This is a genomic window from Nocardia sp. NPDC004278 (genome assembly GCF_053602975.1).
The window spans coordinates 1-230,686 of sequence record NZ_JBSGEQ010000001.1 but is presented as its reverse complement, the minus strand read 5'-3'; the positions used below and the strand labels follow the sequence as shown (position 1 = coordinate 230,686).

At 66.3% G+C, this 230,686-nt stretch carries 202 protein-coding genes, 3 pseudogenes and 1 riboswitch (1 of these 206 cut by a window edge); of the genes and pseudogenes, 113 read left to right on the top strand and 92 right to left on the bottom strand.

Going from position 1 to position 230,686, the window contains the following annotated elements:
- The 3 genes from ACWEO2_RS01025 to ACWEO2_RS01015 all read right to left on the bottom strand — a co-directional run.
- Window positions 1–300: the start of a TIGR03842 family LLM class F420-dependent oxidoreductase gene (locus ACWEO2_RS01025; protein WP_452403453.1), read on the bottom strand. It extends 738 nt beyond the left edge of the window; 300 of the gene's 1,038 nt are visible here — the first part of the coding sequence; it begins with the start codon at window positions 298–300; its stop codon lies off the left edge, out of view.
- A gap of 72 nt (window positions 301–372) precedes the next feature.
- On the bottom strand, window positions 373–1,794 hold the full coding sequence (gene hydA / locus ACWEO2_RS01020; protein ID WP_452403452.1) for a dihydropyrimidinase: 1,422 nt from the start codon (window positions 1,792–1,794) through the stop codon (window positions 373–375).
- A gap of 16 nt (window positions 1,795–1,810) precedes the next feature.
- Entirely contained in the window at window positions 1,811–2,647 is an 837-nt protein-coding gene (locus tag ACWEO2_RS01015) for a nitrilase-related carbon-nitrogen hydrolase (protein ID WP_452403451.1), read from the bottom strand.
- Window positions 2,648–2,769: 122 nt separating this feature from the next.
- Here ACWEO2_RS01015 and ACWEO2_RS01010 point away from each other — a divergent pair, with 122 nt between their 5' ends.
- Window positions 2,770–4,230 carry an aminotransferase class I/II-fold pyridoxal phosphate-dependent enzyme gene (locus ACWEO2_RS01010; protein WP_452403450.1) on the top strand — a complete coding sequence of 487 codons (1,461 nt, stop codon included), beginning with the start codon at window positions 2,770–2,772 and terminating at the stop codon, window positions 4,228–4,230.
- On the opposite strand, the gene ACWEO2_RS01005 is transcribed toward ACWEO2_RS01010, so the two are convergent.
- On the bottom strand, window positions 4,227–5,972 hold the full coding sequence (locus tag ACWEO2_RS01005) for a CocE/NonD family hydrolase (protein WP_452403695.1): 1,746 nt from the start codon (window positions 5,970–5,972) through the stop codon (window positions 4,227–4,229). The two genes, ACWEO2_RS01010 and ACWEO2_RS01005, sit on opposite strands and share 4 nt — an antisense overlap.
- Before the next feature lie 510 nt (window positions 5,973–6,482).
- Here ACWEO2_RS01005 and ACWEO2_RS01000 point away from each other — a divergent pair.
- The 4 genes from ACWEO2_RS01000 (at window position 6,483) to ACWEO2_RS00985 (ending at window position 10,646) form a co-directional block, all read left to right on the top strand.
- Window positions 6,483–7,211 (top strand): peptidylprolyl isomerase, encoded by a 729-nt coding sequence (locus ACWEO2_RS01000; protein WP_452403449.1) that lies wholly within the window; start codon window positions 6,483–6,485, stop codon window positions 7,209–7,211.
- A gap of 201 nt (window positions 7,212–7,412) precedes the next feature.
- On the top strand, window positions 7,413–8,285 hold the full coding sequence (locus ACWEO2_RS00995) for an LLM class F420-dependent oxidoreductase (protein ID WP_452403448.1): 873 nt from the start codon (window positions 7,413–7,415) through the stop codon (window positions 8,283–8,285).
- A 176-nt stretch (window positions 8,286–8,461) separates the two neighbouring features.
- Window positions 8,462–9,622 (top strand): lipase family protein, encoded by a 1,161-nt coding sequence (locus tag ACWEO2_RS00990; RefSeq protein ID WP_452403447.1) that lies wholly within the window; start codon window positions 8,462–8,464, stop codon window positions 9,620–9,622.
- A gap of 52 nt (window positions 9,623–9,674) precedes the next feature.
- Window positions 9,675–10,646, top strand: a complete 972-nt coding sequence (locus ACWEO2_RS00985) for a DUF2332 domain-containing protein (protein ID WP_452403446.1) — start codon at window positions 9,675–9,677, stop codon at window positions 10,644–10,646.
- A gap of 124 nt (window positions 10,647–10,770) precedes the next feature.
- On the opposite strand, the gene ACWEO2_RS00980 is transcribed toward ACWEO2_RS00985, so the two are convergent.
- The 3 genes from ACWEO2_RS00980 to arc form a co-directional block, all read right to left on the bottom strand.
- A complete protein-coding gene (locus ACWEO2_RS00980) occupies window positions 10,771–12,291 on the bottom strand; it encodes a glycosyltransferase family 39 protein (RefSeq protein ID WP_452403445.1) in 1,521 nt (506 codons plus the stop codon).
- Window positions 12,284–12,919 carry a TetR/AcrR family transcriptional regulator gene (locus ACWEO2_RS00975; protein ID WP_452403444.1) on the bottom strand — a complete coding sequence of 212 codons (636 nt, stop codon included), beginning with the start codon at window positions 12,917–12,919 and terminating at the stop codon, window positions 12,284–12,286. The genes ACWEO2_RS00980 and ACWEO2_RS00975 overlap by 8 nt, the downstream gene beginning before the upstream one ends.
- A gap of 178 nt (window positions 12,920–13,097) precedes the next feature.
- On the bottom strand, window positions 13,098–14,858 hold the full coding sequence (gene arc / locus ACWEO2_RS00970; protein ID WP_355178913.1) for a proteasome ATPase: 1,761 nt from the start codon (window positions 14,856–14,858) through the stop codon (window positions 13,098–13,100).
- Between the two features lie 206 nt (window positions 14,859–15,064).
- Here arc and ACWEO2_RS00965 point away from each other — a divergent pair, with 206 nt between their 5' ends.
- Entirely contained in the window at window positions 15,065–15,550 is a 486-nt protein-coding gene (locus tag ACWEO2_RS00965; RefSeq protein ID WP_452403443.1) for a hypothetical protein, read from the top strand.
- On the opposite strand, the gene ACWEO2_RS00960 is transcribed toward ACWEO2_RS00965, so the two are convergent.
- Complete coding sequence (locus ACWEO2_RS00960; RefSeq protein ID WP_355178909.1) at window positions 15,547–16,380, bottom strand: tRNA (adenine-N1)-methyltransferase; 834 nt, start codon at window positions 16,378–16,380, stop codon at window positions 15,547–15,549. The two genes, ACWEO2_RS00965 and ACWEO2_RS00960, sit on opposite strands and share 4 nt — an antisense overlap.
- Window positions 16,381–16,456: 76 nt before the next feature.
- Between ACWEO2_RS00960 and ACWEO2_RS00955 the strand changes: the two genes are divergently transcribed.
- Window positions 16,457–17,356, top strand: coding sequence for a RecB family exonuclease (locus tag ACWEO2_RS00955; RefSeq protein WP_452403442.1), 900 nt, complete (start codon window positions 16,457–16,459; stop codon window positions 17,354–17,356).
- Between the two features lie 29 nt (window positions 17,357–17,385).
- Here ACWEO2_RS00955 and ACWEO2_RS00950 read toward each other — a convergent pair whose 3' ends face one another.
- The 11 genes from ACWEO2_RS00950 to metH form a co-directional block, all read right to left on the bottom strand.
- Window positions 17,386–17,520 (bottom strand): hypothetical protein, encoded by a 135-nt coding sequence (locus ACWEO2_RS00950; protein ID WP_452403441.1) that lies wholly within the window; start codon window positions 17,518–17,520, stop codon window positions 17,386–17,388.
- Window positions 17,521–17,734: 214 nt separating this feature from the next.
- Window positions 17,735–18,967 (bottom strand): YeiH family protein, encoded by a 1,233-nt coding sequence (locus ACWEO2_RS00945; RefSeq protein ID WP_452403440.1) that lies wholly within the window; start codon window positions 18,965–18,967, stop codon window positions 17,735–17,737.
- On the bottom strand, window positions 18,967–19,101 hold the full coding sequence (locus ACWEO2_RS00940) for a hypothetical protein (RefSeq protein ID WP_452403439.1): 135 nt from the start codon (window positions 19,099–19,101) through the stop codon (window positions 18,967–18,969). Before ACWEO2_RS00940 ends, ACWEO2_RS00945 begins: the two co-directional genes overlap by 1 nt.
- Before the next feature lie 147 nt (window positions 19,102–19,248).
- On the bottom strand, window positions 19,249–20,100 hold the full coding sequence (gene hisG / locus ACWEO2_RS00935) for an ATP phosphoribosyltransferase (RefSeq protein WP_452403438.1): 852 nt from the start codon (window positions 20,098–20,100) through the stop codon (window positions 19,249–19,251).
- A gap of 43 nt (window positions 20,101–20,143) precedes the next feature.
- Window positions 20,144–20,425, bottom strand: coding sequence for a phosphoribosyl-ATP diphosphatase (locus ACWEO2_RS00930; RefSeq protein ID WP_354960458.1), 282 nt, complete (start codon window positions 20,423–20,425; stop codon window positions 20,144–20,146).
- Window positions 20,426–20,513: 88 nt separating this feature from the next.
- Window positions 20,514–22,325: a choline/carnitine O-acyltransferase gene (locus ACWEO2_RS00925; protein WP_452403437.1), complete on the bottom strand. Its 1,812-nt coding sequence runs from the start codon at window positions 22,323–22,325 to the stop codon at window positions 20,514–20,516.
- A complete protein-coding gene (locus tag ACWEO2_RS00920; RefSeq protein ID WP_452403436.1) occupies window positions 22,322–23,158 on the bottom strand; it encodes a class I SAM-dependent methyltransferase in 837 nt (278 codons plus the stop codon). The genes ACWEO2_RS00925 and ACWEO2_RS00920 overlap by 4 nt, the downstream gene beginning before the upstream one ends.
- Window positions 23,159–23,168: 10 nt before the next feature.
- The gene (locus ACWEO2_RS00915) at window positions 23,169–24,032 is read right to left on the bottom strand and encodes a HalD/BesD family halogenase (protein WP_452403435.1); all 864 of its coding nucleotides are present in this window, start codon (window positions 24,030–24,032) and stop codon (window positions 23,169–23,171) included.
- Window positions 24,033–24,237: 205 nt separating this feature from the next.
- The gene (locus ACWEO2_RS00910; RefSeq protein ID WP_452403434.1) at window positions 24,238–24,909 is read right to left on the bottom strand and encodes an HAD family hydrolase; all 672 of its coding nucleotides are present in this window, start codon (window positions 24,907–24,909) and stop codon (window positions 24,238–24,240) included.
- A gap of 20 nt (window positions 24,910–24,929) precedes the next feature.
- On the bottom strand, window positions 24,930–26,669 hold the full coding sequence (locus tag ACWEO2_RS00905; RefSeq protein WP_452403433.1) for a protein kinase domain-containing protein: 1,740 nt from the start codon (window positions 26,667–26,669) through the stop codon (window positions 24,930–24,932).
- A 472-nt stretch (window positions 26,670–27,141) separates the two neighbouring features.
- Window positions 27,142–30,738, bottom strand: a complete 3,597-nt coding sequence (gene metH / locus ACWEO2_RS00900; protein ID WP_452403432.1) for a methionine synthase — start codon at window positions 30,736–30,738, stop codon at window positions 27,142–27,144.
- Window positions 30,739–30,883: 145 nt separating this feature from the next.
- Here metH and ACWEO2_RS00895 point away from each other — a divergent pair, with 145 nt between their 5' ends.
- The 10 genes from ACWEO2_RS00895 (at window position 30,884) to ACWEO2_RS00850 (ending at window position 49,358) form a co-directional block, all read left to right on the top strand.
- A complete protein-coding gene (locus tag ACWEO2_RS00895; RefSeq protein ID WP_354960801.1) occupies window positions 30,884–31,777 on the top strand; it encodes a PAC2 family protein in 894 nt (297 codons plus the stop codon).
- Window positions 31,778–31,876: 99 nt separating this feature from the next.
- On the top strand, window positions 31,877–34,480 hold the full coding sequence (locus ACWEO2_RS00890; protein WP_452403431.1) for an AMP-binding protein: 2,604 nt from the start codon (window positions 31,877–31,879) through the stop codon (window positions 34,478–34,480).
- A gap of 532 nt (window positions 34,481–35,012) precedes the next feature.
- Window positions 35,013–36,152 carry an XRE family transcriptional regulator gene (locus ACWEO2_RS00885; protein ID WP_354960803.1) on the top strand — a complete coding sequence of 380 codons (1,140 nt, stop codon included), beginning with the start codon at window positions 35,013–35,015 and terminating at the stop codon, window positions 36,150–36,152.
- A gap of 69 nt (window positions 36,153–36,221) precedes the next feature.
- Window positions 36,222–40,163 (top strand): CHAT domain-containing protein, encoded by a 3,942-nt coding sequence (locus tag ACWEO2_RS00880; protein ID WP_452403430.1) that lies wholly within the window; start codon window positions 36,222–36,224, stop codon window positions 40,161–40,163.
- Window positions 40,164–40,224: 61 nt separating this feature from the next.
- Entirely contained in the window at window positions 40,225–40,437 is a 213-nt protein-coding gene (locus ACWEO2_RS00875) for a hypothetical protein (RefSeq protein WP_354960805.1), read from the top strand.
- Window positions 40,427–40,750, top strand: a complete 324-nt coding sequence (locus ACWEO2_RS00870; protein WP_354960806.1) for a type II toxin-antitoxin system PemK/MazF family toxin — start codon at window positions 40,427–40,429, stop codon at window positions 40,748–40,750. The genes ACWEO2_RS00875 and ACWEO2_RS00870 overlap by 11 nt, the downstream gene beginning before the upstream one ends.
- Window positions 40,751–40,903: 153 nt before the next feature.
- The gene (locus ACWEO2_RS00865; RefSeq protein ID WP_452403694.1) at window positions 40,904–42,391 is read left to right on the top strand and encodes a TIGR02677 family protein; all 1,488 of its coding nucleotides are present in this window, start codon (window positions 40,904–40,906) and stop codon (window positions 42,389–42,391) included.
- Complete coding sequence (locus ACWEO2_RS00860; RefSeq protein ID WP_452403693.1) at window positions 42,391–43,806, top strand: TIGR02678 family protein; 1,416 nt, start codon at window positions 42,391–42,393, stop codon at window positions 43,804–43,806. Before ACWEO2_RS00865 ends, ACWEO2_RS00860 begins: the two co-directional genes overlap by 1 nt.
- 3 nt (window positions 43,807–43,809) lie before the next feature.
- A complete protein-coding gene (locus ACWEO2_RS00855) occupies window positions 43,810–48,021 on the top strand; it encodes a TIGR02680 family protein (protein ID WP_452403429.1) in 4,212 nt (1,403 codons plus the stop codon).
- A 17-nt stretch (window positions 48,022–48,038) separates the two neighbouring features.
- The gene (locus ACWEO2_RS00850) at window positions 48,039–49,358 is read left to right on the top strand and encodes an MFS transporter (protein WP_452403428.1); all 1,320 of its coding nucleotides are present in this window, start codon (window positions 48,039–48,041) and stop codon (window positions 49,356–49,358) included.
- 34 nt (window positions 49,359–49,392) lie between these two features.
- Here ACWEO2_RS00850 and ACWEO2_RS00845 read toward each other — a convergent pair whose 3' ends face one another.
- The 3 genes from ACWEO2_RS00845 to ACWEO2_RS00835 form a co-directional block, all read right to left on the bottom strand.
- Complete coding sequence (locus ACWEO2_RS00845; RefSeq protein WP_452403427.1) at window positions 49,393–50,010, bottom strand: M15 family metallopeptidase; 618 nt, start codon at window positions 50,008–50,010, stop codon at window positions 49,393–49,395.
- Window positions 50,011–50,528: 518 nt separating this feature from the next.
- A complete protein-coding gene (locus ACWEO2_RS00840) occupies window positions 50,529–50,933 on the bottom strand; it encodes a hypothetical protein (protein ID WP_452403426.1) in 405 nt (134 codons plus the stop codon).
- 151 nt (window positions 50,934–51,084) lie between these two features.
- Window positions 51,085–52,761, bottom strand: coding sequence for a fumarate hydratase (locus ACWEO2_RS00835; RefSeq protein ID WP_452403425.1), 1,677 nt, complete (start codon window positions 52,759–52,761; stop codon window positions 51,085–51,087).
- A gap of 232 nt (window positions 52,762–52,993) precedes the next feature.
- Here ACWEO2_RS00835 and ACWEO2_RS00830 point away from each other — a divergent pair, with 232 nt between their 5' ends.
- A complete protein-coding gene (locus ACWEO2_RS00830; protein WP_355178867.1) occupies window positions 52,994–53,464 on the top strand; it encodes a MarR family winged helix-turn-helix transcriptional regulator in 471 nt (156 codons plus the stop codon).
- A gap of 12 nt (window positions 53,465–53,476) precedes the next feature.
- Here ACWEO2_RS00830 and mftD read toward each other — a convergent pair whose 3' ends face one another.
- Window positions 53,477–54,670 carry a pre-mycofactocin synthase MftD gene (gene mftD, locus ACWEO2_RS00825; protein WP_452403424.1) on the bottom strand — a complete coding sequence of 398 codons (1,194 nt, stop codon included), beginning with the start codon at window positions 54,668–54,670 and terminating at the stop codon, window positions 53,477–53,479.
- Complete coding sequence (mftE, locus tag ACWEO2_RS00820; RefSeq protein WP_452403423.1) at window positions 54,667–55,395, bottom strand: mycofactocin biosynthesis peptidyl-dipeptidase MftE; 729 nt, start codon at window positions 55,393–55,395, stop codon at window positions 54,667–54,669. The genes mftD and mftE overlap by 4 nt, the downstream gene beginning before the upstream one ends.
- Window positions 55,396–55,434: 39 nt before the next feature.
- Between mftE and mftR the strand changes: the two genes are divergently transcribed.
- From mftR to ACWEO2_RS00785, 7 genes are all read left to right on the top strand, one after another.
- Window positions 55,435–56,052 carry a mycofactocin system transcriptional regulator gene (gene mftR, locus ACWEO2_RS00815; protein WP_452403422.1) on the top strand — a complete coding sequence of 206 codons (618 nt, stop codon included), beginning with the start codon at window positions 55,435–55,437 and terminating at the stop codon, window positions 56,050–56,052.
- Between the two features lie 108 nt (window positions 56,053–56,160).
- Window positions 56,161–57,069, top strand: coding sequence for an STAS domain-containing protein (locus ACWEO2_RS00810; RefSeq protein ID WP_355178859.1), 909 nt, complete (start codon window positions 56,161–56,163; stop codon window positions 57,067–57,069).
- Between the two features lie 11 nt (window positions 57,070–57,080).
- Window positions 57,081–57,470 (top strand): STAS domain-containing protein, encoded by a 390-nt coding sequence (locus tag ACWEO2_RS00805; protein ID WP_159930623.1) that lies wholly within the window; start codon window positions 57,081–57,083, stop codon window positions 57,468–57,470.
- A complete protein-coding gene (locus ACWEO2_RS00800) occupies window positions 57,448–57,873 on the top strand; it encodes an ATP-binding protein (protein ID WP_354961242.1) in 426 nt (141 codons plus the stop codon). The genes ACWEO2_RS00805 and ACWEO2_RS00800 overlap by 23 nt, the downstream gene beginning before the upstream one ends.
- Window positions 57,866–58,522 carry a SpoIIE family protein phosphatase gene (locus tag ACWEO2_RS00795; protein ID WP_354961241.1) on the top strand — a complete coding sequence of 219 codons (657 nt, stop codon included), beginning with the start codon at window positions 57,866–57,868 and terminating at the stop codon, window positions 58,520–58,522. The genes ACWEO2_RS00800 and ACWEO2_RS00795 overlap by 8 nt, the downstream gene beginning before the upstream one ends.
- Window positions 58,523–58,589: 67 nt before the next feature.
- The gene (locus tag ACWEO2_RS00790) at window positions 58,590–60,932 is read left to right on the top strand and encodes a SpoIIE family protein phosphatase (protein ID WP_452403421.1); all 2,343 of its coding nucleotides are present in this window, start codon (window positions 58,590–58,592) and stop codon (window positions 60,930–60,932) included.
- Between the two features lie 25 nt (window positions 60,933–60,957).
- Window positions 60,958–61,350, top strand: coding sequence for an STAS domain-containing protein (locus ACWEO2_RS00785; protein WP_452403420.1), 393 nt, complete (start codon window positions 60,958–60,960; stop codon window positions 61,348–61,350).
- Window positions 61,351–61,451: 101 nt separating this feature from the next.
- On the opposite strand, the gene ACWEO2_RS00780 is transcribed toward ACWEO2_RS00785, so the two are convergent.
- Complete coding sequence (locus tag ACWEO2_RS00780) at window positions 61,452–62,489, bottom strand: LLM class F420-dependent oxidoreductase (protein WP_452403419.1); 1,038 nt, start codon at window positions 62,487–62,489, stop codon at window positions 61,452–61,454.
- Window positions 62,490–62,605: 116 nt separating this feature from the next.
- Here ACWEO2_RS00780 and ACWEO2_RS00775 point away from each other — a divergent pair, with 116 nt between their 5' ends.
- The 3 genes from ACWEO2_RS00775 (at window position 62,606) to ACWEO2_RS00765 (ending at window position 66,207) form a co-directional block, all read left to right on the top strand.
- Window positions 62,606–63,238, top strand: coding sequence for a cyclodeaminase/cyclohydrolase family protein (locus ACWEO2_RS00775; protein ID WP_452403418.1), 633 nt, complete (start codon window positions 62,606–62,608; stop codon window positions 63,236–63,238).
- Between the two features lie 179 nt (window positions 63,239–63,417).
- Window positions 63,418–64,170, top strand: coding sequence for a L,D-transpeptidase (locus ACWEO2_RS00770; protein ID WP_452403417.1), 753 nt, complete (start codon window positions 63,418–63,420; stop codon window positions 64,168–64,170).
- A gap of 1,083 nt (window positions 64,171–65,253) precedes the next feature.
- Window positions 65,254–66,207 carry a hypothetical protein gene (locus ACWEO2_RS00765; RefSeq protein ID WP_452403416.1) on the top strand — a complete coding sequence of 318 codons (954 nt, stop codon included), beginning with the start codon at window positions 65,254–65,256 and terminating at the stop codon, window positions 66,205–66,207.
- Here ACWEO2_RS00765 and ACWEO2_RS00760 read toward each other — a convergent pair whose 3' ends face one another.
- Window positions 66,208–67,116, bottom strand: coding sequence for an NADP-dependent oxidoreductase (locus tag ACWEO2_RS00760; RefSeq protein WP_452403415.1), 909 nt, complete (start codon window positions 67,114–67,116; stop codon window positions 66,208–66,210).
- A gap of 67 nt (window positions 67,117–67,183) precedes the next feature.
- Here ACWEO2_RS00760 and ACWEO2_RS00755 point away from each other — a divergent pair, with 67 nt between their 5' ends.
- The gene (locus ACWEO2_RS00755; protein ID WP_452403414.1) at window positions 67,184–67,600 is read left to right on the top strand and encodes a winged helix-turn-helix transcriptional regulator; all 417 of its coding nucleotides are present in this window, start codon (window positions 67,184–67,186) and stop codon (window positions 67,598–67,600) included.
- Between the two features lie 43 nt (window positions 67,601–67,643).
- Here the strand turns inward: ACWEO2_RS00755 and ACWEO2_RS00750 are convergent, their stop codons facing one another.
- Window positions 67,644–69,404, bottom strand: a complete 1,761-nt coding sequence (locus ACWEO2_RS00750) for an ABC transporter ATP-binding protein (RefSeq protein WP_452403413.1) — start codon at window positions 69,402–69,404, stop codon at window positions 67,644–67,646.
- Window positions 69,405–69,485: 81 nt separating this feature from the next.
- On the opposite strand from ACWEO2_RS00750, the gene ACWEO2_RS00745 reads away from it, so the two are divergent.
- The 3 genes from ACWEO2_RS00745 (at window position 69,486) to ACWEO2_RS00735 (ending at window position 72,047) form a co-directional block, all read left to right on the top strand.
- Window positions 69,486–69,920 (top strand): MarR family winged helix-turn-helix transcriptional regulator, encoded by a 435-nt coding sequence (locus ACWEO2_RS00745; protein WP_452403412.1) that lies wholly within the window; start codon window positions 69,486–69,488, stop codon window positions 69,918–69,920.
- Window positions 69,921–70,106: 186 nt separating this feature from the next.
- Window positions 70,107–71,504: an FAD-binding oxidoreductase gene (locus tag ACWEO2_RS00740; protein WP_452403411.1), complete on the top strand. Its 1,398-nt coding sequence runs from the start codon at window positions 70,107–70,109 to the stop codon at window positions 71,502–71,504.
- A gap of 126 nt (window positions 71,505–71,630) precedes the next feature.
- Window positions 71,631–72,047 carry a hypothetical protein gene (locus ACWEO2_RS00735; RefSeq protein WP_452403410.1) on the top strand — a complete coding sequence of 139 codons (417 nt, stop codon included), beginning with the start codon at window positions 71,631–71,633 and terminating at the stop codon, window positions 72,045–72,047.
- A 97-nt stretch (window positions 72,048–72,144) separates the two neighbouring features.
- On the opposite strand, the gene ACWEO2_RS00730 is transcribed toward ACWEO2_RS00735, so the two are convergent.
- On the bottom strand, window positions 72,145–72,999 hold the full coding sequence (locus ACWEO2_RS00730; protein WP_452403409.1) for a bifunctional 5,10-methylenetetrahydrofolate dehydrogenase/5,10-methenyltetrahydrofolate cyclohydrolase: 855 nt from the start codon (window positions 72,997–72,999) through the stop codon (window positions 72,145–72,147).
- 249 nt (window positions 73,000–73,248) lie between these two features.
- Here ACWEO2_RS00730 and ACWEO2_RS00725 point away from each other — a divergent pair, with 249 nt between their 5' ends.
- Window positions 73,249–74,088: an ElyC/SanA/YdcF family protein gene (locus ACWEO2_RS00725; protein WP_452403408.1), complete on the top strand. Its 840-nt coding sequence runs from the start codon at window positions 73,249–73,251 to the stop codon at window positions 74,086–74,088.
- 133 nt (window positions 74,089–74,221) lie between these two features.
- On the top strand, window positions 74,222–75,025 hold the full coding sequence (locus ACWEO2_RS00720) for a putative protein N(5)-glutamine methyltransferase (protein WP_452403692.1): 804 nt from the start codon (window positions 74,222–74,224) through the stop codon (window positions 75,023–75,025).
- 68 nt (window positions 75,026–75,093) lie between these two features.
- On the opposite strand, the gene ACWEO2_RS00715 is transcribed toward ACWEO2_RS00720, so the two are convergent.
- Together ACWEO2_RS00715 and ACWEO2_RS00710 are read right to left on the bottom strand one after the other, a co-directional pair.
- On the bottom strand, window positions 75,094–75,924 hold the full coding sequence (locus tag ACWEO2_RS00715) for an SDR family NAD(P)-dependent oxidoreductase (protein WP_452403407.1): 831 nt from the start codon (window positions 75,922–75,924) through the stop codon (window positions 75,094–75,096).
- A gap of 42 nt (window positions 75,925–75,966) precedes the next feature.
- Window positions 75,967–77,538, bottom strand: coding sequence for a succinic semialdehyde dehydrogenase (locus ACWEO2_RS00710; RefSeq protein ID WP_452403406.1), 1,572 nt, complete (start codon window positions 77,536–77,538; stop codon window positions 75,967–75,969).
- Window positions 77,539–77,701: 163 nt separating this feature from the next.
- On the opposite strand from ACWEO2_RS00710, the gene ACWEO2_RS00705 reads away from it, so the two are divergent.
- Entirely contained in the window at window positions 77,702–78,394 is a 693-nt protein-coding gene (locus ACWEO2_RS00705) for a TetR/AcrR family transcriptional regulator (RefSeq protein ID WP_452403405.1), read from the top strand.
- Between the two features lie 4 nt (window positions 78,395–78,398).
- On the opposite strand, the gene ACWEO2_RS00700 is transcribed toward ACWEO2_RS00705, so the two are convergent.
- Both ACWEO2_RS00700 and ACWEO2_RS00695 read right to left on the bottom strand, forming a co-directional pair.
- Entirely contained in the window at window positions 78,399–79,466 is a 1,068-nt protein-coding gene (locus ACWEO2_RS00700) for a PDR/VanB family oxidoreductase (RefSeq protein WP_452403404.1), read from the bottom strand.
- Window positions 79,463–80,332: a metal-dependent hydrolase gene (locus ACWEO2_RS00695; protein WP_354959302.1), complete on the bottom strand. Its 870-nt coding sequence runs from the start codon at window positions 80,330–80,332 to the stop codon at window positions 79,463–79,465. The genes ACWEO2_RS00700 and ACWEO2_RS00695 overlap by 4 nt, the downstream gene beginning before the upstream one ends.
- 105 nt (window positions 80,333–80,437) lie before the next feature.
- Between ACWEO2_RS00695 and ACWEO2_RS00690 the strand changes: the two genes are divergently transcribed.
- Window positions 80,438–81,106: a TetR/AcrR family transcriptional regulator gene (locus ACWEO2_RS00690; protein ID WP_452403403.1), complete on the top strand. Its 669-nt coding sequence runs from the start codon at window positions 80,438–80,440 to the stop codon at window positions 81,104–81,106.
- A 5-nt stretch (window positions 81,107–81,111) separates the two neighbouring features.
- On the opposite strand, the gene ACWEO2_RS00685 is transcribed toward ACWEO2_RS00690, so the two are convergent.
- On the bottom strand, window positions 81,112–82,605 hold the full coding sequence (locus tag ACWEO2_RS00685) for a flavin-containing monooxygenase (protein ID WP_452403402.1): 1,494 nt from the start codon (window positions 82,603–82,605) through the stop codon (window positions 81,112–81,114).
- A 339-nt stretch (window positions 82,606–82,944) separates the two neighbouring features.
- Between ACWEO2_RS00685 and ACWEO2_RS00680 the strand changes: the two genes are divergently transcribed.
- The 9 genes from ACWEO2_RS00680 to ACWEO2_RS00640 all read left to right on the top strand — a co-directional run bounded on the left by ACWEO2_RS00680 (window position 82,945) and on the right by ACWEO2_RS00640 (window position 92,330).
- Window positions 82,945–83,994 carry a 3-oxoacyl-ACP synthase III family protein gene (locus ACWEO2_RS00680; RefSeq protein WP_452403401.1) on the top strand — a complete coding sequence of 350 codons (1,050 nt, stop codon included), beginning with the start codon at window positions 82,945–82,947 and terminating at the stop codon, window positions 83,992–83,994.
- An 8-nt stretch (window positions 83,995–84,002) separates the two neighbouring features.
- Window positions 84,003–84,917, top strand: coding sequence for a hypothetical protein (locus ACWEO2_RS00675; protein ID WP_452403400.1), 915 nt, complete (start codon window positions 84,003–84,005; stop codon window positions 84,915–84,917).
- Window positions 84,914–86,587 carry a fatty acid CoA ligase family protein gene (locus tag ACWEO2_RS00670; protein ID WP_452403399.1) on the top strand — a complete coding sequence of 558 codons (1,674 nt, stop codon included), beginning with the start codon at window positions 84,914–84,916 and terminating at the stop codon, window positions 86,585–86,587. Before ACWEO2_RS00675 ends, ACWEO2_RS00670 begins: the two co-directional genes overlap by 4 nt.
- Window positions 86,584–86,880: a hypothetical protein gene (locus tag ACWEO2_RS00665; protein WP_452403398.1), complete on the top strand. Its 297-nt coding sequence runs from the start codon at window positions 86,584–86,586 to the stop codon at window positions 86,878–86,880. Before ACWEO2_RS00670 ends, ACWEO2_RS00665 begins: the two co-directional genes overlap by 4 nt.
- Complete coding sequence (locus ACWEO2_RS00660) at window positions 86,877–87,923, top strand: NAD-dependent epimerase/dehydratase family protein (protein ID WP_452403397.1); 1,047 nt, start codon at window positions 86,877–86,879, stop codon at window positions 87,921–87,923. The genes ACWEO2_RS00665 and ACWEO2_RS00660 overlap by 4 nt, the downstream gene beginning before the upstream one ends.
- A 14-nt stretch (window positions 87,924–87,937) precedes the next feature.
- Entirely contained in the window at window positions 87,938–89,128 is a 1,191-nt protein-coding gene (locus ACWEO2_RS00655; RefSeq protein ID WP_452403396.1) for a peptide synthetase, read from the top strand.
- The gene (locus ACWEO2_RS00650; RefSeq protein WP_452403395.1) at window positions 89,125–91,245 is read left to right on the top strand and encodes an MMPL family transporter; all 2,121 of its coding nucleotides are present in this window, start codon (window positions 89,125–89,127) and stop codon (window positions 91,243–91,245) included. Before ACWEO2_RS00655 ends, ACWEO2_RS00650 begins: the two co-directional genes overlap by 4 nt.
- Before the next feature lie 114 nt (window positions 91,246–91,359).
- Window positions 91,360–91,749: a hypothetical protein gene (locus ACWEO2_RS00645; RefSeq protein ID WP_452403394.1), complete on the top strand. Its 390-nt coding sequence runs from the start codon at window positions 91,360–91,362 to the stop codon at window positions 91,747–91,749.
- Window positions 91,746–92,330, top strand: coding sequence for a DUF3558 domain-containing protein (locus ACWEO2_RS00640; RefSeq protein WP_452403393.1), 585 nt, complete (start codon window positions 91,746–91,748; stop codon window positions 92,328–92,330). The genes ACWEO2_RS00645 and ACWEO2_RS00640 overlap by 4 nt, the downstream gene beginning before the upstream one ends.
- Window positions 92,331–92,645: 315 nt before the next feature.
- On the opposite strand, the gene ACWEO2_RS00635 is transcribed toward ACWEO2_RS00640, so the two are convergent.
- The gene (locus ACWEO2_RS00635) at window positions 92,646–93,242 is read right to left on the bottom strand and encodes a DUF2867 domain-containing protein (RefSeq protein WP_452403392.1); all 597 of its coding nucleotides are present in this window, start codon (window positions 93,240–93,242) and stop codon (window positions 92,646–92,648) included.
- Between the two features lie 33 nt (window positions 93,243–93,275).
- The gene (locus ACWEO2_RS00630; RefSeq protein ID WP_452403391.1) at window positions 93,276–93,563 is read right to left on the bottom strand and encodes an antibiotic biosynthesis monooxygenase; all 288 of its coding nucleotides are present in this window, start codon (window positions 93,561–93,563) and stop codon (window positions 93,276–93,278) included.
- A 140-nt stretch (window positions 93,564–93,703) separates the two neighbouring features.
- Here ACWEO2_RS00630 and ACWEO2_RS00625 point away from each other — a divergent pair, with 140 nt between their 5' ends.
- Window positions 93,704–94,270, top strand: a complete 567-nt coding sequence (locus tag ACWEO2_RS00625) for a TetR/AcrR family transcriptional regulator (protein ID WP_452403390.1) — start codon at window positions 93,704–93,706, stop codon at window positions 94,268–94,270.
- 2 nt (window positions 94,271–94,272) lie between these two features.
- On the opposite strand, the gene ACWEO2_RS00620 is transcribed toward ACWEO2_RS00625, so the two are convergent.
- The 9 genes from ACWEO2_RS00620 to recC all read right to left on the bottom strand — a co-directional run bounded on the left by ACWEO2_RS00620 (window position 94,273) and on the right by recC (window position 106,401).
- Complete coding sequence (locus ACWEO2_RS00620) at window positions 94,273–94,785, bottom strand: mycothiol transferase (RefSeq protein WP_452403389.1); 513 nt, start codon at window positions 94,783–94,785, stop codon at window positions 94,273–94,275.
- A 53-nt stretch (window positions 94,786–94,838) separates the two neighbouring features.
- Complete coding sequence (locus ACWEO2_RS00615) at window positions 94,839–95,348, bottom strand: methylated-DNA--[protein]-cysteine S-methyltransferase (protein WP_452403388.1); 510 nt, start codon at window positions 95,346–95,348, stop codon at window positions 94,839–94,841.
- A gap of 62 nt (window positions 95,349–95,410) precedes the next feature.
- Window positions 95,411–95,665, bottom strand: a complete 255-nt coding sequence (locus ACWEO2_RS00610) for an Ada metal-binding domain-containing protein (protein ID WP_452403387.1) — start codon at window positions 95,663–95,665, stop codon at window positions 95,411–95,413.
- 1 nt (window position 95,666) lies between these two features.
- Window positions 95,667–96,386, bottom strand: coding sequence for a 2OG-Fe(II) oxygenase (locus ACWEO2_RS00605; protein ID WP_452403386.1), 720 nt, complete (start codon window positions 96,384–96,386; stop codon window positions 95,667–95,669).
- Window positions 96,387–96,396: 10 nt separating this feature from the next.
- On the bottom strand, window positions 96,397–97,011 hold the full coding sequence (locus tag ACWEO2_RS00600) for a methylated-DNA--[protein]-cysteine S-methyltransferase (protein ID WP_452403691.1): 615 nt from the start codon (window positions 97,009–97,011) through the stop codon (window positions 96,397–96,399).
- Complete coding sequence (locus ACWEO2_RS00595) at window positions 97,011–97,490, bottom strand: RNA polymerase sigma factor (protein ID WP_355178790.1); 480 nt, start codon at window positions 97,488–97,490, stop codon at window positions 97,011–97,013. Before ACWEO2_RS00595 ends, ACWEO2_RS00600 begins: the two co-directional genes overlap by 1 nt.
- A gap of 127 nt (window positions 97,491–97,617) precedes the next feature.
- Window positions 97,618–99,519: an exodeoxyribonuclease V subunit alpha gene (recD, locus tag ACWEO2_RS00590; RefSeq protein ID WP_452403385.1), complete on the bottom strand. Its 1,902-nt coding sequence runs from the start codon at window positions 99,517–99,519 to the stop codon at window positions 97,618–97,620.
- A complete protein-coding gene (locus ACWEO2_RS00585) occupies window positions 99,516–102,863 on the bottom strand; it encodes a UvrD-helicase domain-containing protein (protein WP_452403384.1) in 3,348 nt (1,115 codons plus the stop codon). Before ACWEO2_RS00585 ends, recD begins: the two co-directional genes overlap by 4 nt.
- A gap of 187 nt (window positions 102,864–103,050) precedes the next feature.
- On the bottom strand, window positions 103,051–106,401 hold the full coding sequence (recC, locus tag ACWEO2_RS00580) for an exodeoxyribonuclease V subunit gamma (protein ID WP_452403383.1): 3,351 nt from the start codon (window positions 106,399–106,401) through the stop codon (window positions 103,051–103,053).
- A 572-nt stretch (window positions 106,402–106,973) separates the two neighbouring features.
- Here recC and ACWEO2_RS00575 point away from each other — a divergent pair.
- Entirely contained in the window at window positions 106,974–107,822 is an 849-nt protein-coding gene (locus ACWEO2_RS00575) for a tat pathway signal sequence (RefSeq protein WP_452403382.1), read from the top strand.
- Here ACWEO2_RS00575 and ACWEO2_RS00570 read toward each other — a convergent pair.
- Window positions 107,809–109,269 carry a cytochrome P450 gene (locus tag ACWEO2_RS00570; RefSeq protein WP_452403381.1) on the bottom strand — a complete coding sequence of 487 codons (1,461 nt, stop codon included), beginning with the start codon at window positions 109,267–109,269 and terminating at the stop codon, window positions 107,809–107,811. The genes ACWEO2_RS00575 and ACWEO2_RS00570 overlap by 14 nt on opposite strands.
- A gap of 144 nt (window positions 109,270–109,413) precedes the next feature.
- Here ACWEO2_RS00570 and ACWEO2_RS00565 point away from each other — a divergent pair, with 144 nt between their 5' ends.
- Window positions 109,414–110,853, top strand: coding sequence for an NAD(P)/FAD-dependent oxidoreductase (locus ACWEO2_RS00565; RefSeq protein WP_452403380.1), 1,440 nt, complete (start codon window positions 109,414–109,416; stop codon window positions 110,851–110,853).
- A 294-nt stretch (window positions 110,854–111,147) separates the two neighbouring features.
- On the opposite strand, the gene ACWEO2_RS00560 is transcribed toward ACWEO2_RS00565, so the two are convergent.
- The 3 genes from ACWEO2_RS00560 to ACWEO2_RS00550 are packed head-to-tail and all read right to left on the bottom strand — an operon-like array spanning window position 111,148 to window position 113,195.
- The gene (locus tag ACWEO2_RS00560; protein ID WP_452403379.1) at window positions 111,148–111,798 is read right to left on the bottom strand and encodes an urease accessory protein UreD; all 651 of its coding nucleotides are present in this window, start codon (window positions 111,796–111,798) and stop codon (window positions 111,148–111,150) included.
- A complete protein-coding gene (gene ureG / locus ACWEO2_RS00555) occupies window positions 111,788–112,504 on the bottom strand; it encodes an urease accessory protein UreG (protein ID WP_452403378.1) in 717 nt (238 codons plus the stop codon). The genes ACWEO2_RS00560 and ureG overlap by 11 nt, the downstream gene beginning before the upstream one ends.
- Window positions 112,505–112,544: 40 nt before the next feature.
- Window positions 112,545–113,195 carry an urease accessory protein UreF gene (locus ACWEO2_RS00550; RefSeq protein ID WP_452403377.1) on the bottom strand — a complete coding sequence of 217 codons (651 nt, stop codon included), beginning with the start codon at window positions 113,193–113,195 and terminating at the stop codon, window positions 112,545–112,547.
- A gap of 258 nt (window positions 113,196–113,453) precedes the next feature.
- On the opposite strand from ACWEO2_RS00550, the gene ACWEO2_RS00545 reads away from it, so the two are divergent.
- Window positions 113,454–114,551 (top strand): 4Fe-4S binding protein, encoded by a 1,098-nt coding sequence (locus ACWEO2_RS00545; protein WP_452403690.1) that lies wholly within the window; start codon window positions 113,454–113,456, stop codon window positions 114,549–114,551.
- A gap of 10 nt (window positions 114,552–114,561) precedes the next feature.
- Here the strand turns inward: ACWEO2_RS00545 and ACWEO2_RS00540 are convergent, their stop codons facing one another.
- The 3 genes from ACWEO2_RS00540 to ACWEO2_RS00530 are packed head-to-tail and all read right to left on the bottom strand — an operon-like array spanning window position 114,562 to window position 117,402.
- Window positions 114,562–115,431 carry an SDR family NAD(P)-dependent oxidoreductase gene (locus ACWEO2_RS00540; RefSeq protein ID WP_452403376.1) on the bottom strand — a complete coding sequence of 290 codons (870 nt, stop codon included), beginning with the start codon at window positions 115,429–115,431 and terminating at the stop codon, window positions 114,562–114,564.
- A gap of 49 nt (window positions 115,432–115,480) precedes the next feature.
- Window positions 115,481–115,885, bottom strand: a complete 405-nt coding sequence (locus ACWEO2_RS00535) for a hypothetical protein (protein ID WP_452403375.1) — start codon at window positions 115,883–115,885, stop codon at window positions 115,481–115,483.
- 50 nt (window positions 115,886–115,935) lie between these two features.
- Window positions 115,936–117,402, bottom strand: coding sequence for an MFS transporter (locus tag ACWEO2_RS00530; protein WP_452403374.1), 1,467 nt, complete (start codon window positions 117,400–117,402; stop codon window positions 115,936–115,938).
- Window positions 117,403–117,492: 90 nt separating this feature from the next.
- Between ACWEO2_RS00530 and ACWEO2_RS00525 the strand changes: the two genes are divergently transcribed.
- Window positions 117,493–118,170, top strand: coding sequence for a TetR/AcrR family transcriptional regulator (locus ACWEO2_RS00525; RefSeq protein WP_452403373.1), 678 nt, complete (start codon window positions 117,493–117,495; stop codon window positions 118,168–118,170).
- A 57-nt stretch (window positions 118,171–118,227) separates the two neighbouring features.
- Window positions 118,228–119,208 carry a zinc-binding dehydrogenase gene (locus ACWEO2_RS00520; RefSeq protein WP_452403372.1) on the top strand — a complete coding sequence of 327 codons (981 nt, stop codon included), beginning with the start codon at window positions 118,228–118,230 and terminating at the stop codon, window positions 119,206–119,208.
- A 26-nt stretch (window positions 119,209–119,234) separates the two neighbouring features.
- Here the strand turns inward: ACWEO2_RS00520 and ACWEO2_RS00515 are convergent, their stop codons facing one another.
- Window positions 119,235–119,915, bottom strand: a complete 681-nt coding sequence (locus ACWEO2_RS00515) for an O-methyltransferase (RefSeq protein WP_354959151.1) — start codon at window positions 119,913–119,915, stop codon at window positions 119,235–119,237.
- 165 nt (window positions 119,916–120,080) lie between these two features.
- Here ACWEO2_RS00515 and ACWEO2_RS00510 point away from each other — a divergent pair, with 165 nt between their 5' ends.
- Window positions 120,081–120,305: a hypothetical protein gene (locus ACWEO2_RS00510; RefSeq protein WP_452403371.1), complete on the top strand. Its 225-nt coding sequence runs from the start codon at window positions 120,081–120,083 to the stop codon at window positions 120,303–120,305.
- Between the two features lie 10 nt (window positions 120,306–120,315).
- Here ACWEO2_RS00510 and ACWEO2_RS00505 read toward each other — a convergent pair whose 3' ends face one another.
- The 4 genes from ACWEO2_RS00505 to ACWEO2_RS00490 form a co-directional block, all read right to left on the bottom strand.
- On the bottom strand, window positions 120,316–122,037 hold the full coding sequence (locus ACWEO2_RS00505; RefSeq protein ID WP_354959149.1) for an urease subunit alpha: 1,722 nt from the start codon (window positions 122,035–122,037) through the stop codon (window positions 120,316–120,318).
- Window positions 122,038–122,132: 95 nt separating this feature from the next.
- A complete protein-coding gene (locus tag ACWEO2_RS00500) occupies window positions 122,133–122,459 on the bottom strand; it encodes an urease subunit beta (RefSeq protein WP_452403370.1) in 327 nt (108 codons plus the stop codon).
- Window positions 122,460–122,467: 8 nt separating this feature from the next.
- The gene (locus ACWEO2_RS00495; protein ID WP_412800137.1) at window positions 122,468–122,770 is read right to left on the bottom strand and encodes an urease subunit gamma; all 303 of its coding nucleotides are present in this window, start codon (window positions 122,768–122,770) and stop codon (window positions 122,468–122,470) included.
- A gap of 67 nt (window positions 122,771–122,837) precedes the next feature.
- Window positions 122,838–123,293, bottom strand: a complete 456-nt coding sequence (locus tag ACWEO2_RS00490; protein WP_452403369.1) for a PaaI family thioesterase — start codon at window positions 123,291–123,293, stop codon at window positions 122,838–122,840.
- Window positions 123,294–123,524: 231 nt separating this feature from the next.
- On the opposite strand from ACWEO2_RS00490, the gene ACWEO2_RS00485 reads away from it, so the two are divergent.
- Window positions 123,525–124,028 (top strand): nitroreductase family protein, encoded by a 504-nt coding sequence (locus ACWEO2_RS00485; protein WP_452403368.1) that lies wholly within the window; start codon window positions 123,525–123,527, stop codon window positions 124,026–124,028.
- A 6-nt stretch (window positions 124,029–124,034) separates the two neighbouring features.
- Here the strand turns inward: ACWEO2_RS00485 and ACWEO2_RS00480 are convergent, their stop codons facing one another.
- On the bottom strand, window positions 124,035–124,748 hold the full coding sequence (locus ACWEO2_RS00480; RefSeq protein ID WP_452403367.1) for a hypothetical protein: 714 nt from the start codon (window positions 124,746–124,748) through the stop codon (window positions 124,035–124,037).
- 108 nt (window positions 124,749–124,856) lie between these two features.
- Here ACWEO2_RS00480 and ACWEO2_RS00475 point away from each other — a divergent pair, with 108 nt between their 5' ends.
- The 14 genes and pseudogenes from ACWEO2_RS00475 (at window position 124,857) to ACWEO2_RS00410 (ending at window position 141,171) form a co-directional block, all read left to right on the top strand.
- Window positions 124,857–125,930: a FecCD family ABC transporter permease gene (locus ACWEO2_RS00475; protein WP_452403366.1), complete on the top strand. Its 1,074-nt coding sequence runs from the start codon at window positions 124,857–124,859 to the stop codon at window positions 125,928–125,930.
- Window positions 125,931–126,052: 122 nt separating this feature from the next.
- Window positions 126,053–127,084 carry a FecCD family ABC transporter permease gene (locus ACWEO2_RS00470; protein ID WP_452403689.1) on the top strand — a complete coding sequence of 344 codons (1,032 nt, stop codon included), beginning with the start codon at window positions 126,053–126,055 and terminating at the stop codon, window positions 127,082–127,084.
- Complete coding sequence (locus tag ACWEO2_RS00465) at window positions 127,081–127,911, top strand: ABC transporter ATP-binding protein (RefSeq protein ID WP_452403365.1); 831 nt, start codon at window positions 127,081–127,083, stop codon at window positions 127,909–127,911. Before ACWEO2_RS00470 ends, ACWEO2_RS00465 begins: the two co-directional genes overlap by 4 nt.
- Before the next feature lie 110 nt (window positions 127,912–128,021).
- Complete coding sequence (locus ACWEO2_RS00460) at window positions 128,022–128,414, top strand: BlaI/MecI/CopY family transcriptional regulator (RefSeq protein ID WP_354959141.1); 393 nt, start codon at window positions 128,022–128,024, stop codon at window positions 128,412–128,414.
- A 64-nt stretch (window positions 128,415–128,478) separates the two neighbouring features.
- Window positions 128,479–129,417, top strand: a complete 939-nt coding sequence (locus tag ACWEO2_RS00455; protein WP_355178747.1) for a M56 family metallopeptidase — start codon at window positions 128,479–128,481, stop codon at window positions 129,415–129,417.
- A 125-nt stretch (window positions 129,418–129,542) separates the two neighbouring features.
- Window positions 129,543–130,916 (top strand): annotated as a pseudogene (locus ACWEO2_RS00450) (DEAD/DEAH box helicase); the annotation flags it as partial.
- A gap of 532 nt (window positions 130,917–131,448) precedes the next feature.
- Entirely contained in the window at window positions 131,449–132,294 is an 846-nt protein-coding gene (locus ACWEO2_RS00445) for a DMT family transporter (protein ID WP_452403364.1), read from the top strand.
- A 168-nt stretch (window positions 132,295–132,462) separates the two neighbouring features.
- A complete protein-coding gene (locus ACWEO2_RS00440) occupies window positions 132,463–133,899 on the top strand; it encodes a GuaB1 family IMP dehydrogenase-related protein (RefSeq protein ID WP_452403363.1) in 1,437 nt (478 codons plus the stop codon).
- A 575-nt stretch (window positions 133,900–134,474) separates the two neighbouring features.
- A complete protein-coding gene (locus ACWEO2_RS00435) occupies window positions 134,475–135,938 on the top strand; it encodes a hemolysin family protein (protein WP_452403362.1) in 1,464 nt (487 codons plus the stop codon).
- A complete protein-coding gene (locus ACWEO2_RS00430) occupies window positions 135,931–136,995 on the top strand; it encodes a hemolysin family protein (RefSeq protein ID WP_452403361.1) in 1,065 nt (354 codons plus the stop codon). Before ACWEO2_RS00435 ends, ACWEO2_RS00430 begins: the two co-directional genes overlap by 8 nt.
- Window positions 136,992–137,924: a 3-methyladenine DNA glycosylase gene (locus ACWEO2_RS00425; RefSeq protein WP_452403360.1), complete on the top strand. Its 933-nt coding sequence runs from the start codon at window positions 136,992–136,994 to the stop codon at window positions 137,922–137,924. Before ACWEO2_RS00430 ends, ACWEO2_RS00425 begins: the two co-directional genes overlap by 4 nt.
- 144 nt (window positions 137,925–138,068) lie before the next feature.
- Window positions 138,069–139,643 carry an LVIVD repeat-containing protein gene (locus tag ACWEO2_RS00420; RefSeq protein WP_452403359.1) on the top strand — a complete coding sequence of 525 codons (1,575 nt, stop codon included), beginning with the start codon at window positions 138,069–138,071 and terminating at the stop codon, window positions 139,641–139,643.
- On the top strand, window positions 139,640–140,293 hold the full coding sequence (locus ACWEO2_RS00415) for a DUF305 domain-containing protein (protein ID WP_452403358.1): 654 nt from the start codon (window positions 139,640–139,642) through the stop codon (window positions 140,291–140,293). The genes ACWEO2_RS00420 and ACWEO2_RS00415 overlap by 4 nt, the downstream gene beginning before the upstream one ends.
- A gap of 161 nt (window positions 140,294–140,454) precedes the next feature.
- Window positions 140,455–141,171 (top strand): hypothetical protein, encoded by a 717-nt coding sequence (locus tag ACWEO2_RS00410; protein ID WP_452403357.1) that lies wholly within the window; start codon window positions 140,455–140,457, stop codon window positions 141,169–141,171.
- A 17-nt stretch (window positions 141,172–141,188) separates the two neighbouring features.
- On the opposite strand, the gene ACWEO2_RS00405 is transcribed toward ACWEO2_RS00410, so the two are convergent.
- Window positions 141,189–141,746, bottom strand: coding sequence for a hypothetical protein (locus tag ACWEO2_RS00405; RefSeq protein WP_452403356.1), 558 nt, complete (start codon window positions 141,744–141,746; stop codon window positions 141,189–141,191).
- Window positions 141,747–142,166: 420 nt separating this feature from the next.
- Window positions 142,167–144,350, bottom strand: a complete 2,184-nt coding sequence (locus ACWEO2_RS00400; protein WP_452403355.1) for a malate synthase G — start codon at window positions 144,348–144,350, stop codon at window positions 142,167–142,169.
- Window positions 144,351–144,607: 257 nt separating this feature from the next.
- Here ACWEO2_RS00400 and ACWEO2_RS00395 point away from each other — a divergent pair, with 257 nt between their 5' ends.
- From ACWEO2_RS00395 to ACWEO2_RS00380, 4 genes are all read left to right on the top strand, one after another.
- Window positions 144,608–145,363: an SDR family NAD(P)-dependent oxidoreductase gene (locus ACWEO2_RS00395; RefSeq protein ID WP_452403354.1), complete on the top strand. Its 756-nt coding sequence runs from the start codon at window positions 144,608–144,610 to the stop codon at window positions 145,361–145,363.
- Window positions 145,360–146,409: an alcohol dehydrogenase catalytic domain-containing protein gene (locus ACWEO2_RS00390; protein WP_354956514.1), complete on the top strand. Its 1,050-nt coding sequence runs from the start codon at window positions 145,360–145,362 to the stop codon at window positions 146,407–146,409. Before ACWEO2_RS00395 ends, ACWEO2_RS00390 begins: the two co-directional genes overlap by 4 nt.
- A gap of 107 nt (window positions 146,410–146,516) precedes the next feature.
- Window positions 146,517–147,143 (top strand): TetR/AcrR family transcriptional regulator, encoded by a 627-nt coding sequence (locus ACWEO2_RS00385; protein ID WP_452403353.1) that lies wholly within the window; start codon window positions 146,517–146,519, stop codon window positions 147,141–147,143.
- Between the two features lie 2 nt (window positions 147,144–147,145).
- Window positions 147,146–148,435, top strand: coding sequence for an acyl-CoA dehydrogenase family protein (locus ACWEO2_RS00380; RefSeq protein ID WP_452403352.1), 1,290 nt, complete (start codon window positions 147,146–147,148; stop codon window positions 148,433–148,435).
- Between the two features lie 5 nt (window positions 148,436–148,440).
- Here ACWEO2_RS00380 and ACWEO2_RS00375 read toward each other — a convergent pair whose 3' ends face one another.
- Window positions 148,441–148,818: a DUF4232 domain-containing protein gene (locus tag ACWEO2_RS00375; protein WP_452403351.1), complete on the bottom strand. Its 378-nt coding sequence runs from the start codon at window positions 148,816–148,818 to the stop codon at window positions 148,441–148,443.
- A 531-nt stretch (window positions 148,819–149,349) separates the two neighbouring features.
- On the opposite strand from ACWEO2_RS00375, the gene ACWEO2_RS00370 reads away from it, so the two are divergent.
- Window positions 149,350–149,568 (top strand): hypothetical protein, encoded by a 219-nt coding sequence (locus ACWEO2_RS00370; protein ID WP_452403350.1) that lies wholly within the window; start codon window positions 149,350–149,352, stop codon window positions 149,566–149,568.
- Between the two features lie 203 nt (window positions 149,569–149,771).
- Here ACWEO2_RS00370 and ACWEO2_RS00365 read toward each other — a convergent pair whose 3' ends face one another.
- On the bottom strand, window positions 149,772–150,470 hold the full coding sequence (locus tag ACWEO2_RS00365; protein WP_452403349.1) for a winged helix-turn-helix transcriptional regulator: 699 nt from the start codon (window positions 150,468–150,470) through the stop codon (window positions 149,772–149,774).
- Between the two features lie 91 nt (window positions 150,471–150,561).
- Between ACWEO2_RS00365 and ACWEO2_RS00360 the strand changes: the two genes are divergently transcribed.
- The 5 genes from ACWEO2_RS00360 to ACWEO2_RS00340 all read left to right on the top strand — a co-directional run bounded on the left by ACWEO2_RS00360 (window position 150,562) and on the right by ACWEO2_RS00340 (window position 155,870).
- The gene (locus ACWEO2_RS00360) at window positions 150,562–151,701 is read left to right on the top strand and encodes an acyl-CoA dehydrogenase family protein (protein ID WP_452403348.1); all 1,140 of its coding nucleotides are present in this window, start codon (window positions 150,562–150,564) and stop codon (window positions 151,699–151,701) included.
- Between the two features lie 399 nt (window positions 151,702–152,100).
- On the top strand, window positions 152,101–153,003 hold the full coding sequence (locus tag ACWEO2_RS00355; RefSeq protein WP_452403347.1) for a cutinase family protein: 903 nt from the start codon (window positions 152,101–152,103) through the stop codon (window positions 153,001–153,003).
- 239 nt (window positions 153,004–153,242) lie between these two features.
- Window positions 153,243–153,788 (top strand): HNH endonuclease, encoded by a 546-nt coding sequence (locus tag ACWEO2_RS00350; protein WP_452403346.1) that lies wholly within the window; start codon window positions 153,243–153,245, stop codon window positions 153,786–153,788.
- Window positions 153,789–153,815: 27 nt separating this feature from the next.
- Window positions 153,816–154,085, top strand: a complete 270-nt coding sequence (locus tag ACWEO2_RS00345; RefSeq protein ID WP_452403345.1) for a WhiB family transcriptional regulator — start codon at window positions 153,816–153,818, stop codon at window positions 154,083–154,085.
- Window positions 154,086–154,205: 120 nt separating this feature from the next.
- The gene (locus tag ACWEO2_RS00340; RefSeq protein ID WP_452403344.1) at window positions 154,206–155,870 is read left to right on the top strand and encodes a VWA domain-containing protein; all 1,665 of its coding nucleotides are present in this window, start codon (window positions 154,206–154,208) and stop codon (window positions 155,868–155,870) included.
- Window positions 155,871–155,972: 102 nt separating this feature from the next.
- Here ACWEO2_RS00340 and ACWEO2_RS00335 read toward each other — a convergent pair whose 3' ends face one another.
- Window positions 155,973–156,803, bottom strand: a complete 831-nt coding sequence (locus tag ACWEO2_RS00335) for a Vgb family protein (protein ID WP_452403343.1) — start codon at window positions 156,801–156,803, stop codon at window positions 155,973–155,975.
- Window positions 156,796–158,283 (bottom strand): ABC-F family ATP-binding cassette domain-containing protein, encoded by a 1,488-nt coding sequence (locus ACWEO2_RS00330; protein WP_452403342.1) that lies wholly within the window; start codon window positions 158,281–158,283, stop codon window positions 156,796–156,798. The genes ACWEO2_RS00335 and ACWEO2_RS00330 overlap by 8 nt, the downstream gene beginning before the upstream one ends.
- Before the next feature lie 60 nt (window positions 158,284–158,343).
- On the opposite strand from ACWEO2_RS00330, the gene ACWEO2_RS00325 reads away from it, so the two are divergent.
- From ACWEO2_RS00325 to ACWEO2_RS00310, 4 genes are all read left to right on the top strand, one after another.
- Window positions 158,344–158,931, top strand: a complete 588-nt coding sequence (locus ACWEO2_RS00325; RefSeq protein WP_452403341.1) for a TetR/AcrR family transcriptional regulator — start codon at window positions 158,344–158,346, stop codon at window positions 158,929–158,931.
- A gap of 48 nt (window positions 158,932–158,979) precedes the next feature.
- Entirely contained in the window at window positions 158,980–159,660 is a 681-nt protein-coding gene (locus tag ACWEO2_RS00320; protein ID WP_452403340.1) for a hypothetical protein, read from the top strand.
- 478 nt (window positions 159,661–160,138) lie between these two features.
- A complete protein-coding gene (locus tag ACWEO2_RS00315) occupies window positions 160,139–160,474 on the top strand; it encodes an ArsR/SmtB family transcription factor (protein WP_452403339.1) in 336 nt (111 codons plus the stop codon).
- Window positions 160,471–160,953 carry an SRPBCC family protein gene (locus ACWEO2_RS00310; protein WP_452403338.1) on the top strand — a complete coding sequence of 161 codons (483 nt, stop codon included), beginning with the start codon at window positions 160,471–160,473 and terminating at the stop codon, window positions 160,951–160,953. Before ACWEO2_RS00315 ends, ACWEO2_RS00310 begins: the two co-directional genes overlap by 4 nt.
- 53 nt (window positions 160,954–161,006) lie before the next feature.
- On the opposite strand, the gene gcvP is transcribed toward ACWEO2_RS00310, so the two are convergent.
- The 7 genes from gcvP to ACWEO2_RS00275 all read right to left on the bottom strand — a co-directional run bounded on the left by gcvP (window position 161,007) and on the right by ACWEO2_RS00275 (window position 168,305).
- Entirely contained in the window at window positions 161,007–163,811 is a 2,805-nt protein-coding gene (gene gcvP / locus ACWEO2_RS00305; protein ID WP_452403337.1) for an aminomethyl-transferring glycine dehydrogenase, read from the bottom strand.
- A gap of 172 nt (window positions 163,812–163,983) precedes the next feature.
- Window positions 163,984–164,084, bottom strand: a riboswitch (glycine riboswitch).
- Window positions 164,085–164,217: 133 nt separating this feature from the next.
- Window positions 164,218–164,817, bottom strand: coding sequence for a MerR family transcriptional regulator (locus ACWEO2_RS00300; RefSeq protein WP_330254661.1), 600 nt, complete (start codon window positions 164,815–164,817; stop codon window positions 164,218–164,220).
- 187 nt (window positions 164,818–165,004) lie between these two features.
- Window positions 165,005–165,478, bottom strand: a complete 474-nt coding sequence (locus ACWEO2_RS00295; protein ID WP_062985690.1) for a bifunctional nuclease family protein — start codon at window positions 165,476–165,478, stop codon at window positions 165,005–165,007.
- A 161-nt stretch (window positions 165,479–165,639) separates the two neighbouring features.
- Complete coding sequence (gene ftsR / locus ACWEO2_RS00290) at window positions 165,640–166,476, bottom strand: transcriptional regulator FtsR (RefSeq protein WP_354956480.1); 837 nt, start codon at window positions 166,474–166,476, stop codon at window positions 165,640–165,642.
- A 73-nt stretch (window positions 166,477–166,549) separates the two neighbouring features.
- The gene (odhI, locus tag ACWEO2_RS00285; protein ID WP_452403336.1) at window positions 166,550–167,035 is read right to left on the bottom strand and encodes an oxoglutarate dehydrogenase inhibitor Odhl; all 486 of its coding nucleotides are present in this window, start codon (window positions 167,033–167,035) and stop codon (window positions 166,550–166,552) included.
- Window positions 167,036–167,205: 170 nt separating this feature from the next.
- On the bottom strand, window positions 167,206–167,604 hold the full coding sequence (gene gcvH, locus ACWEO2_RS00280) for a glycine cleavage system protein GcvH (RefSeq protein WP_452403335.1): 399 nt from the start codon (window positions 167,602–167,604) through the stop codon (window positions 167,206–167,208).
- 116 nt (window positions 167,605–167,720) lie between these two features.
- A complete protein-coding gene (locus ACWEO2_RS00275; RefSeq protein WP_354956535.1) occupies window positions 167,721–168,305 on the bottom strand; it encodes a CDP-alcohol phosphatidyltransferase family protein in 585 nt (194 codons plus the stop codon).
- Between the two features lie 293 nt (window positions 168,306–168,598).
- Here ACWEO2_RS00275 and ACWEO2_RS00270 point away from each other — a divergent pair, with 293 nt between their 5' ends.
- The 4 genes from ACWEO2_RS00270 to ACWEO2_RS00255 all read left to right on the top strand — a co-directional run bounded on the left by ACWEO2_RS00270 (window position 168,599) and on the right by ACWEO2_RS00255 (window position 173,499).
- Window positions 168,599–170,293, top strand: a complete 1,695-nt coding sequence (locus ACWEO2_RS00270; protein WP_452403334.1) for a GMC oxidoreductase — start codon at window positions 168,599–168,601, stop codon at window positions 170,291–170,293.
- A 62-nt stretch (window positions 170,294–170,355) separates the two neighbouring features.
- Entirely contained in the window at window positions 170,356–171,747 is a 1,392-nt protein-coding gene (locus ACWEO2_RS00265) for a DUF2252 domain-containing protein (protein ID WP_452403333.1), read from the top strand.
- A gap of 90 nt (window positions 171,748–171,837) precedes the next feature.
- Window positions 171,838–172,740, top strand: a complete 903-nt coding sequence (locus ACWEO2_RS00260) for a nuclease-related domain-containing protein (protein WP_452403332.1) — start codon at window positions 171,838–171,840, stop codon at window positions 172,738–172,740.
- A 90-nt stretch (window positions 172,741–172,830) separates the two neighbouring features.
- On the top strand, window positions 172,831–173,499 hold the full coding sequence (locus ACWEO2_RS00255) for a phosphatase PAP2 family protein (RefSeq protein WP_452403331.1): 669 nt from the start codon (window positions 172,831–172,833) through the stop codon (window positions 173,497–173,499).
- An 18-nt stretch (window positions 173,500–173,517) separates the two neighbouring features.
- On the opposite strand, the gene ACWEO2_RS00250 is transcribed toward ACWEO2_RS00255, so the two are convergent.
- Window positions 173,518–175,455: an acyl-CoA dehydrogenase family protein gene (locus ACWEO2_RS00250; protein ID WP_452403688.1), complete on the bottom strand. Its 1,938-nt coding sequence runs from the start codon at window positions 175,453–175,455 to the stop codon at window positions 173,518–173,520.
- A 237-nt stretch (window positions 175,456–175,692) separates the two neighbouring features.
- On the opposite strand from ACWEO2_RS00250, the gene ACWEO2_RS00245 reads away from it, so the two are divergent.
- From ACWEO2_RS00245 to ACWEO2_RS00230, 4 genes are all read left to right on the top strand, one after another.
- Window positions 175,693–176,328, top strand: a complete 636-nt coding sequence (locus ACWEO2_RS00245; protein WP_452403330.1) for a TetR family transcriptional regulator — start codon at window positions 175,693–175,695, stop codon at window positions 176,326–176,328.
- The gene (locus tag ACWEO2_RS00240) at window positions 176,328–177,260 is read left to right on the top strand and encodes an ABC transporter ATP-binding protein (RefSeq protein ID WP_354956465.1); all 933 of its coding nucleotides are present in this window, start codon (window positions 176,328–176,330) and stop codon (window positions 177,258–177,260) included. The genes ACWEO2_RS00245 and ACWEO2_RS00240 overlap by 1 nt, the downstream gene beginning before the upstream one ends.
- Window positions 177,257–178,894, top strand: a complete 1,638-nt coding sequence (locus tag ACWEO2_RS00235; protein WP_452403329.1) for an ABC transporter permease — start codon at window positions 177,257–177,259, stop codon at window positions 178,892–178,894. The genes ACWEO2_RS00240 and ACWEO2_RS00235 overlap by 4 nt, the downstream gene beginning before the upstream one ends.
- A gap of 176 nt (window positions 178,895–179,070) precedes the next feature.
- On the top strand, window positions 179,071–180,993 hold the full coding sequence (locus ACWEO2_RS00230) for a vWA domain-containing protein (RefSeq protein WP_452403328.1): 1,923 nt from the start codon (window positions 179,071–179,073) through the stop codon (window positions 180,991–180,993).
- 54 nt (window positions 180,994–181,047) lie between these two features.
- Here ACWEO2_RS00230 and ACWEO2_RS00225 read toward each other — a convergent pair whose 3' ends face one another.
- A complete protein-coding gene (locus ACWEO2_RS00225) occupies window positions 181,048–181,902 on the bottom strand; it encodes a TIGR03619 family F420-dependent LLM class oxidoreductase (protein WP_452403327.1) in 855 nt (284 codons plus the stop codon).
- A gap of 275 nt (window positions 181,903–182,177) precedes the next feature.
- On the opposite strand from ACWEO2_RS00225, the gene ACWEO2_RS00220 reads away from it, so the two are divergent.
- Window positions 182,178–183,644, top strand: a complete 1,467-nt coding sequence (locus ACWEO2_RS00220; protein WP_452403687.1) for a threonine/serine ThrE exporter family protein — start codon at window positions 182,178–182,180, stop codon at window positions 183,642–183,644.
- A gap of 66 nt (window positions 183,645–183,710) precedes the next feature.
- On the top strand, window positions 183,711–184,373 hold the full coding sequence (locus ACWEO2_RS00215; RefSeq protein WP_452403326.1) for a biliverdin-producing heme oxygenase: 663 nt from the start codon (window positions 183,711–183,713) through the stop codon (window positions 184,371–184,373).
- A 42-nt stretch (window positions 184,374–184,415) separates the two neighbouring features.
- On the opposite strand, the gene ACWEO2_RS00210 is transcribed toward ACWEO2_RS00215, so the two are convergent.
- Complete coding sequence (locus tag ACWEO2_RS00210; protein WP_452403325.1) at window positions 184,416–185,927, bottom strand: sugar transferase; 1,512 nt, start codon at window positions 185,925–185,927, stop codon at window positions 184,416–184,418.
- Between the two features lie 485 nt (window positions 185,928–186,412).
- Between ACWEO2_RS00210 and ACWEO2_RS00205 the strand changes: the two genes are divergently transcribed.
- The 4 genes from ACWEO2_RS00205 to ACWEO2_RS00190 are packed head-to-tail and all read left to right on the top strand — an operon-like array spanning window position 186,413 to window position 190,171.
- Complete coding sequence (locus tag ACWEO2_RS00205) at window positions 186,413–187,681, top strand: class I SAM-dependent methyltransferase (RefSeq protein ID WP_452403324.1); 1,269 nt, start codon at window positions 186,413–186,415, stop codon at window positions 187,679–187,681.
- Window positions 187,678–188,457 carry a glucose-1-phosphate cytidylyltransferase gene (locus ACWEO2_RS00200; RefSeq protein WP_452403323.1) on the top strand — a complete coding sequence of 260 codons (780 nt, stop codon included), beginning with the start codon at window positions 187,678–187,680 and terminating at the stop codon, window positions 188,455–188,457. Before ACWEO2_RS00205 ends, ACWEO2_RS00200 begins: the two co-directional genes overlap by 4 nt.
- Window positions 188,454–189,104: a PIG-L deacetylase family protein gene (locus ACWEO2_RS00195; protein ID WP_452403322.1), complete on the top strand. Its 651-nt coding sequence runs from the start codon at window positions 188,454–188,456 to the stop codon at window positions 189,102–189,104. The genes ACWEO2_RS00200 and ACWEO2_RS00195 overlap by 4 nt, the downstream gene beginning before the upstream one ends.
- Window positions 189,105–189,121: 17 nt before the next feature.
- Window positions 189,122–190,171, top strand: a complete 1,050-nt coding sequence (locus tag ACWEO2_RS00190) for an NAD-dependent epimerase/dehydratase family protein (RefSeq protein WP_452403686.1) — start codon at window positions 189,122–189,124, stop codon at window positions 190,169–190,171.
- Here ACWEO2_RS00190 and rfbC read toward each other — a convergent pair.
- The gene (gene rfbC, locus ACWEO2_RS00185; protein ID WP_452403321.1) at window positions 190,134–190,709 is read right to left on the bottom strand and encodes a dTDP-4-dehydrorhamnose 3,5-epimerase; all 576 of its coding nucleotides are present in this window, start codon (window positions 190,707–190,709) and stop codon (window positions 190,134–190,136) included. The two genes, ACWEO2_RS00190 and rfbC, sit on opposite strands and share 38 nt — an antisense overlap.
- A 14-nt stretch (window positions 190,710–190,723) precedes the next feature.
- Here rfbC and ACWEO2_RS00180 point away from each other — a divergent pair, with 14 nt between their 5' ends.
- Together ACWEO2_RS00180 and ACWEO2_RS00175 are read left to right on the top strand one after the other, a co-directional pair.
- Window positions 190,724–191,833, top strand: coding sequence for a class I SAM-dependent methyltransferase (locus ACWEO2_RS00180; RefSeq protein ID WP_452403320.1), 1,110 nt, complete (start codon window positions 190,724–190,726; stop codon window positions 191,831–191,833).
- 99 nt (window positions 191,834–191,932) lie between these two features.
- Complete coding sequence (locus ACWEO2_RS00175; RefSeq protein ID WP_452403319.1) at window positions 191,933–192,568, top strand: MspA family porin; 636 nt, start codon at window positions 191,933–191,935, stop codon at window positions 192,566–192,568.
- Between the two features lie 65 nt (window positions 192,569–192,633).
- Here the strand turns inward: ACWEO2_RS00175 and ACWEO2_RS00170 are convergent, their stop codons facing one another.
- The 5 genes from ACWEO2_RS00170 to ACWEO2_RS00150 all read right to left on the bottom strand — a co-directional run bounded on the left by ACWEO2_RS00170 (window position 192,634) and on the right by ACWEO2_RS00150 (window position 198,187).
- The gene (locus ACWEO2_RS00170) at window positions 192,634–193,800 is read right to left on the bottom strand and encodes a hypothetical protein (protein ID WP_452403318.1); all 1,167 of its coding nucleotides are present in this window, start codon (window positions 193,798–193,800) and stop codon (window positions 192,634–192,636) included.
- Window positions 193,801–193,839: 39 nt separating this feature from the next.
- On the bottom strand, window positions 193,840–195,075 hold the full coding sequence (gene trpB, locus ACWEO2_RS00165; protein WP_452403317.1) for a tryptophan synthase subunit beta: 1,236 nt from the start codon (window positions 195,073–195,075) through the stop codon (window positions 193,840–193,842).
- Between the two features lie 142 nt (window positions 195,076–195,217).
- Window positions 195,218–196,054, bottom strand: coding sequence for a glycosyltransferase family 2 protein (locus ACWEO2_RS00160; RefSeq protein ID WP_452403316.1), 837 nt, complete (start codon window positions 196,052–196,054; stop codon window positions 195,218–195,220).
- A 6-nt stretch (window positions 196,055–196,060) separates the two neighbouring features.
- Window positions 196,061–197,413 (bottom strand): polysaccharide pyruvyl transferase family protein, encoded by a 1,353-nt coding sequence (locus ACWEO2_RS00155; RefSeq protein WP_452403315.1) that lies wholly within the window; start codon window positions 197,411–197,413, stop codon window positions 196,061–196,063.
- Between the two features lie 114 nt (window positions 197,414–197,527).
- Window positions 197,528–198,187, bottom strand: a complete 660-nt coding sequence (locus ACWEO2_RS00150; RefSeq protein WP_452403314.1) for a TetR/AcrR family transcriptional regulator — start codon at window positions 198,185–198,187, stop codon at window positions 197,528–197,530.
- A 40-nt stretch (window positions 198,188–198,227) separates the two neighbouring features.
- Between ACWEO2_RS00150 and ACWEO2_RS00145 the strand changes: the two genes are divergently transcribed.
- The 11 genes and pseudogenes from ACWEO2_RS00145 to ACWEO2_RS00095 all read left to right on the top strand — a co-directional run bounded on the left by ACWEO2_RS00145 (window position 198,228) and on the right by ACWEO2_RS00095 (window position 213,432).
- A complete protein-coding gene (locus ACWEO2_RS00145) occupies window positions 198,228–200,075 on the top strand; it encodes a hydroxysqualene dehydroxylase (protein ID WP_452403313.1) in 1,848 nt (615 codons plus the stop codon).
- 203 nt (window positions 200,076–200,278) lie between these two features.
- Complete coding sequence (locus tag ACWEO2_RS00140) at window positions 200,279–201,355, top strand: glycosyltransferase family 4 protein (protein WP_452403685.1); 1,077 nt, start codon at window positions 200,279–200,281, stop codon at window positions 201,353–201,355.
- A pseudogene (locus ACWEO2_RS00135) lies at window positions 201,352–202,530 on the top strand (glycosyltransferase family 4 protein); the annotation flags it as partial. The gene ACWEO2_RS00140 and the pseudogene ACWEO2_RS00135, both read left to right, overlap by 4 nt.
- Before the next feature lie 169 nt (window positions 202,531–202,699).
- Window positions 202,700–204,118, top strand: a complete 1,419-nt coding sequence (locus ACWEO2_RS00130; RefSeq protein WP_452403312.1) for a lipopolysaccharide biosynthesis protein — start codon at window positions 202,700–202,702, stop codon at window positions 204,116–204,118.
- Complete coding sequence (locus ACWEO2_RS00125) at window positions 204,115–205,131, top strand: CgeB family protein (RefSeq protein WP_452403311.1); 1,017 nt, start codon at window positions 204,115–204,117, stop codon at window positions 205,129–205,131. The genes ACWEO2_RS00130 and ACWEO2_RS00125 overlap by 4 nt, the downstream gene beginning before the upstream one ends.
- Window positions 205,128–206,540, top strand: coding sequence for a hypothetical protein (locus tag ACWEO2_RS00120; RefSeq protein ID WP_452403310.1), 1,413 nt, complete (start codon window positions 205,128–205,130; stop codon window positions 206,538–206,540). The genes ACWEO2_RS00125 and ACWEO2_RS00120 overlap by 4 nt, the downstream gene beginning before the upstream one ends.
- On the top strand, window positions 206,531–207,850 hold the full coding sequence (locus ACWEO2_RS00115) for a Wzz/FepE/Etk N-terminal domain-containing protein (protein WP_452403309.1): 1,320 nt from the start codon (window positions 206,531–206,533) through the stop codon (window positions 207,848–207,850). Before ACWEO2_RS00120 ends, ACWEO2_RS00115 begins: the two co-directional genes overlap by 10 nt.
- A gap of 239 nt (window positions 207,851–208,089) precedes the next feature.
- The gene (locus tag ACWEO2_RS00110; protein WP_452403308.1) at window positions 208,090–209,475 is read left to right on the top strand and encodes a glycosyl hydrolase family 28-related protein; all 1,386 of its coding nucleotides are present in this window, start codon (window positions 208,090–208,092) and stop codon (window positions 209,473–209,475) included.
- Between the two features lie 2 nt (window positions 209,476–209,477).
- Window positions 209,478–210,803 carry a GNAT family N-acetyltransferase gene (locus ACWEO2_RS00105; protein ID WP_452403307.1) on the top strand — a complete coding sequence of 442 codons (1,326 nt, stop codon included), beginning with the start codon at window positions 209,478–209,480 and terminating at the stop codon, window positions 210,801–210,803.
- 122 nt (window positions 210,804–210,925) lie between these two features.
- Window positions 210,926–212,299: a glutamate-1-semialdehyde 2,1-aminomutase gene (locus tag ACWEO2_RS00100; protein ID WP_452403306.1), complete on the top strand. Its 1,374-nt coding sequence runs from the start codon at window positions 210,926–210,928 to the stop codon at window positions 212,297–212,299.
- Window positions 212,296–213,432 carry a glycosyltransferase gene (locus ACWEO2_RS00095; RefSeq protein ID WP_452403305.1) on the top strand — a complete coding sequence of 379 codons (1,137 nt, stop codon included), beginning with the start codon at window positions 212,296–212,298 and terminating at the stop codon, window positions 213,430–213,432. Before ACWEO2_RS00100 ends, ACWEO2_RS00095 begins: the two co-directional genes overlap by 4 nt.
- Window positions 213,433–213,667: 235 nt before the next feature.
- Here ACWEO2_RS00095 and ACWEO2_RS00090 read toward each other — a convergent pair whose 3' ends face one another.
- Window positions 213,668–214,276, bottom strand: coding sequence for a sigma-70 family RNA polymerase sigma factor (locus tag ACWEO2_RS00090; protein WP_452403304.1), 609 nt, complete (start codon window positions 214,274–214,276; stop codon window positions 213,668–213,670).
- 94 nt (window positions 214,277–214,370) lie between these two features.
- Here ACWEO2_RS00090 and ACWEO2_RS00085 point away from each other — a divergent pair, with 94 nt between their 5' ends.
- On the top strand, window positions 214,371–214,529 hold the full coding sequence (locus ACWEO2_RS00085; RefSeq protein WP_452403303.1) for a hypothetical protein: 159 nt from the start codon (window positions 214,371–214,373) through the stop codon (window positions 214,527–214,529).
- On the opposite strand, the gene ACWEO2_RS00080 is transcribed toward ACWEO2_RS00085, so the two are convergent.
- From ACWEO2_RS00080 to ACWEO2_RS00045, 8 genes are all read right to left on the bottom strand, one after another.
- Complete coding sequence (locus tag ACWEO2_RS00080; RefSeq protein ID WP_452403302.1) at window positions 214,518–215,231, bottom strand: ANTAR domain-containing protein; 714 nt, start codon at window positions 215,229–215,231, stop codon at window positions 214,518–214,520. The two genes, ACWEO2_RS00085 and ACWEO2_RS00080, sit on opposite strands and share 12 nt — an antisense overlap.
- Before the next feature lie 218 nt (window positions 215,232–215,449).
- A complete protein-coding gene (locus ACWEO2_RS00075; RefSeq protein ID WP_452403301.1) occupies window positions 215,450–216,154 on the bottom strand; it encodes a GAF and ANTAR domain-containing protein in 705 nt (234 codons plus the stop codon).
- Between the two features lie 195 nt (window positions 216,155–216,349).
- Complete coding sequence (locus tag ACWEO2_RS00070) at window positions 216,350–216,580, bottom strand: cold-shock protein (protein WP_452403300.1); 231 nt, start codon at window positions 216,578–216,580, stop codon at window positions 216,350–216,352.
- An 18-nt stretch (window positions 216,581–216,598) separates the two neighbouring features.
- Complete coding sequence (locus tag ACWEO2_RS00065; RefSeq protein ID WP_452403299.1) at window positions 216,599–218,632, bottom strand: SDR family oxidoreductase; 2,034 nt, start codon at window positions 218,630–218,632, stop codon at window positions 216,599–216,601.
- 272 nt (window positions 218,633–218,904) lie between these two features.
- Window positions 218,905–219,363 carry a DUF1707 and DUF4190 domain-containing protein gene (locus tag ACWEO2_RS00060; RefSeq protein WP_452403298.1) on the bottom strand — a complete coding sequence of 153 codons (459 nt, stop codon included), beginning with the start codon at window positions 219,361–219,363 and terminating at the stop codon, window positions 218,905–218,907.
- 93 nt (window positions 219,364–219,456) lie between these two features.
- Entirely contained in the window at window positions 219,457–221,160 is a 1,704-nt protein-coding gene (locus ACWEO2_RS00055; protein ID WP_452403297.1) for a bifunctional metallophosphatase/5'-nucleotidase, read from the bottom strand.
- A gap of 100 nt (window positions 221,161–221,260) precedes the next feature.
- Window positions 221,261–221,920 carry a cutinase family protein gene (locus tag ACWEO2_RS00050; RefSeq protein WP_355178612.1) on the bottom strand — a complete coding sequence of 220 codons (660 nt, stop codon included), beginning with the start codon at window positions 221,918–221,920 and terminating at the stop codon, window positions 221,261–221,263.
- Window positions 221,921–222,103: 183 nt separating this feature from the next.
- Window positions 222,104–223,102 (bottom strand): zinc-binding alcohol dehydrogenase family protein, encoded by a 999-nt coding sequence (locus ACWEO2_RS00045; protein WP_452403684.1) that lies wholly within the window; start codon window positions 223,100–223,102, stop codon window positions 222,104–222,106.
- Window positions 223,103–223,281: 179 nt separating this feature from the next.
- On the opposite strand from ACWEO2_RS00045, the gene ACWEO2_RS00040 reads away from it, so the two are divergent.
- Window positions 223,282–223,923: a TetR/AcrR family transcriptional regulator gene (locus tag ACWEO2_RS00040; RefSeq protein ID WP_354956275.1), complete on the top strand. Its 642-nt coding sequence runs from the start codon at window positions 223,282–223,284 to the stop codon at window positions 223,921–223,923.
- Window positions 223,924–223,925: 2 nt separating this feature from the next.
- Window positions 223,926–225,608: an FAD-binding dehydrogenase gene (locus ACWEO2_RS00035; protein ID WP_452403296.1), complete on the top strand. Its 1,683-nt coding sequence runs from the start codon at window positions 223,926–223,928 to the stop codon at window positions 225,606–225,608.
- Window positions 225,609–225,611: 3 nt separating this feature from the next.
- Here ACWEO2_RS00035 and ACWEO2_RS00030 read toward each other — a convergent pair whose 3' ends face one another.
- The 3 genes from ACWEO2_RS00030 to ACWEO2_RS00020 all read right to left on the bottom strand — a co-directional run bounded on the left by ACWEO2_RS00030 (window position 225,612) and on the right by ACWEO2_RS00020 (window position 228,700).
- On the bottom strand, window positions 225,612–226,484 hold the full coding sequence (locus tag ACWEO2_RS00030) for an expansin EXLX1 family cellulose-binding protein (RefSeq protein WP_452403295.1): 873 nt from the start codon (window positions 226,482–226,484) through the stop codon (window positions 225,612–225,614).
- A gap of 237 nt (window positions 226,485–226,721) precedes the next feature.
- Entirely contained in the window at window positions 226,722–227,990 is a 1,269-nt protein-coding gene (locus ACWEO2_RS00025; RefSeq protein WP_452403294.1) for a bifunctional 3,4-dihydroxy-2-butanone-4-phosphate synthase/GTP cyclohydrolase II, read from the bottom strand.
- A 77-nt stretch (window positions 227,991–228,067) separates the two neighbouring features.
- Window positions 228,068–228,700, bottom strand: coding sequence for a PadR family transcriptional regulator (locus ACWEO2_RS00020; protein WP_452403293.1), 633 nt, complete (start codon window positions 228,698–228,700; stop codon window positions 228,068–228,070).
- On the opposite strand from ACWEO2_RS00020, the gene ACWEO2_RS00015 reads away from it, so the two are divergent.
- Window positions 228,617–229,012, top strand: a complete 396-nt coding sequence (locus tag ACWEO2_RS00015) for an IS3 family transposase (protein ID WP_452403292.1) — start codon at window positions 228,617–228,619, stop codon at window positions 229,010–229,012. The two genes, ACWEO2_RS00020 and ACWEO2_RS00015, sit on opposite strands and share 84 nt — an antisense overlap.
- On the opposite strand, the gene ACWEO2_RS00010 is transcribed toward ACWEO2_RS00015, so the two are convergent.
- The gene (locus ACWEO2_RS00010) at window positions 228,984–230,123 is read right to left on the bottom strand and encodes a DUF418 domain-containing protein (RefSeq protein WP_452403291.1); all 1,140 of its coding nucleotides are present in this window, start codon (window positions 230,121–230,123) and stop codon (window positions 228,984–228,986) included. The genes ACWEO2_RS00015 and ACWEO2_RS00010 overlap by 29 nt on opposite strands.
- A gap of 366 nt (window positions 230,124–230,489) precedes the next feature.
- Here ACWEO2_RS00010 and ACWEO2_RS00005 point away from each other — a divergent pair.
- Window positions 230,490–230,686 (top strand): annotated as a pseudogene (locus ACWEO2_RS00005) (HAD family phosphatase); the annotation flags it as partial.

Here is a 230,686-nt window from a genome sequence, read left to right as displayed (position 1 = left end):
GACCGCGGAGTCGCCGCGCCCGATACCGCAGATGGTGCGGTTGCCGAACATATCGTTGAGCGTCGCGAAGGTCGACGCGGTGACCGTCCAGTCCCGGGTGGACGGATTGGTGACCATCGGGCCGACGACGACCTTGCGGGTGGCGGCGAGAATTTGGCTGTAGATGACATAGGGCTCCTGCCACAGCAGGTGCGAATCGAAGGTCCACACATGCGAAAAGCCGTGTGTCTCTGCCTGTCTGGCCAATTCGACCACCCGCGAGGCGGGAGGTGTGCATTGCAGCACCACACCGATATCCATGCGGCACTCTCCATTTCGGGTCAAGAACGTCGGCCGTTTCGAATAGAACGCGGGCCGTGCGAGTCGGCGGCGTCAGATCAAGTTCTGCGACAGTTCGCGGATGATGAACCTGCCGTGCCCGGCAGTGCCCAGATACGCACCGTCATTGATGATCACGCGGCCGCGCGAGAGCACGGTGTCGACGTGCCCGTCGATCTCGAAGCCCTCCCAGGCCGAGTGGTCCATATTCATGTGGTGGGTCTTGCCGAATCCGATGCTGGTGTGCCCGTTCGGGTCGTAGATCACGATGTCGGCATCCGCACCCGGGCTGATGACACCCTTGCGCGGGTACATCCCGAACATCCGCGCGGGCGTGGTGCAACACACCTCGACCCAGCGTTCCAGCGAGATCCAGCCGTTCTTCACACCCTGGAACATCAGATCCATCCGGTGTTCCACACCGCCGATCCCATTGGGGATCTTGCTGAAATCGCCGACGCCGAGCTCTTTCTGATCCTTCATGCAGAACGGACAGTGGTCGGTGCTGACCGAGGTGACCGCACCGGTGCGGATATAGCGCCACAACTCGTCCTGATGCCCTTCGGCCCGCGACCGCAGCGGCGTCGAGCACACCCACTTGGCGCCCTCGAAACCCGGTGCGCCCAACTGTTCTTCGAGTGAGAGGTACAGATACTGCGGACAGGTCTCACCGAAGACGTTCTGCCCGTTACCCCGTGCGGCGACGATCTGTTCCATCGCCTGCTTGGCCGAGACATGCACGACATACAGCGGTGCATCGGTCAACTGCGCCAACATGATCGCACGGTGGGTCGCCTCCTCCTCCATCTGCCACGGCCGGGTCACGCCGTGGTAGTACGGCGAGGTCTCCCCGCGCGCCAGCGCCTGTTCGACCAGCACATCGATGGCAATGCCGTTCTCCGCGTGCATCATCAGCAGTGCGCCGAGGTCGCCCGCCGCTTGCATGGCCCGCAGGATCTGGCCGTCGGTGGAGTAGAAGACGCCGGGATAGGCCATGAACAATTTGAAGCTGGTGACGCCCTCGGCCACCAATTCGCTCATGCCCTTGAGGGATTCGTCGTTCACCTCACCGATGATCTGATGGAATCCGTAGTCGATCGCGCAGTTGCCCGCGGCCTTCTCATGCCACAGACCGAGGGTGTCCTGCACCCGCTCCCCCGGCTTCTGCACGGCGAAGTCGACAATGGTCGTGGTACCACCCCAGGCGGCGGCGCGGGTGCCGGTCTCGAAGGTGTCGGAGGCCTCGGTGCCGCCAAAGGGCAGCTGCATATGGGTGTGGCCGTCCACGCCACCGGGGATCACATATTTGCCGGTCGCATCGATGACCACGTCCGCGGATGCGGTCAGGTCGGCGCCGAGCGCGGTGGAGCCGGGCTGCAGGACCGCGACAATGGTTTCGCCGTCGATCAGCACATCGAGCAATTGCGATCCGGTAGCCGAGACCACCGTGCCGCCGTGAATGAAGGTTTTCGTCATATCGATATCACCAGCCTCAGGGAGCCACCAGTGGTCCGTAGGCGTCGGGGCGGCGATCGCGATAGAACGCCCAGCGGTCGCGCACCACCTTGATCAGATCCATATCGAGGTCACGGACCACCAGTTCGGGATCGGTGTCCGAGGCGACGTCTCCGACGAATTTACCTTCCGGATCCACGAAATAGCTGGTTCCGTAGAAATCGTCATCGCCGTATTCCTCGATGCCGACCCGGTTGATGGCGCCGATGAAATATTCGTTGGCGACCGCAGAGGCAGGTTGCTCCAGCTTCCAGAGGTAGCCGGATAGGCCGCGTGAGGTGGCCGAGGGGTTGAAGACGATCTCCGCGCCCGCCAGACCGAGTGCGCGCCAGCCCTCCGGGAAATGCCGGTCGTAGCAGATATAGACGCCGACCTTGCCGACCGCGGTGTCGAAGACCGGCCAGCCCAGGTTGCCCGGTCGGAAGTAGAATTTCTCCCAGAACCCCTTGACCTGCGGAATGTGGTGTTTGCGGTATTTGCCGAGGTAGCTGCCGTCCGCATCGATGACCGCCGCGGTGTTGTAGAGCAGACCCGATTGTTCCTGCTCGTACACCGGCAGAATCATCACCATGTCCAGTTCCTTGGCCAGGGCGGCGAATCGCTCGGTGGTCGGCCCGGGCACCGATTCCGCGTAGTCATAGAACTTCGCGTCCTGCAATTGGCAGAAGTACGGGCCGTAGAACAACTCCTGGAAGCAGATCACCTTGGCGCCCTGCGCGGCGGCCTGACGGGCGTAGTCCTCGTGCGCCTTGATCATGGACTCTTTATCGCCGGTCCAGTTGGTCTGGACGAGCGCGGCTCGAACGATTCCCATGCTTTGTTATACTTCACTGCGAACCAATTCGGTTGTGTTACAAGATTGCGGAAACAGTTTCGTAGCCGTAAACCTTGGGGCCGGTCATCGTTCCGGCGCTGTGCCCGACGCAGAATGACGCTGTGAACTTCGACCCCGCTACCGCGCCGCAGGTGCCCGCAGACGATGTGCGAGACACCCCGCAAGCACCTGCCGTAGCCGGGTCCGGCCTGTTCAACACCGATCTCGATGATCGAACCCCGGCGGGAATCGCGGCCGCGGTGAGCCGCCGGATTCGTTCCGGTGCCATCGCACCCGGGTCGAGGCTGCCGACCGTGCGCGAAGTCGCCCGCGAGTTGCGGGTCTCCCCCGCCACCGTCAACCAGGCTTGGCGGGCGCTGGCGGCCACCGGCGCGATCGTCGCGCGAGGGCGCGCGGGCACATTCGTCGGCGAACGCCCCGCCACCCGTCCGGCACCGCCGACAGGCCGCTACCAGCGCCTGCATCCCCCTTCGGATAGCGCCTTCCGCATCGATCTGTCCCGCGGCACCCCCGATCCGGAACTACTGCCGGACCTGGTCGCCGCATTGCACACGATCACCGAGCACGGTCGCGGCGGCGGTCTGGCCGCCGACTACCTCGATGCGGCCGTGCTGCCGGAGCTGGCCGCCAAGGTGCGCGCCGACTGGCCCTTCCGCGCCGAACGTCTCGCGGTGCTCGACGGGGCACTCGACGCCATCGACCGACTGCTCACCAGTCATGTCCGCCTCGGCGATGCGGTCGCGGTCGAAGATCCTTGCTTCCCACCGTTTCTCGACCTGCTCGCCCGTCTGGGGGCGCGGCCGATTCCGGTTCGCATGGACGAATCCGGCCTCCTACCGGACGATCTCGACCGCGCCGTGACCGAGCACGGTGTCACCGCCGTGATACTGCAGCCCCGTGCGCAGAATCCGACGGGTGCCTCGCTCACCACCACCCGCACGCGCGAACTGACCGATATCCTCGCGGGCACCGGCACCCTCGTCATCGAGGATGACCACTCCGCCGGAATCGCCTCCACCGCATTGCGTTCCCTCGGATCGCGACTGCCGAACCAGACGGTGCACATCCGCTCGTACTCCAAATCGCACGGCGCGGATCTGCGTCTCGCGGTGGTCGGCGGTCCGGCCGATCTGCTCGACCCGATGATCGATCGCCGCATGCTCGGCCCTGGCTGGACCAGCCGCCTGCTACAGCGTCTGCTGCTCACGATGCTCGACGACGACACCGCCCTGCGTACCGTCGCCGTCGCTCGCACCGAATACCGCAGGCGCGCAACCGAACTCCGCCGTGCCCTGGCGCGCAGGGGCATCACCGTCGCCCGTGGTGACGGCATCAACCTCTGGTTGCCGGTCGCCGATGAGAACGCGGCGATGATCTCCCTGGCCGCCGCGGGTATCAAGGCCGCACCCGGGCGCCCCTTCGAGGTCGAGGACCACCCGCACGGCGACCACCTGCGCATTACCGTCGCCGCGATCGCCGACGGCGAGTTGGACTGGCTCACCAGCGAACTCGCCGCCGCGACCGCTGCCGCGCCCACCTACCGCCGCGTCCGGCGCGGCTAAGAACCCGGCTCGAGGTCGAAGCTGGTCGAGCCGCTATTTCCGGCCGGAATGATCGGCAGCACCACCGACGACGGGTGCTCGGCATCCTTATAGATGGTCTGCGTCGCGGGCTGTGTCCGGGCGCTGTCGCCGAAGGGTTCGCCGGTATTCGGGTTCGGCGCGTACTGCGGATAGTCGCTGCTGCTGATGGCCACCCGGATCCGGTCGCCCGCCTTGAACTGATAACTCGTCGGCCAGATCTTGATGGTGAACGCATACGGCTGACCGGGCACCAGGGCGGTGGGTTCGGACAGCGAGTCCCGGAATGCGGCGCGGATGATGCCATTGTTGAGGTTGACCGCCGATCCGTCGGGTGCGACCACTTCCAGCCGCGCGACGAAGTCGGTATCCGGTGCGGTGGACGATGCCCACAACTTGACGGTGATCGGACCGGTGACCTCGGTATCCGCAGTGAGTGGATCGCTCGTATAGGTGAGCACATCCGAACGCTGCTCGACCGCCGACTGGTCGAACGGTCCCTGCGGGCCCGAGCCCACCGAACAGCACGAATGTCCGCCGATGCTCGGTGCCGGGGAGGCCGGGTCGTAGACGTACCGGTCGAGCGCCGCGGGTCCGTTCGGCGCCCGCTCGACCAGTTTGCCGACCCTCCCGGCCACGCTGTTGGCGCCACTATCGGCGAAGTAGTATTCCTTCCACTGTGTTTGCGGCAGTGGCCAATTCGGCGCCGACTTCCAGCGATTCGCGCCCATGAGGAAGTAGTCGACGCGCGGTTTACCCGATACGCCGTTGTCCTGTCCCTTCAGGAAGTGGTCGAACCACGCGAGCATCAACTCGTTGATCGGGCTGTCGCCGACCGCCCCCAACTGCTCGAGTCGAGGCGCGATCGCCGAGGTCGGCCGTCCCCAACCGAGGTGGTCCCACGGGCCGATCACCAATCGCTGGTTCTGCCGCGCCTGCGGGTCGCCGCCGCGCTCGACCATGCCGGTGAAGTTCTCCACGCCGCCCGCGAGGAAGGCGTCGTACCACCCCTCGATATCGAGCACCGGCACCCGCACATTCGGGTAGCGGTCGCGGATGCTCCACTGCTTCCAGTAGTCGTTGCGCACCGAGTTGCGGATCCAGTCGAAGTACCACGGCGCGACGGCCCGATTGCCCGGTTGCAGCGGCGGAAAGTCTTTGTACGGACGGTAATTCAGCCATGCGGTGATGTTCTGCAGATCCGTGCCCAGTTGGTCCGCGGTGGCCTTGTCGGCACGCTGCTCGGCGGATTCGAGTCCAATGGTGCCCATGGCCCATGGTTCGACGAAGCCGAGCCGGTATGCGCCGCCCTCGTAGGTCCAACCGTCGTAATAGTCGGAGGCGGTATTGGCGGGCACGATGGTGCTCAGATGCGGTGGCGTCTCGATGGCAGCAAGCCATTGCGTGGCACCGACATACGACGAACCGTACATACCCACCTTGCCGTTCGAACCGGGCAGTCGCGCGGCCCATTCCACCGTGTCGTAGCCGTCGTGGGTGTCATTGCCGAATTCGGTGAAGGTGCCCTCGGAATTCCCGATGCCGCGGACGTCCTGGACGACCACCAGGTAGCAGTGCGAGGCGAACCAGTCCGGCGGTCGATAGCGCGAGGGCTGGATCTGGGCTGCGGATTTGCCGTACTGGGTGCGCATCAGCACCACCGGCACCGGATCGCTGGTCTGCGGACGGTACACATCGGCGCGCAGGATCGTGCCGTCGCGCATCGTCGCCGCGACATCGGTCTGCTTGTCGACCGCGCACGAACCCCGGTCTTCGTTGGGCGGCCAAGCACCCTTATACGACGACGATTTCGTATCCGTGCTCGCGGTGCACCCGCCGACCAGTGCACCGACGCACACCACGGCGGTGAGCAGACGAACGATGGCCCACCCGCCACCGGGCCGCCACCCCTTATCGAATCGCTGCGCGATGCTGCCGAATGCGTATCCGGACAAGTCGATCCACCTCCTGCGGAGGCGGTATCACCGGAGATTCAGTACGTGCCGAGCCATGGGTCGATCAGATGTGCCTCCGTCGCAGCCATGCTAACCGACACCTCCAGCCGCTTCTGCTGATTTTCCGCCCGGCCCAAGCGCATTCGCCGGGCTGAATACGTCCGCGTTCCTGTTGCGACACAGTCGTAATGCACCATCTCGTTCCGCGCGCGGCGTCGAGATGGAATGATCCGCTGAGCATCACCCGATGCGATACCTAACAGAAGGAGACCTCGACCGGTGAGCAGCGACGTGCAGGCGCGGCAATTCGACCACCATCAGCCCAGCAGGCGCCAGCCGCGCCGAGTCGGGTCCGCCCTGCTACGGGGCCTCGGCGTATTCGCTGTCGGTACCGCCCTCGCGATCTTCGCCGCGGGCGGCGTCTCGGCGAATCCGGGCAGCGCGCCGGTCGCCGGATGCGTGGCCCCGGATATGGTCAAGCCCGAGATCAAGCAGTGGGACGCCGAACCCGCGGTGTCGATCAATACCGGCGCGACCTACACCGCGAAGCTGGAGTCCACCTGCGGCACGGTGACCATCGCTCTGGATGCCGCCCACGCCCCGCGCACGGTGAACTCGTTCGTATTCCTGGCCGGGCAGAGGTACTTCGATCACACCCAGTGCCACCGCATGACCACCAGCGGCATCTTCATCCTGCAATGCGGTGATCCCAGCGCCACCGGTATGGGCGGCCCGGGCTACCAGTTCCCGAACGAGAACCTCGACGGCGCCACCTACCCCGCTGGCACGGTCGCCATGGCCAATGCCGGCCCCGACACCAACGGCAGCCAGTTCTTCCTGGTGTACAAGGACTCGCCGCTGCCGCCGAACTACACCCCCTTCGGCAAGATCACCGGCGGAATGGACGTCCTGGAGAAGGTCGCCAACGCGGGTGTCGTGCTCGGCACCGAGGACGGCCGTCCGAACGCCGATGTCATCCTGAATTCGGTCACCACGACCCAGAGCTGATCGATTCACCCTCCGGTGGCGGTGCCGTTTCGTGCGGCACCGCCACCGCTGGTTCTGCCGAGATGCGACCGCATAAGGCGTCCCTGGTGGTTGCGAGAGGCGATGTGGCGGGACGGATTTGCGGCCACAGACTTGACTTGGAGCGCACTCCAGGTCATAGCGTTGGATGCGCACAGTCGTCTAGAACCAGAGGATCACTTCATGGAACTCGGTTTTCATCTACCGATATTCGATATCGATGGCGGTACGACGGCCATCGCCGGTGAACTCGCCAGGGTGGGCGCCGCGGCGGAGGCGTCCGGTGCGACCTGGCTGTCCTTCATGGACCACTACTTCCAGATCGAGCCGACCGGTCTACCGGCGGAGTCGAACATGCTGGAGGGCTACACCACGCTCGGCTACCTGGCCGCGCACACCTCGCGCATCGAGCTCGGCCTGCTGGTCACCGGCGTGACGTATCGGCATCCCGGTCTGCTCGCCAAGATCGTCACCACGCTCGATGTCCTGTCCGGTGGCCGCGCGGCACTGGGGTTGGGCGCCGCCTGGTTCGAGCGCGAGCACCGAGGGCTCGGCGTGCCGTTCCCGCCGATCGCCGAACGGTTCGACCGGCTGGAGGAGACACTGCGGATCTGTCAGCAGATGTGGGACCCGCAGAACAATGGCCCCTTCGACGGCAAGTACTACCAGTTGGCCGAGACGCTGTGCTCGCCGCAGCCGATCAACCGGCCCAAGGTGCTCATCGGCGGCAGCGGCGAACGCAAAACGCTGCGGTTGGTCGCGCAGTACGGTGACGCCTGCAACCTGTTCGGCTCCTCCCCCGAGGAGGTCGGCCACAAACTCGACGTACTGCGACGGCATTGCGACGAAGTCGGGCGCGACTACAACGAAATCCGCATAACCATCATGGCCAATAATCCGCGTCCGAATCCGGACACGCGCGACGAATTCGTCCGGAAGATGGCCGATTACGCCAAACTCGGCGTTCATACCGTCATCATCATCCCGACCACCGGCTCCCCGGCCGCCTGGATCGACGCCATGGCTCCGGCCGTCCCCCAGCTCGCCGATCTCTGACGCCGGTCTCGTTACGGAACAAGCCTTTTCGACACCACACACGCACGATGGACTCCGTGTGGTGACGAAAGGGCCTGTGCCGTCGAGGATGTGACGCGCCCGACCGGCGCCGGGGCTAACGGCGGCAGCGGGTTGTGGATAGGGTGCTGACATCTGTACCGAACAGAGGAGCGGGTATGCACGCGAACTGTCGGAGCAGGCCGGGCGTCTCGTATCGCGTGCGCATTCGCGCCGGTCTCGCGGGAATAATCGCCGTCGTGCTCGGCGTAGCAGGCGTGGCGACAGGTGCGGCGCACGCCGACCGTGCGGTGGGCGAACTCGTGTCTTCGATCGCGCAAACGCCCGGCTGGGGTGGGTTCGATCGGGTCTCGGTGCTCGAATATGTCACCGAAGGCCCGGCCGGTGCCACCACAACGGCGACGGGATTGCTGTTCACTCCCAATGGCACACCGCCGCCCGGTGGTTGGCCGGTCATCGCCTGGGACCACGGCACCAGCGGCATGGGCCCGCAATGCGGAATCACCACCAAGCAGGCCAGGGGTGACGCCTCGTATCTGCACCGGCTGCTCGACCAAGGCTATGCGGTGGTCGCGCCCGACTATGTCGGCTTACATCCCGGCGCCGTGACACCACATCCGTACCTGCAGTCGCGCACCGAAGCCACCGCGACCATCGACCTGGTTCGCGCCGCACGCACCGCCGACGCCGACCTGTCGACGAGGTGGGCGGTCGTCGGTGTCTCACAGGGCGGACACGCCGCGCTGAACACCGGCGCCCTCGCCCCGACCTACGCACCCGAACTCGACTTCCGCGGCACCGCGGCCTTCGCACCACCCGCCAACCTGGAGCACGCCATCGCCCTGGCGGGCCCATACGTACCCCAAGTACCCGTCCTGGACCGCGTCACCGCCAATATCGCCGCCGCACTCGACGGTATGCGCTTGGCCTACCCCACCGCCGATATCGACAGCTACTTCACCCCGGCCGGCATCGCCCTCATGGACCGCCTGGCCACCCTGTGCGTAGCCGATTGGCCCGCCCAGGCCACCAACCTCCCCCTCGGCTCCTTACTCGCCAAACCACTGCTCACCGGCGACTTCCCAGATCGCCTGGCCCACTACCTTTCCGTCCCCACCTCCGGATACCGCCAGCCGCTACTCATCACCCAGGGCCTCGACGACACCACCGTCCCTTACCCCCTGACCGCCGCCCTACTCACCGAATTGACCGCATCCGCAACCCGCTACGAATTCCACACCTACCCCACCGGCCACCAGGGCATCGTCGAAGCCTCCTGGCCCCAACTCATCCCCTACCTCACCGGCCTGTTCGCCTAGACGCACGAATCCCCCTCCGACGCAACAGATTCAGCCTGCAGGACGGATCGAGATGGATACCTCCCAACGCTATCGCCACTTCGCCGAGGTCGAAGCACGAGGCAACTCGCACCGATACGAACAATGGTGCCTCGGTATCGCCGAGGCACCTGAGCTTCTCGCGTTGATCGAGCAACTTCCGGAGCCGAAACGGCAGCCGAATCTCGTACTCGGTGCCACCCGATATGTGGGAGCACCGGATTCGGAGTTCGCGGAATTCGAGCGGTGGCTCATCGCACATTGGGACGCCGTTCGCGAGGTCGCGGCGGCGCGCACCACACAGACAAATGAGGCGGGACGGGTGGCAGTGCTGCTGCCGATGCTCGCACAGCTACCCGGACCGTTGTCGCTGATCGAGGTAGGGACCTCAGCTGGGCTGTGCCTATATCCGGATCGGTACAGCTATCGCTATGGCGAGATACGGATCGATCCGGTGGACGGCCCGTCGCCGGTCGTGCTCACATGCGCGACCTCAGGAAATCCGCCTGTGCCCGAACAACTTCCAACGGTGGTCCACCGCGCGGGAATCGATCTGAATCCGCTCGATGTCACCGATGCCGAGGCCATGCACTGGCTCGAATGTCTGATCTGGCCGGGACAACCCGAGCGACTGACACGACTGCGGGCCGCGATCGGCATTGCGCGGCAGGATCCGCCTCAGCTGGTCGCCGGTGATCTCACTACGGAGATCACCGATCTCGTACATGCAACGCCACCCGGTACCACTGTCGTTGTTTTCGGTAGTGCGGTGCTGGCCTATCTGGACGCCGGGGCACGCGCGATATTCGAGGAGACCGTACGCGGCCTGCCGTGTCATTGGATCAGCAATGAGGGCGCTCACGTGCTCCCGACCGTCGCCGACCAACTCCCGCGGCCACCCGCCACGCCTGGACAGTTCGTCGTGGCTCTCGATGGGAGGCCGGTGGCTTACGCCGGGCCCCACGGTCAGGCGTTGGACTGGTTCGCCGACGGGCTCCGGGTGTAGGTCAGGCGGGTGTGTTGTTCAGGAAATGGACCGCTTCCCACAGGCAATGGCCCCGGCCACTGTTCAGTCAATGCGAGCGGAATCCGGAAGTCTTGAACGAATCGGACGCGCCCGGCCCGGCGGTTCAGTCGAGCCGAAGCATATCCGGCCAGACCCGCGACCAGGGCTGGCGTGGGGTACAGCGCCAGATGGTTACGTTGCGGGTGGCATCCGGGTAGCCCAGGCGTGCGTCGACGCGTCCCACCGGAGCCAATTCGCTACAGGCCGTGTGCATTTCGTCCTCGGCATTGCCTACCCACAGCACCGTGGTGGCGGAATCCGGCGGGGTGCCGAAGTATCCGAAGCCACGGTTGGGGCTGTAGACCGCGGGTAGTCCATAGCGCTGCCTATCGATATCCAAAGCGCTTGCCTGCCAATAGGAATCGGCAATGATGACGGCATCGGACCGTTGCGCTTCCGGCAGCGCCAGATAAGCATCGGCGGTGGCCTCGCGCAGTTCCGGCCAGCCGAACCTGCCATAGAGGCTGATTTTGAAACTGGCCTCGGCCCGGCTATCGACCGGATCTATGGACGACTCGGGCTGCCACGGCATCGAGAAAGCCCCGATCGCCGCCGAAACCGCGACGAGCGCAACGGTCACGTACCTGCGCCGCCGTGCCGTATTCGCGGTCCAGCGCACCGCACCCGCCGCCATTACGGCCGCATAGCATCCGGCCGCATAGTAGGGGCGACCGTTGGTGGCGATGAACGCCACCGTCAGCAGCGGCGGGACCACCGCGAGGAATCGGTACGGCCGCAGCGATTCCCAGCGCAACAGCGCCCAGATCCCCGAGATCAGCAGTACCCCACCGAATAGTCCGGCAAAAGCCAGCGCCAACGGCAGCCAGGTGTACCGGCCGCCGATCGCCGACTGCTCCGCCGCGACCACCGCACCCAATCGCAGCTGCGGCCAGTCGTGCTCGATCTGCCAGATCAGCGTCGGAACCGTCACCAGCACGACCAGCCCCGCACCCACCCACAGCACCGGCCGCCGCAGCAGCTCCCGCGGACCATAGATCGCCACCCCGATGGCGACCGCGACCCAGAAGAACGGAATCAGCCATTTCACCTGGATATCCAGCGCGGTAGCCAGCGCCGCCCATAACAACAGACTGTCGCGGCGCGTGCGCACCCATCGGATCAGCAGCCAGCTGATCAATACCCACAGCGCCGTGTCGATCGTGTTGGTAGCCAATTGAGTTCCCTGCACGAGCAGGAACGGCGAGGTCGCATACGCCACCGCGGTCAACACCTGCGCATTCCGCGCCCCGCCGAACTCCCGCGCGATCTGCGCACTGATCAGCACCGCGGCAACCGTCACCAGCGCGGCCGGAATCCGCAGGGCCACTAGCGATCCCGGCGCGATCAGATCCATCAGCCTGGCGATCGCGGGCAGCACCGGCCCCTGATCGGCATATCCGAATGCGAGTCTGCGCCCGGCCGACAGGAAATACAGTTCGTCTCCGAAGAACCCGTACCGCCCCAGCGAGGCGAACAGCATGATCGCCGCCACCGCCGCGATCGCCCCGACGCCGAGCCAGGCGAACGGCGGTGTCGCCGTGCTGCTCTCGCGCTGCCGAACTTCGCTTTCCATCAGATCAGTCATCGCTGCCCCTCTTACGGGTCGCCACATCGAATAACCGGCACACATGGGCCGAATAGGTTGTCATATCGAAGTCCTTCTCCCGAATGGCCCGCCCGGCCGCGCCGTCGATGGCATCACGGATCGACATGGCCATTACCCGCGGATCGAAGTCGCTGAATTCACCGCGCCGCTGCCCCTCCCGCATGATGTCGACGAGCGGCTGGATGATCTCCTGCTCGCCCTCTGCCGAGGCGAAGCGCGGCTTGCCGTCCGCATCACGCAGATTCAGCACCACATCGATCAGCGCCGCGACGTACTTCTTATTCGCATCGATGAACCGCAGATTCGACCCGATATAGGCGAGCAGCTGATTGCGCGCACCCTCCGCGGCCATGACCGCGGGCGCGATGTGCTCGCCAGCTGACACATACAGCTGGATCACCAGCTGCTCCATCAGCTCGTCCTTCCCGGCGAAGTGATACGAGATGACTCCTTTGGAGATCCCGGCATGCTTGGCGATCCGCGCCAGCGAAGCACTGCCGTACCCCGCCTCGGAGATCACCTCCACCGCCGAAGCAATGATCTGCCGCCGCCGCGCTTCCTCGATGAACGACCGCTGCTGACCAACCGTCTCATTTTCTGGCCGCACGGCCAAATTTTAAGCGGCCCGGATGAAAGACCACATCAACCCCAAGAATGACTCCCACCTACCTCGCGAGGATGACCGCGAGATCACCTGAAGCGGCCCGACCACCCGGTGTGGGATCGCCCCCTGAAACGCCGAAAGGCCGCGCTCCCAGCGGAAGCGCGGCCCTTCGGTTCGAAACCTACAGGTACTGGCCCGTATTCGACTCGGTGTCGATGGCGCGGCTGGCGCTGGCGTTCTTGCCGGTGACCAGCGTACGGATGTAGACGATCCGCTCGCCCTTCTTACCCGAGATGCGAGCCCAGTCATCGGGATTCGTGGTGTTGGGCAGGTCCTCGTTCTCGGAGAACTCGTCCACGATCGAATCGTAGAGATGCTGGATGCGCAGGCCCGGATTGCCGGTGTCGAGTACCGCCTTGATGGCGTACTTCTTGGAGCGGTCCACGATGTTCTGGATCATGGCACCGGAGTTGAAGTCCTTGAAGTACAGGACTTCCTTGTCACCGTTGGCGTAGGTGACCTCCAGGAAGCGGTTGTCCTCGCTCTCGGCGTACATCCGGTCGACGACCCGTTCGATCATCGCGCGAATGCACAGCCCCTTGTCGCCGCCGAACTCTTCGAGATCGTCGGCGTGCAGCGGCAGTCCCTCGGTCAGGTACTTCGAGAAGATGTCCTGCGCCGATTCCGCGTCCGGCCGCTCGATCTTGATCTTCACATCGAGACGTCCGGGCCGCAGGATCGCGGGGTCGATCATGTCCTCGCGGTTGGACGCACCGATCACGATGACGTTCTCGAGGCCCTCGACACCGTCGATCTCCGAGAGCAGCTGCGGCACGACCGTGGTCTCCACATCGGAGGACACGCCCGATCCGCGGGTGCGGAAGATCGAATCCATCTCATCGAAGAACACGATCACCGGCGTGCCTTCGGACGCCTTCTCGCGGGCCCGCTGGAAGATGATCCGAATGTGACGCTCGGTCTCACCCACGAACTTGTTCAGCAGTTCGGGGCCCTTGATGTTCAGGAAGAACGACTTGGCTTCCTTGGCATCCTCACCGCGCGCCTCGGCGATCTTCTTCGCCAGCGAGTTGGCGACGGCCTTGGCGATCAACGTCTTACCGCAACCGGGCGGACCATAGAGCAGCACACCCTTGGGCGGGCGCAGCGCGTACTCGCGGAACAGATCCTTGTGCAGGAACGGCAATTCCACCGCATCGCGGATCTGCTCGATCTGGCGACCGAGACCACCGATATCGCTGTAGTCGACATCGGGCACTTCCTCGAGCACGAGGTCCTCGACCTCGGCCTTGGGAATGCGTTCGAAGGCGAAACCCGCCTTGGTATCGACCAGCAGCGAATCGCCCGGCCGCAGTTTACGCACCGGCGAGTCGGGATCGTCGAGATCGTCGACCTCGGCGACCTTGGCCAGCGGACCCGCCAGCCACACCACGCGCTCCTCATCGGCATGTCCGACAACCAGCGCCCGGCGTCCGTCGTCGAGGATCTCGCGCAATGTGCCGATCTCACCGACCGCGTCGTAGATTCCGGCCTCGACGACCGTCAGCGCCTCGTTGAGGCGGACGGTCTGGCCGTACTCCAGGGTCGAGGTGTCGATATTGGGTGAACACGTCAGGCGCATCTTGCGTCCCGAAGTGAACACGTCGACCGTCTGATCCTCGTACACACCAATGAGAATTCCGTACCCGCTCGGTGGCTGACCCAGCCGATCGACCTCCTCGCGTAGCGCGACCAACTGCTGCCGCGCTTCCTTGAGGGTGTCCATCAGCTTGGTGTTGCGAATGGTCAGCGAATCGATGCGGGCTTCCAATTCCCGTGCGCGATCCGGCGAATCGGCAAGTTGCCTTCGGAGTGCAGCCGCTTCGGCGCGTACCGCCTCGAGCTCTCTCCAGGCCGCCGAATCCGAATTCTCGATGGGGCTCATGTGCTGCTCCTCCCAGTCCCGGTCTATCAACGCTACCGGGCGTGAACCGTTCTCGCTTTCCGACATGGTTTCGTCGTGATCACATCTGGGCCGCGATCGGCGGCGGAACCACCATGTTAGCCTGCCCTAACCAGGCCACGGCGACCTGCTTCGCCGACCGAACCGAAAGGTTGCTGACGATGCTCCTTCCCGCCAGGACACTTCGCATGTCCATGGTTATCGCCGCGGCGGCAATGGCCACTACCGTCGGCCTCACCGCCTGCGGCTCCGACGATAAGTCCGATGTCAAGGCCAGCGCTACCTCTTTGGCCGCCGCGACGACCAGCACCGCGGGCCACGGCAGTGCCGCCGCGCCCACCGCCGAAGCGCTCACCGCCGTCCTGGACGCCCTTTCCGACCCGGCCAAATCCACCTCCGAGAAGGCCGAGCTCATCGTCGGCGGCGAGAAGCGCACCGCCAATATCGACCAGATGAACCGGGCGCTCGGCGGCTACGGCAAGCTCACCTACGCGGTCGCCGATATCACCAGCAGCGGCAACACCGCGACCGCCCAGGTGACCATCACTTCACCGCACGGCACCGCCCCCGCCATGCCAATGACCTGGGAATATGTCGACGGCACCTGGAAGCTGTCGGATGCCAGCGGCTGCCTGATGCTCGGCTTCGCCCAGGCCCCCTGCGTTCCGGCCTAACCCTTCGACGGGCGGCGCTGCGGCTTCGGGGTGACCGTGCCCTCGGCCAGCCGCCGCGCGCTGACCAGGAAGGCGGTGTGGCCCTGCATCCGGTGTTCGGGCCGCACCGCAAGTCCGACCACATGCCAGCCGCGCACCATCGACTCCCAGGATCGCGGCTCGGTCCAGCACTCCTGCTCGCGCAGCGCCTCGACCACTTTCGACAATTGTGTGACAGTCGCCACATAGACCACCAGCACGCCGCCCGGGACCAGTGCCTTGGACACCGCGGGCAGCGCATCCCATGGCGCGAGCATGTCCAGGACCACCCGATCGACCGGCGGGCCGTCGTAGTCGGCGACATCGGCCACGGTGATCGACCAGTTGTCCGGACGCTCGCCGAAAAAGGTCTCGACATTGCGGATCGCGTGCTCGGCGTGATCCTCGCGGATCTCGTAGGAGACCACCTCGCCCTGCGGGCCGACCGCGCGCAGCAGCGAGCACGTCAGCGCACCGGAACCCGCACCGGCCTCCAGCACCCGCGCGCCCGGGAACATATCGCCCTCGTGCACGATCTGCGCGGCGTCCTTGGGGTAGATGACCGCCGCACCGCGCGGCATCGACAGCACGTAATCGATCAGCAACGGGCGCAAGGCCAAATACGGCGTGCCATTGGTGGACTGCACGACACTGCCCTCATCGGCGCCGATGAGATTGTCGTGCTTGATACCGCCGCGATGCGTGTGGAACTCCTTACCGGGCTCCAGCACCACGGTGTAGAGGCGCCCCTTGGCATCGGTCAGCTGTACCCGGTCCCCGATGGTGAATGGCCCGGTCCGTCTGGCCGTCATGTATCTCCGTTCGCTGGTCGGTGCGGTCTAGCCGTACGGCACCGGCGTGTCGGTGCCGCCGGATAGCCTGCCAGGTATGCATTCGCCGGTATCCACGCCCCCTGCCGACACCGCGCGGGAGCCTGCGCACGATCGCCAGCGCCCGGCGCTGTCTCCTTCTCGGGCAATGGATTTCAAGCAGTGCCCACTGAAGTACCGGTTCCGTGCGATCGATCGGATTCCGGAACCGCCGACGCGGATCGCGGTGCGGGGCACGGTGGTGCACGCGGTACTGGAGGATCTGTACGGACTGCCCGCCGCGGATCGACTGCCCGCACGCGCCGCCGCCCTCGCCGAACCCGCCTGGGCCCGGGTGCTGGCCGACCGGCCCGAGATCGCCGAGTTGGTCGCGCAGGACGGTTTGGCCGAATTTCTCGACGAGGTCCGCACCCTCGTCGAGGCGTACTACCGGCTGGAGGATCCGACCCGGTTCGATCCGGAGTCGTGTGAGTCGCGGGTGGAGGTCGAACTCGACGACGGTGTGCTGTTGCGTGGGTTCGTCGATCGGATCGATGTCGCGCCGACCGGCGAGCTGCGTGTGGTGGACTACAAGACCGGCCGCGCGCCCGGACTCGCCCAGGAGACCAAGGCGCTGTTCCAGCTGAAGTTCTACGCATTGGTGGTGCTGCGCACCCGTGGCATCCTGCCCACCCAACTGCGGCTGATCTACCTGGCCGACGAGCAGATCCTCACCTACGCCCCCGACGAGGATGAACTACTGCGCTTCGAACGCACGCTCTCGGCGCTGTGGCAGGCCATTCTGACGGCAGGCCGCACCGGTGACTTCCAGCCGAGCACCAGCTGGCTGTGCGGCTTCTGCAGCTACCAGAATCTGTGCCCCGAATTCGGTGGCACCCCACCGGCCTATCCGGGCTGGCCGGATGGTGGCACCGGGGAGTCGCCGGATGAAACCTTCGCCGACTCTGTCGCCGATTGAGCGGAATCGCGCTCAGCTGGTGAACAGATTCAGATTGTGAAGCCGTGCGAACCGAGTACGGCGATCACGCCGATCAGGACGAGTACCCCGACCACATCACCGATCACAATGAGCGCATTGCGAATCCGCCACCACGAGCCGACCTGCTCGATACTCGGTTTCACCGCGTCCTCCCCTGTGCTTCGTTCCCGAACGATCCGCCCGTCCGAGGTGTTCCATTGTTTGTTTCGCCTAACACGTCCCAAGTGTTGACGGCGAATCATTAAGTTTTCGTGAGATCGACCCCGAACTAAATGCACACCGCGCATCAAGGCACGCCACAGCGATGCTCGCCGGGGCGACCGGCGAGCATCGGAACGACGGGTTACCGCCGCGGATCTACCCGGTGAAGTTGTGGAACAACAGCACCGACAGACCCAGTCCGACAGCCAGATTCACCACGGCCGCGGAGCCGAAGACCACCACCGGGCGCCAGCCCGCCTCCCGCAGCCCGCGCACGGAGAATTCCAGGCCGATAGAGACGAAGGCGAAGATCAGAAACCAGGTGCGCAGATCGTTGACGATCGCGATATGCGCCGCACCGGACTTCTTATCGGCCGACTGCAGGTACAGGGTGCCGATCACGGAGGCCGCGACGAAGCCCAGCACGAACTTCGGGAATCGTTCCCAGAATTGGCGCGCCGAGGGCCGGGCCGCGCCGGAGGTGCGTTCGACCCGGAGCGTAAAGTAGGCGGTCAGCGCGATCGCGACAATGCCGATCAGCGCGTTCTGCGTGGTCTTGACGATGGTGGCGATCTGCAGCGCCTTCTCTCCCGCGATCGCACCCGAGGCCGCGACGGCCGCGGTGGTATCGATATTGCCGCCGATCCAGGCACCGGCGACCGCGTCGGAGAGGCCGAAAACATCTGCAAGCCAGGGCAATACGAAGATCGACGGCAGCGCGAAGATGATCACCAGCGACGCCGCGTACGCGATCTGTTCGCGCTTGGCCTGCACCGCGCCCGCAGCCGCGATGGCGGCGCTGACACCGCAGATCGAGACGGCCGAGGCCAGCAGGGCACGCAGCTTATCGTCGAGGCCCAGGCGGCCACCCAGCCACCAGGTGAAGCCGAAGACCGTGGTGATCAGCAGCAGTGCCTGCACGATCGACGGTCCGGCGGCGGTGATCAGAATCCTCAGATTGATCGATGCGCCGAGCAGTACGACACCGGTCTTGATGAAGAATTCGGTGCGGAAACCGGCCGAAAGGCGTTCCCGCAGATCGAGTTTCGCAAGAACAACATTTCCGATCAGACCGATGGCGATGGCATAGACCGGAAATTCGATCGACTTGGCCACCCGCTCGAGCGGAGTGTCGACCGCCCAGCGCGGCACGTGGGTGTCGAAGTAGCGGGTCAGTGCGCCGAGCAGGATGACCACCGCGATCCCGGCCGCGATCTCTGCCCCTGCTGGGCGCGAAATCGCTTGTAGTGCAGAGGTTTCAGAATGGATGGGGGCTTGCTCTGCGGCCACCGCGCTCGACTCGGCGGGGTCCGGCTCCGGTGCTGCGTTGTCGGGCTCGGCGGCAATGCTTGCGGCGTCGCTCTCGGTCTCGGCTTCGGTCTCCGACATCACGGCACCAGCCAATCCGGGATCGCGCCGATCAGGACCAGGGCAATGAGGACCAGGCCGACGATTGCCGCCAGCCAGTCCTCATTCCACGCGAATGTGCTGCCCGAACGTTCGCCGGGAGGTGTCTGTGACACGGTGGTACTCCTTGCATTTCCTCATCGAGGCCGCAACGTACCAATCGACCGCAGGTCAGCGCACCGGTTGCAATCGCGGTGAATCGATCACTCGCATATAAGGACTCGGCCCCGCCGGACCGACGGGGCCGAGTCGCTCGAAACGTGTCAGAAGGCGCGGCAGGACCGAATATCGAAGGCCAGGATCGCCTTCGCGCCGAGTTCGGCGAGCCGGTCCATCACCTCATTGCCCTGTTTGCGCGGCACCATCGCGCGAATGGCGACCCAGCCCGGATCGGCGAGCGGGGATACCGTCGGCGATTCGAGGCCGGGCGTGATCTTGACCGCCTCGTCCAGCAGCTCCTTCGGGCAGTCGTAGTCCAGCATGATGTACTGCTGGCCGAAGACGACGCCCTGGATGCGCGCGATGAGCTGGTTGCGGGCCCGTTCCTGCTGGTCCGAATCGGCGCGCTCGATGAGGACACCCTCCGAATCGCACAGCGTCTCGCCGAAGGCGACAAGGTTGTGCTGGCGCAGGGTGCGGCCCGACCCGACCACATCGGCGATGGCATCGGCCACCCCGAGCTGGATGGAGATCTCGACGGCACCGTCGAGGCGGATCACCTCGGCCTCGATACCCCGCCGCTGCAGGTCGCCGAGCACCAGATTCGGGTAGGAGGTGGCGATGCGCTTGTCGTAGAGATCCTCGACCTTCCATTCGCGCCCGGCCGGGGCGGCGTAGCGGAAGCTGGAGCGGCCGAAGCCGAGTGCGAGCCGTTCCTGTACCGGTGCACCGGAATCCAGCGCCAGATCGCGGCCGGTAATGCCGAGATCGAGCTCACCGGAGCCGACGTAGATGGCGATGTCCTTGGGCCGCAGGAAGAAGAATTCGACCTGGTTGGCCGGATCGAGGACGGTCAGATCGCGGGCATCGGTGCGCCTGCGGTAACCGGCCTCGGCCAGGATCGATGTGGCCGATTCGGAGAGTGCGCCTTTATTGGGGACTGCGACGCGCAGCATGGTTGAGTCCTTTCGGGAAGAAAAACTACGGATCGACGCGCCGTCACAGATGTCGGTACACGTCTTCCAGCTTCAGCCCGCGGCCCACCATCAGCACCTGGACCCAGTAGAGCAGTTGCGAGATCTCTTCGGCGAGCGCTTCGTCGCCCTCGTGCTCGGCGGCCAGCCAGATCTCCCCGGCCTCCTCGAGCACCTTCTTACCCTGGAAATGCACGCCCGCGTCCAATGCCGCCACGGTCCCGGACCCCTCGGGGCGGGTGACCGCACGATCTTGCAGCTCGGCGAACAGGGTTTCGAAGTTCTTCACGATGAGCCATTGTTTCAGACCCGGGTGCGGGGCCGTTGCTCCGGCCCATAACGCAGGACATCCCCGTCGCCCGGCGCATCGGGAGACGGGGATGCGGTCGGCGGGGTCAGGCTCCGGCGAGCAGGGCCCGCAGGTCGGCGACGGCGGTGCGCAGGTGGTCCGCAAAGGCGTACATCTCGTTGGCGACCGCCTTCGGCGTGGCCAGGTAGAGGTTCCACCGGTCCGGAAGCAGCACGTAGGCGATGCCGATGCATTTCGGACTGGTCGAGCCGAAGCCGAAGTATCGAATGTTGACCGACGGTGCGGAACTGGTGCTCAGGTAGTCGTCGCGCATGATCGTCCAGCCGGGGCTGGTGTACAGCGGGATCGGTTCGGTGACGCCGAGTTCGGCCCCGCGGCGCCGCTGGATCCACTCCAGCTCCCACAGATGCTGTTCGGGCGCGTCACCGGCCTGGCACTGTTTGGCGCGGTCGACGTGCGCGCTCGCGGCGCTCAGCGCGGCGCGCAGCCGATCGGCGGCGGCGGCCGCCGGATCCTGCATCGTGTCGACGAAGGCCACCATCTCCGGTGTCACCACGCGCATGGCCTCGGTGCGGCCGTTGCGGTACTGCCGGGTGGCGATGGATTCGTAGGTGGCCCCGGTCAGCCCCTTGCTGCGCCGGTGCGCCAGTTGATAACTCAGCTGGGCAAAGGCGTCCGGTGAGATGCCGAGCTGCTTGGCCTGCGTCGTCCCGAAATCGAAAGATACTGTCGCGGTGGCATTCTCGGACGCGTAGTGGGCGAATGCCGCGCCCGCCGCGGCGATATCGGTACGCAGGGCCGCATCGAGGACGAATTCGATCGGCTCCACCGCGGGCAATCCCTGCGCCTTCGCCCCGGACCGGGTGGCATGTTCGACGGCCGGGGTCTGCAACAGGGTGTCCACGAAGGACAGGATGGTGGTGCCGTCGAGTCCGCAGTGCTCGACATTGATGCCCGCCTGCCCGTCCCCGAAGACGATGAACGATACCGACTTGTCGAACCAGCGGTTGGCGCTGTCACCGTGCAGCAGCTCGTCACAGGCCTGCAGTTCGTCGCGCGGGGCAAAGTCCTCCAGACACAGACAGAACAGTGCCGTCTCAATGGTGTCCAGCGCGGCCAGGTTGGCCGGTTCGGCGCGCAATACCTTTCTGCTGGCGGCCCATTCGGCCCGCGTCTTGGTGGTCAGATGTCCGACGGCGGTATCGGTGCGGGCCGAGCGCGCACCGGCCTTGAGCAGCGCGCGCAGCCCGTCGGCGAGATCGTCGAGCGAATACGGCGCACCATCCGGACCGATCACATCCATCCGGAACGAGGTGCCGTGGAAGAACACCACGATGTGCCGGGCATCCGAGGGGCCGGGCCATTCGGCGCTGTAGGGCACCCGCACGGAATCCTGTATCTCTCCCGGAATCCGGGTCTCGGAGAACAGGTATTTGTTCTGCCACATCGACAGCTGCTGGCCGCGCTGGGTTACCGGCGCGATCGCCTCGACATCGAGCGCCAACTTGTAGTCGACCGCGGCCGCGATGATTCCGGCCGCGCGCTCCACCTGCGATGCGCCGGTGGAGCTGGCCAGTGGGGTGTCATCGCGGAAGAGGAAGAAGAAGTTGGCGTTGAGCGCGATGCGATCGCGACGGCCCAGGTAGCGGGATGGCCAGAACAGATCCAGCCAGCTGCCGACGCCGGGGGTGGCATCGTATTCGGCCAGTGCCGCATGCAGCGTCCGGCCGGGTCCGTCGGCGCGTAGCAGGTCGGCTACCGCGGCCTCGGTGGTGGCGAATTCATCGGCGGTGAGCAGTGGAGCACACCACTGCAGCAACCGCTCGCAGCTGTCCTCCAGCGTCGGCAGGGGCACCCGGGGCAGGTGGTCGTCGGCGGCGAAGGTGCGTTCGGTCAATGCGAGTCCTCGGGGTCGGCGTATTTCGGGAGCGGTCGCGAGATGTACAGGTTGGCGAGCAGCCAGCCTGTGCTTTCCTGGCCATCGGTGTCGATACCGCTGGCGGCCAAGGTATTCAGCACTTGGGTGCGTTCACTGTCGGAGGCGAATCTACGTTGTTCGAACACCCCGGGGGCTCGCTCGGTGCGGTAGCCGAGCGCGGCCAGTTCCGCGGCGATCGGCTCGAAACTGAACATGCGTAATACGAAGTGTGCCATCCACGGCCGCCGACGCGGGTGCGCGAGTGCGACACGCGCCAGCGTCTTCTCGGTGACATATCCGACACAACCGGTCGAGATAACGATATCCGCGGCCGCCAGCGTACGGCGTTGCTCGTCGGTCGGTTCGGCGGCCTCCAGATCGGCGTGCACCGTATCGTGCAGGAATCCGGCGGCGTGCGCGTAGGACAGTGCGGGGCGGGCGGCATCCATGCCGATGAAGCGGACGCCGGGGAGTTGGTCGCGGGCATCGAGGCGGGCGCGGTCGCGGGCGATGAGCGCGGCCTGGTCGGCATCCTCGGCCGTGCGGTAATGGTCGGCCAGATCGCTGATGGTGGTGTCGAAGCGCAGCAGGGCCGCGTTTACGCCATAGGAGCAACCGATGTCGAGCACGGTCGGGGCGTCCACGCGCGCGGACGCGCGATACTCCCGAATCTGTTGCTGGAAGAACGGTTTCGCCAGTTCCGGTATGCGGTAATCCAATTCGGACATCCGGGCGTAGTACTCGCGCGGATCGGGACGGTCGTAGATGTCGTCGAAGGAAGCTTTCCCGGTCGTGTGCAACGGCACTGGCATGTCGTCCCTCTCAGTCGAGCAACCGATCGCCACGGACGGCGTCGGCCGCGGCGGCTAGGTGATCGGGCAGTACCCGCCCGAACAGCTGGCGGGTGCGTTCCACGGTGCCGATGACACCGGGCCGATCGGTGTAGGCGAAGATCGCCGAATGCCGTGCCGCGCCGCCCTCGACCGGTGAAACGCGGTGCAGGGAGAAGCGGCCCTGGAACAGTTGCAGGTCGCCGGGTCGCAGCTCGAGGCGCCGGACCAGTTGCGCACCGAATCCGGTGAGCACGTCACGCACATCATCGAACTGCTCGGCGTGGGGTGAACGGATATTCGGACAGTATTCGAAGACGCCACCGGTCTCGGCGGGCTGGGTCAACATGCTGACCGTAAATTCGTTGGTGTCGAAATGCCAGGGATGCGACATGCCCGGCGCCACCACATTCAGACACAGTCCGGCCAGCGGATCGGCGAATTCGTGCAGTTCGGCCAGCCTGAAACAGTCCGCGACGAAGCGTTGGAACAGCCCGCTGATGTAGAGCCGGTGAATCAGCGCGTCGACCGGAATGCGGTCGCGCGGGACGAACGCATTGCCGCGTTCGAGCACGATGCGCCCCGGATGGTCGTCCGGCAGTTCGGTATCCAGCGGAATGTTGTAGGCGTTGACCCGCTCGACCTGATAGTGCGCATCCGGGGCCATCGCCTCACCCTCGGCGCGCAGGGTCTCGATCAGCTCCGGGCGGATGAACTCGCGCAGCACCGTACAGCCGCCGTCGGCGAGTTCGGCGCGGGCCTGCGCCACGGCCGCTCGCCATGCTTCGCCGTTCGGATCCGCCAGCGGATACCGTGCCGTATCGACGATCTCGTCCAGGACACTCGTCGCTGCCATGGCGTAAATTTTGATGCAGCGGCCGACGACACGCCCGGGATTCGACAAAGTTGCCGGTGACTACAGTCACACCTACCAGCAGCGCGCACTTGCGTTGCGGCACAGTAACTCTCGCTATGCCGAGGCCGGGAGTGCCGGCGCACGATCAGCGGGCCCGAGCGATCATGGACGGTCCCGATGCGGCTCGATCGGCCAGGCGCGCGGCTCAACCTCGAACGCGCAGAGCGTCTTCCAAATCGTCGATGGTCAACCCTACCAACGAATCACGGAATACCCGCCCCGGCGCGTCCGAAACCGCTATCTCACACGGGATCACGATCACCGCACAGCCCGCCGCGGCAGCCGCGGCCGCGCCGGTCGGCGAATCCTCCAGTGCCACACAGTCTCGCGGGTGCACGCCGAGGAGTTCGGCGGCGCGCAGATAGATCTGGGGCGCGGGCTTGCCGTGCTCGACCTCGTCACCGCAGACCGATACGTCGAAGAAGTCACGGCCGAGGGTATCCAGCCCGAATTCGGTAAGCGACCGCTTGGTATTGGTGACCAAGGCGGTCGCCAGCCCGGCGGTGCGCACCATTGACAGCGCATCCTTCGCACCGGGACGCCACGGGATCGGGCCCGCCATCAACTCGGTCACCCGCCGCTCGATGAATTCGCCCGCGCCGCGCACCGTCTCCGGTGTCGGGTCGATGCCGAGGCCGTCGAAGATCAGCCGCAGCGCGTTCGGTCCCGATGCGCCGATCAGCGCATGCCGCAATTCATCGCTCATCTCGTGGCCGTGCGCCTGTGCCAGCTCCCGCACCGCGATATCCCACAGCTTCTCCGAATCGAGCAGTGTGCCGTCCATATCCCACAGCACACCGGCAAGTCGCGCCGTCACCCGATTCGTCTCCTCAACCTCTACAAACCCGACGCGGCGATCAGCAACCGCCCATTATCCGACGAGACCTGGATCCACCGGTTCTCCGATGTGGTCGAGCCGTTCTTCAGGCTATAGGTAAGCGAAACCACCGCCCGATTCTCCCCGTTCGGTGTGACGCCGCCCACACTCACCGAGCGGACGGTGGACCAGAACTGCGAATAGGAGCCGAAGCCGCCGGTCTGGCCCTGGTAGGCGGGCGTGAGCTGGGACCACGCGCCCTGCACATTGCCGGGCAGCATCCCGTAATAGCCGGAGATGAATTGGGAGATCCGGTCCGCGGTGGCCGGGCCGAACGGGGTGGTGCTGACGGTCGTCGGCGACACGGTGGTCGACGGCTTGACCGACGAGGTCGGCGTCGGCTGAGCCGTCGTGCTCGGCTGGGAGTTCGACGCCGCGGTGGTCGCCGGTGCCTGCTCCGGCTGACCCGGTTCGATCGCGATCGGCGACTGCGGGCCATTCTCCGGATTGTTCACCGCGGGCGCTGAGGTCGAGGAGCCGCCCGCCGTACCGCCCTGATCGTCGTTCTTCAGCGACGACGTGATCACCACGACCAGTACGAGCACCGCGACCGCCGCGGCGACCGCCACCGCGATCAGCCTGCCGCGACTCTGCTCCGCGCCGCCGCCACCGCCGGGCACAGTGCCCCCGGACCTCGGCGGTGCGGGCGGCGGTGCGACGGTGACCGCCGGTGCGGCGGGTCCGGACGGTGTTGCGGCGACCGCCTCCCTTGCCGCGGCCGCCTGGCCAGCGCCAGGCTTGTTCAGCACTGTCGTCGCGCCCACGTCGGCATCGTTCGTCGCGGCGCCCGGCGCTGGCATAACCTTCGTCGCTGCTGGCGCGCTCGCCAATGTCGGGGCGCGGCCCGCCGCAACGGCTTCGAGCGCCTCCTTCGCCTCGCGCATATCAGGCCTGGCATCGATCGAGGCGGACAGCAATCGCATCAGCACCGGACCGAGTTCCCCGGCGTGCCGCGGCGGCGGCACCTGCGCCCGCGCCGCTGCGTGCAGCACCGCGAGCGCGTTATCCCCATCGCCGAAGGGTGGACTGCCCTCGACCGCCGCGTACAGCGTGGAGCCGAGTGCGAAAACATCCGAGGCCGGTTCCGGATCCTCGCCGCGCGCCACCTCCGGCGCGAGGTAGGCCGGTGTGCCCGCCAGGAATCCGGTCGCGGTGACCGTCACATCGCCGACGGCGCGGGAGATGCCGAAGTCGGTGATCTTCACCGTGCCGTCATCGCCGACCAGCAGATTCGCCGGTTTCACGTCCCGATGCACAATGCCCGCCGCATGCGCCGCGGCCAGCGCGCCAGCGGCCTGGGCACCGATGCGCGCCACCTCGGTCGGCGCCAGTGTGCGCCTGCCCGACAGCTTCGCGGCCAGGCTCGGCGCGTCCATGTACTCCATGACCAGCCAGGGCTGGCCGTCCTCCTCGGCGACATCGAAGACGGTGATCGCATTGGGATGGTGCAGTCGCGCGGCGATGCGGCCCTCGCGCATGGCGCGCAGTTTGGCCTCCATCGCCTGTGTCCGGGACAGCCCCGGCCCGAGTAGCAACTGCTTCACCGCGACCGTGCGGCGCAGCCGAACGTCGGTGGCCCGCCACACGACACCCATGGCACCAGTGCCGATCGGATCCGTCAGCCGATACCGTCCAGCGATCAACCGGTCCGCCGTCATGGTGTTGAGCCCCTCCTGCTTGCCCGCCGAGTCATCTCGCACTCCGCGCGTAAGCGGAAATCCTCGAAAATGCTACGCGCCGAAGTACATTGCACCCGAATTGCAGCAGGACGTTCGCATCCGCCGACTGCCCCGGATGCAGTACCAACAGTTCCGACTTTGTCATACCCAACCGACATCCATCCACCGCCACGCGCACCCGAAGTCGATACCCCAGGTCAGGCGGGTGCGGCCGTCGGGACACGCCCGCGCGTCGCGGGCCCTCGTGTCGCGTCGCGCGCCCTTTCCACCGCAATTGATCTGGCATATCACGAGGTAATCAAGGCCCTGAACGCATCGAGCGAACGCAGTCCGATGCGGCGAGAATCACACCGTCGCGTCCGGTCGGATAACGAATTCGGATCGGAAACAGGCCGATCGGCGTTGCCCGACCGCGCCCCGCGGCGTCGACGGCGATCAACCGGGCCCGCGGACCCGGGTATCCGAGCCGAGCGTGCCGGTCCGACCGAATCCGTCAGGCGTTGAAGTACTTCGCCTCCGGATGCAATAGGACAAACGCGTCCGTCGACTGCTCCGGGTGCAGCTGCAGCTCTTCGGAGAGCACCACGCCGATGCGATCGGCCGCCAGCAGGTCCACCAGCTTCGCGCGGTCTTCCAGGTCCGGGCAGGCGCCGTAGCCGAAGGAGTAGCGGGCGCCGCGGTAGCCGAGCTTGAAGTACTCCAGCACATCCGACGGATCGGAGTCGGCCACCGAATGTCCTTCCAGCACCAGCTCCTCGCGGATGCGGCGATGCCAGTATTCGGCGAGCGCCTCGGTGAGCTGGACACCGATGCCGTGCACCTCGAGGTAGTCGCGGTAGTTGTCGGCCGCGAAGAGCTCATTGGCGAAGTCGGCGATCGGCTGCCCCATGGTGACCAGCTGGAACGGCAGCACATCGACCTGACCGGTTTCGCGGGCGTGATCGCGCGAGCGGATGAAGTCGGCGATGCACAGGAAGCGGTCACGCTGCTGACGCGGGAAGGTGAACCGATACCGCTGCGGCGCATCCGGATGCGGCTCCGTCAGCACGATCACGTCGTCACCCTCGGAGACCGCGGGGAAATATCCGTACACCAGCGCCGCGTGCTGCAACACGTTCTCGGTGGACAGCCGGTCCAGCCAGTAGCGCAAGCGGGGCCGTCCCTCGGTCTCCACCAGCTCCTCGTAGCTCGGCCCCTCGCCGCCACGCTGGCCGCGCAGACCCCATTGGCCCAGGAACAGCGCGCGTTCATCGAGCAGTCCCGAATACTCGTGCAGCGAAACGCCTTTCACCACCCGGGTGCCCCAGAACGGCGGCACCGCGACCGGCAGATCGGCGGCCACATCCGAGCGCGCCGGCACCTCGACCGGCACCTCGACCGCTTTGCGCTGTTCAGCGATCCGCTTGGAGCGCTCATGGCGCGCCTTGCGCTCGGCCGCCTTCTCACGGTCGGCGATCGCCTCCGGACTGTCCGGATCAATTCCGCCGCCGCGCTTGCGCGTCATGATGTCGTCCATCAACCGCAGGCCCTCGAAGGCGTCGCGGGCATAGTGCACATCGCCCTGGTAGACCTCGGTGAGGTCGTTCTCGACATATGCGCGGGTCAGCGCGGCACCGCCGAGCAGCACTGGGAACTGGTCGGCGACGCCCTTGGCGTTGAGCTCCTCCAGGTTCTCCTTCATCACCACGGTCGACTTCACCAGCAGACCGGACATGCCGATCACATCGGCCTTCTTGTCGACGGCGGCGTCGAGAATGGTCGCGATCGGCTGTTTGATGCCGAGGTTGACGACCTCATAGCCGTTGTTCGAGAGGATGATGTCGACCAGATTCTTGCCGATATCGTGCACATCGCCCTTGACGGTGGCCAGCACGATGCGGCCCTTACCGCTGTCGTCGGTGACCTCCATATGCGGCTCCAGGTAGGCGACCGCGGCCTTCATCACCTCGGCCGACTGCAGGACGAACGGCAGCTGCATCTGGCCGGAACCGAATAGTTCGCCGACCGTCTTCATGCCCGACAGCAGTGTCTCGTTGATGATCTGCAGCGGCGGGACTTCGGTCATGGCGGCATCGAGATCGGCCTCCATACCGGCCTTCTCACCATCGACGATCCGCCGCTCCAGCCGCTCGAACAGCGGCAGCGCGGCCAGTTCCTCCGCGCGCGAGGCGCGCGACGATGAGGCCGACACACCCTCGAACAGCGACATGAGCTTCTGCAGCGGGTCGTAGTCCGCACTGCGGCGGTCATAGACCAGATCCAGCGCCGTCTCGCGCTGCTCCTCCGGAATGCGCGCGATCGGCAGGATCTTGGAGGCGTGCACGATCGCGGAATCCAGCCCGGCCTGGACGCACTCGTGCATGAACACCGAGTTCAGCACCTGGCGCGCGGCCGGATTGAGGCCGAAGGAGATATTGGACAGGCCGAGGGTGGTCTGCACCTCCGGATGTTTCTGCTTGAGCAGTCGAATGGCCTCGATGGTCTCGATGCCGTCGCGCCGCGACTCCTCCTGACCGGTGCCGAGGGTGAAGGTCAGCGCATCGATAATGATGTCGCTTTCGCGCAGACCCCAGTTGCCGGTGATATCGGCGATCAGCCGTTCGGCGATCTCCACCTTCTTCTCGGCGGTGCGGGCCTGTCCCTCCTCATCGATGGTCAGCGCGACCACCGCGGCGCCGTGTTCGGCAACCAGCTGCATCGTCTGCTGGAATCGGGATTCGGGGCCGTCGCCGTCCTCGTAGTTCACCGAGTTGACCGCGCAGCGACCACCCAGATGCTCCAGACCGGCCTGCAGGACCGGGGTTTCGGTGGAGTCGAGCATGATCGGCAGGGTCGAGGCCGTGGCAAGTCGCGCCGCCAGCGCCGACATATCCTTGGCGCCATCGCGTCCGACGTAGTCGACGCACAGGTCGAGCATGTGCGCGCCATCGCGGGTCTGGTCCTTGGCGATATCGAGGCACTTCTGCCAGTCCTCGGCCAGCATGGCCTCGCGGAATGCCTTGGAGCCATTGGCATTCGTGCGCTCACCGATCATCAGGATCGAGGCGTCCTGTTCGAACGGCACCGCGGTGTACATGCTCGATACGCTCGGCTCGTGCACCGGTTCGCGGCGCGCGTCCAGCGGCGGCAGCGTCGGCTCCACCTCGCGCACCGCCGCGGTCACCTGGCGAATGTGCTCCGGCGTCGTACCGCAGCAGCCGCCGACCAGGGCGAGTCCGAATTCGGAGACGAAGCCGCGCAGCGCGATGGCGAGCTCTTCGGGGGTCAGCGGATATTCCGCACCGTTCGCGCCGAGCACCGGCAGACCGGCATTCGGCATGACCGAAACCGGAACCGTCGCATGCCGGGACAGATGGCGCAGATGTTCGCTCATCTCATCCGGCCCGGTGGCGCAGTTCAACCCGATCATATCGATGCCGAGCGGCTCGAGCGCGGTGAGCGCCGCGCCGATCTCACTGCCGACCAGCATGGTTCCGGTGGTCTCCACGGTGACGTGGGTGATGATCGGAATCCGTCGCCCCAGCTTGGCCATCGCGCGCTGACTGCCGGTGACCGCGGCCTTGACCTGGAGCAGGTCCTGGCAGGTTTCGATGAGAATGGCATCGGCGCCCGCATCGAGCATGCCCAGCGCGGCCTCGGTGTAGGCATCGCGCAGGGCGGTGTAGGGGGCATGACCCAGCGTCGGCAATTTGGTGCCCGGCCCCATCGAGCCGAGCACATAGCGCGGGGTGCCGTCGGCACTGGGGCCCATCTCGTCGGCGATCTCCCGGGCCAGCCGGGTGCCGCGTTCGGACAGATCGCGGATCCGGTCGGCGATATCGTAGTCCGCGAGGTTCGGCAGATTGCAGCCGAAGGTATTGGTCTCGACCGCGTCCGCACCGGCCTCGAAGTAGGCGCGATGAATGCTGCGCAGCACGTCCGGGCGGGTGTCGTTGAGGATTTCGTTGCAGCCCTCCAGGCCGCGGAAGTCGTCCAACGTCAGGTCGGCGGCCTGCAACATCGTGCCCATCGCACCGTCGCCGATGACGACACGCCGACGGAGCGTGTCGAGAAGCGTGGTATCGAACGCGGCGGAGCTGGACGCAGACATGTGATCAAGCGTAGTGGGCCGGTAGGACATGCCGAACCACCGTGGCGGTGTCGGAGACCACACCTGCCCAGACAGATGAACACCCGGTGCCGCGCCGACCGCGCAAATTCAACGCGACGTGCTCACACGCCGTAGGCTGACCGAGGTGAACTCCAGTGAACCTCCGGTATCACCCGAGCCGGAACTGCCGACATTGCGGGACCCTGTGCTGGTCGCCGCCTTCGAAGGCTGGAACGACGCGGGTGATGCGGCAAGCGGTGCCGTCGAGCATCTGGAATTGATCTGGGATGCCGAGCCGCTGGCCGAACTCGACTCCGAGGACTACTACGACTACCAGGTCAACCGGCCGACGGTGCGTCAGGTCGACGGTGTGACCAGGGAAATCCAGTGGCCCTCCACCATGCTCTCGGTCTGCTCGCCGCCCGGCAGCGACCGCGATGTGGTGCTGCTGCGCGGTATCGAACCCAATATGCGCTGGCGCAGCTTCTGCGGGGATCTGCTCGAGTTCATCGAACAGCTGGGTGTGCAGACCGTCGTCATCCTCGGCGCACTGCTCGCCGATACCCCGCATACCCGCCCCGTCCCGGTCACTGGATCGGCCTATAGCAAGGAAGCCGCCGAGCGGTTCAGCCTGGAGCAGACCCGCTACGAGGGACCGACCGGTATCACCGGTGTCCTGCAGGACCAGTGCGTGAAGGCGGGCGTGCCCGCCGTCTCGTTCTGGGCGGCCGTACCGCACTATGTCTCACAGCCGCCGAATCCGAAGGCGACCATTGCGCTGCTGCACCGCGTCGAGGATGTGCTCGATATCGAGGTTCCACTCGGCGAACTGCCCAAACAGGCCGAGGACTGGGAGACCGCCGTCAATGAGATGACGGTGGGCGATGACGAGATCAGCGAGTACGTGCGCTCGCTGGAGGAACGCGGCGACGCGGCCGTGGACCTGAACGATGCGATGGCCAAGATCGATGGCGACGCGATTGCGGCCGAATTCGAAAAGTACCTGCGTAGGCGGGGTCCGGGCAGCTTCGGACTGTAATCGGTTCGGGCCGTTGCGATTCGACTTCGGACAATTCACCGAAAGTTCGCCAGGGGGCCACTCGTAGGTATGGAAAGGCTTACCATCTAGACTTCTCCGGTGACTATTCACCGGATCGTCGCGCACCTTCGCACTTTCGACGACCGGATCGCCGTCCTCTGCTCTCGATCTCCATCGGCGGCCGTCACAGCAGCGGAATCGGTGCCAGATGGTTTGGAGCGGATCACCTATGCGCAGCTGGCGGCACTTGTCGAGGAGTACGCACGGCAGCTCGGAGCGAACCGGCGGCTCGTCGCGCTCAGGGCGCGCAATGATATCGACTCCCTCGTCGCGTATCTGGGCGCGCTGAGCGCGGGCTGCGTCGTCCTGCTCACCGCGGAGATGACCAGCGAATTGCTGGCCACCTACGATCCCGATGTCGTGATCGATGGCGACGTCGAGATCCGGCGCGAGACCTCGACGCACCGCCTGCATCCGGATCTCGCGCTGCTGCTGAGCACTTCCGGCTCGACCGGCTCGCCGAAGCTGGTGCGCCTGTCCGGCGCCAACCTGCTGTCGAATGCGCAGGCCATCGCCGAATATCTGGGCATCGACCCCGATGATCGCGCCGCGACCACACTTCCGATGTTCTATTGCTACGGATTGTCGGTCGTGCACAGCCATCTGCTGCGCGGCGCGAGCCTGCTGCTCACCGACCGATCGGTCCTCGACGACCAGTTCTGGGACGACGTCCGCGATCACCGGGTGAGCTCGTTCGCGACCGTGCCGTACACCATCGATCTGCTCGACCGCATCGGCTTCGACCGCATGCGGCTGCCCGATCTGCGCTATATCACCCAGGCCGGTGGCTGCCTCGCACCCGAGCGGGTGCGCGCGTACGCGCGGCTCGGCGCGCGCGCCGGATGGGACTTCGTGGTGATGTACGGCCAAACCGAGGCCACCGCGCGGATGGCCTATCTGCCACCGGAATTGGCCGGAAAACATCCGGACTGTATCGGTGTGCCGATTCCCGGCGGCCGGTTCACCCTGGAGCCGGTGCCGGACAGCGAGCACGAGGAGCTGGTCTATCACGGCCCCAACGTGATGATGGGCTATGCCTGCTGCCCGCGCGATCTTGCCCGCGGCCATACGGTCGAATCCCTGCGCACCGGTGATCTGGCGCGGCGCACACCCGAGGGTATGTATCAGGTGGTCGGCAGGCGCAGCCGCTTCGCCAAGATCTTCGGACTGCGCATCGACCTGCAGCGGCTCGAATCCGGTTTGGCCGCCGCCGGTTTCACCGCCTGTTGCACAGATAGCGGCGACCAGTTGGTTGTCGCCGTCGAGAGTCCGGCGGAATCGGTTGCGGCGGTGGCCGCCGAACTGTCCGGTCTGCCCGCCGCGGCCATCCGCACCTGCGCCGTCGCGCAGATACCGCGCTTACCCAATGGCAAGCCCGACTATTCGGCGATCCGGCAACTGCGTACATCCGAACCCGATCTGCCGATACGCGACATCCGCGCGCTCTACGCCATCGCCCTCGGCGTCGACCCCGCCCTGATCCGCCCCGACAGTACCTTCGTCGACCTCGGCGGCAACTCACTGACCTACATCACCACCGCGACCCGCCTCGAGCGGGCCCTGGGCCGACTGCCCGCGAACTGGCCGGATCGCACCGTCGCCGAACTCGAGCGGGTGCCACACGGCCACACCGCATTCGGCCGCTCGGTCGACACACCGACGCTGCTGCGCGCCGCCGGGATCGTCCTCATCGCGGGTTCGCATATCGGGATGTTCGTACTCTGGGGCGCGGCGCATATCCTGCTCGGCGTCGCCGGATTCAACTTCGCCCGCTTCGCCGTCACCATGACCCCGCGTGCCGAACGACTGCGCAACGCGCTGCACACGGTGGCGCTCATCGCGATCCCGACCGCCGCCTGGGTGGCGCTCACGCTGCTGTTCACCGATTATTACCGCTGGCAGAACGTGTTGCTGCTCAATAAGATTCTCGGCCCACGCGACAGCCCTACCGCAGGGCACCTGTGGTTCATCGAGGTGCTGGTGCTGTTCATGGTGGTGGCCGCGCTCCTGGTGCGCGTGCCGTTCATCGATGCCCTCGCGCGCCGCGAGCCGTTCTGGTTCGCCATGGGGCTGGTGGCCATCACCATGGTGTTCCGGATCTGGTCGTTCGGGCTCTATCCGGTCAAGGATGTGCCGTTTTCGCCGCTGGCCTGCTGGTTCTTCGCCCTTGGCTGGGCGGCTGCGAAGGCTACCGCAATCTGGCAGCGGCTGCTGGTGAGCGCCGTGCTACTGATCTCGGTGCCAGGCTATTTCGGCGTTCCCGATCGGGAGCGGCTCGTCATGGCCGGACTGCTGCTGCTGATCTGGCTGCCCGCGGTACGGGTGCCTGCCCTGGTGGCCGGGGTGGCCGCGCTGCTCGCCGACAGTTCGCTATTCGTCTATCTGCTGCACTGGCAGGTCTATCCGCTGTTCGGGCAACACCATGTCGCAGCGCTGCTCGCATCACTCGGGGCCGGTGTGGTCGCGACGTGGTTGGTGACGAATCTGCGCCGCAGGTCAGTCCTCGTCAAGAGCTTGTTCGCGAAGGGCCCCTTCTCGAACAGCGCAGCTCTCGATGGTCCACACCTGGGCCGCCGCGTCCTGGGCCAGCTTCGCGAGCAGAATGTCTCGCGGAATCGTCTGGCCGGCAAAGTGATCGAGTGACGGAACCACGACGTGGTGCGCGTCAGCCCGCTTGAGCTCCTGGGTCAGCTCGGCGAATGCCGTACCGTCACCGGAGGTCGATTCGTGGAATGTTGCGGCGAAGCACAGTCCTTCTTCACGGGCGAGGCTGCTCATCGCATCCTCGAGTTCTGCACCGTGGCCATCGGCCAGATCGTCACGCAAGTATCCATAGATCAACGCTTCCACCCGAACCTCCATTGGATTGGGATCTCTCGCTGTTCTCTTCTGTGGATCTCCCCCGTCACCGACGGGTACTGCGCACGTGCAAGAGCAGATGTTCTTACATATGGGACTTGGCAAACCCTCCGCGCCCATATCCAGCATGTAGGACGCAAAACTGCGAGTGCAGGTGTCAACCCAGTGACATCTGTGTGCCCTATCCGGGCCACTGAGCGTTAACTGGTGCGATACTACAGATGTGGCCGCTGGAGACGATCGACCCGTCTGGGCTGTGCGAATGCGCTCCGAACGCGATGCGCGGGGGTGGTCACAAGCCGACGCCGTCCGTGTGATGCGCGCGAAGTCTTCGCACAACCTGCCGACGGACAGTACCCTGCTTCGGAATTGGCGGCGTTGGGAGTCGGGTGAGTCGAGACCGGATGATTTCTATGCTCCGATCATCGCCGCCGCATTTGATACGGTCACGGCCGCGTTCTTTCCGAAGAACCGCCCGAACCGCGATGACGAATTGCTTTCGGCCACTGGTATGGACACGCTCGAGTTCATCGGCCGACTGCGGATGTCCGATGTCTCCTCCGCCACACTGGATGCCATCCGGATCACCGCCGAGCGGCTGTGTTGTGAGTACCCGTACGCCGATCCACACGATCTGCACGCCGAGGGCACGTCCTGGCTGCGCCGCATTACCTCACTGCTCGACGGCCGCCTGACTTTGTTGCAGCATCGGGAAATTCTCGTACTGGCCGGTTGGGTTGCGCTGCTGGTCGGTTGCGTGGATTACGATCTCGGCCGCCGTACCACCGCCGAGGCCACTCGGCGGGCGGCCCATTCGCTCGGCCAGGAGGCCGAGCACGCCGAAATCGTCGGCTGGAGTGCGGAAATGGCTGCTTGGTTCGCCCTGACCCAGGGCAACTACCGCGGCGCGATCGAGGCGGTCGACCCGGCGCTGCCGACCAGCGGCAAACTCGGTGTCGGTGTCCAGTTGGCCGCACAACGTGCGAAGGCCTGGGCCCGACTGGGAAATCGGCACGAGGTCGAGGCATCGCTGAATCAGGGTCGAGCTATTCTCGAGCGACTCGACCATCCGACCAATCTGGACAACCACTTCGTGGTCGATCCGCAGAAGTTCGACTTCTATGCCATGGACTGCTGCCGGGTCGCGGGCGAGGACACGCTCGCGGAATCCTATGCGCGCGAGGTTATCCGGAACTCGACCAGAGCCGACGGGACGGTACGCAATCCGATGCGGGTGTCCGAGGCGCATCTGACCCTCGCGGTGGTCGCCGTGCGCGCCCGCGATCTGGAGTTGGCGGTGCACGAGGGCATGCGGGCCTTCTCCGGGAAGCGCCGGTCGCTGCCGTCGCTGATGTGGATCGCAGGCGAGGCCGCGCGCGAGATCATCGAACGGTTTCCCGGCGATCCGCGCGCCCTGGTGTATCTGGACCAGTTGCGTGCGCTGTCGCCCGGGTGATCATTTGCTCATAGGCATCTGTTGTTGATTCGCGGTAGTTTTGGCTCATCGCTTGTCTGAGGGAGGGCGATGAATCGAGTTCGCGTCATTGTGCGTCGCGATGCGGACGAATCCCTGCGGACCACGGTGCTGGAGGCGGATGCGCCGATCGCGGACCGGGTCGCGCCGCTACCCGAACAGGTGGCGTTCGCATGGGATGTGGTCGGTGGTCAGCCCGAAACCGTGCGCAGGACGGTCTTCCAGATCGGTACGGCGCTGCGTGACGCGATGTTCGAACCGCGCACGACCTGGTATCTCACCCGGCTCGTCGACGGATCCGATACCGAGGTGGTATTCGATGTCGACGACGAGACGATGCTGTTGCCGTACGAGATGCTGATACTCGCCGACGACCTGCCGTTGGCCATGCGGCCGAATGTGGCCGTCTCGCGCCGGTATTCCGGTGCCGGGCAACCCGCCCCCGTTCTCGCGCCGGGACCGATGAAGATCCTCGCCGCGGTGGCCGCGCCGACCGAAACTCGCACGGCGAATCTCGCATTGGATGTCGAGGCGGAGATGCAGGCGATCCTCGACGCGGTATCGCAGGTGCCGACCGAGGGGGGCGGCGGTGTGCGTATTCTGGAAGTCGCCTCGCTGCAGCAGATCACCACGGCGCTGCGGGCCGAGGAATTCCATGTGCTGCATCTGAGTGCGCACGGATCGGCGACAGTGCTGGAGCTCGAGGATGAGGACGGCGATCCGGATGTGGTCGACGCCGCCGATCTCATTGCCGCACTGCGGGCATCGGGGCGGGCGCTGCCGTTGGTGGTGCTGTCGAGTTGCGGCGGCGTCGATGGGGGGCCCGCCGGATTGGCGCGCACCTTGATCGGTGGGGGTGTCGAACGGGTGCTCGTCATGCAGACGCGGGTATCCGATCGGTATGCCACACAATTGGCGAAGTCGCTCTACGCCGCGCTTTCCGGCGGATCGGTCGCCTTCGCGCTGAGTCGGGCGCGCTATGCCCTCGAACAGGAGCGGCTCGCCGATGCGGCGGACATTCCGCCCGAGTGGTTCGTGCCGACGCTGCTCACCGGGGTGGCGGACCGGCCGCTGTGGGATCGCAACGCGCCGCCGCGGCCGCTCGGTCGGCGCACCCAGGCGCCGAGCGGTGCGACGGTGCGCGAGTTACCGGTCGGATATCTCATCGGCCGCCGAGGACCGGTTCGCGATATCGTGCGGCTGCTCGACACCGCTGATAGCGGACCCGGCGCGGTGATTACCGGGATGGGCGGACTCGGGAAGACGGCGGTGGCCGGACGAGTTGCCGCGCGCATGCGCGAACGGGGCTGGCATATCGCCGAACATGTGGGGAAATGGAATCCGACGGCGCTGTGCGCCGCGGTGCGCGCGGCCATTCAGGACGATCCGGCATTGCATCCGGTGGCCGACGATCTGGCCCGTGATGGTGACGGACAGGTGCTCGAGCATATACATCGGCTATTGGCGGGGAGCCGATTGCTATTGCTGTTCGACGATTTCGAGCAGAACCTGACCCGGCCGGACGGTGCGGCATTCCTCGATCCTGGTTTCGCCGAACAGTTCTCGCAGTTGTGCCGGGTCGCGTCGACGGGACGGCTGTTGGTCACCTGCCGGTATCCGATTCCCGGTGGCCTCACCGAGGTCGGACTGACGCCATTGAGCCCGGCGGAGTTACAGCGAATGTTCCTGCGGCTCCCCCAGATCAGCGGTCTCGGACTGAGTGAGCGTCGCCTCGTCGCGCGCACCATCGGCGGTCATCCGCGGCTCATCGAATTTGTCGATGCGCTATTGCGCGGTGGGGACGGCACATTGCGACCGGTCGGTGAGAAGTTGCGCCGCTTGGCCGATGAGCATTCCGTCGATCTCGGTCCGGACCGGTCGCTGGCCGAAAGTCTGGATACCGCGGTGGTACTCGGCTCCCGCGATATTCTCGTGGACGCGCTGGTGGATCTGCTCGATGCGGCCGAACGCGAACTACTGCTGCAGATTTCGCTATCGCGGACGCCACTGCGGGATCTGGATATCTATCACGCCCGCTTCGGTCCCGACGCGACGCGTACTCAGCGCCGTACCGTCATGGCGGCCATCGAAACTCTCCTGAGGTTGACACTACTGACCACCGATGACGACCGATATGTCGTGCACCCGTGGGTCGCCCAGGCACTCGACACCCATCAAGGCCCCGAACGCATCCGCCGCCACAGCCGAGCCTATGCGATGCGACTGGCCCGAATCTCTGCTGGCTTCCGGGATTTCGACGATTACAGCGAGGCATGCCGACATCTGCTCGCCGCGGGCCGGTACGTGGAGCTCACCGAACTCGCCATCCCCTGCTGCCGCGAGTTGGATCAACTGCAGATCGCGGCGTTGCTCGGCGAGATCATGCCCACCCTGCCGGATGACACTCCCGGCTATCCGGAGCTCGGCGACCGCGAGGTGCGGGCTTTGCGCCGAACCGGAAACCTCGGTGCCGCAACCAATCGCCAAACTGTTCTGGTCGGTGTGCTGCGAGCCCGAGTCCAGTCCTCCCAGGGCAGTGCGGAATCTCGACGCGCACTCGCCCTCGGTCTGGACACCCTCGGTGAACTCGCCATGCTGGCAGGAGATCTCGGCACGGCCCGCGAGCACTACAGCCGGTCCCTGCGCACCGCACGGCATCTCACCAGCACCGACCCGCACAACGACGATATGCAACAGGTCCTCAGCCGCGCACTGGAGAGCCTCGGCGATATCGCCGTGCGCAGCGGCGATCTCACCGCCGCGCTGGCCCACCACACCGAGGCACTGGCCATCCGACGCAGCGTCGCCGATAGCGACCCCGCCAGTAGCGAACTGCGCCGCGATCTCGCCAACGCCTGCCTGCGACTCGGCGACCTGGCGGTACTGACCGCCGATCTCGACGGCGCACAGCACCTCTACACCGAATCGCTCACCCTGCACGGTGATCTCACCGACTCGGGTCCCGATGCCGCCGAATCCCGTCGCGGCGTGGCCATTGCACACGGCAAACTCGGCGACCTGGCCATGCGCGCGGGCCACGGCGATACCGCCAGCCGCCACTATCTGGAAAAGCTCCTCATCAGCAACGAACTGTCCCGGGCCGATCCCGGCGACACCGAAATCGCCCGCGATGTCGCCATTGCCATGCAGCAGATCGGCGACGCCGCACTGCTGTTCGAAACCCCCGAGGAAGCGGTCACCTTCTTCACCGAGTCGCTGGCCATCCATCGCGAACTCGCGGAAAAAGATCCGGGCAATGCCGAATACCAGCGCGACCTCGCCATCGCCCTCAACCGCTGCGGCGACGTCGCCCTACAACTGGGCGAACTGCACACCGCCCGCACCCACTACACCCGATCCCTGGCCATCCATCGCAAATTCGCCGATGACGATCCCGCCAACGCCCGAAATCAACGCGACCTCAGCATCTCGCACGATAAGCTCGGCGACCTGGCCATGCGCACCGCCGACTATCTGTCGGCCGACCACCACTACACCCAATCCCTCACCCTGGCACAACAACTCGCGGCGGCCGACCCGACCAATACCGAAAAACAACGTGACCTGAGCATCTCCCACCATCAGCTCGCCAAGGTCGCCGCCGCCACCGGCGCCTACACCCTCGCCTTCCGGCACAACACCGCGGCCCTGACCCTCGCCCGTCGCCTCGCCATGGCCGACCCGGAAAATCTACAGCTGCACCGCGATGTCGGCCTGATCCTGTCCGCCATCGGCGACGCCGCCGAACGCGAGAACGACTACGACTCCGCCATCGAGGTCTACCGCGAGGCCCTCTCGATCGCCAAGGATCTCCTCGAAACCGACCCCGCCAGCCCCCGCGCCCTGCGCGATATGGAGTTCGCCATGACCAACCTGGATCGAGTCCTCGACATGGTCGAGCCGAACCGGGCCGCCGGCACCGGCATCGACGCCCTCATCGAACAGGGCAAGACCTTGCTCCGGCGACTCCTGCCTCCGCCTCAGCAGCCATGATTCCGCAGGTAGCCGCAGTCTCTGCAGCACCGTGTGCCGCATCCGCTGTAACGTCGGGTGTATGGCGGTGCGCATGAACATCTCGATGGATGACGATCTCGCTGCCCGGCTGCGGGCGGCCTCGAACGATAAGTTGAGCGACTACATCGCCAAGGCCGTGCGCCGGCAGCTGCTCGAGGATGAACTCAGGACGCTGCCCGATAGCACCGGGACCGAATGGACGAACGACGCCGAACAGACCGCGGAGCACGTATTGTTCGGCCGTGCCAGCTGAACCCACCCGACTAGGCCAGATCTGGAATCTCGTCAGCCATATCTCCGGACGTCGCGCAACCGTGGTGATCGTGGACTCCGATGTGGTGATCCGCCAGCGTCCCATGCTGGTCGCGGCACCGGTGCGGGAGGCTCGCGAAGTACCGTCGCGCCATCAATTGCTCACCGTCGCAATGCCGGAGAGCTCACAGGTGATCGCGTTGTACGACATCGCGATCGTTGCGAAGGACAGCCTCACCGAGCAGGTCGGTGAGCTCGCACCGGAAGTGCTCGAACAGGTCAAGATCGGGCTGCGGGCTCGATTCGACCTGTGAGCGGCCGAGTGGCGAACCGCAGCAAACCGGACACAGCCACGCCGAATGGGGGTCGGTCGTAACGGCCGCGATCGACCCGCTACTACCCTGTTCCCGGTGACCGACTCCGTTGACGGCCTGCCGTATGCCGCACCCGCACTGTGGGATGAGCGATTGCGGCTGTTCTCCTTCGCTACGGCTGAGAAGCGGGCGGAGTATCTATGGGTGCTGCGGGCATTCGACAGTGCGCGCGCAGCGTATGTGGTGTTGTTGCACGCCGACGATGTGGCGACCTGGATCGAACGCAGCGGAGACGATGCGCCCCGGTTGACGGGAGCGGAGATCGGGCCGCTGCTGGATCAGCTGCACCAATGGGGCGTGGTCGAGCGCAGTTACGACGGAACGCGGGCGGCGACACTCGCGGAGTATCGGAATCGGCACTACGTCTATCAGCTCACTCAGGCCGGGTTCAAGGCATATCGGGCGGTCGCAGGGGTCCTCGAAGCGCGACTGGACGAGGCTGCACTATCGCGACTGGTGTTGCCCGAGTTGCTGGCTGATCTGAATACGCTCGCCGAAGCGAATAGGGCCGGTGACGCCGAGCGCGTCTACCGGACGCTGCGCCGTCTAGATGCCGCGCTCACCGATATGGCGGCGCGGGCCGCCCATTTCTACCTCTCGCTCGGCGATATGGTCCGCACCACCGAGATCACGCCGGAATCGTTCCTCGCGCACAAGGACGCGCTGCTCGCGCATATGCGTGAGTTCAGCATGGATCTGGCCCGTTTCGCGCCGCGGCTGGCCGCCGCTATCGGCGAGATCGAGGAGACCGGAGTCGGCGAACTGATCGAGCGGGCGGCGGGCTGCGACGAACGGGTGCTGCTGAGTGTGGCCGAGCGGCAAGCGGATTGGCGGGCGCGCTGGCAGGGGTTGCGAACCTGGTTCGTCGCGACGGCCTCCGATATTCCGGGCGAGTCGTCCTCGACCGAGGCCGATCGCCTGCGGGAGGCGACCATGAGCGCCATTGCCGCCGTACTGTCGCTTTTGCGGCGGGTCACCGAGACCCGCAAGGGCGGGGTGAGTCGCGAATCGGCACTGCGGCATCTCGCTGGCTGGTTCACCGCCGCGCCCACCGCCGACAGCGCACACGCGCTCTTCGACGCCGTTTTCGGTCTTGGCAGGCCACGGCACCTATCGCTGGAACATCCGGACGCGGAACTGATCCCGCCGATCCGGTCCTGGTGGGAGGCGCCGCCACTGGAGATCTCGCGCACCCTCGCCGAAACCGGCCGGCCACCGCAGGCCGGTGCCCCGGCCCGAATTCAGCGTAACGACGCCGGAATCCGCCGACTGCGCGAGGCCCAACTCGAGGCACAGCGCGCCCGCGCGGAGGCCGCCAAATCCCTCGCCGCCGCCGATGTGCACGACCGCGTCCTCGACGAACGCGAGACCGAGGTGTTGTTGCGCCTGCTCGATGCCGCCTCCACCGCATGGGTTCCGGTCAGCGGCCGCGTCGACGGCACCACCGGCTCCGACAGCGGCGTCACTCTCACCGTCTCCGAACATCCCGGCTCGACCGTGGTCCACACCGCCCGCGGCCTCCTGCATTTGAACAACCGCCGACTCCAGGTCGAGCAGACGGCCCGGGGACGGCGCGCATGATCCACGCCCGCCGCGTCGACTCCCTTGCCCTGGACAACTACCAGCGCGCCGCCCGGGTCATCCTCGCCAACCACCTGATCACTAGGACCTTTCCGGATCGGATCGCGCTGCCGCTGATCCGCCGCTGGGCCACCGAACTCCGCGAGGACCTGGCCGAACTGTTCGGCTACCGACTCGAGGTCACCGAAACGACGGCCCGGCTCTTCCCGGTCGTCGATCGCCTCGACTCCGGCAAACCGGCCCGCGCCGTGACCGAACGCGTCTTCGACCGCCGTCGCTACGCCTACCTGGCCCTGGCACTGGCCGCCCTCGGCCGCGCAGGTGATCAGATCACGTTGTCGGAGTTGGCCGATCAAGTGGCCGCCTATACCGGCCGGGTCGACGGCCTCGAACTGTCCCCGGACCGCGCCGCCGACCGCGATGCCTTCGTCGACGCCGTCGGCTGGCTCGCGCACCGCGGCGCGCTCACGCTGGCCGATGGTGACGCGGGCGGCTGGGCCGCCGATCCGGAGGCGGGCGAGGCGCTCTACGACATCGACCGACCGGTGGTCTTCGCCCTGTTCCGCCCGCCACGCGCGCTACAGCATCTGCACAGCGTCAGCGGTCTGCTCACCGAGGACGCCATGGCGCACGGCCCGGCCGCCAATGCGGCGGCCGCCGACGCCGCGCGCCGGGTACGCCGTGGCCTCGTCGAGCGTCCGGTCGTCTATGCGGATGATTTGGCCTACCACGAACGTCCGCTGCTGATGCAGGACCGGGTCGTCGCGGATGTCGAACTGTTCACCGGGCTGCGCGCCGAACGCCGGGCCGAGGGCGTCGCGCTGATCGATGTCTCCGGCCGCCTCTCCGATATCCGCTTCCCGGGCACCGGCACGCTGGCGCAGGTGGCGCTGCTGCTGGTCGGTGAGATCGCCGACCGCGTACTCGATATCGATCACCCGGTACCGGTCCGCCACGGTGCACCCGATCCGGCGGTCGCATTGGCCGAACAGCTCGACGGCGCCATTCCGGAATCCACCGTATTCGTCCCGCTCGCCGACCTCCCGTCGACCGATCTCGAAGTGGTGGAACAGGATTCGGATCCGGATACGGAGGCGATGGCCACGGTGCGGGCGACCTACCCCTTCGTCGAAGCGAGCTGGGTCGGCGAAACCGTACAGGCGCTCACCGACCGCTACGGTGTCACCTTCGCCGCGCAATGGCAGGCCGATGTGCCCGGACTGGCCAGGGAGGTGACCGCCCTGCTCGAACGGCTGCGCCTGGTCCAAGTGGTCACGGACGGCCTGATCATCCTGCCCGCCCTGGCGCGCTACCGGGGCGCGGTCGTCACCGTACGCACGAAGCGCGCCGCCGAATTATTCGTCACCGCCTCCGACACCATCGGAGCCGACAGCGTTGGTACGGAAGGGATCTGAAACATGTCGCTCATCCACGGCGGAGTGCGGTTCGTCCCGACCCGCGCCGGGATCATCAACCTGTGGGACTACCGCGACCAGGAGTACTGCTTCGCCGACGGCAGGCTGGTACTGCGCGGACCCAACGGTTCCGGTAAGACCAAGGCCCTGGAGGTGCTGTTCCCGTTCGTACTCGACGGCCGGATCGAACCGCGCAGGCTCAACCCGTTCGCCGGTGAAGAGCGCACCATGAAGTCGAATCTGCTGTACCGCAAGCAGGAATCGGCGTATTCGTATGTGTGGATGGAGTTCGCACGCGGTAAATGGGACGATCCGGAGGTCGTCACCATCGGCATCGGCATGCGCGCCACCCGCTCCTCCGATAAGGTCACCCGCTGGTATTTTGTCGCCGACGGCCGTGCGGGCGTGGACTTTTCGCTCATCGGCCCCGATGACCGGCCGCTCACCCGCAAGCAGCTGGCCGAGCAGATCGGCACCGACGCGATCGTCGACCGTCCGGTCGAATACCGCAATGCGATCGACGCGCGCATGTTCGGCCTCGGCACCCAGCGCTACGACCAGCTGATCAACCTCATTCTCACGCTGCGCCGCCCGCAGCTCGCGAAAAACCTCGATCCGCGCGGACTTTCACAGGCGCTCACCGATGGTCTGCGCCCACTCGACGAGCAGCTGATTCTGGACGCGGCCCGCTCGTTCAGCGATATGGAGGAGGTCGGGCGCACGCTGGAAGGGCTGGTCCACGCCGACACGGCCACCAGGTCCTTCGTGGGGGTGTACCGGAAATACCTTGCGGTACAGGCGAAGACCGATGTCGACCAGGTGCGCACCCGGCTGGACGCGGTGACCCACGCCAGCACCGCACTGTTCGCCGCCACCGCACTGCGCGAACGTCGCGAGGCCGAACGCACCACCGCCGAGGCGCGCGCCGACGATGCCGACCGCGCCTACGAACAGGCCCTCGCCGACCGGGAAACCCTGCAGCGCTCCAGCGCCTACGAGGGCAAACAGCAGCTCGACGATCTCGCCGACGCGGTGCGCCGCCTGGAGACCTCGGCCGGCGTGCACCGGGATAAGGCGCTCAAGGCGCGCCAGACCCTCGATCAGCGTGGCCAGGAGGCCGAGCGCGCCAAGGCGGCCGTACAGCAGGCGGCGGCCGCCTTGGCGCGCGGTGAGGACGAGTTGCGTGCCGCCGCCGAAGAGGCGGGTATCACCTGGGCCGGATCGGCCGACCAGGCTCGTGGCGACCAGCTCACCGCCGCGGTCCGCGGACATGCCGAGGAGCGCGACGCCGATGTGCGCGCGGTCCGCAAGGCGCTGGGTCTGATGGATTCCGCCACGGCCGAACGGACTCGGGCCGAACAGCTCGCCGAACGCGCACGGGCGCTGCGCGAATCGGCCGCCGCCGAAGTGTCCGCCGCCGAGGCCGCCGTTGTGCTGGCGCGCACCGAAACCGCTGGCGCACTGCGCACCTGGTGGGATGCGCATCGAGAGGTGTACTCCCCCATTCGGAAGAGCCTTTTCGAGGCGCTCGACGCAGCATTGGCCACTGCGGGCTCCGATGCGGCCGCCGGTGTCGGCGAGGTGCTGGCCGAACGCGCCGAACCGCTGCTCGACGACATTCGCACCCACCGTCAGGAAGCGCGGGCCAGCGCCGCGCTGGCCGGTGACCGAATTGTCGCGCTGCGCACCGAACGCGACGCCGTCGCGGCCCAACGCGACGAGGCCCCACCGGTTTTCGCCGCTCGCGCGCGCAAGGCCGAGGGTCGGGCGGGTGCTCCGCTGTGGCGGCTGGTCCGCTTCGCTGATTCGGTGACTCCGCAGCAGGCCGCGGGCATCGAGGCCGCCCTGCATGCCGCCGATCTGCTCGACAGTTGGATCTGCGCAGCAGCCGAACGCCCGGACTACACCTCCGATCAGTTCCTGGTTCCGCTACCGCCCGAGGCCAGGCCGTCCGGGCGCACACTCGCCGATGTCCTTGTCGTCGAGGACGATTCGGCCGACCTCACCGTGCCCCAGCAGGTCGTCGCCGATGTTCTCGCCTCCATCGCCCTGTACGACGAGGACTCGGATCTCGGCAGCACGGTCGCGGTGAGTACCACCGGCGGGTTCCGCCAAGGGGTGCAGGTGGGTCGCCACCACAAGCCCGAGGCCGAATTCATCGGCGCCACCGCCCGCGCCAAGCGCCGGGAGATCCGGCTCACCGAACTCGCCGCCGCGCTCGAGGCAGCCGAGCAAGCCCAGTGCCAGGCGCAGGCCGATGAAGCCGCCGCCGCTGCCGAACTCGCGCGAATCTCCGCTGCCGCCAAGGCATTACCGCGCCCGTCGGCGGTCACCGCCGCCCTGCGCGCGGTATCGGAATCTGCGGGCATGATGCGGTCGCGCTCCGAGGTGGTGGCACAGGCCGAGCGCGACCTCGACCAAGCGGTGGCCGAGGCGTCCGCGGTGGAGAAGAAGTTGCGTTCGGTCGCCCAAGCGCACCGCACCCCGCGCGATGCCCGCGAGATCGATGCCCTCGCCGCCGCCATCCGCCATTTCGAGAACACCGGAACCGGCCTGCTGCGGCTGCGCGCCGACCACGAACGGGAGCGCGAACGCGAACGCGAGGGTTCGGACCGCTTCGATGAGGCCCGCGATCTGGCCGAGGCCTTCGCCGAGGAGGCCGAGGCCGCCGATGCGGGCTACCAGGAACAGCTGCGCAAGCTCGAAACGCTGCGCGAGGCACTGGGTGCGGGCGCCGCCGATATCGATCGCGAACTCGAACAGGCCCGCGCGAAGATCGAATCGACCAGGGCGGAGCAGAAGGCCGCCCGCAAGGCCGCGAATGCGGCGATCGAGGCGATCGGTGACGCCGAGGCGGCCTTCCGTACCGCACACGAATCGCTGGGCACCGCGCTCACCGAGGTGCTCGCCGATGTGCAGGCCCTCGCGCCCTACGCACAACCGGATCTGCTCACCTTGCTGGGCGCTCCCACCGACAGCCGCTGGCCCAGCAGCGATGCCGCCTGGTCGACCCCCGAACAGTTGCTCTACCGCATTTCGGCGGCCGGACCCGAGGCCGAACCACAGGTGCTGCCCGACGAGGTCGCCGAACTCTTCGACAATCTCACCGCCGCCACGTCATCCGTGCGGGCGGGCGAGGCTGCCCGCAAATCCACCCGCAGTGCGGTCACCTCGGCGCTGCAGGAATTCGACGCCGCGCTCGCCGGTTCCGGCCGCGACTACCGGCTGCAGTGGGATGCCGCGGACGGCCTGACGGTGGTCGGGGTCCAGGACGACAACGGTTTGTCGGCGGTCGCGGACTTCGCCACCCGCATCGATGCCGCCCGCCGCGATCAGGAATTGCTGCTCACCGATGCCGAACGCCGCATTCTCGAGGATGCACTGCTGACCGGTCTGGCCCAGCAGATCCACGAACGCACCAGCGATGCGCGCGATCTCATCGCCCGCATGGGCGCGGAGATGAAACAGCGCCGCATGTCCTCGGGCAATACCATCGGCGTGCACTGGGTCCTGTCCGACGGTCTCTCCGATGCCGCCCGCGCCATGTGCAAGCTGCTCGACCGCGACGCCTCCTCGCTCGTCGCCGACGATCTGGCGGCGATCCGCGCTCACTTCGCCGCCGAGATCCGCGCCGCCCGCGCCGCGCATCCGGAGCGTTCATATCCCGAAATCCTCGCCGCGACATTGGATTACCGGACCTGGCGGGTGTTCTCCTTCACCCTTATCTCCGCCGACGGCAGCGAGGACAAGCTGACCGTGGCCCGGCACAGCGCGCTGTCGGGTGGTGAGCAGTCGGTTTCGCTGCATCTGCCGCTGTTCGCGGCCGCGCACGTCATGCTCGATTCGGCCGACCCGCAGGCCCCGCGCCTGCTCGCACTCGACGAGGCCTTCGCGGGCGTCGATGACAACGGCCGCAGCGAACTGCTGGGCCTGAGTGTGCAATTCGACCTCGACCTGTTCATGACCGGCTACGACCTGTGGATCACTTATCCGCACGTCCCGGGCTGCGCGCACTACGATCTCGCGCATTCGGCGGCCGAGAACACCGTCAGCGCGACGCTTCTGGTATGGGACAGTGGTGATCTGCTCGCCGAGCACGACGGCACCGACCTCACCGCGGCCCTCGGCTCCCCCAACCGCCGCCGTGTCCCGAACGGGATCGAAGGCGGCCTCGCACTGGACAATATGCCGGGCGCTCCCGCCCGCGTTGGCTGAAACCCGAATGGATAGTAGTGTCTTCGAGCTCCACCCCGACCCACCGCAAGGTCGCCATCGCCACCCTGGTCGGCACCACCCTCGAGTGGTACGACTTCATGCTCTACGGCACGGCATCCGCGCTGATCTTCACTAAGCAGTTCTTCCCGACGCTGAGCCCCGCCGCCGCGACACTGGCGGCATTCAGTACCTTCGCCGTCGGCTTCGGGGCGCGACCGATCGGCGGACTGCTGTTCGGCCACTACGGCGATCGGATCGGCCGCAAGACCACCCTCGTCGTCTCGCTGATCCTGATGGGTGTCAGCACCACGCTGATCGGCGCGATCCCCACCTACGACAGCATCGGATTCTGGGCTCCCGCACTGCTGGTCGGGCTGCGACTGGTGCAGGGCGTCGGACTCGGCGGCGAGGGCGCCGGTGCGGTCGTGCTGTCGATGGAGCACGCGCCGCGCGGGCGGCTCAATCGGTACGCCAGCTTTCCGCAGATGGGCACACCGGCCGGACTGGTGCTGGCCAATGCGATCTTCCTCGGCACCAGCGCGCTGCTGCCGGAGTCGGCATTCCTGTCCTGGGGTTGGCGAATTCCATTCCTGCTCAGCGCGATTCTCGTCCTTATCGGGCTCTGGGTACGGCTCGGCATCACCGAATCCGCGGACCATGCCGCCCTCATCCGGCGCGGCGAGGTCGCGGCCTTCCCGCTGCGCGACGCCCTGCGGGTGGGACCCGTTCGACTGTTGCTGATCCTGTTCGCCGCGATCGCCACCTCGGCGGTCGTCTATATCTTCATGGCATTCACCCTGAGCTACGGCACCAAAGCACTCGGATTCAGCCGAAACTTCTTGCTACTCGGCGTCATCATCGCCTCGCTCGTCTGGGCCGCGACCATGCCGCTGTGGGGCGCGCTCGCCGACCGCAGCACCACGCGTCGGGTATTCCTGGCGGGCACGGCCGCGCTGACGGTGTGGTGCGCGGTCTACTTCCCGCTGCTGAACACCGGAAACAAGGCCGTGGTTCTGCTCGCGCTGCTCGGCATGGGGGTGACGCTACCGATCAGCCACAGCGTCGGCGGAATCATTGTCGCCGAGATGTTCCCGGCGTCGGTGCGCTATTCGGGCACCTCGCTCATCGTGCAGACCTCGGTGATCCTCGGTGGCGCGCTGGCACCGCTCATCGCGACCGCGCTGTGGACCGCTGGCTCGACCTCCACGGCGGTCAGCTGCTACATCGTCGCCGTCTGTGCGCTGAGCACGATCAGCACGGCCGTACTGTGCTGGGCGCTGCCGATTCGCACATCACACACCCAGGATGAGATCTCGGAGCCGGTGCCCGTCGGCTGAACCGCAGCCCGATCGGGTCGCTCGCGATGCCGAGCTACAACCCGAGCAAACTGCCGAGCCACGGCGGAATCGGAATCGATGGCGGAATCGGCAGGACCGGCACGACCGGCGGATTCGGCAACGACGGCGCTGGAGCTCGGCCGCCGCCGTCACTCGCATCCGCGCGCAGCGCCGGGCACATCCCGCCCGGTGTGGTGGCGAGTTCGAAGTGCCACCACTCGTTCTGGTAGATCCGGCACAGGCCCCAGCGGTTTCCGTTCGTCTCCAGCCACTGTGCACCGGCCTGCGGCCCGACATCGATGGCCCGGCCCTGGACATGCGGCGACTCATTGGGCGGCAGCACCCAACGGCGCGCCTCGTCGGGGCTGCCGTAGGTTCGCACTCCGTCGTCCCACAGCGCCTGCTGCTCGGCGGGCGTGCGGTAGCCGGAATTGATGTACAGCGAGACTCCTTCGGCGTGCGCCTGGTTCTCCGCCATTGTGTACGCCGTGGCGAGCGCCGGCTCCAGGCCCTCGGTTCCGCTCGCGTTACCGGCCACCTCGCGCTGTTCGACCGGTGCGGCGGTCGCGGTGGGCATCGCCAGCCCGACGGCGACGATCGCCGGAAACAGGGCGGCAGGTATGCCCAGCCGGGCACGACGCGTCAGCAACATGCCAGCGATAGTAGCGACCTTGCCGCGAACCACCCCGCATCTACATCGGCTCCCCCACAGCGGGCAACCCCGCTCCGGCGAGCAGCACCCCGACCGCCGATCATCGGCAGCAACACACCGGCGAATGCGCGGACACCACCGCGTCCGAACAGACACCATTCACATAGCTGTCCACATATGCACAGCACAATAAGTCACCAATGTCCGAAACATCCTGTGCCACGCCCGATTTGTCGCAGCGGAAATCCCGCTGTCCACAATGTATTCCAGTGTTGTGGATCACAATCACCAACTCCCAGCTACCGTCGAGAAACCGATAACCCAGCCGCCTTCTCAGCCAACAACTCCACGAGAAGACCGACTGCGCTTGGGCCCCAGGAGTTTTGCCTGCAAGCCGACTGCCCCCGAACACAAAAGCACCCTTTGTCGGGATCCGCAGGCACAAACGGTGCGAATCCTGACAAAGGGTGCAGATTTCGACGGGGTGTTCGGGCCGGGCCACAATGCCCTCCCAAAGCTCAGGCGGGACGCGCCCACCTCGAGCGGCGAATCCCCTCCGCCGCTTCACGATTGCGATCAATCCGCTCGTCGATCTCCGTCCCGTGCGCCCGCGCATAGGCGATCGCGATTTCGATCTTGCGCGCCTGCAGATCCGATAGCTGACTCAACACGGCGATCCGGCGTTCCACCGGTCCGTCGAGTTCCTGTAGGCGCGCAACGACTTCCCACACATCCGGGCCGGCGGCCAGCGCCGCCCGGCGGTCGGAGATGGGACCTCGAAAGACGATTCCGGGATAGTCGAGCTGATCGAAACCCTCTCGGATCAGACGGTTGAGCAGTGCGGTCGAACTGGTCCCCGCACGAGCGGCGCGTTCGGCCAACCTACGGCTGGCCGATTCCGAGATACGAAACGACGTACTCATAGCCCTCCTCGACCTCCATCGACACCAGTGCAGCGATGTTCCCCAGTTCCAGGGTGCCTTGCTTCGAGGGCAATGCCACCCGGCAATCGGGGGGACATTTCCGTGTCCGCGCCAATGCCCTGATGGGGCCGGAGGTCGAGTCCGGCGGTGATCAGACGCGCTCGGCCGAACGCGTCCGCACGCGCAACGCAATCGGCTTCTGGGTTTCGGCGAAGAAGTCGTTGCCCTTGTCGTCCACGACGATGAACGCCGGAAAGTCTTCGACCTCGATCTTCCAGACCGCCTCCATGCCCAGCTCCGGATACTCCAGGACCTCGACGGACTTGATGCAATCCAGCGCCAGTCGCGCCGCGGGTCCGCCGATGGAACCAAGATAGAAACCGCCGTGTTCCTTACACGCCTTGGTCACCTGGGCCGAGCGATTCCCCTTGGCCAGCATGACGAACGACCCGCCGGCGGCCTGGAACTGATCGACATAGGAGTCCATCCGGCCTGCGGTGGTCGGACCGAAGGAACCGGAGGCGTAGCCCTCGGGCGTCTTGGCCGGGCCCGCGTAGTACACGGCCATCTCGCGCAAGTATTCCGGCATCGGCTCACCCGCGTCGAGGCGTTCCTTGATCTTGGCGTGCGCGATATCGCGGGCCACCACCAGCGGGCCGGTCAGCGAAAGCCGGGTCTTCACCGGGTATTTCGACAGCTCCGCGCGGATCTCCGACATCGGCCGGTTCAGGTCGACCTCGACCACATCGCCGCCGAGGATGGAGTCGGTCTGCTCCGGCAGGTAGTGTGCGGGCTCGCGCTCGAGCTGTTCCAGGAACACACCCTCGGGTGTGATCTTGGCCAGCGCCTGCCGGTCGGCCGAGCAGGACACCGCGATCGCGACCGGGCAGCTCGCGCCGTGCCTGGGCAGCCGCACGACCCGCACGTCGTGGCAGAAGTACTTGCCGCCGAACTGCGCGCCGATGCCGAAGGACTGGGTGAGCTTGAAGACCTCTTCTTCCAGCTCCAGATCCCGGAAGGCATGTGCCGCCAGCGAACCCTCGGTGGGCAGCGTGTCCAGGTAGTGTGCCGAAGCGTATTTCGCCGTCTTCAACGCGAATTCCGCACTGGTGCCGCCGATGACGACCGCGAGGTGGTACGGCGGACACGCGGCGGTGCCGAGCGAACGGATCTTCTCGTCCAGGAACTCGAGCATGCGCGTGGGATTCAGCACCGCCTTGGTTTCCTGGTACAGGAACGACTTGTTGGCCGAGCCGCCGCCCTTGGCCATGAAGAGGAATTTGTACGACGGATGCGCGGGATCGCCCGGGGTGGAGTACAACTCGATCTGCGCGGGCAGATTGGTGCCGGTGTTCTTCTCGTCCCACATGGTGATCGGCGCGAGCTGCGAGTAGCGCAGGTTCAGCTTGGTATACGCGTCGAATACACCGCGGCTGATCCATTCGGCGTCGTCCACACCGGTCAGCACGCCCTCGGACTTCTTGCCCATGACGATCGCGGTGCCGGTGTCCTGGCACATCGGCAGGATGCCGCCCGCGGAGATGTTGACATTCTTGAGCAGGTCCAGCGCGACGAAGCGGTCATTGCCACTGGCCTCGGGATCATCGATGATCCGGCGCAGCTGGGACAGGTGCGCGGGCCGCAGGTAGTGGCTGATGTCGTGCATCGCCTCGGCGGTGAGCAGGCGCAGCGCCTCGGGCTCGACCTGCAGGAAGGTGCGGCCGTTGTGTTCGAAGGTGTTGACGCCCTCGGTGGTGATCAACCGGTATGGGGTGTCGTCGGCGCCGATCGGCAGCAGATCTGAATAGCGGAAATCCGGCGCGGTCACGGACGCACTCCTTCGGGCGGGCCTGGGATCGGTCTACGCAGGCTGGTCACGAGCACAGCGAGCGTATCGGCCGATCACCGGCCGACCATTGCTTAGGCAAGCCTCACTCGATGCATCGCGTCAAAAGGTTGCACGTTCAACCCCAGCAGTGCTACCTCTCAGATCTGGCAGTTGTCGCGCGACAAACGCGGCACGACAATCCACCTGATATGTCAGAGTTTGGAGCGCACTCGTGACCGATCCCCACTGGCTCGATGATGTCGAAATGCGTGCGTGGGTGGGATATGTGCGCACCCGCGACCTCATCGCCGCCGCGGTCGGGCGCGACTCATCCCGGGAGTCGAACCTCACCTACGTCGAATATTCGGTGCTCGCCTATCTAGCCGACGCACCCGATCACCGACTCACCTTCGCCGATCTGGCCACCAAACTCGAATGGTCGCAGAGCAGGCTCTCCCATCAGATCACCCGCATGGAGAAGCGCGCGCTGGTCGCCAGGGAACCGATTCCCGACGACGCCCGCCGCACCGCGGCGCGGCTCACCCCGCGCGGCGCGGAGGTGCTCGGCACCGCCGCGCCCGCGCATGTGCGCAGCGTGCGCAGACATATGGTGGACATACTGGACCGCCAGCAATTGGCCGCCCTCGCCGATATCTACGACACGCTGCTCACCCATCATCGAAGAGCCGCCGCCCCCGAATAGCCCGACCGCCGGTCAAGCCGACTGTACGGCGCCCGCCGGTACACCGAGCGCCCGTTCGAACCCGTCCGGCACCACCAGATCGCCGCGATCGAGCTCGCCGACACTGGTCTTACGCAGTCCCAACAGCGCCGAATCAATACCGCCACGCAGGATGTCGAGCACATTCTCGACGCCCGCCTGCCCGTTCGCGGCCAGGCCCCACAGATAGGCCCGCCCGATCATTACCGCGCGTGCCCCCAGCGCCACCGCCTTCACCACATCACTGCCGCGCCGGATGCCGCCATCGAGCACCACCTCGATCTGTGACCCGACCGCATCGGCCACCACGGGCAGGGCCCGGATCGCCGCCGGAGTGCCGTCGAGATTATTGCCGCCGTGATTGGATACCGAGATCGCCGCGACACCGGCGTCGACTGCGCGCTGCGCGTCGTCGACCCGCATCACCCCCTTGAGCATGACCGGACCATCCCACTGCTCGCAGATCCATGCCACATCGGCCCAATCCGGTGCTGGCGTGCCCATCCACTCGCCATACGCACCGAAAAAGCCCGGTGCCGGTCCATCGCCGACGGCCATATTCGGCGCGGTGAGATCCGGAATATGCCCGGACCGAGCGTAAGTCGCGAGCCAGCGCGGCCGCGCCAGGGTCTGCGGTGCGAATCTCAGCATGGTCTTCAGGTCGAGCTTTTCCGGGATCACCGGGCTGCCCCAGTCGCGTCCGTGTGAGAAGGACCAGTCCAGGGTCAGGATCAGACCGACCGCGCCCGCCGCCTTGGCGCGCGACATCCGTTGCAGGATCTCATCTTTCGAACCGCACCAGTACAGCTGGAAGAAGGTCGCCGGATTCGCCGCGATGACCTCCTCGATGGGCTTGCTCGCGAAGGAACTGAGTCCCATGGCGATGCCGCGCGCCGCGGCCGCACGCGCCACGGCCACCTCACCGTCCGGGTGCACCGCCTGCACGCCGGTGGGCGAGATCAGCACCGGCATCGAAAGCTGCTGTCCCAGCAGGGCTGTCGACTGGTCACGAGCGCCGATCGGACCCGCGCAGTGCGGCGCGAAGCCGAGTTCGGTGAAGGCCCGCTGATTTTCCTCGATGGTCTGGCCGCGCTCGGATCCGGCGATCAGCGCGCCGTACACCGATTTCGGTAGTCGTTTCTTTGCCCGCCGCTGCGCTTCGGCAACGGTTTCGAACCACGGGTTCACGAGAGGGATCCTTTCGGGGAAGCCACCGGCCACCACAGCCGGATCTGTTCGTTCAGGTCAGTGGTCAGTTGCTGCAGCAGGGCATGGCCCTCTGCGGCGCTCGCGCCATTCGGATCGCCCAGTACGCCATTGGCGCTCACCGCGCGCACTCCCCCGGCACGCAGCAGCGGCAGTATCTCGGCCAGTGGCCGGGTATCGCCTGCGACGGCGAGCTCGGCACGGACGACATCGGGCCGCAGCGCCAATTGCATGGCGGTCTCGGCGCGGCCCGCGTGTGGATCACCCGGATAGCGCGGCATATACACCCGCACGTCACGGGATTCACTGCGCAGCAGCGCCGCGGCCGCGCGCAGCGGTTCGAGATTGCCGCCGTGCCCGTTGACGAGCACGATGCGGTCGAAGGTCTCTGTGGCCGAACGGCACAGCTCCACGATCAGCAACTCCAGGGCGGTCCGCCCGATCGACAGCGTGCCGGCGAAACCCGCGTGTTCACCGCTGGATCCATAGGGAATCGGCGGTGCCACGAGCACATCCGGGCGCAGTTCAGCCAGTCGCGCACACAATGCCACCGCGATATCGGTATCGGTCGACAGCGGCAGATGTGGTCCGTGCTGTTCGGTCGACCCCACCGGCACGGCCAGGATCGCCCCCGCAGCGGCGCGCTCACCGGCTTCCGGCCAGGTCAGCCGCGCGGCCACACTGTGGTCCGCGACACTTTCCAACATGCCGCGAGATTATCGTCAGCGACTGACATAATCAATACCGTGACAGATGCCAGGGTGCGGGGCCGTCCACGCGGCACGACCAAGCGCGAACTCGAACTGATCGCCATGCGACTGTTCACCGAACAGGGCTTCGACGAAACCACCGTCGACCAGATCGCCACCGCCGCCGGTATCAGCGGGCGCACCTTCTTCCGCTACTTCCCGTCCAAGGCGGAAGTGCTCTGGTACCAGTTCGACGACGAGGTCGCGGCGCTGCGCGCGGCCTTCGCCACCGTGCCCGATGACGAGCCGATGATGACCGCGGTGCGCCGAGTTGTGGTGAACGCCAACCGATATCGCGCCGAGGACGTGCCCGAACTGCGCGTTCGCATGCAGCTGGTCGGCAGCGTGCCCGCGCTCGCCGCCACCGCGGGCGCACATTACGACGCCTGGGAGCGCGCGGTGAGCGCCTTCGCCGCACGTCGACTCGGCGAACCCGAGGACGGCCTGCTCCCGCTCGCCGTCGGCCGTACCACACTGGCCGCCGCGCGTGCCGCCTTCGATGCCTGGCTCACCCGCGCCGACACCCACCTCACCGTCTACCTCGACGAAGCGCTCGCAGCCCTGGCACGTGGATTCGCGCCGCGGGCCGAGGATTCGGATCTACCATCGAGCTAACGGCAGGTTTCACCGGCGACCGAGATGGGGTATGACTAGGCTCGGTATCGGCGCGCAGCCGAAGGTACGACTATCCCGACAATCCCGTCGAAAGGGGCTGGAATTTCCATGTCCGAGGTGTCCATGAGCCTTTCGGCGGATTCTCTGCCCGTAGGACCCGTCGACACGCTGCTTCCACAGCTGGTCGAACACCTGCGGCAGAACCGAACTGCGCTGCGCGAAGAGTGGGCCAGGCGGATCACCGATGCTCAGCTGCTGACCGCGATGACCCCGGAGGAGATCTTCTCCGAGGCGACCTCCATGTACGACAACTACGTCGAGGTGCTCGTGACCGGTAGCGTCGAGGCCTTGCAGGCCTACGCGCGCGACCTGTCCGAACGCATCATTCCGAGAGGAGTCGACACCGACGAGGTCCTCGGCATCGTGCTGCTCCTGCGTGACGTGCTGGCTCGCTCGCTGTTCGAGAAGTACCAGGCCGACTTCGACTTACTGAACGCGGTCCTGGACGCCTATGAGCCCGCCGCGAACCGCATCGCGAGCACCGTCGCCATCTCGTTCGTGCAGGAGCGCGAACGCGTCATCCGCCAGCAGCAGGAAGCCATTCGCGAGCTGTCCACCCCGGTGCTCCAGGTCCGTGAGCAGCTGCTCATCCTGCCGATCATCGGTGTGCTCGACTCGCAGCGCGCTCGCCAGCTCACCGAACAGCTGCTGCGCGCCATTCGCGCCAATCGCGCGAAGGTGGTCGTCATCGATATCACCGGTGTGCCGAAGATCGACTCCACGGTGGCCAACCATCTGGTGCAGACCGTTGACGCGTCCGGTCTGATGGGCGCCAATGTGATCATCACCGGCCTGTCCTCCGAGATCGCGCTCACCCTGGTGACCATCGGCCTGGATCTGTCCAAGATGAACGCGGTCGGCGACCTCCAGGGCGGTATCGAAGAGGCCGAACGCCTACTCGGCTATGAGGTGACCCGGGTAACGGATCGCATGCTCACCGAGCGCGATGGGCGCTGATCGGACCACTTATGCCGGTTCCGATACTCAAACAAGGCACCTATTTGATCGCGTCGGTTCAGTCAGCCCTGACCGACGCGGATACCGAACGTCTCCAGGACGACCTGATGAAACAGGTCAGCAAATACCGAGCACACGGAATCATCGTGGATGTCACGGCGATCGATGTGATGGATTCGTTCGCCGCGAGATCGCTGCGTACCATCGCGCACATGACGCAGCTCCGCGGTGCCGAAACGGTCATCGTCGGACTGCAACCCGAAGTAGCGTTCGCCATGGTGCAACTGGGCCTCACCTTCGAGGACATGCACACCGCCCTCGACTTGGAAGAGGGTTTGGCGTGGCTGAACCGCAAAACCCCGGCCCGCCGCCAGCGAGATGGTCGTGACAGTGGCCGCTGAGAACTTGGTGATCGCGGTCAAGGTGTCGGGTGACATCGTGATCGCGCGTCAAGCCGGACGTGAGCTGGCGGCCAAGCTCGGATTTTCTCTGACAGATGTGACCATGATCTCGACGGCGATCTCCGAGATCGCCCGCAATATCACCAGTTATGCGGGCAGTGGCGAAATACGTTTGCTGGTCGATGACCGAGAAGGTCGCCAGGCGCTGGTCGTCCAGGCCGAGGACCAGGGACCCGGTATTCGCGATATTGCCCGCGCGCTCGACGACGGATACTCCACCGGCCGCGGTCTCGGACTCGGCCTGCCCGGCGCGCGCCGTCTGATGGACCGTCTCACCGTCGAATCCGCACCCGGACGCGGCACGTTGGTTGAGATGTGGAAGTGGGTACCCAACGGTGCATGAGGACGGGATCATCGGCCGGATCGAATGGGCGGTGGCCGGTCGCGCCCTACCCGGCCAGCGGGTCTCCGGTGATCGCGGCGTCGTACTCGACGCGGGCGGCGGTGCGGCGCTCTTCGCCGTCCTGGACGGACTCGGCCACGGTGCGGCGGCTGCCGACGCCGCCGATCGCGCAGCGCAGGTGCTCTCGGAGAACCGCGCCGAACCACTGGATGTCCTGATGGTGCTGTGTCATCGAGCCATGGCCGATACCCGCGGTGCGGCAGTGTCTTTGGCGCTGTTCGGGACCGCCGATACGGTGCAGTGGCTCGGCGTCGGCAATGTCGAATCCCGGATTCTGACCACGGGTCCCGCGGGACTCACTATGCGCGCGACGGTCTTGCTGACCGGCGGCATCGTCGGCTATCGGCTACCCCAGAACCTCCAGGCACAGTCCATTCCGGTGCGCCCCGGCGATCTGCTGCTGATGTCGACCGACGGCATCGTCACCGAATCCGCCGACAGCGGCATCGATCTGTCCAAATCCACCGCCGAGATCACCGCCGAAATCCTGGCCAGGCATGCCAAGGACACCGACGACGCCTTGGTGCTCGCGGCACGTCACCGGGGCGGCGTACTGGCGGCGTCGGCGCCGAGCGAGGTGCAGACATGAGCCAGCGTAGCGAGCGAAAAGCCGTCACCGCGGTCACGACGGAGCCGAGCGCGAGCGAGGAGGAGACATGAGCGCGGCGCTGGCCGCATTTCTCGACGCCTACGCGGATGCGCTACGGCGCCATCTGGACTCACCGTCGCAGGCCGGTCTCGGGGAGGGGTACGAACTCGGCCGCCGCGCCCTCGTCGAGGGCATCAGCCTGCTCGATCTCACCGAAAACCACTATCGCGTAGTACAAGCCACGGAGTCGGGTACCGCGGGCGCGAGCGAAACCGCCAAACGCGCCGAAACCGCACTGGAATTCTTGCTGCAGACCCTCGCCGCCCTGGACATCGCCACCCGCGGCTATATCGACGGCACCCGCCGCGCCGAACAACAGCGTTCGCGCATCAATGATCTCGTCGGGCGCGACGCCTTCCGCACCGCGCTGGTGGAATCGCTGCAGGACGGCTTCTTCGTGGCCGACGCGCGCGGCACCATCATCGAGGTCAACTCCGCCTTCGGCGCGCTGACCGGATACGGCGCCGCCGAACTGCCGTTCCCGCTGCCGCATCCCTGGACAACGCGCGACGGTCCGCGATATCCCGATCTCGGCGCCGAGGCGCAGCGTTTCGTGATTCCGGTCAAACATCGTGACGGCCGCACCGTCTGGCTCGCGGTGAGCACCAGCGCGATGGTCGAACCGGAGAAGTACGAGCAGATCTTCGTTGGCACCATCCGCGATGTCACCGCCGAACACGATGCGCAGGCCCGCGATCAGGCGGCCTCCCGGCTTGCCACCGCCGTCGGTGCGGCGACCAGCGTGGTGGAGGTGCTCGCGGTCGGACTCGACGAGTTGCGACGCACCGTCGGCGCGGAGACCGCGGTGGTCATGGTGTGGCCCAACCGAAATACCGGGCCGGAGGTGTATATCTCCGGTGCCGAGGGCATTCCGGAGGGCACGGTGCTCGATGCCCGTGCGCGGGCACTGCTGGACCGGGCCCGGCGCAGACCGGCGCGCAGTCTGTTCGCGATTCCGGAGAGCACCGCGAGCTCCGAGGGCATCGTCGCCCCGCTCGGTGAGACCGGCGACGCGGCGCTGTGGCTGCGCTTTGCCGCGCCGCGCGCCATCAGCGCCGCGGACTGGACGCTGTTCTCGCTGCTCATCGGCCATCTCAGCCTGGCGGTACAGCGGGCGCGCAACTTCGATCAGGCGCGCTCGACCTCGCTGACACTGCAGCGGGCAATGCTCGGTCCGATCGAACTGCCGCCGCGGTTCTCGGTGCACTATGAGCCAGCGCTACCGCCACTGGAGATCGGCGGCGACTGGTACGACGTGGTTCCGCTGCGCGACGGCACCATTGGCGTCGTGGTCGGCGACTGTGTCGGACGTGGTCTGTCGGCTGCCGTCGTGATGGGCCAATTGCGTACGGCGGCAAGGGCTTTGCTGCTGCGTGGCGCCGGTCCGGCGCAGCTGCTCGCGGAACTCGATACCGTCGCCGGCCGGATCCCCGGCGCAATGTGCACGACCGTATGCGCCGCCGTGCTCGACCCGGTGCGCGGACTGGTCCGCTACAGCAGCGCGGGACATATGCCGCCGATTCTGGCCGACGTCGGCCAGCCCGGCAGACTGCTCGAGGGCGGCCGGGCGGTGCCGCTGGCCACCTTCGACACGCCACGGCGGCCCGAGGCCACCACTGCGCTGACACCGGGTTCGACGCTGGTGCTGTTCACCGACGGCCTGGTCGAACAGCGTGGCGTCGATATCGATGACAGCTTCGCCAAAATCTCGGCGGTACTCGCAGATACCGCGGGTAAATTGCCGCGTGAGGTCGCCGACGCGGTGCTCTCGCGACTACGTCCGGCCGCTGGCTACGATGATGACGTCGCCATGGTCGTGTACCGGCAACCGCCTGCCGCGCTGCGGCTGGAGATTCCGGCCGATCCGGATCAGCTCTCGGCCATGCGCAAGCAGCTCAAGATCTGGCTCGCCGCTGCGGCAGTGCCGCACGACCTCGCCTCCGACCTCATCGCCGCGGCCAACGAGGCGTGTAGCAACAGCATCGAACACGCCTACCGCAATGGCAGCGGGCGGGCCACCCGGGCGATGAGCTCGACGGCCGAACTGCTCGGCCGGGCTACGAGCCCCGCCGCGGCGGCCACCACCGACCCCGGAATCGTCGAACTGACCGCCGAATGCGATACCCAACAGGTCGTCATTCTGGTCACCGACACCGGAACATGGAAACCACGCTCGGCCGACCCAGGTCCGCGCGGGCGCGGCATCGATATGATGCGCGCGCTGACGGAAGAATTGGAGATAGATCACAGCGGATTGGGCACCCGCGTCCGCATGTCGGTAACCTTGCCCGCGATCAAATCCCCAGTGGCGAACCCCCTTCGCGGCACGAACCGCCAGATTTCTGGATGACGAATGCAGCGCGAAAGGCGGGTTCATGGCAGATTGTGATGATGTGACCACCAACTCCGGAGATGCGTACCCCCTCGCGGACACGATGACCACCACGGTCGAGGCACAAGACGCCGCGACCGTTCTGACGGTGTCCGGCGAAGTCGATCTGGCGACCGCACCAGCGCTGGAGAACACCATCGAGGCCATCCTCAATGGCAGACCAGCGGTGCTGATCATCGACCTGACCGCGGTCAGCTTCCTCGCTTCGGCGGGGATGGCGACGCTGGTCGCAGCGCATCAGCGGGCCGCAGACGCGACGACCATCGTGATCGTCGCCGACGGTCCGGCTACCAGTCGTCAGCTGAAGATGACGAGTTTGGATCAGGTGTTCGCGCTGCACACCACCCTGGCCGAGGCGCTCGCCAGTCTGCGTTGAGAGCGGGCCGGATGTCGTCGTCGCGACGGAATCACGGCCCTGGATAGACCGGAATCCCGGCCTCCGCCGCGACGGCGGGGCCGGGATCGGTCGTTTTCAGCTCAGCACAGTTCCCGCAATTGCTCGATCAACTTGACCCGCTCGGCCGGGGTCGCCGCCATCGGCACCACATTCAGCACCGTGACACCCGCCTCGCGGAACGCGGCGAGCCGTTCCTTCACGAATCCGGCCGGACCGACCAGGGAGATGTCGCGCACCAGATCGTCCGGGACGACCTTGGCGGCCTCTTCCTTCTTGCCCGCCAGGTACAGCTCCTGGATCCGATCCGCCTCGGCGCCATAGCCGTACTTGGTGGCCAGGGTGTGATAGAAGTTCTTGCCCTTGGCGCCCATGCCGCCGATGTAGAGCGCCAGATGCGGTTTCACGAATTCCAGTAGCGGCGTGACATTCTCGCCGATGGCCAGCGCGGGACCGGCATAGACGTCCAGCTCGCCGAGGATCGGATCACGTTTGGCCAGACCGGCATCCAGCGATTCACCCCAGATCTCCTTGGCCTTCTCCGGCAGGAAGAAGATCGGCTGCCAGCCCTCGGCGATCTCCGCGGCCAGCTCCACATTCTTCGGGCCGAGCGCAGCGAGCAGCACCGGAATGCGTTCGCGCACCGGGTGATTGATCAGCTTGAGCGGCTTGCCCAGACCGGTGCCCCGGTCGGCGGGCAGCGGGATCTGGTAGTACTTGCCCTGGTACTCCAGCCGCTCCCGGCGCCACACCTTGCGGCAGATCTCCACCAGTTCCCTGGTGCGTCCGATGGGCGCATCGTAGGGCACGCCGTGGAAGCCCTCGATCACCTGCGGGCCCGACGCGCCGAGGCCGAGCACGTACCGGCCATCGGAGACGAAGTCCAGGCCAGCAGCGGTCATCGCGGTCAGGCTCGGCGTGCGGGTGTAGATCTGCAGAATGCCCGAAGCCAGCTGCAGCCGTGTGGTCTTGGCCGCCAGATACCCGAGCGCGCTCACCGCATCGAACGAGTAGGCCTCCGGCACGAAAACAATGTCGAGTCCGGCCTGCTCGAGGTCGGCCACCTCGGCGGCCGCCTCTTTGAAGCCGCCCGAGTAGTTGATGCTCAATCCGATCCGCATAGCACTCAACATAACCGCAGCTACGCGCCGGGCCTGCACCGGCTACCCCGGTGCGGGCGGTAGCGTATCGCGGTAGTTCTTCACTGTCGTCGCAGGAAAACGAAAGGCCACCCGCCGTGTCGCAGCCCTCCTTTGCTGAGGCCAACCTCGCGCAGTATCTGACCGATCTGGCCGCGAAGGTGCCCGCACCCGGTGGCGGCGCCGTCGCCGCACTGCACGCCGCACAGGGCGCCGCACTGGTGGCGATGGTCGCGCGCTACACCACCCGGGCCAAGGATGCCGAGCACCGGCCGATCGTCGACCGCATCATCGCGGCGTCCGACGCGGCCCGCGAGCGCGCACTGGCACTGGCCGATGCCGATGCGGCCGCGTTCACCGCCGTCGGCAACGCATACAAATTGCCGAAGGACACCCCGGAGCAGACCGCCGCGCGGGCCGATGCGATTACGGCGGCGTTGATCGAGGCCGCCCGGGTGCCCGCCGCCGTCGTCGACGAGGCCGACGAGGTGCTCTCGCTGGCCGCGGAATTGCTGCCGATCGGCAATCCGAATGTGGTCACCGATATCGGCGCCGCCGCCGACGCCGCCCGCGCCGCGGCCACCAGCTCGCAGCTCAATATCGAAATCAATGTCGGCTCGCTGAGCGCCGAACAAGGCGATAAGTTCGCGACGGTGCTGATCCGCATCGACGAGATCATTGCCCGCGCGGACGCATTGCACGCCGACGTATTGCACGCCGTGCGCGGCTGAGTCTGCAACCGAACGTTCGTACTCGCGCCTGGTCGTTTGTCCGACTCGGCGCCGGGTACGCAGCCCCTAGAAGCGAAAACTGTGGATCTGGACGGCCGTTACAGAACCGGTACGTCGAGTTGATCATGAAGTCCTAGAATGGATTTCTGCGTCCCACACCAGCGTGAAGGGGTGGAACCATGCGGAGCGCACTCAGATATTTCTTCCTCGCGGCCGTCGTCGTGGCCTTGGCCGCGTTCGGGTCCGGAGCGGCAATCGCCACCACCATCCTCAAACCCGGGGTCGACACCGTATCGGCGATTTCGCCGTCGACAGGCCAGGAAGTAGGCATCGCGACTCCGGTGACGATTCGATTCGCCGCACCGGTCGCCAACCGCGAACGGGTCGAACAGTCGGTCGAGATCCGGAACACCGCCACACTGCCCGGCCGTTTCTCCTGGTCGAGCGATCGCGAACTGACATGGGCGCCAACGAGTTTCCTGCCCGCTCGGGCTCCGATCACGGTACAGGTCGGTAACGCACGCACCGAGTTCCGCACCAATGCGGGCGTGGTCGGTGACGCCGATATGTCGGCGCACACCTTTACCGTGAGCATCGGCGGGGCGGTGGCCCGACAGATGCCCGCCTCCATGGGTAAGCCCGGCTGGGAGACGCCGACCGGCACCTTCCCAGTGCTGGAAAAGTTCCGTTCGGTCGTGTTCGACTCGCGCACCATCGGCATTCCGCTGAGCTCGCCCGAGGGGTACGTCATCAATGGCGAGTACGCCGAACGCCTCACGTGGGGTGGTGTTTTCGTACACTCCGCACCGTGGTCGGTGGACTCGCAGGGCTATGCCAATGTCAGCCACGGCTGCATCAACCTGGCCCCCGATGACGCCGCCTGGTACTACGAAACCGTCGGCGTCGGCGACCCGGTGACCGTGCACTGGTGAGCCGTAAACAATCTGTTTTCCTGCGCGACACCGGCCCTCATTTTCGTCGACCGCAGCAAGCCTGGCAGTATCCTGCCGGGGTTGATACAACTGCGGGACACACTTGACGGTATGACCTGATGAAGGTGGGCTATGGATCGACCGGATATGACCTCTCGGGAGAATACTGGCCCGCAACCGAGCATTGCGCCGCAACAACCGCTCGGTGACCCGAGGGCATACCAGGATCCGAACCATCCCATGCCGCACCGCCGAATGCCGATTCCGCAGGTTCCGGCGGCTCCCGATCAGGTGCCGTACCACCAAGATCCGGGCCCGCACCGCACTGGCCCAATCGGGCAGGCACCCGAAAGCCGGATCAGGCCGGGCTCGATGCGCCCGGCTCCAGCGAATCGTCGCGGCCCGATCCAGAACCCCGCCGACCAGACCCCGATGCATACCGATCCGCTCCGCCACGTCCCGATCGACGCGGAGCAGACCGGGCCGATACCCCGTCTTCCGATCGACCGACCCCCTGTCGACACAGGCCCGTTCCGCCGAATTGGGACCGATCGATCATCGACCAATACCGGTCCGCACCAACAGGTTCCGATCGAGCGGGCACCGATGAACTCCGCACCGCTGCGACGAGTACCCGTCGAGCAGGCACCCACCGACTCCGGACCGCTGCGCCGGGTACCGAACGACCAGAGCGCAACCCCCTCCGGGCCGCTTCGCCAGGTTCCCGACGCGCCGACGCCGATGACAACGGACCCGTTCCGTCGCATAACCGGTCACCAAGGTCCGGGTATGCAAACACCGAATCCGCGGGGCCCCGGGCAGACCGGCCCGATTCAACGGGATCCGATCCAGGAGCCACCTACCCACCGAGCCCCGATCCCCCCGGTCTCGATGCGTCAGGCACTTCCGCAGCACCCCACCGCTTCGGACCCGAGCCAGCATGGATCAGCACCGCAACACCCGCAGCCACCCGCACCTGCGCGGCCACATGCGCCGACCATGCCGGAACCGAGCCGCCACGCTCCGGGATCGCAAAATCCGATGCAGCATGCGGCTACGGCGCACGGCCGGGGACGAGCACCGATGCGGCAGAACCCTATTCATCCAGAGGCCAGCAACGGATCGTTCGCCGAGCAGGATCCGATGGGACACGCGCCCACCATGCAGGCCCCGATGCGGCAGCCCGCGATTCAGCGAGATCCCCTGCGCCAGAACCCGATCCCTTCGGATGCCGCCGCATTGCACCACATCCAGCAAGGCCCGAACCACGGCGCGCCACCGCGGCTACCGCCGCTCGCCTTGCCGGATCCCACCAATTCAGCGCAAGATCCGATGCGGCAGAACATGACTCATGTTGGCAACGGGGAACTCGACGAGCAGGGGCGCGACTATCAGGACAACTGGTCCGAGTGGGTCGAGGAGCTTCCGGAGGAGAAGCCGGCCGCGCCGGACTACTTCCGGCACGAGGAAGCGCTGGCGGCCATGATCGATCGGTCGGGGCGGAATCGGTCGACGCGACGGTGGCTGCCCGTACTCGTCGGGTCGGTTGCCGCCGCCGGGCTATTGGTGGTGGCCTTCGTTCAGCTCGACCCGAATCCGCAACCGGCGACGGTGGCCTCGTCCAGCCCGAGCCAGGTCGCGGTTGCCGATCCGGCGCCCACCGCGCAATGTCCGGCCGAACAGGTCGGCAGCACAATTCAGGGCAATGGGGCGGGCGGGATGGATTCCGGACCGGCCGTCATCTTCGCCTTCCAGTACGCGTATTACGTCACCCGATCCGGCGAGGCGACCCGAGAGTTCGTGGCTCCCAACGCATCCGTCTCCCCCGCCGCGACGATCCAGCAGGGCATCGACGGGATTCCGGTGGGCACAACACACTGCATCACCGTCACGCCGGGTGCCTTCGTCGGCCAGTATCTGGTGCAGGTGACCGAATATCGACCGGATTCGAAGTCGATCACCTACAAGCCTCAGGCCGTCACGACCGCGCGCATCGGCAGCCAAACCCTCATTACCGCGATCAGCGCCGCCAAATAGTCAGACCGGCGAATTCCACGGCACCAGTACGATTTTCCCGCGAACGCGCCCGGATTCACTCAGGTGGTGTGCCTTGACCACCTCGGCCATCGGCAGCACCTGATCGATCTCGACCCGCAACCGCCCGTCGTCGAACAAGGCGGACAGCTCCCGCAGATCGCTGCCGGACGGTGTCACATACAGTCGCTCATATCGCGGATCGTCGTCGGCATCATTGCCCTGCGCATCGATCAGGCGTCCGCCGTCCGCGAGTACCGGCAACGATCGTGACCCGTACTCGCCACCGACGAGATCGAAGACCACATCGATATCGCGCACCGCATCCGCGAAATCGGTGGTCGTGTAGTCGATCACCTCGTCGGCTCCCAGATCGCGAAGGAACTCGTGATTGGCGGTCCGGGCCGTACCGATCACGTGCGCGCCGCGGTTCCGCGCAATCTGCACCGCGAAATGCCCGACACCGCCTGCCGCCGCATGCACCAGAACGCGTTGCCCGGCTACGACTTCGGCAAGTCCCTGCCAGGCCGTGAGCACCGCGGTCGGCGCTGCCGCCGCGTGGATGTGGTCCAGGCTCACCGGTTTCGGTGCGAGCATATCAGCCTGCGCCACAACGTATTCCGCACAGGCACCGTGCCGGCTGAGCACCATGCCGTAGACCTCGTCGCCGACCCCGAACTGCTCGACGCCCGGACCGACCTCGGCCACTATCCCGGACACATCGAAACCCAGTGTGAACGGCGGATCTCCGAGTTTGCGCACCAGCCCGGACCGAAGTTTCCAGTCCGCCGCATTCATGCCGGTCGCGGCGACCCGCACCACCACCTCACCCGGCCCGGCATTCGGCCGATCGACCTCGACGATTTCCAGGACCTCGGGAGCACCGAATGTTCGTTGCGTGATTGTCAGCATGCCCACGATTCTGCGTTCACCTAGTATCCAAGGGAAAGAAGGCACTTCAATGATCCCGAGGTACCCGATGGATACCATCGTCGACTGGTCCGACTCCGATAACCTGGTCAAGGCCTATCTGTCCAACTGTCCGGCGCGCGAGGTGCTCACCGTGCTCGCGGACAAATGGGTGCTGCTGGTCCTCGGTGTGCTGCGCATGGCGGGCGGACCGGTGCGCTTCAATGACCTGCGCCGCCGGCTCGATGGCATCACCCAGAAGATGCTCACCCGCACCCTGCGCAATCTCGAGCGCGACGGCCTGGTCCGCCGCGCCGTCTACCCCACCGTCCCGCCGCGTGTCGAGTATTCGCTCACCGAGCTCGGTGCCAGCCTGGGCGAGCTGAGCCATGCGATGGGTGTCTGGTCGGTCCGGCACCACGGCGAAATCCTCACCGCCCGAGACGATTTCGACACGCGTGCGGCGGCGGAACCCGAACCCGTCTGAACCTGGTAAGCCGTCACGCCCCTCAGCAGGGATGCCGGTCGAGTCAGGCGGCCCGGAGGAGGTCGCCGCCGGAGGCGAGGGCGGCGTAGCGGCCGTCGGCGTCCATGAGTTCGCGGTGGGTTCCGCGTTCGATGATGTGGCCGTGGTCGAGGACGACGATCTGATCGGCGTCACGGATGGTGGAGAGCCGGTGTGCGATGGTGATGGTGGTACGGCCTTCCGACAGTGCGTCGATAGCCGCCTGCACCTCCTGCTCGGTCCGGTTGTCCAGCGCACTGGTGGCCTCGTCGAGCACCAGAATCGGTGGGTTGCGCAGGATCACCCGCGCCACCGCCAAGCGCTGCTGCTCGCCGCCGGAGAAGCGGTATCCGCGCTCACCGACCAGCGTGTCGTAGCCGTCGGGCAGGCCCGCGATATGATCGTGGATCTGTGCGGCCCGCGCGGCGGCGTATAACTCCTCATCTGTCGCATCGGGTTTGGCGAAGCGCAGATTATCCGCGACCGATGCGTGGAACAGGTAGGTCTCCTGTGACACCACACCGACGGCGGCGGCGAGATCGGCAAAGGACAAGTCCCGCACATCGATTCCGTCGATCTGTACCGACCCCGATGTCACGTCGTAGAGCCGCGCCACCAGGTATCCGAGTGTGGTCTTACCCGATCCGGTCGCGCCGACAATGGCCAGACTGGACCCGGCGGGCACGGTGATATCGATGTCCCGCAGCACATCCCGGGTGCCCGAGCCATACCCGAAGCCGACGTGATCGAAGCGCACCTCACCCTTGACTCCCGAATTCGGCACCGGCACAGGCTTTATCGGCTCCTCGAAATCAGGCTCGAGATCCAGGTATTCGAAGATCCTGCCGAACAGCGCCATCGAACTCTGCACCTGCACACCGGTGTACAGCAACTGCACCATCGGCCGCAGCAGACTCGTCTGCAAGGTCGTGAACGCCACCAGCGTGCCGATCGATACCAGCGGATGTCCCGCCGCGACCGTCAATCCGGCCGCCCAGTAGACGACCGCGGGCATGGCAGCCATGACGATCTGAATCGTCGACTGCCGCCACCGCCCCGCCATCCCGGACCGGATCTCCAGGTCGACCAGCCCGCGCGATTCCTTCGCGAAATCGTCGACCAGTGCGGGCGAGCGCCCCATCGTGCGCCCGAGCAGAATGCCGCTCACCGACAGCGATTCCTCAACAATCGCCGACATGCCCGCCAACTTCTGCTGGCGCTGCGCGGTGATCTTCCTGCGCTCGTCGCCGACGCGCCGACTGATCCAGACGAAGAACGGCAGCATGATCAGCGATACCGCGGTGAGCCGCCAGTCCAACGCGATCATCGCGATCACCGACGCGATCACCGTGGTGAAGTTGGAGACCAGCGAGGTCGCGGTGGAGGTGACCGTCGACTGCATGCCGCCGATATCGTTGGCGATCCGCGACTGCACCTCGCCAGTGCGCGTAGTCGTGAAGAACGACAACGGCATTCGCTGCAACTGCGCATAGACCGCGGCGCGCAGATCGTGCATGACCTCTTGGCCGACCGCGGTGGAGATGTAGGTCTGCAGTACGCCGAAGACGGCGGTCAGGGCGGCGACCGCGACCATGCCCGCGGCGAGCACGGTCAACAGGCCGGTGCGGCCGTGCGGGAGGGCGTCGTCGAGGATGCCGCGCAGCATGAACGGCGATGCCAGCGCGACCAGGGACGACAAACCGACGAGCGCGGCGACCAGCGCCAGGCGCGCTCGATACGGACGAAAAAGCCGGACGATCCGGCGAAGTTGATGTGGGGGCTGCACAGGCGCCTCCTTCCGAAGCTATGTCATCAAACTGAGCATGGCTCATAATTGTTCCCGAAACAATGAGTTATGCTCAACGTCGTGGAAACCGCTCCTGATCCCGACCTCCCCGAGCTGTTCCTGCGCACCGCCAAGCGCATCCGCCGCAACCAGGTCGCCCGCCTCGCACCGCTTGGCATCACCCCCGGTCAGGCACGTGCGCTGCGCATACTCGGCCACCACGACGAGCCGCTGCGCATGGCCGCACTGGCCGATCACCTCGGCATCGTCCCCCGCTCCGCCACCACCGTGGTCGATGCCCTCGAATCCACGCACCTGGTCGCACGCACCCCCGACCCCACCAACCGCCGCTCCACCCTGGTGACCCTGACCGATTCCGGTCGCGCCGCCATCTCCCAGATGGCCGCAGCCCGACGGCAGGCCGCCGAGGAAGTCTTCGCCACTCTCCGGCCCGAGCAGCGCGAAACCCTGCGCGACCTGCTCTCGACGCTCGACACAGCCGCGATGAAGGCGTGACCGTCCGCCATTTCTCACCGATGCGCGATCCACGCCAATAGACTGTGTGATGTGCGCCACATTAAACCTTGGCGCACGCTTCGACAGCACGGCCTGTACGTGCCGGTGCCGCCGCGGAGTCGATGCGCGGATCGCGTGACCAACTCCGTACCCAAATAGCCGGGGCCTGGTAGCTGGAGATATGCGATGACCCGAGCAGCGAGCTCCGATTTCAGAGCATTGCGGTCCAGGATGGCTGGGCCGGTATTCGCTCCCGACGATGCGGGCTATGACACAGCCCGCGCGGTCTGGAACGGCGATATCGACAGGCGACCGGCCGTGATCGCCGAATGCCTGTCCCCCGAAGACGTGGCCGCGGCACTTGCTTTCGCCAGGGACCACGCGCTCGAGGTATCGGTTCGCGGCGGCGGTCACGCGTACAGCGGCACCGCTGTCGGCGACGACGGGCTGATGATCAATCTCGGGTTGATGAATCGCGTGCTGGTGGATCCAGCAGGCGCGCGTGCCCGGGTCGGCGGCGGCGCGACCATGGCGGATATGGATGCCGCGACTCAGGTGCACGGGCTGGCCGTGACCGGCGGGGTGATCAGCGATACCGGCGTCGGCGGGCTCACACTGGGCGGTGGCATGGGCTGGCTGACGCGCATGTTCGGGCTGACGATCGACGACCTGACGTCGGCCCAGGTCGTACTCGCGGACGGCCGGATTGTGCAGGCCTGCGAAACTGAGCACGCTGACCTGTTCTGGGCGCTGCGTGGTGGTGGCGGCAACTTCGGCGTCGTGACCGAATTCGAGTTTCGGCTGCATCCGGTCGGACCCGAAGTGCACCTCGGCTTTTTCTTCTGGGGGCTCGAGGACGGGGGTGCCGCGCTACGGCTGTTCCGCGAGTTCATCCCGACGCTGCCACTGCGCTCCGGAGTATTCGTCGGCGCCGGGTTATCCGCGCCGCCAGCGCCTTTCGTGCCGGAGCAATTCCACTTGGTGCCGGGCTATCTCCTCATTGTCGCTGGTTTCGACACGGCCGACGAGCACGCTCAGGCGGTGGCCCCGCTGCGCGCCGCGCTACCGCCGCTGTTCGAATTCATTACCCCTATCCCCTATGTCGGATTGCAGAGCCTGCTCGACGACTCAGCGCCTTGGGGCGCCTACGGCTACGAGAAGAGCCTCGACCTCGATGATTTCTCCGATGAGGTGATCGCGGTCATCACCGAGCATGCGGGCAACAAGGCATCACCACTATCGTTCATGCCCATTTTCACACTCAATGGCGCCTTCACCGCCGTCGGCGAGAGCGACACCGCATTCGGCGGCGCCCGCACCGCGCACTATGTCTGCAATATCCAAGCCGCCGCGCTCGACTCCGAAACCCTCGCCACCGACCGAACCTGGGCCCGAACGATCTGGGAAGCACTGCGCCCCTTGGCTGCCAACTCCGGCGGCTATGTCAACTTCATGTCCGACGCCGACGAGAACCGGGTCCACACGTCCTACGGTGCCACCAAATACGCCAGACTGGCCGCCATCAAAACTCAGTACGACCCCGGCAATGTCTTCCACCGCAACGCCAACATCAAACCCGGCTGACAGATAATGGTTTCAGACCAAGGGGTCCGGGACGAGCAGCGTGTCGGCAGCGACGATGCCGAGCCCGTCCACCTGCTCCGCATACAGCGCGACACCCATAGGCTCGCCGCGTCATAGCATGAGAATGTGCTGCTGAGCGCATTCCATCGCCCGCTCCGAATCGCCACCGCCCTGCTCCTGCTGGCCGGAGTCGCGCTGGCCGCGTTCGGCAGCGCGGCCTCGCTCACCCACCACAGCCCCGCCCGCGCCGCCGGCTTCCTGATCGTCGCCGTCGCACTGGCCAGCGTCGCGGTGCTGGTGCTGCGCGGCTACCGATGGATCATCGCCATCACGACCGTGACTCTGGGCGGTCAGTCGATCGCGGTCGCCGCGACCACCTGGGAGTTGATCCACGGTATCGACCCGATCAAATCCCGTCAGCTACACGACCTGGGCGTCACCCCCACCACCGGCGTAGCCATCAACCTGATCTACTCCAGCACCGCCGTACTTCTGTTCACCTGGTTCGCCTTGCGCTACTACCGAATCCGCACCAACGCCTGACAGTGGTTCGCCAAAATCTCACTGCGGCAAGGGAACTCGACAACCCGCGGTTGCCACGATCAACCCGGTACGACACGACCGGGCGAGCGGCGAACGATCAAGCCGTGCGAGTCTTTTCGGCGGCGGCGACTACGTGACGCATCAGGAGGGCGGTGGTTACCGGCCCCACGCCACCGGGAACGGGGCTGAGACCGGAGGCCTTACCGCGTACGGAGTCCGCGTCGACGTCGCCGACGATTTTTCCGTCGGCTGCTTCGTTGGTGCCGACATCGATGACGGTGGCGCCTTCGCGAATGTGTTTGCCGGTGACCAGGCCGATGCGGCCTGCGGCGGCTACCACGATGTCGGCGGCAGAGGTGACGGCCGGGAGGTCCGTGGTGCGGGAATGACAGATGGTGACGGTGGCGTTTTCCGCGAGCAGCAGTTGGGCCAGTGGCTTGCCGACGATGTTGGAGCGGCCGACCACGGCGACATGCTGACCGGCGAGTGGGATTTCGTGATGCTTCAGTAGTTCGACGACGGCCTCGGAGGTGGCGGGGACGAAGCCGTCCAGGTTGGAGGCGAGCAGGCCGAGGGACAGCGGGCTGACGCCGTCGACATCCTTGGCGGCGGCGATGGCCGAGCTGACATCGTCGAGGGTGACACCGGCGGGCAGCGGGGTCTGCAGCATGATCGCGTCGATGCCGGTGTCCGCGCTGCGAGCGGTCAGTTCGTCACGGATCTGCTGGATGCTCGCGTCGGCACCGAGATCGATGGTGTCGCAGGCGATTCCGAGACGTTCGGCGGCCTTGCGCAGCGAGTTCACGTACCAGGCGCTGGCCGGATCGTCATTGGCCACGATCAGGGCCAGGCGCGGCGCGGTTCCGCTCGCGGCGAGCGCGGCGGCGCGCTCCTTGGTGTCGGCGTTGATGGCGGCGGCGAGTTCCTTGCCGGACAGCGAAACGGTATCCACGTTGTCACACCTTATCGGCTGCACCCCGCGGTCGGTTCGAGCGGTCACCCCGCGCCGCCCGATTTGCCCGAAGTCGGGAAATGACGCGCGGATTACGTCCGGCAATTACCCGACTATGGCCTGTACCAGCCGTATCGTAATGGCCGCTCGCCAACAGCTAACTGTCAGCTGACCTACCGAAAGCCCCGTTTCACGCGTGGAAAGGTGTCGACTGTCGTGAAGATCTCGAGGCATTGGAAACTATCGGTCGTGACCGCGTTCGCGGCCGCGACCATCACCGCACTGACCGGCGCACCTGCCATCGCGGCGCCGAGTACCGACGCCCTCTATAACTCCGCCCAGCGCGCCTTCACCGACGGTGACGACGCCTCCGGACGCGCCGAGCTCCGGGAACTGATCGCCGCGGACCCGGCCGACGCCGAGGCCCTGGCGCTGCAGGCGATCTGGTCGAACTACGCCAATGACCTGCCCGCTATGGCCGATTCGATAGCACGCCTCACCGCCGTAAACCCGGAGATGGCCCAGGGCACCACGAATGTGCTCGGCGCGATCACCGCCGCCATCAGCACCCTGCCGAACCCGCTGCCCGCGCTCGTCGGGCCGCAGACCGGAATCGTGGTGCTGGGATACGGCTTGCTCCCGGATGGCACGCTGCGTCCCGAGCTCGTGAACCGGCTGACCGCGGCCTGGCTGCAGGCGGTCGCCTCGCCGTTCTCACCCATCATCGTCACCGGCGGCAACCCGCAGAACGGGATCTCCGAGGCCGAGGCCATGCGGGCCTGGCTGATCAGCAAGGGCTTGCCCACCTCCCGGATCAATGTCGAGAGCCGCGCCGGATCGACGGTGCAGAACGCGCTGTTCAGCACCAAGATGCTGCGTGATGTCGGCGCGGACAGCGCGGTCCTGGTCACCTCGCCGAATCACATCCGGCGCGCGGTCGCCGACTTCATTGTCGCGGGCACGCGCGTGGTCGGGGCGACCACCTCGCTGGACCAACTGGTGTCGCAGTTGCCGCCGCCGGCCCGGCAGGCGCAGCGCGGTATCTATCTCGACGCGACGCGCACATTCCAGCTCGCGACCTCTCGCTGATCCCACCACGCGCACAATCGGTCCGAGCTTGCCCTATCGACCCAAGTACTCGGCGCGAAAGTGCAGCTCAGACCGATTGTCAACAGAAAACGACTAGCCCTGTCTGATACCCGCACGGCAGGATGTCCCGGTGATGCCAACCGGAGATATCGTCGCGCAACTACGAGCGGCGGGCTGTGTATTCGCCGAGGACGAGGCGCGGCTGCTCACCGCCGCCGCGGCGGAGACCGGCGCCGATCTGGCGGATCTGGTCGCGCAACGGGTTTCCGGAACACCCCTGGAGTATCTGCTCGGCTGGACCGAATTCCACGGCTTGCGCGTCGCGGTCGCCCCGGGTGTTTTCGTGCCGCGCCAACGCACCTCCTTCCTCGTCGACGAAGCTGCCGAACTCGCCCGCACGCTCCCCACCGAGCACCCCGTCGTGGTCGATATGTGCTGCGGTTCAGGTGCATTGGGTCTCGCCATGGCGAAAATCCTCGCGGCCGAGGGCCGACAGATAAACCTGGCCGCCGCCGATATCGAACCCGCCGCGGTCGACTGCGCCCGCCGCAATCTCACTCCGATCGGCGCGGCCGTCTACCAGGGCGACCTGTTCGACCCGCTCCCCCGCGAACTGCGCGGACACATCGACATCCTGCTCGCGAACACCCCGTACGTGCCATCGGAAATGATCGCCCAGATGCCGCCGGAGGCACGCGATTACGAGCCACGCACCGCCCTCGATGGCGGTCCCGACGGCCTGGATATCTTCCGCCGGGTGATCGATGCGGCCCGCACCTGGCTCGCCCCGGGCGGACATTTGCTGGTCGAAGCCAGCGAAGCCCAAGCCCCGCACGCGATCACCGCCCTCACCGAATACGGCTTCACCGGCCGCATCGCCGAATCGGACGAGCTCTATGCCACCGTCGTCATCGGCACCAAAGCCGCCGCGCGATAGGCAAGTCGGCCCGACTCACGCCGGGTCCACTCGAAACGCGTGAAGCCGGTCCGGTTCAGTATCGCGCTCTACTTCTTGCGGCCGGTGAATTCGTCCATCGAGTGGTACACACCAACCGAATTCAGGAACAGATCGCGCAACTTGATCGGCAGCAGGCCCGAGATCGCCTTATTGAGCCGCGACGTCCACGGCAGGATAACGAGCGGATTGCCCGCCTTCATTTCTTGCCACGAGGTATCGACGACATCATCCTGCTCCAGGATCGGCGTGAACAGGAAACCCTTTGCGCCGTTGAACATTCCGGTATTGATGTAGGTCGGACACACCGTGGTGACCTTCACGTGGTCGTGGCCCGCCTGCTCCAACTCGATGCGCACCGAATCCGACCATCCCAGCGCCGCCCACTTCGACGCCGCGTACACGCTCATGCGCGGATTGGCGACCAGCCCCGCCGAGGACGCGATGGTCATGACCCGCGCCTGGCCGGTGCCGCGCACCATCGCGGGCAGAAATTCGAGCGTAATGTACATCGGCGCAAGGGAATTGATCGCGACCGTCTTATCGATATCGGCACGGTCGGTCGTCTCCCAGAAGTAGCTGTTGCCGCGCACGATGCCCGCATTGTTGACCAGGATATCGACATCGCCGATCGCAGCACGGACCGCTGCAGCGGCCTCGGCTATGGAGTCCTGCGAGGCGACGTCGACCACGTAGTGGTGAACGGCAGTACCGCGTCCGGACAACTCGGCCACGGTCTCTTCGAGCGCGGATTCGTTGATATCCCACAGAAACACCGCGGCGGCGCCCTCACGCACCGCGCGTTCGGCGAACAGCTTGCCCAGGCCCATCGCGGCACCTGTGACCAGCACCTTCTTATCCGCTACCGTATCCAGCTTCATTCGTCCCAATCCTGATCCATCTTGAAAAAGCCACTGGCGCAATTACTTCTGGCGAAGCGCCTGCATGACCCCGAAGTACAGCGTCATCGTTTTCGCCCACAGTTCCTCGGACATTCCGGGCAGCGGCGCGATGGGCAGTACCCGCTGCACGGCGATCGTCTGGGTGTCGATGTACTTCAACAAGCCCTCGGGACCGTGCCGACGCCCGGTGCCCGAAATTCCGAGCCCGCCCGAGGGCGCGTCCGCACTGCCCCAGGCCGCGATGAAGCCCTCGTTCACATTCACCGAACCCGCATTGATGCGCGCGGCCACCTCGCGGCCCCGAGCGACATCCTTGGTCCAGACGCTCGCATTGAGTCCATACGCGGTGTCATTGGCCTGCTCGACCGCCTCATCGTCGCTGCCGACGCGATAGATCGAGACCACCGGCCCGAAGGTCTCCTCGCGGTACACCGTCATCCCGGGCCGCACCCCGGCCAGCACGGTCGGCTCGTAGAAGTACGGCCCGAGATCGGGGCGAGCCTTACCGCCCGCCAGCACCTTTGCCCCCTTGGCCACCGCATCGTCGACATGCGCACGGACCGTGTCCAATTGGCGCTGGAATGTCAAAGACCCCATATCACTGGCAAAATCGAGCCCGCCGCCCAATTCGATCGCCCGCACATGTTCCACGAATTCGCTGACGAACCGGTCATAGACCGTGTCGTGCACATAGATTCGCTCCATCGACTCACACAGCTGCCCGGCCGAGGCGAAGCAGGCCCGGATCGCGATCTTGGCCGCCCTGGACACATCCGCATCGGCGAGCACCAGCAGCGGATTCTTGCCGCCGAGTTCGAGCGAATAGCCGATCAGCCGCTCCCCGGCCTGCTGCGCAATGGTCCGGCCGGTCGCGCTGGATCCGGTGTAGTCGACATAGTCGGCCCGCGCGATCACCTCGCCGCCGATCACCGATCCGCGACCGAGCACCGCCTGCCACAGTCCGCGCGGCAGTCCGGCCCGCTCGGCAGCGTCGATCGCCCACAGCGCGGTCAGCGCCGTCTGATTGTCCGGCCGCGCGACGACGGCATTTCCGGCCGCCAAGGCGGGCAGCGCATCGGAGGCGGCCAGGGCGAGCGGATAGTTCCACGGCGAGATCACCGCGACCACCCCCTTGGGCCGATGCCGCACATCGACCTGGGTCAGTACCGGCAGCACACCCCGCGGCTTGCGGGTGGCCAGCAACTTCTCCGCGACCGACGCGTAGTACCTGGCATTGACCGCCACATCCCCAACCTCCTCGAAGGCATGCGGCCGCGACTTACCGGTCTCGGTCTGCACGATATCGAGAATCGTGTCCTGTTCGGCGAGCACGATGTCGTGGAATCTGCGCAGTACCGCGACCCGCTCGCGCACCGAGCGCCGGGCCCATTCCCGCTGCGCAGTGCGCGCGGTGGCGAAGGCGGTATCGATATCGCCGGTCGAGGACTGCGGCAGATCCGCGATCTTGTGTCCGGTGGCGGGCGCGAACACCTCGACCGAGGGTGCGCCGCCCGCGATCGCGCGATCGAGCAGGGGTTGCACCAGGGCCGCGGGCAAGGCGGTCGGTTCGGCCAGTTGGCGGGCGGTCGTCATGGTCGGCCCTCTCATGGGTCTGGTGGACGTGGCAGGAGCGGCGGTCGCAGGGCGCGACCATTTCCTGAACACTGGTGTTAGATTAATCATCGGGCCACACCTCATGTCAAGCTGTCGGGTGTGGAACACAGACAGGTCGGGCGTCGAGTTGTGCGGCATCACCATGTCCGCTGACACATCCCGGACCGCTGGCGCGGCCCGGCGCGGTCGACCGCCGCAGACCCAGGAACAGGCCGAGGAGGTCCGCGCCCGGATCGTGCTCGCCACCGCCGCGGTATTCACCCGGGGCGGCTCGCGCGGGCTCAGCGTCGCCCAGATCATCGAACAGGCCGGACTGGCCAGGCCGACCTTCTACCGCTATTTCGGCAATGCCACCGAGCCGCTGCACGTCGTGCTGGATGCCTCGAACGACGGGCTCGTCAACAACATCCGCACGGCACTGACCGGCCCCGACGAACCGGTCGAACTCGGTATCCGACTCATCGACGCCTACCTCGACTGGGCCCACGGGCACGGCGCGATGCTGCGACCGCTCTTCGCCGAACTGCACGACCCGGCCTCACCGGTATCGGCCTATCGCGAACGGGCACTCGATGATATCCGCGCGCTGGTGCGCGAAACGTTCACCGAACTCGGCCGCACGGTACCCTCGCCGCTCGATCTCGATGCGGCGCTGCATGTTTGCGAGTACGTCGTCTATCGCATCTCCGCGGGCACCGCACCGGGTGCCGAGCCGGACGCGGAAACCGTTGCCGCCGCACGGCTTACCATGATCCGCGTGCTGCTGACCACGCTCGGCACCCGCGCCGACCTGGAATACGCCATGACACTGCCCGGCATCTTTCCGGCGGAGTAGACCCCTACATATCCAATTCGAGTTCGCCACCGCGAGAACGCGATACGCAGGTCAGCATCGCGTGTTCCCGCTCACCTGGCAACAGCGCCCGGTCCCGGTGCTCGACGTCGCCGGAGAGCACACTCGCCCGACAGGTCCCGCAGAAGCCCTGCTGGCAGGAATACGCGACGCCGGGCACCGCGCGCCGAATCGCGGTCAGCGCGGACTCGTCGGCGGCGACATCCACCTCGGTCCCACTGCGGCGCAATCGAATACGGAACGGGGCACCATTGCACACCGGCAGCGCCGAGAACCGCTCGGTATGCAGCGAAGCGGTCGGATCGTGCAGCAGCAGCACCTCGCGCGCGGCCTCCGCCAGAGCCGGTGGCCCACAGACGTACACCGCGGCGCCGGTCGGCGTCTGCTCGAAGATCATGCGCGGATCCGGGGCCCCGAACTCGTCGTCCGGACGCACCACCACATCACCGCCGGTGAAGCGGGCCAGCTCGTACAGAAACGGCATCCGCGTCCGCGTGCGCCCGAAATACATCAGCCGCCAGGGTATTCCGGCCCGCTCGGCCGCGGTGACCATCGGCAGGATCGGCGTGATCCCGATGCCACCGGCCACGAACAGATATTGCGGCGCGGCGATGAGTGGGAAGGCATTGCGCGGCCCGCGCACCCGCAGCCGGTCACCGACCCGCAGACCCTCGTGGATCTCCCGGGAGCCACCGTCGCCATCGGCCATGTACCGCACCGCGATTCGGTAGCAGCTGCGATCATCGGGATCGCTGTTCAGCGAGTACTGCCGCTGCCGACCCGAGGGCAGGTGCACATCGATATGGGCACCCGGCGTCCAGGCGGGCAGATCCGCGCCGTCGGGATCACACAGCGTCAGGCTGACCACCTCGTCGGCCTCGGCGTCGATCCCCATGACCGCCAGTTCGAAATCGTAGCCGGTGTGGCGCACCGGCTGTGGCCGCGAAAGCAGATGCACCGCTTTGCCTTCCGTGAAGACGCGCTTATAGGTGTCCACCGCCGACGCGATCATCCGCAGCCCGGCCCCCGGCCGGAACTGCTCCACGGCGGTCATGCGCTCGCCCGTGCTGCCGGTGACTGCGCCAGGTAGCGCAGTGCATTGTCCATCGGACCGAGTTGCGAGGGATGGAATCCCGGCCGCAGGTAGCGCGGAATCTCGGTGAAGAAGGTGGTGAAACTCGGCACCACGCCGCGCAGTGACGCACTTGCCATCTGCAGCGGCCACCATCTGCCCTTATTCGGCGACGGGTCCCGATGGAACAGATAGGCGCCCGAAATCAGGAACAGCGCGAGCAGTCCCGAGCTCGCGATCAGTGCCTGGCGCGCCTTGCGGGCGTAGCCGCCGTCGAGATACATGTACGCGTCGTAGACCACGCTGCGATGTTCGACCTCCTCGGCACCGTGCCAGCGGATGAGATCCAGCATCGCCGGATGCATCCCCTTCGCCGCCAGTTTGTCATTGGTCAGCAGCCACTCGCCGATGACGGCGGTGTAGTGCTCCATACCGGCGAACAGGGCAAGGCGCTCACACAGCCATTCATGCTTCGCCCGACCGGAGAGCCCGTGGTCACCGAGCACCCGGTCGATCAACCAGGCGACGCGATCCACCATCGGAGCGACCTCGAGACCGAGCCGCTCCAGTTGGTGACGGGCCTTTTCGTGTGAACCGGCGTGCATGGTCTCCTGACCGATGAAGCCGCGGACCTCTTCCCGCAGACGCTCATCATCGATCAGCGGCAGCGCCTCGGCCAGGGCCTGCGCCATGGCCCGCTCCCCTTCGGGTAGCACCAGATGCATGACATTGATGATGTGGGTGGCCATGACTTCACCCGGGATGTAGTGCATCGGCACCGAGTCGAAGTCGAAGCTGACGTCCCGCGCATTGATCGCATGAGCCTGATCGGCGTACGTAGTGCCCATCTGATGGTCCTCACGTCTGGTCCCGTAGATCGTCAATGTATTGCCGACATCAAATGCTGTCAACATCACATGATGTCAACTTTCCGGCTATGGGAGGATCGAGCTATGAACGACGCCTCCGATGGATCGATACCGGGTATGCGCCGCTGGCGCGGCACGCCTCCGGCCGACCGGATCGCCGCGCGCCGCGAACAGCTCATCGAGGCCGCCATCGAGCTGATGGCCACGATCGGAGCGTCCGATATCTCCATGCGCGGGGTTTGCCGACAGGCCGGACTAACCGAGCGGTACTTCTACGAGAGCTTTCCGAGTCTCGACATATTGCTGACCACGGCGCTGGAGACGGTCGTCCTCGGTGCGCAGGAACGGCTGCTCGCGGCGCTGGCCACCGCGCCGACCGAACCCCAGCAGCTATTCCGGCACGCCATTTCGGCGTTCACCGATTATTTGCTGGAGGATCGTCGGCGCGGTCAGATCATGTTCGTGGAATCGCAGGCCACGCGGGTGCTCGGCGACCGGGGCAACGAACTCATCGAACTGTTCACCGCCCCGATCGCGTTGACGATCGCACTGGCCGACGGAGCGCAATCCATGCCGGACGAGTTCGAGAACAGCCTCAACTCGAACGCCATCTTCGGGGCGATGGCATATATGTATCGCCCGTGGCTGGATGGCACCATCGCCGTCCCGCGAGAACGCTTCGACGACCACGCGACCAGCGTGCTGCGCAATATCGCGACCGCACGGTCGTCGACGGCGCAGCAGACGCACTGATCCGGCTACCCCTGCGTCGACACCGGATCCCGATTCCGCGCCCGCTCGAATACCATGGCGCTGTCGGTGATCCGCCCGTGGCGCAGCGTCACCACATCACGTAGGTAGTTCATACGTAGGCGCCACGGCGCTTTGGTGCCCTGGATCGGGAACCGACTCGCGGCGCGCTGCACGTACCCCGGGTTGAAATTCAGGAACAGCGATGCGGCGCCGACGGACGGATCGCGCACCGGCGTGCAGCGGTCGTAGCCGTTGTCGTCCATATGGCGTAGTAGCCGAACGACGTACTCGCACACCAGATCCGCCTTCAGTGTCCACGAGGCATTGGTGTAGCCGATGATGTACGCGAAGTTCGGCACGTCGGATAGCATCATCGCCTTATAGGCCATATGCTCCGGAAGTTTCACCCGCTGCCCGTCGACCGCGAGTTCGATGCCGCCGAAGGCGAGTAGGTTCAAACCCGTTGCGGTGATGACGATATCGGCGTCGAGGGTGGCGCCGGAGGCGAGGGCCAGACCGGTCTCGGTGAATGTCTCGACCTTATCGGTCACGATATCCAATCGTCCCTTGCGAATCGCGCGGAAGAAATCTCCGTTGGGCGCCAGGCACAGTCGCTGATCCCAAGGGTTGTAGGTGGGAGTGAAGTGGGCGTCGATATCGAAGTCCTCGGGCAGCCAGCGCCGTTGCCAGCCCTTGATCCGCTTGCGCATGAATTCCGGATACCGTTGGCTCAGTTGGTATATCGCGGTGGCCAGCGCCACGTTCTTGGCCCGCGCCACCGCGTACGCGACGCGGGCGGGCAGGAATTTGCGCACCTTGACGGCGAGATCGTCGCGCGCGGGTGCGGAGATGATGTAGCTCGGCGAGCGTTGCAGCATGGTCACGTGCGCACCCTGCTCGGTGAGCGCGGGTCCGAGGGTGACCGCGGTTGCGCCGCTGCCGATCAGCACCACCCGCTTGCCCGCGACATCGAGATCGTGCGGCCAATGCTGCGGGTGGATGATCGGTCCGGCGAACCGCTCGCGGCCCGCGAATTCCGGGGTGTAGCCCTCGTCGTAGCGGTAGTAGCCGGAACAGCAGAACAGGAATCCGGCAGTGAGCGTGACGGTTTCGCCGGTATCGGTCCGTTCGGCGCGCACCGTCCAGCGGTTGTCCCGCGATGACCATTCGGCGCGGACCACCCGATGCCGGAACCGAATATGCCGCTCGATACCGCTCTCGGTGGCGGTGGCACGCACATAATCCAGGATGTCGTCACCGTCGGCGATCGACATCTCTCCCAGCCACGGCCGGAAGCGGTAGCCGAGGGTGTACATATCCGAGTCGGAGCGAATTCCCGGATAGCGGAACAGGTCCCAGGTTCCGCCGATCGCGTCGCGGCTTTCCAGAATCGCGTAGCTCCGCCGCGGGAAGGCCCGCCCCAGGTGATACGCCGCACCTATCCCGGACAGTCCGGCACCGACGATGAGCACATCGACGTGCTCGTCAGCGGTCGTCATAGCTCTCACCCTCCGGTATTCGGCGGTTGCGGCGTGACGCCGATCCGCACCGGCGTCGCCTCCAGCCTATCGGTGACCTGTTGTCTTCGAGAACAACACCCCCGACCAATACCTTGGACAAGCGACCAATACCGACCGGTTCTCGAGTGCGCGAAGTGCAGTGAGGTCACTCACATCGATTGCGCATCACCCCAGCGTAGCCGTGAAAGTTCAACTGTCCCAGAAGGATTCCCTCAAACTGGCCATACCCAGGACAGGTTACCGTCCGGTAGCGTTCGGTCGCACCGACGATCAGAGACGATCCGGAACCGTATTCATCAACGTTTTCCAGGAGCGCAAGTGTCGCATTCTCGGTTCGAATCCATCGGTGCGTACCTCCCCTCGAATATCGTCTCTACCGAGGAGTTGATCTCCAGACTCGCCGAACCCCCATCGTTCGATCTCGAACGGATCACGGGAGTGCGGGAGCGCCGCGTCCACGACACCCGACCGGACAGCTACGAGGACTCGTTCGCCCTCGCCAGCAAGGCGGCTCAGGACTGTCTTTCCAGGTCACAGTACGCCGCGGCGGATCTCGACGTGATCATCTCGACCTCCATCACGCGCAGCAGGAACGGCACCCGGATGTACATGGAGCCGTCGTTCGCCTCCGCCATCGGCACCCAACTCGGTGCCGACAAAGCCATTACCTTCGATATTTCCAATGCCTGCGCCGGAATGTTGACCGGTACCTACATTCTCGATCGGATGATCCGTTCGAGTGCGGTGCGAAATGGCATGGTGGTGAGTGGTGAGGCCATAACTCCCATTGCCGATACCGCGGTGAACGAGATTTCCGAGAAATACGATCTGCAATTTGCCTCACTGTCGGTCGGCGATTCGGGTTGCGCGGTCGTGCTCGACCGGGCGGTCGACGATGCCGACAAGATCCACTACATCGAATTGATGACCGCCGCCGAACATTCGCACCTGTGCCTGGGCATGCCGAGTGATAAGACCCAGGGCGTCGCGCTCTATACCGACAACCGCAAGATGCACAACGAGGATCGGTTCGTACTGTGGACCGACACCCAGCGCAACTATCTGCGGGCGCGCGGCAAGACCTTCGCCGACGAGCAGTTCGACTACATCATTCACCACCAGTTCGGCGCGGCCGCGCTCCCGTGGCTGGCCGCGATCGGCGAGCGCGAGTTCGGTGTACCGATGCCGCCGGATCTACGGGTGCTCGAGAAGTACGGAAACACCTCGACCACTTCACATTTCATCGTGCTGCACGATCAGCTCAGCGATCAGAAGCTGCCGTCGGGATCCAAACTGCTGATGATCCCCGCGGCCTCCGGTGTCGTGACCGGCTTCCTGTCCACCACCATCTCCTCCCTGAAGGTCTGAGGTCAGCCATGGGCGTGCGCATCAAGTCCACCGGAACCAGCCGGGCCGAGGACACCAACAGCATCATCGAGCACAGCGCCCGCGCGGCGCGGGAAAGTCTGCAGCGGGTGGGTGTGCGTACCGACCAGGTCGGGGTGTTCATCAACGCCGGGATATTCCGTGACTCCAATACCGTCGAACCGGCCGTCTCCGCATTGATCCAGAAGGCGGCGGGTATCGGGCTCGAGTACGGCGAGGACGATCCGCGGACCTTCTCCTTCGATCTCATGAACGGCGCGGTCGGCGTGCTCAATGCGGTCCAGGTGGCCACATCGATCCTGGAGACCGGCAGCGCCGAGCATGTGCTGATCGTCTCCGGGGATACCCATCCATCACTCACCCGCTCGGCGGCCGATGCCGAATTCCCCTATGCCACTTCGGGAGCCGCGCTGCTCCTGGAGCACACCGAGGAACCCGTCGGATTCGGCCGGGTGCATATCGCCAGGGGCGCCGGTACGCCCGCGATCGAGTCGTTCGTCGATACCGCGACCATGGGCACCGTCGGACGCGGTCTGATGACAGTGGTACGAGAACCAGGCTTCGAGGACCGGCTGTTGGCCGTGGCCGTCGACGCCGCGCGAGCCGCACTCGCCGAAGCCGGGCACACCGACGTGTCGAACACTGTGCTGATCGCGTCGACTCCGAGCGCCGAATTCCCGATCCGGCTTGCGCAAACCCTTGGCATCGAGGCGGATTCGGTGCGAACCGCCGATCTGTCCGGAGGCGATCCGCACACCGCGGCCCTGCCGCTGGCCTATGACCGGGCGGTCACCGAGGATTCGTTCGCGGCGCACACCCACGTGCTGTTCGTGGCGGCGGGTGCGGGGCCATCGGCCGCGGCCGTGCTCTACCGACTGCCGGTGCTGGCGGGGACGCCCGCGTGACGACGCCGACCTACTGGCAGCCCATCGACCGGTTCCGCGCGTTCGCGCGCGCGGAACCGAATCGCGCGGCAGTGATCTTCCCGCAGGGGCGCAATCCCGCGGGCCTGCCCGACTATCGCACGATCACCTATCGCGAGCTCGATCGGTGGTCCGACACCATCGCCGAGCGGTTGACCGCATCCGGTGTCGGAACCGGTACGCGCACCATCGTGCTCGTCCTGCCGGGCCCGGAGCTCTACGCGGTGATGTTCGGGCTGCTGAAGATCGGTGCGGTGCCGGTGGTCATCGATCCCGGCATGGGGGTGCGAAAGATGTTGCGGTGCTTGCAGGCCGTGGCGGCCGAGGCATTCATCGGGATACCGCAGGCGCATGCGTTGCGAGTGTTGTTCCGGCGCAGCTTCCGCCTGGTCCACACCAACGTCACCGTCGGCAGGCGCTGGTTCTGGGGCGGTGCGACACTGCGGGATTGGGGCACCATACCCACCGGGGTCACACCTCTTCGTAAACCCGCCGCGGACGGCGATCTGCTGCTGATCGGGTTCACCACGGGCAGCACCGGCCCCGCCAAGGCCGTCGAGATGACCCACGGAAACCTCGCGGCCATGATCGAGCAGGTCCATGCGGCACGCGGGCATATCGAACCGGATACCTCGCTGATCACGCTGCCGCTGGTTGGCATTCTCGATCTGCTGCTCGGCGCGCGGTGTGTGCTGCCGCCGCTGATCCCGAGCCAGGTCGGTTCGACCGATCCCGGGGATATCGTGGATGCGGTCGAGCGGTTCGGTGTGCGCACCATGTTCGCCTCGCCCGCCGTGCTGATCCCGCTGCTGCGCCGCCTCGAACAGCAGCCGACGGAGCTGAAGTCGTTGAACAGCATCTATTCCGGCGGCGCTCCGGTCCCCGACTGGTGCATCGCCGGACTGCGCGCGGTACTACCCGATGACGTCCGGGTGTACGCGGGATATGGCTCCACCGAGGCATTGCCGATGTCCACCATCGAATCACGGGAATTGTTCGACGGTTTGGTCGAGCGCACCCATCGCGGTGCCGGCACCTGTATCGGGCGGCCTGCCGATCGGGTGCGGGCCAGGATCGTCGCCATTACCGACGACCCGATTCCGACCTGGCAGCGGGCCGATGAGATCGCTGGCCAACTCGAAAACTCGCGTAGTATCGGCGAACTCGTCGTCGCCGGGCCGAATGTCAGCACGCGCTACTACTGGCCGGAGCGGGCGAACGCGCAGGGCAAGATTGTCGACGGCGCGGTGATCTGGCATCGCACCGGCGATCTGGCCTGGATCGATGAGCAGGGACGGATCTGGTTCTGCGGGCGCAAGAGTCAGCGGGTGGTTACTGCGCAGGGGCCGATGTTCACCGTTCAGGTCGAGCAGATCTTCAATACCGTTGCGGGCGTTGCCCGAACGGCGTTGGTAGGGGTCGGCGAACGGGGTACGCAACGGCCGGTGCTGTGTGTCGAGCTGCGCTCGGATGCCGATGGCACGACCGTCGAGGCCGCGCTGCGGGCCCGTGCGGCCGAGTCGGAGCTGACCCACACGATCGCCGACTTCCTCGTGCACCCGAAATTCCCGGTGGACATCCGACATAACGCCAAGATCGGGCGCGAGCAGTTGTCGGTGTGGGCGACCGGAAAACTCGGAGCGAAGCGATGAAGTCGACCGTGCTGCGGGCGGTTCCCGTCCTGGGTTGGCTGTATCTGGCCGGTGGCATCGCCGCGGCCGCGATGGATCGTGTTCCGGAAAGCCGGGTCATGCGTGGCATTTGGTGGATCGATGCATTCCTGAGCTTTGTCGTGCACGCGGCGCAGATTCCGGCGGCACTGCGGGCAGCCCATGGTTCGGGGCGGTCCAGGGTCGAGACGGTCGTGCTGACCCAGATCTTCGGCATGACCTGGTGGCGGACCCAGCCCGGTCGGGAGCACAACGGAACGGAGGACACGCTATGAGCAAGGTGCTGGTAACCGGGGCCTCCGGATTTCTCGGCGGTGCGCTCGTGCGCCGACTCGTCCGCGATGGCGAACACGATGTCGCGATCCTGGTGCGGCGCAGTAGCGATCTGACCGATCTCGGCGCGAGCGTCGACCGGGTCCAGGTGGTCTACGGTGATCTCGCCGACGGACTGTCGCTGGCACGGGCCACCAATGGTGTCGATGTGGTATTCCACAGTGCCGCGCGGGTCGATGAGCGCGGCACCCGAGCACAGTTCTGGGAGGAGAACGTTCGGGCCACCGAGCGACTGCTGGATTCGGCGCGGCGCGGCGGCGCTTCGCGTTTCGTCTTCATCTCCAGCCCCAGTGCGCTGATGGACTACGACGGCGGCGATCAGCTCGATATCGACGAATCGGTGCCGTATCCGCGGCGCTATCTGAACCTGTATTCCGAGACCAAGGCGGCCGCCGAGCGCGCCGTACTCGCCATGGACGCACCGGAATTCACCACCTGCGCGCTGCGGCCGCGGGCGATCTGGGGTGCGGGTGACCGATCCGGTCCGATCGTGCGCCTGCTCGGCCGGACGGCCGCGGGCAAGCTGCCGGATCTGTCGTTCGGCCGCGATGTGTTCGCTTCGCTGTGCCATATCGACAATATCGTCGACGCCTGTGTCAGGGTGATCGGCTCGGATGCGGTGGGCGGCAAGGCGTATTTCATCGCCGATGCCGAGCAGACCGATGTGTGGCAGTTCCTCGGCGCGGTGGCAATGGATCTCGGCTATCGGCCGCCGACCAGAAAGCCGAATCCGCGCGTGGTCAACGGACTGGTGCGCGTCATCGAAACGGTCTGGCAGGTCCCTGCCATCGCGACGCGGTGGTCGCCCCCGCTGTCGCGTTATGTCGTGGCGCTGATGACCCGCAGCGCCACCTATGACACCGGCGCGGCGGCCCGCGATTTCGGCTATCGGCCCGTCGTCGACCGCGATACCGGCATCGCGACGTTCAAGGACTGGCTCGAAACACAGGGCGGCATTGTCGAACTCACCAAGGCATTGCGATGACTCCGGAGGCAATAATGCGCACCGACAACGTCTTTCGGCGTCCGATCTCGCCCACCGAGCGCCTGTACTTCGCGACGCGCGAGCTGAGTCCACCGTTCCTGATGCAACTCGCCATCCCCGGCATGGGCCCCATCCGAGCGGCCGAATTACAACGGGCCGTAGATATCGCGTCGGCGGCCGATCCGGGGTCCCGGCTGGTGCGCGACGGCAAATACTGGGTGGACAGCGGTACTCCGGCAGCGGTGCGGACCGTTGTCGGCGGCACACTGAATTACCCTGCGCTGGAGAATGATCCGATTCTCAACAGCCCGATCGGGCCGACCCCGGACCGCACTTGCGAGGTGCTCTTGCTGACCGGCGATCCGGTCACCATCGTATTCCGGGTATTCCACGGCGCGATGGACGGTATGGGCGTGCGCATGTGGGTCCTGGACGTGTTCCGGGCATTGCGCGGTGAGGAACCATTCGGCGCTACCGATCCCACCGCGGATGCCGACCTCGTCGCGCGCCTCGGCGCGCCGGGACGACCGACCCTCGTCCTTCCGGTATTCCCGTCCCCGGCCGGATGCGGCCGCCAAGACCCCGCGGCATCGCCCTGGTTGCTCCGTAATCGGTCCATACCCGTGACCGGCAAGGGCACCGTCGCCCGGGTGGCCGCCATACTGGCCGCTCAGGCGGGTGCCAGGTCCCGCTTTCTCATTCCGGTCGATATGCGGCGGCATGCACTGGGCATGCGCTCCACCGCGAATCTCGCGCTGCCGCTGTTCCTCGATGTGGAGCCGGGTGACGATTGGCAGGCCATCAACGCGGAGAAGCGCATAGGGCTACAGGAAAACCGCGAGCTGAATCAACTGGACAATGGCGGACTTTCGCACTGTCCGCCCTTCGTCGTGCGGGCAGTGCTGCGGGCGGCCAATTGGGTCGGAGCCCGGCTGAACCGGAATATCGTGTCGGCCACCCTGTCGCATACCGGCAGGTTCGAACTCGACGAGCTCAGCGGGCCGGGTTTCACCGCTAACGCGGCACGGGTGCTGCCGCAGCACACCGGGATCATGCCGATGCTCTTCGGCATCGTGGAGTACGGCGGGACCACTGATATCACGGTGTCGTGCCGCAATGGCGAAGGCATCGAGGCGCGCCTGGAGGCGCTGCTGGATCACATCGCCGCCACGCTCGAGCGCGATCTGTCGAATGCGACGCTATGACGACCTTCGCACGTTTCGTGAACGCACACCCGCGCGCAGTGCTGGCCGTTGTCATCGGTGCGGTCCTGCTGCTGGGCCTGCTCGGCACGGGCACCACCGACCGGGTCAGCGTCGGTGGATACAGCGATCCGCACAGCGAATCGACAATGGTCGACCAACTCGTCCGCCAGCACTTCGGGCCGCAGAACCCGGATGTGGTCGCGCTCTACACCGTGCCGGACGGGCAGACACTCGACGATATCGGGCCGCGCGTGCGGCAGGCGCTCGGCCGGATCGATGCGACGGTGCTGGCTCGCCCGATCGAGACGTACTGGAACAGTGCGCCGCCGCGCAAGGGCTTGCTGCACTCCGCCGATAACCGGCAGGCACTCGCGGTGGTGTTCACCGCTGGCGACGATAATGCCCGCATGCGTGCCTACCCGGATATCGAGGCAGGACTGCGGGTTCCGGGAATCTACACGCAGTTGTCCGGCTACAGTGCGCTGGCCGCTGCGATCAACCACCAATCCGAGCACGATCTCATTGTGGCGGAATCGATTTCGCTGCCGATTACACTGCTCATCCTGGTGCTGCTGTTCGGTGGAGCCGTCGCCGCCGCAATGCCGGTGGCCGTCGGACTACTCGCGGTACTCGGCGCGATGGGCACGATCCGAGTACTGACCGAATTCACCGAGGTGAGTACATTCGCACTGAATATCGCCTCGCTGCTCGGGCTCGGGATGGCCATCGACTACGGACTGTTCCTGGTCACCCGATTCCGCGAGGAGGTCGCCGAGGGGCACGATATCGCGACGGCGATCGAACGGACCTACGCGACCGCCGGTCGCACCGTCGCATTCTCCGCGCTGCTACTGATCTGCGCGTTCGCAGGGACGTTCGTGTATCCGCAAGCGGTGCTGCGGTCGCTGGGGTTCGGCGCGATATCGGCAGTGGCGTTGGCTGCGGCACTCTCGCTCACGGTGCTGCCCGCGATGCTGGCGCTGTTCGGTGCCCGCATCGGACCGGCCGGGAGACAGGAACGGACCGAACGCTTTTGGGGTCGTGTGGTGGACGCGGTGCTGCGACGGCCGGGAATAGTGACGGTGGTGGTCGGCGCCCTGTTACTCGCCCTCGCCACACCGCTTTTCGGACTGAAGCTGGGCGATGTCGACCATCGGGCGCTGCCCGCTGGCAATGAAATGCGTACGACCGTCGAAGAACTCACCGCGCAGTTTCCCGCCGCCAGCAGCGGCATTACCGCGGTACTGCGCGGTATCGACGGAACCGTGCCCGATGTGGCGGCGGTCGAATCCGCAACTCGCGAAATCGGCGCGGTCGCCGGAGTACGCCAGGTGCTGCAGGTCGGGCGCGACCAGGATTTCGTTGTGCTGCACGCGTTCTTGACGGCACCGGATCGGAGCACGACCGCCACCGCGGCGGTCCAGGCGATTCGCGGACTGGATCCCCCTGCGGCGATGACACTTCAGGTCGGCGGGGATACCGCGGCGACCCTGGACAGCGTCGATTCGATCGTGTCGCGGATGCCGTGGATGGTACTGGTGATGGTGACCGCGACCGTGGCCCTGCTACTTGCGGCATTCCGCTCGATCGTATTGCCGCTCAAGGCGGTCGCGATGGCATTCCTCAGCCTTGCCGCCACCTTCGGCATTCTGACCTGGATTTTCTACGAGGGTCACCTCGCCGGACCACTCCGCATCAGCTCGGGGCCACTAGCCGCTGGCATGGTGGTGCTGATCGTGTCGGTGGTCTTCGGACTGTCCACCGACTACGAGGTTTTCCTGCTCTCGCGCATGGTCGAGGCCCACACTGCCGGGGCCGACACCGCGTGGTCGGTGCGCATCGGCACGGTGCGGACCGCGCGGGTGATCACCGCCGCCGCCACCCTGCTCGTACTCGTGACCGGCGCGTTCACGCTGTCACCGCTGACGCCGATGCGGTTCCTCGGCATCGGCATGATCATCGCCCTTATCGTCGACGCGACGCTCGTGCGAATGCTGTTGGTACCCGCCTTGGTCAAGCTGATGGGGCGGGCGAATTGGTGGCTGCCGGGTGCCGGTCGGCGGCAACGGGCGATTGTCACGGTGGTCGAGAAGCAGCGCGCGCCATCGGCTTCGTGAGCATCGGTCGATCGGACAACACGCCCGGCGCGGCGGATCTATGTTTCGATGGAACCGTTTCGTCGGCGGGTGCGTCTCTATGATCAGACGGGACCATGGGAAGGGGCGACCGCGATGGCTGTTGACAGTCCGTTCGGCGGGTATGTCGAGGATGCGAAGACCGGGGCGCTGAAGGTGCGGATGGAGCCGCAGGCGTTCGTTGATATCGATGCGGCTTGTCAGAATTTGATCATCGATCTCTCCTTGGCACAGAACGATGCGCGTGCGCTCGGCGAGCGCTCGACATGGGGCCTCGGCGAGAACAACCCGCGGCTGACGTCGGCCATCGAGTTGGTGCAAATGTTCCAGGACAAGGCATTCGGCGGCCCGAACAACGCCTACGACACCATCGGCGACTACATCGCGGTCGCGATGGAGATCCAGACGCTCTTCAAGACCATCCGTGACGCCTACGAGCGCACCGACGAAGACTTCGCCCGTCGGATGCGCGAGATCCGCGTATGAGAACCAGCACCGAAAGCTCTTCGGCAGTGGTGGGCCTTCTGACGGCAGTGGTCATTGTTCTCACTGCTTGCAGCGGGGAGAATTCGCCGACACCAGCCTCGACATCAGCGGCACCGTCGACGCCCGGCACTTCGACTGCCTCGGCGAGCACTCCGAACACCGCTGCCGTATTCGACCCCTGCACCGCGCTGACGCCCGAATTCTTGACCGCACACCAGTGGAATGCCCGCACTCCCACCCCCAAACAGGATTCGACGGGCAGCTTCCAATTGAAGGGCTGCTCGTACGTCGCCCAGAGCGCATACACATTCCGTGTCCAGACAACTAATGGAACCCTCGACCAAGTTCGCGAAAAGTTCCCCACCGCAACCGAACTCACTATCGGCGGCCGCAATGCCCTACGCTACGAGGCGCGCCCGGACGTCCCCGGCGGCTGCACCGTCAATATCGAAATGAAATCCGGCTCCCTCTACATCCTGGTGGACGACCCCCGCGGTCTGCACCCTCGCAAGCTCTCCCCCTGCGATAACGTCACCGAAATCGCGGAGGCCGTCGCACCCCTTATCCCGCAAGGCAGCTGACGATGTGAGAGTGCCCGGTTATCGCGCCGCGTCGCCCTGTCCGGCAAGATATTCGCGTTCGCGGGCAGCGCAGTTGCGCACCGCATTATCGACGGTCAGAATTTCACCGTCGGCGATGTCGGTGTGCGATTCGAGCGTGCAGAGTGGACTTCGATGGCGGCCACAGCCAGCCTGCTCGGCACGGCCGAGACCTGGGTTCTGATCGGCAAAACCCTGGCCTGGACGCCCACCCGGTACCGAGATCGGCTGCGGCACAGCTAGATCCAGCTCGCGACCAGTCCGCGCCCGGAGAGCGCCTAGTTCGGTCGCATCCGGTTATTCCGCAACCGGATCGCCGGTCGGCGCCTGCCACCGGCGTGCGACGCCACGCATCAGCGCCGGGTAGACCAGCAGGTACCGGAACGGCAGGATTCCGGCCATATAAAGCTTCCCGAACACACCATTGGGCTTCACCAAAACAGCCATCTGGCCGCGGTAGCCACCGGTTTCGTCCGGTACCCAGCCGATATGCATCACCCCGTGCATGGTCCGGTTGGCGATCTCGGCCACCCATTCGCTGTCGGTACAGTAGACCGAGCGGAACGGCGCACCTTCGAATACCGGTCCGGGTGGCATATCGCGCAGATCCGCGGGCAGCCGATCATGCAGCGACGGCACCCGGGCCCCGATCCCGGTATCGTCTTTATCCCAGCCGAGTAGCGCACCGAGTTTCCAGCGGATCGCGAAGAGTGCGCGGTAGCTGACGGAGAATTCACTCGAATTCTTGCCCGAGGCTACTTGCCGCACCAGTCGCGGGAAGTCGTCGGGACCGCCCGGCGTCGGCAGTGCCCACACATCCTCGATCCGGAAATCGGGTGCGATGTCGTGGATCCGCCAAGGTCGGGAGGTGTGCGCGGATTCCGGGAGCCGCATTGCTCCGCCTCCATCTCTCTGGTCCATCGCGCGCTACCGGGCGGCGAGTTTGAAGATCTGGCGCGGACGGTGTTCGCGATCATCGAAGGTGACATCGACCTGCGCCGCCGCGACCGCGGCGAACGATGCCGCGAAGGCTTCCTCGGATTCCCACTGCCCCGTCGAAACCACCGCGTCGTCACCGTCGGCGCTGATCCAGCAGTCCACGGACCGGCATCCGGGCACCGATCGCATGGCCGCCGCGACCTTGTGCACGCGGGCCACGAAGTCGTCGAAATGTTCGGGTCGCGGGTAGTGGAAGGCGACGAATCCGACCGTCATCACGGTCCCCTCTCCTTGGCGAGGACACCATTGCCCTCGCAATTCGCTGATGTGCCAACGGCTTTCAAATATACGCTGCCGTATACTTCGATCCTAACCGGCGCTACGCCGGTGTCAACACCGTCAGCGATACTGAAGGTATGGTTGCCGTCACTCGCACCCCACGAAGCAGTTGGATCGAGCAGGGTCTGCTGGCGCTATCGAGCGGCGGTCCGGACGCCGTCCGCATCGAGAGCCTGGCGCAGGCGCTCGGCGTCACCAAGGGTGGCTTCTACGGACACTTCGCCGACCGCAACGCCCTGCTCGAGGAAATGCTCGATACCTGGGAACGCGAAAGCACCGATGAGGTTCGCGTTCAGGTCGAGCGGGAGGGCGGCGATCCGCAGACCAAGATCCGGCGGGCGGGCCTGCTCACCTTCTCCGACGAGCGCCTCCCGATCGACCTCGCCGTACGCGACTGGGCGCGCCGCGACCCAACGGTCGCCGAACGGCTGCGCCGAGTGGACAACCACCGGATGGAGTACGCGCGCGAGCTGTTCGGCGCGATCTGCTCGGATCCGGACGAAGTCGAGGCACGCGCCCTGCTCGCCTTCTGCCTGGCGGTCGGCAAACACTTCCTTGCGGCCGATCACCATGACCGCACCCGGCAGGACGTGGTCGTCCGCGCCGCCGACCTGCTGTTCGGGCGGACGCCGGACGAGCACTGAAACTACCTGCGGCGCAACAGAACTCCGCGAATGAATGCCGCCTGGCCGGAATGCTGGATATCGTCGTCGACGACGCTGATCAGCCGGACGCCCAGGGTGACCGGCGGATTCCAGCGGGTGTCGACAATGCGGGGCAGATCGGCGTCGGTCAGTCCGGAGACGTAGTCGATCGTCTGCGCGTGCACCGCGTCGTAGTAGCCCAACAGCAGCTCGGCCGAGATTCGGCCGAGTTCGGCGACCTCCGGGACGCCGTGGCCGTATCCGGTCACCGCATCACCGAAGGGCAGTTCGAACCGCTTGGCCCAGCCCGCCGCCGTCCACACCTGTTCGAATCCCGCGACATCGGCGATGTGATCATCCTGGACTCGCGTCAGATGCCAGATCAGCCAGGCAATGGAGTTGGCGTCCGGATCCATCCGAGCCGCCAATTCGTCCTGCCGCAGCCCGGCAACCGCGCCGTGCACATTCTCCTGGACCCGCCCGAATGCATCGACCAACAACTCCGCGCTCGTCATGACCACATGCAATCACACCGCGGTCGCCGATATTCCCCATTCGTCTTGGCGTGTCAGCCCAGCGGCAGCAGCAGATCGGCCGATTCGAGGTCGAGCAGGGCCCGCTTGGCGGGCAGGCCGCCCGCATAGCCGGTCAGCGCACCGTCGGCACCGAGAACACGGTGGCATGGGAGCAGGATCAGCAGGTGATTGCGCGCGAGTGCGCCACCAATTTTGCGGGCGTCGGCGGTGGTGCGGCCGAGTTGCCGGGTCAGGGCTCCGTAGGTGGTCGTCCGGCCGTAACCCGTGGTGGCCTCGAGCGTCAGCAATACCTCGCGGTCGAATTCGCTCATCGGTGTCAAATCCATTGCGACACTGAACCGTCGGCGTTCACCGATGACGTATTCGTCGATCTCACCTGCCGCCGCTTCGAGATGTTCACGCGCCGTGGGGTTTTCACCGGTCGGCTCAGCGGGTTGCATATCGGTGAATGCGACCCGCGACACACCGGCCGGATTCGCCTCGATCACCAGGTTGCCCAGGGACGAGCCGTACACCAGGCGTGCGGTGGAGGTATCGGACATGATGTTGCTCCTCGATGTCGAACTTTCACCGGGTAGACGCTCTCCGACGACGAAACGTGAGATCACGAGCCGGAGTTGGCTTTCCATACCGCATATGCGGCGGGGAGGCAGACAGCACAGGGACGGTAACCGGCAGCGATGGCGGTTGCTTCATCGGCGAAGAAGACGCGATGGGCGCGGTAGTGGCCGCGGGCCAGGGCGCGCAGGGCGGCGGGGCAGTCGAGGCGGCCGTAGAGTTTGCCGCGCCGATGGCCGCCGTATCGGCCCGGAGTGGGGCTCGGATACGGGCGGTCGTTGGCGTCGGTCAGGGTGTACATCTCATTCGGCGTCGTGCAGCACCAGGCCCAGCGTGTGGCGGTGGCCGCCGCGAATTCGGCTGACGCCGTGCCGGATCGGTGCGCGGGACCAGCCGCGGGCGGACGGGGTCGGCCGGTCTCGGGTGGTGAAGATGAGGGCGTGGCCCTGTTCCAGGATGGTGACGGTGGGTTTCGATTGGGCGCGGGGACGTTGTTCGACAAGGAGGAATTCGCCGCCGGTGTGATCGATGCCGGGGCGGTCCAGGCCGATGACGACCTGTAGCGGGAAGACGAGTTCGCCGTAGAGGTCGCGGTGCAGGGCGTTCCAGTCACCTTCGATGTAGCGCAACAGGATTGGTGTCGGCTTGGTCTGGCCCGCGGCATGGCAGGTAGCGAGCCAGTCCGCGAAACCGTCGGGCCATGGGGTCGGGTCGCCGAGCCGGTCGGCCCAGCTGCGGGCGATGGGCAGCAGGCGGCGGTAGAAGGCCGCGCGCAGGCGCATGATCGGTTCGGGGACCGGATCGGCGAAGTAGCGGTAGGTGCCCTGGCCGAAACGGTAGCGTGCCATATCGATCGTCGACCGGAAGCGGGCCGTATCGTCCCACATAGCGGTGAATTCGGCGCATTCGTCCGGAGTCAGCAGCGGGCCGGTCTGGGCACAGCCGTAGGCGTCGATCTCCTCGAGCAGCGTGCGCCATGGTTGGGCGTCGACTCGTTCCTCCAGTGCGGCAAGGATTTCCATCGGCTCTCCGTCACGCCGCTTCGAGGGTCAGCAGGATGTTCTTGGCGGCGATACCACCGACGTACTGGCCGATCGAACCGTCGCTGCGCACTACCCGATGACAGGGGATCACGACCGGCAGCGGATTGTGCGCACAGGCCGAGCCGACCGCGCGCACGGCGCGTGGATTGCCGACGGCCGCAGCGACATCGGCGTAGCTCGCCCGGTGCCCATAGCCGATATCGCTCAGCTGCTCGATCACCTGGCGGCGGAAACCGGCGGTCAGCCGCAAGTCCAGTGGCAGGTCGAATTGGGTTCTGGCACCGGCGAAATACTCGTCGATCTCGTGCGCCACGGCATCTAGGCGCGCGGGGGCGGCGAGGACCCGGGGGCTGATCCGCTGGGCGAGTGTGGCGAGCACGGTGTCGTGGTTCTCGTTGGGGTAGGCGACCCGTACCAGGCCCGCGGGAGTGGCCGCGAGCAGCAGGGTGCCAACGGGGGTATCCAGCGTGCGGTAGGCGATATCGAGCAGACCGGCGGCCTGCGCGTCGGCGGCCAGCCGCCGCTGCAGGTGGGACAGGATCTCGGTGGAATTCGCATTCAGGCCGTCGAAGAGGCCGTCCGGATCCCGGTCGATAGTGGCCATCATGTTCGATCCTTCGGGTAGAGCTTGCGTAGGGTTTTGAGCCCGTCCGCGGCGGCGCGGCGGGCGGCGTCGGTGGAATTTCCCAGTAGCTCGGCGATTTCGGCGTGCGGTAGTCCGGCCAGGTAGTGGTAGGCCACCGCTTGCCGCTGTTTGGGCGGCAGTGCCGCGAGCGCCTCCCACAGATCGGGGTCGTAACCGGCCGGGTCGGCGTTCGGAGCCGCGCGTTCGGGCAGGGATTCGGCAGGGACGGGCGCACGGGTCAGTGCGCGCCCCACATCGATCGCGCGCCGGTGCGCGATGGTGACCAGCCATGCCTCGATATTCGTGTTCGGGTCGAGGTCGGAGTAGGCGCGCAGGGCCGACAGAAAGGTCTCCGACCACGCGTCGGCCGCATCCGTCGGGCCGAGCACGGCCCGGCAGACACGCAACACCATCGGGCCGTATTCGGCCACCACTTCCTCGAACGGAGGCAATCTCACGCTGGGTAGACGCCCGGGACGGGCGAAACGTGAGATCCCCAGGTCACACTGTCCCTCCGCCAGGCGTATTCGTGTTCGCCGCGCACGAATTCGTCCCTGCGCGGCGCGACCAGCCGCGCGCCGGAGATCACTGTGACTCCGGGATCCGCGACAGCCCGCTGGCGCGCAGGACGCGGCGGTCGATGGCGGCGCGGATCGAATCGTCGGTGCCGATGATGCGCACGTGGCGGCGGGCACGGGTGATCGCCGTGTAGAGCAGTTCCCTGGTGAGCAGGGTGGATTCGGGTTCGGGCAGGACAACGGAGACGGTGTCGTACTGGCTGCCCTGACTGCGGTGGATGGTCATGGCGAAGACGGTGACCACGGCCGGAAATTGGGTGGGGTGCACCAGATATGGTTCGCTGCCGCGCTGCAGGGCCGCGCGCAGGGAGCCGTCGGGCATGCGCACGATCACACCGGTGTCGCCGTTGTAGATGCGGGCCTCGTGGTCATTGGCGGTGACCAGTAGGGGTTGGCCCGGATACCACGGGGCCTGGTGCGAGTCCGGTCCCGCACCCCCGGCGGCCGCCCATTCGGCCGCCATGCGGTCCCAGCGTTCGACGCCGAACCGGCCTTGACGGTGGGCGCACAGGAGGCGATGGGATTCCAGGGCGGTCAGCGCGGCCGCGGCGGCACCGTCGAGGGCGGCCGCGGTCACCTCGCGGGCGGCACGCACGACATCGGCGCGGACCGGCGCGGCGTCGTCCGAGGTACACAGCGACAGTTCTTCGCCACCCGCGCGCAGCAGTTCCAGCGCGGTATCGGCGTCACCCGCACGAACCGCCACCGCGAGTTCGGCGATCTTGCCGCCGAATCGGCGGCCGCGGGTCAGTCGGACAATACCGCCGCGCAGACGTGCGCGTTCGAGTCTGGTGAGTGCCTCCGGATTATCTCCGGCCGTAACCGATTCCGCACCGAGCACCTGTTCGAGGACCGGATTGGGTTCGCCCACAACGGGACCCGCGACCAGGTCGGCGAGCACCGCGCCCGCATCGACCGAGGCAAGCTGATCCGGATCACCGACCAGAACCAAGCGGGTGTCCGGGCGCAGCGCGGCCAGCAGGCTGCTCATCATGGTCAGCGACACCATGGAGGTTTCGTCGACGACGATCACGTCATAGGGCAACCGGTTGAATTCGTGGTAGCGGAACCGGGTCGCACGGCCGCGCTGCCAGCCGAGGAGCCGGTGCAGGGTGGCCGCGGTGAGTTCGGGCAGTCCGAGGGCTTCGGCCTGTTCGCGCACCGCCTCCTGCAGGCGCGCGGCGGCCTTCCCGGTGGGCGCGGCCATGGCGATGCGCAGCGTGGGCAGCTTCGGATGCGCCTTTTGGTGCGCGTCGAGCAGTGCCAGGATGCGGGCGATGGTGTGGGTTTTGCCGGTACCGGGACCGCCCGCCACCACCGTGGTCCAATGTGTGGCGGCGAGTGCCGCGGCGATGCGCTGACGGTCCGGGGCCGCGCCGACCGGGGCATCGAAAAGGCGATCGAGTTCGCGGCGCACGATGGCGGGATCCACCTTCGGGTGGTGTCCGGAACGTTCGGTGAGCACCCGGCGGATCGTCTGCTCCTGCTGGTAGTACCGGTCCAAATAGAGCAATGGACCCGCGTCCCGGGTGGCCTGCGCCTCGACCAGACGTAATGGCTGCAACGGACCGGCCGATCCGCCGCAGACCAATGGACTCACGCGCAGCGCCGCGACGACGGCATCGATATCTGGCCACGGCAGCGTCGCCGGGTCGATTCCCGCACCGGCATCCCAGGTTTCATCGGCATCGACGCCGATCTCGCGCATGCGGTGCAGTTCCAGGCACACCGAACCCGAGCGCACCGCCCGCACCGCGAGCGCCGCCGCGAACAGCACCTCTTCCGAGGTTTCCCGGCCCATACGCCCCAGGCGCAGTGCGACGTGTACGTCGGCCGCGGACAACACACCGGCCTCGTTGAACAGGCGCAACAGCCCGGTCCCCCGCTGGGCCAACTGAATCGAGGTCATCGGTCCTCCCCGGCGAGCAGATCGGACAATGCCACGATCAACGCGGCGGGTGGATTCCATTCGAAAACACCACGCCCCGCGGGGGTTTCGAGACCGATCATGCCGCGGACGAAGAGATAGCGGGCGCCGCCGAGGTGCCGTGCCGGTTCGTAGGTGGGCAGCCGCCAGCGCAGGTAGCGGTGCAGTGCCACCGCGTACAGGAGGGCCTGGAGGGGGTAATGGGAGCGCAGCATTTCGGCGGCCATGCGCTCGTGGGTGTAGTGCTCGACGGTGAGGTCGCCGGTGCCGAGACGGTTGGTCTTGTAGTCGACGATGACGAATCGTGGTTCGGCACCGGACTTTTCGGTGACACGCAGGACGGCATCGATACTGCCGGTCAGATAGCCGCGCAGTGGGGCGTCGTCCAGCGCCGCAAGTTGGTCGGCGTAGCCGGACAGGGCATCGTCGGCCGGAAGATGGATGCGCAGCAGTTCCGCGAGGCGGCGCAGGGTAACGGCGTGCGCACCCGCAATGTCGCCGCCCGCGAGCGGGAGTTCGAAGTCGAGTTCATTGAGCTTGTTCCGGTTGGAAATGTCTGCGAGACAACCGAATCCGAGTGGCGTATGTAGAACAGCGAGCAGGGCATTGCCGAGGACCATCGGATCGACCTCGGCCATCAGCTCTTCGGTCGCCTCCCGGCAGCGGGTGTGCACCTCGGTGGCGAGATCCGGTGCGTCCGTATCGATTCGCTCTAGCACGCCGTGTACGAGGGTGCCGAATTCCGCGCCGTAGGGCAGGGCGTTCATCAGTGACGCAGCCGCATCCGATACCACGGGTTCGGCGTCGACCAGGACCGGTGCGCCGGGCTCATCGGACGGGCCGCGTTCATCTTCGGGTTCGGCCTCCGGGATCGCTACGTCATGAGCGCCCGCGGTCAATGCCGAGTAGGAGGTGCGACGCCACTGCAGGTCCATGGTGCGGGCGAACTCGGCCGCGGCGAGTGCACCGGTTGGCAGTTCGGTGCGTACCCGGCGGATCTCGACCGCATCGGTGCCCTCGACGCCCGCCACCGAAATCGCCTCCGGCGCACTGGCGGCCCACGCCGAAAGCATGGATACCGCAACGGAATCCGCAGGCACCGCCGCCTTACTCGGCACCAGATCGCCGCCGTCCGGGCGGCCGAGGACCATCCGGTGCAGCGGCGCGTTGGCCGTGGTGATCGCCGGTGCCCACCAGGCGACGATCTGACACTTCGCGCGAGTGAGCGCGACGTACAGCAAACGCAGTTCCTCACCCGCCTCCTCGGTTTCGCTGCGCAGCTTGCGCTCGCCGTAGCCGGCGGCGTCCTGGCCGCCGACATCGAGGACACGGGCGCCGTCGTCGGTGTGGAACAGCAGGGTCTGCGGGTACGGATTCTTCGCGTTGTCCCAGGCGAAAGGCAGGTAGACGATAGGGAATTCGAGGCCCTTGCTGGCGTGCACGGTGGCGATCTGGACAGCCGCGGCATCACGGTCGAGCCGACGGCTGCGGTCGGTGACCGATCCCGAGGCCGGATCGCGCACCCGGTCGGCGAGCCAGCGGGTCAACGCGGTGAGGCCGAGCCCTTCGGTCAGCGCGACCTGGTCCAGCAGTTGGGCGATATGCCGAAGATCGGTCAGCTCCCGTTCGCCGTTCTCGATCGACAGCAGCCGCTGCGCCAGATTCGCTTCGGCGGAGATCTTTTCGAAGACGGCGGCGAATCCTGCGCGGGCGAACAGCCGGGCCGCTTCGCGCAGTTGCGCGCTGACGCGGCCGACCAGATCCGCACCGCCGCTATCGATTTCGGCGGCGGTGCGGCCGAGCAGCGGTGTGCAGGCGGCCAATCGCACGCGGTCGGAGCGATGCGGCTGTTCCAGGGCGCGCAAGAGCCAGAGCCAGTCCGTCGCGCTGCCGGTGCCGAATACGCTGGTGCCACCGGCCAGGACAGAGGCGACGCCGACCCGGTCCAAAGCCATACGCACCACATCGATTTGGGATCGCGTCCGCACCAGCACCGCGAGATCGCCGGGCCCGATCGGCCTCGGTCCGGCCTTCGCCTCGAAAAGCACATCGGATTCCAGCAGCCGCACGATATCCGCGGCGAGGTCGTCGGCGACCTTCGCGCGCATGCGCCCGACCGCCGGGAATCCCGACTTGTTCAGCGGGCCGGCCCCGGTGCGCGGCAGACACCGCATCCGCAGCGGCGTCGTCAGTTCCGCCGGGCCGGACAGTCGCGTCCAGCCACGTGTCGCCGCGACCGGGTAGACGGTGATCTCCTTGTGCCCCAACGCCGCACCGCCCTGCAGGTGATCCAGTGCAGCGAGCAGTCCCGCATCGCTGCGCCAGTTGTCGGTGAGCTCCTTGCGGGTGTCGGCGTGTGCGACGGCGTCGAGATAGCTGAGCACCTCCGCGCCGCGGAAGGCGTAGATGGCCTGCTTCGGGTCACCGACGAGAACCAGGGTCGAATGTCCGTGAAAGGCCAGCCGCAGGATGTCCCATTGCAGCGGATCGGTATCCTGGAATTCGTCGACCAGGGCGACCCGATACCGGTCGCGAATGCGACGGCACGCCCGCGGGCCGTGCACCGGATCGGCGAGCACATCGTGCAACAGCACCAGCAGATCATCGAAGTCGCGCAATCCGGCCAGGCGCTTGCGGCGCTCGGTCTCCGCCCGCACGGCGGCGGCGAAGGCAACCCGCTCCCCTGCCGGTCCCGCGCCCTCCGGCACCAGTACCGCGTGCCGATCCTGCACCGCCGCCAGCGCCAGCGTATGCGCCTCCTTCAGCGAAAACGGTGGCTCGGCACGGGCATACCGGTTCAGGTAGAGGTCGTCGGCGACCGTCCCGATCAGCTCATCGATCGTCTCGACCAGTCGGGACCTGGGATCGTGCTCTCCCGCCAACCCGAGCTCGTCGAGCATCCGCTGGCAGAAACTGTGCGTTGTCGCGATGGTTCCCGCATCGAAATCCGAAAGCGCCGTGAGCAATCGCCGCCTGCGCCGTCGCACCTCGTCCGAATCCGCCTGCGCGACAAGCCGAACCAATTCATCGCCATGCGCTCGCGCGGCCTCCGGATCCGCCAATGCCGCAGCCACCGCGACGAACCGATCCCGCGTCCGCTCCCGCAGCTCCTGCGTGGCCGCCCGACTGAACGTCACCAGCAGCAACTGCGAGATATCGATCCCGATCTCGGCCACATACCGCACCGCCAATCCGACGATCGCATGCGTCTTACCGGTCCCCGCACTCGCCTCGAGTACGGTCGTGCCCGTCGGCAACGGTCCGTTCGGGTCGAATCGGTCGGTATCCAATGGCGGCGCGGCGAACGCGGTGTCTTCAATGGTCATGCCCGACCGGCTTTCACCGATCGCGAAGCGGCGCATGCGACGCTCGCAATGCTCATGCACACCATCCACTTCCGATACCAATTGACTATTCCACCGTCCACCCGAAACCGGCCATCATGCGGTAGGCGCGCCGGACCATTGAGCCGTGATTGCGGACCAGGCGCACGGCGAATCCCCGCGATACCACTCACGGCTGTCCCTGGCTCTCGGCAGCGAGCAGGGGTGCCCACATGCGGCGAGCCAAAGAGCCGAAGCGGGTGGTTTCGCCGGGTTCACCCGCCGGGGCGGGGCTTGCCATGAGATGTTCCAGGCGCGGGGCTCGGCCCCAGATGTAGCGAAGATGGCGGTCGGTGTGATCGCCGAACGGGCCGGGGCCATTGGGGCCGCCGTTGAACTCGCGTTCGGCGGCGGCGATGGCCTCCTCGGCGTTCGAGCCGCGGAAGCGACGTTCGGCGTAGACGGCGGTGGCGGAGGGCGCGATCGGCAGCGCTTCGGTCAGGCCCGCGTGACGCAATCGGACCAATTCACGCAGAGTCGCCAGTGCGGCAGGCGGTTCCGGGGCAGTCAGCTCGGAACGCCATGCGGGACGGCCGAATTGGCCACGTCCGGTGGTGACGGCGCGCCAACTGCGGTCCTCGGTGACGGCCAGGGCGAGCAGCGAAACCCACGCGGCAATGCGGTGTTTCGGAGCCAGCCGGGAGAATGTCGTGCGAACCAGCGATTCTCCACGCACCTCGGGCACCGTGCCGGTGAGTCGGCGGCCATGGCCCAGATCCACCGCAATATCGACTGCACGCGACGCACCCTCGTACTCGGGCAGCGCCGCGCGGACCAACTTGTCCACCGTGGATTCCACCTCGTCGAGGACTGCGCCGCCGAATCCGAACGGCGGCAATGTTCCGCGCCGCCATTCCGCCGCACGCAGGGTCGACGGGTCCGCACCTGTCAGCCGCGCGGCCAGCAGTCGTTCGCCGAGTTCCCATTTCGCGAGGCCGTCGAGTTCGATGGGCAGCCGGTCGGCAATGTCCTCTTCGTGTTCGGGTACGCGCAGACCGAGGCGCTGCCAGAGGAACGCACGCACCGGATGCTCGACGAACGAAATCAGATCGGCCAGTGCGATATCGGTGAGTTCAGGTGCGGGTAGCGGCGCGGGTAGGAATGCGGGCCGCGGCTGTGCGGGCTGTCCGGCCGCCTCGGCACCGGCGAGTGCGACCGTGTCGAAGCTGAAGGGGCGCTCGGCGCGGAAATTGCGACGGTCGAAGCCCTGCAATGGGTGTCGGGTCACCACCGCGTCCATCCGGTCCGCGCCGACGTGTGCACGCAGCACGTCCAGCAGTTCGGCGACCGGGATCGCGGGCGGACGGTGCGCGCCGGTCACCGGGTCGGCGCCGGTGTGGAAGATCAGCAGTCGCTCGGTGGCCGCGAGCACCGCGTCCAGCAGGAGCTGGCGGTCCTCGCTGCGCGCATCCCGTTCGCCGAGGAGCGGATTGCGCGCGAGCACGTCATCGCCGTCGACGCCGCTGGTGCGCGGGAAGACCTCGTCGTCGAGCCCGAGCAGCACCACCACCCGATGTGGCACCGAACGCATCGGCACCATCGTGCACACGGTCAGCTCACCGGTACGGAAATTGGCTCTGGTCGGCCGCGCCGCGAGTCGACTCGACAGCAGCACACCGATATCGGCCAGCCGCAATGGCACATCGCCCGCATGGTCGGTCGCCGCGGCCAGCTCGCGGCGGGCCTCGGTGCGCACCCATGCCTGACTATCGGGCACATCGGTGAGCAGATCGAGGCAGCGGCCGAGGACCTGCGCCCATTCGTGGGCCGGACGCGGCCCGCGCAGATCCCGCAGGCACACCGCGAGTCGGTCGATGAGTTCCGCGAACCGACCGGCCAGATCGACATCATTGCTGTCCACATCGTCCAACGGCAGCGCGAGATCCAGCCAGTCGTCGGCGGATTCGTCCGCGGTCACCCCGAGCAGGATTCGATCCACCGCGCTGTTCAGCGTGTTCTGCGCGAAGTCTGCCAGCCCGAACGCCTGCCGCTGCCGCTGTCCGATCCCCCAGCGCGCGCCGGATTCGGCCGCCCATTCGCGCAAACGCTCGATATCATCGTCATCGAAACCGCAACGGCGCCGGACGGTTTCGGACGCCGCCAGATCCAGGACCTGGGTAACCGTCACCCGCCCATCGGCGAGCTCGAGCAGCACCGCGATCACCGCGAGCATCGGATTGGTCACCCCGCGCCCACGATCGGCGAGCCGTACCCGCAGCAGATGCGCCGGATGTGCCGAATCCCCCACCGCCTCAACAGATCCCACCTGCTTCTGCCCGAATGCCGCCCGCACCAGCGGCGCGTAGGCCTCGACCTCAGGACACATGATCAGCACATCCCGCGGTTCCAGCGTGTCATCGGCGGCGAACAATCCGAGCAGGCACTCCCGCAATACCTCCACCTGCCGCGCCGGACCATGGCAGGAATGCACCTGGACGGTCGTGTCATCGAAGGTCGCGGGTACCGGCGGCCACACATCGTCCCGAATGCCGGATTGCAGCGCAGTCAGCCGCGTTCGATCCGAATCTGCCTGCCCGCCAATGGATGTCGAGCCGACGGCATGGTGCTGATCGCTGGCGCCGGCACCGATGAGCCGCTGCTGTAGCTCGCGCACATCCCGTCCGAGCCCCGCCAGCAGCGGATGCCGGAGTACCGTCGCGCTGACATCATCGCCCCGCGTGACCGCGGGCGCCAAGCCGCCCAACTCCGTCCACATCGCCGGACTCGGATGCGCGAGCCACAGATGCACCGCGCGCCGCTCGGCCAATGCCGACAACACCGCCAGTTGATCGGTCGGCAATCGCGTCACCCCGAACAGCGACAACCGCTCGGGCAGATCGACCGACTCCGGCTCGGCCCGCAACCGCGCACAGGCCGCGTCGAGCCGTTCGGCCGGACTCGGCACCCCGACCTCGGCCCGCAACCGCCGCCACAGCTGCGGTTGCCACAACAGATCATCCGGCACCGTCCGCCCGGCACCATCGGTGTCGGAACCGCTGGCCCATTCCATGATCAGCCCCGGTCGCTGCGCCGCATAGCTGTCGAACAGCGCCGCCAGATGCGCGGCGGTGGCGTACCGACGCCCGACGCGATGCCCGCCCGAATCCCCGGCGCCCAGATGCCGCGCGAGCACCGCGCTCCACGGTTCGGCCAGCGACGCGTCGATCACCCGCAGCAAAGTCCATACGAGCTGCTCCGTCGCCCACGGATCCGCCTCGGGCGCCACCCCACTCACCGCAGCGAGCACCTCGGCGACCAACGCACCGGGAGATGGGAATTCGATATTCGCGGCGACACCATCCGAACGCCCCGACACACCGAGTACGGTCGACAGCCGTTGCGTCAGCCAGCGCTCGACACCCTTGGCGGGCACCGCGACCACCTCGGCCGCGAAAGCGTCCGGCAACGGCTCGGCAAGCAGCTCGGCCAGTGCCTGCGCCAGCGCGTCGGCGCGCTCGGCACGATGAATGTGCAGCGGCATGTGCGCCCTCTCGTCGGTCGATCCGGTATGTCCGCGCTGCGCGTCAAGTCGCCTATCCGTACGCCTCGCCGCTCCCGCACGTTTATACGCCCAGCGACCAGCACGCAACCTTCCGGCCCCACTCCCGCGAGAGTGAAATAAGCCACACGCGAACGATTTACTTCGTCGTGTCACCTCGGAACGAGGCGCTCGATGTGCAACAGTGCTCAACCGGGGAGGAACGGGGATAGCTGCACGAAAGGCTGGTTCGCGTTCAATGATGGCGATGGTGATTCCCCTGGTTCCGAGAGGCGGGTTCACAGTCCGCCGCGTCGGTGACAGATGGGAGCTGGTCAACTCGCGCTCATATGGCCGGACCGTTGTGCTACACACCTGGCCACGTGACCAACATGCCGAGGCCTTCGCTCATTGCTACCGTCTCAACGGGCGCACCGTCGAGGAACTACACGCGGCCTTTCACTAGGCGCTCTGACGAAAGACACTGCGGTGCAAGCACGCAACCCGTGCTACCACAGCGTCGCGCAGAGCTCAAGACGTGCGTCCGGCCCGCCGATGTGCGATCGTGTTGCCTCGTGCGTCACGCCTCCGTCTCTGTTCTCGCCGCTGCGGCGATCCTGGTCCCCACTACCCCCGCGCTGATTCCGTCGGCCTTTGCCGCGCCTCTGGTGCATACGCAGGGCTGCCTGGCCGGTTTCGATTGCGATATGAGCAGCCGAATCGCCGCTGTCGATGCGTATCTGAAGAATCGGCCCGGTGTGACGGGTTACGTCGTCCGTGATCGGGTCAGCGGCGGGGTGTATGCGAACGAGAATGCGGAGAATGCGGTCTGGACCGCGTCCACCATCAAACTTGCCATCGCCGTTGACCTGCTCAACCGCGCACGGGCAGGTGTGATCGGACTCGGTCCCGACGACCGCGCGCTGATGGAATCCATGCTCGCCACGTCCAATGACCAAGCCGCCGACATCCTCTGGAACAAATACGCGGGCATCGATCGGATGGCCTATAACAATGCCTTCCGCGCCAATGGCATGGTGACGCTGGTTCCGCAGCCGACCAATACCGCGTTGTTCCCGGACTGGTCGTTCCAGAAGTGCACGCCCGCCGATCTGGATCGGCTGATGGATTCGGTCTTCAACCATATGCATCCCGACGACCGGAACTATCTGCTCGATCGCATGCGCGCGGTTGACAGCAACCAGCACTGGGGCCTCTGGGGTGCGGGCGCGGCAATGCGGCCGGGCCTGAAGAACGGCTGGTCGGAGGAACAGGGCGGCTGGGTGGTCAATTCGGTAGGCTTCGCAGGTCCCGGCGAGCGCTACACCCTGGCAATCATGAGTTCGCTCGGCGGCGATGGCGGCTACACCGAGGGTGCCGCCACCGACACCAAGGTCGCGGAACTGCTTTTCAGCGGACGCTGAGCTGATTCGAGCTACCCGCTCGCGAACGCAATAGCACGGGCGCACCATCCCGGGGGAACGGAATTGTCGTGAACCCCCACGGCATTCGGTAATCCTCCGGGAGTTCCCACTCATAATCGCGTACCAATGCCGCGATGATCGTCTTCACCTCGAGGGTTCCGAAGTGCATGCCGATGCACTTGTGCGCGCCCGCCCCGAACGGCACCCAGGCGAGTCGATGCGATTTGTCCTCGCGCCGCGCCTCGCCGAAGCGTTCGGGATCGAACACGTCCGGCCGGGTCCACAGCTCCGGCAGGAAGTGGTTGATGTGATAGGCGCAATCGACGGGCGTGCCAGCCGGAATGTAATGCCCGAGAATCTCGGTATCGCGCACCGCACGCCGCACGAAACCGGGTACCGGCGGCATCAACCGCAGACTCTCCTTGATGACCAGATCCAGGTCGTGCATGCGGTCCAAATCGGCGATCGTCGGTGCGGCACTACCGATTTCCGCATCGACGCGCAGCACTTCGGCCCGCACGCGGCGCTGCCATTCGGGATGTTTGCCGAGGTAATAGGCGACGGCGGTGGCGGTGGTCGTCGTGGTGTCGTGCGCGGCCATGATGAGGAAGATCATGTGGTTCACCACATCCGCGTCGCTGAATTCGGCGCCGTCCTCGGTGCGCGCATGACACAGCGCGGAGAAGAAATCCGCCGACTCGGTCCGGCGCTTCTGCGGCAGCATTTCGGTGAAGTACTGCTCGAGCACCCGCCGCCCGCGCAGCCCGGCGCGCCAGTTGCCACCGGGCACGGAATGTCGAATGATCGCGAGCCCGGCATGGGTGCAATCGATGAACGCGTCGATGAGTTTGCGGCGCTGCGTACCGACATCGACGGCCATGAAGGTCTCACTCGCAATTTCCAGCGTCAATTCCTTGATCGTCGGATAGAGCCGGACCGTGCCGCTCTGTTCCGACGCCCACCGGCCGATGGCCGCCCGCGCCACCGGCGTCAATGTCACCAGATGCGCTTCGAGCCGCTCTCGGGTGAAGGCCTGTTGCATGATCCGACGATGGAAAAGGTGCTCGTCGAATTCGAGCAGCAGTAGTCCGCGCCCGAAGAACGAGCCGATGAAGTAATCCCACCCTTGGCCGAAGTCGCGGCGGCGCTTGCCGAGCACCTCATCTATCGCCTCCGGACCACAGACCAGCACCCGATCCAATCCCAGCGAGGAATTGAGTGAAACCGGGCCGTATCGGCGATACCGGTCCATCATTTCCGCCGGACCCCAGCGCAGATAGTGCAGACCTCGCCCGAAATACGGCAATCCGGCATCGCCGCTCACCGCGGTCGCGGAACTGCCCCGTGGCGGTGTGGCCAGCACATGATGACGCTCGGGAACCCGGCGCAATAGTCGATCGATCACATGGTCGTCAGGAATGTCGATCAACGACGCATTCTCGGACATGATCTATGGTATTCGACAGCAGTGGTGCATCGCAGCACATCAACAACCGGGATCTCGCCGTGACGGCCAGCAGAGCGCCGACTACCGTAAGTCGGGTCAGTAACGTTCGAGGGGCCGCCACCCCAGGTTTGAGGAGCACCGACGATGAGCACTCAGTCTGTCGAGGAGAACCATCGCCACCGGGTGGTGGTGATCGGGTCGGGCTTCGGCGGCTTGTTCGGAACCAAGCACCTCAAGCGGGCCGACGTCGACATCACCCTGATCTCGAAGACCTCGACCCACCTGTTCCAGCCCCTGCTCTACCAGGTGGCCACGGGCATCCTGTCCGTTGGCGAGATCGCCCCCGCGACCCGGCTGGTGCTGCGCAAGCAGAAGAACGCGCAGGTCTTGCTCGGCGATGTCATCGATATCGACCTCGAGCAGCAGACGGTCACCTCGCAGCTGCTCAACCAGAACACCGTCACCTCTTTCGACAGCCTGATCGTGGCGACCGGCGCGCAGCAGTCCTACTTCGGTAACGACCAGTTCGCCACTTACGCCCCCGGCATGAAGACCATCGATGACGCGCTGGAGCTACGCGCGCGCATCCTGGGCGCATTCGAAGGGGCCGAACTGGCCGTCACCCAGGAGCTGCGGGACCGCCTGCTCACCTTCGTGGTGATCGGCGCCGGACCCACCGGTGTCGAATTGGCGGGGCAGATTGCCGAACTCGCCGATCGCACCCTGGAAGGCACCTTCCACAACATCGATCCGCGCGATGCGCGGGTGATCCTGCTCGAGGGCGCGGGCGCGGTACTCGGCCCGATGGGCCCGAAGCTGGGCGGTAAGGCAAAGCGTCGGCTGGAGAAGATGGGCGTGGAGATCCAGCTCAACGCCATGGTCACCAATGTCGACGCGCACGGTGTCACGGTGAAGGACGCCGACGGCACCGTGCGCCGCATCGAATCCTCGTGCAAGGTGTGGTCGGCCGGTGTGCAGGGCAGCCCGCTGGGCAAGATGCTGGCCGAGCAGTCCGACGGCACCGAGGTCGACCGCGCCGGTCGCGTCATCGTCGAACCCGATCTGACCGTCAAGGGCCATCCGAATGTCTTCGTGGTCGGCGACCTGATGTCGGTACCGAATGTGCCCGGTCAGGCGCAGGGCGCGATCCAGGGCGCGACCTATGCGGCCAAGCAGATCAAGGCCGGGCTGAACGGCCAAGCACCGCAGGATCGTAAGCCGTTCAAGTACTTCAACAAGGGCAGTATGGCGACGGTGTCGCGGTTCAGCGCCGTCTGCCAGATCGGCAAGCTGGAATTCGGCGGGTTCATCGCCTGGCTGGCCTGGCTGGCGCTGCACCTCTATTACCTGGTCGGCTACCGCAGCCGGATCATCACCGTCATCCAGTGGTTCGTAACCTTCCTCGGCCGCAGCCGCGGGCAGATGGCCGCCACCGAACAGTGGGTGTTCGCCCGACTCGCGGTGGAGGCGGTTCAGGCCGATCAACAGGAGGCCGACGAGCTCGCCGCCGCGCTCGGTGCACCGCCCGCGGAGAACGGAAAGGCCGCGCTCACCGATAAGGCGGCCAACCGCAAAGTGGGCTGATTCGCCCGAAACCGGCCTTTATCCGCCGAGGCATAAATCGCACCCATCCGAGCGCCCCTCCGGTCGGGTCGATCGACATTTCGCCGGGGTCGCCGCGGCGGCTGTCAGCGCGTTCAACGCACCCTCTCGGGTCGTAGGCGACTGACCGAACACCGGACCGGGGTGGAAACCTGACGACGCTGTCGGGTTCCCACCTCTTTTCATTCCCCCGCCCGAACCGCCGCTACACCCGTAGGGCTGCGAGCGGCCCGAAGCTGTGACCGACTACACATTTTCGAGTCGGCGAATCGGAAGTCAGCCGTTCGGGCCCAGCAGCACTCCGGTTCGTGTGGACAGGGTCCCACCGATGGCCAGCGGGAGGCGGGATGCGACCAAACCGGTCGTGTCCGCGGGCCGGTCGTCGGGGTAGACAAGTTCACTGTCCAATGCTCTTGGGGCGCCCAGGTTATCGTCTGTCGCACCGTCCGCGCCGAGTTCCAGCCGGTGCCGCAGCAGCGGCAGATCCCCGACGTCGGCAATGAGATCACCACACCAGCCGCCGTTATCCTCGCCGGTGCGGCCGATCTGCACCCGTTCGCGCAGCCGCAGCCGGGCGTCGGGCATCAGCCGCACCTCGGTGACGGCGTGATGGTGCGCGCCGCCCGCAACGATCGTCGGCTCCGGATCGAAATCCAGTGCGCCCGCGACATCGAAACGCCAGTGCGCCAATGACAGTGGCGTTGCCGCGCTGGGCAGTGCGATGGTGGCGGCGACCGAGCGCACGACCAACCGCGCGCCCACGCCGACCACGATCTCGATATCTAGCTCGTCGCCACCGAGCGGGGTCGCGGCGGTGCCGATCAGATGGACGGTATCGGGACCGGTGCGCCGAACCGCCAGCCCGCCGCTCGCGTGGATCTCGGGCAGCGTGCCGACGGCCGCGACAATGCGAACCTCAGTGCGCAACAGCGGATTCGGTGGCCGACCCATCCTGCTCGGCGATCGCGTGCAGTTGCTCGCGCACCCAGGCGAGCACGTCGGTGGCGGCCGGATCCTCGGTCAGCGAGATCATCGCGGTCCGGCGACCCTCGCGGACCTTCGCGGCATCGCGCTCCATCACACCGAGGTCGGCACCGACCAGCGGGGCGAGATCGGTCTTATTGATCACCAGCAGATCCGAGAAGGTCACACCGGGGCCGCCCTTGCGCGGCACCTTATCGCCGCCCGCCACATCGATGACGAAGATCTGCACATCGATCAGGCCGGAGGAAAAGGTGGCGGTGAGGTTATCGCCGCCGGATTCCACCAGGATCAGGTCCAGCGGCGGATTGGCCGCGATCAGATCGTCGATGGCGTCGAGGTTGGCGGTGATGTCGTCGCGGATGGCGGTGTGCGGGCAGCCACCGGTCTGGACGGCGGTGATCCGCTCGTCCGGTAGCACCGCGTTGCGGCGCAGGAAGTCGGCGTCCTCGGTGGTGTAGATGTCATTGGTCAGCACCGCGAGGGAGAGTTCATCGCGCAGCTGCCGGCACAGAGCGGCCACCAGGGCGGTCTTGCCCGAACCGACCGGTCCGCCGATGCCGATGCGCAGCGCCTCTCCGAGCGTGCGCGCACGCTTGGGGCGGTCATGGGAGTGCTGATGCGGCTCGCCGTCGATCAGATGGGGTGGCATATCGTGCTCCTTTCCGCCTTCATCCTTGCCGATCACGCACCTAGGACGCGAACAGGGGCATATCGCGCACCAGGTGTCGCTGGGCGAGCACATCCTGCAGCGGGTCCGACAGCGCGGCGAGTCCGGTCGCGGCCTCGGCCGCGGTGCGATCACAGAGTTCGCCGAGCCGAATCGTGCTGGCGGCGACCGCCGCGGGATCCAGCGCGAGCAACCGCTGCGCCGCTGTCGCGGCTCCGGTCATGGTCGTATAGACGACAACCGCCGCGGTGTCCTCCGGAGTCGCCCCGCAGATGTGGCCCACGACGCCGAATGCCGTGGACAGATGCGGCCGCGCGCCGAGCACCGCCCAATCCGCTCCTGGCCAAACCTGTTTCGCCAACCGCAGCAACCCACGCCCCTGTGCCCGCGATGCCGCCCGCGTGGCCGGAGCCGGCGTCCGCGCATCCGCCTCTGCCTCGGCCCGCACCGCAGCCAACTTCCCCGCGCACACTGCCGCCGCCAATGACGCCGCCACCAGCCCCGATGTCCGGATCCGCCGCCGCAAATACGACTCGACCGTCCCGACATCGCGCACGATCCCGGACGCCACCGCCTCCTCCACACCGCCGGAATGCACATGTCCCCCGATCGGCAGCCGCGAATCGGCCAGCGCGAACAATGTCGCCAACCCACTGCCTCCCGATCTGTCCATCCGTCGATCCTATGCGTGGCCCGGTCGGGCTCCCTCACCCCGACCGGGCCACACATGATCTTCGGATCGGGACAGGGTGTAGATCGACACGGTGCTGTATCGGATTCGATATGTCGGTCACTCTTGGGGGGAAACCGACCGCAATCGAGTGCCGATTCCCACGACATGCCCAATGTGCGATGAGTTTCGGCGCTCGGCGGGGTCTATCTTCCTGAGGCCGTGCCGGTCTCGCGTCAACGAGGAGGGCCGATGTCGGCAATGAACCAGGAACCAACAGGGCAGCGGCGGCTGGCGGAGCACCCGACCGTGCAGCGGATGGCCGAACGGGCGCGCACGAAACCTGATCCGGTGCTGAGCGTTTCGCGGCTGCGCGAGCTCTGCCTCGAGGCCGGAGCCGACGATGTGGGCTTCGTGCCGGTCGAGGACCCGCGCGTGGCGGTCGAACTCGAGCACGCGCGCGAAATCCTGCCCTCCGCACGGACATTCGTGGCCTTCTGCGTCCGGATGAACCGGGACAACCTGCGCAGCACCATGCGCAGCCTCGCCAATACCGAGTTCAACCACGCCGATGACGAAACCAATGAGGTGTCACGGCGGATAACCAGAGCGCTACAGGATGCCGGATACCGTGCCGTCTATCCGGCCCCGGGATATCCCATGGAGGTCGATAAGTTTCCGGGTCGCATATGGGTGATCGCACACAAGGTGGTGGCCGAGGCGGCCGGGCTCGGCGTTATGGGTATCCACCGCAATGTCATTCACCCGAAGTTCGGCAACTTCATCCTGCTCGGCACGGTGGTCACCGACGCGGTGATCGACGAACCGAGCGCATCGCTGGATTTCAGCCCGTGTCTGGAATGCAAGCTCTGCGTCTCCGCATGTCCGGTGGGCGCGATCACCAACGACGGCGGCTTCGATTTCCAGGCCTGCTATACGCACAACTACCGCGAGTTCATGGGCGGCTTCACCGATTGGGCCGAAACCGTCGCCGACAGCGATGACGCCGCCGAATACCGCGAGCGCGTCAGCACCGGCGAATCGTTCTCGATGTGGCAGAGCCTGTCGTTCAAACCCAATTACAAGGCCGGTTACTGCATGGCCGTCTGCCCGGCCGGTGAGGATGTGATCGGCGCCTACCTCGACGATCGCAAGGGCCACCTCGATGACGTCGTGCGCCCATTGCAGAACAAGCCCGAACCCGTCTACGTCCTGCCGGGATCCGCCGCACAAGAGCATGTCACGCGCCGGTTCCCGAATAAGACACCGCAGGCCGTGACCAATGGGTTCCCGGACGAGGTCAACGACCTGCTCGATCAGATCGGCCCGCGCCCCCGGCCGCGCAATCGAGCCGACTGACCGGGCCTGGCTAGCGTCGGAAGGAACGCTCCATGAAGCGCTGCGCCCCTTTGCGGGTCAGAGCCGACCAGGCTTCGATACGGTGCGACCACCAGGGCGCGATCTCGCGCGGTCTGGCGGTTACCGCGTAACAGACCAGATCGGAGGCTTCGTCGACGGTCAGTCCGGGGACGCGACTGAAGTCGGTCGGTGCGCTCATCCTGGTGTGTACCAGCGGCATGTAGATGGAGGTGGTGGTGACCTTATCGGCGGCGATTTCGGCCGCGGCGCTGCGCAACCAGACATCGAAGGCGGATTTCGACGCACCGTAGGCGGCCCACCGCGGAGCGGGCGGCATGAGCACGCCCCAGGTGGAGATGTTGACGATATGGCCCTGTTTGCGTTCGCGCATACTCGGCAGCAGGGTGAGCAGTAGGCGGACCGGGCCGAGGTAGTTCACGTCGATGGTGCGGGTGAAATCATGGAATCGGTCATAGGAATCGTCGATCGAGCGGCGAATCGACTTGCCCGCGTTATTGATCAGCACATCGATGTGACCGTGTTCGGCCAATAGATTGCGGCCGAGCTTTTCGACGGCATCCATATCGGTCATATCCGTCGGGTACGCGTATGCCGTGCCGCCTTCGGCGGCAATGTCGGCCGCCACCTGCTCGAGCTCGTCGACCGAGCGCGCCACCAGCAGCACCACCCCACCGGCCGCCGCCAGTTTGCGCGCAGTGGCCTTGCCGATGCCGTGCGAGGCGCCGGTCACCAGCACGACCCGGCCCGCGACCGCCGTACGCAGGGTTTTCTCGCGCGGCCGCGAGGTCGGATACAGCAGCCACGCCGCCACCCGCTCGGCGAGCGGGCGGCCATTGCTCGAAGCGGGAGTGTCGTTCACGCTATCGACTGTATGCGCCAACCGGCCCAGACACCTCCCGTATCGATGATCACTCATCGGCGGCGCGCAGCAGCTCGGGCAGATCCTGGCGGGTCAGATAGGCCGCGATCCGCGGCCCGTCCGCGGCCCGCCGGACCAGGAAGTCGCTGTAGACATCGAGCGACCGGGCGCCGAACGACAGCGTCCACCGCGCCGAAGTCAGCCAATAATGCCCGCCCAGTTCGATGGTCGTCTGCTCGACCAACCGTGCCCGCGGCCCCGAATCGAACTGGCGCGCCCGGGCTTTCGCGCCCGCGACGAACTCCTCCCGGCTCAGACAGTGACTCGACCTCGGCGTGGTGACCAGGATGACGGGTTCGAAAAGACTTGGCAGCGTGGCAAAATCGGACGTTGCGACGATCTCGTCGTATCTGCGGATAAAGCCCTCGATCGAGGTGATGTCATGAGAAAACATGACATCTAATTATATCGCGAATCGAGCCCGAACCCGCGCAGGCGCGCCGTTCAGCGCCGCGGCGCGAATGCCGCGACCGCCGCCATCGCCACCAGCAGCACCGCGCCGACCGAGGTCGCGATGTGCATTCCGGAGACGAAGGATTCGCGCGCGGAATCGATCAGCGCGGTGTTCCCGTCCGCGTGCTGAATGGTTTCGCCGAGGGTGTCCGCATAGGCACCGCCCGATCGGAAGACCAGCGCCGCAATCGAACCCAGTAGCGCCAAGCCGAGCGCATTGCCCAGTTCGAAACTGGTCTCGGAGATCCCGACCGCGGAACCGGCCCGCTCCGGCGGCACCGAGGACACCGCCACATCCGACACCAGGGTGAAGGCCAGGCCGTAACCGATGCCCGCAATCGTGGATCCGGCCAGGTACCAGGCGATTCCGCCGTCCACGCCGACACCGATCAGCATGACATTGCCCACCGCGGCGGCCAGCAGCGCCAGCACGAAGGTGGGACGCACCCCGAGCTTGTGCCCGATCCGCGCACCGCCCATCGAGCAGAGGAAAACCGCGATCGCCATCGGAATCCCGAACAGCGCGGCCGCCAGCGGCTCACGTCCGGTCACCGATTGCAGATAGACGCTGGTGAGATAACTCATCGCCGCCAGCGACATCATGCCGACCAGACTCGATCCGATGGCGATTGTGAACTGCACCCGCCGGAACAACCGCAGGTCCAGCAGCGGTTCGGCCAGCTGCCGCTGCCGTCGCACGAAGACGGCGAGCAATGCGACGCCGACGAGTCCGATGCCTATCGATGCGATGTCGAACCCCTCGGCCGCGATCTGCTTCACCGCGTACACCGCCGGGAGGATGCCGCCGATCGACAGCAGCACACTCGGAATATCGAGTGGCCCGACCACACCCGAGCGATGTTCGGGCAGTACGAACGGACCGAAGGCGAGCAGGATCAGCAGCACCGGAATATTGATGAGAAATACCGAGCCCCACCAGAAGTGGTGCAGCAGCAAACCGCCGAGTACCGGCCCCACCGCGGATCCGCCCGCGAAGAACGCGGTCCACACCCCGATCGCCGCAGCGCGTTCGCGGGCATTCGGAAACAGGCTGGAGATCAGCGCGAGACTCGACGGCAGCAGGGTCGCACCGCCCATACCCATCAGCGCCCTGGCGATGATCAGCACCACCGCACTCGGGGCGAAGGCCGCGACGACCGAGGCGATGCCGAATACCGAGGCACCGGCCAGCAGAATATTGCGCCGCCCGATCCGGTCCCCGAGATTGCCCATGGTGATGAGCAGGCCCGCGATGAGGAAGCCGTAGATATCGAGAATCCACAGCTGCTGCGCGGCCGACGGATCGAGATCCAGGGTGAGCGTCGGCATGGCCAGGAACAGCACCGAGATATCCATCGACACCAGCAGCACCGGCAGTAATAGCACCGCGAGGCCCAGCCGAGCGCGCCGCGAACCCGTCGGCGCCGTCGCCACCCGCGCGGCCTCCACCTGAGTCATTCCCGAATCCTCTCCGTGTCGCGTACGGCGTACGCGTCAGTCCGGGTACAGTGTACGCATGCGGCCCCAAAACTGGAAGCGAGTCATGGGATGACCGAGCCGAAGCTCACCCGACCCGCCATTGTCGACACCGCGATCACCCTCGCCGACGAGGAAGGTCTCGACGGGTTGTCCATGCGACATATCGCCGAGCGGATGGGTGTCGGCGCCATGTCGCTGTACCGGCACGTCGCGAATAAGGACGAACTGCTCGCCCTGATGACCGACGAGATATCGGCTCGCAACCCGTACCCCTCACCAGAGGGGCAGAACTGGACTTGGCGCGACCGGGTCCGCATTGCCGCCGAGATCGATTGGGCGCTCTACCAACAGCATCCGTGGGTGCTGCTGACCTTCGCCATGCCCCGCTACAGTTTCGGTCCGCAGGGCCTGGCCTGTTTCGCGTGGCTGGTCGAGGGTCTGCGCGAGTTGGATGTCTCGACCCGCGAGGCGGCAACCATGGCCTTCGCGGTGTGGAACTACATCTCCGGGGCCACGCTCCCGCATATCAGTGGCGCACTGGTCGCGCGCAAGGGCATGAATCCGGAAGGAGACAACGGACTGCGGGCATTACTAGAAGGAAAATCACAGCTGCCGATTCCGCCCGCACTCGCCGATCTGAACGGCAGCGGTGTGAGCGATCTCACTTCGGAGGATCTGCTGTATCTCGGATTGTCCGCACTCTGCGACGGATTCGAGGCCCGCTGCGTTCGGACGAGCACGTCTTGACCTGAATGGCACTTCAGGTTGCACGGTTGACTCGATCGCCGACGAACAGGAGTCACCGTGCACGCCATCCGCCTTCATGCCTTCGGACCGGCCGAGAATCTGCGCTACGAAACGGTGCCCGATCCGGTGCCCGGACCGGGGCAGGTGCTCATCCGAGTCGCGGCGGCGGGCGTGCACGTCATCGATACCGCGTTGCGCAGGGGCGAGCCCGGACCGTACCCGCTGCCACAGCTGCCGACCATTCCGGGCCGTGAGGTCGCCGGGATCGTGGACCGGATCGGGCCGGATGTCGATACGTCCTGGCTCGGCAAGCGGGTGGTCGCACATCTCGGGGCGGTTCCCGGTGGCTATGCCGAGTTGGCCGTGACGGAAACCGCTCGGCTGCACGAGATTCCGACCGATCTCGATGCGGCCGAGGCGGTCGCGATCATCGGCACCGGGCGAACGACCATGGGGATTTTGTTGTTCACCGAACTCGGTCCCGACAGCGTGGTGGTGGTAACCGCGGCGGCAGGCGGCATCGGGACCCTGCTGGTTCAGCATGCGAAGAACGTCGGCGCCACCGTGGTCGGCCTGGCCGGTGGACCAGCGAAAGTCGAACTGGTGCAACGCAATGGAGCGGATATCGCGATCGACTATTTACTCCCCGACTGGCCAGCTCAGGTGCTCGCGCGACTCGGCGACCGGCGTGCCACCGTACTGTTCGATGGTGTCGGCGGCGAAATAAGCGGCGCCGCAATCGATCTGCTCGGTAAGGGCGGACAGCATCTCGTCTATGGCGCGGCCAATGGCGCGCCGCTATCGCTGTCGGAGCAGGAGTTGGCGGCGCGCGGCATCACTTCCGAACTGGTCGTCGGACCGCGCCTCATCCAGCGGGTCGGCGGTGATCTGCGCCCGCTCGAGGACAAGGCCATGGCCGAGGCCGCAGCCGGTCGACTGCGGCCCGCGGTCCAGCGTTTCGCGCTGGCCGATGCCGTCGGTGCGCACCGCGCGCTGGAGACACGCGGCACCGTCGGCAAGGTGGTACTTCAGGCGTAGCAGCGATAGCCCCAGCCAACCAGCTGCTAGTCGACCGACTCGCCGTTGACCACCGCGTATACGAAGCCGTCCCAGCCCTTGCTGCCCACCGTCTGCAGCACCGTCGCATCGAGACTCGGCTCAGCGGCCAGCAGATCGATCAGATCGCGGCTCGCCTGCACCATCGGGTCGTCGGAATGCTCGTCGGCGACAGCACCATTGCGCACCACATTGTCGACGATGATCACCGATCCGGGGCGGGTCAGGCGCAGCGCCCAGAGCACATAGTTCGAATTGTTGACCTTGTCGGCATCGATGAACACCAGGTCGAACGGGTCCGGATCCTCATCGGCCAGCACCGGCAGGCTGTCCAGGGCCGCGCCGACCCGGATATCGACCCGTTCGCCGACTCCGGCCCGATCCAGATTCTCCCGTGCCACTGCCGCGTGCCGCGGCTCGAACTCCAGGGTGACCACCTGCCCCTCCTTGCCCACCGCGCGGGCCAGCCAGATCGTGCTGTACCCGCCGAGCGTCCCAATCTCCAGCACCCGACGCGCCTGGACCGACCGCGCGATCAGATGTAAGAACTTCCCCTGCGCGGGCGATACATCGATCGCGGGCAGCCCGGCCGCCGAGTTCGCGGCCAATGCCGCCGCAGTCGAATCCCCCTCTCCCACCAGAGTCTCCACCAGGTAGCTGTCCACATCGGCCCATTCAAAGGTCGTCATACCCGCAGTCTGCCACCGCACACCCCGATACCGCCGCAATCGGACACCAGCAACCGCATGGAATTCAGCCGCCCCTGGCGGTTCGCGCACATCTTTCGGCCACCTCGCACAGGTTGCAGCAACCTATGCGCGACACACACACAAGATCTCGATAGCGGCGCGGCCGTGGTGCGGCGGATCCACGTCGGGGAAGCGGTTCGCGTACTGGCCGATGATGGCGGAGCCTGCCTCGCCGACCACGTCGTGGACCAAGCCTTCGACTTGGTGGCGGCGTCCAGCCTGGGCGCGGCGCATACAGGACATGATCTCGGTGCAGATCACGGAGGGGTTCGTGCCGCGGGCAACTGCGGCGACGCGCGCGGCAACATGCGTCCGTACGGATTCCGCTGAGGCGACGTCCTCAGAACAGGAAATACCGCTGGGCCATCGGCAACTCGGTGGCGGGCTGTTCCGTCCAGACCTCACCATTGATGCGGACGGTGAAGGTGTCCGGGTCGACCTCGATGCGGGGCATGGCGTCGTTGTTGGTCATATCCGCCTTGGTAACGCGGCGAACGTTCTTGACGGGAGCCAGTTTTCGGCGCAGGCCGAGACGTTCGGCGAGACCGTCCTCGATGGCCTGTTCGGAAACGAAGTGCACAGACGTGTCCGCGGCGACCAGTGGTGCGGCACCGAACATGGGGCGCGGCAACACCGGCTGCGGGGTCGGGATGGAGGCGTTGGCATCACCCATGGCGGCCCAGGCGATCGCACCGCCCTTGAGGACGGCGTGCGGACGAACACCGAAGAATGCCGGATCCCAGAGGACCAGATCGGCGAGCTTGCCCACTTCCACCGAACCGATTTCGTCGTCCAGGCCGTGCGCGATCGCCGGGCAGATCGTGTACTTCGCGATATAGCGCCGCACCCTCGCATTGTCGGCGGCGCCGTCACCGGGCAGCGAACCACGGCGGCGCTTCATGACGTGTGCGGTCTGCCAGGTGCGCATGACGACCTCGCCGATGCGACCCATGGCCTGTGAGTCGCTGCCGATCATCGAGATCGCGCCGAGATCGTGCAGCAGATCCTCGGCGGCGATGGTGGAGGGCCGGATCCGACTCTCCGCGAACGCGAGGTCCTCCGGGATGGACGCGCTGAGGTGGTGACACACCATGAGCATGTCCAGGTGCTCGTCCAAGGTGTTGACCGTGTGCGGGCGGGTCGGGTTGGTGGAGCTGGGCAGCACATTGAGATGCGAGGCGACGGTGATGATGTCGGGCGCGTGCCCGCCACCGGCACCCTCGGTGTGATACGCGTGGATGCCGCGGCCCGCGATGGCGGCGATGGTGTCCTCGACGAATCCGGCCTCGTTCAAGGTGTCCGAATGCAGCGCCACCTGGACACCCGCCGCATCGGCGACGGTGAGGCAGGCATCGATCGCGGCCGGAGTGGACCCCCAGTCCTCGTGCAGTTTGAAACCCGCTGCGCCGCCACGTAATTGCTCCCACATGGATTCGGCGCTGACCGTATTGCCCTTGCCGAGCAGCACGATATTCATCGGCCAGCCGTCGGTGGCCGCCAACATCCGTGCCAGATGCCACGATCCGGGCGTGACCGTGGTCGCCTTGCTGCCCTCGGCGGGACCGGTGCCGCCGCCGATCAGGGTGGTGATGCCGCCGCCGAGCGCCTCGTCCATCAGCTGCGGACAGATGAAGTGCACATGACAGTCGATCGCGCCCGCGGTGAGGATGCGGCCATTGCCCGCGATGATCTCGGTATTCGGACCGACCACCAGATCCGGATGCACCCCGTTCATGGTGTCCGGATTGCCCGCCTTGCCGATCGCGCAGATGCGGCCGTCGCGAATGCCGACGTCGGCCTTGATGATTCCCCAATGGTCGATGATTACCGCGCCGGTGATCACGGTGTCCGGGGTGCCCTCGGCCCGGGTCGCGCGGGCTTGTCCCATGGATTCGCGCAATACCTTGCCACCGCCGAATACGGCCTCATCGCCCGCGAGACCAGGCCCGCCGCTGCGATCTTCGGTGATCTCGATGAGCAGATCGGTGTCCGCCAGGCGAATTCGGTCGCCGGTGGTCGGTCCGAAGAGCTCGGCATACCGTGCGCGGCTCAGCTCACTCATCGCGTCCTACCTCCCGGGCGCACGGAATCATGCGCCCCACACCGAATCGTCTGCGCAAACCCGCGCGGCATACGCATCGTGCAGGCGGTCTCGCGCTAGTCATCGAGACGTCCGGGAGGCGTCAGGCTGATGCCATGGACCGCACGGGCGCCGCCGAGCGGGACCAGCGAAACTCGTTGTCCGAGACCGGGTTCGAAGCGCACCGCGGTTCCGGCGGGGATATCGAGCCGACGCCCGTGCGCGGCCGCCCGATCGAAACGCAACGCGGCATTGGCCTGTGGAAAATGCACGTGGCTGCCCACCTGGACCGGCCGATCACCGGTGTTCACGACATCGAGTTCGATCCGATCCGCGCCCGCGTTCAGCTCGATAGTGCCCTCCGCACAGAAGTATTCACCCGGGACGAGCGGAGAATCAGCCATCACCGCCCCTAACCGATCGGATGATGGACGGTGACCAGCTTGGTGCCATCCGGAAAGGTGGCCTCGACCTGCACATCGTGGATCATCTCCGGCACGCCCTCGAGCACATCGGCACGCGTGAGAACCGTTCGCCCCGAAGACATCAACTCCGCGACGGTGCGCCCGTCGCGCGCACCCTCGAGCACGTGGTCGGTGATCAGCGCGACCGCCTCGGGATGATTCAGCTTGAGTCCACGCGCCTGCCTGCGCCGGGCCAGTTCGGCCGCATAACTCAGCAGCAGCCGTTCCTGCTCATGCGGCGACAGTCGCATCCGGGCTCCTCGGCGGTCGTGGATCAGGGTGACGGTAATTCTGGCACGCCCGTGTCGGGGGTGCCGGTCAATCCCTGGCGGGCAGATTCTGCAGCCGCACCTGGCCGCGGGCGACCGTGCGTCCCTCATCGTCGGTGAGCACGACCTGCCACAGCTGCTGCAACCGGCCGCGGTGCAGCGGCGTCGCCTCGCCGAAGACCTTGCCCTCGCGCACCGAGCGCAGGAAGTCGGTGTTGTTGTTCACGCCGACCACGGTGCCCTTATTGCCCTGTGCGGTGTACCAGACCCCGCCGCCGACGCTGGCGAGCGATTCGATGACGGTGCAGTACACGCCGCCGTTGACAATGCCGGCCAGCTGCTGCAGCTGCGGTCCCGCGGTCAGCTCACCACGCACCCGGTCCGGCGTGACCTCGGTGAATTCGAGGCCGATCAGATCGGTGAAGGTGTTCTTGCTGAGCTCGGTAAGCAGCTCCGGCGTGACCTCGGCCAGCGACTGGATCTGGGCAACTTCCTGCTGTGTCATGCATTCACCTTGGCACAGCGTGTCTCGGGTCTCGCACGATGCTCCCCGATGGCCGTTTGCATCCCGATACAGAGCGGCGGGCTCCAAATGCACACAGAGCCCGCCGCGGCAATGGATCGGGGGTTCACGGCAGCCCTCCGGAACGCTCGGCCGATCCCAACGCCGTTATTACAATAGGTCAGGCTTACCTAACTAGGCAACTCCACGCCGTGTCGCACTAGGCTCGCGGCGGTGCATTCGATCAAGATCCTGCGGTCTACCAGACACTTTCTGCCAGAACGCGTCCCGCGCTCGACCGTCGAGGACATCATCGATACGGCCCGGTGGACCGGTTCGGCGCGCAACCGTCAACCATGGCGGTTCATCGCCGTGACCACCGACGCGCTGCGGGTCGAACTGCGCAAGCTCGGCCACTATGCGGGCCATCTCGCCGAGGCGCCACTGATCCTCGTATTGCTCTCCGCGGACAACGGTTTCACCGATACCGAGTTCGATATGGGTCGCATCTGCCAGTCACTGTGCTTGGCGGCTCACAACCACGGCCTCGGCACCTGCGTCACCACATTTCACCCCGCAGACAACGTCACTCGGGTGGTCGCCCTGCTCGATATCCAGCCCGGCTGGCTGCCACACCACGCGATCGCCATCGGCCGCCGAGACCCACACCGACACCGGAGTCCATCGGCCATCCCCACCGGACGGCTGCCCGGGTCAACCCTGCTCACCTGGACATAGCAGCGTCTACCGAACCGGGCACCCCACCGCACGTCGCACCGGCAGACCGCGCTCCTCCAGCGCAAGCAGCAATCCCGCACCACGCCGCGCACCCACCAAGGAATCCGTCCGCGCCAGATCCGGCACATAGGTGGCCGCGCCGACAATGGATTCGCCGACGAGGGACCAGAACCGGCGCTCACCGAGCCCCGCGCAGCCCGCCAAGGTCCACTGGATCAATCGCAGCGACGGCTCGCACCGATGCGCAAGCCAGACGTACATTGCCTGCTCGCACGGCAAAGTCACCACACCGGGCCCGCCCGCCAGTCGATCGCCGTCGAGTACGCGAATCGTGGTGTCGTCCAACCCAGCCCAGTCGATGCCGCCGTCATTATCGGCGTGGATCCACAGGTTGTCGATACCCGGGTCCCACACCCGCCCCTCGGCCATCAGCAGGGCGACCACCCGCCCGATCACCGCGTGGATCAGCGCGGTCGCCACCACTTCGGCGGCAGTATCGGCGCTGATCATCTCCGCGACATGGCGCCGGTACATCAACTCGATCCGACCCTCGCGCAATCCGTCGGCGAGCCGCCACCAGCGCCGCCTGCCCTGCTCGGACATGGCGGCCACCGCGTAGACCCGCGGGTGTTCGGGTTGTAGTGAGCGCAGCCGGGCACACGCTCTCCCGAACGCCACATGGGGCTGGCCGGGCATGCGGGTTGCCACTGACTCGGGCATCGAACCTCCTCGGGTCGGCTCGGTAATGAGGTCGGGTCGTAAAGATAGGTTAGGCTTACCAGACCTAGCAACCGGCACCGCATATCGAGTCAGGAGAAGTTCGTCGCTGTGACGGCATCACGCACCATCGCGCCGGGGGCGCGACGAACGAATCCAGCACGTCATCGTCGACTCGGGCTCGTCCTGCTGAGCGCGCTACTGCTGCTCGCCGCCGTGGCCAGCATCGCGATCGGCACCCGATCGCTGTCACCCGGCACCGTCTACGACGCCGTGCACAATGCCTTGACCTGCCCGGGCGGACCGTTCCACTGCCCGGCCGGATCAACCGCGGAGGAGATCGTGCGCGGACTTCGCCTGCCGCGCACCGCACTTGCGCTGGTCACCGGGCTCGCACTGGGTATCGCCGGTGCGCTGATCCAGGGCTATACCCGCAATCCGCTCGCCGACGCGGGACTGCTCGGCTTGAATGCGGGCGCGGCATTCCTTGCGGCGCTGAGTATTTACCTGTTCACACTGACCGCGCCCGAACAGTACATCTGGTTCGCCTTCGCGGGAGCACTGGCCGCGGGGTCGGTGGTATTCGGGGTGTCGGCGATCGGCGGTGGCAAGGCGAGCCCACTCAGCTTGGTGCTGGCCGGTGCCGCGGTGACCGCATTCCTACAGGCCATGACGAATGCCATTGTGCTGCTGGACAATGCGGCGCTGGACAGCTACCGATTCTGGGTGGTCGGCACCGTGAGCGGACGCGATGCCGAGGTGTTCTGGCAGGTTTTGCCGTTCTTGGCGCTCGGCGTGGTACTCGCCGTCGTGGCCTCGCCCGGGTTGAATCTGCTCAGCCTCGGTGACGAGGTCGCGCGCGGGCTCGGCGTGCATATCGGGCGCAGCCGGGCGCTCGGACTGGCCGCGATCGTCTTGCTGAGTGGCGCGGCGACGGCGGCCGTCGGCCCGATCGCATTCATCGGGTTGGTCGTGCCGCATATCGCACGGGTTTTCACCGGCCCCGACTACCGCTGGCTGATCCCGTATTCCGGACTGCTCGGCGCGCTGCTGCTGCTCGTGGCCGATGTGGCCGGGCGAATTGTGGCGCGCCCCGGCGAGTTACAGGTCGGTGTGATGATCGCGGCCATCGGCGCGCCGTTCTTCATCCTGCTCGTCCGTCGCAAGAGGTTGGTGAGCCTGTGAGCGACCGAATCATGGATGAGCTCTCCCCGGATCACACCGCCTTCGCGCAGGCACCGACCCCAGCATCGACCGAGATACCGCTGAATCGCATCCGCCCCGCCCTGCGCCTCGGCCCGGTCTCCATGGTGCTGCGCCCCACCATGGCGCTCATAGTTCTCACACTCGCCGCCACCCTGCTCACACTCTTCTGCCTCGATATCGCCCTCGGCGACACCCACATTCCGCTCGGCCGCGTCCTGGATGTGCTGACCGGCGGCGGCACCCGATCCCAGCGTTTCATCGTGCTGGAATCCCGTTTGCCGCGCGCGCTCACCGCGCTGGTCGTCGGTGCGGCACTCGGCATCGCGGGTGCGATCACCCAGTCCATCCTGCACAATCCGCTGGCCGCGCCGGATATCCTCGGCATCACCACCGGCTCCAGCCTGGGTGCCGTTGCCGTCCTCGTCGGAACCGGCGGCACGACAACGGGATTCGCCGCGAGTGTCGGCGCCCCGCTGGCCGCGCTGGCCGGTGGGCTGTGCACCGCGACCGCCATCTACCTACTCGCTTGGGGCCGCGGCGTGACCGGCGACCGCGGTGTCACCCCGATGCGACTGGTACTGATCGGCATCGGGGTGAACGCATTCCTGTTGTCCGGCATCAGCTTTCTGCTCACCCGCGCCAGCCTGCAGGATGCGGCCCGTGGGCAACTCTGGCTCAATGGCTCACTCAATAGCGCCGATCGGACCGAGCTGATTCCGGCCGCGCTCGCACTGGCCGTGGTCGCGCTGGTGGCGGTGGGCTCCGCGAGAACCCTTGCCGCGCTGCGCCTCGGCACCGATACCACCCGGGTGCTCGGGGTTCGGATCCAGACCCAGCAGGCCCTGTTGATCGGCGCGGCCGTGGTGGCCGCATCGGTAGCCACCGCCGCGGTCGGTCCGGTCGGATTTGTGGCGCTCGCCGCACCGCAGATCGCGCGCCGACTGCTGCGAACTCCCGGCGAACCGCTCATCGGCTCGGCGTTCATCGGTGCCATCCTGGTGGTTGGCGCGGATGTTGCCGCGCGCACGCTATTTCCGGTCGACCTGCCGGTCGGTGTCGTGACCGCCGCCTTCGGCGGACCGTTCCTGCTCTACCTGCTCGTGCGTATGAATCGGAAGGCGACCCTGTCATGACCACCGACACGCGGCTCTCCGCACAGGAAGTCACCCTCGGCTACGGCGACCGCGTCATCGTCGACGGACTCAGCATCGATATCGCCCCCGGCGTGGTCACCACCGTCATCGGCCCCAATGGCTGCGGCAAGTCGACCATGTTGCGCGCGCTGGGTCGCCTGCTACGCCCGCAACAGGGCCGAATCCTGTTGGACGGCAAGGCGATCTCGTCGATGAAGACCAAGGATGTCGCGCGCATCGTCGGCATGCTGCCGCAGTCGCCGGTCGCACCCGAGGGGCTGACCGTCGCGGATCTCGTTGCGCGCGGACGTCATCCGCACCAGTCCTGGATCCGGCAGTGGTCGGCCACCGACGAAGACGAGGTCATCTCCGCGCTCGCCGCGACGGGCATTGCCGATCTGGCCGATCGCACCCTCGACGAGTTGTCCGGCGGGCAGCGCCAGCGCGCCTGGATCTCGATGGCATTGGCCCAGGGCACCGACATCCTGCTGCTCGACGAGCCGACCACCTATCTCGATCTCGCACATTCGGTCGAGGTCCTGGACCTCGTCGACCGCCTGCACGACGAGCACGGCCGCACCGTGGTGATGGTGCTGCACGATCTCAACCTGGCCATCCGCTATAGCGACCGGCTCATCGTCATGCGCGACGGACGCATCGTCGCCCAGGGCGCACCCGCCGACATCATCAATGTGGCGTTGCTGCGCGAGGTCTTCGATCTCGACGCGTCCGTCTTGGAGGATCCGGTGTCCGGTCGACCCATGATCGTGCCCATAGGAACGCGACACGTCCGAGCCGCCTTCGAATCGGACGCGGTGCCGGGCTAGTCCCAGTGCTGGGGCTGCCGCACAACCTATGACAAATACCACACCAGCTATCGAGCAGTTACGACGACCTGTAGTACGCAATTGTGTCGTTGAGTCCGTAAACTTGTGGAATGGCAGGACTTGGTGAACTCGAGAAAGCGGTCATGGACCAGCTGTGGTCGACTGACGAACCGCAGACCGTACGGCAGGTACACGAGGCTTTGGCCGCCCGCCGTGAGCTCGCGTACACCACGGTGATGACGGTGCTGCAACGACTGGCGAAGAAGAACCTCGTGGTGCAGCGACGCGACGACCGCGCCCACCGCTACGCCCCGGTGCACACCCGCGATGAACTGGTGGCCAGCTTGATGGTCGACGCACTGCAACAAGCCGATGTGGCGGGCAGCCGCGCGGCAGCGCTCGTGCACTTCGTTGAACAGGTCGGTAGGGACGACACGGACGCGTTGCGCGAAGCACTCGCTAAGCTCGAGGCATCCGAAGATACTGCGCCGCCGAAGCAGTAGTCTTGGGATCCTGGCCTCACAATGAGGTGAGTGCCCTGGCCCCACAACGCAGTGAGCTGAGTCGATGAACGCAACCGCGCCGGTCTTTGCCGGTCTCGCTTTGCTTCTCGCGGGGCCCGCCCCAGCGCTGTTGAGCCGCGCGACCTGGCCGTATCGGACACCGCGTGCTGCGCTCGTGTTGTGGCAGGCCATCGCGCTCGCAGCCGTGCTCAGCGCATTCGGTTCGGGGCTGGCCATCGCCGCCCAACTACTCGTACCGGGACCGGACGGTCGCCCGACCACCTCCCCGGCGCGCGAGATCGATGCGCTCGGACTGCCGCTGTGGCTGGCGTACGTTTTCGTCTTCGCCTTGACGCTGCTGGTCGGCGCGCGACTGATGTACGCGATAGTGCGCGTCGGCGTGCACACCCGCAGGCGTCGGGCGCGCCACCGCATGCTCGTCGATCTGCTCGACCAGAGCGGACCACAGCGCCGGGCCGCCGATATCCGGGTGCTCGGCTCGACCGAGCCGATCGCCTACTGCCTGCCCGGCCTGCGCCAGCGGGTGGTATTGAGCGAGGGCACGCTGACCAGCCTGCAGGACGCCGAGGTCACGGCCATCGTCAGCCATGAACGCTCCCATCTGCGGGCCCGCCACGACCTGGTGCTCGAGGCCTTCACCGCGGTGCACGAGGCATTCCCCCGGGTGGTGCGCAGCAAGGCCGCGCTCGGCTCGGTGAAACTGCTGATCGAACTGCTCGCCGACGATTCGGCCGTGAAGGTCACCGGCCCGAAGCCGCTGGCCCGCGCCCTGGTCGCCTGCGCGAAATCCACCGCACCGCAGGGCGCGCTCGCCGCTGGCGGTCCGACCACCTTGATCCGCATCCAGCGACTGGGTGGACGCATCGGCGATATTCGGGTCGCCGCGGCGGCCTATCTGGGGTCGGCGGCCATCCTGGTGGTCCCGACCATGGCCGTCGCGGTACCCTGGCTGGTCGAACTGGATCGACTGCTCCGTAACTGATTCATCCGGTTCCACCTGATACACCCGGTCCTACCGCATCCGGCGATGACCGGGCCCAACCATCTCGGCGGCACCCCGCGTGCCCGGATCCGCCCGCGCCGAGACATGAAAGGCACACACCCCCTTTGACCTCCTCCACCCCTGCCACCACCTTCGCGGAGCTGGGCCTACCCGCCGTGCTCGTCCAGGCGTTGCGCCGCGACGGCATCGAGGCCCCGTTCCCGATCCAGGCCGCGACGGCGACCGATGCGCTGGCGGGCAGGGACGTGCTCGGGCGCGGACCGACCGGCTCCGGCAAGACCCTGGCCTTCGGGCTGCCGATGCTCGCGCTGCTCACCGGCGCCCAGGCCAAGCCGGGTAAACCGCGCGGTCTGGTGCTGGTGCCGACCAGGGAACTGGCGGCCCAGATCGAGAAGGCGCTGGACAATGCGGCGTTATCGCTGGGGTTGCGGGTGGCCTCGGTGGTCGGCGGCGCGCCGATCAAGCGGCAGGCCGATCGGCTCGCGCGCGGTGTCGATCTGCTCATCGCCACGCCGGGGCGCCTCGAAGATCTGATCAACCAGCGCTCCGCCGATCTGTCCGAGGTGCGGGTCACCGCACTCGACGAGGCCGACCATATGGCCGATATGGGCTTCCTGCCCCAGGTCACCAAGCTGCTCGACCGGACGCCGAAAGACGGTCAGCGACTGCTGTTCTCGGCCACCCTCGACGGTGAGGTCGACAAGCTGGTCAAGCGCTACCTGCGCGCCCCGGTCACGCATTCGACCGCACCGCCGTCGGCGTCGGTCGCCACCATGTCGCACCACCTGCTGTTCCTGCGCAAGGCGGATAAGCGCGAGATCACCGCGCAGATCGCGGCGCGCGACGGGCTGACCATCATGTTCGTGCGCACCAAGCACGGTGCCGACCGGCTCGCGAAGCAGTTGCGCGGGTCCGGAATCGCCGCGGGCGCGCTGCACGGCGGTAAGGCGCAGAACAATCGCGTGCGAACCCTCGCCGCATTCGCGGACGGCACCACACCGGTGCTGGTGACCACCGATGTGGCCGCGCGCGGCATCCACGTCGATGGAATTTCCCTTGTCGTACATGTGGATCCGCCCGCCGAACCGAAGGCGTATCTGCATCGCGCCGGCCGCACCGCCCGCGCCGGTGAGGACGGCGTCGTCGTCACGCTCGTCACCGAAGAGGAACGCGCCGATGTCGAGAAGATGACCCGCAAGGCGGGCGTCGATGTCGATGGCGTGCAGGTTCGTCCGGGTGATCGGCGCCTGATCCAGATCACCGGCGCGAAGCAGCCCTCGGGCGTACCGATCGTCGCGGCGAACTCGGCGGTGACGGTGGGTGACGACGGCGAGTTGAAGGTCGGCGCTGGTCGGCGCGGTGGGTCGAACCGCAGGTCGGGCGGTGCTGGTCGCGGCGCCGGGTCGGATCGCGCCGGTCGTGGCGCAGGTTCCGGCGGCGCCGGTCGAAATGCGTCCGGTAATGGTCGCGGTGCCGGATCGGGTGCTGCCGGTCGCAATGCCGGAGCCGGTGGCGCCGGTCGAGGTGCCGGTTCCGGCGGTGCCGACGGTCGGGGCACTGGTGTGGGTGGTGCGAAGAAGTCTTCGGGTCATTCGCCGAGTTCCACCGCGACGTCGAGTCGGCGTGGTGCCGGAACTTCGGGTCGAGCCGCGGGCGGGTCGACGGCCGCTTCGACCACGGGTCGGGCCGCAGGTGTGGCAACTGCCGCGCCGGGCCGCGGCGCGGGATCGGCGCGGACGGCTCCCGGACGGGCCGTGAACTCGGCATCGGCCGCGCCGGGTCGTTCCGCCGGATCGGCGAAGGCGGGCACGGCCCGTGCCGCCGGATCGGGCTCGGCCGCGCGCGGCGTATCGGCCCATGGTGCCGGGGCGACTTCCGGTCGCGGTGTCGGCGCAGGCGGAGCGGACCGCACCGCCGCGACCAGCGGCGACACGCCCGGGCGTACCCGTCGACGCGCCGGACGGCCGCAGGGGGTGCCCGGGAGCCGCAATCGCGGGGCAAACTGATCGGGTGTCGAATCACGAGGTGGGCGCGGTTGCCTGCGCCTTGATCGCGGCGCTGCTGTTCGCGCTGGCTGCGGTGGCGCAGCAGCATGCCGCCGCAGCGGTCCCGGAAGGGCAGTCGCTGATGGGTTCGCTGGTGCGCAGTCCGCGCTGGTGGGCCGGAATCGTCGGGGACGCGGGCGGTTACGCGATGCAGGTCGCGGCGCTGGCCTTGGGCGCGGTCCTGCTCGTGCAACCGATGCTGGTCAGCATGCTGATCTTTGCCCTTCCCCTCTCCGCCCGACTCAACAAACGCCGGATCGCCCCGAGCACCTGGGCGACCGCCATCGCCCTCGCGGTGGCGTTGGCGGTTTTCTTGATCGTCGGCGACCCTACCCAGGGCAATACCACTGCGCCCCTTCATGATTGGATTCAGCCGCTGACCGCGCTACTGGCCGCGCTCGCGGTCGCGCTCGTCGTTGGTGTCAAGTCCGCCGACCCGACCCGTCGCGCCCTACTTTTCGGCGTCGTCGGCGGTGCCCTTTTCGGCCTCGCCGCCGCACTTACCTCCTACGTCACGGGATTGTTCGACGATGGCCTCGGCCATGTGCTCGGCAGTTGGCAGACGTGGGCGCTGATCGCATCCGGCGTGATCGGCCTCTATCTCCAGCAACGCGCCTACCAAGCGGGCCCGCTGGTCGCCTCCCTCCCGGCCGTCACCATCGCCGAGCCCCTGGCCGCCGCCTTCATCGGCATCACCGTCCTCGATGAACGCCTGCGCACCGACAATGTGGGCCTACTTGTCATCGCCATCGCGGTAATCACCATGTGTGCGACCACAATCCAACTCTCCCGCGTCGAAGCCGAGGTCTGACCTCGCAACCGAGATCGGGTCGAAGCCATGGCGACTTCTACCGAAAAAGCCCAGCCACCAGTCCCATCTGATCTTGATCCCGGCGACGCGACCACCGACTCGCGCATGGCGCGGACCGAATGCTGGGCGATTGCACGCGATAACGGCGCACCGGTTAGAATCGGTTAAGTGCAGTTTCTCCCTGGTCATCAGCCGCCGTACGACCTGACCTACGACGACCTCTTCCTCGTCCCGAATCGGACGGATGTCGCGTCACGGTTCGACGTGGATCTATCGACCGCAGACGGGTCCGGCACCACCATTCCCATTGTTGTCGCGAATATGACCGCGGTCGCCGGACGCCGGATGGCCGAAACGGTCGCCCGCCGCGGCGGCATCGTCGTCCTGCCCCAGGATCTCCCGATCGCTGCGGCCGCCGACACCATCGCCTTCGTGAAGAGCCGTTCGCTCACCGCCGACACCCCGGTCACCCTGGATCCGGAGCGTTCGGTGTCCGAGGCCGTCGCCCTGATGCACAAGCGGGCCCACGGCGCGGTTGTTGTCGTCGACGGCGGCAAGCCGGTCGGCGTGGTCACCGAGGCCTCGTGCGCCGATGTCGACCGCTTCGCCCGGCTGCGCGATGTCGCGATCACCGATTTCGTCAAGGCGCCGGCCAGCACCTCGCCGCGCGATATCTTCGACCTGCTCGAGGCCGAGCACGCGCAGCTCGCCGTGCTCATCGCCGAGGACGGCGGCCTCGCGGGCGTGATGACCCGCACCGGGGCCATTCGCACCGGCATCTACCAGCCCAATGTCGATGCCGACGATAAGCTGCGGGTGGCCGCCGCGGTCGGCATCAACGGTGATGTTGCCGCCAAGGCCAAGGCACTGGTCGACTCGGGTGCGGACCTGCTTGTCATCGACACCGCGCACGGCCACCAGGCCAAGATGCTCGAAACCCTCAGCGCCATTCGCGATCTCGGCCTCGGTGTGCCGCTGGTCGCGGGCAATGTGGTCTCCGCGCAGGGCACCCGGGATCTGGCCGCGGCGGGCGCGGACATCATCAAGGTCGGTGTCGGCCCCGGTGCCATGTGCACCACCAGGATGATGACCGGTGTCGGCCGTCCGCAGTTCTCCGCGGTGGCCGAATGCGCCACCGCCGCAAAGGAACTCGGCGTACACATCTGGGCCGACGGCGGCGTCCGGCACCCGCGCGATGTTGCGCTGGCCTTGGCCGCTGGCGCGTCCAATGTGATGATCGGCTCCTGGTTCGCTGGCACCTACGAATCCCCCGGCGACCTGCGTGTCGATCGTGACGGCAATGCGTACAAGGAAAGCTTCGGCATGGCCTCCAAGCGTGCCGTCGCCGCCCGCACCGCCACCGACAGCGGTTTCGACCGCGCCCGCAAGGCGCTGTTCGAGGAGGGCATCTCCAGCTCACGGATGCGCCTGGATCCGGAACGCCCCAGCGTCGAGGACCTGCTCGACCACATCTGCTCCGGCGTCCGCAGCGCCTGCACCTACGCCGGTGCGCGCACCCTGTCCGATTTCCACGACAAGGCGGTGCTCGGCGTGCAGTCGGCAGCCGGATTCGCCGAGGGCCGCCCTCTTCCCAGTGGCTGGTAAACCTGCGACAACTGCACATAGCGAGAGACACCCAACGCAACCACCACGGAGCAAGGCGGTGCTCGGCGTGCAGTCGGCAGCCGGATTCGCCGAGGGCCGGTCTCTTGCCAGTGACTGGTGGACCTGCGACAACTCCAGATAGCGAGAGACACGCCCAAGACGACCATCACGGAGCGAGTCTTACGAGCGACCGTTCGCGGCCCGTCTCGCGTCCGAGCCGAAGGCTCGGCCATCGAACTCAGCCGAGTCGTCGAAGCGCATGAGCCGAAGGCGCGAGTCTCGACGGCTCGGACGCGAGACACCAGGGGGCCGCGAACACGCCGCGCCGCAGGCGCGGCAAATTCAACACAGCCACCGGCCCACGCGGGCACGCGCGTGGGCCGGTAGCATAGGGGTTGCCGGTTTCCGGCACGACAAACCCCATTTGCCGAGAGGAACAAGTTGTCACCCGCGTCCGAGGGCGCCGCACAGGAGGGCTCCTCTACCGAGCCGGGTGACAAACCCGGCGCTCTCCTTCCCCCAGCAGCCCGATCCGATTCAGCTCATCGTCGTGTTTCTCGCAGGTGGTGCTGACGATGTCCGTCGTGCTCACCGTGCTCAGCCTGGTCGGGTTCATCGCCCTCACCCTTGGCACGGCACTGTTCGTCGCCGCCGAATTCTCCCTCACCGCGCTGGAACGCAGCACTGTCGAATCGCATGTGCGCACCGTCGGCGACGCCCGCTCGCGCATGGTCCGGCAGGCCCACACCACCCTGTCGTTCCAACTTTCCGGCGCTCAGCTCGGTATCACCATCACCACTCTGATCACCGGCTATATCGCCGAACCGGTGCTCGCCCGGCTGCTATCGCCGCTATTGACCGGGCTCGGCCTGGGCACGGGTGCGGCGCAGGGCATCTCACTCACAGTGGCACTCGTGCTGGCCACCTCGCTGTCGATGATCTATGGCGAACTCGTCCCGAAGAACATCGCGATCTCCAAGCCGCTCGGCACCGCGCGGGCGACCGCGGGGCCGATGATCGCCTTCTCGGTGGTGTTCAAGTGGATGATCCACTTCCTCAACGGCACGGCTAACTGGGTGGTCCGCCGCTTGGGCGTGGAACCTGCCGAGGAATTGCGCTCGGCGCGCTCCCCGCAGGAACTCGGCTCGCTGGTGCGCACCTCCGCGCTGCGCGGCGCCCTCGACCACCGCACGGCGCAGCTGGTGGACCGCTCGCTGCAATTCGGCGAGCGCAGCGCCGAAGAACTGATGACACCCCGGGTCAAGATCGAATCCCTGGACCGGTCCGATACCATCGGCGACCTCATCGCGGCCGCCAGCCGCACCGGCTACTCCCGCTTCCCGGTCATCGACGGCGATCTGGACAACACGCTCGGTGTCGTGCACATCAAGCAGGCCTTCACCCATCCGGCGAATGTCCGCAAGACCATCCCGCTGTATCAGCTCGCGCGCCCGGTGCCGATCGTGCCCGCCAGCCTCGACGGTGACGAGGTACTCGAACGCGTGCGTGCCCATGGCATGCAGGTCGCCCTGGTGGTCGACGAATACGGCGGCACCGCGGGCATCGTCACCATGGAGGACCTCATCGAGGAGATCCTCGGCGATGTCCGCGACGAACACGACGAGGAAGAACGCGATGTCCGCCGGGTCGCCGACGGCTGGGACTGTTCGGGTCTGCTGCGCATCGATGAGGTCTCCCGCGCCACCGGATACGACGCCCCGGAGGGCGAGTACGAAACGCTCGGCGGTCTGGTGCTCACCCGGCTCGGCCGCATCCCGGTCACCGGTGATGAGGTGATCCTGCCGAATCCGCGTTCCTCGCACCGCCATCTGGACGACGAGGAGGGCGGCTGGATCGCCAAGGTCGAGCGGATGGACGGGCGGCGCATCGACCGGATCCGGCTGGTCCCGGTGGCTGCCGCAGCGCTCACCGCACACAATGCCGCCGTGCACGATGCCGCCACGCACGATGCCGCCGTACACGATGCCGCCACGCACAACGCCACCGTGCACAACGCCACGGAGAACAGCCATGGGTGATCTCCTCGGTATCCTGCTCACGGTGGTGCTGCTCGCGTGCAACGCCTTCTTCGTCGCCGCCGAATTCGCGCTGATCTCGGCCCGCCGCGACCGTCTCGAGGCGCTGGCCGCACAGGGAAAGCGCCAGGCCGACACGGTGATCCGGGCGGGTGAGAACCTGTCCATGATGCTGGCCGCCGCGCAACTCGGCATCACCATCTGCTCGATCCTGCTCGGCCGAATCGGCGAACCCGCTGTCGCGCATCTGCTGGAGGGGCCGTTCGGTCTGGTCGGCCTGCCCGAACAGCTGTTGCATCCGATCGCATTCGCCGTCGCCCTGACGATCGTGGTGATCCTGCACATCCTGTTCGGCGAGATGATTCCGAAGAATATCGCGCTGGCCGGACCGGAACGCAGTGCGCTGCTGCTGGTTCCGGTGCATCTGCAGTGGTTGCGGTTGGCGCGTCCGGTGATCGCGCTCTACAACCTGGCCGCGAACCTGTCGTTGCGCATGCTGCGGGTCGAACCCAAGGATGAACTGGATGCCACGGTCTCCAGTGTGGAGCTCGCCGAAATGATCGGTGAATCCCGTTCGGAGGGATTGCTGGACGAGGAGGAGCACCGACGCCTCACCCAGGCGCTCGGCACCTCCGATCGCGTCGTCGGCGATGTGATGGTGCCGCTGGCCACGACCCGCTCGGTGCCATTGCGCGGCAGTGGCACCGAGCTCGGCGATATCGAAACCGCCGTCGCGGAAACCGGCTTCTCCCGGTACCCCGTGCGTGCGAGCGACGGTTCGCTGGTCGGCTATCTGCATGTCAAGGATGTGCTCGACAAGGTCGCCGATGAGAGCGCCGGGCCGAATACGCCCATCCCGCGCACCGACATCCGCCCGTTGCCGACCGTTGGCTCCGGCACCCCGCTGTACGAGGCGCTGGCTCGGTTGCGCCGCACCAATTCGCATCTGGGCCGGGTCGTCGACAATCGCGGCAATACGGTCGGCATTGTGGCGCTGGAGGATCTGGTGGAAGAGTTCGTCGGCACCGTGCGTGACGGGACGCACCGGGTGATCGAATGATCGTGCTGGCCGAGTCCGAGTGGCGGGCCAGGGCGGCCGTGCACCGGGCTCGGCTGGACGAGCTCGTCGGGCCGTATCTCGAACGCCGCGCGGCGGGTTCATCACACCCGGTGATCGATTTCCTGTTCACCTACTACGGACACAAGCCCGCGCAGCTGCGGCGGTGGCACCCGGGATTCGGCGTCGCATTGGCCGGGGCACGAGAATACGACGGTGGCCGCGGATATCACTGCATCGAGGTACCCGAGGCACGCGTAGTCGCGGAAGGGTCCGTGGTCGAGTGGACGCTCGGGGCATCCGCGTACACCGCGGACCCCACGTACCTGGCGCGACGCCGTGACACCATCGCATTCATCGCGGACCTGTTGCGCGCCACGGCATCTCGACCCGCCCAGCTGTCCTGCTTCGGACTGCACGAATGGGCCATGGTGTACAAGACCGACGAGGTCCGCCACCAACAGGTCCCGCTCCGCCTCGGCGGTACCGGCACCGATGCGGTCGTCGAATCAATGTCGTTGCGCTGCACCCACTTCGACGCCTTCCGCTTCTTCACCCCGGACGCCGTCGGCCGCAATGCGGAGCCCCTCACCCGTGCCGACCAGGTCGCCCGCGAACAGCCCGGCTGCCTGCACGCCAATATGGACCTCTACAAATGGGGTTTCAAACTCACCCCGCTCCTGTCCTCCGATCTGCTCCTCGACTACTTCGAGTTCGCCTGCGCCGCGCGCGAGCTCGATATGCGCGCCAGTCCGTACGACCTCACCGCATACGGTTACGAACCGGTCCGCATCGAAACCCCGTCCGGCCGCGCCGAATACGTCCGGGCACAGTCGGCACTTGCGGAGCGATCAACGAGACTCAGACAGTCCCTCCTCGACGTCTGCACAGCTCTGCTGGCGTACGACACTGCCGCACTCACTGCCGGCTGAGCACTACCCTGAAACACGCTGCCTACCTGCGATTTCCGCCAAACTTCCGCATCAAGTTATCGCCTGTTACTACCATTCAGTCAGTCATATTCCGTCTGAGTCGGCGCGGTCTGTGCCCATGATGAGGAAAGTTGGGATGCAACGATGCACCCGAAGCTGACACTGCGCCGTACCAGGCCATTGGCGCTGCTCGCCACGGCGGTCGTCACCGCGATGATGCTGCCGAGCAGCGCGTCGGCCGATCTACAGTCCGATATCGCCACCGCGGTCCAGGAATTTCTCGATATCGGCCGCACCTCGGTGCCGCGGGCGGACTGCGGACCGGGATCGATGCCGGAAACCGGGCTGCAGGGCGATGTTCCGGCCGCCGACCGTGACAGTCGGCGCAGCACCCAGGGCTATGCCTGCAATATGTCGGTGGTCGGCAACTACGCCGGGCGCGGGGCTGGCATCACCTCGACCAGCTTCGACCACTGCGCATATATGGGTTCATTCTTCCCCGGCGATCTGATCAGCGCGGGCCGCGGCGTCCAGGTACTGGATGTCTCCGATCCGGCGCATCCACGGCCGACGGTCACCCTGACCGAACCCGCGATGCTGGCCGGCACCTGGGAAAGCCTCAAGGTCAATGTCGAGCGCAAACTGCTGGTCGGTACCGGTGTGCCGATCGGCGAAGGCGTCGGCTACCTGTCGGTCTACGACATCTCCGATTGCGCGTATCCGAAGCTGCTCAATCCGGGTCCCGGCTCGAATCTGGCTATGCCGCTACCGATTACCACGCACGAGGGCGGCTGGTCCCCCGATGGCCGCACCTACTGGGCCTCGGGTATCGCGCCCGGCTTCGTCAGCGCTGTCGATCTCACCGATCCGGCGAATCCGCACGTCATCTGGCAGGGCCTGACCGGTATCGAGGCACACGGCTTCGGAATCAGCCCCGACGGCAATCGGATGTATCTGTCCGCACTGGGCGGATTCACGGTGCTCGATATCAGTTCGGTCCAGCGCCGCGACCCCAACCCGCAGGTCACCCATATCGGCCGTACCTTCTGGACCGACGGATGGGCCACCCAGCACAGTGTGCCGGTGTCCTATGGCGGCAAGCCGTACCTCTACACCGTCGACGAAGGTGGTTCCGGCGGTGTGAAACTCATCGATATCTCCGATGACACCACCCCGAAGGTCGCCGGGAAGATCAAGCTGGAGATCAATCTGCTGCAGCATATCGACAGCAATATCGGCAGCTCCATGGGTGGTTCGGCGTTCGCCTACGAATCGCACTACTGTGCCGCGGACCGCCCGGACGATCCCACCGCGCTCGCCTGTGGCTGGATCTCCTCCGGCATCAGGGTTTTCGATATCCGCGATCCGCACAGCATCCGCGAGATCGCCTACTTCAACCCGCCCGCCCGCACCGGGCAGAACCTGAACCTCTGGAACTCTCCGCACGCCCTCGCCTCGATCATCGGCGTGCCGTTCATGAGCGCACTTCCGGCCGCACGCGCGGTGCTCGAGGGGCAGTTCGATCCATCGGATGCACTCAGTCCGCGCACCGGCAACCTCGCATTCGGAGATGTCTCCACCGACTGGTGCTTCTCGCCTCCGGAATGGCGCGGCGACCAGTTGTATGTCGCCTGCTCCGATAACGGATTCATGGTGCTGCAACTCGAGAACGACGTATACACCGCACCCGCGGATCAGCGATCGACCGTCGGGTCGTGACCGTGTCCCGGTGGATCCGCGCCGCCGCGTTCGCCGCGCTCGCCTTCACCCTGGTGGTGATCGGTGCGGCGCTGCGGCCGCTGGTACTACCCGAAGCCCACCCGGCCGCACCGGTGCTCAATGCGGTGGAGATCGGATTCGCGCAGGATATGACGGCACATCATCAGCAGGCGCTGATCATGGTGCAGCGCTTGGATCGCGGCGTCGAGCCGACGGTACTGCGTCTGGCACAGCAGCTCTCGGACGCACAGCGCGTCGAGATCGGCACGATGCTGGGGTGGCTGCGGTTGGCCGACGCGTCACCGTTATCGCCGCACCCGATGGCCTGGATGCACGCTCAGGCGGCTGCATCGCACCATCATTCGACCGCTATTGCCGATCAGCCGACCGGGGATGCGATGCCCGGCATGGCGAGCACCGCCGAACTCGACGTGCTCGCCGCCGCCCGCGGCCACGATGCGGAAATCCTGTTCCTGCAATTGATGCTCCGCCACCATCAGGGCGGACTCGCCATGGCCCGCACCGCGGATCAGCTACTGATCTCCGGCCCGGTCAAGGAAGCAGCGCGGTCGATGTTCCAGAGCCAGAGCCAGGAGGCGGGCGTCATCGGTGTGCTGCTCACCCAACTCGGCGGACAACCACTGCCGTAGCCGATATCACTGACGCTCGAGCCGACCCTGCCCCGCCTCGGATGCAGATCGGCCGCGCGACACTATCTCAACGCTTGTCCCAGAGCGGGCGTATTCCTCCGGGTCCGGACCCGGAGGTATGGTCGATCTAGATCGACAGCACAGGAAGGGTTGAGCGACACGTGATCCGGACCGAGGCAGTCACCGTCCCCGAACACGTGCACGGGTATCCCGACGTTGCCTTCGGCGGATATGTGGCGGGTCTGCTGGCCGGGCGCTCCGAGGCCGCCGAGGTGCGTGTCGACTTCCGCGCCAAGGTCCCGCTCGACGCCCCGATGTCATTGCGACCGACCAGATCCGGTGGCCACGCGCTGACCGACGCCGACGGCGCACTGCTCGCCGAATCCACACCAGCGGTGCTCACCATCGATCCCCCGCCCGCACCGACCTGGGCCGAGGCCAAGGCGGTCACCGACGCGGCCATGGTCTCGCGCCGCATCACCGACTGCTACGGCTGCGGCGCCGCCTGCGCACCCGGCCGCGGCCTGCGCCTACTCACCTGGGACACACCGGAGCACGACCTCGTTATCGCCGCTTGGACCCCCGACGCCGGACTCGCCGACGAATCCGGCCAGCTCCCACCGGAAGTCGTCTGGGCCGCCCTCGACTGCCCCGGCGGCTGGGCCGCCATCCGCAAACAGGGCATGCGCATGGGCGGAGTAACCGCCGCCCTCACCGCAACCCAACTCCACCCCATCTACCCCGACTCCCCGTACATCTCCTACGCCTGGCCCATCACCCATCAGGGCCGCAAACACACCGTCGGCATCGCCCTCGCCACCCCCTCCGGCGACCCCTGCGCCCTGGCCGAAGCCCTCTGGATCGCACCGAAATTCTGAACCGACACAGGTAACTGTCAGGTGTTCTCGACGAAGCGGTACCACGGACCGTGGAAGGGTTCGTAGCCGATCGAACCCGGTCCGGGTGGGCCGATACTGGGGGCGCTGTCCGGGAAGTAGGCGAGGCCCTCGGAATTCGTCACTCCGCCAGCGATGTAGAACAGGCAGCCGCCGTCGCGGCGGGTGATATAGGTGACGGAGTAGATGCCGAGGCGGGTGCGGTGGCCGGGGTTGGCGCAGGCGGCGGCCTGGTCCTCGAGGATGGGGCGAGACAGGCGCCAACCTGCGGATTCGGGGACCTCGTACCAGACAAGGGCGGCGAGGGTGGCGATGAGGATCGGGGCGGCCAGGCTGACGAGGATGGCGTGGTAGCGGATCAGGCCCAGGATCCCGAAGCACACGGCGACCCCGCCGACAACCGAAAGCCCCACCCACAGCAGCACTTTGGTCGGGAAGCTGCCCTGCGCGGCGATCTCCCAGCACAGCGCCACGCAGAGTAGCGCGATAACGGTGGTGATGACGCCCATCCAGAGCTCGAACCAGAGCGGTATCCGTCCGGGGCCGCCGCTGCTCATGTCAAGAAGATACGTCGGCGGTCCGCATTCCCGAAGGGAATCGCCGCGGCGGCCCAGAGGTTATCGCCGGGCAAAGGGAAACCCCCCGGTCGCGGCATCCGCTATGGAGCCATGACCCGGGGGGTCGTCGCACAAGATGGCAGTTCGCCGATTACAGCGGCGGGAAACCGGCCGAACCGGTGGCCATCCAGTTCCAGAACTGCGCTACACGATTGACGAGCAGGGCGACCACATCAAGGACAACGCTTCCCATAAAACTTCCTCACGTCCGACTATTCATGCAGCGCCCAGGGTAACGGACCGTTATCTGAGCCGAAACCGGTCGGCCGCCGTGCCGGGGGCCGCCCATGTGGTAAAGGAATCCCCTGCCCGGCGAGTGCCGAAGCAGGGGATTCACGAGTTATTCGGACGCGCAGCGACTTACACGCAAGCCAGCGCCTTGGCCTCGCGCCGACGCCGGTGCAGGATCGGCTCGGTGTAGCCGTTGGGCTGCTTGGTGCCTTCGAGCACCAGTTCCTTCGCGGCCTGGAACGCAATGCTGCTGGCGAAGTCCGGCGCCATCGGCCGGTAGCTCGGGTCGCCCGCATTCTGCTTGTCGACCACCGGCGCCATCCGCTCCATGCTGGCCACCACCTCGTCGGCGGTAACCACACCGTGGCGCAGCCAGTTCGCCATCAGCTGGCTCGAAATACGCAGGGTCGCGCGGTCTTCCATGAGACCGATATCGCGGATGTCGGGCACCTTGGAGCAGCCGACGCCCTGGTCGATCCAGCGCACCACGTAGCCGAGAATGCCCTGGGAGTTATTGTCCAACTCCTGCTGCTTCTCCTCGGCGGTCCAGTTCGGATTCGCCGCGAGCGGGATCTCCAGGATCTGGTCGACGGTGGCGCGGCGGCCACCGGCGGCGATCTCCTGCTGCCGCTCGAACACGTCGACCTGGTGGTAGTGCGTCGCGTGCAGGGTGGCCGCGGTCGGCGAGGGCACCCACGCGGTATTGGCGCCAGCGCGCGGGTGGCCGATCTTCTGCTCGAGCATGTCGTGCATCAGATCCGGCATGGCCCACATGCCCTTACCGATCTGCGCCTTGCCTGGCAGTCCGGCGGCCAGACCGGTATCGACATTCCAATCCTCGTAGGACAGGATCCACTGCTGGGTCTTCATCTCGGCCTTGCGGACCATCGGCCCGGCCTCCATGGAGGTGTGGATCTCATCGCCGGTGCGGTCCAGGAAGCCGGTGTTGATGAACACCACGCGCTCGGACGCGGCCTGGATGCAGGCCGCGAGGTTGACCGTGGTGCGGCGCTCCTCGTCCATGATGCCGACCTTGAGGGTGTTGCGGGTCAGCCCGAGCACATCCTCGATCCGGCCGAACAGCTCGTTGGTGAAGGCGACCTCGTCGGGGCCGTGCATCTTCGGCTTCACGATGTAGACCGAACCGGTGCGGCTGTTCTTCAACTGCGTATCGCCGAGCAGGCTGTGCTTGGCGATCAGCGAGGTGATCAGGCCGTCCATGATGCCCTCGGGCACCTCATTGCCCTCGGCGTCGATGATCGCGTCGGAGGTCATCAGATGACCGACATTGCGCACGAACAGCAGCGAACGGCCGTGCAGCACCAGTTCACCGCCGCCGACCGCGGTGTAGACGCGGTCCGGGTTCATGGTGCGGGTGAAGGTCTTATCGCCCTTGGTGACCTTCTCCGCCAGCTCACCCTTCATCAGGCCGAGCCAGTTGTGGTAGCAGAGCACCTTGTCCTCGGCGTCCACCGCCGCGACCGAATCCTCGAAGTCCATGATCGTGGTGACCGCGGACTCCAGCACCACATCCTTGACACCCGCCGGATCGGTCTTGCCGATCGGTGAGGCGGGGTCGATCTGGATGTCGACGTGCAAACCGTTGTGCTGCAACAGGATCGAGGTCGGCGAGGCCGGATCGCCCAGGTAGCCGACCAGTTCCGCACCATCGGCGGCCAGGGTGGTGACCTCGTCGTTGCTCAGCGTGACGGCCAGCTTGCCGCCATCGATCGCGTAGTGCGTCGAGGCCAGATGCGAGCCATTGGCCAGCGGGGCTGCGGTATCGAGGAACTTGCGCGCGAATTCGATCACGCGACCGCCACGGACCGGGTTGTAGCCGGTGCCCTTCTCGCCGCCATCGGCCTCGGAGATGGCGTCGGTGCCGTAGAGCGCGTCGTAGAGCGAGCCCCAGCGCGCATTCGCGGCATTGATCGCAAAGCGGGCGTTCATCACCGGCACCACCAGCTGCGGGCCCGCGGTGGTGGCGATTTCGGCGTCCACGTTCTGGGTGGCGATCTCGAAGTCGGCCGGTGCCGCGCGCAGATAGCCGATATCGCCCAGGAAGCTCTTGTAGGCGGCCTTGTCGTAGTTCGCGCCGGGGTGTTCGGCGTGCCAGGCATCGAGCTTGCCCTGGATCTCGTCGCGCTCGGCCAGCAGGGCGCGGTTGCGCGGGGCGAGGTCATTGATGACCTGCTCGGCTCCGGCCCAGAACGCGGCGGAATCTACGCCGGTTCCGGGGAGCGCCTCGTTCTCGATGAACTCGTGGAGAACGCTGGCCACCTGGAGCCCGCCGACCTGAATCCGCTCTGTCATCTACTGCCTCACTTTTGAGAAAGCCGGGTGGGAAAATCGCAACCAATGTTACCCGTCGGTAGTGATGTGACGGTGCGTCGGGTCGATCGCCGTGCGGCTGCATTGTCTGCCGCCGCGCCGAACCTTGGATGCCGGTTCGTCAGCGAGTCGCGATGGGTGTCGTATGGGGATCGCCCGGACCTCTTGATTGTATCGGTCGGTCCAATTAATGTACTGACTGGAACATTTATTCGCACCGGGATCAATGGAGGTGCAACGTGGCATTGCCGGAACAGCCGTTAGCGGACAAGGTCGTGCTGGTCACCGGCGGCAGCCGGGGACTCGGCCGGGAGATGGTGCGCGCCTTCGCCGCGGCCGGAGCGGATGTGGTGATCGCCAGCCGCAAACTCGACGGCTGCGTCGAACTCGCCGATGAAGTGAAGAACACATACGGGCGGCGCGCGCTGCCGGTGGCATGCAATGTCAGCGAGTGGGCCCAGTGCGACGCACTGACCGAGGCCGCATACGCGGAATTCGGCCGGGTCGATGTGCTGGTCAACAATGCCGGAATGTCGCTGCTGTATCCGAGCCTGGACCAGGTGAGCGAGGCAATGTTCGACAAGGTGATCGCGGTCAATCTCAAGGGCCCGTTCCGGCTGTCGACCTCGATCGGCACCCGGATGGCCGCCGCCGGTGGCGGCTCGATCATCAATATCTCCTCGCTCGAGGCGGTGCGACCGGAACCGCTCGCGGTCCCCTATGCGGCCGCCAAGGCCGGATTGTCCAATCTCACCGGCGGTCTCGCGCAGAGCTTCGGGCCGACGGTGCGGGTCAATACGATCCAGTGCGGTCCGTTCGCCACGGATATCTCCAAGGCGTGGCCCAATGAGTTGCGGGCGGAGCTGACCCGGCATGTGGCGCTGAGGCGGGTCGGACAGCCGGAGGAGATCGTTGGCGCGGCACTGTTCTTCGCGACCGACGCCTCGGCCTATTGCACCGGCGCCACCCTGGCCCTGGACGGAGGATGGCGATGAAGGCACTGACTTACGCCGGCCCGCAACAGATCTCCTACACCGACGTACCCGATCCGGTGCTACCCGGCCGGGACGCGGCGATTGTCCGAGTAGCCGCGGCCGGGATCTGCGGCAGCGACCTACACATCTACGCCGGGCACGGGTTCACCAATGGCACCGGGTACAGCGTCGGGCACGAGGCGGTCGGGGAAATCGTCGAATTGGGTTCGGATGTCCAGGGATTCGCACTCGGTGACCGGGTACTGGTATCCGCCTCGGTCGGCTGCAATCGCTGTGCGAAGTGCAAGGCCGGCATCGTGGCGGCCTGCGAACGGCATCCGCTGCCGGTCGACGCCTGCTACGGCCTCGGTGGATCCCTGGCGGGTGCACAGGCCGAATATCTCGCGGTCCCGCACGCCGAGGGAAATCTGGTGCGACTGCCCGATACGGTCAGCGACGAGGCCGCGATCGTGCTCACCGACAATGCGCCGACCGCCTGGTACGGCGCGCGCCGCGCCCGCATCGCACCCGGTGAGACGGTGGTGGTGATCGGGCTCGGACCGGTCGGGCTGATGGCCGTGCAGTCGGCGTTCGCCATGGGTGCGTCGCGGGTACTCGGGGTGGATCTGGTGGCCGAGCGCCGCAAGCGCGCCGTTGAATTGGGCGCGGAGGTGGTCGAATCCGATGAGCCCAAGACCGTGATTCGCGAATTGCTGAGCGGCGGTGCGGATGTCGCGATCGAGGCGGTCGGTGCCGATGAGACCATCAAGCTGGCCATCAGCGCGGTCGGACATCGGGGGCGAGTCAGCGTGGTCGGCGTCAGCCATAACCGCGCCTTCCCTTTCCATATGCAGCTGGCACAGGTCAAGGAACTCGAATTCCATATCGGACTGTGCTCGATCCAATACGAGTTGCCCGCGCTGCTGCGGCTCACCGCCGCTGGCCGAATGCGGCCCGAAGCCGTTGTCACACACCGGTTCCCGATGTCGGAGGGGGCACACGCCTACCGCATGTTCGCCGATCGGGCCGACGGGGTGTCCAAAGTCGTCCTGGATCCCCAAAAATGACAGCATCGCGCAGCGATTCGATGGGGGGTGGTGGCCGGGAGACGGGTGGGCCAGCATCGCGCAGCGATTCGATGATGGGCGATGGTCGTGGGACGGGTGGGCCCGAGATGGTTTCGCCCCGACGCCGCGGCCGTCCACCGGCCGCGGAGACCACAGCCGAAGCAACCCGAGGACGCATCGTGGCGGCCGCGGTGGAACTTTTCGCGGAGAAGGGTTTCCACGGCACTGGCGTTGCCGAAATCGGAGACCGGGCCGGGGTGCAGCGAGGCGCGCTGTACTACCACATCGGATCCAAGGAAGAACTCCTCTGGCAGATCCTGCGCGATTACATCCACCTGATGCTCACCGACGCGCAGCGGATCGCCCGCGGCACCGACGACCCGATCAGCAAGCTGCGCAAGCTGATCCACAGTCACGTCGGCTTGATCATCGAGCACCGCCGCGAGGTCGCCATCCAATTGCGCGATGTGACCGCGCTGACCGGCGACCGCGGCGAGGAGTTGCAGGAGATGCGCGACGGGGTGCAGGAGTGCTGGCAGCGCGTCATCGATGCGGGCCACGCAATGGGCGTGCTGCGCACGAACGACCACGTGGTCACCAATAGCGTGCTCGGCATGCTCAATATGGTGACCTTCTGGTATCGCCCGCACGGCGGCCACTCCCCCGGCGAGATCGCCAACATCCTCGCATCCACCGTTCTCGACGGCATCGTGGCAACGACAACGAAAGGCTGACCATGGCTTGGGATTTCGAAACCGATCCGGAATATCAGCGCAAACTCGACTGGGCGGCGGAGTTCGTCCGCACCGAGGTGGAGCCGCTCGACCTGCTCTACCCGAATCCCTATGACCGCACCAATACCGAGGCGATGGCGCTGATGCGGCCGCTGAAGGAGAAGGTGAAGGAGCAGGGGCTGTGGGCCTGCCATTTGGGACCCGAACTCGGCGGCCCCGGATATGGGCAGCTGAAACTCGCACTGCTCAACGAGGTGCTCGGCACGTCGGTCTGGGCGCCGTCGGTATTCGGTTGCCAGGCACCGGATTCCGGTAATGCGGAAATCCTCGCGCATTACGGTACGCCGGAGCAAAAGGCCAAGTACCTGGCGCCATTGCTGGCCGGTGAGATCGGCTCCTGTTACGTGATGACCGAACCGACCGGCGGCTCGGATCCGACGCTGTTCAAGACCCGAGCGGTGCGCGATGGCGACTCCTGGGTCATCAATGGCGAGAAGTGGTTCAACTCGAACGCGCAGTTCGCCAGCTTCCACATCGTCATGGTGGTCACGAATCCGGATGTCAGCCCGTATCAGGGCATGTCGATGTTCATCGTGCCCGCCGACACCCCCGGCCTGGAGATCGTCAAGAACTTCCACGTACATGGCTTCAGCGAGCACGAGGGTCACCTGCGCTTCACCGATGTCCGGGTGCCCGCCGACCATCTGCTCGGCCAGGAAGGTATGGGCTTCATCGTGGCACAGACCCGTCTCGGTGGCGGTCGCGTACACCACGCCATGCGCACAGTCGCATTGGTACGCAAGGCCTTCGACATGATGGCCGAACGTGCCGTCTCGCGGCCCATGCGCAAGGGACCGCTCGCGGGACTGCAGATGACCCAGGAACGCATCGCGGACAGCTGGATCGAGATGGAACAGTTCCGCCTGCTCGTATTGCGCACCGCTTGGCGCATCGATAAGGAGCAGGATTATCTGAAGGTGCGCAAGGACATTGCCGCCATCAAGGTCGCCATGCCGAAGGTCATGCACGATATCGCCCAGCGCGCACTGCATCTACATGGCGCCATCGGCGTCAGCCAGGACCTGCCCTTCGTCGACATGATGAACTACGCCGAGGTCATGGCCATTGCCGACGGCCCGACCGAGGTGCACAAGATCACCCTCGCCAAGGAAGTCCTGAAGGACTACACCCCGGGCGACCCGGTGTATCCCAGCGGCTACCGCCCAGCGCTGCGCGAACAGGCACGCGAACTCGTCGCCCGCCGCCTGGAGCACATCGTCGGGAACCTGTAGTCCACTCAGGCTGTCGGCTCGGTGACCGGGTGGACCTGCAGTTCGCAGGTGTCGATCGTGGTCACCAGCCGAACCGTCGCGGTGGTGTTCGGCGGGGTGACCTGCAGATCGGTGTAGGTCGGGCACGGGTTCCCCGCGGCGTCGAACGCGACACCCTCGACGACCGCTTCCGCATTGTGATCGCGATCGAGCACGACGGTGGGCGGGGTGTCGGCGCCGCTCGGGAGGCCGCCCAGATAGCCACGCGGGGTTCGGGTCGCGTGCGCCAGCGGCCCGCCCGCTCCGGTATCGACGCCGGGGTATCCGGTGAGCGTGCACGGGCCGCTGGCGGTGGGGACCCAGAAGTGTAAGCGGACGCCACGGTGACCGAGCCCCGGCGACATCGGATCCGCGCCCAGGAGAACCTGGCCGTCGACGCAGGGCGGGGCGATCTGTTGACCGCTCGTCGGCTCGCCGCTCGAGGGCCCACCGGTCGTAGGTCGAGTTGCAGTCGAGCCGCCGGTCGACGACTGGCCCGTCGGCGGCTGGCCGATTGTCGTTCCGCTGCTCGTGGGCTGGTTCGCTGCCGACATCGGTGTGTGATCGCCTGCGGACTCGTTCGTGCATCCGACGAGTGCGAGCACGCCGCAGGTGAACAGCGGGATGCACCGCCGTGTCAGTTTCGATGCTGTCCGTTTCGACATAAGGCACTTCCTTGCGCTGTCGGCCGAGGCAGCGCCGCAACAGTTTTCGGTGCGGTGCCCCGATGGATATCTCCGATCGACACGCACGACCCCCCGGCCGGACGAGCTTGTCGAGCTGTTTATCGCTCACTGCCGCCGCGCGTTATCGCCACGCCCCGCAACCAGCGCGCGAGAGGTACCGCAATCCGATCGAGCCGGGCGGCTTACCCTGAATTGTCGGGAGGTGATCGAGTGAACGTCTACGAGGTACGAAAGGTACACAGCTGCGAGTTCTGCGGCACCGAAGACGAAACCATCACCACCCGAACAACATTGGACGAAGCGAAGACCGCCGCCGAACACGACGCCGGTCTGGCGTTGGCGTGGGAAGTCTCCGCCGACGGCGGGGGCCCGCTGTGGGCCGATCGCGACGACGGCGTCTACCGCTACTACATCTACCAACGGTCCTGACGGTCCCGCCACCCTCACCGGCGGCGGTGAGGCCCCCGGGAGTCGATCGCCGCACCACACCCCCGCAACCTGCGTGGCTCCCTGCCACACCCGCTCAACTCGAGCTGGTGTCGGTATCCGCCACGGGTACGGAGGCTCCACCCTGGACACGGCAGCGCGGCGGCTCCACGGTCCGGCGGCCCGACAGCGGACCGCGCAGCGCCTCAAGAGGCACGGGTAGCCGGGCCCCCAACCGCGGACGGATCCGAATATTCCGCAACGGGACTCAATCGCAGTACCGACGGCATCCGCCGGGTGAGCGCGGACGGCCCACTGAACATCACACGGCCCGTTCGCATTGCGTGCGAAAGCGGGATGCGGCCCAGCCAAACCTGGTACAGCGAATCGAGATCGGAGCTGATGGTGACGTCGATCGGATAACCGGGATCGGCATCGCAGACGGAGGGGACCCCGGATTCTATGACGATCCAGTAGCGATGGAAATCATCGGTGAACCGCACACACAGCACCTGCCGCTTACCGGGAAGCGCGGACGTATCCAGCCGCGAGTGCATCCACCACACCAGCAGACCCGCATCCAACTCATCGGACCGCGGCTCGCCGAAGGTCCAGCGCGCACCCCATTCGCCGAGGCCGAACAGGATCGGCTCCAGTTCCTGGCCAGCGGCGGTGAGCAGGTATTCGGTGCCGACCTTCTCGATCAGTCCGGCCCGCTCGAATTGGCGCAGCCGTTTGGCGAGCAGGCTGCGCGATAGCCCGGGCAGACCACGAGCCAGATCGTTGAAGCGTGTCGTACCGATGAGCAGATCGCGCAGGATGAGCAGCGACCAGCGCTCACCGAGCACATCGAGGGCACGGGAGATCGGACAGTACTGGCCGTAGCCTGCGGTCGTGCTCGTCATGGTCACCTCGCGAACCGGGGTCCATTTTCTGAACCGGGAGAGTCCACTTTCTGGACTATTCGGTTATCGCGACGGTTTCTAACTTCGAAACATGACAACTATCGCCCATGACATCACCGACACCACCACCGACTGGATCACCCTGACGCGCCAGGTAGGGGAAACCCTGCGCGCCGATGTGGCCCGGCGCGACCGCACCGGGGACATCTCCATCGAGGCCTACGACCTGCTGCGCGCCACCGGACTCTCCGCCGCGCTCGTGCCGACCGAATTCGGCGGCGGCGGCGTTTCGCATCGCGATATGGGTGAGATCCTGCGCGAACTCGGCCGCCACGACCCGTCCACCGCCGTTGCCTTCGCGATGCACACCCATCTGGTGGCCGCGCAGGTCTGGCGGCACAACCACGGCATCGATGCCTCGGCGGTACTCGGCAAGGTGGCCGCGGGCGCGATCCTGGTCAGCACCGGCGCCTCGGATTGGGTCGAATCCAACGGCCGGGCCGAGCGCGTCGACGGCGGCTTCCTGGTGAGCGCGCGCAAGGCGCCCGCCAGCGGTTGCGAGGTCGGCAATGTGGTGGTGACCAGCGTCCGTCACGGTGACGCACCGGAAGGACCCCAGGTGCTGCACTTCGCGGTACCACTGGACGCCGCTGGCGTGCGCATCGAAAAGACTTGGGACACTATTGGTTTGCGCGCCAGCGGATCGCATACGGTGGTCTTCGAAGATGTCTTCGTTCCCGATTCCGCGGTGTCGCTGACCCGCCCGGCCGATGTGTGGCCTCCGGTGCTGAACGTGGTGATCGGCGCGGCCATGCCACTGGTGCTGGCGGCCTATCTCGGCATTGCCGACGCCGCGACCGAGTTGACCGCCGCACTCGTGGCCGAGCGCACCGAACCGCACACCTTCCAACTCGCGGGCGAAATGATGAACGCGCACACCACCGCCGCCGATCTGATCGCCGCCATGTTCACCGATTCGGACGATCTGCGGTTCGAGAATACCGACGCGCACGCCGCGCGCACCCTCAGCCGCAAGACCGTCGCCGCCGACGCACTCGTCGACACGGTCCGCTTGGCCATCGAAACCGTTGGCGGCGCGGGCTTTTCGCGCACCTGCGCGCTGGAGATGTGGTACCGCGACATCCACGGCTGTCTGTTCCATCCGCTGCCGCGGGCCAGGCAGACCCGGTTCACCGGGCGCGTAATGCTGGGCAATACACCGATCGGTTGACCCGACCCGCTCGGCCGGAATTCCCGAACGCGGGACGAACGTCCGTCGAGAGGGTTCAATGGATCCTCACACGATGATGCGTGGGAGGGGAAGCCGTTGGTGTCTGTCGAACCCACAATCGTGGACCAGGCCGCCGACGCTGCCCAGTCCACCACGAAGGAGCCGCGCACCCTCGCCCGCGGCTCCTTCATCTCCCGGTCCACACCGGCTGCGAAAGCCGCCGCCGGCGCACCGAGCTAACAGTCGGCATTGCCGCATTTGGCGAAAATTATCCGGCCTTGCCTTGGGTCGTTCCCGCATTAACCCCTGGTCAGACCTTACGGTTGTCTCCAACGCGACAGCAGCAGTCGCGTACGGCCCATCGGCCGCTTCGTAACCAGCAACCCCGAGGTGTGGACCATGTTCATGCGCAAGATGATCGGAGCAGTGGCGGGCACTGTCATGGTGGGTGCGGCGGCCACGGTCGGCAGTGCGGGTGCGGCCACAGCCGCGCCAGGATGTCCCGACCTCTACGTCGTGGCGATACCCGGCACCTGGGAGACCTCCGACGCCAATCCCGGCGAGGGCATGCTCGCGAGCGTCACCGATAGCCTGCCGCGCAACACCCGCACCGACTATGTGACCTATGCGGCGACCGCATTCCCGTGGGAGACCGATGTTTACGGGCGCTCGAAGCGACAGGCCATCGATAATGCCCGCGGCCTGGTCACCACGATGATCCAGCAATGCGGTGCGACTAAGATCGCGCTGATCGGCTACAGCCAGGGCGCCGACGCGGCGGGCGATCTCGCCGCCGAAATCGGCACCGGCTCAAGCCCCATCCAGCCCGAGCGCATCGTCGCGGTCGGCCTCATCTCCGATCCGCGCCGCTCCCCCACCGACGCACTCGTCGGTCCGCCGGTGGACGGCGCCGGTGCGGGCGGTCCGCGCATCGGCGGCTTCGGCCTGCTCACCCCGAAGACCAGGACCATCTGCGCCGTCGGCGACCTCTACTGCGCCGCACCACCCACCGATTTCGCCACCCGCTTCGCCGGATTCCTGGCCCAGGCCTCCGATCCGGATCCGGCGCAGCTGTGGCGCTATCAGCAGGAGGCGGATGTGATCATCGACGACCTGACGGCGGCCGGGGTGGTCGCGCTGATCCAGAACCAACTCGCCGATCCGGAAATGAACGAACGCAAGCAGGAATTCGAGCGGTTCTATAACTCGTTCGTGCACCAGAGCTACCCCGCCTATGTCGTGGATTCCGATGGCGCGACCGCCACTACATGGCTGCGGCAGTGGCTGGTCGGCCTGGCCTGAAAAACCCGTCGCCAGCGGTGGGCAGGCTGTGCCACCATGGATTTCGATGATGATCACCCGATACCGCTGGTGATCGAAGAGCTTCGGAAAGGAGGAGGCGGCCGTGACCATTGTCGTATCGAGCCAGCGTCGACATGACGCGCGCATAGAGCGGGTAACCCGCCGCCTCCCGGCCGGTAACTGACCGACCGCCGCCTCCTCCCGATTCGCTCGCTCTCCCCCGAAACATGGTGATTCCCATGACGTTCCACCGTGCCACCGATCCGGTGGTGTTGACTGTCGACAACTGGATACACACCCGAGTACTGGTGCTCAATGCCAGCTACGAGGCGCTCACCGAGATCAACGCCGAACGGGCCGTGGTGCTGCTCATCGACGGCGCCGCGGAGTCGATCGCGCACCGGGATCCGCACTTCCCGATTCGGGCCGAGCACCTCGAGCTCGCGCTGCCGGAGACGATCCGCTTGCTGCGGTATGTCTACCTCGACCGCGTAACACGGGTACACGACGGCAGCCGCGCGACATTGGCCGGTGTGCTGCGCCGCGACAACCACCGCTGCGGCTACTGCGCGTCCTGGGCACGCACCGTCGACCACATCCGGCCACGCAGCCGCGGTGGTCCGAACACCTGGAACAACCTCATCGCCGCCTGCGCGCCGTGCAATTCGATCAAGGCCGACCGCACGCCGGAGGAGGCGGGCATGCGGCTGCTGTGGGAGCCGAAGGCGCCCAACGATATGGCCAAGCGACAGCAGCGGATCTGGAAGCAGCTGGCCGCCACCTGAGCCGAGAGAGAAAGGAGAGGGCTCGAAATGACCGTCGAATTGGAGATCAATGCAGTTGTCGATCTGACCGACCTGCTCCCGCTCTCGGATTCCCGGGAGTGGCATCGGGCGGCCTGCCGCGGCGACCCGAATCACGAGGCGTGGTTCCCCTACCCGTCGCAGGACTTCGCGTACGCGCGTGAGGTTTGCGCTGGCTGCCCGATCCGGGACGCCTGCGGTGAATTCGCCGCGCGCACCGGACAGTCCGGTGTTTGGGGCGGGCACGAGTTCGATCGCGGACGGATGATCCGGCCCTAGTCGGGGCCGATTCGCTCGACCGACCCGCAATCGGTCCCGACGGCCCGTCACGCCGTGCCGATGCACCCATCACCGGGAGCACCGGCACGGCAAATCACGCGTGACCATACACTGATGCCCGTGGGCACACATCGCAGCGGAACCAGGTCCCGGGGCGTCAGCAAAGGTCCGGTTATCGCAGTGATCGCCGTTCTGCTGCTGGTCGCGGCGGTCTTCGCGTTCTTACAACTCAGCGATCGCGCGGCGAATCGCGACAAGTCGGCCGCGGCCGAGTGCAAGGAAGGTCCGTCGACGCTGTTCGTCACCGTCGATCCGGAACTCGCCGACCCGGTGCGCGCCGCGGCCGACCGGTACAATGCGACCGATCCGAAGGTGCGCGATCACTGCGCGAAGGTGGTGGTTACCCCGCAACCGTCCGCCGCGATCGTCGCCGGATTCACCGCCGGCAAGCCGTGGAACGGCGCGCTCGGACCGCAGCCCGGACTGTGGATCGCCGATTCGATGCGCTCCATCGAATCCATGCGCGTGCCCGGCCTCATCGAGGGCACTCCGGCACCCGTCGCGCTGAGTCCCATCGTGCTCGCGGTACCCGATGAGCTACAGCACGCATTCGAACAGGCCAAGATCACTTGGGCGGATCTGCCCCGGCTGCAACAGGGTTCGCTCGACGATCTCGGGCTGTCGGGCTGGGGTGGACTGCGGATGGCACTGCCCTCCGGTGATGCGACCCTCGCCGCGGCGGCCGCGGTCGGCTCGGCGGTGTCGGGTACCGATCCGCTCAGTGACGAGGCCGCACAGTCCGGTCAGGTCGTCGCCGCGATATCCGGGCTCGCCGCCAAGGCTCCGCAGGCGGCCGATACCGCGGCCGCGCTGGCCGGTCTCGGTGGCGCGAATTCGACCGTCCATGCCGTCGCCGCTACCGAACAGCAATTGAAGGCGCTCGGTGGCACTTCCACATTCCGGCCCGCGGGAACCGCACCGGTCGTCGATCATCCGGCCGCGCTGATGTCGGGAGCCTGGGTGGACAAGACGCAGAATCTGATCGCGTCGATATTCGCCGACTACCTGCGTGCGCCCCAACAGTCCGCGGCCTTCAGCGCCACGGGATTCGCCGCGGCCCCGGCGGCCGCCACACCCGCGCCGTCACGGACCGCACTGGACAAGGTGCGTGCCACGCTCGCCAATCCTGTGCTGGGAGTGCAGGCCACGGTACTGCTCGATGTCTCGTCCTCGATGGGCACTACCGATGGATCCACTACCCGGCTCTCGAATGTCCTCGGCGCCCTACGCTCCACGGTGAATGTGATGCCACCGGACTTCGGACTCGGCGTCTGGACCTTCGGCAAGAATCTGGATGGGACCAAGCCGTACAAGATCCAAACTCCCACCGCGGCCTTGAGCAACGAGCAGCGCACCGCACTCGATACGGCGCTGGATGCGGTGCAGCCCGCCGATTCTCGCCCGGACCAGGCCTACCCGGCACTGCTGGCCGCCTACCGCGCCGCAGTCCAGGGATATACCGCCGGACGCACCAATTCGATCCTGCTGATCACCGATGGCCCCGACGACGACTCCACCCTTACCGGAGCCAAGCTGCTCACCGACCTGACCGCCGCCACCGACCCCGCTCACCCGGTCCGTATCGATGTGATCGTCATCAACGGCAATGGCACCGAAACCCTGCAAACCGCCGCCCAGCACACCGGAGGCACCTACACTCGCCTCTCGACCTCGGACGACATCAGCTTCGGAACCGCGGTGGTACACGCGCTGACGACACCGTGAGGGCTGCGGTGAGTCCTGTTGTCCCGTACGGACTTCTCCGACGCGGCGGCCGGCACACACGGAATCCCTTGCCGCCCCGACGGTGAACCGAGGCAGGCAGACTCAATGGGTCGGCACTCGCACCAATGCACCGGATTCCATTGCCACCCAGATGGCGCCATCGGGACCCACGGTAAGTCCGTGCGGCTCAGCACCGGGGAGTTCGTATTCGGTGATCTCACCGGTCGTGCTGATTCGCCCGAGGCGGTTGGCCGCCCATTCCGTAAACCACAGGGCGCCATCGGGTCCGGTGGTGATGGCGTGCGGGCGAGCGGCGCGGTCCGGAAGCGGGTATTCGTTGATCTTGCCATCGGTGGTGATGCGGCCGATCTGGCCCGCGGCGATCTCCACGAACCAGAGAGCACCGTCCGGGCCAGCCGTAATGCCAACGGGCATGGCGGCTTCGGTGGGCAGCCGGTGCACGCTCAGCGTGCCCGCGGTGGTGATCCGGCCGATGGCGTTGCCCTGGTTCAGGGTGAACCACAGGGCCGCGTCCGAGCCGGATGTGATCATGGCGGGCATGCCTTCGACCGGGAAGGTCGTCACCTCGCCGCTCAGGTCGCGGCGGGCGATCCGGTTCGCCTGCAGTTCGGTGTACCACATCGCGCCATCAGGGCCGGTGGTGATGCCGTACGGCGAATCCGCTTGGAAAACAACGATTTCACCGCTCGACGTGACCCGCCCGATCCGATTCCCGCGAAACTCGGTGAACCACAGGGCATCATCCGGCCCCGTGACGATGACGGTCGGCTGTCCGTCGGCCGGATCGAGCTGGATGGTCTCGACTTCGCCTGCGACACAACGCCCGATCGCGCCCCGCGATACCAGTGTGAACCACAGCGCACCGTCCGGGCCGGTCGTCAACCCGTAGGGCGCACCGGAAAGCTCAATCAATCTGTTCCACTCCGATCTGTATTCCGGCGAACCGGGCCCGCAGCGCCCGGTCGTGCGTCACGATCACCAGCGCACCGGTGTAATCACGCAGCGCGCCTTCCAATTCCTCGACCAATGTCAGCGACAAGTGGTTGGTCGGCTCGTCGAGCAGCAGCAGGTCGTACTCCCCCACCAGCAGTTCGGCCAGCGCCAGCCGGCGCCGCTGCCCCTCCGACAGTGCGCCCACCGCAGTATCGAGCGCGTCCCGGTGGAACAGTCCGGTCGACAGCAGCGCCTCTCGACCGTGCCCATAGGTCTCGGCCACCGTCGGCTCCGGATCGAAAACCACATTCTGGCGCAGATATCCGACGCGGCCACGCGCACTGTTGTAGATCTTGTCCAGCAGTGTCGACTTGCCAGCACCGTTCGGCCCATGGATGAGCACCCGATCCCGCGGCCCGAGCGTCAGCGCACCGATCTCGAACGATGCGGTCCGTCCGGTCCCGAATCTACCGCGAAACCGCAACGGCTCGGGCGGCCGCCGCACCGGATCATCCCGGAGCCTGCGCAACCGCTCCGCCGTCTGCCGAACCCGCGAAGCCACCGAACTCTGCACCCGACCGGCATTGCGGTCGTAGGCCATCTTGTTGTTGTCCTTCATCGCCCGCCCCACCGCGACCCGATGTGCCGTCGTATTCGCGAATTCCTCGAGTCGCGCGATCTCGTCCTGCCATTGGGCATATGCCTGCTCCCAACGCGCCCGCGCCGCGGCCTTTTCGGCGAGGAAGCCGCTGTAGCCACCACCGAATCGGGTGATGCCACCGTCCTCGACCTCAACGATCGCGGTCGCCATCCGGTCCAGGAACGTCCGGTCGTGCGAAACCACGACCACGGTCCCCGCATGCGTCCGCAGCCGCTCCTCCAGCCAGACCAGGGCCGCCGCATCGAGGTGATTGGTCGGCTCGTCCAGCAATAACACCTCGGGCGAGGCGGCGAGCAGACATGCCAGCCCGAGCCGGGCCTGCTCGCCCCCGGATAGGCTCGACAACGCACGCTCGCGTTCGATATGGGCCAGACCGAGTCCGTGCATCGACTTGTCGACCCGAGCGTCGGCCTCGTACCCACCCCGCGCCTCGAACGCCGTGAGCAACTCACCATAGGCGGCCATATCCTCGGCTTCCGCGGCCTCGTACATCCGCTGCTCGAGCTCACGCAACTCGGCCAGCGCCAGATCGATGGCCTCAGCAACACTGCGGCCGGGCACCGTCTGCGCCAGATGTCCGATGCCGCCCGCCGCACGCACGGTGCGCTCGCCGTCATCGAAACTCTCGATGCCTGCCAGGATCCGCAGCAAAGTCGACTTGCCAGAACCGTTTTCGCCAACGATGCCCGCCCGCTCGCCGGGCCGGATGGACAGCGTGACGCACTCGAGGACGACTCGTTGTCCATAGGACTTCGATACGCCGCGCAGAGTCAGTTGGGTGGTCAGATGGCTCTCCAATCGCTACTTGTGTAGCTTTAAGTTAACAAGCCCTTCCAACTAATGCAACAGGAGTTGCCTTTGGAGACGCAGAGACGCCCCGGCGGCCGGAGCGCCCGCGTCCGCGACGCAGTCCGCCAGGCCACCCTGGCCGAGCTCACCCTGCGCGGTTATCCGGGCCTGACCGTCGATAACGTCGCGCAACGCTCTGGTGTGCACAAGACCACCGTGTACCGCCGCTGGGGCAGCCCCGAGGGACTCATTGCCGACGCCCTCGAACTCGCGGAGAACGAGCCGTGGCCGATTCCCGATACCGGCTCACTCGACGACGATCTGCGCGCCATCACCGACCTGGTGCGCACCGGATTCGCCGACCCCGACGCCGGACCTGTCGCGAGTGCGTTTATCGCTGCGGCAGTGCAGAATTCCACGGCAGCCGAGGCCCTCCGGCACTTCTACGCGGTCCGGCACACACAGTCCGCCGAGGTCGTTCGCCGCGCGATCGCCCGCGGCAACCTCCCCGACACCGTCGACGCCGAGGAGGTAATTCGCTTCGCCGTGGCGCCGATCTACTACCGCCTGTTCATCACTCACGAACCGGTGACCACGCAAGACACCCTCCGCGCGGCCGATGCCGCACTGGCCGCTGCGCGCGCGGGCGCGATCTGAGGGCCGATCGGGGCACAGCGGAGCACCGTACAGTGCAATGATGACCCGGTGACTTCCTGGCTTCCGCTTCTCAGCTCGCTCATCGTCGCCGCCGCGGCGCTCATCGGCGTCCTGATCAACAACCGGACGAACCGCAACGCGATCACCGCAGCCGACGAGCGCAACCGGACCACACTCGATGCGGCACAGCGCAATATCGAGACAACCCACACCGCCGCGCAACACAACATCGACAACGCCAATGCCGCCGCAGAACGCCGCGAACAGGATAAATGGCGACGCGAATCGATCCTGACCGCGATCTCCTCGGTACTGCTCGCCGCCGCCGACGTCCGCCAAACCCTGTGGGACACCCTCGATTGGAAGGCCGAATCCGTCGAGGAGGTGGACACTTTCGGTAAGGAAGTACAGCAGAGCATCTCCGCATGCAACGGCTACATCACCCGACTGCGCGTGCTGTCGAACCCCAAAATCCCACATCGCTGCGAAGATCTCCTCCGCACCCTCACCGCAGCCCAGAGCATCACCGTGCAGCGCCTCAAGGTCGAACTCGACGAGGAGGCAACCATGGACGATGTCAACGCCATCCGCGCACTGTGGCACAAGGCAATTGCCAACACCGTCCAAGACGAACGGGCCGTCATCGACGCAACCCGCGCGGAACTAGGAATCGAAGCCCTCAGCGAGATCCCGGAACTCGAACCCGAGGCCACACCGGACCCGGCGTAAACCCCGCGTGGGGCGGCTCGGATTCCGGTCGAAATACCACGATGGCCGCGCAGATCCGGCAAACCCGCTGCCCCACAGCAACATCACACCCGAACCCCTCACCCGACCATCAGCCCCTCGGTTGCCGGTCGAAAACGAGGATGCCGTCCTCGCGAAGATGACCGCCACATGGCCACGCCCAGCGCCGCGCCACAGCGATCCGACCTTTACCGAGCTGGATCGCCTCGGCGTAAGCGCGGTTCGCATGCACTACGACGCTCGCGAGCATGATCCGAACTCGTCCCAGCCCGCAGCCGCCCCTCGAGACCCCCGAGCACCACTGCGTCGTGTCCCCGCGCTGCGCGGTCGAGGGCTTCATTGACATGTCGTGAGAACATCCCGGCTCGCGAATGTCAGACCTGGTCAGACCGCGTATTCGAGCAGTCCGGAAGCGATCGCCTATAGACAGCCGCTATCGGTAAGTATAGACTTACGGTTCGTGAAGGCTTACCGAAATGCCGCGTTGGACGCGCTTGGGGATCCGACGCGGCGGGCGATCTTCGAACGGCTCGGGAAGGGGCCGTGTGCGGTTGGCGAGTTGGCCGATGAGCTGCCGGTCAGTCGGCCCGCGGTTTCCCAGCATCTGAAGGTGCTGAAGGAGGCGGGGCTGGTGGTCGACCAGGCGGTGGGGACCAGGCGGGTGTATCGGCTGAACCCACAGGGAATCGACGGGCTTCGGGTGTACTTCACGCAGTTCTGGTCGACGGCCATGTCGGCCTTTCAGGACGAGGTGAACCGGCAGGCAGCCGACGCCTCGAGAATGGAGAAGCCATGACACAGCAGTTGAGCGATAAGGAAGTTCGGGTCGAACTCGTCGTCGATGCGCCGATCGAGAAGGCCTACGACGTGTTCACCATTGGGATCGACAGCTGGTGGCCGCGTGCGCACCACATCGGCAAAGGTGAACTGGCGCAGGAGGTTATCGAACCGCAGGAGGGCGGACGCTGCTTCGGCAGAGAGGCCGACGGCACCGAATGCCCTTGGGGCACGGTACTCGTCTGGGCTCCGCCGCGGCATTTCGCGTTCTCCTGGGAGATCGGCCTGGACTGGCAGCACGAGACGAATCCGGACCGCGCCAGCCGCGTCGATGTCACGTTCGAGTCGGTGACGCCCGAGCGCACCGCGGTCACCCTGGTGCACTCCGGCTTCGAGAACCACGGCGCGGGTTGGGAATCCATGCGCGACAGCGTGCAAAGCGAGGGCGGCTGGCCCGATCTGATCAACCTTTACGGCAAAGCGGTTGCCGCACAATAGAAGCGGTTACCGAGCCGCACCTGCAACGGGGTCGAGGTGCGGCTCGGCAGCCGTCAGTACGCGTCCAGCGGCGGGCAGGAGCAGACCAGATTGCGGTCACCGTAGGCGCCATCGATGCGACGCACGGCTGGCCACACCTTGCCGCGCGACGGATCAATACCGTGCGGATACACCGCGATCTCCCGGCTGTACGGGTGGTCCCACTCCCCGACCAGACAGGCCGCGGTATGCGGCGCACCCCGCAGCGGATTGTCATCCACCGGCCACACTCCCGCGGCGACCTGGTCGATCTCGGCCCGGATCGCGATCATCGCGCGAATGAATTCGTCTAGCTCCGCGAGGTTTTCACTTTCGGTGGGCTCCACCATCAGCGTGCCAGCGACCGGGAAGCTCATGGTCGGCGCGTGGAATCCATAGTCCGCCAGCCGCTTTGCCACATCATCCACGGTGACACCGGTCCGCTTGGTGATATCACGCAGGTCGAGAATGCACTCGTGCGCGACCATCGAGTTCTCGCCGGTATAGAGCACCGGGAAGTACTCGTTCAAGCGGCGCGCGATGTAATTGGCCGATGCGATGGCGGTCAACGTCGCCGTGCGCAGACCATCCGCACCCATCATCCGGATGTAGGCCCAGGTGATCGGCAGAATCGAGGCCGAACCGTAGCGGGCCGCCGACACCGCGTGCGAAGCCGACTCCAGCGGATCGCCCGGCAGGTACTTCGCCAAATGCGAACGCACCGCGACCGGGCCGACACCGGGACCGCCGCCGCCGTGCGGAATGCAGAAGGTCTTGTGCAGATTCAGATGGCTGACATCACCACCGAAGCGACCGGGACGGGCAAGGCCGACCAGCGCGTTCAGGTTCGCCCCGTCGACGTATACCTGGCCACCGGCGTCGTGCACCAGTGCGCACAGCTCGGCGACCTCGTGCTCGTAGACACCGTGCGTCGACGGGTAGGTGATCATGATGCAGGCCAGCCGCTCCGCGTGATCGGCGATCTTGGCGCGCAGATCATCCAGATCGACGTCGCCGTTCGCACGGCACTTCACGACCTCCACCCGCATGCCGACCATGGTCGCCGAGGCCGCGTTGGTGCCGTGCGCGCTGGAGGGAATCAGGCAGGTATCGCGGTGCGCGTCACCACGATCGAGGTGGTAGCGCCGAATCGCCAGCAGTCCGGCGTATTCACCCTGGCTGCCCGCATTCGGCTGCAGGCTCACCGAGTCGTAGCCGGTGATCGCGGACAGCCAGTTCTCCAGATCGGTGATCACCTTCAGCAGGCCGGGCGCATCCTCGACCGGCGCGTACGGATGCACGCGGGCGAAGCCGGGCCAGGTGATGGCCTCCATTTCCGCGGTCGCATTGAGCTTCATGGTGCAGGAACCGAGCGGAATCATGCTGCGGTCCAGCGCGATATCCTTATCGGAAAGCCGCCGCAGGTAGCGCAGCATCGCGGTTTCGGTGTGGTAGCTGGTGAATGCCGGGTGGGTGAGGAAGTCCGAGGTACGGGTCTCGACGGAGACCGCCGCCGCGGGCCCGTTCGCCTCGGAAGTCAGTGCGGTGCCGAAGGATTCGAGTACGGCGGCGACATGAGTCTCGGTGGTCGCCTCATCACAGGCGACACCGACGTGGTCCGCGTCGACCAGTCGCAGGTTGATACCGCTCGACTTCGCCTTCGCCACTACGGCTTCCGCGCCACTGGGCACCCGCACCAGCAGCGTATCGAAGTAATTGTCGTGCACCACGGCACCATCGAGTCCGGCCGCAATGGCCGCCGCCCGCCGATGCACGCGCCGGGCGATCTCGCGCAGTCCATCGGGTCCGTGATAGCTCGCGTACATCGCGGCCACAATCGCCAGCAGCACCTGCGCGGTACAAATATTTGAGGTCGCCTTCTCCCGGCGAATATGCTGCTCGCGGGTCTGCAGTGCGAGTCGATACGCCTGATGGCCATCGGCATCCACCGACACCCCGACGAGTCGACCCGGCAGCTGACGCGCATGCGCGGCGTGCACCGACAGATATCCGGCGTGCGGACCGCCGAACCCCATCGGCACACCGAAACGCTGTGTGGTGCCGAAACATACGTCCACACCCTGCTCCCCCGGCGGCGTGATCAGCGTCAACGCGAGCAGATCCGCGCCGACCGCGACCAACGCGCCCCGCTCGTGCGCCGCCTCGATCACCGGCCGCCAGTCCACGATCCGACCCGAAGCGCCCGGAACCTGAACCAGCACACCGAAGTACTCGCCATCGGGCAGTTCACCGCCGGACAGATCCGCCTCGACGATCTCGATTCCCAGCGGTTCGGCGCGGGTGTGCAGCACGGTCTTGGTCTGTGGGAACAGATCATCGGAGATCAGCAGGCGCGCGGAGGTGGACTTGCCAGCCCGGCGCAGCAGCGTCATCGCCTCGGCGGCGGCGGTGGCCTCGTCCAGCATGGACGCATTGGCCACCTCCATCCCGGTCAGATCCGAGACCATGGTCTGGAAGTTGAGCAGTGCCTCGAGCCGCCCCTGGCTGATCTCGGGCTGATACGGGGTATAGGCCGTGTACCAGGCGGGATTCTCCAGCAGGCTGCGTACCAGCACCGGCGGGGTCAACGTGTCGTAGTAGCCGAGCCCGATCATCGAGGTGGCGACGGTATTCGAATGCGCGAGCGCGGCCAGTTCGTCGAGCACTTCGTGCTCGGTCGCGGCGGGTGGCAGCACCTCGAGTCCGGAGCCGTCCAGAATGCTCGCGGGTAGTGCCGCGGTGGCGAGCTCGGCCAGCGAGCCGACGCCGACGACGTCCAGGATCCGGGCGAGTTCATCCCGGTCGGGTCCGATATGACGGTCGGCGAATGATCGAGTCACGACAAGCTCCCAAGGTCGGGCGGGTCGACCAACGGCGGTCGACGGATACCGGCCCTCCCCCTCTGTCGTGGAGCCTGAGAGATTCGGATGCCGCGACGCAGGTGCCGAGACCCCTTTCCCCATGGGCGGGCAACCGCCGCGTTGTGCGGAGTTGCCACTTTCCAGAGACGTCGAAGCCCGTACGGTCCCTTTTGCCTGAGAGATTGACGGGGAGGTGCTGCTCCTTCGGCGCCCGAACTCTTGTGAAGTCCGGAACTCTCCCGCACGGCGGCGACGCACCGTCAGTTTATGCCGCGCGCGCAACGAATGACGCCACCAGACCCCGGATGGGCGTGTAGCGCTCATCACTTCGGCCGGACAGACGAGTGCCCGCCGCCACAGCGACGGGCACTCGACAAATCGATCCCTAGCCGGTCTTCCGGTTCATCCGAGCCTTACGGCGGAAGGACAGCTCATCCTCCGGCCGCTCGCTCGCGCTGCCGCTCACGGCCCGCTCGGCCGGGAAGTTGGCGATGGCTCCGGTCAGTTCCCGCATGGCGCCGCTGACCGCGATTCCGAAGACGCCCTGCCCACCCTGCAGTAAATCGACTACCTCCTCGGGCGAGGTGCACTCGTACACCGAGGTCCCATCGGAGAACAACGTAATGCCCGCCAGATCCTGCACGCCGCGACTGCGCAGATGGTCGACGGCGATGCGAATGTTCTGCAACGAGATGCCCGCGTCCAATAGTCGCTTCACGATCTTCAAGACGAGAATGTCCTTGAACGAATACAGGCGCTGGCTGCCCGAACCCGCAGCCCCACGGATGGACGGAACGACCAATCCGGTGCGCGCCCAGTAATCGAGCTGCCGGTAGGTGATCCCGGCCACCTGGCACGCGCTCGGTACGCGGTAGCCCACCAAATCGTCGGGCACCGAATCATCCGGGAACAGGCCTGGCTGTACCACATCCTGCGATTGCTCTGCCACTGACCACTCCCTTGCTTCGCCGACGCCTAGCCTCATCGATGACCCGGCTCCGTCACGACCAACGACCGGCCGTAACGGACGTGGCCCAACTATCGAGATTACTCCCTGTGATTCTCCCGGGAGCGGCATCGTCGGACCAAACGCGACGCGCGGTAGGAGTCTCGACCTCTACTTCACCTCTAGAAGAAAGAGCTCGACCAACCGACCGCCCTGGCGCAGCGGCTCAGCTGTCGGTGGCCTTGAAGTCGTCCGGCGAAACGGATTCGAGGAACTCCTTGAACTTCTCCACCTCGTCCTCGCGCTCGTCCGGCATGACCAGCCCGGCCTCTTCGAGCACCGGCTCCTCGGCATAGATAGGACAACCCACCCGCAAGGCGATCGCTACCGAATCCGACGGCCGGGCCGAGATCCGCAGATCGTTGTCGAAGACCAGATCCGCGTAGAAGGTGCCCTCCTGCAGATCAACGATCCGCACTTCCTTGAGAGTGTGCCCGAGGTCGGCGATCAGGATCTTGATCAGATCGTGGGTCAGTGGACGGATCGGGGTCACCCCCTCTTGTTCGAGCACGATCGCGGTCGCCTCGGCCTGCCCGATCCAGATCGGCAGATACCGGTCTCCGGAAACCTCGCGGAGCAACAGCACGGGCTGGTTCTGTGGCTGCTCGACACGAATGCCGATAACGCGCATCTCACTCATCGCACTGCCTCCCAATGACTCGCCGGCCGCCCGGCATGACCGCTGCAGGGCTCGCCGTACTCACGAGTCTAAGCGAACCGCGAGGCGTCAAGCATTCCGTGTGCACAGCCGAAATCGGCGTGTTGCCCGTCTGGAACGCAAAGTGAAACCCGCCGGAAGCCTCAGCTGCCGAGCGAAGACCGCACCGAAGCCTTCACCAGACAGGTGTGCAGCGTCAGCGACAGCGCCGCGAGTTCGCGTACCGTCTCCTCCGCGCGGGCCCGCGCACCGGCGTCGCGGCTCTTGGCGATCGGGGCCGCAATCTGCGCCACCAGCGCGGCCTCACGATCCGCGGCCAGCTTGAACGCGCGCAAATGCCGTGCCTCCAGCCCGAATTCGGCCATCGCCTTGGCGGTCTTGGCCAGCGTCACCGCGTCCGCATCGAAAAATCCCGCGGCGCCCGGCGTGATCAGATTGGCTCGAACCAGGTCGGTAAGGAATTTCTCGTCGATCTCGGCCTGGGCGAGCAGATCCGCGCGGGTGAGTCGGATTTCGTGATCGAATCGCAGCTCGTCGGGCGAGATCTCACCGGGTACGACACCGAGTTTGCGCGGCGCCGCGGTCCGGGGCGCGGTATGCGCCGAAGGTGTTGCGGTGGGCGCGGAGTCGGGCAATGAATGCCCGGCCTCCGGCGCACCGCTGCGGCCGGAGTGCGCCCGGGCGCGGGCTTCCCGCACACCGAGCGTCGCCGCACCGCTGTCGATCGCTTCGAGCTGTTCCTTGATCACCTTCAAAGGCAGGTACTGATCGCGCTGTGCGGTCAGAACGAATCTGAGCCGTTCACAGTCCGCGATCGAGAACCTGCGATAACCCGACGGTGTGCGCTCGGGTCTGATCAGCCCCTCGGCCTCGAGGAAGCGAATCTTCGAAATGGTGATGTCCGGAAAGTCCGGTCGCAGCAGGTCCAGCACGGAGCCGATCGACATGCCTCCGCGAGCCCACTGCGCCGCGCCCGTCATAGCACCGAGTCTTTCATGACACAGCGTTCTTCCCTGTCAACACCGTCGACACGCATGATCCGTGCCGCAGGAGTCACAGGCTGCCCGCACCCGCCGATGACTCGTTCACCTGGGCCCGTGGTCCGGTGAGGAACACGAGGCGGAACTTGCCGATCTGTACCTCGTCACCGTTCTGCAGCTCCGAGGAGTCCACCGGCTCCCGGTTGACGTAGGTGCCGTTGAGGCTGCCCACATCGACCACCTGGAACGAATCGTCGTCCTGCCGGAACTCGGCGTGCCGACGGCTGACGGTGACGTCGTCCAGGAAGATGTCACTGTCGGGATGGCGCCCCGCCGACGTGGTCGGCTGATCGAGCAGGAAGCGCGAGCCCGCGTTCGGGCCTCGCTTGACGACCAAGAGGGCTGCACCGACGGGCAGACCCTCGACCCCTTGGACCGGCTGTTCGCCGGTCACCTCAGCGGAGCGCGACGCGTCGACCTCGTTCAGGAAATCCGCGCGGAAGACCGACGTCGTCTCGGCCGCGGTCTCCCCGTAACCCGGGTCTTTGTTCTCGCTCACCGTTTCTCTCCTCCTCGAACCTGATTATCCATGCAAGCAGGTGCTGCCTTTACCGCCACGACCTGGGGATCCTGACGCTAGAACACCGGCTGCCAAGCACCGGCACATCTGTTGGCTTTGACCGTACCCTGCCAGGGCGTACCCGTGCAGGTAGAACCGGGAAGGCTTGGTCAGCCCCCGATAACTCCTTGATAACCCGCGGCATCCAGCAGTGCACCGAGTGCCGCATCCGTGCTGGCCTCGTCGCTCAATTCGAGCTCGAAGATCCATCCGTCGCCGTAGGGATCACTGTTCAACGTTTCCGGCGTCGACGTCAGATCCTCGTTCACCGCAACGACTTTCGCGGCGAGCGGGGCGTAGATGTCGGAGACGCTCTTGGTCGACTCCACCTCGGCGATGCTGTCCGCCGCGGCCACGTCCTTGTCCACATCGGGCAGCTGCACGAACACAACGTCACCGAGTTGAGACTGGGCGTAGTCGGTGATACCCACCCGAACCCGGGTCGGGCCGACCCGCTGCACCCATTCGTGTTCCTCGGTGTAGCGCAGATCCTCGGGGGTCTGGGTCACAGGCCGTCCTTTCCTCGATCGGCAGATCGTTGTCGAGCGACCTGCGGGCAGTCGCCACTGATCGTTTCGAGCGACCCGCAACAGGTCGCTACGGGTGTACAAGGCAACTCTAATCGCTACTCACTGCGGTGTGGCACAGCCGGTATCGCTCGCGCGACGGCGAAAGCCTTCCATAGGTAGAGCACGCCGGTCCACACATACACCGCCGTGCCCCAGACCAGGAATGCCCCACCGAAGGCTCGGCCGAAACCTGCCAGCGCCCAGTCCATCTGACCGGCCAGCAGCCACGGCAGCGCGGACATCAAACCGAAGGTGGCCGCTTTGCCCAGGTAGATGACCTCCGGCGGGTCGAGCTCGCGGCGTTTGTACACCGAAAGAGTCAGCGCGAGGATCGCGTCCCGACCGATCAGGATCACCGCGACCCACCAGGGCAGCAGCCCGCGGATGACAAAGGCGGCCAGCGTGGTCACCAGGAACAGCCGATCCACGAACGGGTCGAGCAGCGCGCCGAGCCGCGAGGACTGGTCGAGCAGCCGGGCCAGCTTGCCGTCCAGGAAGTCGGTGACGCCGCTGGCCACCAGCAGTGCGAACGCCCAGCCGTCGGCCCGCACCACCAGCAGTAGCCACAGGAACAGTGGAACGCCGACCAGTCGCAGCACGCTCAGGACATTCGGGACGGTAAGGATGCGGTCGGCGAAGATACCGCCGACGGCCGGGTCGTCCGTATCGCCCGTGCCGGAGTCGGCGCGTCCGCCCGGTTCCGTCTTCCCCGATTCGGTTGTCACAGCCCCGTGCATACCGCACCGACCCCGGTTCACGCCATCCGGGCACGCCGGTTGCGGACAGTTTCGCGCACGGGCAGGCTGGTTTTTCGAGCGACCTGCAAGCAGTCGCCAGCAGCGCATTACGCCACACCTCAGCCGGTGACAGAATGAGTGTGAAACCATCTCATCTGGTTGTGAACAGGCTGTCGCACGGTTCAGAGAGGGAAACCATGCCCGCATTCGACTACGACGTGGTAGTGATCGGCTCCGGATTCGGCGGCAGCGTGAGCGCGCTGCGCCTCACCGAGAAGGGCTACCGGGTCGGCGTACTCGAGGCGGGTCGCCGCTGGCCCGCCGAGGATATTCCGAAGACGAATTGGAATGTGCGCAAATCGATCTGGGCCCCGCGGCTCGGTCTGACCGGACCGCAGCGGATCAGCATCCTCGGCAAATGCGCGGTCTTCTCCGGCGCTGGCGTCGGCGGTGGTTCGCTCATCTACGGCAACACCCTCTACGAGCCGCTGCCGAACTTCTACACCGATAAGCAGTGGGCTCATATCACCGACTGGAGGGCCGAACTCGCGCCGTACTACGACCAGGCCCAACGCATGCTCGGGGTGGCGCCGAATCCGCGGATGACACCGGCCGATGAGGTGATCAAGGAGATCGCCGACGATCTGGGTGTCGGCAATACCTTCCACCCGACCAATGTCGGTGTGTTCTTCAACGAGGCCGATCCCGGCACCGAGGTCGATGACCCGTACTTCGGCGGCGCTGGCCCGCGGCGGCGCGGCTGCGTGCATTGCGCGCAATGTTTCACCGGCTGCCCGAACAATGCCAAGAACACCACCACGACGAACTACCTCTACCTGGCCGAAAAGGCCGGGGCCGAAGTGCATCCGCTGACCACCGCGACCGCGGTGCAGCCGCTGTCCGGTGGCGGCTACGCGGTCGAGACCGAGCGCTCGGATCGCTGGGTCCGCAAGCAGCGCAAGACCTTTACCGCCGAGCAGGTGGTATTCGCCGGTGCCGCGCTCGGCACCCAGAAGCTGCTGCACAAGATGCGCGATGAGGCCGTGCTGCCCAACCTGTCGCCGCGCCTTGGTGAACTCACCCGCAGCAACTCCGAGGCGATTCTCAATGTGGTGAGCCGCTCACGCAGCGATTTCGCCGAGGGCATCGCGATCACCTCCTCCATCCATCCGGAGGCCGATACCCATATCGAGGTATGCCATTACGGCAAGGGGCAGAACGCACTGTTCCCGATGTCGGTGCCGATCGTGGACGGCGGCGCATTCCGATTCCTGCGTTTCCTGCTGGCGATCGTGTTGCATCCGCTGGTATTCCTGCGCAGCCTCAATGCCCGCCACGCCTCGGAGAAGTCGGTGATCCTGCTGGTCATGCAGTCGCTGGACAATTCGCTGACCTCCTACCGCAGGCGCGGGAAGTTGAAGACCGAACAGGGCACCGGCGAACCGAATCCGACCTGGATTCCGCTGGCCCACGATATCGGCCGCCGATTCGGCGCCAAGGTCAACGGCGATACCCACGGCCTGATCATGGATGTGCTGAACATCCCGGCCACCGCGCATTACATCGGTGGCTGCGTGATCGGCGCGGGTCCCGAGGCCGGTGTCGTCGACCCGTATCAGCGGGTATTCGGGCACCCGGGGCTGCATATTGCCGACGGTTCCGCGGTCACGGCGAACCTCGGGGTCAATCCGTCGCTGACCATCACCGCACAGGCCGAGCGCGCGCTGGCGTTCTGGCCCAATAAGAACGACGCCGATCCGCGTCCGGAACTCGGTTCGCAGTACCGGCGGATCTCCCCCGTCGCGCCGAAACATCCCGCGGTGCCAGCGGCCGCACCCGGTGCGTTGCGGTTGCCGATCACGCCCGCTGATCCGGTCGTCCCCGCGACCTGACCAAGCTGACGCGCGCGGAGGGCCGCGAACACGCCGCGCCGCAGGTGCGGCAAAATGTCACAGTGTTGGACGGTGGTATCAATCTTCGCTCGTACGTCCCTGCCGAGGAGGTGCGCGCCCGCGGTCGCGCACTGCGGCAGCGGGTTCCGGTCACCGCGCGGGACCGGGCGGCCACCGGATCCGGGCGGCCGGATGTGCTGGAATTCCTCGCGGCCAGCAATGCCGGCCGGTTGCCGCATCTGGTGCCGCTGCGGATCGGCCGGATGATCGCCTCGCCGTTCACCTTCTATCGCGGCGCGGCCGGTCTGATGGCCGCCGATCTCGCGGGCAGTCCGGACAGCGGTCTGTCCGCACAGCTCTGTGGTGACGCACACGCCGCAAATTTCGGCCTGTACGGCACGCCGCGCGGCGAAATCGTCATGGACATCAACGATTTCGACGAAACCATTGTCGGCCCGTGGGAATGGGATCTGGAGCGGCTGGCCGCCAGCCTGGTCCTGGCGGGCCGCGAAGGTGGTGCAGCGGAAGACGATTGCGTGCGAGCCGCCCGTGATGCCGCGCGGTCGTATCGGCTCACCATCGATCATCTCGCCGACCAACCGTTCATGGAGTCCTGGAGCGCACTGCCGGATGAGTCGATCCTGAGTCGGGCCAGGGCCGATGATCTGCTCGACGACTTCAAGAAGGCCGCGAAGAAGGCGCGCAAGAACACCAGCGCCAAGGTGGTCGAGAAGTGGACCGAACATCTCGAGGATCACCAGACCGGGATCAGCCGGCACCGATTCGTTAGCGACCCACCGATTCTCACACCCGTCGACGATAAGATCGCCGAGGAGATCATCGACGGCCTCGAACGCTACGGCGACACCCTGCGCGAGTCCCGGCGCAATCTGCTGGCCCGATTCGCGGTGTCCGATATCGCCTTTCGCATCGTCGGCACCGGCAGCGTCGGCCTGCACAGCTATGTCGCGCTGCTGCACGGCAACGACGGTGAAGCGCTGGTGCTGCAGCTCAAGCAGGCCGATCCCTCCGCCTTGCGACCGTTCCTGCCGGTATCGTCGCCGCGGCACGAAGGGGAACGAATTGTGCAGGGCGCCAGACTGGTTCAGTCCGAGACCGATATCCTGCTGGGGTGGACCACATTGCGCTTGGCAACCGGTGAACTGCCGTTCACGGTGCGACAATTCCGCAATATGAAGGGCAGTATCGACCCGACGGAGCTGTCATCGGAGGATCTCGACGATTACGGCAGGCTGGCCGGTGCGCTGCTGGCCCGCGCGCATTCGCGCTCCCTCGATCCGCGGCTGCTCGCCGGGTACCTCGATGGCGATGCGGCTTTCGAGGACGCCATTGCGCGCTTCGCCATCCGCTATGCCGATCGGACCGAGTCCGACCACGCCGCATTGGTCGAGGCGGTGCGGGCTGGAAAGATCGCAGTGGAACATCCGCAATGACACGCCGCACCTGGTCGCAGGCGCGGCGAACCGGGCCATGTTGTCCGTATCCTTGCCACCATCGAGTGACGACGTGAAGGGCGGTCGCGAATGCTCGTGCGAGTACAGAACCCGGCAGGCACCAATGCTGAGCGGGCACTGATCGACTGGCTGCGCACCTGGAAGGATCCGGCCAGCCCGCACGGGGTCGCCACGGTCAATTGCAGTCTGTTCCACAATGATCGGCTGCACCAGTTCGACGCCGTGGTCTGGACCCCGACCAGTTGTGTGGTGATCGAGGCCGAGGCACTGGTGGCACGCCAGGACGGGGTGCTGGAGGTGCCGCTCAGCGGCCCGTGGACGATCTCCGGCCAGCCCATCGCCATCGAGGCCCGCGATCGCCGCACCCCGCTGGACAAATCGCGCGAACACACACTCGCACTGCAGAACTGGCTGGCCGCGCGCGGTCTCGGCCAGCGCGCGGTGCACGGTGTCGCGCTGATCGTTCCGCTGCGCGGCGCCGAGCTTTCGGTGAAGCAGGAGTGGAGCGATCCGAGTTTCGACGTGATCCTCGGCACCGAACCCGATCGGCTGCGACACTATTTCGAGACGCTGGCCGACTCCGAGAAGAACATCCACCTGTGGACCGCCAACGATGTCGCGGTGGCCTTCCGCAGCCTCGGCATCCTGCCCTATCTGCCCGCCCCACAGGATCTGATCAACGAGGGTTTCCTCGGCCCGATCGATGTCTCCCTCTGGCACGGCGGTCCGCAGCAGGCGCAGGCAGAGGCGTATGCCGCAGAACTCGCGGAGGCCGAGAAGAACGCCGACGCACCGGCCATCGTCATCGAGGCGCCCTGGTACAGCCCGTGGAAGCTGTATCCGCGACAGGCGGGCGATATGGACCTCGGACGCGCGTTCATGCGCATCGCCCTGGCGACGGGCATGCTCGTCGCTTTCGCATGGGTGATCTGGTTCGTGATCACCGCGGTATTGACTTACGGGCCGGGGTGACGTCGCGAGGGCGTTCGATCCCTACGGAAAACGATCGCGGGTGCGTCCGCGACCGGCGGTGTCGGTGCGCGGGTGCCCTATCGTCGAGCGGTGATCGTGGAATGGAAGGTAGCCGGGTGGCTCGGCCGGGTCCGGGCGAACCTCGTCGCGCTGTGCGTGGTGTTCATCGGCACCGGCATCGCGGTTATGCTGCCACTTACCTTTCCCCGCGATGGCGGTTGCACCGATCTCGATCGCGCGCTCGCCGAGCCGATCCATTCGGCGATGGACGACCGTCCCGGCATCTACCAGGCGCTGGTGATCCCGAGCAATGGCTACATTCTGATCCCGCTACTGCTCGCGGCCGCCGCCTGGTTCGGCTATCGGGGGCAGTGGCGGCGCGCCGCGGCGATGGTGGTACTTCCGGAGGTTGTAGTCGGGATCAACAGCTGGGTGCTCAAACCACTCTGGGATCGACCGCTGCACGACTATCTCGCGTATCCGAGCGGACATACGGTGCATCTGGTCGCGATCGCGACCACATTCGTGCTGCTGACCGACTCGATGCGCGCACGGGTGCGCACCGTCGTGATCGCCACCGTCGCGCTGGTCTGCGCGGCGGTCGGCATGATCGGACTCGGCTACCACCTGCCCACCGATATCCTCGGCGGGACAGCCGCAGCGATCGCACTGGTCACCGCGTGCTGGCGACCGGCCGACCGCCTGCTCGAGCCGACCGGACGGGTTCGCCCGGCCGCTCGCAGCCGCGCCCAGCGCTGATCGCGGTGTGCCGCACCGCTATATGGTCGTCCGGATGGTCGTCCGATCGAAGACGCTGGCATCATCGAGCAGCGCCGCCCGCAGCATGCTCTCCGGCACACCCAAGCCCTCGACCAGGGCGAGCGCGTCCGGGCGCAGCCGGTCGACGAGTTCATTGACGCCGCGGCGCACCGCCTTCGCGCGATCGACCGACATGAACCGGTGCATGATGAACCAGGCCTGGTTCTCCTCGAGCATCGAGTAGACGTAGAGGTCGCAGACGGTTTCGGCGAGTTCGCGCGCCGCCGGATCCGCGATGCCGGCAATGCCTTCGATGAACTCCTCGAGAATCAGCCGGTCGATATGCGCGGTGCCCGCGGCCAGGATGTGGTCCTGCGCGTTATTGAATGCCTCGAACGGGGTGGTGTCCTTGGCGCGGGCACGCAGCCGGTGCCCTGCGGTGCGAACCAGATAGTCCTCACGGTCGGCGAACAGCTGCAGCTGCACCGAGCGGCGGGACAGGTCGCCGTCGTCGACGCTATCGTCGCCGCGGTCGCGCAGCGTCTGGATCAGTTGGCGCACACCGGACCGCTTGCGCACCACATCACCGGCCATCGTCGCGGCGAAGCGCACCCAGCCGAGCGCGTCCAGATCGCGGATCTCATCGGAATAGGCGGTCAGCAGTTCCTTGGCCACCAGCTGGGTCAGCACCACATTGTCGCCCTCGAAGGTGGTGAACACATCGGTATCGGCCTTCAGCGTGACCAGGCGGTTCTCGGTGAGATAGCCGGCGCCGCCACAGGCTTCGCGGCATTCCTGGATGGCGCGGGTCGCGAATCTGGTCTGCGCCACCTTGAGTCCGGCGGCCCGCTTCTCCAGGGCGCGCTGCGCGCCGGGATCGAGATCCTGACCGGTCTGCACCAGATGCATCCGGCGAACCAGATCATTCTGGGCGAATGCGAGTGCATACGACCGGGCGATCAATGGCAGCAGCCGCCGCTGATGACTGCGGTAGTCCAGCAGCAGGGTCTCCTGACCGCTGTCCGGATCGGAAAACTGGCGGCGCATCAGCGCATACCGCGTTGCAATGCTCAACGCCACCCGCGCACCGGCCGCCGCCGCACCGCCGACGCTGACCCGCCCGCGCACCAAAGTGCCGAGCGTGGTGAAGAATCGGCGGCTCGGATTCTCGATATCGGAGCTGTAGGTGCCATCCGGTGCGACATCGGCATACCGGTTGAGCAAGTTCTCGCGCGGAATGCGGACCTGATCGAAGACGATGCGACCGTTGTCGACGCCGGGCAGACCGCCCTTGAGGCCGTCGTCGTAGGTGGTCACGCCGGGCAGATCGGCGCCGTGCGCATCGCGGATCGGCACCAGGAAGCAGTGCACGCCCTGGCTCGTCTCCTGGGTGATCAGCTGCGCGAAAACCGCGGCCATCCTGGCATGTTCGGCCGCGCCGCCGATGTAGTCCTTGCGCGCCGAGGGCGTCGGCGACTGCACGACGAACTCCTGGGTCGCCGGATCGTAGGTCGCGGTCGTCTCCAGATTCGCGACATCGCTGCCGTGTCCGGATTCGGTCATCGCGAAACAGCCGAGCAGATCCAGTGAGATCAGCCGCTCGACCACATCGCGATGCCGTTCGGTCCCGAGGTTTTCCACGGCACCGCCGAACAACCCCCACTGCACTCCCGATTTCACCCACAGCGACAGGTCGGCATAGGCCAGCATCTCCAGCCCGACCACGGCCGCGCCCGGCTCCCCCGTGCCTCCGTGCTCGCGCCGGAAACCGGCCTCCGCGTATCCCATCGTCGCGATGACCCGCATCTGCTCGAGCACCCGGGCTCGGGCCGCGCGGTAGTCGAGATAGGGGTCGCCGGAAAACCGGTCGTCGGCCAGCCGCACCCGGGCTTCGGCGCGCACCGCACGCCATGGGCCGTCGAGTGCATCGCGCAGGTGGTCCGATGTCGAGGGAATCTCGGTGTCAACCATGGGACCGACACTAGCGTTTCACCGACGTCCAGCGATCGGTTCGCACCGATGACATATCACCCCCAATGGCTGCATCCAACGCTCTGACCAGCGAATTCGGTAGCCGTGACACGACATCTTCGCCGCACTCTTGCTTTGCGGTTGAACGCGCGTTTAATATACTAAACATGTGTTCAACCAGAGAGCCGTACCGCAAGGATCCGCCGAACTAGGAGGCGCCGCGTGACGCCGACCCCGAATTCGGATCTCACCACCGCCGCCCGAATACGCGATATCGCGATCGAGGTGTTCGGTGACAACGGATTCCAGGTCGGAGTGCGTGCGATCGCCACAGCGGCCGATGTCTCCCCGGGACTGGTCAACCATCACTTCGGCTCCAAGGACGGCCTGCGGGCCGCCTGCGACGAACGGGTGCTGCAGTTGATCCGGGACCAGAAGTGGAAGACCGCCACCGAGACGAACGTCGCGAAAAGCATGCTCACCGCGATGTCCGAGATCGAGGCATACGGCCCGCTGGTCGCCTATATGGTGCGCAGCCTGCAGGCGGGGGGCCCGTTGGCCGAATCCCTACTCGAGCACATGATCTCGGATGCCGAGGAGTACATCCAGGCAGGCGTCGAGGCGGGCACCATCAAGCCGAGTCGCGATCCGGCCGCGCGCGCCAGATATCTGACGATGGTCAACGTCGGCGCGAGCGTCCTGTACTTCACCCTGCTGCAACAACGCGGCGAAAAGATCGACTACCGCAAGCTCGTTCGCACCATGACCGAAGAGTTCATGATGCCCGCCGCGGAGCTCTACGCCCAGGGATTCCTGACCGACCCAACGATCTTGGACATACTCACCAAGGAGACCTGATGTCCGACATCATCGAAGTTCGCGATCTGCACAAGAACTTCGGCCACTTCGCTGCCCTCAATGGGCTCGATCTCGCGGTTAGCGATGGCGAAATCCATGGCTTCCTCGGCCCGAACGGCGCAGGGAAGTCGACCACCATCCGTATCCTGCTCGGGATCCTGCGCGCCAGCTCCGGCGAGGTCCGGCTGCTCGGGGGCGACCCGTGGACCGATGCGGTCGAGCTGCATCGCGAAATCGCTTATGTACCAGGAGATGTCACACTGTGGCCGTCACTGTCCGGCGGTGAGACCATCGACCTGCTCGCCAGGATGCGCGGGGAAATCAATCCGCAGCGTCGCACTGAACTCATCGAGCGCTTCGACCTGGATCCGCGCAAGAAGGCGCGCACCTACTCGAAGGGCAACCGACAGAAGGTCGCATTGATCTCCGCGCTCGCCTCCGATGTGCGTCTGCTGCTGCTCGACGAACCGACCTCGGGCCTGGATCCATTGATGGAGCAGGTCTTTCGCGAATGCGTCGAAGAGGCCAAACAGCGCGGCACCACGGTCCTGCTGTCCAGCCATATCCTCTCCGAGGTGGAGGTGCTGTGCGACCGGGTGACCATCATCCGGGCCGGGCGCACGGTGGAAAGCGGGTCGCTATCGGATATGCGGCATCTGTCGCGCACCTCCATCACCGCCGAATTGCTCGGCGACCCGGGCGACCTCAGCCGTGTCCCGGGTGTCGAGGACATCGAACGCGACGGTTCGACGCTGCGCTGCCAGGTCGACGGTGAACATCTCGGTGCGCTGATCCGGATCCTCGGCGATGTCGGAGTACGCAGCCTCACCAGTGCGCCGCCAACGCTGGAGGAGCTGTTCCTGCGGCACTACCACGTCGACGGCGCGACCTCCGAGCAGGCGAGCGCGACCATGCAGAAGGTGGGATCATGACAACCGCAACCGCGGGCGGCAGGCATTACGCCGCGCCCGCCGCGCGCGGGTCGGCCGACTTCGCCGGTACCGCCCAGATGCTGCGACTGTTCCTGCGGCGCGACCGAATCGTATTGCCGCTGTGGGTATTTGCCTTCGGACTGCTGCCCGCCTTCTATGTCGGCAGCGCCAAGGCCGTCTACACCACGCAGGCCGACCTCGATCATGCGGCGAAGTCGGTCATGGAAAGCCCGGCGCTCGTTGCCATGTATGGGCCGGTCTTCAGCACCGACCTCGGCTCGGTCGGACTGTGGAAGGCCGGGCCGTTCTACGCGATGATCGCGATCGCGACGATCCTCACCGTCATCCGGCACACCCGGGTCGAGGAGGAGACCGGTCGCGCGGAGTTGGTGGGCGCCACCAGCATCGGCCGCTACGCGGGGTTGACCGCCGCCATGATCATGACGGCGACCGGCTGTCTGATCGTCGCCGTGCTGAGCGCCCTCGCGCTCTACAGCAGTGACCTGCCCGCCGCCGGTTCGCTGGCCTACGGTGCGACGCTCGGTGGTTCCGGTCTGGCCTGGGCCGGGGTCGCGGCCATCGCGGCACAGGTGAGCGTGGGTGCGCGGGTCGCGCGCGGGGTGGCGTTCGGCGCGCTCGGCGCGGCCTTCGCAGTTCGCGCGGTCGGCGATGCGGGAAATGGTGTGCTGTCGTGGTTTTCACCGCTCGGCTGGTGCATCAATATGCGGCCGTATGCGGATGAGCGCTGGTGGATACTGATCCCACTGCTCACCGTCGCCATTGTGACCACTGCAGTCGCGTATATGCTTCTGCGGCAACGTGATACGGGCTCGGGCCTGCTCGCCGAGCGGTCCGGCGCGCCGGTCGCGGCGCCCACGCTGTCCGGTCCATCGGGGCTGGCGTGGCGGCTGCAGCGCGGCTCGCTGCTGGCCTGGTCCATCGGCTTCCTGCTCTACGGATCGCTGATGGGCGGCGCCATCAACAGCGTCGGCGACATGCTCGAGAACAGTAAGCAGATCCGCGATGTGATCAACCGGATGGGCGGCACTGATGTGCTGCAGAATTCGTTCATCACCTTCGCCCTCAGCATGCTGGCCATCGCGGCATCGGCCTACTCCATCTCGGCCGTGCTGCGGCTGCACGAGGAGGAGTCGAGCCAGCGCGCCGAGGCCACCCTGGCCGGATCGGTGAGCCGAGTGCGCTACGCGCTCAGCCACATCGGCATCGCACTGGTCGGCCCCGTGGTACTGCTGCTCGTCGCGGGCGCGGCGGTCGGCATCATCTACGGGATATCGGACGGCGATCTCGCGGGCAAGCTCGGCGACTGCCTGGGCGCGGCGGCGGTTCAAGTTCCCGCCGTGTGGGTGCTTACGGGCATCGCCGTGACGATCTACGGTCTCGCGCCGCGCTACACCCCGGTGGCGTGGGGCGTACTCAGCACGATGATCGCCATCTTCGTCATCGGCTCCCTCGACGGACTGCCGCAGTGGGTCCGCGACCTGGTCCCCTTCGCCCATCCGCCGAAGCTCCCCGGTTCGCCCTTCGAGGCCACCCCGATCCTGTGGCTACTCGGGATCGCGGTCGCATTGCTCGCGGTCGGGATCGCGGCCTTCCGCCGCCGCGACCTGCGCTGACCGATAAAATACTGCCCCGTCACGAGCTACAGCTCGTGACGGGGCAGCTTTCTTGCTGCCGTGTGACCCGCCGGTTCAGACGACCGGTTATGTCGACGGGCGTTTCAAGAATGGGAACAGCGGCATTCGATGGGTAACCTCTGCTGCTTATCGGAGCGAAACAAGCAGATGAGGCAATGTCGATATTCTCCCAACGCGTTATCCGACTCACCGCGGCGACCGCCGCAACGTTGCTCGGACTCGCCGTGGCCGCGTTACCCGCACAGGCACAGCAGGGTCCGCAATCACCGCAATATGCGCCGACCATGTTGATCCTGGATGCCTCCGGCTCCATGCAGCGACCGGATCCGGCGGGCACCATGATGGACGCGGCCAAGAATGCCGTGCGTTCGTTCGTCGGCACCGCACCCGCCGAATCCAAAGTGGGACTGACTGTTTACGGCACGAGTACCGGAAACAGCGAGGCGGAGAAGACATCCGGCTGCCGTGACGTGCAAGTCCTGCACAAACCCGAGACTCTCGACCGGACCGCATTGACCAGCGCGGTCGATGGGATCAAGGCCAGCGGCTGGACGCCCATGGGCACCGCACTGCGCCAAGCCGCCGACACCCTCCCGAAGTCCGGTCCGCGCTCCATCGTGTTGGTTTCCGATGGCGACGACACCTGCTCCCCACCGGATCCGTGCGAGGTGGCACGAGAATTGAAGCAGCAGGGCCTCGACCTCGTGGTGCACGCCATCGGGTTCGCGGTCGACGCCAAGGCCCGCGCCCAACTCACCTGCATGGCCCAGGCAACCGGCGGCACGTACAGCGACGCCGCCGACGGCCCCGCACTCGAGCGGACCCTGCCACGCGTGAGCTCCGCCGCACTGCGCAACTACAAGGCGGTCGGCACACCGATCACGGGCACCGGAAAATACGACACCGCTCCGGTGGCCACCCCTGGCCAGTATTTGGACACCCTCGGTCAGAAGGAAAAGCGTTACTGGGCAGTCGATATCCCGGCCGGAGCAACCGCGTACTTCAGCGGCACCCTGTCCTTCCCGCGCCTGCCCAATATCTCCTCGACCGAGGATATGAACACGCTGCAGCTACGGATCTACGGCGCCGACGGTCAGGATTGCAATGTCTTCGAATCCGAGCAGGCGACCAGTTCCAGCGACGGCGTCGCGCTCACGGTGGCCAAGGCGTTCGACGGCGCGACCAAGCAACCCACCGGCGGCAGCGGCAGCTCCGATAAGTGCAAGGGCGGCGGCCGCTACTACTTCCAGCTGACCTGGGACAGAGTCTCGGCCGGTGTGCCGGAACGACTTCCGATCGAGCTGCTGGTCGGTATCGAACCCGCGGTAACCGATGCCGGTCCGGTCGCCGTCGCGCCGCTCACGGCTTTCACCGAGCCGAGCGGCACGGGCACCCCCGTCTCCGGCGGTCCGTCCTTCACCGCGGCCAGCACCCTGTCCGGCAGCGGCCGCTACACCGACACCATCCGGCAGGGTGAGTTCGTGTTCTATCGAGTGAAGCTGGATTGGGGCCAAGGGTTGGCGTATCGAGTCCACTACGGCGGCAACGGCCGACACGGCGTCGACAACATCTCCAATGTCCGCACCACCCTGTACAGCCCGATCCGCGAGACGATCGACTCGGACTTCTCCTCCTACACCGGCAGCGACACCGTGCTGCCGACGAACGAGGCGATGGCCACCGTGCCGATTCGGTACAACAACCGCAAATCCGATGTGCTCGATACCCGCAACGAGGCGGTGGCGGGCTGGTACTACATCGCGGTGAAGCTCGGCTCGAGCTTCACTGACAAGGGCGACAACCAGCCGGTTTCAGTGCAGTTGGATCTCACCGTGACCGGCGCCACGGAAAGCGGCCCGACGTACGCGACCACCGTCGGCGATGGCGTTTTCGGCGAGAACTCCACCGCTGCGAAGACGCCGACAAGCCGCGACACCACCGTCGTAGCAGCGGAATCGACTGCGTCCGAATCGAATTCGTCGACAGGCCGGATCGTGATCGCCCTGATAAGCGTGGCGGTCATCGGCGCTATCGGCGTGGTCGTCGGACTCGTCGTCGCACGGCGGCGGCTGGGTTAGTGTGGCACGAAAGCCCGCTGACATCGTGATATCAGCGGGCTTTCGGCCGAGCGCTCAGCCTGCCGCTGCGATACCCAGCTTCCCAGCCAGGCGAGTCAAGTACGCGCGCACGTCATCGGCATCACGATCCGGCAGCCCGAAAACCGCCTCGGTAATACCCAATTCGGCCCATTGCGCGAGCTGCGCCGCATCATGGCGTCCGGCCAGTGCGATGATCTCCGGACTGCCCTCGCGCTCATGCTCGCGCCAAACCCGGTTCAGCAGTTCGATCTTCTCGCCGAGCCCGTCCTCGGTGGGGGTGGTGAGCCAGCCGTCGGCGTTCTTGGCCAGCCAGGTGAACGACTGCTCGGTCCCGGCCGCGCCGAGGATCACCGGAATCCGCTTCTGCACCGGCTTGGGCCAGGACCAGCTCGGTCCGAAGTTCACGAACTGACCCGCGAAGCTGGCCTCCTCATCGGACCAGAGGGCGCGCATGGCATCGAGGTGTTCCCGCAGCACCGTCCTGCGCTTGTTCGCGGGGACCCCGTGATGCGCCATTTCGTCGGTGTTCCAACCGAATCCGACGCCGAGGCTGACCCGACCGCCGGACAGATGGTCCAGGGAGGCGAGGGTTTTGGCGAGGGTGATCGGATGGTGTTCGGCGGGCAGTGCGACCGCTGTGGACAGCGTGATCCGACTGGTGACGGCCGCCGCGGTGGCCAGCGCGACCCAGGGGTCCAGCGTGCGCAGATAGCGGTCATCGGGCAGGGTGGCATCCCCGGTGCGCGGATGCGCGGCCGCCCTGATCACCGGGATATGGGTGTGTTCGGGCACGTAGAACGCGTCGAATCCGGCCTGCTCGGCGGCCGCGGCCGCATCGGCGGGCGTTATGCCCCGGTCACTGGTGAACAACACAATTCCGTACCGCACCGTACCCGCTCCCATTCGCTCGCGACTGCTATTCGGCCGCTCGAAGTATCAGCAAATTAGAACAAGTTCTATCACTTTTGCCAGCTCCGACCAAGTGTCCGGACAACCGTCTGGCAATCGATGTGGCTCCGCGACCACAGGTGATGCGACATCGGCACCGGATGACTACGGTCACGCACATGGGTCTGGAAACACTCTCAGGAGGAGACGACGCCGCAACCCCGGACGACCCCCTGGGCAAGCGGCCCCGACTGCGTTTCTTCCGAGCACCTCGCATCCCCGTCGTCAAACAGGCGGTCGACCTGCTGGTCGCCGACCGTCCCGCCACCGCGGACACCATTGTGGCCGCGCCGACACCGCTACAGCCGATCGATCTGACCGACGACGCCCGGGTCGCGGAGGTCCTCGACCTGGCGGTGCGGGTCGGAGAGGTCGTGCTCGCCTCGGGTACCGGTGTCAACGATACGACCACCCAGGTGCGCTTCATCGCTGCCACCTACGGCCTGTCCCGCTGCGATATCGATGTCACCTACGACGCGATCAGGATCTGGGCCGACCGCGGTCCGCAGCTGCCACCGGCCAGCACCATGCGCGTGGTGAAGTATCGGTCCCTGGACTTCACCCGCCTCGCCGCGGTCGACCGGCTCACCCGCCGCATCCGCAATGAGGTCGTGTCGCCGGAGGATGCCCGGGCGCAGCTCGATGCCATCACCTCGGCACCGCATCCGTACCACCGCTGGATCGCCACGTTCGGATGGTCACTGCTTGCCGCATCGATCGCGGCGCTGCTCGGCGGCGGCTGGCTCGTCGCCGCGGTGAGTTTCGGCACCACGCTGGCGATCGACCGCGCCAATCGCGTCCTGAATCGCTACGGGCTGCCGTTTTTCTTCCAGCATGTGGTGGGCGGCGCGATCGCGGCGACACCGGCGCTGCTGTTGGCGACACTCGCGGCGACCGTCCATATCAATGTCGACCCGACGCTGATCATCGCCGCCGGAATCACCGTGCTGCTCAGTGGTTTGCAACTGGTCGGCGCGGTGCAGGACGGGATAACCGGCGCACCGATCACCGCGACCGCGCGCATGCTCGAGGTGCTGATGATGACCGGCGGCATCATCGCGGGCATCGCACTGGCACTGCGGGTCGGAGAGCTCGCGGGTGCCACGGTGCCGCCGGTCTATCTCACCTCCGGCCGCGACATCACCGATCTGCCGATCAAGATCGCCGCCGGTGCCGTGGCCGCGCTGACGTTCGCACTCGCCTGCTACGCCGAGCGCCGGGCGCTGGCCGCCGCCGCGCTCGGTGGCGCGGCGGGCACGATCTGTTTTCTGCTGGTGCAGCATCTCGGCTTCGGCCCGGTGATCTCCTCCGCGGTCGCCGCGACGCTGGTCGGCCTGGCCGGTGGTCTGATGGCACGCCGGTCACTGACTCCTCCGCTGGTCGTCGCGGTCGCGGGCATTACTCCGCTGCTACCTGGTCTGAAGGTGTACCGCGGGCTCTACGCACTGCTCAATGACGAGTTGCTGATCGGAGCCAATCAGGTGCTCGCCGCGGTCGGCGTCGGCTGTGCGCTGGCCGCGGGTGTGACCCTCGGCGAATGGATCGACCGGACCGTGCGCAGGCCGCGCATTACGAGCCGGTTCGGCTCGATCCGCAGGCCGGTCATCGTGCGCCGACGCCGCCCACCGCGCCATCCCCTACGTCGGGACACGAGTCGATCTCGACAGACGCATCAGGAGTGAGCCGGTATGGTTGTACCGACCGGTAAGGGTTCCCAAAGCACTGAGCGATAGCGAGGTGGTTCAGGAATGTCGGACACCGTCCCGTTCTCCACGGCGATCCGTACCGCCACCGCACAACAGCATGAAGAGGCCGAGAACTCCTCGTTCATCAGTGACATGCTCGGCGGCTCGCTCGGCATCGATTCCTATCATCGCTACACCACCCAGCTCTGGTTCATCTACCGCGCGCTAGAGGGCCGCTGGGAAACGCTCGCCGATGATCCGGTCGCGGGTCCGTTCATTCGACCGGAACTGGCTCGCACCGCGGAACTCCAGCGCGACCTCGCCCATCTCATCGGCCCGCACTGGCGCGGCGCGCTCGAAGCACTGCCCGCCACCGCCGCCTACGCCGAGCGCATCGATGAGTGCGCCCGTGATTGGCCCGCCGGATATATCGCCCATCACTACACCCGATACCTCGGCGATCTCTCCGGCGGCCAGGTCATCCGCGGCACCGCCGAAAAGCTCTGGAACCTGCCGCATCGCGGCGACGGCGTCCGCTTCTACGTCTTCGACGGCGTCGGCAATCCGGCCGCCTTCAAACGCGAATACCGCGCACTGCTCGACCAACTGCCGCTCGACGATCTCGAGCGCCGTCGCGTACTCGACGAGGGACAGCAGGCCTTCGCACTCAATACCGCGGTCTTCGCCGAACTCGCCGCCGAATTCCCGGCCCGCCGCCCCTCCTGACCGGATACGCGCCCGACCCAGGCGATTCGCCCCGGGGCGTGATCAGTAGGCCCCCTCGCCGCGCGCGACGGCGCCGATGGTCTTGGCGATCAACAGCAGATCCAGAATCATGGACCAGTTTTCGACATAGGACAGATCCAGGCGCACCGAATCCTCCAGCGAAAGATTGGATCGTCCGCTCACCTGCCACAGGCCGGTGACGCCCGGCTTCACCAGCAGCCTGCGCCGCATATCGCCGTCGTAGGTGTCGACCTCGCGCTGCACCTGCGGGCGCGGCCCGACCACGCTCATCTCACCGCGCAGCACATTCAGGAACTGCGGCAGCTCGTCCAGGCTGAACTTGCGAATGATCTTGCCGATCGGGGTGATTCGCGGATCGTCTTTCATCTTGAAGAACACCGGATTGCCGCCATGGGATTCGATGAGTGCCGCGACCTGACGGTCCGCGTCGAAGTACATGCTGCGGAACTTGATCATCTGGAACGGCTTGCCGCCGCGGCCGATTCGTTCCGAGCGGTAGAACACCGGTCCGGGACTGGTCAGTTTGACCAGGATCGCGATGGCGAGCAGCGCGGGCAGGATGGCGAGCAGCACCCCACCGGCGAAGCACACATCGAATACCGCCTTACCGGTCGACTTCGCGCGGTCGTACTGCGGTTTGGCGATGTGCTGCATCGGCATGCCCGCGACCTGGCGGTTCGTCAACCGGGTGCCCGCGATATCGACGACACCGGGCGCGACGATCAGCTCGACACCGAGCGGGTCCAGATCCCAAGCCATCCGGCGCAATTCGACCGGCCCGAGGTGATCGGTCGCCGTCACCGCGACGGTATCGGCACCGCTACGGCGCACCGCGTCGAGTACCGAGCGGTCGTCGCCGACCACCGAAAACGATTTTCCCGACGCCCGGATCGCGTATTCGGTGCTATCGGTGCCGCCATCCGGAAGGCACACCCCGACAACCCGATATCCGGAGGCCGGATCGCGGGAGAATGCGGCCGCCATCGCCTGCGCCGCCTCCGCACAGCCGACCACCAGCACCGAGATCCGGTACTCGCCGACGCTGCGCCGCTGCCGGGTGTGCAGCCGCCACAGCAATCGGCTCGACATCAATCCGAATAGACCGAGCGGCAGCGCGATCGCGAGATATCCACGCGCGAACTCGATCTGCAATATCAGCGACATGATCGCCAATGCCCCGAACAGCCGCAGGGTGGCCGAAACCAACCGGCGGTATTCTTCTGCCCCACTCCCGACCACCTGGGGCGATCGGGTATTGCACGCGGCCAGGAAGGCGAGCCAGGTGAGCGCGAGCAATACCGAAACCACGGTATAGCCGACCTCGTACGGCATCGGCCATGCCAGCGGGGGCGCGACGGGGCCGCCGAATCGGATCAGCTGCGCCAGGCCGACCGACGCGGCGACTACCGCGAAATCCGTTGTGGCCAAGCGCCTTACATACTCTGCCTGCCAGCGTTCGCGCTCCGAGCGCGGCAGTGTTCTGGACGGACCCGTGACGTCCAGGTCGTCATCATCGGTGAGCTCGAAGCTCATTGAACACGCACCTCCCCCTGGGAGTATTTGTTGCCCCCGATCCCCGTCGACCGGTCCCCTCGACGCAATCTGACCGCCCGGGGTGTTCCTTCAGTCGGCGGCCAGAACGCGATTGTTACAGAACACAATCCCATTCATCCACCGAACAGAAAGGGCCGCAGCGTATTCCACGCAGTAGCCAACATTCGGACGGTCGGTTTTTTGGCCCGTGATCGAAAGGCAACATGCAGAAAGTCGGCAGGTGGCGCACACGCAGCCCGACCGTCCGGAAGCGATAGTGGGGGATCTACCCCCTATCGAATTGTTTGCCACTCGAATGCTACCCCCCGGAATGGCCTCAAAATCGTCCGGAAACCGCTACCCCCCAATCGATTTGGGGGGCAATACGCAAGCGATTCGTTGTAACGTCTCACTTGATCGCAGCGACGTGCTGGGCATGCCGGTTATTCGCCGGACGACCCACGCGGCAGGAGGCAGGGGCCAGGATGCGTTGTCGACTTTGTGAATCCGAGCGTCTTTCGAGCGTGCTCGACCTCGGGGCCACACCGCCGTGTGAGAAGTTTCTCGCGGCGGACGAACTCGATCTTCCGGAGCCGACCTACCCGCTACATCTGCGAATTTGCGATGACTGCCTACTGTTGCAGATCCCCGCATTGATCACACCCGAGGAAACCTTTACCGAGTACGCATATTTCGCATCATATTCCGATAGTTGGGTCGAACATGCCGAAGTTTTCGTTTCCGAGGCCGTCGAAAGATTGAGCCTGCAACCCGACTCGTTCGTGGTCGAGGTCGCGAGCAATGACGGCTATCTGCTGCGCCACGTCGTCGCCGCGGGCATACCGTGCCTCGGCATCGAGCCCTCGGTGAACGTCGGCGCGGCCGCTCGCAAGATCGGCGTGCCGACCGAAACGGTGTTTCTCGACGAGGAATTCGCCAAGCGGATCTGCGGCCAGCACGGGCCCGCGAATCTGGTGGTCGCCAACAATGTCTACGCGCACGTCCCCGACCTGCGCGGTTTCACCCGCGCACTGCGCGAGCTGATGGCCGATGACGGCTGGCTCTCGATCGAGGTGCACCACGCGCTGAACCTGATGGAACTGGCCCAGTTCGACACCATCTATCACGAACACTTCCAGTACTACACGGTGCTCTCGGCCCAGCGTGCACTGGCAACGGCCGGATTGGCCGTGGTGGATGTCGAACTGCTTGCCACACACGGCGGTTCGATCCGCCTGTGGGCCCGCCCGGAGGCGGTCGCGGATGCGCCGAGCCCCCGGGTGCACGAGGTGCTGCGGCGCGAGCAGGCCGCGGGCCTGCACCGGGTCGAGGGCTACCAGCATTTGGAGTCCAGCGCCCGGCATGTGCGTCAGGAGCTGCTGCGTTTTCTGCTCGACGCACAGGCCCAGGGCAAACGGGTGGTCGGCTACGGCGCGCCCGGCAAGGGCAACACACTGCTCAACTATTGCGGGATCCGTCCAGACCTGCTGAGCTATACGGTCGACCGAAATCCCTATAAGCACGGGCGATTCACCCCCGGCACCCGGATCCCGATCTATCCGACCGCACGCATCGATCTCGATCGACCCGATGTGGTGCTGGTCCTGCCGTGGAACCTCGAAGCCGAGATCTCCGCACAACTGCGCCATATCGCCGAGTGGGGCGGCGAACTGGTCTATCCACTACCAACTCTGCACAGCGCGGTGCTCGGGGAATCGAATAACGCTGAAACGAGGGGAAGGCACGCACGATGAAGGTTGTGCTGTTCTGCGGCGGCTATGGGATGCGCATGCGCGACGGCTCCGACATGCTCCCGAAACCGATGCAACTGGTCGGTCCGCGGCCACTGCTCTGGCATGTGATGCGCTACTACGCGCACTACGGCCACAAGGATTTCATCTTGTGCCTCGGCTACGGCGCCGAGCACATCAAAGACTTCTTCCTGAGCTATCAGGAGTCGGTCTCCAACGACTTCGTCATCCGCGATGGCTCGGTGGAGCTGCTGCGCACCGATATCAGCGACTGGTCGATCACCTTCGTCGACACCGGCCTGGACTCGGCCATCGGCGAGCGGCTGCGCCGGGTGCGCCCGCATCTCGAGGGCGAGCAGACCTTCCTGGCCAACTACGCCGACGTGCTCACCGACGCACCGCTGGACGAAATGATCGAGCGCTTCAGCGCCTCCGGCGCGGCCGCCTCGATGATGGTGGTGCCGCCGCAGCAGTCGTTCCACTGCGTCGATATCAAGCCCAATGGCGAGGTCAAGGAGATCCGCCCGGTCTCGTCGATGCCGCTGTGGGAGAACGGCGGATACTTCGTGCTCAGCCATGAGGTGCTCGATCTGCTGCCGCCCGGGGGCGATCTGGTGGCCGACGCGTGTGGCAGGCTCGCCGGGCAGGGACGGCTCTACGGCTATCAGCATCTCGGCTTCTGGAAGCCCGCCGACACCTTCAAGGAACGCGCCGAACTCGACGCCGCGTACCGGTCCGGCATCCGGCCGTGGATGGTCTGGGAGAAGCAGTTCGCATGATCGCCCTGACCACCGGGCCATTGCACGAAATCGCGATACTCGGCGCGCACTGCGACGATATCGCGATCGGCATGGGCGCAACGCTGCGCACGCTGGCGCACCGGTACCGCGGACTTCGGGTGCGCGCGCTGGTGCTCTCCGGCGCGGGCACGGTGCGTGAGGACGAGGAACGTGCCGCACTGGCCGCCTTCTGTCCCGGCGCTGACCTCGAGGTGACGGTGCTCGATCTGCCCGATGGTCGCGCCCCGGCGCACTGGGATCGGATCAAACAGGCGCTGTCCACCTTTCGCGCGGGTACCGAGCCGGATCTGGTCTTCGCACCGCAGCGCGGTGACGCGCATCAGGACCATCGGCTCCTCGCCGAACTCGTGCCCACCGAATTCCGCGACCATCTGGTGCTCGGCTACGAGATCCTCAAATGGGAGACCGATACGCCACACCCGACCGTATTCGTTCCGATATCAACGGAATTCGCCGAGGAAAAGGCGCGGCTGCTGCAGAAGCACTACCCTTCACAAGTGGGGCGGGACTGGTTCGACGGACAGTCGTTCACCGGTCTGTCCCGGCTGCGTGGGGTGCAATGCCGGGCTCAGCATGCCGAAGCATTCATTGTCGACAAAGTTGTCGTCGGTTTCGAGCTGTCATGAAAACTGGAGACACGGGCATGCGCGTTCTGCTCACCGGACATCAGGGTTATCTCGGCACGGTCATGGCTCCGGTGCTACGCGCCGCGGGGCATGAGGTGATCGGACTCGATACGGGATTCTTCGCCCAGTGCGTACTCGGTCGACTGCCGGATGATCCGCCCGGGCTCGCGGTCGATCTGCGCGATGTGACCGTCGAGCAGCTCACCGGATTCGATGCGGTGATCCATCTCGCGGCGCTGTCCAATGATCCGCTCGGCGCACTCGATCCCGAAATCACCTATGCCATCAATCATCACGCGTCGGTCCGACTGGCCCGACTCGCGAAAGACGCTGGGGTGCAGCGGTTTCTGTACGCCTCGACCTGTTCGGTGTACGGCGCGGCGGGCGACGAACTCGTCACCGAGGACGCACCGCTGCGCCCGATCACGCCCTATGCCGAGAGCAAGGTGCGCGTCGAGGACGATGTCGCCGCACTTGCGGATGACGACTTCACACCGGTATTCCTGCGCAACGCAACGGCATTTGGCTTCTCGCCGCGGCTGCGCGCGGATATCGTGCTCAATAATCTGGTCGGGTACGCGGTACTCACCGGCGAGGTCAGGGTGCTCTCCGATGGGACACCGTGGCGGCCGCTGGTGCATGCCGCCGATATCGCCGACGCCTTCGCGGCCTGTCTGACCGCGCCGGTGGCCGCGATCAACTGTCGGGCATTCAATATCGGCACCGAGGCGAACAACCTCACCGTCGCCGATATCGCCAAGGCCGTGGTGGACGCGGTGCCGGGTTCCCGGCTGTCCATCACCGGTGAAAGCGGCGCGGACCCGAGGTCCTACCGCGTCGATTTCTCCGCTGCCCGTTCGGTTCTCGGCTACCACGCGACGTGGACGGTGGCCGCCGGAGCCGAGCAGCTGTCTCGCGAATACACCGCCAGGGGACTGACCAGTGACGACTTCTTCCGCCGGTTCACCCGGCTGCCGCAGCTGGAGAAATTGCGACAGACCGGGGTGCTCGATGCGTCGATGCGTCGAATCAGCGCCCCTCCGGCAGAGCTGCCCGCACCTTCGTGAGCAACTGTCGCCAGCTGCCCGCGGCCCGGTCGCGGGCGGAGACGACGGTGACCGGCAGCGCCCATGCGATGGCCAGATCCGGATCGTCGTAGGCGACGCCGATATCCTCGGCCGGATCGTGCGGGCGATCGATGCGGTAGCAGACGTCGGCGGTGGCGGTCAGTGCCTGGAAGCCGTGCAGGAAGCCGGGCGGCACATACAGGTGCCGGAATTCGGTGTCGTCGAGCCGAAACGCCTGCTGGCGGCCGAAGGTTGGCGAGGTGGGCCGGATATCGACGAGGACGTCGTGCACCGCGCCATGCGCGCAGCGCACCAGCTTCGCCTCACCCCGCCCGGATCGCCCGTGCATGCCCCGAATCACCCCGCGCGCCGAACGGGATTGCGAATCCTGCACGAACGCGGCCGCGATTCCGGGTGCGCCGAGGTGGGCATCGAATTCGGTGGCGTCGAAGGTACGGGTGAACAGGCCGCGCTCGTCCCGGAACGGTTCGGGCACCAGCATCAGGACATCGGCGAGATCGGTCTTTTCGATGCGCACCAGGCCATCGTGACATGAACGACACGGTCATGGGTCGCGGTTGCCGGGGCTGCCGCGGCACCGAACTCACCCCCGTGCTCGATCTCGGCAAGGTCCCCGCCGCCGACCACTTCCCGCTCGCCGGGAGCGCAATCGACGCCGCGGAGATCGCACATCCGCTGCGCATGGATGTGTGCGGTGCCTGCGGGCTGGCGCAATTGGCCGAGGACGACACCCGCACCGAGGAGCCGCGCGGTATCGAACCGCAGGCGCTGCGCGATCAGGCCGCCGACGCCGTGGCGCGGGTCGCGCGCGCCGGATTGTTGCGCGGGCGCACCGTGCGCGAATTCGGCAGTCCGCACGGTGGGACCTGGCTGCCATTACTCGTCGAGCGCGGATTCGCGGACGTCGACGGCGTCGCCGATGTGGTGCTGGACTGCTTCGGCATCATGCACGAACCCGATCAGCGGGCCGCCTTCGCGCAGCGGGCCGCCGCCACCGCGCCGACCGGCGTGCTGCTGCTCCAATACCACTCGCTGGCCAACATTGTCGCGGCCGGTCAGTGGAATGCGTTGCGGCACGGGCATTTCGCGTACTACTCGCTGGAGGCGCTGCAGCGGCTACTGGAGGCCGTGGGAATGAGCGTGGCGATGGCGTGGCAGTTCGATCTGTACGGCGGGACGGTGCTCATCGGCGCGGTGCACGGCACGGCGGAACCGGATGATGCTGTGCGCGCCATCCACGCCGCGGAGTCGGAGCACACCGGTCTCGGTGCGCTGCAGGGCCTGCAGCGCACGACCGACCAGCATGCCCGGCTCTTGCGACACTGGCTCGACGCGATGGCGGCGCGTCGCAGGCGGGTCTACGCCTATGGCGCGGCCTCTCGTGCGGTCGCGCTCTTCAGCCTCGCCGGGGTACACCCCGGGCTCATCGCCGCGGTCGCCGATGCCTCGCCCGCCAAACAGGGCCGCCGGATGCCCGGCACCGATATACCGATCATCTCCCCCGCCGAACTCGTCCGCGCCCAACCGGATTTCGTGCTGTTGACCTTGCGCGATCTGCTCCCGGAGGTCCGTGCCAGGTTTCCCGAACTCGACGGCCGCTGGGTCGTCGATGACCCGGCCGGTCCCTCGGAAGGGCGGTGACAAATGCTGTGAATTCGCTGCGCCGCAGTGGGGTTCGTCGGCGGCGCCGCGCGTTTTGTGTCAAGACATCTGTTATTGGGGAACAAGGGGAAATACCTGATGAGGGAGAAAACACTCCGTAGTCGGAGTCTGCGCGCGTTCGTTTTGGCCTCGGTAATGGCCTCGGGGCTGGCCTTTACCACGGGTGCCGCATCCGCGGCAATCGACAGCAGCAGTCAGATAGTCGACCGGCAGGATCGCACGGTCGAGGCGATCCAATCCGATACCCGGATCGATTTCGTGCCACCGTTGGACGGCAACCCGCTGACCCGCGAGTGGTTTCACAACGGCGAGGCCGCCTACCGCGTCACCGGGGCGAACGCCCAGGACTGGTCGGGCCACATCACCATCGGCTATCAGGTCGGATATCCGGCCACGGTGAACGGGCGGATCAGATTCCAGTGGTACACACCGGATATCGGCGTCGATCTCGGCGGCGCCGACGGCGCGGTGCTCAAGCTGGGCGGTCTGATCCCGCGCGCGGGCGTCGAACTCGAGGTCGGCTTCGGTCCGGGCATCCAGACCTTCGAGTGCACGGGCGGTGATGTCTTCGGCGCGGAAGGCTTCATTCGGATGTCGGGCTTCCACGGCACCATTACCGGTGTCCTCGGGCAGACCACGATTCGTCCGTTCGTGCGGGTGATCAGCGCCAATGGTGATGCGGTCTACACCTACGGCAGGCTCTGGACGATCTGATCAGGCGACGAAACGCATTGTGGTGCCTGAGCTTCGGGCGCCACAACGCCTTTGCCGACCATCGATCAGCGGAACTCGTCGCCGATTTCGGCGAACAGCACGCGGGCATCGGCGCCGAAGGTGATGGCGGCGGAATACAGTGTTGCTATCGCCGCGGCCAATGGGTCGGGATCGGTGGCGTGTTCAATGGCGCCGAGCGCGAAGGAAGGTCGATGCACGGGCCCGATATCGAAGGGATTCGACTCCGAGCGCACCGGTTGACCGATCGTCGCGACGAGCTGGCGCGATTCGTCCTCGACCGCGCCGAACTCCTCGTCGTGCAGTCGGTCGAAGGCGGTCTGCATGTCATCGAACGGCGCGGGTAGCGGCCGTCCCTCCCGCAATGCCGCCAATGCCGGTGCCACCCAGGATCTTTCGGCGATCGTGGCCAGTTCGCAGGCCTTGACGGCGCACCGATGAGCCAGCCGCCGCAAGGTCGGCTCGTCCATGGCGGCGATCGCCTCGACCAGCGGGCGATCGAAACCAGCCAGCTCTGGAGCCGAAAAGTATTCGCGCAGTTCCGGTATCGGATCGCCACCCCATTCCGCGCGCTCGGCCGCCACCCGCTCCGCCGCCAGCTCACCGACGGTCAAATATCGCGTGCCTTCGGAGTCCATAACGGCCACCCATTTCGACTCCGGGTCCTCCTCGGTATCGGTTCGCTCGGGGATCGGCACATTTTCGGGAATGCCATACCCGGGCATATCCCACTGTTGGTGCGGCAGGAGGTCGCCACCGTCATCGGGCCATAGCCGAATCCGCCAGACATCGCCGGGTGTGGTCGAACCCGGCCATCCGTAGTTCACGAATCCGCGACCACTCACCTCGATCAGATAGTCCCCCGGCGGAACTGGACACGGGTCCGCCCAACCATCGGTCGGTGACGAAATACTCAGTACCCCATCGGAATCCACCCGCAAGCGCCCCTCGCAGACCTGCTGCCACTGCTCACGATCATGCGGCGGCCTGCCGGTCCACACCTGCACCGCGATGGACATCTCGAAATTGTTCTGATGCGGGCTCAATACCACCAGCATCGCGCCGTCTCCCGCGCAAGGTTGCGCAGCGTGCGCCTGATCGAGCAGGGCCAGTTCGGAATCCGGATCACCGACGCCGCCATGCAGGTAGAACTGGCCGTAATCCATCATCAGCTCGACCGCATGCTCGGCAATACAGCTCACCCCGTTGGTCATTCGGCCATCCTGGCATGCGGCGGCCGATCAGTGAACCGTCTATCCGACCAACCGTTCCGCCGCGATGGCGAGATCTTTATCGCCACGCCCGGACAGACCGAGCACAACGATCGAGTCGGTGGGGAGCTCGCCGTGTTCGGCCAGTTCGAGCAGATAGCCGACAGCGTGGGCGGATTCGAGGGCGGGAATGATGCCTTCGGTGCGGGTAAGAGCATGCAGGCCGCGCAGGGCCACGGCATCGGTGGCCGCGCGGTAGGCGACGCGACCGGTGTGCTTGAGGTAGCTGAGTTCGGGGCCGACGCCGGGATAGTCCAGGCCCGCCGCGATGCTGTGCGTCGGCGTGACCTGGCCGTCGTCGTCTTGGAGGAGATAGCTGTAGGCGCCGTCCATCTCGCCCGGGCTGCCCATACTGAGCGTGGCGGCATGCTGACCGGTTTCGACACCCAGGCCCGCGGCCTCGACGCCGATCAAGCGGACCGCCGGATCGTCGACGAAGGGGTGGAACAGGCCGATGGCATTGCTGCCGCCGCCGACACAGGCCACCAGGTAATCCGGCAGTCGGCCTTCGGATTTCAGGATCTGGGTCCTGGTTTCCTTGCCGATCACCGTTTGCAGATCGCGCACGATCATCGGATAGGGCGCGGGTCCGGCCGATGTGCCGAACAGGTAGTGGGTGGTACCGAGGTTCGAAACCCAGTCGCGCACCGATTCGCTGATCGCTTCCTTGAGCCTGCGGCTGCCGGTCTCCACGGGACGCACTTCGGCGCCGAGCAGGGTCATTCGCATGACATTGGAGGCCTGTCGCCGCATATCGTGGGCGCCCATATAGATGACGCACGTCAGTCCGAGCATCGCGCATACGGTCGCGACCGCCACACCGTGCTGGCCGGCACCGGTCTCGGCGATGATCCGCGTCTTACCCATCCGCTTGGCCAGCAAACCCTGTCCCAGCGCGTTATTGATCTTGTGCGCACCGGTATGCGTCATATCCTCGCGCTTCAGATACACCCGCACCCCCGGCACCGCCAGCGATCGCGCGAAGCGTGGTACCTGATGCAGCAGCGTCGGACGACCCACCCGGGTGCGCAGCAATTCGCCGAGCTCATCACGGAATCCGGAATCGGTGCGCGCCAGCGCGTATGCCTCTTCCAGCTCCAGCAGCGCGACCATCAGGCCTTCGGGCACATACCGGCCGCCGAATTCACCGAAACGCCCCCGCTCATCCGGGAGTCGGCCCGATAGCAGGGTGCCATGCGATACATGATCAATAACCATCCACATCAACGCTTCCTGCCGCGAGACCCCGCCCCTTGTTCTACTTCGTCTCGCCGGATCGCGCGCAGCCGCAACGGATTAGTTAACGGTTTCTTTAGGTAGTGGATATGTCATACACCGCGCCGCAACGCGAAGTTCGATATCAGACCAGCAGATCCGGGCGCTTGCGGACGGTGGCCACCGTGCGGACCCGCAGGCGGTGCAGCGCCGCCCGGGCCAGCCGGGCGTCACCGGCCAGTACGTCGCCGCGGTGGACCAGATCCGGATAGTCGTTGGCGATGCGGTGGTGGAAGCGGTACATATCGGTCAGCTTGCTGACCGTGGAGGTTTGGCTGCACAGGTTGAAGGATGAGTTGCGCCAGGCGGCCAGGATTTCGGTCATGCCGAAGAAGACGCCGAAGGACGAGACCCGCGCGAACAGGTCGACGTCCATGGGGAACACCAGATCACCGCGCAACCCACCGACACGGTCGTAGTGCTCGCGATAGAACATGGCCGCGGCAGTCGGGCCGAAATCCGCGGGACCGCGGCGGACGATGGTCCGGGCCAAGGTGCGCGGGGTCTGCCTGCCGAGCAGACCGGCCAGGCCGAGGCCGGTCTCCAGCACCGCCCCCGCCTCGTCGATCACCTCGAAGCGACTGGAGGAGATGGCGATCGATGGATCCGCCATCACCGCGAGCTGTGTGGTGATGGCATCCGGTCGCAGCACATCGTCCGCGCAGACGACCTTGACCAGTTCGCCGGTGCAGGCGCGGATCGCCTTATCCCAGTTATCGCCGATATTCAGCACGATGTCATTGCGCAATAACCGGATTCGTGGATCGTCGAAGGACTTCGCTACCTCCGAGGTGTCATCGGTGCTCGCATTGTCCAGGACGACCAGTTCGAATTCCGCGTCCTGATCGAGAATCGAACGCAGGGTAGTCGCGAGCGTCCGGCCGGAGTTGTAGGCGGGCACACACACCGACAGCGTTGTCACGACAGTCTATCCCCCTGATCGTTGCACCGGCCGGACCGGTCCGTTTTCCACCAATCCGAAAACTCGTTCCAATCCGCTCCGGCCCGCGTCGATCTGGTTGACGGCCCGCTGTTGCAGCGGATCCCGGAGCGCAGGTGCATCGTCCCACAGCTCGTCCAGCGCCAGGGTCAGTTCTTGTTCCAGTTTGGGATCATTCAGGTGCACCACCCGCAGACCGGTCCCGAACATCTGCGCCAGCCCGTGGAATTTATCGTCGTAATACTCCGAGGCCGTGATGCCGACGGCCGGAATGCCCTGCGACAGTGCGAAGACCGCCAGATGGTAGGCGCTGGTCACCAGCACCCGACACCGCCCGACCTGCCGGGCCACCTCGGCCGGGGTGCCGCCGCGACCGACCGGCGGCAGCGGCTTGGCCGCGCCCACCAGCAGCGGCAGCGTCGAGAGCCGATCCTCGGAGGCGTATTCGGAGATGATCAGCGGCACCAGTCCGGCATCCAATTCCGCGGCGCGGGTGCGCACCACCTGCCCGACAATTCCCTGCGCCTCCAGGCTGACCTGCGCGTAGTCCGCGACGCGCAGACATACTCCGATATCGGCGCCGATCCTGGCATCGCGGCTGCGATAGGCAAATTCCACCGCGTCATCGCCGGTGACCAGTATCCGGTCCGACGCGACACCGAATTTGCCGAGCAGTTCTGGGCCGCGCCGCCCCTCACGCAAGGCCACGAAGTCGACCTTCGGCAGCACCTCGGCAGCTCGCTGTACCAGATATGGGTCACGCACGGGCCCCATGCCCTGCCCGATCAGCGCCGTCGGAATGCCGAGCGCAGACGCGTATTCCAGCAGATTCAGGGTGCGATGGGCCTGGTAGCGGTCGACATCGGTCAGATAGCCGCCGCCGTTCGCGAGCACCAGCGACGCCTGTTCGACCGCCGCGGGGATCTCCACCGGAAATTCGAGTTCCGGTGCCACCGCATGCTCCTGCGGGTCCGCGGTCTCGCCGCGTCCGCGCGCGCGGATCGCCCGCAGTCGGTCCTTGGGTCCGTCGGTGTTCGCCCGCCACCACAGCGCCGCCGGTCCGACCAATTTCGTTCCGGCCGTGCGGTTCAACAATCCGTGCCAGCCGTCGGAACCCCAACTCCACTCGGGGCCGCAGATCGGCTCGGCCTCCGGTACCAAAGCCCGCAATACGCCGGGCTGATGGGTCAGCACGCCGATGCGCGCCCGCGGCCACCGCGCGCGGATGCGCTCGACGGTGATGACCATCATCGCGATATCGCCGCGATTGCGTAGCCAGTATTCGCCGTTCTCGACCAGCACCCGTATCTCGCGCTCGGCGATATCATTGCGCTCAGCCACAGACCCCGTGGTCCCCACTGTCCTAGTCCCTCCCGCTGGTCCCCCGCGGGTCGGTCCGTGCCGGGCACGAACTCGAAGTGGAATCTACCGCACCCGAGAGATGTCGGCCACTCGCTAATCCGTTGGGCGCTTGGATATCTGGCCCTGGTAGACCGCACGCAAAGATGCCGCGGCGAAGTCGGCGCAATAGTCGATGAGATCGTCGATCGGCACGTCGAGACGACCCCCCTGTTTCTCGACGATCACCCGGTCCAACATGCCGACCACCGAGAGCGCGAAGATATCGATGATCTCCGCGGGCGGCCGATCATCCGGACGCGCCTGGGTGGCCGTGGCCGCGACCAAACGGGCGAAGCGCCACAACGCTTCTCGCATCCGAGGTTCGGCCCCGGCCGCGGCCGGTTCGACGAAGACGACGCGCAGCTTGCGCGGATCCTGTGCCAGCGCAGTGAGATACGTGCCGATACCGGCGCGCAGCTTGCGGGTGCCGCGTGCCGGTGTGGCCTCGACCGCGGCGGCCACCGCCGCGAACAACTCGTCGATGACCTGGTCGAAGACCGCGGCGAACAGTTCCTTATTTCCGGCGAACGATTCATAGAAGTACCGGTCGGTCAGCCCGGCCGCCCGGCACAGATCCTTCACCCCGGTCGCCGCGTACCCGCGCGTGCCGAACAGCTCCAGTCCGGCTTCGAGGAGTTTGCCGCGCCGCGCCGCGACTCGATCCTCGGCACCCACACCGCCGTAGGTCCGCACCGGGCGTCGCTGCATTGTCATCTTCGCATTGTCTCCCAACGGAACCGCCGATCTGATAAATATGACGATCGAGATCGTCAGATTTAGGGGGCGCGCAGTGCCAACTCGAGATCGGGACAACCAGGTCAGCAGGCGCACACTGCTGCGCGGCGCGGCCATCGCGGCGGGCACCGCGGGATGGGCGGCATCGACCGCGAGCGCGCCGGCACAATCAGCGCCGTGCCGCCGAAACGGCCCGGCGCGCAATACCGTCGCGATACTCGGCGCTGGCATCGGCGGTCTGACCGCGGCTCACGAACTGGCCGAGCGTGGCTTCGCGGTGACTGTCTTCGATCGCAAGGAACTCGGGGGCAAATCCCGCACGATCCCGCTGCCCGGCACCGGCGTCGGCGGTCGGGCGCCGCTACCGGGCGAACACGGTGCGCGCGGATTCACCTCGTTCTACCACCACGTGCACGATACGATGCGCCGCATTCCACTGCCGGGAACACGGAAGTCGGTGTACGACAACCTGATTCCGTTCTCGGTGAGCGATCCGCGCTATCCGCGCTCTGGCGATCTGCCCGATGGCTTCCCGCTCATGTTCGGGTTCTATTTCGATCCCGCACAGGCGCTCACACCGGAGGGATTGCAGCGCATCCTGGCCGAGGTGTTCATGAAGAACAATCTCGTTCCACTGCCCGAGGCTATATATATGGCCGGGCGCGTCGTCACCTATCTGACCTCTAGTGAGGAGCGCCGCTTCGGCCAGTGGGAGCACGTCAGCTGGTGGGACTATGTGGGCGCGGCACAGCGATCCGCGCAGTTCCGGGCATTGGCCGCCACCGGTCTGACCCGCGCGCTGGTGGCCGCCAAGGAGTACGTGGCCAGCACCAGGACCATGGGCAACATGATGGAGGGCTTCTTCATCGCACTGCTGCAAGAACTGACCGGTGGCCCGAAGGTCTACGAGGTGCTCAACGGCCCGACCAATGCGGCCTGGCTCGATCCGTGGATCGCGCTGCTGGAAAGCCTTGGCGTGCAATTCCGGCCCGGACACGCACTCGAGGAATTCGTGGTGTCCGACGGCCGCATCGGCGGCGCGCGCATCCGCCGCCCGAATGGTGCGACTGAGCTGTTCGACGCGGATTGGTATGTGTGCGCGGTGCCGACCGATCGGGCGCGGCGGCTGTGGTCACCGGAGATCCGCGCCTTGGATCCGGGACTCGGCCGCATGGACGCGCTCACCGTCGACTGGATGAACGGCCTGCAGATGTTCGTCACCGAAAAGCTGGACCTCGGCAAGGGCTACAACATCTACCTCGACGCACCGTGGCGGCTGACCTCCTATACCCAGCGCGCGTTCTGGAATGTCGATTACGCAGCGAAATACGGCGACGGTTCGATCGTCGACGGCCTCACCATCGATATCGCCGACTGGGATACTCCGGGCATCCTGTTCGGCAAGACGGCCAAACAGTGCACCCGGGCGGAGATCTACCAGGAGACCTGGGCCCAAATGACCGCGGCGCTCAACGACGACGGCAGAATTCAGCTGCCGGAGGGAATCGTTCGCGAGTGGATGCTCGATCCCGGTATCACCTGGGCGGACGGCCGGAATGTCAATGATGAACCGCTGCTGGTGAATACGATCGGCTCCTGGGCCGATCGGCCGACCGCGCAGACGCGGATCCCGAACCTCTTCCTGGCCGCCGATTACGTTCGGACCAACTTCGATCTGGCCACCATGGAGGGCGCCAACGAGGCGGGCCGGACCGCGGTGAACGCACTGCTGGACGCATCCGGCTCCGGCGCGGCCCGCACCCAGCTATTCACCCGCGATTCGATTCCGGCGTTCGAACCGTTCCGGCAACAGGATGCCGCGCGCTACCGGGCCGGGCAGCCGAATCTGTTCGATCTCGGCCAGTGACTGCGGCCGGTCGGTCGGAGGGCGGCCGACCGGCAGCAAACTGGTCATTCGCCCTGATCGCAGATGATCTCTACGCCCGACCGGGCGCACCGAACTCCCCTACACTGTTGCGCGGGAAGCGAGTTCAGGCGGCAGACTCGCCCCATCATCGCCAGGAGTAGGGGGCCGCGGTGACGGCAGCAACCGGGGCACTGCGTGTGCATATGACGGGTTCAGAATGGTTCTCAACTGCCCCCGGCGGACTCAATCGATACTTCACCGAACTGTTCCACGCACTCGCGCGGCAACCGGAAGTAGCGATATCGGCGTCCGCGTTCGGTGCGGTCGCCCCCGACGATCCGCCCGGCGCGCGGTCATGGGGACCAACCGGCGGTTCGACCATCGCCCGGGCCCGCACCGCATTTCTGGAGCGGGCCGAACTGCACCGCGCGGATGTGCTGGATCGGCACTTCGCGCTCTACGGTCCCGCGGCCCGCACCCGCGCCGGGCGGGTGCCGTTGGTGGTGCACTTCCACGGACCATGGGCCGCCGAGAGCAGACTCACCGGACAAGGTGAACTCGGCGCGCGGGCGAAGTATCTGCTCGAGCGGATCCGCTACGCGGGCGCGGACCGATTCGTGGTGCTGTCCAACCACTTTCGCGACGTACTCCGCTTCGACTATCGCGTGCCCGCCGATCGGATCCGGGTCATCCCGCCCGGTGTCGATCTGCTGCGTTTCCGCGCCTCGCCGATACCGACCGGCCCCCACCGGACCGTCCTGTGTGTGCGCAGACTCGAGCGCCGCATGGGCATCGATACCCTTTTGCGCTGCTGGCCGGGCGTGGTCGCCGAACATCCGGATGCCCGCCTGGTCCTGGTCGGAACCGGTGGCGCCGAAGCCGAATTGCGTGCCCAGGCCGCGGGCATCGGACTGGGCGATTCGATCACCTTCGCGGGCAATGTCGATGACCAACAGCTCACCGAGCACTACGAACAGGCCGAATTCACCGTTGTCCCGACCAGCGCTCTGGAAGGATTCGGGCTCATCGCCCTGGAATCCCTGGCCGCCGGGCGAGCCCCGATCGTCACCGACTGTGGCGGACTGCCGGATTCGGTACGCGGACTGGATTCTTCACTGATCGTGCCCGCCCGCGACGCCGACGCACTCGGCGCGCGAATTGTGTCCGCACTCAACGGCATGCTTCCGACACCCGAGCAATGTCGCTCGCACGCAGAAACTTTCTCATGGGATGTCACAGCGCAGCGCCATCTCACGATGTATGAGGAATTAAGGCGATGACCCCATCGAGGACAACCAAGGCCCTCTTCCTAGCGCATACCGCGGCGCCTTCCGGTGCCGAACTGGCGACGCTGCGGTTGCTGGCCGCGCTGCGCGCGATGCGGCTCATCGACGTGGCACAGATCTATACGGAGGACGGCCCGATGGTCGAACGCATGCGGGCACGCGGGGTCGATACCCGCGTGCTGCGTGGCGGATTCGACAGCCGCGCAATGACCATCGGGTCCGGTCCGCTGCGCCTGCTCGCCGGATCCGCGGCACTGCTGCGGCTGGGCTGGACCGTCGGCGCGACCGCCCGCGAACTCGGTGCCGATGTGCTCGTCGCGGAGAGCACCAAGGCGTTGGTGATGGGGTCGGTGGCGGCGTGGCGCGCGGGCATTCCGCTGGTATGGCAGGTACACGACCGGATCGCGGTGGACTACTTCGGCCGACTGCCGACCATGGTTATCCAGCTGCTCGGCAGATTGATAGCGCGCGGATATATCGCCAATAGCCGAACCACATTGCGCACCTTGCGGATCGGGCGCCGTCCCGCCGTAGTGGCGTACCCGGGTGTGGAATTCGGCAACGACACCGAGCGCGCGCCACAACGCGCACCGACCGAAACGGTGCTCGCTGCCGTCGGGAGGCTGACGCCGTGGAAGGGCCAGGATGTGCTGCTGCGCGCGATCGCGGCGGCGAAAGTGCCACCGCGGCACGTTTTCATCATCGGCGGCACCTTCTTCGATGAGGAGCCCTACCGCGCCGAACTCGAACGGATGGCAACCGAACTCGGGCTGCCGGTGACCTTCACCGGACACGTCGAGGACCCCGGCCGCCATCTGTGCGCCGCCGATATCCTGGTGCACTCCTCGGTGCTCGCCGAACCGTTCGGACAGGTCGTGGTCGAGGGCATGCACGCGGGCTGCGCGGTCATCGCCTCCGGTCCCGGCGGACCCGCCGAAATCGTCGAATCCGGCGTCAACGGATTGCTCGTCGACGGCGGCGACCAGCACCAACTCACCACCGCACTCGACACCCTCATCGGCGACCCGGCCCTGCGCACCCGCCTCGCCACGGCGGGCCGTATCCGAGCCAGAGATTTCGACATCGAGAAATCGGCGCACACAGTCGCAGAATTTCTCGACTCCGTCACCACCCAACGCAACGCCGCTGTATCGAATCGGCGGCGCTCGCGGGGCCCTACATGGTTACGCTCCGCTACCTCCTCCGGACCCGTCGCTCCCCCCGCTGTGTCGAATCGGCGGCGCTCGCGGGGCCCTACATGGTTACGCTCCGCTACCTCCTCCGGACCCGTCGCTCCCGCCGCAGAGGGCCAGCAGAATCCGCAGGAACGGACTCCGCATGTCTGAACACAAACACGTCGCGGGCCAGCCGTCGCCCACCACTGCGCCGACACCGACCGCCACCGGCGGCGCCCACCGCAGGGCAGACCACAGCGCGCCCGGCGGCGGCCTGCACCGATCGCACGGCTTCGGCGCGGTACTGCGCGATATCGGCTACGTCACCTTCGGCAAGTACGGGCAGTACGTCATCACCATCGTCACCGTTCCGCTGATCGCGCGGGTGCTCGGCGCCAACGGACTCGGCCTGCTGGCGATCGGCATGTCCTCGTACTTCATCGGCTCGCTGCTGGTGGATCTCGGCATCACCTCGTTTCTGGCCGCGCGCGTACACGATTCGCGGGAACGCGATGGCGACAGCGCGCGGCTGCGCGGCATCAACCAGCTGCGCGGCGACTATCTGGCCATCCGCACGACCACCCTCGGCGTCATCGGGATCGCGCTGCTGCTGAGTCTGGCCGCGAGCGCGCCGGTGCAGGTGGACATGATTCTGCTGGGTCTGTTCGCGGGCGGATTCTGGTCCGTCTCGGAGGATTGGCTGCTGATCGGGCAGGGCCGGTTCGGGGCCAGCACCGCTTACCAAGCGGTCGGACGGGTCGGTTATCTGATCTTGCTCGTCGGCCTGCTCCCCCGCATGCCGAGCGCTCAGCTCGCGCTGCTGTGCCTGCTGATCTCTTCGGTGCCGACCGTGGCGCTGACTTGGTGGGATTCACTGCGCACCTTCGGGCTACCCGCCCGGCCGCGCCATTACAAGAGTGTATTGCGCACGGGTGCACCGGTTCTCGCCTCGCGAGTGCTGGTGACCACCTATGGTCAGGGCGCGGCGGCGGTGTACTCCGCTGTGCTGGACACGGTTTCGCTCGGCCTCTACTCGGCGGGCGATCGGCTCGTACGCGCCATCCAATCCACCCTGGACCCCATCGGTTTCGCGCTGCTGCCCCGAATGGCGCGGCGCAGTACCGATCACCGGTTCTGGCGGCATGCGCTCATGGCGTTGGCCGCGTGCGTCTGTGTCGCGACAGTCGCGGCCGTGGCGGTGTGGCTGGCCGCGCCGCTGCTGATCCGACTGGTCTTCGGCGACGAATTCACCGGGGCCGTCGGGTTGTTGCGGGTCGAGATCTTCATGCTGCCCGCGACCACGATCACCTCGTTCGTCACCACGGCACTGCTGCCGGTGCGCCAGGACACCACCGGCGTGCTGATCGGTGCGGTCCTCGGCACCTGCGTGGCAGGAATCGCGCTGTTCATCGCCTTTCGCACGCATTCGGTGTGGACGCTGGTCTACGGGAGTGTGCTGGTCGAATTCAGCACGGCGATCTGGTATCTCGTCCGGGTTCGGACCCTCATCGTGCGGGAACGCACGGCATCGGTGTCCGTGGAACCGGCGGTGGTACTGATGCGCGAGGAGGGGACCTCTTGAAGATCCTGTTCATCGGGGACGACTGGGTCGGCAGCAATGCGCGCTCGCTCGCCGATGGCTTCCGGCAGGCGGGACACGAGGTGGTCGTGATCGACTCCACCCCGGTCACCCTGCCGACGCGGCTCTCGCCACCATGGGTCTACGCCAAGTTCGCGCGGCGGCGTGCACCCTGGACCGTCACCGAGCTGCACGGCGAAATCGACCGTGCCGCAACGCAATTTCGTCCGGATATGGTCTTCGCCTTCAAGGCCGTTCATCTGGACCAGCGCAGACTCTTGGATATTCCGGCACGGCTGCATGTGCACTACAGCCCGGACGATGTCGCCAATCCGGACAATATCAGCCCGGAATACCTTGCGCACGAACCGGATTGGGATCTGATCGTCACCACCAAGCGGCACAATGTGCCCGAACTGCTGGAACGCGGCGCAAAGGCGGTCGGTTTCGTCCGCAGTGCCTACGATCCGGCATGGCATTACCCGGCGGCGCGCGGGCGGACGCCGCGATATCTGGTCGGCTTCATCGGCGTCTGCCGCGCCGATCGCCGCGCCGAAATGGTCGCACTGGCCCGCGATTACGGTGACCGAGCGCTGGTGCGTGGTCCGGGCTGGCGGCGGGTTCCGGAACTGCGCACCACCCGGGCGGCGGTGGGCGGTCCGGTGTACGGTTCGCGATATTCGGCGGTGGTCGCCGATATCACCGCGAATCTGGTGCTGCTCAATTCCGATAATCGCGACACCCATACCTGCCGCACCTTCGAAGTGCCCGCCGCGGGTGGACTTTTCGTCGGCGAGCGCACCGATGAGCACGCGGAGCTGCTGCGCGATACCGTCGAATGCTTTCTGTTCACCGAACAGGCGGAATTGCGCGAGATCCTGGACTGGTGCGCGCGGCATCCGGAGCAGGCGGATGCGATGGCCGAGGCGGGGTACCGGCGGATCGCCGACGGCGGGCACCGCTATGTCGATCGTGCGCGCGAGATCATGGACGCGTTGGGGGCGGCGCGGTCATGACCGCCTATACCGAAATCGTCGCCATCGCATGCGCGCTGGTCACCGTGGCGGTGGCCGCGGCGTGGGTGCCCAGTGTCGCACGGGTTTTCATCATCGCGCAGGCCGCGTTCTGGTCGCTGTCCTACCTCGCGCGCCCCCTGGTGCTGCTGGCGGTGCAACCCGAACCGCACTACGGCGACAATGTGCCCGATCCGCGACTCGCCGAACTCGGCTACGACCGCGGCATCGCCCTCGTCCTGCACCATGTCGTCTTCGGGCTGTGGGTATACGCGATACTGATTGTGGGATATGCGATCTGGTCGCGTCACCATCCGATCCCGGCGGCGCCCGCAATGAGTGTGAACCCGGACTTCGTGCCCGCGCTCGCTACCATCTATGTCATCGGCCTGCTCGGGCGCGGCGCGTCCTATGCCACCGGATCCATCGGTCACGCCGGTGATGTCGACAGCGCCAATCCGATACTCAACTTCGTCGGCATCCTCGCGACCGTCGCTGCGCTCGGGCTGATCATCTTCATCCGGCCGACCCGGCCGCGGACCACTGCACTGCTGATCGGCGCGCTGCTGGCCGGTGAGTTGATATGGACGGTGGTCGTCGAATCGAAGACCCCGATCCTCGGTGCCGCGCTCGCGGTGGCGGTCCGCTTCGCGATTCTGGGCTGGACCAAGGCCAAGGTCGTCGGTGTGCTGGCGATTGCGGTGCTCGGTATCGGCGGCTTCGGCTGGTTGCAGTCGTTCAAGACCACCGAATCCGGGAAGGCCGAGGCGGTCATGATCAGCTCGGCCTATCCGCCGACGGTGCGACCGTTCCTGAGCATTCTGCGGCGCTTCGATCTGCTCGAGGCCGCGACCGATGCCTACTACCACGGCACCGGATACTGGCTCACACCCGCCGAGGAGTTCCGGCACGCGGCGCTGAGTCTGATCCCCACGCAGTTGCTGGGCGCTCCGAAATTCCAATCCGGGACCGCATGGGCCAATGACATTCGGGGCGCGTCGGTAGATATGACCCGAGTGCAGGTGTCGCTGGCCGAGGGAAATGTCAACGAGGGCTACGTCGTCGGCGGCTACACCGGCATCGTCGTCAGTGTCGGATTCACTTTCCTGCTGCTGCTCGCCTGGGCCAAAGCCCTGTATTCCCGCTACTTCCCGGTAGTGGTGCTGGCACTTGCGCTGACCGGAGCCTCCTCGCTGTTCGAGCGCGGAATTCTGGGCAGCATGGAGGCGCTCGGCAAATTCTTGCAGGCAGCCGTGCTGGCGACGCTGATCTATCTGGTGGTCGAGGAGTACCGGCGCCGCGCGAAACCTCGTGCGCCGAAGGCTCCGGCGCCGAATCCGCGAGCACCGGCGCAGCCGCCGCAACAGCCATTGGTCGTCATCGGGAAAAGAGGATCCGAATCATGGGATTGATCGATTACTGGCATATCGCGCGCCGCCGCTGGCTGCTGATCCTCGCTGTCATGGTGCTGTGCCTGGTCGCGGCGGTCGGCTATACACGCAACCAGCCGAAAAACTATGTGGCCACGAGCAGTGTGTACGTCTCGATGGCTACCGGAACCTCGGTGAACGATTCGTATCAGGGTGGACTTGCCGCCCAGCAGCGCGTGCGTTCCTATCTCGATCTTGCCACCAGTGCCAATGTGGCCAAGCGCACCATCGATGACCTCAGCCTGAAGATGTCGGTGGACGAACTGCGCGGCAAGATCACCGCGGCCTCGCCGCCCGCCACCACACTGATCGTCTTCTCGGTCAAGGACAGCACCGCCGAACGCGCCCGCGACATCACGAATACCGTTGTCGCGCAATTTCGCCAGTTGATCGCCGAACTCGAATCCATCGAGAAGGACGCCGCACCCGCGGCCAGGGCCGAGGTCGTCGACCGCGCCGAGCTGCCATCGGGTCCCAGCGGCCCGCGGTCGACCCGGCTGCTCGCACTCGGCCTGCTGGCCGGACTCGCACTCGGCGGGCTCGCCGCCTTCGTCCGCGATCGCACCGACCGCAAGTTGCGCACGTCCAACGATCTGGAAGCGGTACTGGCCACCCCGATTCCGGGTTTGTCGCATTCCGGTGCACCGGTGCCGATCCTCGGCATCATCGATATCGGCCGTCCCGGTGCCGTCAACGAAACTCGAAGGCTGCGAACGCGTTTGCAGCGCAATGGCGAGGCAACCACGGTACTGCTGTCCAGTCTGTCGGCGCGATCGGAACCCGAGATCGCGATGGCACTGGCGAAATCGTTCGCCGATACCGGCCACCACGTCGTCTACATCGACGCCGACACCTCCGGTCACGGCGGATCGCAACAGGTCGTCGCCGGGGCGGTGCCCGGGCTGGCCGGCGTGCTGCGCGGGTCGATACCGGTCACCGACGCGCTGACCGGCTGGCCAGAGGCCGCAATTACGGTGCTGCCGCTGGGCGAGGTCGATCTGCACACGGTGGATCTACTGGCCTCCGACCGCTTCGCGGCCGTGGTCGCCAAGCTGCGAACCGATTACGACCATGTGGTGATCCAGGCCGCGCCGGTCGCACATGCCGCCGACGCGATCGCACTGGCCCCGTTGTGCGAGCACACCGTAGCGGTGGTCGAACTGGGTACGAGCACGGCACCGCAAATACGTGGCGCGCTGGCCACATTCGGGGACAACCCGCTCACCGGAGCGGTCGCGTACAGCAAACCGGGTACGGGATTACAGCGGCTGGTGGGGAGGCTGCGCATATGAGTTCGGCATCGCGAAGCGATTCGGTTGGGGGCGGCGGTCGGGAGACGGGTGGACGTTCGGCATCGCGAAGCGATTCGGTGGAGGGCGGCGGCCGGCAGACGGGTCGACGTTCGGCATCGCGAAGCGATTCGGTGGGCGGTGGCGGCCGGCAGACGGGTCGACGTTCGGCACCGCCGAGCGATCCGACGGACGATGGCGGCCGCGAGACGGGCGGACGTTCGGCATTGTCAATCGGTTCGATGGAGGGTGACGGTCGGGCGGCGAGTGGGCGTTACGAGGCCGTGGGTCGACGACGACTGCTGGCCGCATCGCTCGGTGCCGCGGCCGCGCTACCACTGGCGGCGGCCTGTACCTCCGACGACTCCCCCGGCATCGAATTCCGGTCACCGCATGTCACCGACGCCCCCGCGGCGCGCAATGTCCGTGATTTCGGTGCCGTCGGGGACGGCGTCGCCGATGACACCGCGGCGATCCGCTCGGCGGCCGACGTCGGGGACGCGCCGCTCGTGCTGTATCTGCCCGCGGGCCGGTACCGGGTGCGTTCCTGGCCCGACTTGCCCGACTACGCAACGGTTCTCGGCGACGGCGGCGATGTCACGCTGGTCACCTGCGATGCCGACGTCACGCTCATCACCCTGCGCAAGCGCAACCGCGTGCGGTTCTCCCGCATCGGCTTCTTCCTGACCGGCCCCCGCGCGACGGCCGTACAGCTGTCGGAGTCGTTCCGCTGCTCCTTCGACGGGGTGGTGATCCGCGGCAACCACCTCAGCGAGAACCATCCGCGCTTTCTGCAGCAGCGCGGCGTCGTACTCGATAACAACACCGGCGGAACGGCCTTCGTCAACTGCGATATCAACAACTTCGGCTACGGCATCATCACCTCCTGCATCCAGAACTACGTCACCTCGTCCAAACTCACCAGCAACTACATCGGGGTGCTCGGCACCGGCAACGACCACAATGCCGGACTGTCGCTGACCAATGTCGAATTCGTCTCCGACGAGAATCCGCGCACCACCGACCGGCACATAACCATCGACGGCGCGGCCAATGACTGGTGGCTGACCAATGTCTGGTTCGAGGGCGCCGATACCGCACTGTCGGTGGGTCAGCGCGATCGTGGCGGACCCGCCCAGTTCGGGATGATCAACTGCAAGGTCGCCGCCCGCACCGTCGGCCTCGACCTCATCTACTGTCGTCAGCCGTATCTGGCCAATGTACACTTCGACAAGGATTCCGAACAGCCGCCGATCGAACTGCGTATCGATGCGAAGGGCTGTCCGGAGGGCACCGCAATCAATCTGATCTCCAGTGCCGCAGACGATCTCGCGCCCGGCATGTTCCCGGAAAAGTGGCAGGTGATGGGCCGCGAGGGCATGCACGCGCCGCAGTACAGCGGCACCATGGTCGGACGTGCCGGACACAGCGATGCCGATATCTTCCAGGCCCAGGCCGCCGACGGCACCGTGCGATCGGCCATATTGTCCAGCGGCGCATGGCTTTCCGATCGTCCAGAGAGCGGAATCGTGCTGAAAGACGCGGCCGGTGGCTATTGGCGCCTGTCGGTCGGCACGGACGGTGCGGTCAAAACGACCTCGCTCGGTCACCAGCGGCCCCGGGAGTGAATATGTCGAGCGGTTCGCTATCCGGTATCCAGCTCGGGCCGATGACGCTGCACACCACGACGGTCCTGTTGCGCCCGCCGCGGGTCGACGATTACGCGCAATGGCGGCGGATCCGGTTGCGCGATCAGCGCTATATCGAACCGTTCTGGTCCAGTTCGCCGCTGGACTGGACGGCGCGGCACACCGGGAAACTGTGGGTCCGGGAATGTCTCGGCGTGCGCGCCGAGGCGCGGGCGGGCCGCATGCTGTCATTGGTTATCGAGGTTGATGGGCGATTCGCCGGCCAGATCGAACTCGTCTCCATCGAGGCCGAAACCGGTTCCGCCGAAATGGGACTCTGGGTGGACGCGGAGGTGGCGCGCCACGGTATCGGCGGCCTGGCCTCCTCGCTGGTGCTGGACTTCGGATTCGGACCGGCCGGACTGCAGCGCATCACCGCCCCCATCTCACCGGCCAATATCGCCACCGCCCGGGGCGCCGCCCTGATCGGCTTCCAGCGCGAAGCAATGATGACAAGGTATTTCGACGCCGGCGGGGCCCGGCGCGACCACGAACTGTGGGCGATCACCAAGGCGGCGATTCCGCCGGACGGTTTCGCGCGGGCCTGGATCGACAACCACTCGACCCAGCATCCCGATACCGCCCGGCCCGCCGAAGCCGACACCAGAACCGACACCGCGCTGAGCCGGGCCACGGTACTGATCGCCACGGCCAGGTACTACGCGGGCCGGGCACTGCATCTGATCGATCCGCTGCGCTCGCCGCCCACCGTCCGGCTCACCGATCCGGACGATCCGGCGGTGATGCTGCGCAGTCGGCGACTGCTGGACTGGTCGCGGTGGCGCGCGGCCCGCGTCCGGACGCGCGACGCGCTGGATCCGAATCCGCACGCACCCGCCGCGACGTGGCAGCGCAAGCACGGCCGATTGCCCTGGTTGCGCGAATTCCTGCGCGCCCGTCCGGGCTTGCGCTCGGCGCACGGGCTGACGCTGGCCATCGAGGTGGACGGCCACTACGCGGGTGAATGCCGACTATTCGATCTGGACATGTTCGATCGCAATGCGCGGATGTTCGTGTGGACCGATCCCGCCATCGGCGGTGAGCGCGTCCGGATCACGGCCACCCGACTGCTGCTCGACCACGCGTTCAGCACGCTCGGCCTGTGCCGGGTGGCGACCGCCATCGAACCCGGCGATATCGATTCCGCCGATATCGCCGCGCGCGTCGGCATGGTGCGCGAGGGGCGGATGCGCTGCTTCGTCGGCGCCACCGGACGTAGGGCCGATCACGACCTGTGGGCGGTTACTGCCCCTATCGACCGGGCGTGACGGAGTTGCGCGGACACGACGGCCCACCCGACGTACAGTGAACCGGAGAACCCATCGCGCGCAAGCAGATTCGTGCCGGGGGCGCTGTGTGTGCATGCCTCATCACTGCCCAGGAACTCATGATGGACCACATTGATCGCGACGGCCCGGCGGCCCGCCGCAACCGTTTCGCCCGCAGTAATGAACTGCAAGCGCGGCTGCACGATCTGGTACCCGGTGGCGCGCATACCTATGCCCGTGGCCCCGACCAATATCCGGAGTTCATGGCCCCGATCCTGGTGCGCGGGGAGGGTTGCCGGGTCTGGGACGCCGACGGCAATTGCTATATCGAGTACGGCATGGGGCTGCGCTCGGTCACTCTCGGCCACGGGTACCGCCCGGTCTTGGAGGCGGTGACCAGGGCCATGGCCGACGGTGTCAGCTTCAGTCGGCCGACCGAACTGGAACTGCTCGCCGCACAGGATTTCCTGTCGCTGGTGCCCGGCGCCGATATGGTCAAATTCGCCAAGAACGGCTCCGATGCGACCACCGCCGCGGTGCGGCTGGCCAGGGCCGTCACCGGGCGTACCGTCGTCGCAGTCTGCGACCAACCGTTCTTCTCGGTGGACGACTGGTTCATCGGTACCACCCCGATGGCCAGTGGCATCCCGGCCGAGGCCACCGCTGGCACCATGAAGTTCCGCTACAACGATCTGCCCGCACTGGTGGCCGTGTTGAACACCGGCGCGGTCGCCGCCGTCGTCATGGAGGCGGCCACCGCACTGCACGAACCCGAACCCGGCTTTCTGCAGGGTGTGCGCGAGCTCTGCGACCGGCACCGCACCCTGCTCATCTTCGATGAGATGATCACCGGATTCCGCTGGTCGGTCGGCGGGGCGCAGGCCATCTACGGGGTCACCCCGGACCTGTCGTGCTGGGGCAAGGCCATGGGTAATGGCTTTCCGATCTCGGCACTGGCGGGCAAGCGCGAATTCATGGAACTCGGCGGGTTGCGCACCGACCGCGATCGCGTCTTCCTGCTCTCCACCACGCACGGCCCGGAGTCCGCCTCGCTGGCCGCATTTCGCGCCGTCGCGCACGAGTACACCACCGGCGATCCGATCGCGCGGATGGAGCAGGCCGGTCGTCTGCTCGCGGATGGGGTGAACGCGCTCGCCGCCGATCTCGGCATCGCCGACTACCTCGAGGTCCTCGGCCGCCCCTCCTGCCTGATCTTCGTGACCCGCGATCCGAACGGCCAGCCCTCCCAGGAATTCCGCACCCTGTTCCTGCAGGAACTGCTGGACCGCGGCGTCCTCGGTCAGTCCTTTGTCACCTCGGCCGCGCATACCGAATCCGATATCGCGCAGACCATTGCCGCCTGCCGCGAGGCGGCGAGCGTGTACCGCAAGGCAATTGAGCAGGGCAGCGTGGACGGACTGCTGGAGGGCCGCCCGGTGGCACCGGCCATCCGACGCACGGCAGCGCCGCGTCGCATCGACTCGGTGCCCGAATGACCCTGTCACACAACGGGACCGGATCGCCACGGATCGGCATCGTGCACGAACGGTTCACCGAATTCGGCGGCTCCGAGGCCGTGGTCGGCGAATTCCTCGAAACCTGGCCCGACGCACCGGTATTCGCGCCCATTGTCGACCCCGGCGGCATTCGGCCACCGCTGACCGCGGTGCACGACACCTGGCTCAGCCGCGCGCACGCCGCGACCGGTCGTCGATCACATGCCCCGCTGCTGCCCTTCGTGCCTCGTGCGCTGCGCCGACTCCCGCTGCGCGGGCGGTTCGACGCGGTGCTGATCAGCCATCACGCCTTCGCCACCCAGGCCGTATTCGCCACGGACGCACCGACAATCGTGTACGTCCACAGTCCGGCACGCTGGGCTTGGGATCCCGAGTTCCGCGCCAAGGAGGCGGGCGGGCGCGCGGGACAACTCGCACTCACCGCCCTCGGCCGCCTGGCCCGTCGGTCCGAATTGCGCGCCGCACCGAGGCTGACCCATATCGTCGCCAACTCCCATGCGGTTGCCGATCGCATCCGCGACTGGTGGGGACTCCCGTCGACAGTCATCAACCCACCCGTCCAGGTGGACGACTTCACCCCGGACCCGGCCATTGCCCGCGAGGACTTCTTCCTGGTCGCGGGCCGCCTGGTCCCCTACAAGCGCCCGGACCTGGCCATTCGTGCCGCCCAGCGCGCTGGCGTACGCCTGGTCGTCCTCGGCGACGGCCGCTCCCGCGCCCAACTCGACGGAATCGCGGGCGCCGAGACCACCTTCCTCGGCGCGACCCCGTTCGACGTGCTGCTCGATATGTACCGCCGCTGCCGTGCCCTGTTGATGCCGGGCATCGAGGATTTCGGCATCGTCCCCGTCGAGGCAATGGCTTGCGGCACACCGGTTCTCGCGGTCGATCAGGGTGGCGCACTGGATACCGTGCGGGCGGGCACAACCGGCGAGTACGTCGCGCACGGCGGCGATGAACACGTCATCGATGGACTCGCCGAGGCAATGCGCCGCTTCGATCCAACGGCCTACGACCCGGCCGCCATCCGCGCCCACGCCATGACCTTCTCCCCCAAGGCCTTTCGCGCGAACATCGCCGACACCGTCGCCACGACACTGGACAACGCCTGACCCGATTCGCGTGAACGCTCGACCTCTGCTCACCATATCGAAGACCTGATACCCCGGGACGACTTCACAGATTAGTAGGTCGTCGAATTCATCGAGCCAGGTCATGAATCCGGCCAAACCGCCTGTGTCACCGGGATGCGGCCTGCCTTGGACAGCAATAGCGCGACACCGGACCGAGACGCTGGCGCCGTTCGATATCGCGAGTCTCGAAGGACCGGCAGCCTGTGGAAATCACTTATGGCGTGACCGGGTCCTGCGGTTCCTCCAGATCGGTCTTCAGGTGTTCGAGCCCCGCGCGGATCCGGGATTTGACCGTGGGTAGGCCGACGCCGAGGCGTGCGGCCACCTGCGGGTAAGTGAGGCCGGAATAGTAAGCGAGGGAGATGGATTCGTGTTGCAGTGCGGTCAGGCTGGTGAGACTTTTGCGCAGCGCCTCCCTTTCGTCGCGGCGCAGCGCCTCCTCGGCGACCACATCGGTGGGCGGCTGATAGTCCCGGCTGCCCCAGGAGTGGTTGTGATCGATGGCGGCGCGCTCACGGCGGACCCGGTCCACGGCCTGGCGGTGGGCCAGCATGCGCAGCCAGGTCAGCACCGAGCCGCGGTGCTCGTCGAAGCCGACCGCGCACCGCCACACCTCCAGATAGACGTCGTGACAGGTCTCCTCGGCGTACCCGCGATCACGGACGATCGACAGCACGCGTCGGTAGACCAGACCGTGGGTACGGCGGTACAGCTGCGCGAACGCCTCCCGATCGCCGCCGCCGATGCGGTGCACCAATTCGGGATCGACCGCACCGGATCCGGCACCGACCGGATCGCGAACCGGGCGGGCGATGGGTCGCACAGTGGTTGGAATTCGTTCGGACCGTTGCGATACGAGCAAGATCACGATTGCCCCCAGACGAACAGATGATGCGACAAGCGATGGGATTCGACGGTTGAGTGATGCGTCGAAGCAGACCGTCGAGGGCATGGACGGACCTGTCGGAGAATGGGATCCGGCCGGGGGCTGGGGCCGGGAGTCCGCCGTCAGCCAGGATACCGTGCCGCCCGCCTGCGCCAATGCGGTTTCGCCATCGATCGGATCAAATGCGTAGTCCGAGTTCGACGATGCCCTTCGCCACCGCCTGCACCGCGATCCGATTCTTGCGGGCATGGGTCCGGATCAGCTCGAAGGCGGCCTCCGGGGTGGTCCGCCTGGCATTGGCGATCACGCCCTTGGCCTGCTCGATGACGATCCGCGAATCCAGTGCTTGCTGTAGCTGGGCGGTCAAACGCTGTTGGCGGCGCAGGACATTCGCGTTCAGAATGTGCCCGGTCGCCATGCTGGCCAGCAGGCCGCCCACCGAGAGGTCGCGAGCGGTCCAGACCCGCGGCGTCGGACCGTACAGACCGAGCGTGCCGACGGTGGTTGCGCCGACCCGCATCGGAATCTCGGCCAGCGAGGCCACCCCGTGCCGGACCGCCTCGGCGGAGAACTCCGGCCAGCGCGCCCGGCGCCGACCGATATCGTCGACCGCGATCGGTGCGCCGGTCCGGAACGCGTCCACACTCGGGCCGCGTTCGCTGCTGTGCTGGCAGAGTTCGATTTCCACGAAGTCTTCCGGCGCGGCGGCCGCGAAGCGGGTTTGTTCATCGGGGGTCAGCGTCTCGTCGGGCATCAGCATGACGGTGCAGCCCGCCAGATCCAGTGCGGCGGTGGCACTGTGCATCAGCTGTCGCACCATCTCCGCCGTATCACCGATCGCGGGGAGTAGTTCGGCGAGCCGCGCCGCAACCAGCACCTCATTGTCAGCCACCCGAATCACCCCGCGCACGCGAAAGCCGATCGTCCCCGTCAAGTCCCGCGCCGCACTTGCTGACATTTCCATGGTATGGCTATGCGAACTCGCACACCAGGAATTCGGCGTGCCGACCCGGTCATGAAATGTCCAGCTGCCCTGTGGATTCCGCGGACGGGAGCGGCGCACGGTGGTCGAAGGTCGCGTCGATCTGCACCCCGACGCGACGGACTGATTCAGGTATCGAAGCGAATCCGGTTGTCCACCACCAATTGCGCGACCTCGGCCAGCGACAACCCGTGTGCGAACGCGTGCGCACGCAGCCGTGCATAGGCATCCGGCGCGCCGATACCCAACTGCGCGAGCATGATTCCGGCGGCCTGGTGGATGATGCGGCTGGTCAGCGGCCGATCCCAGCACTGCGCGGCGGGTGCGGACCGCTCCGATCCGGCGATCAACTGGGCGATGACGAGATCGGCGATATGCAGCCCCGCCGAGATCACCGCCGGTTCCGGCCGCCCCGGATGCGCCCGATACAGATCGAGCACACCGAAACGCACCACACCCATTTGCAATGGCACCGCGACCATCGATCCGGCCGCCGCCACCCGGTTCAACTCATCGGCGAAGCCCGGCCACCGTTCGGCGGTCGCGCCCAGATCGTCGACCAGCACCGGCACCCCGGTGGCGACGGCGTCCACGGCCGGACCCTGCCCCGCGGTGGCCTGCACCGCCGCCACCCGCGCCGCGACCGAATCGCTGGCACACCACGGCTGGAGTCCGGCATCGCGCTCTTGGATCAGGATGGCCGCACGCTGCACCGGCAGCACCCGGACACAAGCGCCGCACAGGGCAGCCATCCCGCCGTCGTCGGCCGACAGCTTCGTCAGAAACTCGAGGGCCGAGAAGAACTCATCGGTCAACTGATCGAACTGCCCCACGCTAATCCTAGGAACTCTCACGACCGCTACCCCTGCCACGAGTTCGACGGTCCCCCTGTCCCGGGATTCGTCACCGTTGCGGCACCGGACCGCCACTGCGCCAGGGGAATACGGTGGGTCGGCCCCGCCAGAATACGAAACACCCCTCCTCCACACCAGGGCCGAACGTCCCACGCCCCCAGGGGCGAATGAAACTCAAACCTTCCGGACCCACGTTGCCCGGTACTGGAAGCTGTCCTGCTGTGCCTGCTCGTATCTGAACTCGACCCGGTCGCCTTCGGTCAGCGTCCGAAACCCCTCGCCATCGATGCAGCTGAAGGAGACCCAGGCATCGCATCCCGCTGGCAGGTCGGGTGAGGAGATCGCCCCCCACCCCTTCTCTGCCTTGTAGAACTTGACGGTGCCGGTGCTATATGCCTTAGCCACCAGGCCATTATGGCGTGATCACCAATGCAGGCCGGGGATCACGCGGGTGACCCGGGCGGCCGGACTCGGCAGCGCCATCAGGGGCAGCACGACCGGTGCGAGGTAGGACAGAGCGCCGCGGCCCGATTCGGCTTCCTGCTCCGCTTCTTCGGCGGCGGCGGGGCCCTCCGTCGGCTTGCCCTGTGCCGCATGCGATTCGCCGAACCACCGGAATCCCTGGTGCATGATCGTCCGCTTGACCGAGGGCATCAGCAGTTCGACCGCTTGGGCGAAGGTACCGACCGGGGTGTCGATGCGATGCGGGCGATCCTCAATGGCACGCACCACGATTTCGGCGGCGCGGTCCGGATCCGGCACCGGCAGTGCACGGTAGAGGTCGGTGGGCGCGATCATCGGAGTGCGCACCAGCGGCATGCGGACCGAGGTGAAAGTGATTCCCGCATCCCGGTTTTCGACGGCGGCGATTTCGCTGAAGTTGTCCAGCGCCGATTTACTCGCCACATATGCGGCAAATCGCGGCACCTTCGTCTGCACGGCAATCGAGGAGATATTGACGATATGTCCGAAACGCCGCGCCCGCATGGACGGCAACAGCGCCAGGATGAGCCGTACCGCGCCGAAGTAATTCACCGCCATGGTCCGCTCGAAATCGTGCATGCGGTCGGTGGAATTCACCACCGAGCGGCGGATCGAGCGGCCCGCATTGTTCACCAGATAATCGACATGACCGTGATCGGCGAGCACCGCGGCGACCAAATCCTCGACACCGTCGGAATCGGTGATATCGCACGGATAGGCGTGTGCGACACCGCCTTCGGCGCGCACCGACTCCGCGGCGGCCACCAGATCATCGACACCGCGCGCCACCATGATGACGGTTGCACCGCGCTGCGCCACGGCATGCGCGGTGGCCAAGCCGATGCCGGAGGACGCACCGGTGATCAGAATGACGCGCCCGTCCAGTGGGTCACCGCTGTCGCCGGGCCGATCCCGGTTCGGGTCGAGATTCTCGGCCCAGTATCGCCACAGCCGCTCGGCGTAGCTGTCGAAGGACGGCACCGCCAAACCCGTTCCGCGCAACTGCGACCGGGTGGAGTCGGCGACGAACTCCGCCGAGAACGAGGTGTGCGGCGCGACAGCGGCGGGAATTCCCAACTGCTCCAACAGGAAATCGCGAACCGTCGCGACACCCGGGATATGCGAGAGCCCGCTCAGCGCGAGCCCGCTACCGGGCACCGTGCCGATGCCGGTCGGGGCGCCCGCCGCGGCGGCAAGTGCGCCATAGATCTCGCCGAATGGCTGCGGCTCCGGGTTGACCAGATGGAAGGTGCGCCCGTCGAGTCCGGTGCGGCGCACCAGTTCGACCATCGCGCCCGCCACATAGTCGACCGGCACGATATTGGTCGCGCCCAGTTCGGGCAGCAGCATCGGCAGTTCGGCCGGAAGTGCGCCGAGGCGTGAAATGGCCGGGAAGAAGTAGTACGGACCGTCGATCTTGTCCATCTCGCCGGTGCGGGAATCGCCGACCACGATCGCGGGCCGGTAAACCCGCCAGCGCACGCCCTCGGATTCGCGGACCATCTTCTCCGCGGCGAATTTGGTGCGGTGATACGGCGAGGTCAGCCGCTGGCCGAGGTCGAAGTCCTCCTCGAAGAATTTGCCCCGATGGTCACCGGCCACGGCCACCGACGAGACGTGGTGCAGCACCGCGCCCAGTTCGCGGGCCAGTTCGAGCACCGAGCGGGTGCCGGCGACATTGGCCGCATGTGCGGTCTCCTCATCGGCGGTCATGTCGTAGACCGCGCCGAGGTGGATCACATGATCGGCCTTCGGTGCGTCCTCGATCAGTCCGAGGCCGTCGGCGGTCAGATCACCGAGCATCGGAAAGGCGCGTTCGCCGCCGGTCCAGCCCGCGGCGAGTTCGCTGAATTTCGCCACCGACGCGGTACGAACCAGCACATGCACAATGGCCTCGGAATCGGCCTCCAGGAGTCCCTGCACGACCCGTCGGCCCAAAAACCCGGTTCCGCCCGTCACGATGAAAGTCGTCATCGCACATCCTCCTGCTGTCGCACTCGAATTGAGTTGTCACACATGCGCGCCCGGCATGCAGCAGTGAATGCGGACATCATTGATTCGGCCGCCGGACAACAATTGTCGGGCCGGAGTAGGAACGCTCCTACTGATCGGTAACTTTAATCGGCCCGGCTAGCTCCCGGCAAGCAAATGACGGCCGACTGCGATGTGTGACTGGTCACCAACGAGAGTCGCGAATATTATGTGTTACAACAGTATTCAGATAATTCCCGGGCGCGAATCCCCAATCAGGACAGCGCGTTTGCCCACACGATCAACCAGACGATGCCAAAGGTCACGGCGATCGTGATACCGGCGATCGCGGTCGCCGGACGCGGATCCGGGTTCTTCCGCTCCTCGGTCAGCCCGACGATGCCGAGAATGAGCGCGAGCGGCGCCGAGAGTCCGCAGCACACACCGAGCACACCGAGTACCAGCGATGCGATGGCCAGCGGATTGGCTCGATTGACCGCACGTGGGTAGGGCCGGTAGACCGGCTGCGGCACGACGCGCTGGATCGGCGGCAGGCCCGCCATCGCCACGGCCAGATCACCGAAGGTCCTGGCGCACAGGGCTTGTCCGATCCGATCGCTCAGTTCGTCGGCTTCGAGACGACCTAGTTGAAAGTTGTGTTTCAGCGCGTCGACGACCTCTTCCCGATCGGTGTCGGCCGCGCGCAGATTCGGGGTGGCAGTGAAGGGATCCATCTGGTGCCCCCTGGTGATCGGAGGAACGTCGTCGTCTCCGATCGTATCCCCGTGCGCGATGGCCGTCGCCGTCTCGAGACCGCCGCCACCTGCTCAGCGCTTCTCGGTGCGGGCTGGCGGCGAATCGAGCGGCGGACGGCCCCGCAGATAGGACTCGAAGGCGTCGAGATCGATGGGGCCGACTGTCTTGTCGGCGCCCTCGGTGAACACGGTGAAGCCATCGCCGCCGGCGGCCAGGAAACTGTTGGTGGTGATGCGGTAGGTGGCGACCGGATTGAGCGGCTGGCCGCCGATGCGCACGCTGTCGGCCACCACCTTGCTGCCCTTCGGGCCGGATTCGACATAGGTATAGGTGAGCCCGGCGGGTGACAGGACGGTCGGCTTGCCCGCGATATTCCATTGCTGTTCGAGCAGGCGCAGGATCTGACTGCCGGTCAGTGTGACGGTGACCACCTGATTGCCGAACGGCTGGACGGTATAGATATCGCCGTAGGTGATCGCACCGGACTTCAGGTCGGTGCGCACCCCGCCCGGATTCATGAACGCGGCCACCGCCGCGGCGGGCGCGGCCGCGGTCACCGAGAGCATCGAGTCGGCGATCACATCACCCAGCGGTGATTCGCCGGAACCCGCCGGTTCGTGCGGCAGCGAGGCGGCCGCGATGCCGACCGGCCGATCCGCGCGCGGCTTGGCCTGTTCGGCATAGAAGTCGATCAGGGCGGTGGTGGCCGCGTCCGGGGTGACATCGCGGGTCACCACCCGGTTCACCGCCGAGGCCTGCACGCCCTCGGCGCCGAAGCGCAGGGTGATATCGGTGATCAGCCGACCATAGGAGGCGGCCTGGGTGACCACCTTGCCATCGATGGTGCAGACATACGGCTGATGCGAATGCCCGGTGAGCAGCACCCGCACCGCCGGATCCACGCCGGTGGCCAAGGCGGTGACCTCGGGGGAGATATTCGCGCATCCGTTGTAGTCGATCGCGACATTCTGGGCCGGTTTCTGCACTCCACCGTCGTGCAGCAGCGCCACCACGGTCTGCGCGCCCGCCGCCGTCACCTCGGGCACGTACCGATTGATGGCCGCGACCTCATCGCCGAAGGTGTAGCCCCGAATGCCTTCGGGGAGAACGATACTCGCAGTCTCCGGGGTCACCGTGCCGATGACACCGATCTTGTGTCCGCCGACCTCGAGCATTGTCCACGGGCGCAGCGTCGGCGGCAGCTTGCCATCGGCGTCGGTGACATTGGCGGCCAGATACGGGAACTTCGCACCGGTGAACGGCGCACCTGGCGAGCAGCCCGCGAGCGCACAACCACCCTCGCGCAGCCGCGCCAATTCAATGACGCCGCTGTCGAATTCGTGATTGCCCACCGCGGAGGCGGCCAATCCGATGGAGTTCAGAAAGGTAATGGTCGGCTCGTCGTGGAACAGTCCGGAGACCAGCGGGCTCGCGCCGATATTGTCACCCGCCGCCACCACGGCACTGGCCGGATAGGCCTGCTTCAGCCGTGCCAGATGGGTGGCCAGATACGCGGCGCCGCCCGCATCGTATCCGGCGATCTTGCCGGTGGAACCGGCAGGCGGCTGGAGATTGCCGTGTAAATCGTTGAGCCCGAACAGATGTACCTCGTTCGACTGCACCCCGCGCAGATCGTTGGTCGAGATCAGGGGGATGACCCCGGGCACCGACGAAGTGGCCGGACCGCTGCCCTCCGATGCGGTACCGCACCCCGCCACCAGGGCGATGCTCACGAGTCCCGCGACGATCATGCCGATGCGATGGTGCCCAGTCATGCTTCCGACTTTCCCACGCCCGGGTGCCATCGGTATGAATCCCGTACGAACACACCGGCGGCGGGGCCGATCTGCGACCCCGCCGCGCGGATTTCCCGGCCTACACCCGGCCCGCCGCAAACTCCGCGGCCGGCCAGAATGCCCAGCCGTAGTTCCCGTGCTGGCTCGGGTCGAGGCCGCCACCGCAGACCGGATCACCGGCGGTGCAGTAGTCGGCGGTCTTCCAGGCGTAGTTGCCGGGTACGCCCCAGCCGATCAGGCGCAGGGGGTCGCCGAACAACAGAACCGCGGACACCTTCCATTCGAGATCGCCGGGGAGCACGTAGATCCCGGGCAATGCGGTCACGATGCCGGTGCCGACCACGCCGTGTACGACGGCCGCACCCTGCGAGTAGCCGACCAGGATGAACTGCTGATCCGGGCACATCTGCGACTGCCGGATGACATGGTCGGTCATATCCTGGGTGCCGCGGCTGAGCGAGGTGGGGTCGAGCAGATCCGCCGGATAGTCCACCCGGTAGGCGCTGCTACTGACCGGAAGCGCCTGCAGCAGTGTGCCGTACAGCGGATCGCCGACAACGGAGCCGAGCCACCCGGGTTCCCCGGTGCCCCTGGCCACGACCACATCGACGTCGGCACAGTCCGCCCGTGCCTGCGCGCCCGTACTGGTCACCGCCCCGGCTCCGGCCACGAGCAATAGCACAGCCAATACTCGTGCCAACCGCCGCTTGTCGAATACTTTTACCTTCCGGATTTCCATCGTGATCACCTCTCACGCCGTTGTGAGAAGCCGGTTGACTCTTGTCAGTGACAAGAGTCAACCGGCTATATCCGCCAAGGTAAGGACGATGGAGAGTTGCTTCAAGCAACTCAGCTGAAGCGAGATCTAATCAACGCTGAATCGTGTCCTGGTAATCCCGTCCGCCCATGGAAGTTTCGGCGCTCAGGGGATGAGAACCGCTGCGCCAGTGAAACGTCCATGTGCGAGATCCGCGAGAGCTCGATCTGCCGTACCGAGGGAGTACCCAGTTGTCGTCACATGTATCCGGTGTTCGCCCGCCAGCGTGAGGAATTCGCGCGCGTCGGCGCGGGTGTTGGCAGTCACCGAGCGAATCTCGCGCTCCTGGAACAGGTGCCGCTGATAGTTCAGCGACGGGATATCGCTGAGATGAATGCCCGCGATGGCGAGCACGCCGCCGCGATCGAGCGCTTCGAGCGCGGGCGGCACCAGCTCGCCGATCGGTGCGAACAAGATCGCCGAATCCAGTTGGACCGGAGGCGGATCCGCCGCGCCCTGCACCGAGGCGGCCCCGAGGTCGCTGGCCAACTCGCGCGCGGCCGCATCCCTGGTCATCACATGCACCTCGGCGCCGCGCGCCAGCGCGACCTGCGCGGCGATATGCGCACTGCCGCCGAAGCCGTAGATCCCGAGTCGTCCGCCCTGGGGCAGATCCGCGCGCTGCAGCGCCCGGTAGCCGATGATGCCAGCGCACAGCAGCGGCGCGGTCTCCACATCGGTGTAGCCGGCGGGCAGCCGATGGGCGTAAGCCGCTGGGACAGTGGCGTATTCGGCGTATCCGCCATCGGAGTCCCAGCCGGTGTACTCCGAATACGGGCAGAGATTCTCCGCGCCGCGCAGGCAGTATCGGCAGCTGCCGCAGGTGTGGCGCAGCCAGGCGATGCCGACGCGATCACCGATGGCGAACTCCGACACCGTCGGCCCGAGCGCCACCACCTCCCCGACGACCTCGTGCCCCGGCACCACACCGGGCCGATGCACCGGCAGATCCCCCTCGGCCACATGCAGGTCGGTCCGGCAGACCCCGCACGCCAGCACCCCGACCAGCAGTTCACCGAGCCCGGGCGCCGGCACCGGTTCCCGGACCGCGTCCAGCGGTCCGCCATCGATCGGCCCCGGCCGCCGCACCCGCCAGCCGGTCATCTGCGTGCCCGCACTCGCATTCATACCGATCACTCCTCACCGACAGGGGGACGGTCCTTTCGGATTATCCACGCCGACCGCACCGGTCCAGCCGTTTCGCCGACGGTGAGTCGAGCTTCTGATACATTTCTGTATTGAATACATTCCTGTATCGAACTGGCCACCCGAGGAGGTGCGCAGTGGCATCGACAACCGATGCGGATACCCCGGCGCGCCGGGTGACCCGCCGCCGCACCGAGACCCGCAAGCGCCTGCTCACCGCCGCCTACGAGGTCTTCGCCGAGGAAGGTTTCGGCCGGGCTTCGGTGGAGCGCGTATGCGATCGGGCCGGTTTCACCCGCGGCGCGTTCTACTCCAACTTCACCTCCCTCGACGAGTTGTTCCTGGCCATGTGGGAGCAGCGTTCGGCCGCCATGATCGCCGGTGTCCGGGCGACGCTGGACGGCTTCTCGGTCGATGGTGTCGTCGATGTCCGTACCGCGGTCGAGCGACTGGACCGCGCCGTGCCGATCGACGAGGACTGGTACCGCATCACCGCGGAGTTCACCACGCACGCGCTGCGCACGCCCGGGCTGCGGCAGGTCATGGCCGAACGCGAGGAGGCGATCGTCGCGGCACTGATGCCGACCATCGTCACCGCACTCTCGCGCATCGGCCGGACCGTTCCCGATCCCGTCGCACTCGGTCAGGCCCTGGTCGCGGTGCACGACGGCACCGCCGTACAGGTGCTGATGGAACCCCGCAGCCGCAAGGTGCGCACGCGGCGCACCGACCTGTTCTGCCACATCGTGCTGGCCTACAGCACCGAAACCGAAGGATGACCATGTCCAACCCGAGTCCTGAATCCGCGCACGAGGCGGATGTCATCGTTGTCGGTGCTGGCCTGGCCGGTCTCGTGGCGACCCACGAACTGGTCAAGGCGGGCCGCAAGGTGCATGTGCTGGATCAGGAGAATCGCAATAACCTCGGCGGCCAGGCATTCTGGTCGCTCGGTGGGCTGTTCTTCGTGGACAGTCCGGAGCAGCGCCGCCTCGGCATCAAGGATTCCTACGAACTGGCCATGCAGGATTGGCTCGGCTCGGCGGGTTTCGATCGCGACGACCAGGACCACTGGGCCCGCCAGTGGGCGCAGGCCTATGTGCGCTTCGCGGCCACCGAGAAGCGGGACTATCTGCACGAGTTGGGTTTGCGGGTGACCCCCTTGGTCGGCTGGGCCGAGCGCGGCGGTGCGTTCGCCGACGGGCACGGCAATTCCGTACCGCGCTTCCACCTCACCTGGGGCACCGGCCCCGAGGTGGTGCGGGTCTTCCAGGAGCCGGTGCTCGACGGCGAGCGGCGCGGCCTGGTCGGCTTCAGCTTCCGGCATCGGGTCGACGAGTTGATCGTCGAGGACGGCGCGGTGGTCGGTGTGCGCGGCAGTGTGCTGGAGCCGACCGAGCTGGAACGCGGCCGCGCCTCCTCCCGAAATGTGGTCGGCGACTTCGAATTCCGCGCCAAGGCGGTCATCGTGACCTCCGGCGGCATCGGCCACAACCACGAACTCATCCGCCACAACTGGCCCACCGAACGGCTCGGTCCTGCGCCGGAGACCATGATCTCCGGTGTCCCCGCACACGTGGACGGACGGATGCTCGGCATTTCCGAAGCCGCGGGCGGCGCGATCGTCAACCGGGATCGCATGTGGCACTACACCGAGGGCATTATCAATTGGAATCCGATCTGGCCCGACCACGCCATTCGGATAATCCCGGGCCCGTCCTCGCTGTGGTTCGATGCCAATGGAAAGCGTTTGCCCGCACCGTGTTTCCCGGGGTTCGACACCAACTCCACGATGAAGGAGATTCTGGCCACCGGCTACGACTACTCCTGGTTCGTGCTCACCCAGTCGATCATCGAGAAGGAGTTCGCGCTCTCGGGCTCCGAACAGAATCCGGATATCACCGGCAAGGATCTCAAGCTGACGCTCAAGAGCCGGGTGGCCAAGGGCGCGCCCGGCCCGGTCGAGGCATTCAAACAGCACGGGGTCGACTTCGTCGTCGCGAATACCCTGCGCGAGTTGGTCGATGGCATGAACAAGATCGCGCGCGGTCCGCAATTGGACTTCGACGCTCTGGAGCGCCAGATCATCGCTCGCGACCGTGACGTCGCCAATAAGTATTCCAAGGACGCCCAATTGATGGCGATCACCAACGCGCGCCAGTACTTCGGCGATAAGGCGGGCCGGGTGGCCAAACCGCACCGCATCCTGGATCCGGCGCACGGTCCGCTGATCGCGGTGCGGCTCAATATCCTGACCCGCAAGACCCTCGGCGGACTGCAGACCAATCTGGACTCCCAGGTCATGCGTCCGGACGGGACACCGCTGCCCGGGCTCTACGCCGCGGGCGAGGTGGCCGGATTCGGCGGCGGCGGTGTGCACGGATACAACGCACTGGAGGGCACCTTCCTCGGCGGTTGCATCTTCTCCGGCCGAGCCGCCGGTCGAGCCATCGCGAAACTCGGCTGACCGCTACCCCTTACAGCCGGTCGCGGCGACGCTCGATGGTGCCTGCGGCGCGATGATGGGGACCGCCGTCGTCGGTGCGGGCGGCGGTTCCGGGATCGGCTCGGTGTAGAGGCTCAGGCCGGTTTCGCGCGGACCCTGTTCCAAGAAGATCCCGGATATCTCCACCTGATGTCCGCGGACATCGGTCACCCGGGCCGAGAACGGTCCGGGTCCCGCACCGCTGATCGTCCAGTAGTTGTCCATGCCGCGGTCGAGCTCGAGCCACGGGCCGTTGTCCGGTACGGACCGTAATGCCACCCGCTGGATGGGATTTCCCGATCCGGTGACCAGCATGGCCAGCCAATTCGCTGACGAGTCCGGCTTCAGCTCGTAGCTCAGTTCGGGTGCGGGGAAGGGATCGCGGACCACGGCATAGCGGACCTGCGCGACGCCATCGGATCGGTCCGCGATCTGTTCGAAGGCGGCGGTGGTCAAATCCAATTGTCCCGGAGCACATCCCGGACAGCGATCGGCGATGAGCACCCGGACGTCACCGAGCGGGCCGTGCACATCGAGATAGGCGCCACACAAATCGGCGTGGGCGTACTCCGCGGTGGAGATCCCCACGTAGAAGCCACTGGTCGGCAGCCCGGTGAACGAACAGGCAATGCCGGGACCGAAGGCGTAGTACCGCGCCTCCCCCCGCCGTGCGGGTATCGACGCCTCCGCGGTATGCCAGTTCACGACGCCGGTACTGCTGGTAGCCACCATCATTCGCGATGTGGTCCCGATATCGGGAACCGACCGCATGGCAGCGCAGGACGGCTGCGGCTGGGGTCTGGCGATCCAGAGGGCCATGGCCACCGCGCCCAGCAGCGCGCCAATGGACGTCCACAACCACCTCGAACGGAAACGCTGCTGTCTGATCGGTATTCGGTGCACCGCTGTCCCCGACTTCCGGCTCACCCAACTCGCGGACTCTCGATCCTGACCCGATCAGGAAAGCAAACCGACCAGCAGCGCATGGCTCGAACGAAAAATCTCCGTAGTGAAACACTCACATGTCGGCAATCTCACGGCAAATGGCCAGCATTCGGCTCGGCGTCGTCTCCGAAGATCGGAAAAGATCCGTCCTTACGAGCTAACCCTTGCCGGTTCCGCGTCGACGCCCGAGAGTTGATGATCCATCCGATCGCGCTTGGCGCGCAGGTAGCGGATGTTGTGTTCGGTCGGCGTCGCCTGCAGCGACAGCCGCAGCACCACGGTGACCCCATAGTCTTCCAGACCCAGCTGTTTGGCCGGATTGTTGCTCAGCAGCCGCACCGAACGGATACCGAGATCGGCGAGCACCTGCGCACCCGCCGCATACCTGCGGGCATCGACCGGCAACCCGAGCGCCAGATTCGCTTCGACGGTATCGGCCCCGCGGTCCTGTAATTCATACGCCCGCAATTTGTTCAACAACCCGATGCCACGGCCCTCCTGGCCGCGCAGGTAGATCACCACGCCACTGCCCTCTTCGGCGACCGCCCGCAGGGCGGCGTCGAGCTGATCGCCGCAATCGCAGCGCAGCGAGCCGAGGGCATCACCGGTGAGGCATTCCGAATGCAGCCGGGTCAATACCGATTCCCGGCCCGGATCACCGAAAACCAATGCGAGCGTTTCGGTTCCGGACACCTCGTCGCGATATCCGACGACGCGGAACTCGCCGAATCGGGTCGGCAGGCGAGTCTCGACCACCCGGGTCAGAGTGTGCTCGACGCGGCGGCGGTACTCGATCAGATCGGCGATCGAAATAATCGGCAGTGCATGGGTTTCGGCGAACGCGAGCAGTTGCGGAAGGCGCGCCATCGATCCGTCGTCGTTCACGATTTCGGCGATCACACCGGCCGGTCGGAGTCCGGCCAAGCGGGTCAGGTCGACGGCGGCCTCGGTATGTCCGGCACGGCCGAGCACACCGCTGGGGTGCGCGCGCAGCGGGAAGACGTGGCCCGGTCTGGTCAGATCGTCGGGTCCGGTGCGCGGATCGGCCAGCGAGCGCACCGTGTGCGCGCGGTCGGCGGCCGAAATCCCGGTCGTCACACCGGACGCCGCATCCACCGACACCGTATACGCCGTACCCTTGGGATCCTCGTTGACCGGCGTCATCGGTGGCAGCCGGAGCCGGTCCAGATCCGCACCGGCGAGCGGCGCGCACAGCACGCCGCTGGTGTGCCGAACCATGAAGGCGATCGATTCCGGCGTCGCCAGGGCGGCGGCCAACACCAGATCGCCCTCGTTCTCCCGATTCTCATCGTCCACCACGACGACCATGCCGCCCGCCGCGAGCGCGGCCAGAGCGGTCTCAATGGGATCCAGCGCCGACCCGATCGTGCGACGCTGATCTGCGAACTCGGTACGCATGACCACCTCCTCCTATATGACTAGTAGAAGTATTTCGACTAGTCATAGGAAGCGTGCGTCCCGGTGAGTGGACGAATTCAGGAAGCGCGGCGACCTTTACTCTTCGCCGCCTTCTTCTGCGGGGCTCGATCGGCGAGTTTGTCCACGTCGGCGAGCAGTTCCCTGGCGAAGTCGCGCTCGGCCTCGTAATGGCGCACACACCAGCGCAATACCGCCCCAGGATAGGCCCAGTCCGGGTTCTCATCGGCGCCCTCGGCGTCGACCTCGGCCAGTTTGCGCATCTTCTCCGCATATCCGATGTGCTCGGTCAGGATTTCGCGCAGTCGGTCCGGTTCGGCGAGATGACCGAGCCACGCGCGCAGCATGACGCTGTGCTTGAGCACCGGCGCTTCCACCGGCGCGTGGTTCACCCAGTGCGCCGCGGCGGCGCGGCCGCTCTCGGTGATCGCGTACATCCGCTTGCCGCGCACGCCGTCGTCCTGCAGCACCGTGCGCGAGGTGGCGTAGCCATACTTCTCGAGGCGTTTGAGCTCGGCGTAGATCTGGCTGAACGATGGGCTCCAATAGAAGAATTGCAGGCTCCAGTCGGCCCATTTCTTCAGGTCGTAGCCGGAGAGTTCATCGGCGTGCGAGAGCATGCCGAGCACGGCCCAACTGGTCGTCGGCAGATCGGGGACCCTGGCGTCCACCGGGGACTTCGCTTCGGTCACGGTAGGACTATATCGCTTAGGCATATTTCGGGGTGTCAGGACACAGTTTCGCAGCGAATTCGCCCCACTCATGTGGAGTTCCGCCGTCCAATGCACGGACGCCGGAAAATGACCCGCTACCTGCGCCGCCAAGGCCACACCGTGGCCTTCTGCACGGTCGATCGCATCATGCGCGAGGTCGGGATGAACGGTGCCGTGCGAGGCTGCAAGCAGCGCACCACGATTCCTGCCAAAGATGTCTACACTCGGGCCGGCGGCCGCACCCGCGCTGACGCCGGGTCTCTCATGCCGGTGGCCGTCGCGCGTACGTGACGAAGCGCAGGATCCATTCGAGCGGTCCGTATCTGTGGCGGCTCATCCACCACGTGCTCGTCACGAGCTGGCTGCCGAAGATCGCGAAGGCGATCAAGAGGACCATCGGTGGCGCTGATCGGCCGACGAGGCCGAATCCGCACCCGGTAAACACCAGAACGCAGATCACCGATTGGCCGACGTAGTTGGTCAGCGCCATCCGGCCGGCCGCGGCAAAGCTTCGTGCCGGCCCAGTTCCTGTGCGGGAGTGCACCAGCTGCAGCACGGACGCGCCGTAGGCCGCGGCGAGCAACGGCGCCGTCAGGAGTCCGACCGCCATCGTTTCGGCGTTGTGGGTACCGCCGCCGGATGCGAAGACCAGCGCTCCAGCCAGCCCGACCGGGTATCCGAACCACTGGATTCGCCGCAGCAGATGCGCGTACCGATCGAGATCGGACAGCACACGATGCCGGCCCGCCGCCAGTCCCACCAGGAACGCGGACAGTGCCAGCGCTGCCTGTCCGGCGTTGCTCGCCAGCTGCGCGGGCAACAATCGCAGATGCTCGGCGATAACGCTGCCCGGGCCGCCGCGGAACGCATCGGTAGTCCGAGCACCCTCGATCAGCGCCGCGGCGGAATCGGCGGCCACGGGGTTCCCAACCAGTAGCACGACCACAGCAACTGCGGCGGTCAGCACGAGCGCGCTCATGAGGGCGACGGTCGTAGAGACCTTCCTGAACGTGAGCAGAATCAATCCGACGAGTGCATAGGACGTGAGGATGTCACCGTGGAACAGCAACACGGCATGCAGAATGCCCAGGACGAACAACCCGCCGAGACGGCGCAGAAAACGGGGAGTGAATCTGGCGTCTGCTCGTGCCGCGGAGTCCATCTGCAACGTGAAGCTGTAGCCGAACAGGAAGGAGAACAGCAGGTAGAACTTCGTATCGATGAGGAAGGCGGTCAGCCACGTGGTTGTACTGTCCAGCCGCGAAGCATATGCCGGGTCGGTGACGAGATGGGCCGGGTACCCGGATGCGAAGTAAACGATGTTGGCGACGAGAATGCCAAGCAGGGCGAAACCGCGCAATGCATCGATCTCGGCGATGCGATCCTCTCGGCCCGTGCGCACGTCGTTCACGTTCGACGTGGCCTCAGGTGTCCTCCGGTTGTGTCGCCGCATCGCAGATCCCTCAATAGTTGTCGACCATGCCAGAATCCGACGGTATTGATACGGAGTGGTTCAGCGCATCGTGCTATCGACCCAGACCCTGCGATACCCCGGTACGATTCGACGGTCACTCGTGATACCACCGACCGAGTTGAGATGTTGCCGACACGTTCAGAGTGCCGGCGCGGTGGTGGCCCGGGCTTGCGCGCGATCCGTGCGACGGGAACCGCCCTCTCGGCGCTGGCCGAGCCGCGCTCGTCCGGAATCAGTTGCTGATGAAGCATTCCCGGATGCCGGCCGGCACGTGACCGACGGCCTCGGCGAGCAGTGCTCACCCGGTTACGCGCCGTCGACACCACGCTGTGGACCCGGACCGACGAGCGCGTCGTCGCACTCCTCCACCACGCCCGGCGGGCAGATCTCCCAATGGTGTTGCTCTCCAACGCACCCCATCCGGTCAGCGATGCCCTCGACGCCTCCGACTGGCGCACTCTCATGACCGACGCCCTCTACTCGGCCCGGCT

What these genes read in the sequence shown, in the direction of transcription:
- ACWEO2_RS00375 (WP_452403351.1), bottom strand. Translation starts at nt 148,818, where the DNA reads ATGTCGCCGGGGCTCGGTCACCGTGGCGTCCGCTTACACTTCTGGGTC.
- ACWEO2_RS00715 (WP_452403407.1), bottom strand. Translation starts at nt 75,924, where the DNA reads ATGAAGCTGGATACGGTAGCGGATAAGAAGGTGCTGGTCACAGGTGCC.
- ACWEO2_RS00705 (WP_452403405.1), top strand. Translation starts at nt 77,702, where the DNA reads ATGTCCGCTGACACATCCCGGACCGCTGGCGCGGCCCGGCGCGGTCGA.
- ACWEO2_RS00230 (WP_452403328.1), top strand. Translation starts at nt 179,071, where the DNA reads ATGTCGATATTCTCCCAACGCGTTATCCGACTCACCGCGGCGACCGCC.
- ACWEO2_RS00150 (WP_452403314.1), bottom strand. Translation starts at nt 198,187, where the DNA reads ATGACAATGCAGCGACGCCCGGTGCGGACCTACGGCGGTGTGGGTGCC.
- ACWEO2_RS00140 (WP_452403685.1), top strand. Translation starts at nt 200,279, where the DNA reads ATGACGGGTTCAGAATGGTTCTCAACTGCCCCCGGCGGACTCAATCGA.
- ACWEO2_RS00500 (WP_452403370.1), bottom strand. Translation starts at nt 122,459, where the DNA reads ATGGCTGATTCTCCGCTCGTCCCGGGTGAATACTTCTGTGCGGAGGGC.
- ACWEO2_RS00565 (WP_452403380.1), top strand. Translation starts at nt 109,414, where the DNA reads ATGAGCACTCAGTCTGTCGAGGAGAACCATCGCCACCGGGTGGTGGTG.
- ACWEO2_RS00355 (WP_452403347.1), top strand. Translation starts at nt 152,101, where the DNA reads ATGTTCATGCGCAAGATGATCGGAGCAGTGGCGGGCACTGTCATGGTG.
- ACWEO2_RS00695 (WP_354959302.1), bottom strand. Translation starts at nt 80,332, where the DNA reads ATGGGCACTACGTACGCCGATCAGGCTCATGCGATCAATGCGCGGGAC.
- ACWEO2_RS00460 (WP_354959141.1), top strand. Translation starts at nt 128,022, where the DNA reads ATGGCAGGACTTGGTGAACTCGAGAAAGCGGTCATGGACCAGCTGTGG.
- ACWEO2_RS00385 (WP_452403353.1), top strand. Translation starts at nt 146,517, where the DNA reads ATGGTTTCGCCCCGACGCCGCGGCCGTCCACCGGCCGCGGAGACCACA.
- ACWEO2_RS00780 (WP_452403419.1), bottom strand. Translation starts at nt 62,489, where the DNA reads ATGCGGATCGGATTGAGCATCAACTACTCGGGCGGCTTCAAAGAGGCG.
- ACWEO2_RS00630 (WP_452403391.1), bottom strand. Translation starts at nt 93,563, where the DNA reads ATGACGGTCGGATTCGTCGCCTTCCACTACCCGCGACCCGAACATTTC.
- ACWEO2_RS00210 (WP_452403325.1), bottom strand. Translation starts at nt 185,927, where the DNA reads ATGAGCTTCGAGCTCACCGATGATGACGACCTGGACGTCACGGGTCCG.
- ACWEO2_RS00235 (WP_452403329.1), top strand. Translation starts at nt 177,257, where the DNA reads ATGACAACCGCAACCGCGGGCGGCAGGCATTACGCCGCGCCCGCCGCG.
- ACWEO2_RS00810 (WP_355178859.1), top strand. Translation starts at nt 56,161, where the DNA reads ATGTCCGAGGTGTCCATGAGCCTTTCGGCGGATTCTCTGCCCGTAGGA.
- ACWEO2_RS00390 (WP_354956514.1), top strand. Translation starts at nt 145,360, where the DNA reads ATGAAGGCACTGACTTACGCCGGCCCGCAACAGATCTCCTACACCGAC.
- ACWEO2_RS00760 (WP_452403415.1), bottom strand. Translation starts at nt 67,116, where the DNA reads ATGCTGACAATCACGCAACGAACATTCGGTGCTCCCGAGGTCCTGGAA.
- ACWEO2_RS00310 (WP_452403338.1), top strand. Translation starts at nt 160,471, where the DNA reads ATGACACAGCAGTTGAGCGATAAGGAAGTTCGGGTCGAACTCGTCGTC.
- ACWEO2_RS00365 (WP_452403349.1), bottom strand. Translation starts at nt 150,470, where the DNA reads ATGACGAGCACGACCGCAGGCTACGGCCAGTACTGTCCGATCTCCCGT.
- ACWEO2_RS00100 (WP_452403306.1), top strand. Translation starts at nt 210,926, where the DNA reads ATGGACCACATTGATCGCGACGGCCCGGCGGCCCGCCGCAACCGTTTC.
- ACWEO2_RS00770 (WP_452403417.1), top strand. Translation starts at nt 63,418, where the DNA reads ATGCGGAGCGCACTCAGATATTTCTTCCTCGCGGCCGTCGTCGTGGCC.
- ACWEO2_RS00880 (WP_452403430.1), top strand. Translation starts at nt 36,222, where the DNA reads ATGAATCGAGTTCGCGTCATTGTGCGTCGCGATGCGGACGAATCCCTG.
- ACWEO2_RS00980 (WP_452403445.1), bottom strand. Translation starts at nt 12,291, where the DNA reads ATGACTGATCTGATGGAAAGCGAAGTTCGGCAGCGCGAGAGCAGCACG.
- ACWEO2_RS00430 (WP_452403361.1), top strand. Translation starts at nt 135,931, where the DNA reads ATGGGTGATCTCCTCGGTATCCTGCTCACGGTGGTGCTGCTCGCGTGC.
- ACWEO2_RS00990 (WP_452403447.1), top strand. Translation starts at nt 8,462, where the DNA reads ATGCACGCGAACTGTCGGAGCAGGCCGGGCGTCTCGTATCGCGTGCGC.
- ureG (WP_452403378.1), bottom strand. Translation starts at nt 112,504, where the DNA reads ATGCCACCCCATCTGATCGACGGCGAGCCGCATCAGCACTCCCATGAC.
- ACWEO2_RS00205 (WP_452403324.1), top strand. Translation starts at nt 186,413, where the DNA reads ATGCGTTGTCGACTTTGTGAATCCGAGCGTCTTTCGAGCGTGCTCGAC.
- ACWEO2_RS00060 (WP_452403298.1), bottom strand. Translation starts at nt 219,363, where the DNA reads ATGGATCCCTTCACTGCCACCCCGAATCTGCGCGCGGCCGACACCGAT.
- ACWEO2_RS00045 (WP_452403684.1), bottom strand. Translation starts at nt 223,102, where the DNA reads ATGACCGGCTGGCGGGTGCGGCGGCCGGGGCCGATCGATGGCGGACCG.
- ACWEO2_RS00640 (WP_452403393.1), top strand. Translation starts at nt 91,746, where the DNA reads ATGAGAACCAGCACCGAAAGCTCTTCGGCAGTGGTGGGCCTTCTGACG.
- ACWEO2_RS00530 (WP_452403374.1), bottom strand. Translation starts at nt 117,402, where the DNA reads ATGACTCAGGTGGAGGCCGCGCGGGTGGCGACGGCGCCGACGGGTTCG.
- ACWEO2_RS00380 (WP_452403352.1), top strand. Translation starts at nt 147,146, where the DNA reads ATGGCTTGGGATTTCGAAACCGATCCGGAATATCAGCGCAAACTCGAC.
- ACWEO2_RS00035 (WP_452403296.1), top strand. Translation starts at nt 223,926, where the DNA reads ATGTCCAACCCGAGTCCTGAATCCGCGCACGAGGCGGATGTCATCGTT.
- ACWEO2_RS00600 (WP_452403691.1), bottom strand. Translation starts at nt 97,011, where the DNA reads ATGGCCACTATCGACCGGGATCCGGACGGCCTCTTCGACGGCCTGAAT.
- ACWEO2_RS00400 (WP_452403355.1), bottom strand. Translation starts at nt 144,350, where the DNA reads ATGACAGAGCGGATTCAGGTCGGCGGGCTCCAGGTGGCCAGCGTTCTC.
- ACWEO2_RS00885 (WP_354960803.1), top strand. Translation starts at nt 35,013, where the DNA reads ATGCGCGCGAAGTCTTCGCACAACCTGCCGACGGACAGTACCCTGCTT.
- ACWEO2_RS00740 (WP_452403411.1), top strand. Translation starts at nt 70,107, where the DNA reads ATGACCCGAGCAGCGAGCTCCGATTTCAGAGCATTGCGGTCCAGGATG.
- ACWEO2_RS00945 (WP_452403440.1), bottom strand. Translation starts at nt 18,967, where the DNA reads ATGTCGGAGACCGAAGCCGAGACCGAGAGCGACGCCGCAAGCATTGCC.
- ACWEO2_RS00350 (WP_452403346.1), top strand. Translation starts at nt 153,243, where the DNA reads ATGACGTTCCACCGTGCCACCGATCCGGTGGTGTTGACTGTCGACAAC.
- ACWEO2_RS00420 (WP_452403359.1), top strand. Translation starts at nt 138,069, where the DNA reads ATGCACCCGAAGCTGACACTGCGCCGTACCAGGCCATTGGCGCTGCTC.
- ACWEO2_RS00455 (WP_355178747.1), top strand. Translation starts at nt 128,479, where the DNA reads ATGAACGCAACCGCGCCGGTCTTTGCCGGTCTCGCTTTGCTTCTCGCG.
- ACWEO2_RS00535 (WP_452403375.1), bottom strand. Translation starts at nt 115,885, where the DNA reads ATGTTTTCTCATGACATCACCTCGATCGAGGGCTTTATCCGCAGATAC.
- ACWEO2_RS00845 (WP_452403427.1), bottom strand. Translation starts at nt 50,010, where the DNA reads ATGTTGCTGACGCGTCGTGCCCGGCTGGGCATACCTGCCGCCCTGTTT.
- ACWEO2_RS00660 (WP_452403397.1), top strand. Translation starts at nt 86,877, where the DNA reads ATGAGCAAGGTGCTGGTAACCGGGGCCTCCGGATTTCTCGGCGGTGCG.
- ACWEO2_RS00170 (WP_452403318.1), bottom strand. Translation starts at nt 193,800, where the DNA reads ATGACCAACGGGGTGAGCTGTATTGCCGAGCATGCGGTCGAGCTGATG.
- ACWEO2_RS00790 (WP_452403421.1), top strand. Translation starts at nt 58,590, where the DNA reads ATGAGCGCGGCGCTGGCCGCATTTCTCGACGCCTACGCGGATGCGCTA.
- ACWEO2_RS00685 (WP_452403402.1), bottom strand. Translation starts at nt 82,605, where the DNA reads ATGACGACCGCTGACGAGCACGTCGATGTGCTCATCGTCGGTGCCGGA.
- ACWEO2_RS00525 (WP_452403373.1), top strand. Translation starts at nt 117,493, where the DNA reads ATGACCGAGCCGAAGCTCACCCGACCCGCCATTGTCGACACCGCGATC.
- ACWEO2_RS01015 (WP_452403451.1), bottom strand. Translation starts at nt 2,647, where the DNA reads ATGGGAATCGTTCGAGCCGCGCTCGTCCAGACCAACTGGACCGGCGAT.
- ACWEO2_RS00610 (WP_452403387.1), bottom strand. Translation starts at nt 95,665, where the DNA reads ATGTACACCCTGACCGACGCCAACGACCGCCCGTATCCGAGCCCCACT.
- ACWEO2_RS01005 (WP_452403695.1), bottom strand. Translation starts at nt 5,972, where the DNA reads ATGCGCGACGGCACGATCCTGCGCGCCGATGTGTACCGTCCGCAGACC.
- ACWEO2_RS00550 (WP_452403377.1), bottom strand. Translation starts at nt 113,195, where the DNA reads ATGGACAGATCGGGAGGCAGTGGGTTGGCGACATTGTTCGCGCTGGCC.
- ACWEO2_RS00965 (WP_452403443.1), top strand. Translation starts at nt 15,065, where the DNA reads ATGTCCATGGTTATCGCCGCGGCGGCAATGGCCACTACCGTCGGCCTC.
- ACWEO2_RS00710 (WP_452403406.1), bottom strand. Translation starts at nt 77,538, where the DNA reads ATGACGACCGCCCGCCAACTGGCCGAACCGACCGCCTTGCCCGCGGCC.
- ftsR (WP_354956480.1), bottom strand. Translation starts at nt 166,476, where the DNA reads ATGACGGGCGCGGCGCAGTGGGCTCGCGGAGGCATGTCGATCGGCTCC.
- ACWEO2_RS00240 (WP_354956465.1), top strand. Translation starts at nt 176,328, where the DNA reads ATGTCCGACATCATCGAAGTTCGCGATCTGCACAAGAACTTCGGCCAC.
- ACWEO2_RS00195 (WP_452403322.1), top strand. Translation starts at nt 188,454, where the DNA reads ATGATCGCCCTGACCACCGGGCCATTGCACGAAATCGCGATACTCGGC.
- ACWEO2_RS00110 (WP_452403308.1), top strand. Translation starts at nt 208,090, where the DNA reads ATGGAGGGTGACGGTCGGGCGGCGAGTGGGCGTTACGAGGCCGTGGGT.
- ACWEO2_RS00675 (WP_452403400.1), top strand. Translation starts at nt 84,003, where the DNA reads ATGGGCGTGCGCATCAAGTCCACCGGAACCAGCCGGGCCGAGGACACC.
- ACWEO2_RS00875 (WP_354960805.1), top strand. Translation starts at nt 40,225, where the DNA reads ATGGCGGTGCGCATGAACATCTCGATGGATGACGATCTCGCTGCCCGG.
- ACWEO2_RS00855 (WP_452403429.1), top strand. Translation starts at nt 43,810, where the DNA reads ATGTCGCTCATCCACGGCGGAGTGCGGTTCGTCCCGACCCGCGCCGGG.
- ACWEO2_RS00120 (WP_452403310.1), top strand. Translation starts at nt 205,128, where the DNA reads ATGACCGCCTATACCGAAATCGTCGCCATCGCATGCGCGCTGGTCACC.
- ACWEO2_RS00435 (WP_452403362.1), top strand. Translation starts at nt 134,475, where the DNA reads ATGTCCGTCGTGCTCACCGTGCTCAGCCTGGTCGGGTTCATCGCCCTC.
- ACWEO2_RS00650 (WP_452403395.1), top strand. Translation starts at nt 89,125, where the DNA reads ATGACGACCTTCGCACGTTTCGTGAACGCACACCCGCGCGCAGTGCTG.
- ACWEO2_RS00545 (WP_452403690.1), top strand. Translation starts at nt 113,454, where the DNA reads ATGAACCAGGAACCAACAGGGCAGCGGCGGCTGGCGGAGCACCCGACC.
- ACWEO2_RS00655 (WP_452403396.1), top strand. Translation starts at nt 87,938, where the DNA reads ATGCGCACCGACAACGTCTTTCGGCGTCCGATCTCGCCCACCGAGCGC.
- ACWEO2_RS00915 (WP_452403435.1), bottom strand. Translation starts at nt 24,032, where the DNA reads ATGGCAGCGACGAGTGTCCTGGACGAGATCGTCGATACGGCACGGTAT.
- ACWEO2_RS00995 (WP_452403448.1), top strand. Translation starts at nt 7,413, where the DNA reads ATGGAACTCGGTTTTCATCTACCGATATTCGATATCGATGGCGGTACG.
- ACWEO2_RS00920 (WP_452403436.1), bottom strand. Translation starts at nt 23,158, where the DNA reads ATGCCAGTGCCGTTGCACACGACCGGGAAAGCTTCCTTCGACGACATC.
- ACWEO2_RS00690 (WP_452403403.1), top strand. Translation starts at nt 80,438, where the DNA reads ATGAACGACGCCTCCGATGGATCGATACCGGGTATGCGCCGCTGGCGC.
- ACWEO2_RS00095 (WP_452403305.1), top strand. Translation starts at nt 212,296, where the DNA reads ATGACCCTGTCACACAACGGGACCGGATCGCCACGGATCGGCATCGTG.
- ACWEO2_RS00055 (WP_452403297.1), bottom strand. Translation starts at nt 221,160, where the DNA reads ATGACTGGGCACCATCGCATCGGCATGATCGTCGCGGGACTCGTGAGC.
- recC (WP_452403383.1), bottom strand. Translation starts at nt 106,401, where the DNA reads ATGCCGCTGCACATTCATCGTGCCGAGCGCGCCGACGCGCTGGCGCAG.
- mftE (WP_452403423.1), bottom strand. Translation starts at nt 55,395, where the DNA reads ATGTTGGAAAGTGTCGCGGACCACAGTGTGGCCGCGCGGCTGACCTGG.
- ACWEO2_RS00215 (WP_452403326.1), top strand. Translation starts at nt 183,711, where the DNA reads ATGTCGGACACCGTCCCGTTCTCCACGGCGATCCGTACCGCCACCGCA.
- ACWEO2_RS00260 (WP_452403332.1), top strand. Translation starts at nt 171,838, where the DNA reads ATGCTCGTGCGAGTACAGAACCCGGCAGGCACCAATGCTGAGCGGGCA.
- ACWEO2_RS00405 (WP_452403356.1), bottom strand. Translation starts at nt 141,746, where the DNA reads ATGAGCAGCGGCGGCCCCGGACGGATACCGCTCTGGTTCGAGCTCTGG.
- ACWEO2_RS00065 (WP_452403299.1), bottom strand. Translation starts at nt 218,632, where the DNA reads ATGACGACTTTCATCGTGACGGGCGGAACCGGGTTTTTGGGCCGACGG.
- ACWEO2_RS00960 (WP_355178909.1), bottom strand. Translation starts at nt 16,380, where the DNA reads ATGACGGCCAGACGGACCGGGCCATTCACCATCGGGGACCGGGTACAG.
- ACWEO2_RS00700 (WP_452403404.1), bottom strand. Translation starts at nt 79,466, where the DNA reads ATGACCGCCGTGGAGCAGTTCCGGCCGGGGGCCGGGCTGCGGATGATC.
- ACWEO2_RS00515 (WP_354959151.1), bottom strand. Translation starts at nt 119,915, where the DNA reads ATGACGACCTTTGAATGGGCCGATGTGGACAGCTACCTGGTGGAGACT.
- ACWEO2_RS00635 (WP_452403392.1), bottom strand. Translation starts at nt 93,242, where the DNA reads ATGCGGCTCCCGGAATCCGCGCACACCTCCCGACCTTGGCGGATCCAC.
- ACWEO2_RS00955 (WP_452403442.1), top strand. Translation starts at nt 16,457, where the DNA reads ATGCATTCGCCGGTATCCACGCCCCCTGCCGACACCGCGCGGGAGCCT.
- ACWEO2_RS00765 (WP_452403416.1), top strand. Translation starts at nt 65,254, where the DNA reads ATGCGGCAGAACCCTATTCATCCAGAGGCCAGCAACGGATCGTTCGCC.
- hydA (WP_452403452.1), bottom strand. Translation starts at nt 1,794, where the DNA reads ATGACGAAAACCTTCATTCACGGCGGCACGGTGGTCTCGGCTACCGGA.
- ACWEO2_RS00200 (WP_452403323.1), top strand. Translation starts at nt 187,678, where the DNA reads ATGAAGGTTGTGCTGTTCTGCGGCGGCTATGGGATGCGCATGCGCGAC.
- ACWEO2_RS00585 (WP_452403384.1), bottom strand. Translation starts at nt 102,863, where the DNA reads ATGACCATTGAAGACACCGCGTTCGCCGCGCCGCCATTGGATACCGAC.
- ACWEO2_RS00985 (WP_452403446.1), top strand. Translation starts at nt 9,675, where the DNA reads ATGGATACCTCCCAACGCTATCGCCACTTCGCCGAGGTCGAAGCACGA.
- ACWEO2_RS00470 (WP_452403689.1), top strand. Translation starts at nt 126,053, where the DNA reads ATGGTGCTGCGCCCCACCATGGCGCTCATAGTTCTCACACTCGCCGCC.
- ACWEO2_RS00645 (WP_452403394.1), top strand. Translation starts at nt 91,360, where the DNA reads ATGGCTGTTGACAGTCCGTTCGGCGGGTATGTCGAGGATGCGAAGACC.
- ACWEO2_RS00145 (WP_452403313.1), top strand. Translation starts at nt 198,228, where the DNA reads ATGACGATCGAGATCGTCAGATTTAGGGGGCGCGCAGTGCCAACTCGA.
- ACWEO2_RS00270 (WP_452403334.1), top strand. Translation starts at nt 168,599, where the DNA reads ATGCCCGCATTCGACTACGACGTGGTAGTGATCGGCTCCGGATTCGGC.
- ACWEO2_RS00180 (WP_452403320.1), top strand. Translation starts at nt 190,724, where the DNA reads ATGAACGACACGGTCATGGGTCGCGGTTGCCGGGGCTGCCGCGGCACC.
- ACWEO2_RS00345 (WP_452403345.1), top strand. Translation starts at nt 153,816, where the DNA reads ATGACCGTCGAATTGGAGATCAATGCAGTTGTCGATCTGACCGACCTG.
- ACWEO2_RS00130 (WP_452403312.1), top strand. Translation starts at nt 202,700, where the DNA reads ATGTCTGAACACAAACACGTCGCGGGCCAGCCGTCGCCCACCACTGCG.
- ACWEO2_RS00175 (WP_452403319.1), top strand. Translation starts at nt 191,933, where the DNA reads ATGAGGGAGAAAACACTCCGTAGTCGGAGTCTGCGCGCGTTCGTTTTG.
- ACWEO2_RS00495 (WP_412800137.1), bottom strand. Translation starts at nt 122,770, where the DNA reads ATGCGACTGTCGCCGCATGAGCAGGAACGGCTGCTGCTGAGTTATGCG.
- recD (WP_452403385.1), bottom strand. Translation starts at nt 99,519, where the DNA reads ATGACCTCGATTCAGTTGGCCCAGCGGGGGACCGGGCTGTTGCGCCTG.
- ACWEO2_RS00480 (WP_452403367.1), bottom strand. Translation starts at nt 124,748, where the DNA reads ATGCCCGAGTCAGTGGCAACCCGCATGCCCGGCCAGCCCCATGTGGCG.
- ACWEO2_RS00625 (WP_452403390.1), top strand. Translation starts at nt 93,704, where the DNA reads ATGGTTGCCGTCACTCGCACCCCACGAAGCAGTTGGATCGAGCAGGGT.
- ACWEO2_RS00755 (WP_452403414.1), top strand. Translation starts at nt 67,184, where the DNA reads ATGGATACCATCGTCGACTGGTCCGACTCCGATAACCTGGTCAAGGCC.
- metH (WP_452403432.1), bottom strand. Translation starts at nt 30,738, where the DNA reads ATGTCTGCGTCCAGCTCCGCCGCGTTCGATACCACGCTTCTCGACACG.
- ACWEO2_RS00665 (WP_452403398.1), top strand. Translation starts at nt 86,584, where the DNA reads ATGAAGTCGACCGTGCTGCGGGCGGTTCCCGTCCTGGGTTGGCTGTAT.
- ACWEO2_RS00050 (WP_355178612.1), bottom strand. Translation starts at nt 221,920, where the DNA reads ATGGAAATCCGGAAGGTAAAAGTATTCGACAAGCGGCGGTTGGCACGA.
- ACWEO2_RS00490 (WP_452403369.1), bottom strand. Translation starts at nt 123,293, where the DNA reads ATGACACAGCAGGAAGTTGCCCAGATCCAGTCGCTGGCCGAGGTCACG.
- ACWEO2_RS00300 (WP_330254661.1), bottom strand. Translation starts at nt 164,817, where the DNA reads ATGAGGCTAGGCGTCGGCGAAGCAAGGGAGTGGTCAGTGGCAGAGCAA.
- ACWEO2_RS00605 (WP_452403386.1), bottom strand. Translation starts at nt 96,386, where the DNA reads ATGGAAATCCTTGCCGCACTGGAGGAACGAGTCGACGCCCAACCATGG.
- ACWEO2_RS00465 (WP_452403365.1), top strand. Translation starts at nt 127,081, where the DNA reads ATGACCACCGACACGCGGCTCTCCGCACAGGAAGTCACCCTCGGCTAC.
- ACWEO2_RS00425 (WP_452403360.1), top strand. Translation starts at nt 136,992, where the DNA reads ATGATCGTGCTGGCCGAGTCCGAGTGGCGGGCCAGGGCGGCCGTGCAC.
- ACWEO2_RS00785 (WP_452403420.1), top strand. Translation starts at nt 60,958, where the DNA reads ATGGCAGATTGTGATGATGTGACCACCAACTCCGGAGATGCGTACCCC.
- ACWEO2_RS00805 (WP_159930623.1), top strand. Translation starts at nt 57,081, where the DNA reads ATGCCGGTTCCGATACTCAAACAAGGCACCTATTTGATCGCGTCGGTT.
- ACWEO2_RS00720 (WP_452403692.1), top strand. Translation starts at nt 74,222, where the DNA reads ATGCCAACCGGAGATATCGTCGCGCAACTACGAGCGGCGGGCTGTGTA.
- ACWEO2_RS00190 (WP_452403686.1), top strand. Translation starts at nt 189,122, where the DNA reads ATGCGCGTTCTGCTCACCGGACATCAGGGTTATCTCGGCACGGTCATG.
- ACWEO2_RS00615 (WP_452403388.1), bottom strand. Translation starts at nt 95,348, where the DNA reads ATGTCCGATACCTCCACCGCACGCCTGGTGTACGGCTCGTCCCTGGGC.
- ACWEO2_RS00620 (WP_452403389.1), bottom strand. Translation starts at nt 94,785, where the DNA reads ATGACGAGCGCGGAGTTGTTGGTCGATGCATTCGGGCGGGTCCAGGAG.
- ACWEO2_RS00025 (WP_452403294.1), bottom strand. Translation starts at nt 227,990, where the DNA reads ATGCGTACCGAGTTCGCAGATCAGCGTCGCACGATCGGGTCGGCGCTG.
- arc (WP_355178913.1), bottom strand. Translation starts at nt 14,858, where the DNA reads ATGAGCCCCATCGAGAATTCGGATTCGGCGGCCTGGAGAGAGCTCGAG.
- ACWEO2_RS00360 (WP_452403348.1), top strand. Translation starts at nt 150,562, where the DNA reads ATGACAACTATCGCCCATGACATCACCGACACCACCACCGACTGGATC.
- trpB (WP_452403317.1), bottom strand. Translation starts at nt 195,075, where the DNA reads ATGGTTATTGATCATGTATCGCATGGCACCCTGCTATCGGGCCGACTC.
- hisG (WP_452403438.1), bottom strand. Translation starts at nt 20,100, where the DNA reads ATGCTGCGCGTCGCAGTCCCCAATAAAGGCGCACTCTCCGAATCGGCC.
- ACWEO2_RS00105 (WP_452403307.1), top strand. Translation starts at nt 209,478, where the DNA reads ATGTCGAGCGGTTCGCTATCCGGTATCCAGCTCGGGCCGATGACGCTG.
- ACWEO2_RS00115 (WP_452403309.1), top strand. Translation starts at nt 206,531, where the DNA reads ATGGGATTGATCGATTACTGGCATATCGCGCGCCGCCGCTGGCTGCTG.
- ACWEO2_RS00505 (WP_354959149.1), bottom strand. Translation starts at nt 122,037, where the DNA reads ATGAGTGAGCTGAGCCGCGCACGGTATGCCGAGCTCTTCGGACCGACC.
- ACWEO2_RS00295 (WP_062985690.1), bottom strand. Translation starts at nt 165,478, where the DNA reads ATGAGTGAGATGCGCGTTATCGGCATTCGTGTCGAGCAGCCACAGAAC.
- ACWEO2_RS00570 (WP_452403381.1), bottom strand. Translation starts at nt 109,269, where the DNA reads ATGTCCGAGAATGCGTCGTTGATCGACATTCCTGACGACCATGTGATC.
- ACWEO2_RS00840 (WP_452403426.1), bottom strand. Translation starts at nt 50,933, where the DNA reads ATGAGTACGTCGTTTCGTATCTCGGAATCGGCCAGCCGTAGGTTGGCC.
- ACWEO2_RS00800 (WP_354961242.1), top strand. Translation starts at nt 57,448, where the DNA reads ATGGTCGTGACAGTGGCCGCTGAGAACTTGGTGATCGCGGTCAAGGTG.